The organism is Bradyrhizobium sp. ORS 111 (assembly GCF_045571485.1).
Lineage (GTDB): Bacteria > Pseudomonadota > Alphaproteobacteria > Rhizobiales > Xanthobacteraceae > Bradyrhizobium.
In genome coordinates, this window is the sequence record NZ_CP120701.1 from 3,590,912 (window position 1) to 3,812,994 (window position 222,083).

The 222,083-nt window shown below is 64.6% G+C and carries 227 protein-coding genes, 5 tRNA genes and 1 pseudogene (2 of these 233 running past the window's edge); 141 read left to right on the forward strand and 92 right to left on the reverse strand.

The window, feature by feature from the left end:
- On the reverse strand, positions 1-265 hold the 5' end (the start) of the coding sequence (locus tag P6U30_RS16620; protein ID WP_407170000.1) for a glycine/sarcosine/betaine reductase selenoprotein B family protein. Its footprint begins 671 nt before the window's first position; 265 of the gene's 936 nt are visible here — the first part of the coding sequence; its start codon is at positions 263-265; its stop codon lies off the left edge, out of view.
- Positions 266-358: 93 nt separating this feature from the next.
- Between P6U30_RS16620 and P6U30_RS16625 the strand changes: the two genes are divergently transcribed.
- On the forward strand, positions 359-1,321 hold the full coding sequence (locus P6U30_RS16625; RefSeq protein ID WP_407170001.1) for a transglycosylase SLT domain-containing protein: 963 nt from the start codon (positions 359-361) through the stop codon (positions 1,319-1,321).
- 116 nt (positions 1,322-1,437) lie between these two features.
- On the forward strand, positions 1,438-1,929 hold the full coding sequence (gene tsaA, locus P6U30_RS16630) for a tRNA (N6-threonylcarbamoyladenosine(37)-N6)-methyltransferase TrmO (protein WP_280984550.1): 492 nt from the start codon (positions 1,438-1,440) through the stop codon (positions 1,927-1,929).
- A 100-nt stretch (positions 1,930-2,029) separates the two neighbouring features.
- Here tsaA and P6U30_RS16635 read toward each other — a convergent pair whose 3' ends face one another.
- The 5 genes from P6U30_RS16635 to P6U30_RS16655 all read right to left on the reverse strand — a co-directional run bounded on the left by P6U30_RS16635 (position 2,030) and on the right by P6U30_RS16655 (position 5,371).
- Positions 2,030-2,455, reverse strand: coding sequence for an HIT family protein (locus tag P6U30_RS16635; RefSeq protein ID WP_407170002.1), 426 nt, complete (start codon positions 2,453-2,455; stop codon positions 2,030-2,032).
- Positions 2,456-2,506: 51 nt separating this feature from the next.
- Positions 2,507-3,754, reverse strand: coding sequence for a GNAT family N-acetyltransferase (locus P6U30_RS16640; RefSeq protein WP_407170003.1), 1,248 nt, complete (start codon positions 3,752-3,754; stop codon positions 2,507-2,509).
- Positions 3,755-3,909: 155 nt separating this feature from the next.
- The gene (locus P6U30_RS16645) at positions 3,910-4,662 is read right to left on the reverse strand and encodes a glycerophosphodiester phosphodiesterase (protein ID WP_407170004.1); all 753 of its coding nucleotides are present in this window, start codon (positions 4,660-4,662) and stop codon (positions 3,910-3,912) included.
- A 3-nt stretch (positions 4,663-4,665) separates the two neighbouring features.
- Positions 4,666-5,133 carry a RidA family protein gene (locus P6U30_RS16650; protein ID WP_407152085.1) on the reverse strand — a complete coding sequence of 156 codons (468 nt, stop codon included), beginning with the start codon at positions 5,131-5,133 and terminating at the stop codon, positions 4,666-4,668.
- The gene (locus P6U30_RS16655) at positions 5,117-5,371 is read right to left on the reverse strand and encodes a hypothetical protein (protein WP_407170005.1); all 255 of its coding nucleotides are present in this window, start codon (positions 5,369-5,371) and stop codon (positions 5,117-5,119) included. Before P6U30_RS16655 ends, P6U30_RS16650 begins: the two co-directional genes overlap by 17 nt.
- Before the next feature lie 20 nt (positions 5,372-5,391).
- Here P6U30_RS16655 and P6U30_RS16660 point away from each other — a divergent pair, with 20 nt between their 5' ends.
- Positions 5,392-6,258 carry a cell envelope integrity EipB family protein gene (locus P6U30_RS16660; protein ID WP_407170006.1) on the forward strand — a complete coding sequence of 289 codons (867 nt, stop codon included), beginning with the start codon at positions 5,392-5,394 and terminating at the stop codon, positions 6,256-6,258.
- Between the two features lie 147 nt (positions 6,259-6,405).
- Positions 6,406-6,807 carry a RidA family protein gene (locus P6U30_RS16665; protein WP_407170007.1) on the forward strand — a complete coding sequence of 134 codons (402 nt, stop codon included), beginning with the start codon at positions 6,406-6,408 and terminating at the stop codon, positions 6,805-6,807.
- Between the two features lie 97 nt (positions 6,808-6,904).
- Here P6U30_RS16665 and P6U30_RS16670 read toward each other — a convergent pair whose 3' ends face one another.
- Entirely contained in the window at positions 6,905-8,221 is a 1,317-nt protein-coding gene (locus P6U30_RS16670) for a DNA polymerase IV (protein WP_407170008.1), read from the reverse strand.
- Positions 8,200-8,499, reverse strand: a complete 300-nt coding sequence (locus tag P6U30_RS16675) for a DUF3572 domain-containing protein (protein WP_407152533.1) — start codon at positions 8,497-8,499, stop codon at positions 8,200-8,202. Before P6U30_RS16675 ends, P6U30_RS16670 begins: the two co-directional genes overlap by 22 nt.
- Positions 8,500-8,728: 229 nt before the next feature.
- Here P6U30_RS16675 and P6U30_RS16680 point away from each other — a divergent pair, with 229 nt between their 5' ends.
- Together P6U30_RS16680 and P6U30_RS16685 are read left to right on the forward strand one after the other, a co-directional pair.
- Positions 8,729-9,094 (forward strand): response regulator, encoded by a 366-nt coding sequence (locus P6U30_RS16680; protein WP_028336390.1) that lies wholly within the window; start codon positions 8,729-8,731, stop codon positions 9,092-9,094.
- 15 nt (positions 9,095-9,109) lie between these two features.
- Positions 9,110-10,483 (forward strand): PleD family two-component system response regulator, encoded by a 1,374-nt coding sequence (locus tag P6U30_RS16685; RefSeq protein WP_407170010.1) that lies wholly within the window; start codon positions 9,110-9,112, stop codon positions 10,481-10,483.
- 102 nt (positions 10,484-10,585) lie between these two features.
- On the opposite strand, the gene P6U30_RS16690 is transcribed toward P6U30_RS16685, so the two are convergent.
- Together P6U30_RS16690 and P6U30_RS16695 are read right to left on the reverse strand one after the other, a co-directional pair.
- A complete protein-coding gene (locus P6U30_RS16690) occupies positions 10,586-11,794 on the reverse strand; it encodes a serine hydrolase domain-containing protein (RefSeq protein WP_407170011.1) in 1,209 nt (402 codons plus the stop codon).
- A 130-nt stretch (positions 11,795-11,924) separates the two neighbouring features.
- Complete coding sequence (locus P6U30_RS16695) at positions 11,925-12,545, reverse strand: TetR/AcrR family transcriptional regulator (RefSeq protein WP_407170012.1); 621 nt, start codon at positions 12,543-12,545, stop codon at positions 11,925-11,927.
- Positions 12,546-12,678: 133 nt separating this feature from the next.
- Between P6U30_RS16695 and P6U30_RS16700 the strand changes: the two genes are divergently transcribed.
- From P6U30_RS16700 to P6U30_RS16710, 3 genes are all read left to right on the forward strand, one after another.
- Positions 12,679-13,911, forward strand: coding sequence for an MFS transporter (locus P6U30_RS16700; RefSeq protein WP_407170466.1), 1,233 nt, complete (start codon positions 12,679-12,681; stop codon positions 13,909-13,911).
- A gap of 508 nt (positions 13,912-14,419) precedes the next feature.
- Positions 14,420-15,808: an ammonium transporter gene (locus P6U30_RS16705; protein ID WP_407170014.1), complete on the forward strand. Its 1,389-nt coding sequence runs from the start codon at positions 14,420-14,422 to the stop codon at positions 15,806-15,808.
- A 72-nt stretch (positions 15,809-15,880) separates the two neighbouring features.
- Positions 15,881-16,009, forward strand: a complete 129-nt coding sequence (locus P6U30_RS16710; protein WP_407170016.1) for a hypothetical protein — start codon at positions 15,881-15,883, stop codon at positions 16,007-16,009.
- On the opposite strand, the gene P6U30_RS16715 is transcribed toward P6U30_RS16710, so the two are convergent.
- The 8 genes from P6U30_RS16715 to P6U30_RS16750 form a co-directional block, all read right to left on the reverse strand.
- A complete protein-coding gene (locus P6U30_RS16715; RefSeq protein ID WP_407170018.1) occupies positions 16,006-16,536 on the reverse strand; it encodes a hypothetical protein in 531 nt (176 codons plus the stop codon). The two genes, P6U30_RS16710 and P6U30_RS16715, sit on opposite strands and share 4 nt — an antisense overlap.
- Positions 16,537-16,644: 108 nt before the next feature.
- Entirely contained in the window at positions 16,645-16,812 is a 168-nt protein-coding gene (gene rpmG / locus P6U30_RS16720) for a 50S ribosomal protein L33 (protein WP_212499080.1), read from the reverse strand.
- Positions 16,813-16,939: 127 nt separating this feature from the next.
- Positions 16,940-18,265 carry an LLM class flavin-dependent oxidoreductase gene (locus P6U30_RS16725; RefSeq protein WP_407170019.1) on the reverse strand — a complete coding sequence of 442 codons (1,326 nt, stop codon included), beginning with the start codon at positions 18,263-18,265 and terminating at the stop codon, positions 16,940-16,942.
- Between the two features lie 204 nt (positions 18,266-18,469).
- Positions 18,470-19,210: an NUDIX hydrolase gene (locus P6U30_RS16730; protein ID WP_407170021.1), complete on the reverse strand. Its 741-nt coding sequence runs from the start codon at positions 19,208-19,210 to the stop codon at positions 18,470-18,472.
- Positions 19,211-19,246: 36 nt separating this feature from the next.
- On the reverse strand, positions 19,247-19,687 hold the full coding sequence (locus P6U30_RS16735; RefSeq protein WP_407170023.1) for a DUF983 domain-containing protein: 441 nt from the start codon (positions 19,685-19,687) through the stop codon (positions 19,247-19,249).
- On the reverse strand, positions 19,675-22,002 hold the full coding sequence (gene rnr / locus P6U30_RS16740) for a ribonuclease R (protein ID WP_407170024.1): 2,328 nt from the start codon (positions 22,000-22,002) through the stop codon (positions 19,675-19,677). Before rnr ends, P6U30_RS16735 begins: the two co-directional genes overlap by 13 nt.
- Entirely contained in the window at positions 22,003-24,768 is a 2,766-nt protein-coding gene (gene topA / locus P6U30_RS16745; RefSeq protein WP_407170025.1) for a type I DNA topoisomerase, read from the reverse strand.
- A 639-nt stretch (positions 24,769-25,407) separates the two neighbouring features.
- Positions 25,408-25,884 carry a winged helix-turn-helix transcriptional regulator gene (locus P6U30_RS16750; protein WP_407170027.1) on the reverse strand — a complete coding sequence of 159 codons (477 nt, stop codon included), beginning with the start codon at positions 25,882-25,884 and terminating at the stop codon, positions 25,408-25,410.
- A 111-nt stretch (positions 25,885-25,995) separates the two neighbouring features.
- Here P6U30_RS16750 and P6U30_RS16755 point away from each other — a divergent pair, with 111 nt between their 5' ends.
- Both P6U30_RS16755 and P6U30_RS16760 read left to right on the forward strand, forming a co-directional pair.
- Entirely contained in the window at positions 25,996-26,769 is a 774-nt protein-coding gene (locus tag P6U30_RS16755; protein ID WP_407170028.1) for an SDR family NAD(P)-dependent oxidoreductase, read from the forward strand.
- Between the two features lie 165 nt (positions 26,770-26,934).
- Entirely contained in the window at positions 26,935-27,099 is a 165-nt protein-coding gene (locus tag P6U30_RS16760) for a hypothetical protein (protein ID WP_407170029.1), read from the forward strand.
- Between the two features lie 211 nt (positions 27,100-27,310).
- On the opposite strand, the gene P6U30_RS16765 is transcribed toward P6U30_RS16760, so the two are convergent.
- A complete protein-coding gene (locus P6U30_RS16765; RefSeq protein WP_407170030.1) occupies positions 27,311-27,919 on the reverse strand; it encodes an FMN-dependent NADH-azoreductase in 609 nt (202 codons plus the stop codon).
- A gap of 99 nt (positions 27,920-28,018) precedes the next feature.
- Between P6U30_RS16765 and P6U30_RS16770 the strand changes: the two genes are divergently transcribed.
- Positions 28,019-28,417, forward strand: a complete 399-nt coding sequence (locus tag P6U30_RS16770; protein ID WP_407170031.1) for a winged helix-turn-helix transcriptional regulator — start codon at positions 28,019-28,021, stop codon at positions 28,415-28,417.
- A gap of 108 nt (positions 28,418-28,525) precedes the next feature.
- On the opposite strand, the gene P6U30_RS16775 is transcribed toward P6U30_RS16770, so the two are convergent.
- Both P6U30_RS16775 and dprA read right to left on the reverse strand, forming a co-directional pair.
- Positions 28,526-29,857, reverse strand: coding sequence for an IS1182 family transposase (locus P6U30_RS16775; protein WP_407168213.1), 1,332 nt, complete (start codon positions 29,855-29,857; stop codon positions 28,526-28,528).
- Between the two features lie 225 nt (positions 29,858-30,082).
- Positions 30,083-31,189 (reverse strand): DNA-processing protein DprA, encoded by a 1,107-nt coding sequence (dprA, locus tag P6U30_RS16780; RefSeq protein ID WP_407170032.1) that lies wholly within the window; start codon positions 31,187-31,189, stop codon positions 30,083-30,085.
- 102 nt (positions 31,190-31,291) lie between these two features.
- On the opposite strand from dprA, the gene P6U30_RS16785 reads away from it, so the two are divergent.
- Positions 31,292-32,530, forward strand: coding sequence for an amidase (locus P6U30_RS16785; protein WP_407170033.1), 1,239 nt, complete (start codon positions 31,292-31,294; stop codon positions 32,528-32,530).
- A gap of 108 nt (positions 32,531-32,638) precedes the next feature.
- Here the strand turns inward: P6U30_RS16785 and plsY are convergent, their stop codons facing one another.
- From plsY to P6U30_RS16800, 3 genes are read right to left on the reverse strand one after another with little or no spacing between them, the layout of a single operon-like run.
- Positions 32,639-33,235, reverse strand: a complete 597-nt coding sequence (plsY, locus tag P6U30_RS16790; protein ID WP_407170034.1) for a glycerol-3-phosphate 1-O-acyltransferase PlsY — start codon at positions 33,233-33,235, stop codon at positions 32,639-32,641.
- A gap of 38 nt (positions 33,236-33,273) precedes the next feature.
- Complete coding sequence (locus tag P6U30_RS16795) at positions 33,274-34,575, reverse strand: dihydroorotase (protein ID WP_407170035.1); 1,302 nt, start codon at positions 34,573-34,575, stop codon at positions 33,274-33,276.
- Positions 34,576-34,580: 5 nt separating this feature from the next.
- On the reverse strand, positions 34,581-35,534 hold the full coding sequence (locus P6U30_RS16800; RefSeq protein WP_280986079.1) for an aspartate carbamoyltransferase catalytic subunit: 954 nt from the start codon (positions 35,532-35,534) through the stop codon (positions 34,581-34,583).
- Between the two features lie 221 nt (positions 35,535-35,755).
- On the opposite strand from P6U30_RS16800, the gene P6U30_RS16805 reads away from it, so the two are divergent.
- The 5 genes from P6U30_RS16805 to P6U30_RS16825 all read left to right on the forward strand — a co-directional run bounded on the left by P6U30_RS16805 (position 35,756) and on the right by P6U30_RS16825 (position 41,899).
- Positions 35,756-36,526: a M15 family metallopeptidase gene (locus tag P6U30_RS16805; protein WP_407170036.1), complete on the forward strand. Its 771-nt coding sequence runs from the start codon at positions 35,756-35,758 to the stop codon at positions 36,524-36,526.
- A 25-nt stretch (positions 36,527-36,551) separates the two neighbouring features.
- Entirely contained in the window at positions 36,552-38,195 is a 1,644-nt protein-coding gene (locus tag P6U30_RS16810) for an acyl-CoA dehydrogenase family protein (protein WP_407170037.1), read from the forward strand.
- 10 nt (positions 38,196-38,205) lie between these two features.
- Positions 38,206-38,976, forward strand: coding sequence for a CPBP family intramembrane glutamic endopeptidase (locus tag P6U30_RS16815; protein ID WP_407170038.1), 771 nt, complete (start codon positions 38,206-38,208; stop codon positions 38,974-38,976).
- A 195-nt stretch (positions 38,977-39,171) separates the two neighbouring features.
- Entirely contained in the window at positions 39,172-40,071 is a 900-nt protein-coding gene (locus P6U30_RS16820) for a class I SAM-dependent methyltransferase (RefSeq protein WP_407170467.1), read from the forward strand.
- Positions 40,072-40,138: 67 nt separating this feature from the next.
- A complete protein-coding gene (locus P6U30_RS16825; RefSeq protein ID WP_407170039.1) occupies positions 40,139-41,899 on the forward strand; it encodes an adenylate/guanylate cyclase domain-containing protein in 1,761 nt (586 codons plus the stop codon).
- A gap of 46 nt (positions 41,900-41,945) precedes the next feature.
- Here the strand turns inward: P6U30_RS16825 and P6U30_RS16830 are convergent, their stop codons facing one another.
- The 4 genes from P6U30_RS16830 to P6U30_RS16845 form a co-directional block, all read right to left on the reverse strand.
- Positions 41,946-42,623, reverse strand: coding sequence for an NADPH-dependent F420 reductase (locus P6U30_RS16830; protein WP_407170040.1), 678 nt, complete (start codon positions 42,621-42,623; stop codon positions 41,946-41,948).
- Positions 42,624-43,378: 755 nt separating this feature from the next.
- Complete coding sequence (locus P6U30_RS16835) at positions 43,379-44,305, reverse strand: AEC family transporter (protein ID WP_407170041.1); 927 nt, start codon at positions 44,303-44,305, stop codon at positions 43,379-43,381.
- A 2-nt stretch (positions 44,306-44,307) separates the two neighbouring features.
- Positions 44,308-44,790: a Holliday junction resolvase RuvX gene (ruvX, locus tag P6U30_RS16840; protein WP_407170468.1), complete on the reverse strand. Its 483-nt coding sequence runs from the start codon at positions 44,788-44,790 to the stop codon at positions 44,308-44,310.
- An 84-nt stretch (positions 44,791-44,874) separates the two neighbouring features.
- Positions 44,875-45,765 (reverse strand): LysR substrate-binding domain-containing protein, encoded by an 891-nt coding sequence (locus P6U30_RS16845; RefSeq protein WP_407170042.1) that lies wholly within the window; start codon positions 45,763-45,765, stop codon positions 44,875-44,877.
- Between the two features lie 105 nt (positions 45,766-45,870).
- Here P6U30_RS16845 and P6U30_RS16850 point away from each other — a divergent pair, with 105 nt between their 5' ends.
- On the forward strand, positions 45,871-46,887 hold the full coding sequence (locus tag P6U30_RS16850) for an NAD(P)H-dependent flavin oxidoreductase (protein WP_407170043.1): 1,017 nt from the start codon (positions 45,871-45,873) through the stop codon (positions 46,885-46,887).
- Between the two features lie 106 nt (positions 46,888-46,993).
- Entirely contained in the window at positions 46,994-48,073 is a 1,080-nt protein-coding gene (locus tag P6U30_RS16855) for an NAD(P)H-dependent flavin oxidoreductase (protein WP_407170044.1), read from the forward strand.
- Here P6U30_RS16855 and P6U30_RS16860 read toward each other — a convergent pair.
- Positions 48,064-48,234: a hypothetical protein gene (locus P6U30_RS16860; protein WP_407152121.1), complete on the reverse strand. Its 171-nt coding sequence runs from the start codon at positions 48,232-48,234 to the stop codon at positions 48,064-48,066. The genes P6U30_RS16855 and P6U30_RS16860 overlap by 10 nt on opposite strands.
- A 387-nt stretch (positions 48,235-48,621) precedes the next feature.
- On the opposite strand from P6U30_RS16860, the gene gatC reads away from it, so the two are divergent.
- From gatC to P6U30_RS16900, 8 genes are all read left to right on the forward strand, one after another.
- Positions 48,622-48,909: an Asp-tRNA(Asn)/Glu-tRNA(Gln) amidotransferase subunit GatC gene (gene gatC, locus P6U30_RS16865; RefSeq protein WP_407170045.1), complete on the forward strand. Its 288-nt coding sequence runs from the start codon at positions 48,622-48,624 to the stop codon at positions 48,907-48,909.
- 26 nt (positions 48,910-48,935) lie between these two features.
- A complete protein-coding gene (locus tag P6U30_RS16870) occupies positions 48,936-49,178 on the forward strand; it encodes a hypothetical protein (protein ID WP_407152123.1) in 243 nt (80 codons plus the stop codon).
- Entirely contained in the window at positions 49,175-50,650 is a 1,476-nt protein-coding gene (gatA, locus tag P6U30_RS16875; protein WP_407170046.1) for an Asp-tRNA(Asn)/Glu-tRNA(Gln) amidotransferase subunit GatA, read from the forward strand. The genes P6U30_RS16870 and gatA overlap by 4 nt, the downstream gene beginning before the upstream one ends.
- A gap of 3 nt (positions 50,651-50,653) precedes the next feature.
- Entirely contained in the window at positions 50,654-50,932 is a 279-nt protein-coding gene (locus P6U30_RS16880) for a hypothetical protein (RefSeq protein ID WP_407170047.1), read from the forward strand.
- A 151-nt stretch (positions 50,933-51,083) separates the two neighbouring features.
- Positions 51,084-52,445, forward strand: coding sequence for a patatin-like phospholipase family protein (locus tag P6U30_RS16885; protein ID WP_407170048.1), 1,362 nt, complete (start codon positions 51,084-51,086; stop codon positions 52,443-52,445).
- A gap of 98 nt (positions 52,446-52,543) precedes the next feature.
- Positions 52,544-54,031 (forward strand): Asp-tRNA(Asn)/Glu-tRNA(Gln) amidotransferase subunit GatB, encoded by a 1,488-nt coding sequence (gatB, locus tag P6U30_RS16890; RefSeq protein WP_407170049.1) that lies wholly within the window; start codon positions 52,544-52,546, stop codon positions 54,029-54,031.
- Positions 54,032-54,843: 812 nt separating this feature from the next.
- Positions 54,844-55,098: a hypothetical protein gene (locus tag P6U30_RS16895; RefSeq protein WP_407170050.1), complete on the forward strand. Its 255-nt coding sequence runs from the start codon at positions 54,844-54,846 to the stop codon at positions 55,096-55,098.
- A 462-nt stretch (positions 55,099-55,560) separates the two neighbouring features.
- Positions 55,561-55,827, forward strand: coding sequence for a hypothetical protein (locus P6U30_RS16900; RefSeq protein WP_407152129.1), 267 nt, complete (start codon positions 55,561-55,563; stop codon positions 55,825-55,827).
- Between the two features lie 226 nt (positions 55,828-56,053).
- Here P6U30_RS16900 and P6U30_RS16905 read toward each other — a convergent pair whose 3' ends face one another.
- Both P6U30_RS16905 and P6U30_RS16910 read right to left on the reverse strand, forming a co-directional pair.
- On the reverse strand, positions 56,054-57,301 hold the full coding sequence (locus P6U30_RS16905; protein WP_407170051.1) for an MFS transporter: 1,248 nt from the start codon (positions 57,299-57,301) through the stop codon (positions 56,054-56,056).
- Complete coding sequence (locus P6U30_RS16910) at positions 57,294-57,818, reverse strand: PaaI family thioesterase (protein WP_407170052.1); 525 nt, start codon at positions 57,816-57,818, stop codon at positions 57,294-57,296. Before P6U30_RS16910 ends, P6U30_RS16905 begins: the two co-directional genes overlap by 8 nt.
- A gap of 202 nt (positions 57,819-58,020) precedes the next feature.
- Here P6U30_RS16910 and gcvA point away from each other — a divergent pair, with 202 nt between their 5' ends.
- The 4 genes from gcvA to P6U30_RS16930 all read left to right on the forward strand — a co-directional run bounded on the left by gcvA (position 58,021) and on the right by P6U30_RS16930 (position 59,853).
- Entirely contained in the window at positions 58,021-58,923 is a 903-nt protein-coding gene (gene gcvA, locus P6U30_RS16915) for a transcriptional regulator GcvA (protein ID WP_407170053.1), read from the forward strand.
- 16 nt (positions 58,924-58,939) lie between these two features.
- Entirely contained in the window at positions 58,940-59,209 is a 270-nt protein-coding gene (locus P6U30_RS16920) for an EamA family transporter (protein ID WP_407170054.1), read from the forward strand.
- Positions 59,206-59,487 (forward strand): hypothetical protein, encoded by a 282-nt coding sequence (locus P6U30_RS16925; RefSeq protein ID WP_407170055.1) that lies wholly within the window; start codon positions 59,206-59,208, stop codon positions 59,485-59,487. Before P6U30_RS16920 ends, P6U30_RS16925 begins: the two co-directional genes overlap by 4 nt.
- Before the next feature lie 132 nt (positions 59,488-59,619).
- Positions 59,620-59,853 (forward strand): hypothetical protein, encoded by a 234-nt coding sequence (locus P6U30_RS16930; protein WP_407170056.1) that lies wholly within the window; start codon positions 59,620-59,622, stop codon positions 59,851-59,853.
- Between the two features lie 293 nt (positions 59,854-60,146).
- On the opposite strand, the gene P6U30_RS16935 is transcribed toward P6U30_RS16930, so the two are convergent.
- Positions 60,147-60,240, reverse strand: a tRNA-Ser gene (locus tag P6U30_RS16935).
- Between the two features lie 275 nt (positions 60,241-60,515).
- Positions 60,516-62,981, reverse strand: a complete 2,466-nt coding sequence (locus tag P6U30_RS16940; protein WP_407170057.1) for a transglycosylase SLT domain-containing protein — start codon at positions 62,979-62,981, stop codon at positions 60,516-60,518.
- Positions 62,982-63,275: 294 nt separating this feature from the next.
- On the opposite strand from P6U30_RS16940, the gene dapA reads away from it, so the two are divergent.
- The 4 genes from dapA to P6U30_RS16960 all read left to right on the forward strand — a co-directional run bounded on the left by dapA (position 63,276) and on the right by P6U30_RS16960 (position 65,805).
- Positions 63,276-64,166: a 4-hydroxy-tetrahydrodipicolinate synthase gene (gene dapA / locus P6U30_RS16945; protein ID WP_407170058.1), complete on the forward strand. Its 891-nt coding sequence runs from the start codon at positions 63,276-63,278 to the stop codon at positions 64,164-64,166.
- Positions 64,167-64,225: 59 nt separating this feature from the next.
- Entirely contained in the window at positions 64,226-64,642 is a 417-nt protein-coding gene (mscL, locus tag P6U30_RS16950; protein WP_407170469.1) for a large conductance mechanosensitive channel protein MscL, read from the forward strand.
- A gap of 1 nt (position 64,643) precedes the next feature.
- On the forward strand, positions 64,644-65,120 hold the full coding sequence (smpB, locus tag P6U30_RS16955; protein ID WP_212398364.1) for an SsrA-binding protein SmpB: 477 nt from the start codon (positions 64,644-64,646) through the stop codon (positions 65,118-65,120).
- A 103-nt stretch (positions 65,121-65,223) separates the two neighbouring features.
- Entirely contained in the window at positions 65,224-65,805 is a 582-nt protein-coding gene (locus P6U30_RS16960; RefSeq protein WP_407170059.1) for a peroxiredoxin, read from the forward strand.
- Positions 65,806-65,997: 192 nt separating this feature from the next.
- Here the strand turns inward: P6U30_RS16960 and P6U30_RS16965 are convergent, their stop codons facing one another.
- Together P6U30_RS16965 and P6U30_RS16970 are read right to left on the reverse strand one after the other, a co-directional pair.
- Positions 65,998-66,657 (reverse strand): uracil-DNA glycosylase, encoded by a 660-nt coding sequence (locus tag P6U30_RS16965; RefSeq protein ID WP_407170060.1) that lies wholly within the window; start codon positions 66,655-66,657, stop codon positions 65,998-66,000.
- Positions 66,638-67,273, reverse strand: a complete 636-nt coding sequence (locus P6U30_RS16970) for an NYN domain-containing protein (RefSeq protein ID WP_407152139.1) — start codon at positions 67,271-67,273, stop codon at positions 66,638-66,640. The genes P6U30_RS16965 and P6U30_RS16970 overlap by 20 nt, the downstream gene beginning before the upstream one ends.
- A 358-nt stretch (positions 67,274-67,631) precedes the next feature.
- Between P6U30_RS16970 and rpoZ the strand changes: the two genes are divergently transcribed.
- The 11 genes from rpoZ (at position 67,632) to P6U30_RS17025 (ending at position 79,385) form a co-directional block, all read left to right on the forward strand.
- On the forward strand, positions 67,632-68,024 hold the full coding sequence (gene rpoZ, locus P6U30_RS16975; protein WP_024512695.1) for a DNA-directed RNA polymerase subunit omega: 393 nt from the start codon (positions 67,632-67,634) through the stop codon (positions 68,022-68,024).
- Positions 68,025-68,240: 216 nt separating this feature from the next.
- Positions 68,241-70,532: a RelA/SpoT family protein gene (locus P6U30_RS16980; protein WP_407170061.1), complete on the forward strand. Its 2,292-nt coding sequence runs from the start codon at positions 68,241-68,243 to the stop codon at positions 70,530-70,532.
- Positions 70,533-70,687: 155 nt separating this feature from the next.
- The gene (locus tag P6U30_RS16985) at positions 70,688-71,461 is read left to right on the forward strand and encodes a pyridoxine 5'-phosphate synthase (RefSeq protein ID WP_407170062.1); all 774 of its coding nucleotides are present in this window, start codon (positions 70,688-70,690) and stop codon (positions 71,459-71,461) included.
- Positions 71,458-71,874: a holo-ACP synthase gene (gene acpS, locus P6U30_RS16990; protein WP_407152142.1), complete on the forward strand. Its 417-nt coding sequence runs from the start codon at positions 71,458-71,460 to the stop codon at positions 71,872-71,874. The genes P6U30_RS16985 and acpS overlap by 4 nt, the downstream gene beginning before the upstream one ends.
- A gap of 286 nt (positions 71,875-72,160) precedes the next feature.
- Positions 72,161-72,919, forward strand: coding sequence for a signal peptidase I (gene lepB / locus P6U30_RS16995; protein ID WP_407170063.1), 759 nt, complete (start codon positions 72,161-72,163; stop codon positions 72,917-72,919).
- Positions 72,916-73,737 (forward strand): ribonuclease III, encoded by an 822-nt coding sequence (gene rnc, locus P6U30_RS17000; protein WP_407170064.1) that lies wholly within the window; start codon positions 72,916-72,918, stop codon positions 73,735-73,737. Before lepB ends, rnc begins: the two co-directional genes overlap by 4 nt.
- Positions 73,730-74,653, forward strand: coding sequence for a GTPase Era (era, locus tag P6U30_RS17005; RefSeq protein ID WP_407170065.1), 924 nt, complete (start codon positions 73,730-73,732; stop codon positions 74,651-74,653). The genes rnc and era overlap by 8 nt, the downstream gene beginning before the upstream one ends.
- A gap of 15 nt (positions 74,654-74,668) precedes the next feature.
- On the forward strand, positions 74,669-75,049 hold the full coding sequence (locus P6U30_RS17010; RefSeq protein ID WP_407170066.1) for a hypothetical protein: 381 nt from the start codon (positions 74,669-74,671) through the stop codon (positions 75,047-75,049).
- A 179-nt stretch (positions 75,050-75,228) separates the two neighbouring features.
- Positions 75,229-75,978 carry a DNA repair protein RecO gene (recO, locus tag P6U30_RS17015; RefSeq protein ID WP_407170067.1) on the forward strand — a complete coding sequence of 250 codons (750 nt, stop codon included), beginning with the start codon at positions 75,229-75,231 and terminating at the stop codon, positions 75,976-75,978.
- Positions 75,979-76,050: 72 nt separating this feature from the next.
- On the forward strand, positions 76,051-78,306 hold the full coding sequence (gene parC, locus P6U30_RS17020; RefSeq protein WP_407152148.1) for a DNA topoisomerase IV subunit A: 2,256 nt from the start codon (positions 76,051-76,053) through the stop codon (positions 78,304-78,306).
- A gap of 128 nt (positions 78,307-78,434) precedes the next feature.
- Positions 78,435-79,385 (forward strand): cation diffusion facilitator family transporter, encoded by a 951-nt coding sequence (locus P6U30_RS17025; protein ID WP_407170068.1) that lies wholly within the window; start codon positions 78,435-78,437, stop codon positions 79,383-79,385.
- Here the strand turns inward: P6U30_RS17025 and P6U30_RS17030 are convergent.
- Positions 79,342-80,202, reverse strand: a complete 861-nt coding sequence (locus tag P6U30_RS17030; RefSeq protein ID WP_407170069.1) for a helix-turn-helix domain-containing protein — start codon at positions 80,200-80,202, stop codon at positions 79,342-79,344. The two genes, P6U30_RS17025 and P6U30_RS17030, sit on opposite strands and share 44 nt — an antisense overlap.
- A 79-nt stretch (positions 80,203-80,281) precedes the next feature.
- Between P6U30_RS17030 and P6U30_RS17035 the strand changes: the two genes are divergently transcribed.
- A complete protein-coding gene (locus P6U30_RS17035; protein WP_407170070.1) occupies positions 80,282-81,151 on the forward strand; it encodes a DMT family transporter in 870 nt (289 codons plus the stop codon).
- A gap of 34 nt (positions 81,152-81,185) precedes the next feature.
- Here the strand turns inward: P6U30_RS17035 and P6U30_RS17040 are convergent, their stop codons facing one another.
- Positions 81,186-81,380 (reverse strand): hypothetical protein, encoded by a 195-nt coding sequence (locus P6U30_RS17040; RefSeq protein WP_407170071.1) that lies wholly within the window; start codon positions 81,378-81,380, stop codon positions 81,186-81,188.
- A gap of 201 nt (positions 81,381-81,581) precedes the next feature.
- Between P6U30_RS17040 and P6U30_RS17045 the strand changes: the two genes are divergently transcribed.
- A complete protein-coding gene (locus P6U30_RS17045) occupies positions 81,582-82,841 on the forward strand; it encodes an adenylate/guanylate cyclase domain-containing protein (RefSeq protein WP_407170072.1) in 1,260 nt (419 codons plus the stop codon).
- 114 nt (positions 82,842-82,955) lie between these two features.
- Here P6U30_RS17045 and P6U30_RS17050 read toward each other — a convergent pair whose 3' ends face one another.
- The gene (locus tag P6U30_RS17050; protein ID WP_407170073.1) at positions 82,956-84,197 is read right to left on the reverse strand and encodes an MFS transporter; all 1,242 of its coding nucleotides are present in this window, start codon (positions 84,195-84,197) and stop codon (positions 82,956-82,958) included.
- Between the two features lie 319 nt (positions 84,198-84,516).
- Between P6U30_RS17050 and P6U30_RS17055 the strand changes: the two genes are divergently transcribed.
- Positions 84,517-85,893, forward strand: coding sequence for an Nramp family divalent metal transporter (locus P6U30_RS17055; RefSeq protein WP_407170470.1), 1,377 nt, complete (start codon positions 84,517-84,519; stop codon positions 85,891-85,893).
- A gap of 6 nt (positions 85,894-85,899) precedes the next feature.
- Here P6U30_RS17055 and P6U30_RS17060 read toward each other — a convergent pair whose 3' ends face one another.
- The 3 genes from P6U30_RS17060 to hemB form a co-directional block, all read right to left on the reverse strand.
- Positions 85,900-86,676 carry an arginyltransferase gene (locus P6U30_RS17060; RefSeq protein ID WP_407170074.1) on the reverse strand — a complete coding sequence of 259 codons (777 nt, stop codon included), beginning with the start codon at positions 86,674-86,676 and terminating at the stop codon, positions 85,900-85,902.
- A gap of 84 nt (positions 86,677-86,760) precedes the next feature.
- The gene (locus tag P6U30_RS17065) at positions 86,761-87,300 is read right to left on the reverse strand and encodes an RDD family protein (protein WP_407170075.1); all 540 of its coding nucleotides are present in this window, start codon (positions 87,298-87,300) and stop codon (positions 86,761-86,763) included.
- Between the two features lie 137 nt (positions 87,301-87,437).
- Positions 87,438-88,502, reverse strand: a complete 1,065-nt coding sequence (gene hemB, locus P6U30_RS17070) for a porphobilinogen synthase (protein WP_407170076.1) — start codon at positions 88,500-88,502, stop codon at positions 87,438-87,440.
- 215 nt (positions 88,503-88,717) lie between these two features.
- On the opposite strand from hemB, the gene P6U30_RS17075 reads away from it, so the two are divergent.
- From P6U30_RS17075 to P6U30_RS17095, 5 genes are all read left to right on the forward strand, one after another.
- Positions 88,718-89,179 (forward strand): DUF6163 family protein, encoded by a 462-nt coding sequence (locus P6U30_RS17075; RefSeq protein ID WP_407152158.1) that lies wholly within the window; start codon positions 88,718-88,720, stop codon positions 89,177-89,179.
- A gap of 627 nt (positions 89,180-89,806) precedes the next feature.
- Complete coding sequence (gene ldtR / locus P6U30_RS17080; RefSeq protein ID WP_407152159.1) at positions 89,807-90,325, forward strand: transcriptional regulator LdtR; 519 nt, start codon at positions 89,807-89,809, stop codon at positions 90,323-90,325.
- A gap of 184 nt (positions 90,326-90,509) precedes the next feature.
- Positions 90,510-90,743 carry a hypothetical protein gene (locus tag P6U30_RS17085; RefSeq protein ID WP_407170077.1) on the forward strand — a complete coding sequence of 78 codons (234 nt, stop codon included), beginning with the start codon at positions 90,510-90,512 and terminating at the stop codon, positions 90,741-90,743.
- 20 nt (positions 90,744-90,763) lie between these two features.
- A complete protein-coding gene (locus P6U30_RS17090) occupies positions 90,764-90,985 on the forward strand; it encodes a hypothetical protein (protein WP_407152161.1) in 222 nt (73 codons plus the stop codon).
- A 408-nt stretch (positions 90,986-91,393) separates the two neighbouring features.
- The gene (locus tag P6U30_RS17095; RefSeq protein ID WP_407170078.1) at positions 91,394-92,473 is read left to right on the forward strand and encodes a HoxN/HupN/NixA family nickel/cobalt transporter; all 1,080 of its coding nucleotides are present in this window, start codon (positions 91,394-91,396) and stop codon (positions 92,471-92,473) included.
- A 54-nt stretch (positions 92,474-92,527) separates the two neighbouring features.
- Here the strand turns inward: P6U30_RS17095 and P6U30_RS17100 are convergent, their stop codons facing one another.
- The 4 genes from P6U30_RS17100 to P6U30_RS17115 all read right to left on the reverse strand — a co-directional run bounded on the left by P6U30_RS17100 (position 92,528) and on the right by P6U30_RS17115 (position 93,883).
- Positions 92,528-92,710 (reverse strand): hypothetical protein, encoded by a 183-nt coding sequence (locus tag P6U30_RS17100; protein WP_407170079.1) that lies wholly within the window; start codon positions 92,708-92,710, stop codon positions 92,528-92,530.
- A complete protein-coding gene (locus tag P6U30_RS17105; protein ID WP_407170080.1) occupies positions 92,707-93,015 on the reverse strand; it encodes a hypothetical protein in 309 nt (102 codons plus the stop codon). The genes P6U30_RS17100 and P6U30_RS17105 overlap by 4 nt, the downstream gene beginning before the upstream one ends.
- 10 nt (positions 93,016-93,025) lie before the next feature.
- Complete coding sequence (locus tag P6U30_RS17110) at positions 93,026-93,349, reverse strand: hypothetical protein (protein ID WP_407170081.1); 324 nt, start codon at positions 93,347-93,349, stop codon at positions 93,026-93,028.
- 78 nt (positions 93,350-93,427) lie between these two features.
- Positions 93,428-93,883, reverse strand: a complete 456-nt coding sequence (locus tag P6U30_RS17115) for an Hsp20 family protein (protein WP_407170082.1) — start codon at positions 93,881-93,883, stop codon at positions 93,428-93,430.
- Positions 93,884-94,401: 518 nt separating this feature from the next.
- On the opposite strand from P6U30_RS17115, the gene P6U30_RS17120 reads away from it, so the two are divergent.
- The 4 genes from P6U30_RS17120 to P6U30_RS17135 all read left to right on the forward strand — a co-directional run bounded on the left by P6U30_RS17120 (position 94,402) and on the right by P6U30_RS17135 (position 97,839).
- A complete protein-coding gene (locus P6U30_RS17120; RefSeq protein ID WP_407170471.1) occupies positions 94,402-95,355 on the forward strand; it encodes a Bug family tripartite tricarboxylate transporter substrate binding protein in 954 nt (317 codons plus the stop codon).
- Positions 95,352-95,843, forward strand: coding sequence for a tripartite tricarboxylate transporter TctB family protein (locus P6U30_RS17125; protein WP_407170083.1), 492 nt, complete (start codon positions 95,352-95,354; stop codon positions 95,841-95,843). The genes P6U30_RS17120 and P6U30_RS17125 overlap by 4 nt, the downstream gene beginning before the upstream one ends.
- 29 nt (positions 95,844-95,872) lie before the next feature.
- On the forward strand, positions 95,873-97,342 hold the full coding sequence (locus P6U30_RS17130) for a tripartite tricarboxylate transporter permease (protein WP_407170472.1): 1,470 nt from the start codon (positions 95,873-95,875) through the stop codon (positions 97,340-97,342).
- A 215-nt stretch (positions 97,343-97,557) separates the two neighbouring features.
- Positions 97,558-97,839 carry a hypothetical protein gene (locus P6U30_RS17135; protein WP_407170084.1) on the forward strand — a complete coding sequence of 94 codons (282 nt, stop codon included), beginning with the start codon at positions 97,558-97,560 and terminating at the stop codon, positions 97,837-97,839.
- A 79-nt stretch (positions 97,840-97,918) separates the two neighbouring features.
- Here the strand turns inward: P6U30_RS17135 and P6U30_RS17140 are convergent, their stop codons facing one another.
- The gene (locus P6U30_RS17140; protein ID WP_407170085.1) at positions 97,919-98,299 is read right to left on the reverse strand and encodes a DUF930 domain-containing protein; all 381 of its coding nucleotides are present in this window, start codon (positions 98,297-98,299) and stop codon (positions 97,919-97,921) included.
- 134 nt (positions 98,300-98,433) lie between these two features.
- Entirely contained in the window at positions 98,434-98,604 is a 171-nt protein-coding gene (locus P6U30_RS17145) for a hypothetical protein (RefSeq protein ID WP_407170086.1), read from the reverse strand.
- Positions 98,605-99,059: 455 nt separating this feature from the next.
- Between P6U30_RS17145 and glyA the strand changes: the two genes are divergently transcribed.
- From glyA to P6U30_RS17185, 8 genes are all read left to right on the forward strand, one after another.
- The gene (gene glyA / locus P6U30_RS17150; protein ID WP_407170087.1) at positions 99,060-100,361 is read left to right on the forward strand and encodes a serine hydroxymethyltransferase; all 1,302 of its coding nucleotides are present in this window, start codon (positions 99,060-99,062) and stop codon (positions 100,359-100,361) included.
- Positions 100,362-100,388: 27 nt separating this feature from the next.
- Positions 100,389-100,871, forward strand: coding sequence for a transcriptional regulator NrdR (gene nrdR / locus P6U30_RS17155; RefSeq protein WP_407152169.1), 483 nt, complete (start codon positions 100,389-100,391; stop codon positions 100,869-100,871).
- Positions 100,868-102,019 carry a bifunctional diaminohydroxyphosphoribosylaminopyrimidine deaminase/5-amino-6-(5-phosphoribosylamino)uracil reductase RibD gene (gene ribD, locus P6U30_RS17160; RefSeq protein ID WP_407170088.1) on the forward strand — a complete coding sequence of 384 codons (1,152 nt, stop codon included), beginning with the start codon at positions 100,868-100,870 and terminating at the stop codon, positions 102,017-102,019. The genes nrdR and ribD overlap by 4 nt, the downstream gene beginning before the upstream one ends.
- A complete protein-coding gene (locus P6U30_RS17165; RefSeq protein WP_407170089.1) occupies positions 102,019-102,627 on the forward strand; it encodes a riboflavin synthase in 609 nt (202 codons plus the stop codon). Before ribD ends, P6U30_RS17165 begins: the two co-directional genes overlap by 1 nt.
- A gap of 216 nt (positions 102,628-102,843) precedes the next feature.
- Entirely contained in the window at positions 102,844-103,335 is a 492-nt protein-coding gene (gene ribH, locus P6U30_RS17170) for a 6,7-dimethyl-8-ribityllumazine synthase (protein WP_407170090.1), read from the forward strand.
- A gap of 2 nt (positions 103,336-103,337) precedes the next feature.
- Positions 103,338-103,832 carry a transcription antitermination factor NusB gene (nusB, locus tag P6U30_RS17175; RefSeq protein WP_407170091.1) on the forward strand — a complete coding sequence of 165 codons (495 nt, stop codon included), beginning with the start codon at positions 103,338-103,340 and terminating at the stop codon, positions 103,830-103,832.
- Positions 103,833-103,986: 154 nt separating this feature from the next.
- Positions 103,987-104,988 carry a thiamine-phosphate kinase gene (thiL, locus tag P6U30_RS17180; protein WP_407170092.1) on the forward strand — a complete coding sequence of 334 codons (1,002 nt, stop codon included), beginning with the start codon at positions 103,987-103,989 and terminating at the stop codon, positions 104,986-104,988.
- A 207-nt stretch (positions 104,989-105,195) separates the two neighbouring features.
- Complete coding sequence (locus P6U30_RS17185; RefSeq protein ID WP_407170093.1) at positions 105,196-107,316, forward strand: sodium-translocating pyrophosphatase; 2,121 nt, start codon at positions 105,196-105,198, stop codon at positions 107,314-107,316.
- A gap of 211 nt (positions 107,317-107,527) precedes the next feature.
- Here P6U30_RS17185 and P6U30_RS17190 read toward each other — a convergent pair whose 3' ends face one another.
- From P6U30_RS17190 to P6U30_RS17200, 3 genes are all read right to left on the reverse strand, one after another.
- Positions 107,528-108,532, reverse strand: coding sequence for a Bug family tripartite tricarboxylate transporter substrate binding protein (locus P6U30_RS17190; RefSeq protein WP_407170473.1), 1,005 nt, complete (start codon positions 108,530-108,532; stop codon positions 107,528-107,530).
- Positions 108,533-108,689: 157 nt separating this feature from the next.
- A complete protein-coding gene (locus tag P6U30_RS17195) occupies positions 108,690-108,779 on the reverse strand; it encodes a hypothetical protein (protein ID WP_407170474.1) in 90 nt (29 codons plus the stop codon).
- Positions 108,780-108,801: 22 nt separating this feature from the next.
- Positions 108,802-109,287: an outer membrane protein assembly factor BamE gene (locus P6U30_RS17200; protein ID WP_407170094.1), complete on the reverse strand. Its 486-nt coding sequence runs from the start codon at positions 109,285-109,287 to the stop codon at positions 108,802-108,804.
- A 136-nt stretch (positions 109,288-109,423) separates the two neighbouring features.
- Here P6U30_RS17200 and P6U30_RS17205 point away from each other — a divergent pair, with 136 nt between their 5' ends.
- The 9 genes from P6U30_RS17205 to P6U30_RS17245 all read left to right on the forward strand — a co-directional run bounded on the left by P6U30_RS17205 (position 109,424) and on the right by P6U30_RS17245 (position 116,188).
- Complete coding sequence (locus P6U30_RS17205) at positions 109,424-109,975, forward strand: ubiquinol-cytochrome C chaperone family protein (protein WP_407170095.1); 552 nt, start codon at positions 109,424-109,426, stop codon at positions 109,973-109,975.
- Positions 109,972-110,559, forward strand: coding sequence for a YceD family protein (locus tag P6U30_RS17210; RefSeq protein WP_407170096.1), 588 nt, complete (start codon positions 109,972-109,974; stop codon positions 110,557-110,559). The genes P6U30_RS17205 and P6U30_RS17210 overlap by 4 nt, the downstream gene beginning before the upstream one ends.
- A 303-nt stretch (positions 110,560-110,862) precedes the next feature.
- On the forward strand, positions 110,863-111,924 hold the full coding sequence (gene plsX / locus P6U30_RS17215) for a phosphate acyltransferase PlsX (RefSeq protein ID WP_407170097.1): 1,062 nt from the start codon (positions 110,863-110,865) through the stop codon (positions 111,922-111,924).
- Positions 111,921-112,898, forward strand: a complete 978-nt coding sequence (locus P6U30_RS17220; protein ID WP_407170098.1) for a beta-ketoacyl-ACP synthase III — start codon at positions 111,921-111,923, stop codon at positions 112,896-112,898. Before plsX ends, P6U30_RS17220 begins: the two co-directional genes overlap by 4 nt.
- 132 nt (positions 112,899-113,030) lie before the next feature.
- Positions 113,031-113,366, forward strand: a complete 336-nt coding sequence (locus P6U30_RS17225; protein ID WP_407152182.1) for an integration host factor subunit alpha — start codon at positions 113,031-113,033, stop codon at positions 113,364-113,366.
- Between the two features lie 31 nt (positions 113,367-113,397).
- A complete protein-coding gene (locus P6U30_RS17230) occupies positions 113,398-114,015 on the forward strand; it encodes a MerR family transcriptional regulator (RefSeq protein WP_407170099.1) in 618 nt (205 codons plus the stop codon).
- 65 nt (positions 114,016-114,080) lie between these two features.
- Positions 114,081-114,158 (forward strand) — tRNA-Pro (locus tag P6U30_RS17235).
- Between the two features lie 111 nt (positions 114,159-114,269).
- Entirely contained in the window at positions 114,270-115,706 is a 1,437-nt protein-coding gene (locus P6U30_RS17240; RefSeq protein WP_407170100.1) for an HD domain-containing protein, read from the forward strand.
- Positions 115,706-116,188 (forward strand): hypothetical protein, encoded by a 483-nt coding sequence (locus tag P6U30_RS17245; protein ID WP_407170101.1) that lies wholly within the window; start codon positions 115,706-115,708, stop codon positions 116,186-116,188. The genes P6U30_RS17240 and P6U30_RS17245 overlap by 1 nt, the downstream gene beginning before the upstream one ends.
- Before the next feature lie 1,148 nt (positions 116,189-117,336).
- Here P6U30_RS17245 and P6U30_RS17250 read toward each other — a convergent pair.
- The gene (locus P6U30_RS17250; protein WP_407170102.1) at positions 117,337-117,849 is read right to left on the reverse strand and encodes a MarR family winged helix-turn-helix transcriptional regulator; all 513 of its coding nucleotides are present in this window, start codon (positions 117,847-117,849) and stop codon (positions 117,337-117,339) included.
- Between the two features lie 488 nt (positions 117,850-118,337).
- Between P6U30_RS17250 and P6U30_RS17255 the strand changes: the two genes are divergently transcribed.
- The gene (locus tag P6U30_RS17255) at positions 118,338-118,559 is read left to right on the forward strand and encodes a hypothetical protein (protein ID WP_407170683.1); all 222 of its coding nucleotides are present in this window, start codon (positions 118,338-118,340) and stop codon (positions 118,557-118,559) included.
- 171 nt (positions 118,560-118,730) lie between these two features.
- Positions 118,731-119,639 carry a dihydrodipicolinate synthase family protein gene (locus P6U30_RS17260; protein ID WP_407170103.1) on the forward strand — a complete coding sequence of 303 codons (909 nt, stop codon included), beginning with the start codon at positions 118,731-118,733 and terminating at the stop codon, positions 119,637-119,639.
- A 13-nt stretch (positions 119,640-119,652) separates the two neighbouring features.
- On the opposite strand, the gene P6U30_RS17265 is transcribed toward P6U30_RS17260, so the two are convergent.
- Positions 119,653-119,781: a hypothetical protein gene (locus P6U30_RS17265; protein ID WP_407152186.1), complete on the reverse strand. Its 129-nt coding sequence runs from the start codon at positions 119,779-119,781 to the stop codon at positions 119,653-119,655.
- Between the two features lie 220 nt (positions 119,782-120,001).
- On the opposite strand from P6U30_RS17265, the gene P6U30_RS17270 reads away from it, so the two are divergent.
- The gene (locus P6U30_RS17270) at positions 120,002-120,970 is read left to right on the forward strand and encodes an SDR family oxidoreductase (RefSeq protein WP_407170104.1); all 969 of its coding nucleotides are present in this window, start codon (positions 120,002-120,004) and stop codon (positions 120,968-120,970) included.
- A gap of 34 nt (positions 120,971-121,004) precedes the next feature.
- Here P6U30_RS17270 and P6U30_RS17275 read toward each other — a convergent pair whose 3' ends face one another.
- The 4 genes from P6U30_RS17275 to P6U30_RS17290 all read right to left on the reverse strand — a co-directional run bounded on the left by P6U30_RS17275 (position 121,005) and on the right by P6U30_RS17290 (position 124,875).
- Entirely contained in the window at positions 121,005-121,469 is a 465-nt protein-coding gene (locus P6U30_RS17275; protein ID WP_407170105.1) for a GcrA family cell cycle regulator, read from the reverse strand.
- A gap of 102 nt (positions 121,470-121,571) precedes the next feature.
- The gene (locus P6U30_RS17280; RefSeq protein WP_016844973.1) at positions 121,572-121,772 is read right to left on the reverse strand and encodes a hypothetical protein; all 201 of its coding nucleotides are present in this window, start codon (positions 121,770-121,772) and stop codon (positions 121,572-121,574) included.
- A 162-nt stretch (positions 121,773-121,934) separates the two neighbouring features.
- Positions 121,935-123,761 (reverse strand): AMP-binding protein, encoded by a 1,827-nt coding sequence (locus P6U30_RS17285; RefSeq protein ID WP_407170106.1) that lies wholly within the window; start codon positions 123,759-123,761, stop codon positions 121,935-121,937.
- A 172-nt stretch (positions 123,762-123,933) separates the two neighbouring features.
- Positions 123,934-124,875 carry an acetamidase/formamidase family protein gene (locus P6U30_RS17290; RefSeq protein WP_407170107.1) on the reverse strand — a complete coding sequence of 314 codons (942 nt, stop codon included), beginning with the start codon at positions 124,873-124,875 and terminating at the stop codon, positions 123,934-123,936.
- A 66-nt stretch (positions 124,876-124,941) separates the two neighbouring features.
- On the opposite strand from P6U30_RS17290, the gene P6U30_RS17295 reads away from it, so the two are divergent.
- The 3 genes from P6U30_RS17295 (at position 124,942) to P6U30_RS17305 (ending at position 127,857) form a co-directional block, all read left to right on the forward strand.
- Positions 124,942-125,736 carry a YdcF family protein gene (locus tag P6U30_RS17295; RefSeq protein ID WP_407170108.1) on the forward strand — a complete coding sequence of 265 codons (795 nt, stop codon included), beginning with the start codon at positions 124,942-124,944 and terminating at the stop codon, positions 125,734-125,736.
- 89 nt (positions 125,737-125,825) lie between these two features.
- Complete coding sequence (locus tag P6U30_RS17300; RefSeq protein ID WP_407170109.1) at positions 125,826-126,611, forward strand: DUF169 domain-containing protein; 786 nt, start codon at positions 125,826-125,828, stop codon at positions 126,609-126,611.
- A 67-nt stretch (positions 126,612-126,678) separates the two neighbouring features.
- Complete coding sequence (locus P6U30_RS17305; RefSeq protein WP_407170110.1) at positions 126,679-127,857, forward strand: saccharopine dehydrogenase family protein; 1,179 nt, start codon at positions 126,679-126,681, stop codon at positions 127,855-127,857.
- A gap of 110 nt (positions 127,858-127,967) precedes the next feature.
- Here P6U30_RS17305 and P6U30_RS17310 read toward each other — a convergent pair whose 3' ends face one another.
- On the reverse strand, positions 127,968-129,164 hold the full coding sequence (locus tag P6U30_RS17310; protein WP_407170111.1) for an FAD-dependent oxidoreductase: 1,197 nt from the start codon (positions 129,162-129,164) through the stop codon (positions 127,968-127,970).
- 147 nt (positions 129,165-129,311) lie between these two features.
- On the opposite strand from P6U30_RS17310, the gene P6U30_RS17315 reads away from it, so the two are divergent.
- A complete protein-coding gene (locus P6U30_RS17315; RefSeq protein WP_407170475.1) occupies positions 129,312-129,785 on the forward strand; it encodes a MarR family transcriptional regulator in 474 nt (157 codons plus the stop codon).
- Here the strand turns inward: P6U30_RS17315 and P6U30_RS17320 are convergent.
- From P6U30_RS17320 to P6U30_RS17335, 4 genes are all read right to left on the reverse strand, one after another.
- Positions 129,757-131,025 carry an O-antigen ligase family protein gene (locus P6U30_RS17320; protein ID WP_407170112.1) on the reverse strand — a complete coding sequence of 423 codons (1,269 nt, stop codon included), beginning with the start codon at positions 131,023-131,025 and terminating at the stop codon, positions 129,757-129,759. The two genes, P6U30_RS17315 and P6U30_RS17320, sit on opposite strands and share 29 nt — an antisense overlap.
- Positions 131,026-131,106: 81 nt before the next feature.
- Complete coding sequence (locus tag P6U30_RS17325; RefSeq protein WP_407170113.1) at positions 131,107-132,645, reverse strand: undecaprenyl-phosphate glucose phosphotransferase; 1,539 nt, start codon at positions 132,643-132,645, stop codon at positions 131,107-131,109.
- Positions 132,646-132,760: 115 nt separating this feature from the next.
- Positions 132,761-133,900: a glycosyltransferase family 4 protein gene (locus tag P6U30_RS17330; RefSeq protein ID WP_407170114.1), complete on the reverse strand. Its 1,140-nt coding sequence runs from the start codon at positions 133,898-133,900 to the stop codon at positions 132,761-132,763.
- 3 nt (positions 133,901-133,903) lie between these two features.
- Positions 133,904-134,038 carry a hypothetical protein gene (locus tag P6U30_RS17335; RefSeq protein ID WP_407170115.1) on the reverse strand — a complete coding sequence of 45 codons (135 nt, stop codon included), beginning with the start codon at positions 134,036-134,038 and terminating at the stop codon, positions 133,904-133,906.
- A 175-nt stretch (positions 134,039-134,213) separates the two neighbouring features.
- Here P6U30_RS17335 and P6U30_RS17340 point away from each other — a divergent pair, with 175 nt between their 5' ends.
- Positions 134,214-136,577, forward strand: a complete 2,364-nt coding sequence (locus P6U30_RS17340; protein WP_407170116.1) for a GumC family protein — start codon at positions 134,214-134,216, stop codon at positions 136,575-136,577.
- A gap of 10 nt (positions 136,578-136,587) precedes the next feature.
- On the opposite strand, the gene P6U30_RS17345 is transcribed toward P6U30_RS17340, so the two are convergent.
- Complete coding sequence (locus P6U30_RS17345; protein ID WP_407170117.1) at positions 136,588-137,565, reverse strand: Bug family tripartite tricarboxylate transporter substrate binding protein; 978 nt, start codon at positions 137,563-137,565, stop codon at positions 136,588-136,590.
- 139 nt (positions 137,566-137,704) lie between these two features.
- Between P6U30_RS17345 and P6U30_RS17350 the strand changes: the two genes are divergently transcribed.
- Positions 137,705-138,664 (forward strand): LysR family transcriptional regulator, encoded by a 960-nt coding sequence (locus tag P6U30_RS17350; RefSeq protein WP_407170118.1) that lies wholly within the window; start codon positions 137,705-137,707, stop codon positions 138,662-138,664.
- Positions 138,665-138,670: 6 nt separating this feature from the next.
- On the opposite strand, the gene P6U30_RS17355 is transcribed toward P6U30_RS17350, so the two are convergent.
- Positions 138,671-139,864, reverse strand: coding sequence for a GNAT family N-acetyltransferase (locus tag P6U30_RS17355; protein WP_407170119.1), 1,194 nt, complete (start codon positions 139,862-139,864; stop codon positions 138,671-138,673).
- A gap of 228 nt (positions 139,865-140,092) precedes the next feature.
- The gene (locus tag P6U30_RS17360) at positions 140,093-140,308 is read right to left on the reverse strand and encodes a DUF2842 domain-containing protein (protein ID WP_407152203.1); all 216 of its coding nucleotides are present in this window, start codon (positions 140,306-140,308) and stop codon (positions 140,093-140,095) included.
- A 93-nt stretch (positions 140,309-140,401) separates the two neighbouring features.
- Here P6U30_RS17360 and P6U30_RS17365 point away from each other — a divergent pair, with 93 nt between their 5' ends.
- Positions 140,402-141,496, forward strand: a complete 1,095-nt coding sequence (locus tag P6U30_RS17365) for a COX15/CtaA family protein (protein ID WP_407170120.1) — start codon at positions 140,402-140,404, stop codon at positions 141,494-141,496.
- 4 nt (positions 141,497-141,500) lie between these two features.
- Here P6U30_RS17365 and nadC read toward each other — a convergent pair whose 3' ends face one another.
- The 8 genes from nadC to P6U30_RS17405 all read right to left on the reverse strand — a co-directional run bounded on the left by nadC (position 141,501) and on the right by P6U30_RS17405 (position 149,397).
- Complete coding sequence (gene nadC / locus P6U30_RS17370) at positions 141,501-142,352, reverse strand: carboxylating nicotinate-nucleotide diphosphorylase (protein WP_407170121.1); 852 nt, start codon at positions 142,350-142,352, stop codon at positions 141,501-141,503.
- Complete coding sequence (locus P6U30_RS17375) at positions 142,349-143,899, reverse strand: L-aspartate oxidase (RefSeq protein WP_407170122.1); 1,551 nt, start codon at positions 143,897-143,899, stop codon at positions 142,349-142,351. The genes nadC and P6U30_RS17375 overlap by 4 nt, the downstream gene beginning before the upstream one ends.
- Positions 143,896-144,882: a quinolinate synthase NadA gene (nadA, locus tag P6U30_RS17380; RefSeq protein WP_407170123.1), complete on the reverse strand. Its 987-nt coding sequence runs from the start codon at positions 144,880-144,882 to the stop codon at positions 143,896-143,898. Before nadA ends, P6U30_RS17375 begins: the two co-directional genes overlap by 4 nt.
- Before the next feature lie 54 nt (positions 144,883-144,936).
- Positions 144,937-145,893, reverse strand: a complete 957-nt coding sequence (locus P6U30_RS17385; RefSeq protein ID WP_407170124.1) for an NUDIX hydrolase — start codon at positions 145,891-145,893, stop codon at positions 144,937-144,939.
- A gap of 14 nt (positions 145,894-145,907) precedes the next feature.
- Positions 145,908-146,312 carry a hypothetical protein gene (locus P6U30_RS17390; RefSeq protein ID WP_407170125.1) on the reverse strand — a complete coding sequence of 135 codons (405 nt, stop codon included), beginning with the start codon at positions 146,310-146,312 and terminating at the stop codon, positions 145,908-145,910.
- A gap of 130 nt (positions 146,313-146,442) precedes the next feature.
- Entirely contained in the window at positions 146,443-147,723 is a 1,281-nt protein-coding gene (locus tag P6U30_RS17395; RefSeq protein ID WP_407152210.1) for an O-acetylhomoserine aminocarboxypropyltransferase, read from the reverse strand.
- Positions 147,724-147,874: 151 nt separating this feature from the next.
- A complete protein-coding gene (locus tag P6U30_RS17400; RefSeq protein WP_407170126.1) occupies positions 147,875-148,459 on the reverse strand; it encodes a CoA-binding protein in 585 nt (194 codons plus the stop codon).
- A gap of 113 nt (positions 148,460-148,572) precedes the next feature.
- A complete protein-coding gene (locus P6U30_RS17405) occupies positions 148,573-149,397 on the reverse strand; it encodes an enoyl-CoA hydratase (RefSeq protein ID WP_407170127.1) in 825 nt (274 codons plus the stop codon).
- A gap of 70 nt (positions 149,398-149,467) precedes the next feature.
- On the opposite strand from P6U30_RS17405, the gene P6U30_RS17410 reads away from it, so the two are divergent.
- From P6U30_RS17410 to P6U30_RS17435, 6 genes and pseudogenes are all read left to right on the forward strand, one after another.
- A complete protein-coding gene (locus P6U30_RS17410) occupies positions 149,468-149,896 on the forward strand; it encodes a PaaI family thioesterase (RefSeq protein ID WP_407152213.1) in 429 nt (142 codons plus the stop codon).
- Positions 149,897-150,050: 154 nt separating this feature from the next.
- A complete protein-coding gene (gene rplM, locus P6U30_RS17415; RefSeq protein ID WP_280978667.1) occupies positions 150,051-150,515 on the forward strand; it encodes a 50S ribosomal protein L13 in 465 nt (154 codons plus the stop codon).
- Positions 150,516-150,992 carry a 30S ribosomal protein S9 gene (gene rpsI / locus P6U30_RS17420; RefSeq protein WP_280977721.1) on the forward strand — a complete coding sequence of 159 codons (477 nt, stop codon included), beginning with the start codon at positions 150,516-150,518 and terminating at the stop codon, positions 150,990-150,992.
- A 233-nt stretch (positions 150,993-151,225) separates the two neighbouring features.
- A complete protein-coding gene (locus P6U30_RS17425; RefSeq protein ID WP_407170128.1) occupies positions 151,226-152,443 on the forward strand; it encodes a diguanylate cyclase in 1,218 nt (405 codons plus the stop codon).
- A gap of 45 nt (positions 152,444-152,488) precedes the next feature.
- Positions 152,489-152,725, forward strand: a complete 237-nt coding sequence (locus P6U30_RS17430) for a hypothetical protein (protein WP_407170129.1) — start codon at positions 152,489-152,491, stop codon at positions 152,723-152,725.
- A gap of 162 nt (positions 152,726-152,887) precedes the next feature.
- Positions 152,888-153,183 (forward strand): annotated as a pseudogene (locus P6U30_RS17435) (antibiotic biosynthesis monooxygenase family protein).
- 65 nt (positions 153,184-153,248) lie between these two features.
- Here P6U30_RS17435 and P6U30_RS17440 read toward each other — a convergent pair.
- Positions 153,249-154,388, reverse strand: coding sequence for an AI-2E family transporter (locus tag P6U30_RS17440; RefSeq protein WP_407170130.1), 1,140 nt, complete (start codon positions 154,386-154,388; stop codon positions 153,249-153,251).
- Between the two features lie 302 nt (positions 154,389-154,690).
- Between P6U30_RS17440 and P6U30_RS17445 the strand changes: the two genes are divergently transcribed.
- The 5 genes from P6U30_RS17445 (at position 154,691) to P6U30_RS17465 (ending at position 159,933) form a co-directional block, all read left to right on the forward strand.
- Positions 154,691-155,458 (forward strand): gamma-glutamyl-gamma-aminobutyrate hydrolase family protein, encoded by a 768-nt coding sequence (locus tag P6U30_RS17445; protein ID WP_407170131.1) that lies wholly within the window; start codon positions 154,691-154,693, stop codon positions 155,456-155,458.
- 417 nt (positions 155,459-155,875) lie between these two features.
- Entirely contained in the window at positions 155,876-156,106 is a 231-nt protein-coding gene (locus P6U30_RS17450; protein ID WP_407170132.1) for a hypothetical protein, read from the forward strand.
- A 261-nt stretch (positions 156,107-156,367) separates the two neighbouring features.
- Positions 156,368-158,662: a PAS domain S-box protein gene (locus P6U30_RS17455; RefSeq protein WP_407170133.1), complete on the forward strand. Its 2,295-nt coding sequence runs from the start codon at positions 156,368-156,370 to the stop codon at positions 158,660-158,662.
- A gap of 65 nt (positions 158,663-158,727) precedes the next feature.
- Positions 158,728-159,786 carry a dipeptidase gene (locus P6U30_RS17460; protein ID WP_407170134.1) on the forward strand — a complete coding sequence of 353 codons (1,059 nt, stop codon included), beginning with the start codon at positions 158,728-158,730 and terminating at the stop codon, positions 159,784-159,786.
- A 24-nt stretch (positions 159,787-159,810) separates the two neighbouring features.
- Positions 159,811-159,933, forward strand: coding sequence for a hypothetical protein (locus tag P6U30_RS17465; protein ID WP_407170135.1), 123 nt, complete (start codon positions 159,811-159,813; stop codon positions 159,931-159,933).
- Between the two features lie 190 nt (positions 159,934-160,123).
- On the opposite strand, the gene glnA is transcribed toward P6U30_RS17465, so the two are convergent.
- A complete protein-coding gene (gene glnA / locus P6U30_RS17470) occupies positions 160,124-161,533 on the reverse strand; it encodes a type I glutamate--ammonia ligase (protein ID WP_407170136.1) in 1,410 nt (469 codons plus the stop codon).
- 150 nt (positions 161,534-161,683) lie between these two features.
- Complete coding sequence (locus tag P6U30_RS17475; RefSeq protein WP_011441447.1) at positions 161,684-162,022, reverse strand: P-II family nitrogen regulator; 339 nt, start codon at positions 162,020-162,022, stop codon at positions 161,684-161,686.
- Positions 162,023-162,376: 354 nt separating this feature from the next.
- Between P6U30_RS17475 and P6U30_RS17480 the strand changes: the two genes are divergently transcribed.
- The 3 genes from P6U30_RS17480 (at position 162,377) to P6U30_RS17490 (ending at position 164,964) form a co-directional block, all read left to right on the forward strand.
- Positions 162,377-163,882 (forward strand): NAD(P)H-hydrate dehydratase, encoded by a 1,506-nt coding sequence (locus P6U30_RS17480; protein WP_407170137.1) that lies wholly within the window; start codon positions 162,377-162,379, stop codon positions 163,880-163,882.
- Positions 163,883-163,901: 19 nt separating this feature from the next.
- A complete protein-coding gene (locus tag P6U30_RS17485; protein WP_407170476.1) occupies positions 163,902-164,339 on the forward strand; it encodes a GNAT family N-acetyltransferase in 438 nt (145 codons plus the stop codon).
- An 88-nt stretch (positions 164,340-164,427) separates the two neighbouring features.
- Entirely contained in the window at positions 164,428-164,964 is a 537-nt protein-coding gene (locus P6U30_RS17490; protein ID WP_407170138.1) for a flavin reductase family protein, read from the forward strand.
- Between the two features lie 29 nt (positions 164,965-164,993).
- Here the strand turns inward: P6U30_RS17490 and P6U30_RS17495 are convergent, their stop codons facing one another.
- Complete coding sequence (locus tag P6U30_RS17495; RefSeq protein WP_407152224.1) at positions 164,994-165,893, reverse strand: LysR family transcriptional regulator; 900 nt, start codon at positions 165,891-165,893, stop codon at positions 164,994-164,996.
- 139 nt (positions 165,894-166,032) lie between these two features.
- On the opposite strand from P6U30_RS17495, the gene P6U30_RS17500 reads away from it, so the two are divergent.
- Genes P6U30_RS17500 through P6U30_RS17515 form a run of 4 tightly spaced genes read left to right on the forward strand, consistent with a single transcriptional unit; the run spans position 166,033 to position 171,120 of the window.
- Entirely contained in the window at positions 166,033-167,034 is a 1,002-nt protein-coding gene (locus P6U30_RS17500) for an HpcH/HpaI aldolase/citrate lyase family protein (protein WP_407170139.1), read from the forward strand.
- Positions 167,024-168,223, forward strand: a complete 1,200-nt coding sequence (locus P6U30_RS17505) for a CaiB/BaiF CoA transferase family protein (protein ID WP_407170140.1) — start codon at positions 167,024-167,026, stop codon at positions 168,221-168,223. Before P6U30_RS17500 ends, P6U30_RS17505 begins: the two co-directional genes overlap by 11 nt.
- A 42-nt stretch (positions 168,224-168,265) precedes the next feature.
- Complete coding sequence (locus P6U30_RS17510) at positions 168,266-169,639, forward strand: LLM class flavin-dependent oxidoreductase (protein WP_407170141.1); 1,374 nt, start codon at positions 168,266-168,268, stop codon at positions 169,637-169,639.
- Positions 169,640-169,698: 59 nt separating this feature from the next.
- Positions 169,699-171,120 carry an MFS transporter gene (locus P6U30_RS17515; protein WP_407170142.1) on the forward strand — a complete coding sequence of 474 codons (1,422 nt, stop codon included), beginning with the start codon at positions 169,699-169,701 and terminating at the stop codon, positions 171,118-171,120.
- Positions 171,121-171,143: 23 nt separating this feature from the next.
- On the opposite strand, the gene P6U30_RS17520 is transcribed toward P6U30_RS17515, so the two are convergent.
- A complete protein-coding gene (locus P6U30_RS17520) occupies positions 171,144-172,229 on the reverse strand; it encodes an enolase C-terminal domain-like protein (RefSeq protein ID WP_407170143.1) in 1,086 nt (361 codons plus the stop codon).
- 16 nt (positions 172,230-172,245) lie between these two features.
- Positions 172,246-173,682, reverse strand: a complete 1,437-nt coding sequence (locus P6U30_RS17525; RefSeq protein WP_407170144.1) for a multicopper oxidase family protein — start codon at positions 173,680-173,682, stop codon at positions 172,246-172,248.
- A gap of 25 nt (positions 173,683-173,707) precedes the next feature.
- On the opposite strand from P6U30_RS17525, the gene P6U30_RS17530 reads away from it, so the two are divergent.
- From P6U30_RS17530 to lon, 5 genes are all read left to right on the forward strand, one after another.
- Positions 173,708-173,792, forward strand: a tRNA-Leu gene (locus P6U30_RS17530).
- Positions 173,793-173,956: 164 nt separating this feature from the next.
- Positions 173,957-175,318 carry a trigger factor gene (gene tig, locus P6U30_RS17535; protein ID WP_407170145.1) on the forward strand — a complete coding sequence of 454 codons (1,362 nt, stop codon included), beginning with the start codon at positions 173,957-173,959 and terminating at the stop codon, positions 175,316-175,318.
- A gap of 255 nt (positions 175,319-175,573) precedes the next feature.
- Positions 175,574-176,209 carry an ATP-dependent Clp protease proteolytic subunit gene (locus tag P6U30_RS17540; protein ID WP_407152231.1) on the forward strand — a complete coding sequence of 212 codons (636 nt, stop codon included), beginning with the start codon at positions 175,574-175,576 and terminating at the stop codon, positions 176,207-176,209.
- A gap of 444 nt (positions 176,210-176,653) precedes the next feature.
- A complete protein-coding gene (clpX, locus tag P6U30_RS17545) occupies positions 176,654-177,928 on the forward strand; it encodes an ATP-dependent Clp protease ATP-binding subunit ClpX (protein ID WP_024506813.1) in 1,275 nt (424 codons plus the stop codon).
- Positions 177,929-178,229: 301 nt separating this feature from the next.
- Positions 178,230-180,656, forward strand: coding sequence for an endopeptidase La (gene lon, locus P6U30_RS17550; protein ID WP_407170146.1), 2,427 nt, complete (start codon positions 178,230-178,232; stop codon positions 180,654-180,656).
- Positions 180,657-180,760: 104 nt separating this feature from the next.
- On the opposite strand, the gene P6U30_RS17555 is transcribed toward lon, so the two are convergent.
- A complete protein-coding gene (locus P6U30_RS17555) occupies positions 180,761-181,972 on the reverse strand; it encodes an MFS transporter (protein WP_407170147.1) in 1,212 nt (403 codons plus the stop codon).
- Position 181,973: 1 nt separating this feature from the next.
- Positions 181,974-182,642, reverse strand: coding sequence for a GntR family transcriptional regulator (locus P6U30_RS17560; protein WP_407170148.1), 669 nt, complete (start codon positions 182,640-182,642; stop codon positions 181,974-181,976).
- 184 nt (positions 182,643-182,826) lie between these two features.
- Here P6U30_RS17560 and P6U30_RS17565 point away from each other — a divergent pair, with 184 nt between their 5' ends.
- The 5 genes from P6U30_RS17565 to P6U30_RS17585 all read left to right on the forward strand — a co-directional run bounded on the left by P6U30_RS17565 (position 182,827) and on the right by P6U30_RS17585 (position 185,202).
- Positions 182,827-183,231 carry a GFA family protein gene (locus P6U30_RS17565; RefSeq protein ID WP_407170149.1) on the forward strand — a complete coding sequence of 135 codons (405 nt, stop codon included), beginning with the start codon at positions 182,827-182,829 and terminating at the stop codon, positions 183,229-183,231.
- Between the two features lie 54 nt (positions 183,232-183,285).
- A tRNA-Val gene (locus tag P6U30_RS17570) sits at positions 183,286-183,362 on the forward strand.
- Between the two features lie 345 nt (positions 183,363-183,707).
- The gene (locus P6U30_RS17575; RefSeq protein WP_407170150.1) at positions 183,708-184,013 is read left to right on the forward strand and encodes a hypothetical protein; all 306 of its coding nucleotides are present in this window, start codon (positions 183,708-183,710) and stop codon (positions 184,011-184,013) included.
- 23 nt (positions 184,014-184,036) lie between these two features.
- Positions 184,037-184,342 (forward strand): YciI family protein, encoded by a 306-nt coding sequence (locus tag P6U30_RS17580; protein ID WP_407170151.1) that lies wholly within the window; start codon positions 184,037-184,039, stop codon positions 184,340-184,342.
- Entirely contained in the window at positions 184,342-185,202 is an 861-nt protein-coding gene (locus P6U30_RS17585) for a class I SAM-dependent methyltransferase (protein ID WP_407170152.1), read from the forward strand. Before P6U30_RS17580 ends, P6U30_RS17585 begins: the two co-directional genes overlap by 1 nt.
- Positions 185,203-185,246: 44 nt before the next feature.
- Here the strand turns inward: P6U30_RS17585 and pepT are convergent, their stop codons facing one another.
- Both pepT and P6U30_RS17595 read right to left on the reverse strand, forming a co-directional pair.
- A complete protein-coding gene (pepT, locus tag P6U30_RS17590; protein WP_407170153.1) occupies positions 185,247-186,503 on the reverse strand; it encodes a peptidase T in 1,257 nt (418 codons plus the stop codon).
- A 182-nt stretch (positions 186,504-186,685) separates the two neighbouring features.
- Positions 186,686-186,985 (reverse strand): HU family DNA-binding protein, encoded by a 300-nt coding sequence (locus tag P6U30_RS17595; protein ID WP_212398826.1) that lies wholly within the window; start codon positions 186,983-186,985, stop codon positions 186,686-186,688.
- A gap of 307 nt (positions 186,986-187,292) precedes the next feature.
- On the opposite strand from P6U30_RS17595, the gene P6U30_RS17600 reads away from it, so the two are divergent.
- Positions 187,293-187,369 (forward strand) — tRNA-Asp (locus P6U30_RS17600).
- A 221-nt stretch (positions 187,370-187,590) separates the two neighbouring features.
- Here P6U30_RS17600 and P6U30_RS17605 read toward each other — a convergent pair.
- From P6U30_RS17605 to P6U30_RS17625, 5 genes are all read right to left on the reverse strand, one after another.
- Positions 187,591-188,475: a hypothetical protein gene (locus tag P6U30_RS17605; RefSeq protein ID WP_407170154.1), complete on the reverse strand. Its 885-nt coding sequence runs from the start codon at positions 188,473-188,475 to the stop codon at positions 187,591-187,593.
- 379 nt (positions 188,476-188,854) lie between these two features.
- Positions 188,855-190,162: a hypothetical protein gene (locus P6U30_RS17610; RefSeq protein WP_407170155.1), complete on the reverse strand. Its 1,308-nt coding sequence runs from the start codon at positions 190,160-190,162 to the stop codon at positions 188,855-188,857.
- Between the two features lie 303 nt (positions 190,163-190,465).
- On the reverse strand, positions 190,466-190,657 hold the full coding sequence (locus tag P6U30_RS17615) for a hypothetical protein (RefSeq protein WP_407170156.1): 192 nt from the start codon (positions 190,655-190,657) through the stop codon (positions 190,466-190,468).
- A gap of 15 nt (positions 190,658-190,672) precedes the next feature.
- A complete protein-coding gene (locus tag P6U30_RS17620) occupies positions 190,673-190,873 on the reverse strand; it encodes a hypothetical protein (RefSeq protein ID WP_407170157.1) in 201 nt (66 codons plus the stop codon).
- Between the two features lie 183 nt (positions 190,874-191,056).
- Positions 191,057-191,260 carry a hypothetical protein gene (locus tag P6U30_RS17625; RefSeq protein ID WP_407170158.1) on the reverse strand — a complete coding sequence of 68 codons (204 nt, stop codon included), beginning with the start codon at positions 191,258-191,260 and terminating at the stop codon, positions 191,057-191,059.
- Between the two features lie 190 nt (positions 191,261-191,450).
- On the opposite strand from P6U30_RS17625, the gene P6U30_RS17630 reads away from it, so the two are divergent.
- Entirely contained in the window at positions 191,451-192,473 is a 1,023-nt protein-coding gene (locus tag P6U30_RS17630) for a TRAP transporter substrate-binding protein (RefSeq protein WP_407170159.1), read from the forward strand.
- Positions 192,474-192,591: 118 nt separating this feature from the next.
- Here P6U30_RS17630 and P6U30_RS17635 read toward each other — a convergent pair whose 3' ends face one another.
- Complete coding sequence (locus P6U30_RS17635; RefSeq protein WP_407170160.1) at positions 192,592-192,813, reverse strand: YciI family protein; 222 nt, start codon at positions 192,811-192,813, stop codon at positions 192,592-192,594.
- A 163-nt stretch (positions 192,814-192,976) separates the two neighbouring features.
- Positions 192,977-194,806, reverse strand: a complete 1,830-nt coding sequence (locus P6U30_RS17640) for an FAD-dependent oxidoreductase (protein ID WP_407170161.1) — start codon at positions 194,804-194,806, stop codon at positions 192,977-192,979.
- A 187-nt stretch (positions 194,807-194,993) separates the two neighbouring features.
- Between P6U30_RS17640 and P6U30_RS17645 the strand changes: the two genes are divergently transcribed.
- Together P6U30_RS17645 and P6U30_RS17650 are read left to right on the forward strand one after the other, a co-directional pair.
- Complete coding sequence (locus tag P6U30_RS17645) at positions 194,994-195,950, forward strand: LytTR family DNA-binding domain-containing protein (protein ID WP_407170162.1); 957 nt, start codon at positions 194,994-194,996, stop codon at positions 195,948-195,950.
- A gap of 145 nt (positions 195,951-196,095) precedes the next feature.
- Positions 196,096-196,980, forward strand: coding sequence for an alpha/beta fold hydrolase (locus tag P6U30_RS17650; RefSeq protein ID WP_407170163.1), 885 nt, complete (start codon positions 196,096-196,098; stop codon positions 196,978-196,980).
- 5 nt (positions 196,981-196,985) lie between these two features.
- Here P6U30_RS17650 and P6U30_RS17655 read toward each other — a convergent pair whose 3' ends face one another.
- Entirely contained in the window at positions 196,986-198,278 is a 1,293-nt protein-coding gene (locus P6U30_RS17655) for a spinster family MFS transporter (RefSeq protein WP_407170164.1), read from the reverse strand.
- Positions 198,279-198,325: 47 nt separating this feature from the next.
- A complete protein-coding gene (locus P6U30_RS17660; RefSeq protein WP_407170165.1) occupies positions 198,326-199,516 on the reverse strand; it encodes a Rieske 2Fe-2S domain-containing protein in 1,191 nt (396 codons plus the stop codon).
- Between the two features lie 132 nt (positions 199,517-199,648).
- On the opposite strand from P6U30_RS17660, the gene P6U30_RS17665 reads away from it, so the two are divergent.
- The 22 genes from P6U30_RS17665 to mtnK all read left to right on the forward strand — a co-directional run bounded on the left by P6U30_RS17665 (position 199,649) and on the right by mtnK (position 220,772).
- Positions 199,649-200,164, forward strand: coding sequence for a MarR family winged helix-turn-helix transcriptional regulator (locus tag P6U30_RS17665; RefSeq protein WP_407170166.1), 516 nt, complete (start codon positions 199,649-199,651; stop codon positions 200,162-200,164).
- Between the two features lie 214 nt (positions 200,165-200,378).
- A complete protein-coding gene (locus tag P6U30_RS17670; RefSeq protein WP_018271860.1) occupies positions 200,379-200,744 on the forward strand; it encodes an NADH-quinone oxidoreductase subunit A in 366 nt (121 codons plus the stop codon).
- On the forward strand, positions 200,735-201,319 hold the full coding sequence (locus P6U30_RS17675; protein WP_407152269.1) for a NuoB/complex I 20 kDa subunit family protein: 585 nt from the start codon (positions 200,735-200,737) through the stop codon (positions 201,317-201,319). Before P6U30_RS17670 ends, P6U30_RS17675 begins: the two co-directional genes overlap by 10 nt.
- Before the next feature lie 11 nt (positions 201,320-201,330).
- Positions 201,331-201,948, forward strand: a complete 618-nt coding sequence (locus P6U30_RS17680; protein ID WP_407170167.1) for an NADH-quinone oxidoreductase subunit C — start codon at positions 201,331-201,333, stop codon at positions 201,946-201,948.
- A gap of 2 nt (positions 201,949-201,950) precedes the next feature.
- Entirely contained in the window at positions 201,951-203,147 is a 1,197-nt protein-coding gene (locus tag P6U30_RS17685) for an NADH-quinone oxidoreductase subunit D (protein WP_407170168.1), read from the forward strand.
- On the forward strand, positions 203,147-204,106 hold the full coding sequence (locus P6U30_RS17690; RefSeq protein ID WP_407170169.1) for an FkbM family methyltransferase: 960 nt from the start codon (positions 203,147-203,149) through the stop codon (positions 204,104-204,106). The genes P6U30_RS17685 and P6U30_RS17690 overlap by 1 nt, the downstream gene beginning before the upstream one ends.
- An 11-nt stretch (positions 204,107-204,117) precedes the next feature.
- Complete coding sequence (gene nuoE / locus P6U30_RS17695) at positions 204,118-204,729, forward strand: NADH-quinone oxidoreductase subunit NuoE (protein ID WP_407152274.1); 612 nt, start codon at positions 204,118-204,120, stop codon at positions 204,727-204,729.
- The gene (locus P6U30_RS17700) at positions 204,729-204,941 is read left to right on the forward strand and encodes a hypothetical protein (RefSeq protein WP_407170170.1); all 213 of its coding nucleotides are present in this window, start codon (positions 204,729-204,731) and stop codon (positions 204,939-204,941) included. The genes nuoE and P6U30_RS17700 overlap by 1 nt, the downstream gene beginning before the upstream one ends.
- Positions 204,942-204,960: 19 nt before the next feature.
- Positions 204,961-206,283: an NADH-quinone oxidoreductase subunit NuoF gene (gene nuoF / locus P6U30_RS17705; RefSeq protein ID WP_407152276.1), complete on the forward strand. Its 1,323-nt coding sequence runs from the start codon at positions 204,961-204,963 to the stop codon at positions 206,281-206,283.
- Between the two features lie 30 nt (positions 206,284-206,313).
- Positions 206,314-208,389, forward strand: a complete 2,076-nt coding sequence (gene nuoG, locus P6U30_RS17710) for an NADH-quinone oxidoreductase subunit NuoG (RefSeq protein ID WP_407170171.1) — start codon at positions 206,314-206,316, stop codon at positions 208,387-208,389.
- Between the two features lie 10 nt (positions 208,390-208,399).
- Entirely contained in the window at positions 208,400-209,470 is a 1,071-nt protein-coding gene (gene nuoH, locus P6U30_RS17715; RefSeq protein WP_407170172.1) for an NADH-quinone oxidoreductase subunit NuoH, read from the forward strand.
- A 7-nt stretch (positions 209,471-209,477) separates the two neighbouring features.
- Positions 209,478-209,972, forward strand: coding sequence for an NADH-quinone oxidoreductase subunit NuoI (gene nuoI / locus P6U30_RS17720; RefSeq protein WP_018271854.1), 495 nt, complete (start codon positions 209,478-209,480; stop codon positions 209,970-209,972).
- A 9-nt stretch (positions 209,973-209,981) separates the two neighbouring features.
- Positions 209,982-210,620 carry an NADH-quinone oxidoreductase subunit J gene (locus tag P6U30_RS17725; protein WP_407152280.1) on the forward strand — a complete coding sequence of 213 codons (639 nt, stop codon included), beginning with the start codon at positions 209,982-209,984 and terminating at the stop codon, positions 210,618-210,620.
- The gene (gene nuoK, locus P6U30_RS17730; protein ID WP_027537255.1) at positions 210,617-210,925 is read left to right on the forward strand and encodes an NADH-quinone oxidoreductase subunit NuoK; all 309 of its coding nucleotides are present in this window, start codon (positions 210,617-210,619) and stop codon (positions 210,923-210,925) included. The genes P6U30_RS17725 and nuoK overlap by 4 nt, the downstream gene beginning before the upstream one ends.
- An 8-nt stretch (positions 210,926-210,933) precedes the next feature.
- Positions 210,934-213,009, forward strand: a complete 2,076-nt coding sequence (gene nuoL, locus P6U30_RS17735; protein ID WP_407170173.1) for an NADH-quinone oxidoreductase subunit L — start codon at positions 210,934-210,936, stop codon at positions 213,007-213,009.
- Positions 213,010-214,524 carry an NADH-quinone oxidoreductase subunit M gene (locus P6U30_RS17740; RefSeq protein WP_407170174.1) on the forward strand — a complete coding sequence of 505 codons (1,515 nt, stop codon included), beginning with the start codon at positions 213,010-213,012 and terminating at the stop codon, positions 214,522-214,524.
- 10 nt (positions 214,525-214,534) lie between these two features.
- Positions 214,535-215,971: an NADH-quinone oxidoreductase subunit NuoN gene (gene nuoN / locus P6U30_RS17745; RefSeq protein ID WP_407170175.1), complete on the forward strand. Its 1,437-nt coding sequence runs from the start codon at positions 214,535-214,537 to the stop codon at positions 215,969-215,971.
- 61 nt (positions 215,972-216,032) lie between these two features.
- Positions 216,033-216,836: a biotin--[acetyl-CoA-carboxylase] ligase gene (locus tag P6U30_RS17750; protein ID WP_407170477.1), complete on the forward strand. Its 804-nt coding sequence runs from the start codon at positions 216,033-216,035 to the stop codon at positions 216,834-216,836.
- Positions 216,836-218,509, forward strand: coding sequence for a ribonuclease J (locus P6U30_RS17755; protein ID WP_407170176.1), 1,674 nt, complete (start codon positions 216,836-216,838; stop codon positions 218,507-218,509). The genes P6U30_RS17750 and P6U30_RS17755 overlap by 1 nt, the downstream gene beginning before the upstream one ends.
- Before the next feature lie 186 nt (positions 218,510-218,695).
- A complete protein-coding gene (gene mce, locus P6U30_RS17760; protein WP_407152285.1) occupies positions 218,696-219,100 on the forward strand; it encodes a methylmalonyl-CoA epimerase in 405 nt (134 codons plus the stop codon).
- A 6-nt stretch (positions 219,101-219,106) separates the two neighbouring features.
- Positions 219,107-219,391, forward strand: coding sequence for a DUF1467 family protein (locus tag P6U30_RS17765; RefSeq protein WP_407152286.1), 285 nt, complete (start codon positions 219,107-219,109; stop codon positions 219,389-219,391).
- 76 nt (positions 219,392-219,467) lie between these two features.
- Positions 219,468-220,772 carry an S-methyl-5-thioribose kinase gene (gene mtnK, locus P6U30_RS17770; RefSeq protein WP_407170177.1) on the forward strand — a complete coding sequence of 435 codons (1,305 nt, stop codon included), beginning with the start codon at positions 219,468-219,470 and terminating at the stop codon, positions 220,770-220,772.
- Between the two features lie 386 nt (positions 220,773-221,158).
- Here mtnK and P6U30_RS17775 read toward each other — a convergent pair whose 3' ends face one another.
- Positions 221,159-221,599 carry a hypothetical protein gene (locus P6U30_RS17775; protein WP_407170178.1) on the reverse strand — a complete coding sequence of 147 codons (441 nt, stop codon included), beginning with the start codon at positions 221,597-221,599 and terminating at the stop codon, positions 221,159-221,161.
- A gap of 9 nt (positions 221,600-221,608) precedes the next feature.
- Here P6U30_RS17775 and P6U30_RS17780 point away from each other — a divergent pair, with 9 nt between their 5' ends.
- Positions 221,609-222,083, forward strand: the beginning of a protein-coding gene (locus P6U30_RS17780) for an autotransporter domain-containing protein (RefSeq protein WP_407170179.1). 2,453 nt of this gene lie beyond the right edge of the window; only the first 475 of its 2,928 coding nucleotides appear in the window; the start codon lies at positions 221,609-221,611; its stop codon lies off the right edge, out of view.

Sequence of the window (222,083 nt, forward strand, 5' to 3'; positions counted from 1 at the left end):
AGAACTTGGCGCCACCATTGTATTTCGCGCCCGGGCCTTGGTCGCCTCTGGCGGGATCGAACGGCGCCGCCGTCGTGATGATTGTGATGCGGGACTGGCTGAGCGGCTTGTCCAGCGGCTGGAACGGTGCGGAGGTATAGTGCGCCCAGCGATAGGGAGTGGTGTAGCCGATCGCCGCGTAATAGTCGCGGGTTCGCTTCATGTAGCCGATCGGGGCGTCGTCGTCGGGCGCGAAACCGAGTTGATCGTCCGAAGCTGCGGCCATTTTGCGCTCCCTTTGCGCGCCATCATTGTCAGCCATAGCTAGACCAGGGGCTCGCGGTGTCAAGCCGCAGCAGGCTGCGGGAGCGGAGTTGCGATGCGAACGGCCCTGTGTGCGGGATTGGGCTTGCTTGCGATGCTGGTGTCACCGCTCGGCGCCGGTGCGGAGGATGCGCCGGCCGAAGCCCCGCGATACGTACATCCGAGCGTCGAGGAGCTGGCGATCCCGCCCGCGAAGCCGGCCGAGAGCGCGCGCGAGAGCGACACCCGTGAGGCGATGTGCCTGATGATCGAGTCGGCGGCGCGCGCCAACGACCTGCCGCTCGAATTCTTCGCTCGCGTGATTTGGCAGGAGAGCCGCTTCCAGGCCGACGCGGTCGGACCGATGACACGCAGCGGCGAGCGTGCGCAGGGCATCGCGCAGTTCATGCCGGGCACAGCAAACGAGCGCGGGCTGCTCGATCCCTTCAATCCCGTGCAGGCGCTGCCGAAGTCGGCGGAATTCCTCAGCGAGCTGCGCAATCAGTTCGGCAATCTCGGCCTCGCGGCGGCGGCCTATAATGCCGGGCCGCGCCGGATCCAGGACTGGCTCGCCGGCACCGGCTCCATGCCGCAGGAAACGCGCGCCTACGTGTTCGCGATCACCGGCTCCAGCGTCGACACCTGGGCCGCCGCCGGCCGCAACGGCAAGATGCCCGATCGCGCCCCGACCACGAGCTGCCGCGAATTGATGGCGCTGCTGAAGCGCGCGCCGAACCCGTTCGTCGCCGAGCTCGAGCAGCACATTACGCTGTCCGCCGCCAAGGTCTGGGGCGTGCAGCTCGCGGCCGGCTTCAGCCGCGACAAGGCACTGGCGATGTATGCCCGCGCCATGAAGCACTTGTCCGCAGTGATCGGCGACCAGGATCCGAGCCTGTTGAGCTCGCGTTTGCGCAGCCGCGGCAGCGCCACTTTCTATCAGGTGCGCATCGGCGCCGATACGCGGCCCGAGGCGGATGGCCTCTGCAACCGCATCCGCAAGGCGGGCGGGGCGTGCTTCGTGCTGAGGAACAGGGCGTGAGTTGGACCGCTCGGCGCGTCATTGCGGTCAGTGTCTGGTATGGTATCTCAGACTTTCCTTCGCTGCGTCCGCAGAGTTGAGGTGAGACTGCGCTGAACATATCGCTGGATTGACACATGGTACGTGAAATGGAATTGCGCGAGGGCGAGGTCGCCGTCGACATGCCGCCGGCGCGAGATGCCGGCCTCGTCTTCATCGGCCGCATCCGCACGCCCTGGACCTCGCGGCTGGCGACGCCGCGGCAGGGGCGGCATGACGGCCCGGTGTGCCGGCTGGAAATCTTCGAGCCCTGGGTCGCCGCGATCAAGGGCGTCGATTTCTACTCGAACCTTGAAGTGTTGTACTGGCTGCACCAGTCGCGGCGCGACATCGTGCTGCAAAGCCCGAAGAACAACGGCAACACCCGCGGCACCTTCTCGCTGCGCTCGCCGGTGCGGCCGAATCCGATCGGGACCTCGACCGTGAAGCTGGTCGGCGTCGAGGGCAACGTGATCCTGGTGCGCGGCCTCGATTGCCTCGACGAGACCCCGCTGATCGACGTCAAGCCCGACCGCTGCGAGTTCACCCCGCTCGCCCCGCCGCAAGCGGGAGACTTCGAGACCGAGTGACAGCGGTAGCCCGGATGGAGCGAAGCGAAATCCGGGGGCGGTGCGACAACGCGCGAAGAGTTCCGGATTCCGGGCTACGAACTTTGACGCGTGGCGCAGCCTACTTCAGCGCCGCGATCAGCTTGGCCGCGTGGGCCTCGAGCACCTTGGCCTCTTCCTTGCGGCTGGCCGGCGGCAGCAGCGCAACGCCGTTTTGGCGCGGCATCACATGCATGTGCAGATGGAATACGACCTGGCCGCCGGCGGACTCGTTGAACTGCTGCACGGTGATGCCGTCGGCCTCAAACGCATTCATCGCGGCGGCCGCGATCTTGTGGGTGCCGCGCGCGACATGGGCGTAGTCGTCGGGCTTGATGTCGAGGATGTTGCGGGCAGGGACCTTCGGGATCACCAGCGTGTGCCCGGGCGAGCGCGGCATGATGTCGAGAAATGCGAGGACCTGCTCATCCTCATAGACCTTGTAGCAGGGCAGCTCGCCGCGCAGGATCTTTGCGAAGATGTTGTTGTTGTCGTAAGCGGCGGGCATGGCGATGGCTCCTCGGGTTCTGGCTTTAGTGTCTCGCGCGAGGTCAAAACGTCAAGCGTCGTCGGCGGCCTTGCGGAACGGACCTGCCTCGGCGAGCTCGCGGCCGACCTCGGCGACATAGGCGCGTTCGCGCTTGAGGTAGTCGGCGATTGCGCGGCGCAGCGCCGGATCGGCGATGAAGTGCGCCGAATAGGTGGTCTGCGGCAGATATCCGCGCGCCAGCTTGTGCTCGCCCTGCGCCCCGGCCTCCACGATCTTGAGGCCGCGCTGGATCGCGAAATCGATCGCCTGATAATAGCAGACCTCGAAGTGCAGGAACGGGTGATGCTCGATCGCACCCCAATTGCGGCCGAACAGCGTATCCGAGCCGATAAAGTTGATCGCGCCGGCAATCCAGCGCCCGTTACGCTTGGCCATGACGAGCAGGACGTCCCGGCTCATGCTCTCGCCGATCAACGAGAAGAACTTTCGGGTGAGGTACGGCCGGCCCCATTTGCGCGAACCGGTCTCCATGTAGAACTCGAAGAACGCATCCCACGCGTCCTCGGTGATATCGGAACCGGTCAGCCAGTGGATGGTGATCCCGGCGGCGACAGCTTCGCGGCGCTCCCGCTTGATCGCCTTGCGGTGACGCGAGTTCAGCGTGGCGAGGAAATCGTCAAAGGTCGCAAAGCCGGCATTGTGCCAGTGAAACTGCTGGTCGGTCCGCTGCAGGAAGCCGTGCTCGCCGAGGAACTTTGCCTCGTCCTCGCGGGCAAACGTCACGTGCACGGACGAGGCTTCGGTGGCGTTGCAGAGCGCCCGCAAACCCCGCGCCAGCGCCGAGCCGATCACCGCGCGATCGACATCGTCGCGGATCAAAAGCCGCGGCCCGGTCGCAGGCGTGAAGGGAACGGAGACCTGGAGCTTCGGATAGTAGCTGCCGCCGGCGCGGTGATAGGCCTCGGCCCAGCCACGGTCGAATACGTATTCGCCCTGTGAGTGCGATTTGAGATAACAGGGCACCACGCCCACGATCTTGCCGTCGAGCTTCGCCACGAGATGCCGCGGCCCCCAGCCGGTGCGCGCGCAGGCCGAATTGGAAGCCTCCGCGGCGGCTAAAAAGGCATGGGACACGAACGGGTTATAGCCGGGCTTTGAAACGCCCTCGCAGTTGCCTGCGGGATTAATTGAGGCGAGCGTATCGAGGGTATCCAGGCTATCCGGATCACCCTTCGGATTGGCGCACGCGTCCCACTCAGCGGCGGGGATGTCGCTGATATCTGGAACAGCTTCGAGGGTGATTTCAGAAGACGCCATCGAGAATGAAGACCGGTGCCTCTCTTGAGCATGATCTTTCCGGAACAGCTCGGTCCATTTCCGGATCATGCCCTGCATTCCGCCATCGCAGATGACGACCAACTCCCCGCAAGATCGTGCATCGCAGCGACGACTTCAAGGCTGCAGGAGGCATGTCAGGTTCCCGGAACAAACCCCTCGAAAATCATCTGATCGGCGTAGCGCGCCGCGCGCTCGCGCTGGTCCGCCGTCCGCACCGTCCAGGCCAGCAGCGGGCAGCCGAAGACGTTGCGGGCGATCCAGGGCGCCGGCGCAGGCAACTGGCTGATCCAGAAGGCAACGAAATGCGGCCGCGTGCTGAAACCGTGCCGCAGATGGAGCATGCTGTCGCGCTGTGCCGGCCGCAGCTTGGTCCAGTAGCCATCGTCATAGGTACGTTGGGCGGTGATGCCGCGTGGCAGGTTCGGCATGGCCTCGCGCAGCGCCAGCACCTGATCGGGGTCGAAGGACATCCCGACCACCGGGCCGGAGTAGGACGACAACACCTCGGCCATCCGCCGCACCAGTTTGCGGTCGCCGTCGAAATGGCTCTTCACCTCGACCACCAGCGGCACGCGGCCGGCGACCAGGGTGCAGAGCTCACCGAGCGTCATCATCTGCTCGGAGGTATCCTTGAACTTCACCGCCTTCAGCTCCGCCGCGGTCTTGGCCAGCAGTGGGCCGGAGCCTTCGGTGAGGCGGCCGAGTGTGTCGTCATGATGCACCATCGCCTCGCCGTCGGCGGTGAGCTGGATGTCGCATTCGATCGCGAAATTGCCTGCGATCGCGGCATCGGCCGCGGCCGGCATGTTTTCGATGATACCGCGTGCGGCATCGTGCAGGCCGCGATGCGCAACCGGCCGTCTGGTCAGCCAATCAGGTGCACGCATGCGTCAGGCGACTTCGAAAATGCCCTCGACCTCGACCGCCGCATCGGCGGGCAGGGAGGCGACGCCGACCGTGGTGCGGGCATGACGGCCTTTGTCGCCGAAGGCTTCCACCATCAGGTCGGAGGCGCCGTTGAGCACCTTCGGTCCATCGAGAAAGTCGGGCGCGGAGTTGATGAAGCCGCCGAGCCGCACCACGCGCACGACCTTGTCGAGATCGCCGAGCGCGGCCTTGACCTGCGCGAGTAGATTGATTGCGCAACCGCGCGCCGCAGCGGCGCCTTGCTCGAGGGTGACGCCGGCTCCCACCTTACCCTTGGCGATCAGCTTGCCTTCCGCGTTGAAGCAGACCTGGCCCGACACAAACAGCAGATTTCCGCTGCGGACGAAGGGCACATAGTTCGCCACCGGGGAGGCGGGCTGCGGAAGTGTGATCCCTTGCGACGCCAGCTTCTGTTCAACCGTACCCGCCATTTGTTCGTCCCTGGTTGGAATGATCCGCTGCCTGAAACGCGCTCAGGCCGCGCCTTGTTTCGCCCATCGCGCGGACGCTTGCAAGCGAGTGGAACTTTGCCAACATTCCTTCTCGATCGGTGCGAAATCCTGCGGACAGCCACTGAAAAAACCGGCATTTCCGCAATCGTCCGTTACCTTTTTGTGAAGCTTGCCCCAGTTGCGGCGCAATAAGGCCGTCACTATTGTGACGAATCATTCCCCCCTCGAGGAAAATCCATGATCCTGCCGTCCCGGACTGCGTCACGTGCCCTGGTACTGACGATCGCCGTTGCCGCAGGAATCGGTTGGGCCCAAGGGCCGGCCGTCGCGGCCGCGAGCGGGCCGTTTCTTGCGCACCAGGCGCTCTACGATCTCAGCCTCGTCAAATCGCGCGGCAACAACTCGGTCAGCGATGCGCGTGGGCGCATCCTCTACAACTTCTCCGGCAGCTCCTGCGAAGGCTACACGTCGGAATTCCGCCAAGTGTCCGAGCTCGATAGCGGCGAGGGCAAGGTCACGCTCTCCGATCTGAAATCGACGTCCTGGGAGGACGCAGCCGGCAAGACCTACCGCTTCAAGATCGACACGCGCATGAATGACGGCGAATCCGCGCCGGTCGACGGCATCGCCGAGCGGGTCGGCGACCACATCACGGTGAAGCTGACGCAGCCGGTGAAGAAGACCTTCGATCTCGACGGCAAGGTCGTGTTCCCGACCGAGCAGATCAAGCGCATCATCGCGGCCGCGCGCGAGGGCAAGTCGGTGCTTGAACTGACCGTGTATGATGGCTCCGACAACGGCCAGAAGGTCTACAACACACTGGCGGTGATCGGCAAAGCGATCCCGGGCGATCACGCACCGACGCCGCCCGATCCGTCGACCGCGAGCGACGTGATGAAGTCGATGACGCGCTGGCCCGTGACGGTGAGCTATTACGACCGCGACGCCAAGGCGACCGACGGCGAGCAGACCCCGGTCTATGCGATGTCGTTCGAACTCTATGAGAACGGCGTCTCCCGCGCGCTGGTGCTCGATTACAACGACTTTGTGATCTCGGGCGCGATGGACAAGTTCGACGTCAAAGCTTCCAAGCCCTGCAAGTAACATTTGTCATTCCGGGATGCTCCGAAGGACCAGACCTTGGGATTCGGGGATCGATGCTTCGCATCGCCCCGGACTGACGTGCTCTCTGGTCGAAAGTCTCGGACCCGGATACGCTTTCCTCCACAACGCGTGTCAGGGAGGCACACCATGAGCAAGCTCGAACATCTTCGCCCCAGCGGCCTGCACCATAACCCGGCATATTCTCACGTTGTCGTCGCCTCGGGCGCGCGCACCGTCTACATCTCGGGGCAGGTGTCAGTCGACGAGGAGGGACGGGTGGTTGGTCCCGGCGACCTCGCCGCCCAGACGACGCAGGTGATGCAGAACCTCGGTCTGGCGCTGAAGTCCGTTGGTGCAAGCTACGCCAATATCGTGAAGATCACGACCTTCGTCGTCGACTACAAGCCCGAACTCCGCCCGATCATCGGCAAGGCGCGCAGCGTATTCTTTGAAGGCAAGGAGCCGCCGGCGAGCACGCTCGTTGGCGTCACCGCACTCGCGGCTCCCGAATGGCTGATCGAGATCGAGGCGGTGGCGGTGGTGGATTGATGGTGGTCACGCGCGGGCTTGACCCGCGCATCCATCGGCCTTGAGAGAAGTCCTTGGAGATGGATGGCCGGGTCAAGCCTGGCCATGACGAGCCGGACTACTCTTCCGCCGCCTTTGCCGGCCCCTCATAGGCAATGCCCCGGATGACGGCGGCATTGCCGAACTTCTTGCGCAGATTGTCCATGGCGCGCTCGGCATGAGCCGAGCGGCGGTCGAGCATGTCGGAATCGTTGGCCTGCGAGCCGGGCCGCAGCGCGCTGACGCCGGTGCCCATCAGGCGGAAGGCGGTGCCGTCGATTTCTCTCGCCAGCATTTCGCGCGACACCGCAAAGATCTTGGCGGCGAGCTGCGTCGGGGTCTGGATCGACTGCGAGCGGGTGCGCTGGCGGAAGTCCGCGGTCTTCAGCTTCAACGTGATGGTGCAGCCGGAGAGCTCGCTGGTCTTCAGCCGCGCCGAAACCTTCTCCGAGAGCTTCCAAAGCAACCTTTCCAGCGTTGCGAAGTCGCGGATGTCGGTCTCGAAGGTGGTCTCGCTCGAGATCGTCTTGGCGCCGCGATCGGGAACCACACGGCGGTCGTCGATGCCGCGCGCCAGCCGCCACAGTCTGCGGCCTTCGCTCGCGAATTGCTTCATCAACTCGTTCTCATCGGCGCGCTGCAGGTCGGCAATGATGCGGAAGCCGCGCTGGATCAGCTTTTCCTGCGTCGCCGGCCCGACGCCGTAGATGAAGCCGACCGGCCTGTCCGCGAGCATCTCGCGGGCCTCGTCCTGGTCGAGCGCGGCAAAGCCGCGCGGCTTGTCGAGATCGGAGGCGATCTTGGCCAGGAATTTGTTGCTGGACAGGCCGACCGACACCGTAATCCCGATGTCGCGTTCGACATCGCGCGCGAACTTGGCGAGTACCTTGGCCGGGATCATGCCGTGGACGCGCTGCGTGCCCGACAGATCGAGAAAGGCCTCGTCGATCGACAACGGCTCGACCAACGGCGTCAGCGCCTGCATGGCGCGGCGGACCTCGCGTCCGACCCGGACATATTTCGCCATATCCGGGGGGATCACTGTCGCATTCGGGCAAAGTTCCAGCGCCTTGAACATCGGCATCGCCGAGCGGACGCCATAGGTGCGGGCGATATAGCAGGCGGCCGACACGACGCCGCGCTTGCCGCCGCCGATGATGACCGGCCTGTCGGCGATCTCGGGGTTGTCGCGCTTTTCGACCGTCGCGTAGAACGCGTCGCAATCGATATGCGCGAGCGCCAGCTTGGGGAGGGCGCGGTGATGCACCAGTCGCGGCGAGCCGCAATGGCTGCACCGCTTCGCTTTGATGTCGAGGTCGCCGAGACAGTCTCGGCAGAAACTGAGGGGGCCGTCGAGATGGGCCGACGCCGCGGTCACGGCACGTCGCGCTCCCACTTCGGGTCCCCCAGCGCTTGCCGGGCCGCGGCGATGTTGGTCGGGTGCAGTTCCGACGCGTCGGCGAACGCCTTCACGGTCGCATCGTCGCGCATCACGAAATCGAGCACGCTCGCAAGAAATTGAGGGTCGGCTGCGGCATTCCGCAGCGTCTCCGGACCGATTCCCGTCTCAGCCAGGAACAGGCCCAGCCGCTCGGGATCGCCGGCGATGAAGCTCAGCGCCTTAATCGCAACGATTTCAGCGACTTCCCGCGGGTTGTGAACAGGCTTTTTCAACGCGCCGGTTTGCCTTTCCATTAACTTATGGTCTCTATTGAGGGGCCCATCATGCCCGAGTCTTCCGTGCGTATTCAAGCAAGCGGAAACCACGCTACGTGAGTTGACTTCGGGCTTAACGGGTTAGAGCGATTCTGGCGCTAGTTTGAATTCACATTTTCGACGCGTCCCGAGCGCGGTGCGTGAGGTGCCGCAGCCGGGCCCGCTTCCTAGGTTTGGGAGGGACGGGATGGCCAAGACCGTCCTGATCGTGGAGGACAACGAGCTCAATATGAAGCTCTTTCGCGATCTGTTGGAAGCGCACGGCTATCAGACCTCGGGCACCAGCAATGGGTTCGAAGCTCTCGATCTCGTTCGCAAGCTGCGCCCCGACCTCATCCTGATGGATATCCAATTGCCCCAGGTTTCCGGCCTCGAGGTTACGCGCTGGATCAAGGATGATCCCGATCTGCGTGCGATCCCGGTGGTCGCGGTCACGGCCTTCGCCATGAAGGGCGACGAAGAGCGCATCCGCGAGGGTGGCTGCGAGGCCTATTTGTCCAAGCCGATCTCAGTCGGCAAATTCATTGAGACTGTCCGACGCTTTATCGGATAGGGGAGTAGTGGTTCGATGTCCGCGCGTATCCTCGTCGTCGATGACGTTCCGGCGAACGTCAAGCTGTTGGAAGCCCGTCTGTCAGCCGAATATTTCGACGTGCTGACCGCTTCCAACGGGACCGAGGCGCTGGAGATCTGCGCGCGCGCCGAATGCGACATCATCCTGCTCGACGTCATGATGCCGGACATGGACGGTTTCGAGGTCTGCCGGCGGCTGAAATCCAATCCGGCGACCCATTTCATTCCGGTCGTCATCGTTACCGCACTGGACAGCCCCGCCGACCGCGTGCGTGGCCTGGAAGCCGGCGCCGATGATTTCCTGACCAAGCCGGTGTCCGACGTCGTGCTGATCGCGCGCGTCCGCTCGCTGACGCGGCTGAAGATGATGACCGACGAGCTGCGCATGCGGGCCGTCACCTCGCTCGAGATCGGCATGCAGGCGCCCGAGCGCAGCGCGATCGCCGACAAGGGAATAGGCGGTCGTATCCTGCTGGTCGACGACCGTCCGTCATCCTATGAGAAGCTGGCGCCGGTGCTTGCCGCCGAGCACACCGTCGATGTCGAAACCAATCCGTCGGACGCGCTGTTTCACGCGGCGGAGGGCAATTACGACCTCCTGATCGTGTCGCTCAGCCTCGACAATTTTGACGGCCTGCGCCTGTGCAGCCAGGCGCGCTCGCTGGAGCGCACTCGCCAGGTCCCGATCCTCGCGATTTCCGACGCCGACAACAACACGCGGCTGATGCGCGGCCTCGAGATCGGCGTCAACGACTACCTGCTGCGTCCCATCGACAAGAACGAGCTGCTGGCGCGGGCGCGCACCCAGATCCGCCGTCGCCGCTACACCGATCACCTGCGCGACAACGTGCAGAACTCGATCGAGATGGCGATCACCGACGCGCTGACCGGCCTGAACAACCGCCGCTACATGGAAAGCCACCTCGCCACGCTCGCGGAGCAGGCATCGCTGCGCGGCAAGCCGCTGGCGCTGATGATCCTCGACATCGACTACTTCAAGGCGATCAACGACACCTATGGCCACGATGCCGGTGACGACGTGCTGCGCGAATTCGCGGTCCGCATCCGCAAGTCGATCCGCGGCATCGATCTCGCCTGCCGCTATGGCGGTGAGGAGTTCGTGATCGTGATGCCGGAAACCGATCTCCATGTCGCCGGCATGGTCGCCGAGCGACTGCGTCGCTCGATCGCCGGCGAGCCTTTTGCTGTCGACGGGGGTGGCAAGCGGATCTCGGTCACGATCTCGATCGGCCTCACCACGTTGGAGCGCAAGGGCGAATCCGTCACCGACGTGCTCAAGCGCGCCGACACCGCGCTCTATCGCGCCAAGCACGACGGCCGCAACCGCGTGGTCTCGGCGGCGGCTTAGGGCGATCGCGTAGCCCGAATGCAGCGAAGCGCAATCCGGGAATTTGCCGTCTGCACGAGACTCCCGGATTGCGCTGCGCTCCATCCGGGCGACCAAATACTCCTACCTCCCGCGCCTCACGGCGTCGTAGGCCATCCGCTTGAACTCGAACGAGAACGGATGGACGAACGCCATCTGCCGCTGTGCCATCATCACGCCGGCAACATTGGCCTTCGGCGAAATCCACCACTGCGTGCCCGCAACGCCGCCCCAATAGAGTTCGCCCGCAGCATCGGGGTGGTCGAGCGGCGAGGCGGGATTGAGGATCAGGCCGCCGGCGAGGCCAAAAGCCTTGCCCGGCTGCTCGCCCATCATCGCGAAGCGGATCCATTGTCCCGGCGCAAGCTGGTTGGTCATCACTTGCGCGATGGTCTCCGGCTTGAGCAGCGTCGATCTGCCGGGCAGCAGGCTGCGGACCAACGCGACCATGTCGGGCAGGGTGGACACCAGACCGCCGCCGCCGTTGAAGCGCGGCACGGGCCGCAGGTAGGCGCCCGGATAGGGTGAGTCGTCGGTCCGTGTCAGCCCCGGCTTCATTGGGTCCATCAAATCGGCGCCGGCGTAATAGGCGACCAGCCGGTCGTGATCCTTCTCCGGAACGAAGAAGCCGGTATCGACCATGCCGAGCGGATCGAGGATCCGCGCCTTGATGAACCTGTCGAAGGGCTGGCCGCTGATGACCTCGACCAGACGCGCGACAACGTCGATCGCAACCGAATATTCCCAGGACGTTCCGGGGTGGAAGACGAGCGGCAGATCCGCCAACTGGTCGACCATGTCGGCCAGCGTCGTCATCGGATTGAGCATCTTGCGCTCGTTGTAGGCCTTGAAGATCGGTGTGCCCGGATCGAACAAGCCGTAGCTGAGACCGGCGCTGTGGCTGAGCAGATGACGGATGGTGATCGAAGTTCGCGCCGGTTCGGTGTCATCGAGTGAGGTTGCGCCGGATCGCAAGACCTTGCGGTCGCCGAGCTGAGGGATGAACGCCTCGATGGGATCGTCGAGCTGGAAGCGGCCTTCCTCGAACAGCAACAGCGCCGCACAGGAGGCGATCAGCTTGGTGTTGGAGAAGACCCGGAAGATGTGATCGGTGCGCAATGGAATCTGCGCTTCCTTGTCGGCCCAGCCCACGCAGCTCACGTCGACGAGTTCGCGGCCTACCATGACCGCCGACGAGATGCCGGACAGAAGATTGTTGTCGATATAGCGCTGCATGGCTGCGCGCGCCGGCGCAAAGTCGTAGCCGGTCGCGGTCACCTTCAGATCTTCCATGGTCGCTCCCCTCATGTGCCGCGCATTCGCGCGGTCGTCGACAATCTCGCCTGACGGAATATCCAGTTGGGGATCACGCCACGCGTCGTCAACGCTACCAACCAAACGGGTGCTCGGGACGCAACCAGATTCAGCCGCCGCGGTTCTTCGCCGCGACCTTCGGCTTGTCGGCAAGGCCGGAATCGCCGATGTCGACCCCGGCGTTTGCCAGCAACACCCGCGCAGCTTGCTTGGCAGCCCGCGCCATCGCGGGGTCGTCGCGCACCAGGTCCTGCGCGATCGAGCCATCGACCAGCAGCACGAGTTGGGTCGCAAGCCCCTCGGCATCGGCGACGCCGAGCTGCTTCAGCAGGTCGCGAAACCAGACGCGGCGGCTTTCCTTGAAGGCGATGGCGATGTTTTTGACGCTGTGGTCTTCGTCCCCCGGACCGAGTTCGGCGACCGCGTTCACAAACGGACAGCCGCGAAAATCCCGCGATGAAAACCGCCGCTCCAGTGAATCGAAGGTAGCGAGGATCTGCTCGACCGGCGGTTTGTCAGACGGGCGAGGCTGCACGAAGCGGCGTTCGAGATAGGCCGAGATCAGCGCGTCCTTCGACGGGAAGTGGTTGTAGAGCGTGCGCTTGGAGATGCCGATCTCGGCGGCGATGGTGTCGACGCCGATAGCACGAATGCCCTGCAGGTAGAACAGCCTGTCGGCGGTCTCCAGAATCCGTTCCTTCATGGTCTGTTTGGGAGGCGGGGATGCCATGCGCCGGCCGTGATCCTCTTCGCTTGACAGTAGGGCCCTTGTATAGCCTAAGTACACAGGTCTGTGTAACTAAAACATGCGGGAATCGCAGGCTGCGGCTTTCGTGCCGCGCCCGAACGGGAGAACAAAAATGATGCCCCTGTTGCAGGTCCTGCGTCCCACGTTTCCGATCCTGATCGGCGCGTCCATGATGCTCACGCTCAGCATGGGGCTGCGCCAGAGCCTTGGCATCTTCCTGCAGCCGCTGACGCACGACATCCACATCTCGGTGTCGGATTTCACGCTGGCGCTCGCAGTGCAGAACCTCGCCTGGGGTTTTCTGCAGCCGATGGCCGGCGCGATGACGGTGCGCTACGGCTTCCGTCCGATCATGGTGGCTGGCGCGCTGCTCTACATCGCAGGCCTTGCGCTGATGACGACGGCGCATGGGCTGGTCAGCATCATGATCGGCGCCGGCGTGCTGATCGGCACTTCGCTTGCCTGCACCGCCAATGCGATCGCGATGTCGGTTGCCGCGCGCGCGGTGCCGGAGACGGTGCGCTCCACGGTGCTCGGGATCGTGTCCGCGGCGGGCTCGCTCGGCGCGCTGGTCTCGGCGCCGATCGGGCAGATGCTCAATGAAGGATTCGGCTGGCGCATCGGGCTCGCGGGCTTTGTCATCCTGTCGGTCGTGATGATCCCGACCGCGTGGTATGCCGGCCGCGTCGACAAGATGCCGCTGCCGAAGCCCGTCGGCGACGACATCGGCAATGCGACCGCGCTCACCGCTGCGAAGACCGCGTTCAGCAACGCATCCTTCGTGGTGATGACCTGTGCCTACATGGTCTGCGGCATGCAGCTCGTCTTTCTGACCACGCATCTGCCGTCGTATCTGGCGATCTGCGGCCTCGATCCGATGCTGAGCGCGCAGACGCTCGGCATGATCGGCGGCTTCAACGTGCTGGGTTCGCTGTTCTTCGGCTGGGTCGGGCAACGCTGGAACAAGCTCGCGCTCCTCGGCATGATCTACATCCTGCGTTCGCTGGCGCTCGCCTGGTATTTCATGCTGCCGGCGACCCCCGCATCCACGCTGCTGTTCGGCGCCATCATGGGTTTCCTCTGGATGGGCGTCGGGCCGCTGACGGCGGGGGCGGTGGCCGAGATGTTCGGGTTGCGCTGGCAGGCGATGATCCAGGGACTCGCCTTCATGAGCCACCAGATCGGCAGCTTCCTCGGCGCCTATGGGGGAGGGTTGATCTACGACTCGCTCGGCTCCTACACCTTGGCCTGGCGTATCGGCGTCGCGCTCGGCCTCGCCGGCGGCATCATCCAGCTCGCGTTTGCGCTGATCCGGCCGTCGCAACCGCCCTTGCTCAAGGTTGCCTAGTTCAGCTTCCTCGGATGGACCTGACGGCTGCCGAACAAAGCGCCAGCCGTCAATGACTGCCTATTTTTCTATCTGCTGATTGCCGCAAGAACATGCAGGCGGCGACGGCCTCTTCTGTGCATCGATTGAAACCGAAGCATATTCAATGCGGTGCATTGTCCCCGCCGATGGCATGAATCTTGATTGAATCTGACTAGAAATGGAGCCGGAAACCGTTGCTGAGGTTTCCGGCGTGGGGACCCGTGGGAAGGGCTGGCCACGATGAGGCTGGTCGCCGTTTTATCTCCAGCCATCCGAGCACTGCGGCCTTGCCGCGCCGCCGTGCAGGGAGCGTTTGTACCTCCGGTTCCTCACCAAGCTGCTGCGACCATTTGGCCTGGCTCTGCGCGCGTCGCGGCGCTTCGAGACGCCCAAGAAACTGGACAGGCAATTCAACCCTCGGCGTTCGACCGCCGAGTGCTCTCTGCACGCTCTGAACACCGACATCTCTTGCGACGGGAGGACGATGATGGAGTTAGCGACATACGCGCGCCAAAGGCTCGTGCGGATCGTAGTTGCTATCTTGGGAGTGGCGTTGCTTTGCGTGCTGTTCAGCGACCTCGCGCTGGCTGACGACGCGCCGCAGGCCTGCGGCGGCAAGATCATCGAGAAGTGTACGCCGAATTCCGGTGACACTGCGTGGATGCTTACATCCGTCGCGCTCGTCTTGATGATGACGGTCCCGGGGCTGGGTCTATTCTACGGCGGCATGGTGCGTAAGAAGAATGTCGGTGACACGGTGATGACCAGTTTCGCCGTCACCTGCCTGGTCACCATTCTGTTCGCCGTTATCACCTACAGCCTGGCATTTCGCGCCGGCACTCCGTTCATCGGCGGCCTCGATCGTATGTTCCTCAAGGACATTCTGAGCGACATCGGCAAGGGCGGGATAGGCAATCCCAATCCACTGGCAGCGACCATTCCGGAGTCCGTTTACATCTGCTTTCAGATGACCTTCGCCATCATTACCCCCGCGCTGATTGCCGGTGCATTTGCCGAGCGGATGAAATTCTCGGCCATGCTCTGGTTCATCGGGCTTTGGACAATTTTCGTCTACGCGCCGATCGCCCATTGGGTTTGGGGACCTGACGGGATCTTTTCGGCGGGTAACGACGCCGCATGGGTGAAGGTGCTCGACTTCGCCGGCGGAACGGTGGTGCACATCAACGCCGGCGTCGCAGGCCTGATGTGCGCGATCATGCTCGGCAGGCGCAGCGAGACCGGACCGGCGCACAACATGGTGCTGACCTTCATCGGCGCCTCGCTGCTCTGGGTCGGCTGGTTCGGCTTCAACGCGGGCTCTGCCGTCACGGCGGGAATGCAAGCCGGCATGGCGATGCTGGTAACGCAGATCGCCACGGCGGTAGCGGGCTTCACCTGGATGCTGGTGGAATGGGCGCTCAAGGGCAAGCCGACCGTCGTCGGCATCTGCTCGGGCGCGGTGGCCGGTCTCGTGGCGATTACGCCGGCCTCCGGCTTTGTCGGGCCGGTCGGGGCCTTTGCCATCGGCATTGCCGCCGGCGTGTTCTGCTACTGGGGATGCACCGGGCTGAAGCGCATGTTCAGCTACGACGATGCGCTGGATTGCTTCGGTGTCCACGCAATCGGCGGCATCGTCGGTGCGCTGCTGACCGGGGTGTTCGCGGTCGAGCAATACGGCGGAACGGCGGGCGTTCTGGAAGGGAACGTCGGCCAGTTCTTCAATCAGTGCATCGGCGTCGCCACCGTGTTCATCTACGATGCCGTGGTGAGCCTGATCATCCTGTTCGTGGTCAATTTCTTCGTCGGCCTCCGCGTGACGCAGGACATCGAGCGCGAGGGTCTCGACATCGCCCTGCACGGCGAAGTGGTGCAGTAGGAATGGGGTGGCGTTCCGCGGGGCGGGCGATCGCTGCCGGCCCCGCGGGTCAAACCTGTTCGAGGTGCTCCCATGAACTGGTTCTATTGGAACATGGCGTGGTCGCTGTTCTTCAGCCTCATATGGTTCATGACCATCACGCACAATCCCGATGCGCGCGTCGCGGATGAGCATCTGCGCGATGAGGCATTCGGGGGCTAGCTCCGGTAGTAGCGCCACATTCTCAGGAACGTCCGGTGGATGTCATCGGGCGTCCGGTCGAACGGCTCCAGGTTGACGCGCACGATGCCACGGTGGTCCATGCGCCAGGGCAGGCGCATCAGCAGGCGATGCATCGGCCGCTTGCGCCAGTCGGCCACGAGCGCGCTGCCGAGCGGCACGTTGAGCGCAATCTGCAACTCATGGACGGTCATCGCCCGCTCGGCGATCTGAACGAGATCGATGCGTTCGATGGCGCGCCAGCGGATCAACCCGAAGGCTTGGATGAAGATGCCGTACTGGTTGGCACCGATGGTCGGCCGGCCGGCCTCGAGCAGGGGAATGTTGTAGTAGGTGAAGCCGGCCGCTGCCGCCGCGAGCGCCAGCCAGTAGAAGGCGCCGGTGATCCACGTGGCGGTCAGGAAGATCGCAGCCAGGGCAGCCGTGATGTACACGGGAAAGTAGGTGTCCTCGCGTCCGTAGGCGACGGAGTAGCCGCCGACACTTCCCTCTTGCAAGGTTGCGATCATGTGAACCCCATCCCCGGGCAGGAACGGGAAGCATAGGGGAGGACACAGGGCTGCAAAACAAAAACGGGGCCGCGAGGGCCCCGTTTTGACTATCAAGATCAGGCGATCTTACTTGATCTTGGCTTCCTTGAACTCGACGTGCTTGCGCGCGACCGGATCGTACTTCTTCTTGACCAGCTTGTCGGTCATGGTGCGCGAATTCTTCTTGGCGACGTAGTAGTAGCCGGTGTCGGCCGTCGACACGAGCTTGACCTTGATGGTGACCGCCTTGGCCATGTGCAAACCTCGAAAATGCAGGGGTATTCAGGAGCCGGCCAAATCGGCCCGCGTTTGGCCGGGAAACTAGCCACAAACCGCCTAAAGTCAAGGTTTTCGGGGTCAAATCCGGCTCGATTCTTGCCGATTAACCCTCGAAGAAGCGGTTTTTCGGCCGCGGCAGGCCCAAATTCTCGCGCAACGTCCGCCCCTCATACTCCTTGCGGAAGATCCCGCGCCTCTGCAATTCGGGGACTACCCGGTCGACGAAGTCGAACAACCCCTGCGGCAGATAGGGGAACATGATGTTGAAGCCGTCGCTGCCGCGCCCCGTCAGCCATTCCTCCATCTGATCGGCGATGGCTTGTGGCGTGCCGACGAAGGCGAGCCCGCCATAACCGCCGACGCGCTGGGCGAGCTGGCGCACCGTGAGCTTGTCGCGCGCGGCGACGTCGACGAGGCGCTGCCGGCCGCTCTTGCTGGCATTGGTTTCGGGAATCGGCGGCAGCGGGCCGTCGGGATCGAAGCCGGACGCATCGGTGCCGAGGATCACCGAGAGCGAGGCGATCGCGCTGTCGTAATGCACACGGCTGTCGAGCAGGGCGCGCTTCTCCTTCGCTTCCTCGACGCTGTCGCCGACCACGACGAAGGCACCGGGCAGGATCTTGAGGTGCTCGGGATCACGGCCGATCGTCTCCATGCGGCCCTTGATGTCGGCATAGAGCTTCTGTCCATCGGCGAGACTGCCGCCGCCGGTGAAGACCGCTTCCGCGGTCTCGGCCGCGAGCTGCCTGCCATCCTCCGACGCGCCGGCCTGCACGATCACCGGCCAGCCCTGCACGGGACGGGCGATATTCAGCGGGCCACGCACGGAGAGATATTTGCCCTTGTGGTTGAGCACATGCATCTTCTCGGGATCGACGAACAGGCCGGACTCGACATCGCGCACGAAGGCGTCGTCAGCGAAGGAGTCCCACAGGCCGGTGACGACATCATAGAACTCGCGGGCGCGCTTGTAGCGTTCGGCATGCTCCATGTGATCGTCGAGCCCGAAGTTCAGTGCCGCATCCGGATTGGAGGTCGTCACGATGTTCCAGCCGGCGCGGCCGCCGGAGATGTGGTCCAGCGAGGCGAAGCGTCGGGCGACGTGATAGGGCTCGTCGAACGTGGTCGAGCCGGTCGCGATCAGGCCGATGTTCTCGGTGACGGCAGAGAGCGCGGACAACAGCGTGAACGGCTCGAACGACGTCACGGTATGGCTGCGCTTGAGCGCATTGATCGGCATGTTCAGCACGGCCAGATGATCGGCCATGAAGAAGGCATCGAACTTGCCGGCCTCTAGCTTTTTGATGAGCTGCTTGATGTGGGCGAAGTTGAAATTGGCATCCGGCCAGGCCCCGGGGTAGCGCCAGGCGCCGGTGTGGATGCTGATCGGCCGCATGAAGGCGCCGAGCTTGAGTTGACGCTTCGCCATTGCCTCGTTCCGTTGTTGAGGTCGTTAGCGGAACAGATAGGGAGGCGTTTCGCGGCGCGCCATCGGGAAGATTATTTTGTTTTTGCGAGCTCTCTCGACATCGTCATTCCCGGGCATCGCGCAGCGATGAACCGGGAATCTCGCGTCACAACCTCTGAATTCCGGGCTCGCGACGTCGTCGCGTCCCGGAATGCTCGACAGACATCAAGCCCCCAACACATCCTTCTGCATCTTGCCGCCGTAGAAATGGAAGAACGGCACCGGCGCGTCGTGGCGGAGCGGACCGGTCGCGAGCCTGCGGTCGAGCTCGGCGAGCACGTTCTTGGTCATCGCATGCGCGTCGGCGAGCGGCTCGGAGCCGATTTCAACCCACACCAGCTCGACCAGCTCAGCATCGGCATGCACCACGCCCTCGACACGATGTGCAATCGTCGAGGCGTCGGCGGTGAAGAACCGCGTGTCGAAGCGGCGGACGCGGCCGGGCGGGGTGATTGCACGCGCGATCAGGAACAGACCGGACGGATCGGGCAGGAGTCCCGCATCGGTGAACGGCGCCCAGGGTCCGTCGAGCTTCACCGTCTTCTCGATCTTGCGGCCGAGACAGAGGCCGGTCTCCTCGCAGGCCTCGCGGATCGCCGCGTTGGCGAGCGCGCGGGCGCGGCCGGGCGTGATCTTCGGGCTGCCCTTGAGCAGATTGGCTTCCAATTCCGGCGTAATCGGCGCGGCAACCGGCACGCGGTTGTCGGCCTTGTCGACGCGGCCGCCGGGGAAGACGTATTTGCCCGGCATGAACACCACCTTGTCGTGGCGCTTGCCAACCAGCACCTTCGGCTTCGCGCCCGAGCGGTCGATCAGGATCAACGTTGCTGCATCCTTCGGCCGGAAGTACGGATGATGATCGGCTTCTTTTTCCCCTTGGTGGACGGCAGCGGCGGTCTCAGTCATCTCATCCCTTTCGGTTCTTCTTGTCGTCCGGTTTAGCTAGACCGGCGGGATGTCGCTAGGGGCATTTTCGTCAAAGCCGTGCATGCGCAATCCCCATTGCAATCCGATCACGGCGCCCTTGACCGGCTGCAGCAGCACCAGCGATGCGATGAGCGTGAATGGCAGATAGATCGCAAGCTGCAGCCACACCGGCGGCGAATAATTGGTCTCGATCCACAGCGCGGTCGGTACCACGATATGGCCGACGATCACGATGACGAGATAGGCGGGCAGATCGTCCGCACGATGCGGGGTGAAATCGAGGTCGCAGACGGGGCAGTGGCCATCGCACTTCAGGAACGCGCGAAACAGCTTGCCCTTGCCACAGCGCGGGCAACGGCCGGAGAATCCGCGTTTCATTGCGCTCCAGAGATCGCGCTTTTCGGCTTGTGCCGTTTCGCGGGTCCAGACCACCGTGGGCGGGGTCACCGTTTCCATGATTTGCCTCGCTTCGATTTGCCCGGCTTTTGCTGCGCCGGCTTGCGGTCCTTCTTGCTGCGTGCTTTCCGCTCGCGGTGCGCGTTGGCACGGCGCTCGGCTCTGGCGCCTTCGCGTTTTCTGCCACGCGGAATAGCCTTGCCATCGGATAATAACTCAAAGCGCAACGCGCCGGCCACCGGGGCTGCCTCGACCAGGCGCACGTCGACGACGTCGCCGAGCCGGTACATGGTTCCGCTGCGCGAGCCGATCAGCGCGTGGCGCGTCTCGTCATAGTTGAAATACTCGGTGCCGATCGTGCGAATGGGAACAAGACCATCCGCACCAGTGTCATCGAGCTTTACGAACAGGCCTGCACGCGTCACGCCGGAAATCCGCCCCTGGAAGCTGGCGCCGACGCGATCGGCGAGGAAATGCGCAATCAAGCGATCGGCGGTCTCGCGCTCCGCCTTCATGGCGCGCCGCTCGGTGACGGAAATCTGCGCCGCGATCTCGGCAAGCGTTTCGACAGTTTCGTCTGCCGGTAGCGCGCCTTCGCCGAGGCCCAACGCGCGGATCAGCGCACGATGCACGATGAGATCGGCGTAACGGCGGATCGGCGAGGTGAAGTGCGCATAGCGGCGCAGGTTCAAGCCGAAGTGGCCGTAATTCTCGGCGGAGTATTCGGCCTGCGCCTGCGAGCGCAGCACCACCTCGTTGACCAGCGGTTCGTAGTCTTCGCCGGAGACCTGCGCGAGCACCCGGTTGAACTGCGAGGGACGCAGCGCGCCCGACTTGGTGAAGGGCAGGTCGAGCGTCTTCAGGAATTCCTGGAGATTGTAGATCTTCTCCTGGGTCGGCTCGTCGTGCACCCGATAGATCAGCGGCAGACCCTTCTTTTCCAGCGTCTCGGCCGCGGCGACATTGGCCAGGATCATGAACTCCTCGATCAGCCGGTGCGCATCGAGCCGCTCCGGCACGATCACACGATCCACGGTGCCGTCGGGCTTCAGAAGGATCTTGCGTTCGGGCAGATCGAGGTCGAGCGGATCGCGTTCGTTGCGCGCGAGCCTGACCAGCTCGTAGGCGGACCACAGCGGTTTGAGGATCGGATCGAGCAGCGGACCGGTGGTGTCGTCGAGCCTACCGTCGATCGCAGCCTGCGCCTGCGCGTAATGGAGCTTTGCCGCCGAGCGCATCAGCACGCGATGGAAGGTGTGCGAGCGCTTGCGGCCGTCAGCGCCGATCACCATGCGCACCGCAAGCGCGCCGCGCGCTTCGCCCGGCACCAGCGAGCAGAGGTTGTTGGAGATGCGCTCGGGCAGCATCGGCACGACACGATCGGGGAAATACACCGAGTTGCCGCGCTGAAGCGCGTCGCGGTCGAGCGCGGAGCCCGGCCGCACATAGAAGCCGACATCAGCGATCGCGACATGGACGATGTAGCCGCCCTTGTTGTTCGGATCGGGATCAGCTTCGGCGTGGACGGCGTCGTCATGATCCTTGGCGTCGGGTGGATCGATGGTGACGAGCGGCACGTCGCGCCAGTCCTCGCGGCCCTGCAACGTCGCAGGCTTTGCCTCCTCGGCCTCACGCAGCGCCGAGGATGAGAAGACCTGCGGTATGTCGTGGGTGTGGATCGCGATCAGGCTGATCGCCTTCTCGCTCGCGATCGAGCCGAGACGTTCCTTGACGCGGCCCAAGCCGAGCCCATAGCCGCGGCCGCGGATCAGGTCGACGCTGATGAGATCGCCGTCCTTGGCGCCGGCGGTGTCGGCCTTGGTGATGTTGAGCTCGCGGCCGGCCTGTTTCTTGTCGACCGGGATCAGCCGTCCACCGCCGTCGGGGGTGCTGCGGAAGATGCCGAGGATGCGGCTCTTCGCGTGATCAATGATCTTGATGACGCGGCCGCGATAGGGCGTGCCGTCGCGTTCACCGGTGATGTCGACGCGCAGCAAGGCGCGGTCGCCGACGCCGGCTGCAGTGCCGGGCTTCGGCCGCCGCGGCGTCTCGATGCGGATCTTCGGCGCGGTGCCGTTCTCGTCCGAGTCCCATTCCGCGGGTGTGGCGATCAATTCGCCGTCGCTGTCGCGTCCGGTGATGTCGGCAAGCACGGTCGGCGGCAGCGCGGCCGGCTCATGCATCTTGCGGCCGCGCTTGGCAACCGTGCCGTCCTCGGCGAGCTCGCGGAGGATCCGCTTCAGCTCGGCGCGGTCGGCGTTCTTCAGGCCGAACTCTCGCGCGATCTCGCGGGTGCCGACCTTGCCTGGATTGGCGCGTATGAAGGCGACGATGGCGTCCCGGGCCGGAAAGCCATGGTCGGGTTTTTGTTTCACTTATCCTCTTGCCTTGCCGGCACTCTTCTTCGCGGGCGCTTTGGTTGATGTCGCGGGCTTCGCGGCCGAGGTCTTGGCGCCTGACGAGACCGGCGCGCGCGCCTTGCTGGCCGCGCCTGATTTCGGTTTCGCTGCGGCCTTCTTGGCCGCGGCTTTCTTGGCGGGCTTGGCCTCGGCATCGCCGTCAGCCTTTGCGGACTTTGCTTCGGATTTGGCGGGCTTGGCCGCCTTCGCCTTCTTGGCCTTCGCCTTGCCGCCGCCCTTGGCGGCGCGCTCGTCGATCAGCGCGATCGCTTCCGCGAGCGTGACCTCGTCAGGCGCGCGGTCGCTCGGGATCGTCGCGTTGACCCCGCCCGCGGTGACGTAGGCGCCGTAGCGGCCGTTCTTGAGCGCGACTGCGCCGAGCGTCGGGTGGTCGCCGAGCGGCTTGCCTGGATCGGCGCCGAAGCGGCGGCCGCTCGGACCCTTTGCGACCTTCTCGGCAATCAACGTGACCGCGCGGTTCAGCCCGATGTCGAACACCTCGTCGCCGGCCTCGAGGCTGGCATAGGTCTTCTCGTGCTTGACGAACGGCCCGAAGCGGCCAAGGCCGGCAGTGATCGGCTGGCCTGTCTCCGGATGCCTGCCGATCTCGCGCGGCAGCGACAACAGCTTCAGCGCAAGCTCGAGGTCGACATCGCCCGGCGAGGTGCCCTTCGGAATGCCGGCGCGTTTCGGCTTCTCGCCGTCCTCGTAATCCTTCGGCTCGCCGAGCTGGATATAGGGTCCGAAACGGCCGGCCTTCACCGCGACGTCGAGCCCGGTCTCGGGATCCTTGCCAAGGATACGGTCGGCGCTCTCGGCGCTGTCGGCTGCGAGCGGGCGGGTATAGCGGCACTCCGGATAATTCGAGCAACCGACGAAGGCGCCGAACTTGCCGGCCTTCAGATTGAGCCGTCCGGTGCCGCAGGTCGGGCACTGCCTGGGATCGCCGCCGTCGGCGCGCGGCGGGTAGATGTGCGGGCCCAGCATCTCGTCGAGCGCGTCGAGCACCTCGGCGACGCGAAGGTCCTTGATGTCATTCACAGCGCCGATGAAATCGCGCCAGAAATCCTTCAGCACCTGCTGCCAGGCGATCTCGTTGTTGGAAATGCGGTCGAGCTGCTCTTCGAGATCGGCGGTGAAGTCGTACTCGACATAGCGCGCGAAGAAGTTCTCGAGGAACGCGACCACGACACGGCCTTTGTCCTCGCCGTGCAGCCGCTTCTTCTCCAGCTTGACGTAGCCGCGATCCTTCAGCACCTGCAGGATCGAGGCGTAGGTCGAGGGGCGGCCGATGCCGAGCTCTTCCATCCGCTTCACCAGCGAAGCTTCGGAGAAGCGCGGCGGCGGCTCGGTGAAGTGCTGGGTGACGGCAAGGCTCTGACGCTTCACCGCTTCGCCCTCGCTCATCGCGGGCAGGCGGCGCGAATCCTCGTCCTCCTCGTCGTCGCGGCTTTCCTGGTAGAGCGCGAGGAAGCCGTCGAACTTGATGACCTGACCCGAAGCGCGCAGCTCCAGCACGCGCGCGCCGGCCTTCGCCTCGATATCGACGGTGGTGCGCTCGAGCTCGGCCGCTTCCATCTGGCTCGCGATCGTGCGCTTCCAGATCAGCTCATAGAGCCGCGCCTGATCGGCATCGAGCCGGCGGCCGATCGAGGCGGGACGGCGCGATAGATCGGTCGGACGGATCGCTTCGTGGGCTTCCTGCGCGTTCTTGGCCTTGGTCTGGTACTGGCGCGGAGCGCCTGGCACATAGGCGTTGCCGTAATCCTCACCGATCACCTTGCGCGCTTGCGTGATGGCCTCGTTGGCGATCTGCACGCCGTCGGTTCGCATATAGGTGATGAGACCGGTGGTTTCGCCGCCGATGTCGATGCCCTCATAGAGACGCTGGGCGATGCGCATGGTGTGCGCCGGCGCGAAGCCGAGCTTGCGGCTCGCCTCCTGCTGCAGCGTCGAGGTGGTGAAGGGGGCCTGCGGGTTGCGCCGCGCAGGCTTCGCCTCGACGGTTTTGACCTTGAAGGTCGCGGCCTCGATCGCCTTCCTGAAGTCTTCGGCCTCGGCGCCGGAGCCGATGTCGAGGCGGGCGATCTTCTTGCCGTCGGCACCGACCAGGCGCGCCTCGAAGGTTTCGCCGCGCGGGGTGAGCAGGGTGGCGATCAGCGACCAGTATTCCCTGGGAACGAACTTCTCGATCTCGAGCTCGCGGTCGCAGACCAGCCGCAGCGCGACCGACTGCACGCGGCCCGCCGAGCGGGCGCCGGGCAGCTTGCGCCACAGCACCGGGGAGAGCGTGAAGCCGACCAGGTAATCGAGCGCACGGCGCGCCATGTAGGCGTCGACCAGCGCGCCGTCGATCTGGCGCGGCGCCTTCATCGCCTCGGAGACGGCCTGCTTGGTGATGGCGTTGAACACCACGCGCTCGACCTTCTGGTCCTTCAGCGCGCGCTTCTCCTTCATCACCTCCAGCACGTGCCAGGAGATCGCCTCGCCCTCGCGATCAGGGTCGGTTGCGAGAATGAGACGATCGGCCCCCTTCAGCGCCTTGGCGATGTCGTTCAGCCGGCCTGCGGCCTTGGCATCCACCTCCCAGATCATCTGGAAATTGGCTTCGGGATCGACGGAACCGTTCTTCGCCGGGAGGTCCCGGACGTGGCCAAACGACGCCAGGACCTCGTAGGAGGCCCCCAGATATTTGTTGATCGTCTTGGCCTTGGCCGGCGACTCCACAATGACGATATTCATGTCATTCCAATAGCTTACGGGAAAACTTGAAGGCGGGTTCCGCTAGACTCGCGGCCCGCCGTTTCGGGGCGAACATGGGTGCTGAGGCGGCCCCTGTCAAATCGACAGATATTGAAAGGGCGGGTTTGGGTAGCAAAATACTACCTCGCTGGCTGAAACCTGCGTCCTCGGGTTGTGACGGGTTTCCCGGTTTATCGGGTCGGACGGAGGCGGCTTGTTGACCGGGGCGGGAGGACGGAAGCGGACAGCGGCCGATGGAGAGGCGACGGGCGGGAAGGGCAGCGGCTCCATATTGCCCCGCGGCGGTCGTGTGGCGGTGGCTCGTCATTGGGTCGCGCTGGCCTTCGCCGGACCCGCAGCCTTGGCGAGGGCGGACGCAATCGATAGCGCCGCGGTCATCCCCCGCGCATGCGGGGGATCCAGTACGCTGCGGCCTTTCGGATCAATCACTGCTGCCTCTGGAATACTGGATCGTTCCGCCTTCGCGGGCGTGGCGATACGGCCTTGCGTTCTCGCGACACAATCTGTCCGAGGTTTTCTTTCGTTTCGCCGCTCTATCGATCAGGGCGCAGAGCCCGGTGCCTCCGTCATTCCAGGTTCGACGCTACGCGTCGCCCCGAATGCGAAGGAAAGCGTCGATCAGGCCAATGCCCGCCGCGCGCGCTTGACGGCGGGCCGCGGCTTCAGCGTCGTGTCGGCGGCATCAAGCACGCGTCCGTCCTGCGAATACAGCGCGAGCTTCTTTACCGGCTTGCCCTTGTCGCGGTCGACCAGGATGGTCGCGATCTCCTCCGGGTGTTCGTCGAACTCTTCGCTCCATTGCCGCAGCGCGACCAGGATCGGGAAGATCCCGCGACCCTTCGGCGTCAGCACATATTCCTGATAGGCGCTGCCATCGGAAGCGGGGACCATCTTCAGGATGCCGCGCTCGACGAGCGCGCGCAGCCGCGCCGCGAGGATGTTCCTGGCCAGTCCGAGGCTCGCCTGGAATTCACCGAAGCGGCGCCGGCCGATGCTGGCGTCGCGGATGATCAGCAGCGACCACCAGTCGCCGAACACGTCGAGCGCCCGCGCGATCGGGCAGGCATCGCCCGCAAGGCTGGTTCGTTTCACCACGTCTGTCTCCGGCCATGGCCGCGCGATCACGGCCTTTTGTGGTTGCATTATTAAACCTGCTGCCTTACCTGGGCAATCAGGTTTAATAATGCAACCAGACTGGAGGCAAGCATGAGACTGGCGAACAAGACGGCGTTGATCACCGGCGGCAACAGCGGCATCGGCTTTGCGACCGCGAAACTGTTCGTGGCTGAAGGCGCCAAGGTCGTCATCACCGGGCGCAATCGTGAGACGCTCGCCTCCGCGGCGAAGCAGCTCGGCCCGAACGCACTGGCTGTCGCGGCCGATGCCACCGATGTTGTGGCGCTGGAAGCTGCCGTGAAACAGGGCGCAGAAAAATTCGGCAAGTACGACGTCCTGTTTGCGAATGCCGGCATTCCCGGCCAGACGCCGGTCGGCGGCACCACGCTTGCGGGCTTCGAAAGCGTGATCCGCACCAATCTCACCGGCGTGTTCTTCACCGTGCAGGCGGCCGCGCCCTACCTCAACGACGGCGCCTCGATCATCCTCAACGGCTCGGTGATCTCGGTGCTCGGCAATCCCGGCTATTCGGCCTATGCCGCGAGCAAGGCCGGCGTGCGGGCGATGGCGCGGGTAATGGCGTCAGAACTTTCGCCCCGCGGGATCCGCGTCAACGTGGTGGCGCCGGGCGCCGTGCGCACACCGATCTGGGGCGCGGCGGTCGCGACGCCCGAGGCGGAGAAAATGTTCGAGGCGCGGATCGCCAAGTCGACGCCGCTGGGGCGCATTGGCGAGCCGGATCACATTTCGAAGACGGTGCTGTTTCTGGCGTCGGACGATTCCGTGCATCTGCAGGGGCAGGAGCTGTTCGTCGACGGCGGCGCGACGGCATCGCCCGCAGGCGCGCCGATCTATCGTGGCTGAAACTCTGTCTCGTTGCAAAAAGGGCGGCCGGTGTGAAGCGGATCACACCGGCCGATTCCGTGCGGAACTATCATTCCGCGCACGAGGCACTGAACCTTTGACGTGCTCCCCGGACTCCTCAATTGGGCGGGGAATTTTTACTACCGATTCATTTGGAGCGCCGTCATGCCGAAAGCAGCCCGCATTTCGCGTTCGATTCCGGTTTCGTCCGTATCTGAAGATAAAGAGTCGGATTCGTCGCAATTGGTAACGGTCGCGCTGTTTTCCGGCGTTGGCTTGTTGATCTCGCTTGTCGCCGTCATCGTCGGCATTCAGGGCGTTTGGTTCTGAGTGCATTGATGCGTGACCCTGGTCCGCGCTGGAGGAGGCGCGCGGACCTTGCTCCTTGCAGCCGTCATACCCGCATATGCGAGTATCCAGTACGCTGCGGCCTCTCGGTTCAATAACCGCCGTCTCTGGAACACTGGGTCACCCGCCGGAGCTTGTCATCGGGCGGCGCTTCGCGCCGATCCGTTGGCGGGTGACGACAGTGGCTTCGAAACTACGCCGCGTTGAGGCTGCTTGCGGCTTGCAATGCGCCGGCAACGGCTCTTTCGCGATGGTCAGGGCCGACCTGGATGCCGTCGGCGGAGATGAACTCGAGATTCGTGACGCCGATGAAGCCGAACACCCCGCGCAGATAGCTCTCCAGATGCTCGAGCGCGGCCATCGGCGTGCCCGCGCCGTAGTAGCCGCCGCGCGAGATCGCGATGATGACGCGCTTGCTGCCGGCCAGTCCCTCGACGCCGCCGGCACCGTATTTGAACGTCTTGCCCGCCACCAGGATGCGGTCGATCCAAGCCTTGAGCTGGGAGGGGATCGTGAAATTGTACATGGGTGCACCGATCACGACGATGTCGGCCTCCAGAAACTCCGCCAGCACCGCCTGGCCGGCCGCGATGTCGTCGCGCAGCGCGGGTTCCGGGGCCGCCCCCTGGCCGGCCGCCAAGTGCGAGCCGGTGAGGTGGGCGAGCGGGGTCTGCGTCAGGTCGCGATAGGTGACGACGAGGTCGGGATTGGCTTGGCGCAGCCGCTCGACGGCCGCGGCGGAGACCTGACGGCTGACGGAGTGAGGCCCGAGGACCGAGGAATCGATGTGCAGAAGTTTCATGGCAGAGGTCACCTTTGGTATAGGTTTGTAACTGGCGCTATATGAGTGACCGCCCTAAATCTCCGCAAGAACGCACAATTTTGAAACCCGAGCACAGACATGAGACCCGAGAACATCCATGTGCCTGCCCCGCCGCCCATGCCCGGGCCCGACCATGGCAACTGCAAGGCGGTCGCTTCGGTGCTCGCCCGCGTCGGCGACAAATGGAGCGTGTTCGTGATCATGATGCTGATCGATGGACCGCGGCGCTTCAACGAGCTGAAGCGGATGATCAACGGCATCTCGCAGCGGATGCTGACGCTCACGCTGCGCGGGCTGGAGCGCGACGGCCTCGTGACGCGCACGATCTTCCCGACCATCCCGCCGCGGGTCGACTACGAGCTGACCGATCTCGGCCGCGGCCTCGCCGAGCCGGTGAAGTCGCTCGGCGAATGGGCGATCGCACATCTGCCGGAGATCGAAGGCGCGCGGAACAGGTTCGACACGCGGAATGAGTGATGCGCTCACTTGTTATCCGTCACCCTGAGAGGCTGTGAATCTAATTGAAGGTTGGCAGCTTTAGCGGAGAGGGACTGCGGCGGGCAGAGGCTAGCGGTGATTGTTTGATTAGGCGGCGGCCTGCAGCAGGCGGTGTCCGGCCAGGATGTTGTTGGTGAGGGCGAACCAGCGCAGCACCGTTTGGACCTTTTCGAGGCCGCGGACCATAAACCGCTGCAGGCCCCAGTTGCGGAAGCGGGCGTTGATGCACTCTGCCTGGACGCGACGCCTGTAGACTGACTTGCCGTGCGGGCTTCTCATGCGGACGCGCCAGGCGGCGACACCCGGTCCATCCCTGTCGCTCGGCTGATAGGGATCGCGCCGATGCTTGCTGCGTGAAGGTGGCCCGTAGATTTTGATCCCGCGGCCAGCCGCCCACTCGGTATCGTCATTCTTGTTGAAGCCGCCATCGACCAGATGGCGCTTCGGCCATCGGCCATAGCGGCGGTTGATCTTGTCCAGCATCGGCCGGGCCAGGCCGCGGTCGGAACCGACCGTTGTGACGTCGGTGACGAGCACGATCTGACCACCGGCGGCAGTGGAGAGCTGGCAATTGTAGGCGGGACGGAAGCCACCATCGGCCATCTTCATGACGCGAGCATCGGGATCAGTGGTGGAGGCGCGCGGTTCCTTCTGCTTCTCGACCTGCTTCTTGTTGGTCGTGCTGCGCCGTTCGCGCTCGGCCTCGATCTCGGCCAGCTTCTTCAGCGCCGAGGCCACACGCGCCTCGCGTTCACGTGCGGCCCGTTCCTCGGCCGCAACGATCCGCCGGTTGCTGGCTTGCGGATCGTCAGTGGCTTCTTCCTTCAACTGGCGGATCAGCCGTTGCGCCTTGCGCAGCTCTTTGTGAAGCTTCTTGCGGCGACGGAACGATTTGGTCCCAGCCGACGCACGCACCCGGACCCCGTCCTGTGCCACCTCATCCAGGTCGATGACCCCGGCCACCGACAGGCTGGCGACAGTGTCGCTCAACAGCCGATCCAGAAGCTCCGGATGCGCCGTGCGGAAGTCGGCCAAGCCGTGATAGTTGACGCTGACCCCGCCGCACAGCCACCGATAGACGTCGTGGCTCTCACATAACCGCGCCAGCGCCCGCGCGCTGCCAACGCCCTCGCTCGTCGCATAAAGCCATAGCGCCAGCAAAAGCCGCGGGCTCGCCGGCGCCTGTCCCGGCGTGTGGGTGCGGGCTCTGATCGCCTCTTCAAGCTCCTGCAGATCAAGTTTCTCAACGTAGGCCCAGATCACCCGCACCGGGTGGTCGGCAGCCACCAATGCCTCCAGATCGACCGCCCGAAGTTCGATCTGATCGCGCACCGGCTCTCGCATCCGCGGGTCGCCCGCATCGTTCGCACGTGCTCGTGTCTGCCGCGGAAGATCCGAAAAGAGTTCATCGCCGGACATCGTTGCACCTCTCCAGTGTCCACAATCAGGAATCACTGCAAGCGTGCAAACTCAATCAAAATCTGCACAAAGATTCACAGGCTCTGAGGAGCGCGCTCTTGCGCGCGTCTCGAAGGGTCGACGGCCCGGCTTTCTCGACGCTGAAGCTGCGGGGCCGTGCATCCTTCGAGACGACCGCTACGCGGCCTCCTCAGGATGACGGAGCACTTGCAAGGCGTGCGACGTCTAAATCATCGACACCAGGCCGCCGCCGTGGCGTTCGAGCTTGCCGGCGAGCTCGAGTTCGAGCAGCACTGCGCGGACGATCGCAGGCGGCATGTCGGCCATCCGGATCAGGTCGTCGAGGCTGATCGGGCTCGGCCCCAATAGACCCACGATGCGGGCGCGATCGGAGGCGTCGGTGGCGAAATCGAGCGGTTCGTCGTCCTCGCGCACGCCGAGCATCACCGGCCGCTCCATGATCGGGGTGACGGCATTGATGATGTCGGCGGCTTCGGTGACCAGCGTCGCGCCTTGCTTGATCAGATCATTGGTGCCGGCGGCGCGCGGATCGATCGGCGAGCCCGGCACGGCAAACACTTCGCGGCCTTGTTCGGCGGCCATCCGCGCGGTGATCAGCGAGCCCGAGCGATGTGCGGCCTCGACGATGACGACGCCGAGCGAGGCGCCCGAGATCAGCCGGTTGCGACGCGGGAAGTCGCGCGCCCGCGGCACATGGCCGAGCGGCATCTCGGAGATCGCGGCGCCCTGATCGAGCAGCGCGGCAAGCAGGTCGTTATGCTCCGGCGGATAGATCCGGTCATGGCCGCCGGCCAGCACGGCGACCGTTCCGCTCGCGATCGTGGCGCGATGGGCCGCCTGGTCGATGCCGCGGGCGAGGCCGGAAATCACGGCAAAGCCGGCGTCCCCGAGCTCGCGGGCCAGGGTGCCTGCGAACTTCAGTCCGGCGCCTGAGGCATTGCGCGAACCGACGATCCCGATCATTGGCCGCGTCAGCACGTCAAGCGCGCCGCGCACGCCGAGCAGCGGTGGGGCGTCGTCGATGGTGGCGAGCCGCGACGGATAGTGCGCTTCGCCGGGCGCGACCAGATCGATGCCGAACTTCTGGCAGGCGGCGAGCTCGGCGGCCGCGTCGGCCTCGCTGCAGATGCGCCCTGCACCCGATGCGCCGCCGCGGCGCGCAAGATCGGGCAGACGCTCCAGCGCGCTCGCCGCATCGCCGAAATGGCGAAGCAGGGATGCAAACGTGCGTGGACCGACGTTGTCGGAGCGGATCAGCCTGAGGCGATTGAGCCGTTCGGTATCGGAGAGCTTGTGTGGACGGTCGTGCATGGGGAATCCAGCTTCGCCCAAGAGGGGATTGTGATCAACGGCCTCATTGGCACACCTTGCGCAACGCGCTAGGTACAACGGCCGACAGCAGGGGAGCCCGCCATGATCTCACTCGCCGATCTCCAACAGCGGATCGAACAGGGCGCGCTGTCGCCGGAGGCTGCCGTCGGCCGATCGCTGGATGCGATCCGCGTGGACGACAAGACCATCGGCGCCTTCGTCCGGCACGACGAGAACGCCCCAGCGCAAACCGCCGGGCCGCTGCGCGGCGTCGCGGTCGGCATCAAGGACATCATCGATACCGCCGATTTCCCGACCGAGATGGGCTCGCAAATCTACCGCGGGCATCACTCGCGCGCGGACGCACCGGTCGTGATGGCACTCAAGCAGGCCGGCGCGACCATCATCGGCAAGACCACGACGACGGCGTTTGCGGCAACCGATCCGACCGCGACGCTCAACCCGCACAATCATGCGCACACGCCCGGCGGATCGTCGTCAGGTTCGGCGGCAGCGGTCGCCGCGGGGATGATTCCGCTGGCGCTGGGAACGCAGACCGGCGGCTCGGTGATCCGGCCGGCCTCGTTCTGCGGTGTCGCCGCGATCAAGCCGAGCTATCGGCTGCTGCCGACCGTCGGCGTGAAGTGCTTCTCCTGGACGCTCGATACCGTCGGGCTGTTTGCGTCCGGCGTCCGCGACGTCGCGCGCGGGCTGGCGGCGATGACCAACCGGCCGGACCTGGTGGTGCCGGACGCGGTAACGGCGCCGCGGATCGGCGTGGTGACACAGGCCTTTGCCGGCGCACCGGAGCCGTCGGGCGCGGCGGCATTGCAGACGGCATCGCGTGCCGCTGAGCGGGCCGGCGCCGCGGTGCGCGAGCTTGCAATGCCCGAGATTGTGGCGGAGGCCTGGCGCATCCATCCCGTGGTGCAGGATTTCGAGGCGCATCAGGCGCTCGCCTGGGAGTATCGGCTGAACTACGACGCGATGCCGCCAATCTTGCGCGGCCGGCTCGACGAGAGCAGGGGCATCACCGCCCGCGACTACGACGCGGCGATGGACGTTGCCTTGCGCGCACGCCAGGCGCTGGCTGCTGTTTTCGATGAAGTCGACGTGCTGCTGACACTGTCAGCGCCGGGCGCCGCGCCCAAGGGGTTATCGTCGACCGGCGATCCCCGTTACAACCGGTTGTGGACGTTGATGGGCATGCCCTGCGTCAACGTGCCGGCGCAGGTGGCCGAGGGCGGATTGCCGGTCGGCGTCACCGTCATCGCGCCGTTCGGTGCGGACGCGCGGGCGCTGGCGGCGGCGAGTTTTGTCGAGGACGCGCTGAAGAGGTAGTTCGCAAGTGATTCCGGGGCGCCTCGAAGAGGCGAACTATGGCGCGCAACTGCGCGCCTGAGGATCTCGAGATACCGGGTCCGGCGAAGACGCGCGAATCCGGAAGCGTCACCTCTTCTCGCCGATCTTGCCTTCGGTGCCGGCCTGCAGGCGCTTGATGTTCTCGCGGTGCATGTAGAACAGCAAGAGCGTCAGCACGGCGAACAGCGAGGCGAGGGCGTTGTGGCCGAACCACCACAGGAAGATCGGGGTCACAAAGGCCGCGACCAGCGCCGAGAGCGACGAGTAGCGGCTGGTGAAGGCAGTGGCGAGCCAGATCACGGCGAAAATCAGCGCGGCCGGCCAGAACAGGCCGAGCAGCACGCCGATATAGGTCGCGACGCCCTTGCCGCCCTTGAAGCCGAGCCAGACCGGGAACAAGTGGCCGAGGAATGCGCCGAGCGCGGCGAGCATCGCCGCATCCGCGCCGCCATAGTAGCCCGCGATGATGACTGCGACCGTGCCCTTGAGCATGTCGCCGATCAGGGTTGCCGCCGCGAGGCCCTTGCGGCCGGTGCGCAGCACGTTGGTGGCGCCGATATTGCCCGAGCCGATCGAGCGCAGGTCCTGCGTGCCGGCGAGCCTGGTCAGGATCATGCCGAACGGGATCGACCCGAACAGGTAGCCGATCAGCAACGCGACAATGAGGAATCCGTCACCCGACATGGCTGTGGCTCCGATCGTGCCGGACATTCTGACACGGCTCAGACATGTTCGTACACCGTGCGCCCGCCGACAATGGTCCGCATCACGCGGCCCGAGAACCGGGCGTCGTCGAACGGTGTGTTCTTGCACAGCGACTTGAGGTCGTCGCGATCGAGTACCCAGGGCGTGTCGGCGTCGATCACGATGACGTCGGCCGGCGCGCCGGCGCGCAGCGTGCCGCCGGGCAGGCCGAGCAGTTCCGCCGGCCGGGTCGACATCGCCCGGATCAGGGTCTTGAAGTCCATCTCGCCATTGTGGATCAGCCGCAAGGCGGCCGGCAGCATGGTCTGCAGCCCGACCGCGCCGCTCGCGGCTTCGGCGAACGGCAATCGCTTGACCTCGACGTCCTGCGGATTGTGGTCGCTCATCACGACATCGATCAGCCCGGAGGCGAGCGCGGCCACCAGCGCCTTGCGGTCGTCCTCGGTGCGCAGCGGCGGCGACAGCTTCAGGAAGGTGCGGTAGGGGCCGATATCGTTCTCGTTCAGGGTCACATGGTTGATCGAGACCGAGGCCGAGACATCGAGCCCGTTGTCGCGGGCACGCTTGAGGATCTCGAGCGACTCCATCGAGGTCAGCGAGGCCGCGTGATAGCGGCCGCCGGTCAGGCCTGCGAGCCGCATGTCGCGCTCGAGCATGATCGACTCCGCGGCGGTCGGAATGCCCATGAGCCCGAGCCGTGTTCCGAATTCGCCCTCGTTCATCACGCCTTCACCGACGAGGTCCGGATCCTCGGTGTGATGCACGATCAGCGCGTCGAAATCGCGCGCATAGGTCAGCGCGCGGCGCATCACCTGTGCGTTGGTGACGCTCTTGTCGCCGTCGGTGAAGGCGACGGCGCCGGCGGCCTTCAACAAGCCGATCTCGGTCATCTCCTGGCCCTGCAGGCCCTTGGTCAGCGCCGCCATCGGGTGAATGTTGACGATCGCGGTGTCGCGGGCGCGGCGCAGCACGAAATCGACGGTCGCCGAATTGTCGATCACCGGCGAGGTATCGGGCTGGCAGATGATGGTGGTGATCCCGCCGGCAGCGGCGGCCTGGCTTGCCGAAGCGAAGGTCTCGCGGTGGCTCGCGCCGGGCTCGCCGACGAAGGCGCGCATGTCGATCAGGCCGGGCGCCACGATCTTGCCGGCGCAGTTGACGATGTCGGTGCCTTCGGGGACGCCGGCAGCGCCGATGCCGCGCTTGGCGTCGCGGATCACGCCGTCGGCGATCAGCACGTCGCCGGGGCCGTCGAAATCCCGCGATGGATCGATGACGCGGGCGTTGGCGAGCAGGACAGGGCGGCGATCGGTCAGCATAGCTCTCACGCGTTCGGCAGGTTGCGGGCGAGTGCTTCCAGCACCGCCATGCGGACTGCCACTCCCATTTCGACTTGTTCGCGGATCAGCGACTGCGCGCCGTCGGCGACGAAGGTGTCGATCTCGACGCCGCGGTTCATCGGCCCGGGATGCATCACCAGCGCGTCGGGCTTGGCGTAGCCGAGCTTTTTCTGGTCGAGGCCGAAATAGTGGAAGTATTCGCCCGACGACGGCACGAAGGAGCCGTTCATGCGCTCGCGCTGCAGCCGCAGCATCATCACGATGTCGGCGCCATTGAGGCCCTCGCGCATGTCGCGCGCGACCTCGACGCCCATCCGCTCGATGCCCGGCGGCAAGAGCGTGGAGGGGCCGACCACCCGGACGCGGGCGCCCATGGTGTTGAGCAGCAGGATGTTGGAGCGCGCCACGCGCGAGTGCAGCACGTCGCCACAGATCGCAATCACCAGCCCCTCGATCCGGCCCTTGTTGCGGCGGATGGTCAGCGCGTCGAGCAGCGCCTGGGTCGGATGCTCATGGCTGCCGTCGCCGGCATTGATCACGGAGCCGTCAACCTTGCGCGCCAGCAGTTCGACCGCGCCGGAGGCATGGTGGCGCACCACCAGGATGTCAGGGTGCATCGCGTTGAGCGTCACCGCCGTGTCCATCAGGGTCTCGCCCTTGCGGGTCGACATCGACGAGACCGACATGTTCATGACGTCGGCGCCAAGCCGCTTTCCGGCGATCTCGAACGAGGACTGGGTCCGCGTCGAGGCCTCGAAGAACAGGTTCACCTGGGTGCGGCCGCGCAAGCTGGCGCGCTTCTTGTCGACCTGGCGGTTGAGCTCGACATACTCCTCGGAGAGGTCGAGCAGGCCCGTGATGTCGTCAGCGGAAAGGCCCTCGATGCCCAGCAGATGCCGGTGACCGAGGACGAAAGTCGATTTCAATGATGGGGTCATTAAAGCCAGAGCTATAGGCGCGGATGGCCCGAGGGGCAAGCGCGAAGAGGGGTGACGGAAGTTATCCCCATCTGCAGGATGAGGAGATCGATCGGCGCCTGGCTCGGCCTGCCATGGCGGGCGCTGCTCCAGCCAAACCCGTCTTGCTTTTGCTTGTTTTTCGGGAACAGAGAGGTGAATGGCCGGGACGAAGGGCGAGCTGAGGCAAAGCCGTCCTGGTCATGAGGGTGGAGCGAGAAGTCGTGAAAATTGTCGTGATTGCCGCTGCCGTCGTGACCTGGGTTTCGCCCGCCATCGCACAGGGACTGCCCGGCGGCTTCGTGTTCCTTCGCGACATCGATCCGTCGATCATCCAGGACATCCGCTACGCCACCTCGAACAACTTCATGGGTCGGCCGATCGTGGGCTATGGCGCTGGTGAATGCGTGGTGAAGCGGGAGGTTGGGCTTCGCCTCAAGGCGGTGCAGCAGGAACTCGCGCGGCAAAAACTCTCGCTCAAGATGTTCGACTGCTACCGGCCGGCCCGCGCGGTCGCCGACATGGTGGCGTGGTCGAGGAGCGGCAGGGAAACCGCGGCCGAGCGGCGCTACTATCCGGCCGTCTCCAAGGCCGACCTGTTCCGCCTCGGCTATATCGCGACCCATTCGGGGCACTCCACCGGAGCTGCCCTCGATCTCACTTTGGTCGATCTCGCCGCCGACAATTCCGGCAAATTCGATCCCGCGCGCAACTACGCCGACTGCACCGCTCCGGTGGCGGCGCGGGCGCCGGAAGGAAGCGCCGACATGGGCACCGGCTATGACTGCTCCGATGCAAAGGGTCACACCGCGGCAAGCTCGATCACGCCGGAGCAGCGGCGCTGGCGGAACATGCTGCTGGCGGCGATGACGAGGCAGGGATTTGTGAACTATTCGAAGGAATGGTGGCACTTTTCGCTGCCGCGGGCGGGCGGACAAGCCTATGATTTCCCGATACCTTCGCGCCGCAATTGAGTCCTGACAGGTTCGAGACACGCCCATGACGCAGGCTTCATTTGCCACCCACGAAGTGTTGAACCAGTCGCCGCCGTTCGAGGATATCGACTTGTTCACGGTCGATGCGCCGCTGGCCGCGGCGGTCGCGGCCAATGGCGGGGCGGTGGCTACCGCGGAGCTATCGGACTTCGGCAAGCATTGGGGTTCCGCCGCGATGGCGGAGCGCGGGCGCCTCGCCAACGAGAACACGCCAAAACTCCGCCTGTTCGATTCCAGGGGCAATCGCCGCGACACGGTCGAGTTTCATCCGGCCTATCACGAGCTGATGGCGCACTCGGCGCATGCCGGCGTGCACAATTCGACCTGGACCGCCCAGGGCAAGCCGGCCGGCGGGGCGGCCGAGGTGGTGCGCGCGGCGAAGTTCTACATCGCCTCTCAGGTTGAGACCGGCCATCTCTGCCCGATCACGATGACGCGCGCCTCGGTCGCGGCGCTCGCCGCGCAGCCGGAGATTCTGGCGAAGACCATGCCGGTGATCGGCACGCACTCCTACGATCCGAGCTTTGCGCCGTGGTGGACCAAGCGCGGCATGACGCTCGGCATGGGCATGACCGAGAAGCAGGGCGGCACCGACGTGCGCGCCAACACGACGCGGGCGGAACGCGACGGCAATACCTACCGCATCACCGGTCACAAATGGTTCATGTCGGCGCCGATGTGCGACGCGTTCCTGGTGCTGGCGCAGGCCAAGGACGGCTTGAGCTGCTTCTTCATGCCGCGCTTCGCGCCCGACGGCTCGGTCAACGTGATCCACTTCCAGCGGTTGAAGGACAAGCTCGGCAACCGCTCCAATGCGTCGTCGGAAGTGGAATTCCACGGCGCCCATGCCGAGCTGATCGGCGAGGAGGGCAAGGGCATCCGCACCATCATCCAGATGGTGCAATTGACGAGGCAGGACTGCGCGATTGCGTCCGCGGGCCTGATGCGCTCGGGGCTTGCGCATGCGCTGCATCATGCCCGGCACCGCAGCGTGTTCCAGAAGCATCTCGCCGATCAGCCGTTGATGCAGGCGGTACTGTCGGACATGGCGCTGCATGTCGAGGCCTCGGTCGCGCTGGTGATGCGGCTCTGCCGCGCCTTCGATCGCGCACCCGGCGATGCGGGCGAGGCCGCCTATATGCGGCTGCTGACGCCCGCGATCAAATACTGGATATGCAAGAGCGCGCCTGCGTTCCTCTACGAGGCGATGGAGTGCCTCGGCGGCAATGGCTATGTCGAGGAAGGGATCCTCGCGCGTCACTACCGGGAGGCGCCGGTCAACGCGATCTGGGAAGGGTCCGGCAATGTGATGTGCCTCGACGTGCTGCGCGCCCTTGGCCGCGAGGCCGATGCCGCGCTGGCGGTGCTGCGCGCGCTGGCCGACGACACCAAGGGCCTGCCCGGCGCTGCTGAAACGGTCGCGTTGGTCGGCAAGACGTTCCGCCGGGCCGACAGCGAGCGCGTGGCGCGGCTTGCGGTCGAGAAGCTCGCGCTGCTTGCGGCGACCGCGGCGCTGAACCAGATCGCGCCTGACCATGCCGACCTGTTCGCGGCCACGCGGCTCGCTGGAAACCATCCCGGCATGTACGGTGCGGTCGATCTGTCCGACCAGGACCAGCGCGCGCTGCTCGCGCGCGCACTGCCATGAAAGCCCGCTGATGGACGCAATCAATCCCGAACTGCCGCCTGCTGCGATCGAGCCGCCGGCACGCCCGCCACGGGTCTGGAAATTCTGGGGCACGGCGCTCTGGGGGCTGGTGATCTTCGCCGCGATGTTCCTCGGCCAACTCGCCGTGATCATCTATTATGTGATCAAGCAGGGTGGTCCGCTGTCCGCGACGGGCATCACCCATGTCGTTGCCGACGGCGTAACGATTGCGCTCTCGGTGATGGCAGGCCTGCCGATGGTGCTGCTGGCGCTATGGGTCGCGATCCGTCCCACGCGGATCTCGTTCGCCGACTATCTCGGATTGCGCTGGACGTCGTGGCGCAATGTCGTCGTCAGCGTCATCGCGCTCGTCGTGGTGATCGGCGGCTGGGACATGGTATCTCGCGCGGCCGGCCGCAACGTGTTGCCCGGTTTCATGGGGGATGTGCTGAAGTCGGCACAGGCCGAAGGCGCGCTCTGGCTGCTGGTCCTCGCCTTCGCGGTCGCCGCGCCGATCTGGGAGGAGCTGTTCGCGCGCGGCTGGCTGTATCGCGGTTGGTCGGAATCCCGTCTCGGCCCCTATGGCGCGATCCTGCTGTCAGCGCTGGTCTGGACCATGATGCATCTCCAATATGACTGGTACTTCCTCTGCGAGGTGCTGTCGATCGGGCTGCTGTTCGGCTATCTGCGCTTTCGCACCGGTTCGGTTTGGCTGACCATCGTGCTGCACGGGCTGAACAACCTGGCAGCGACGATCCAGACCTGGTGGTTGACCGGCTGAGCCGGGTGGCAAGCCGCGCCTGCCGTCGTCGGCCCATCGGTTCATTGCGTCAGGAGGGACGCCGCTCGGGACCTTGTGCATCGCTTCCGTCCGGCGACGCGGCATGCAGGAGCCCCGCATCTGACGAATGGACGCCCATGCATGTTGGGCTCCGGCGTGCTACAAACTGGTTTCCGGCATTATTGGCTGATCGTCATGCGCGATGGACAACCAAGTCAGACGGCACGGCGCGCGGCTGCTTATCGCGCCATTCACCAAACGTTAGAAGGCGGATCGATCTTCAGGGATCAGTTTGCGCTGAGGATATTGGACGAAGAGACGGCCGCCGCCTTGAATGAAATCGCGACAGACGATTCGGTGCGGCCTATGCGCTTATTCATCGCCGCACGAAGCCGGTTCTCGGAGGACACGATAGCAAGTTGCGTCGCCAATGGCGTGCGCCAGGTCGTGGTGCTGGGGGCGGGCCTGGATACGTTCTCGTTGCGAAATCCGTTTGCTGCTCTGGGACTTCGCGTCTTTGAAGTCGACTACCCGGCAACTCAAATGTGGAAGCGCGATCGGATAAGGGCCGCGGGCCTCTCGGAGCCGCCATCGCTTGTCTTCGCGCCGATCGATTTTGAACGAGAAAGTCTCGCCAAAGGTCTGGCAAGGGCCGGCTTCAATTTAGACGCACCGGCTTTTTTCCAATGGCTCGGCGTGGTGCCATATCTCACGAAGGATGCAGTCTCATCCACCATCAAGTTCATGTCCGACTTGCCGGAAGCTGCCGCAGTTTTCGACTATGCAGAGCCATTTCAGAACTACCCCGCCGAGCGCCGCGCCAGCATTATGGCAACGGCCGAAAGAGCGGCGGCGCGGGGTGAGCCTTGGCTCGGTCTCTTCGAGCCTGCCGAACTGCACGGGTTGCTGCGCGGCGTGGGCTTTGGGGCAATAGAAGATCTTGGCGCCTCCGAGATCGCCAAGCGCTTCTACGGCGCCTTGGGGCGAGACATCACGCTCGGACCCGGTCCCCATATCGTGCGGGCGGCGACGGGGGGACGCTTGATGACCCGGTTCGCATTTGACCCAGTGGTGGTTGAACCCGAACGGGGCTAACATCCGGGAGTACTGCACGGCAATCCTATTTGGGTCCGTTTGCGCCGGCTCGTGGCGAGGAGGGTCCTTGGCTCGCGAACACCTCTTGCGACGGCTCGTTGCGGTTTTTGCGGCCGACGTAGCCGGTTACAGCCGCCTGACTGGCGCGGACGAAGAAGGCACGCATGTCAGACTCAGGGAGCATCTGCAGGGCGTGTTTGTCCCGAACATTGCTGCGCATCGTGGGACTATAGTCAAGAATACGGGTGACGGGGTGCTGGCCGAGTTTGACAGCGTTGTCGATGCTGTCCGTTGCGCCCTCGATGTCCAGCGCGGGATGGCGGTGCGCAATGCGGCCGTGCCGCCAAATCAACGGATTGAATTCAGGATCGGGATCAATGTCGGCGACATCATCAAGGATGCCGGCGACATCTTCGGGGACGTTGTCAACGTGGCGGTGCGTCTCGAAGCCGTCGCGGAGCCCGGCGGTATCTGTCTTTCCGACGATGCTCACCGACACGTTCGAGATAAACTCGATATCGCCTGTGATGATGGCGGCGAACATAGATTAAAGAACATTGCACGCCCCGTCCGAGTTTTCAGAGTTAGGGATGGCGGCATCGCAGTGCGCCAAAGGCCGGCCTTGGCGTTGCCAGACAAGCCGTCCATCGCCGTCCTGCCTTTCCAAAATCTCAGTACAGACCCGGAGCAAGAATACTTCGCTGACGGCATCGTGGAAGACATCACGATGGCGCTATCGCGGTTTCGCTGGCTGTTTGTGATCGCAAGGAACTCGAGCTTCACTTACAGGGGGCGCGCCGTGGATGTGAAGCAGGTCGGCCGCGAGTTAGGGGTTCGCTACGTCATGGAAGGAAGCGTTCGCAAGGCCAACGCTCGCGTTCGCATCTCGAGTCAGCTTGTTGACGCGGATACCGGGGCGCATCTCTGGGCAAATCACTTCGATGGAACGCTGGAGGATATGTTTGATCTTCAGGACCGAGTGACGGTCAGTGTTGTTGGCGCGATTGCGCCGAAGCTGCAGCATGCCGAGATCAAGCGGGCTCTCCGGAAGCCGATCGAAAATCTGGACGCATACGATCGCTATCTGCGCGGGCTCGCGTGCATTCATCGGTGGACGAGGGATGGAGATGACGAGGGGCTCGAGCATTTTAGAACGGCGATCGAGCTCGAACCGGGCCTTGCCGCAGCTTACGGTCTGGCGGCATGGTGCTATGTGCGCCGCAAGGCTCACGGTTGGATGATCGATGCAACACGGGAAAGCGACGAGGCGACGCGACTGGCGCGCACGGCGGTGCTTATTGGTAGAGATGACCCGGTGGCGATGTGCTTGGGTGGATACGCACTTGCCTTTATCGATCACAAGTTCGACGATGCTGCAGCCTTCATGGATCAGGGACTCGCGGTCAATCCCAACTATGCATCAGCCTGGATGCTGAGTGCCTGGCTCAGAGTGTGGAGAGGAGAACCGGATCTCGCGATTGACCATGCCGCACGCGCGCGGCGCTTGAGCCCGCTCGATCCATCGATGTTTGGCGTTTACGCGGCAGCCGCTTGTGCGCATCTCCTGGCGCGCCGCTATGACGAGGCGTCATCGCTGGCCGACCAGGCCACGCGCGACCTTCCGAGCTTCTTGCTGGGTATCTGTATCTCCGCCGCCAGCAAAGCGCTCGGGGGACGACTTGACGAAGCACGAAGAGCCATTTCGCCGGCATTCGAGTCCGATCCCGACTTGCGGCTCTCCAGTCTCAAACGTCTGGTGCCGTTCCGGCGGCCGGAAGACTTTGCCATGTTTGCGAATGGCCTTAGCCGGGCAGGGCTGCCGGATTGAGGTCTCCTTGTATGGAGACCGGAAGCCGCAACGCGAGAGCGTCGGCTCACGTCCGGTCCACGGCAGCGAATGCCCAGGTCCGGCCTTTCCCCCGCAGCAGCGCCTGGTTGATCCAGACCATTCCGAACGGCTCGAGCAGACGCGACCTCCTAATGTCGCCGGCGTCGAGCGGCTCGAAACCCAGATCTCGCAACACGGTCGCGACTGCAGCCTTCGCTTGTGCGTCGTCGCCGGCCATGAACATCACCGGCCTGTGCGGCATGCGGGCATTGTCGGCCATGATCTCCGCGCCGACCTGATTGAGCGTCTTCACCACGCGCGCACCCGGCAACCAGCCGGCCACGATTTCGCCGCCGCTGGTGGTATGGCCCAGCGCGAGGTCGAGAACGCCACCGATCATCGCCAGCGGATTCATGCAATCGATGACGATCTTGCCGGAAAGGTCGCCGAGAGCCTTGACGGCTGCTTCGGCAACGTCCCATGGCAGCGCCAGAATGACGAGCTCGGCGGACTTGGCAGCTTCTGCCGGTGACGCCAGCTCTGCACCGACATCGGCGGCAAGGTCTTGCGTGGCCCTATCGGTGATGTCGCGCGCCCCAAGAATGACAGTGTGCGAGTGCGAGGATTTTTGAAGTCCGCGGGCGAGGGCGCTCCCGACAGTACCGGTCCCGATGATCGCTATTTTCATGGCACGATGTTCCCTTTTCCTGATGCCAATTGACAAACGAGATCGGGGAAATAATTCCGCTGGAAATGGTCGTGCCCGCGAACGCCCGGTGCTCGAGCCGATGCGACAATTCCGCGATTATGCGCGCCAAAGCCGACCGCAGCAATCGTGATCGCACTGATTGCGACCAGGGTCGCTTGCAGCGCGATGATCTGGGCGCGCGGGTGCGCCTCGCCGCCTAGGCCGATGGGCAGGTCGGCACGGCCGAATTCAGGTTTCGAGAAGTTGAATCCGTGATACGCTACACTTTAGGATGGTATTCTCCATCTCAGCTTTCGGGAGGACACAGCTATGAAGGCCTCGTCACTCTTCGTCACGCATTTCGCTGTTGCTGCCTTATCGATTGTACCACTGTGCGGTTCAAGCGGCGCAGCATGGTCACAAACCGCAACATCGCAGGCCCGGTCCACGCGTCCGCTTCCTGGTATCCAGGTCGACGCCCCAGGAGCTCAACGCGTCAAGCATCAAAGGCTGATGCAACATGCGGTGGCAAGCAACGCTGCATCGCCTCGAACATGGCCAAGCGGGTCAAGCATGAGGTCGGGTGACCGCCCGTGGATTGGATGCTCGTCGTCTGCCGGTGCCTATGCGTACACCGGTTGCAGAAACATTGGGCCCGGCGGCGTGCCCTTCAAGACCTATAATGAGTGCACCGAAAATGCATTGAAGTATGGTTGGAGAACCACTGAAGGCTACTGGTACTGCTCGACGCTGGCGTTGAAGGAGTAGACACCAGGCCTCGGCAAACTCCGTTAAAGCCCGACCGCCGCGATCGCGATCGGCATCGTGATCGCGGCCAGGATGGTCTGCAGCGTGATGATCTGAGCGAGCAGCGGCGCATCGCCGCCCAACTGGCGGGCCATCACATAGGCGGAGGGCGAAGTCGGCACTGCGGCACAGGCGGTGACGATTGCAAGGCTCGAGCCGCCGAGGCCGAACCACAACCCGAGTGCGACCGCAAGCGCTGGCATCAGCACCAGTTTTAGCACCAGCGCGACACTTGCGGCGAGGCTGGGGCGGAACATGCCTTCCAGATGCAATCCCGCACCGGTCACGAGCAGGCCGATCGCGAGCGACGAGCCGCCGAGCGCGTTGGCGACCTCGTGCCAGATCTTCGGCAACGGGATGTGCGCCACGTTGATGGCAAGACCGATCACGCAGGCCCAGATCAGCGGGTTCTTCACGACCGTCATTATGATCGCGCCCATCGACTGCTTCTGCGGCGAGGCGTAGTGCGCCAGCACCGCGACGCTGAAGACGTTGACCAGCGGAATGATCGCGACCATCGCCACCGATGCCAGCGCGAGACCAACGCTGCCGAAGAGATTGCCTGACACCGACAGCGCGACATAGGTCTGCCAACGGATCGCGCCCTGGAAGATCGAGGTGAAGGCCGGGCCGTCGACGCCGGCGCGGGCAAGGGGCCTGCGCAGCGCAAGACACAACAGTGACATTGCGAGCGCGGACAACAGCAGCGCGCCGCCGACGCCCGCGATCGGCACCCGTGTCAAATCCGCCTTCACCAGCGTCTGCACCAGCAGTACCGGAAACAGCACGTAATAGGTCAGCCGCTCCAGGCCGTGCCACTGCGTATCAATTGGCATCAGCGTGCGCTTCAGCACGAAGCCGAGCACGATCAGCAGAAACACCGGCAACAGCGCTGCGATCACCACGGCCATGGTCAGCGATCCCGGCGCAGCTTCGACAGCCGGTCCAGCGCGCCCTGCAGGATGAAGATCGCGGCGTGCTCGTCGATCACCTCGGCGCGTCGGCTGCGGCTGACATCCATCCCGATCAGTTCGCGCTCGACCGCTGCGGTCGAGAGCCGCTCGTCCCACAGCGCAATGGCAAGCGGGGTGAGGCCTGCGAGGTTACGGGCAAAGGCCCGGGTCGATTGCGCGCGCGGGCCTTCGCTGCCGTCCATGTTGATCGGCAGGCCCAGCACGAAGCCGACCGCGTTGCGCTCGGCCGCGATCGCCAGCAGCCGCGCCGCGTCGGCCTTGAAGGCCTTGCGCTGAATGGTCTCGACGCCGGTCGCGAGCCGCCGATCCGGATCGGAGACGGCAACGCCGATGGTCTTGGTGCCGAGGTCGAGGCCAACCAGCGCGCCGCGCTCGGGCCAGTGCGGTGCTGCATCGATCAGGGGAAGGATGGGGGCGGGCATGGCCCAGCGCATAGCATGCGCCCGCGCGATGAGGCAAAGCCCCATCAGGGTGGTGTCCATGCGAAAACGCCGCGCTCGACGTGGTTATGCGGCGATCACGCGGTCGTCGCCGGCAAGGCAGGCAGCCAGTCCCTGCAGCGCGCTGGACTGGTGCGCGGTGCGGCGCTGGATGAACAGCGTCTCGACATGGGCGTGCTGCGGGCTGAGGGTGTGGATTTTGATGTCATCTCTCACGTGGTCGCGCTCGACGACGGCGCGCGGCAGCATGGTCACACCCATGTCGGCGGCGACGCAGCCGATCATGCCATCGAGCGTGCCGAGCTCGAAGCGCGCGGCCGACGGCCAGCCGAATTCGGTGAAGACCTGTTCGAGCCGTTGCCGGTAGGTGCAACCGGTGCGGAACACCAGCGCAGTCGGCCCGGATTCCGGCGTCCCCGCGCGCAGTTCGGCCAGGCTCTTCCAGCGCCGCGCGGTGACGAGCACGAGCTCCTCGCGGAAGGCCGCCGTCGCGGTGAGCTCGGCGTGCTCGATCGGGCCGGCGACAAAGGCGCCGTCGAGCGAACCGTCGAGCACGGCCGCCACGAGATCGGCAGTCGGTGACGTGCGCAACATCAGGCGTACCGCCGGGAAGCGGCGATGAAATTCGGCCAGCAGCGCAGGCAGCCGCACGGCGGCTGTCGTCTCCATCGAGCCGATCGACAATGGACCCTTCGGCTCGCCGTCGTCGCGCGCGGCCAGCATCGCTTCACGTGTCAGCGCCGCCATGCGTTGGGCGTAAGGCAACAATCTGCGGCCGGCGCCGGTCAGCGTCATGCCGCGGCTGTGCCGTTCGAACAGCGCAGTGCCGATCTCGGCCTCCAGTGCCTTGATGCGCTGGGTGACGTTGGACTGGACCGTGTTGAGCTCCTCAGCGGCGCGCGTGATGCCGCCAAGCCGCGCGACGGCGGAGAAAGTGAGCAGATCAGTCAGTTCCACTGGCGACGCTCCGTTTCATTCTGGAGATGGTAGCGTTCTCTCGTATTCATTTTTCAAGAATGTTAGGCCGGCATACGCTCGCTGTCCAGAACAGGGAGCGAGCGCATGCCGATCAGCACCGAACTGACCGCGCGATTGGGCATCCAGCATCCGGTGTTGCTGGCGCCGATGGACACGATCGCCGGGAGCCGGCTGGTCCGGGCGGTGAGCGAAGCCGGCGGCTTCGGCATTCTCGGCGGCGGCTACGGAGACCGCGACCGGCTTGCGGCGGAGACCGCGAAGCTGAAGGGTTTCGCGCGTCCGTTCGGTATCGGCTTCATCACCTGGAGTTTGGCGAAGCGTCCCGAGCTGCTCGATCTTGCACTCGAGGCGCGGCCGCATGCAGTGATGCTGTCGTTCGGCGATCCCGCGCCGTTCGCGCCCAGCATCAAGGCGGCGGGCGCGCTTTTGATCTGCCAGGTGCAGAGCGAGGACATGGCGCGGCAGGCGCTCGACTGCGGCGCCGACATCCTGATCGCGCAGGGCACGGAAGCCGGTGGACACGGCGCGTCGCGCACGACGATCGATATCGTGCCCGCGGTCGTCGATCTCGCGGCGGGGCGGGTGCCGGTGGTCGCCGCCGGCGGGATTGCGGACGGGCGTGGGCTGGCGGCGATGCTGATGCTCGGCGCTTCGGGCGTGCTGATGGGAACGCGCTTCTATGCGAGCGTCGAGGCTGACGGCGCCGACGAGGCGAAGCGGCGGATTTGCGCCGCAAGGAGCGGCGAGACCGTGCGCGGCGTCGTGTTCGACTGGTCGCGCAAGCTGATGTGGCCGTCGCCATTCACCGCGCGCTCGCTTTCCAACGACCATCTGCGGCGCTGGACCGGCCGCGAGATCGAGCTGATGCAGCGCGCCGACCAGATTGCCGCCGAATATGCCGAGGCGAAGGCGGCCGGCAACTTTGATGTGGCCGCCGTGTTTGCCGGCGAGTCCGCCGGCCTGATCCATGATATTCCACCCGCGGCCGAGATCGTCGGCCGCATCATCGCCGAGGCCGCGCAGTCGCTGCAGGGCCGGCGCAACTCTCTTCCTTCTCCCCTTGTGGGAGAAGGTGGCGCGGACAAAGTACGCGCCGGATGAGGGGTCTGTTTCCGCGGAGGCAGATCCCTCACCCGGCGCCTTCGGCGTCACCTTCTCCCACGAGGGGAGAGGGTACTTACCCATCAGCCGAGCAATGAGACACCCCATGTGGCCAGATCGCCGTATCATCGACCTCTTCAAGACCGAATTCCCGATCGTGCTGGCGCCGATGGCGGGCGTGATGGACGCCGAGCTGGTGATTGCGGTGGCGGAGGGCGGCGGGCTCGGCTCGCTGCCGTCAGCGATGCTGTCGGCGGACAAGGCGCGCGAGCAGGTCAACATCATCCGCCAACGCGTCAACGCGCCGGTCAACATGAACTTCTTCTGCCACAGGGCAGTCGATGCCGATCCCGCCCGCGAAGCCAGATGGCGGCAGCGGCTCGCGACTTACTATGGCGAATACGGCCTCGATCCGAATGCGCCGGTCAACGCAGCGAACCGCGCTCCCTTCGACGACGCTTTCTGTGGGGTGGTCGAGGAGCTGAAGCCGGAGGTCGTGAGCTTTCATTTCGGCCTGCCGGAGCCGAAGCTGCTGCAGCGTGTGAAGACGACCGGCGCGGTCGTGATGTCGTCGGCCACGACGGTGAAGGAGGCGATCTGGCTGGAAGAGAACGGCGCCGATGTCGTGATCGCGCAGGGCGCCGAGGCGGGCGGTCACCGCGGCATGTTCCTCACGGACAATATCGCCGAGCAGCCGGGCACGTTTGCACTGGTGCCGCAGGTGGTCGACGCGGTGAAGGTGCCGGTGATTGCGGCCGGCGGCATCGCCGACGGCCGCGGGATCGCGGCGGCGTTCGCACTCGGCGCGTCCGGCGTGCAGATCGGCACCGCCTATCTGCGCTGCCCGGAGTCCAAGGTCATTCCGGCCGCCCGGGTGGCGCTGGCGCAGGCGAGCGACGAATCGACCGTCATCACCAACGTGATGACCGGCCGTCCGGCGCGCGGCGTCGCCAACCGGGTGATGCGCGAGGTCGGCCCGATCTCACCCGACGCGCCCGTGTTCCCGCATGCGGCCACCGCGCTCGGACCGCTGAAGGTGGCTTCCGAAAAGCAGGGGAAGGTGGAGTTCACCAATCTGTGGGCCGGTCAGGCGGTACGGATGGGCCGGGATATGCCGGCCGCCGAACTGACGCGCGCGCTGGCTGGCGCTGCGATGACGCGAATGAGTGCGCTGTCTCAGCTCTGATGCGCGGACTCGTCGCGTTTGATCTCGAGATGCTCGGCGGCGAGCGTGCGATAATGCGCGGCCATTTCCTTGTAGTGTCGTCGGGAAATCGGGTCGGTCGCGCTTTCGGCGCGGCGCTCGAACATCTCGGCCTTTTCCTGCAGAACCTTTGCCTGGGACATCGCAGTTCTCGATGGCAGTTCTTGCCTCACTCAGACCAGGCAGGCGACGTAGACAATCGCGATGCCGAGCACCGTCCCGATCGACCAAAGCGCTGGGTCCCAGCCTTCGGGCCGGGGCGTATTTCCTGGTTTGGACATAACGCGCTCCACATTCTTCAGTTTCCGAGAAGTAGGCGCCGCGAATGTTTCGGGACGACTTCGTCGGGCCGCAAAGTGGTTTCGTCGCGGGGCTTACGGCTGGATATGCCCGATTTGGCAGGACGTTCCGCCTGATCGTGGGCTAGGAGGCGGATTCCGGGGGCTGCCGCGGTTGCGGTGCAAAACCGGGCTCTGCTATACGGCGGGCTGACCTTTCAGCCTGACCTTTACGCCCTGGGGCTATATATAATGTCCGTCGACGCCACGACCGTCCGCCGCATCGCGCATCTGGCGCGGATCGCGGTCAGCGATGCCGAAGTTCCCCATCTCCAGGGCGAGCTGAACGCGATCCTGGCCTTTGTTGAGCAACTGTCGGAAGTGAACGTCGAGGGCGTCGAGCCGATGACCTCGGTGACGCCAATGGAGATGAAGAAACGCGCCGACGTGGTCAATGACGGCGACATTGCCGATGCGGTCGTCGGAAACGCGCCGGACACGGTGAACCACTTCTTCCTGGTGCCGAAGGTGGTCGAGTAGCTCTTTAATTCGGGAACGACAGTCCGATGTGTCTGCTCTGCGACGACGAGAAGGCCTACAAGGCCTATATGGATTTCCTCGATGCGATGGAGCGGAAGGGGAAGGTCGCCGATCCAAACGAGGCGATGGACGCCGTGCTCGACCATCTCGAGGCGCTTGACGCGGCCCGCGCCAAGGAAAATGCCAAGAGAAATACAAATCCCTGGCAAGACGATCCCGCCAACGACAAGACCTTGTCTCCGTTCTTCTGCAGCCCGATCAATAAATGACCGATTTGACATCGCTGACTATCGCCGAGGCCCGCCAGGGCCTCGCGAACAAGTCTTTCACCGCGCGCGAACTCACCGACGCCCATCTGGCGGCGATGGAAGCTGCGCGCGTGCTCAACGCCTATGTGCTGGAAACGCCGGATCGCGCGCGCGAGATGGCGAAAGCGGCTGACGACAAGATCGCGAAGGGCGAGGGTGGGCCGCTCGCGGGCATTCCGCTTGGCATCAAGGACCTGTTCGCGACCCGCGACATCGGAACCACCGCGTGCTCGAAGATCCTCGGCAACTTCCTGCCGCCCTACGAGTCGACCGTGACCTCGCAGCTCTGGCGCGACGGCGCGGTGCTGCTCGGCAAGCTCAACAACGACGAGTTCGCGATGGGCTCGTCGAACGAGACCTCATGCTTCGGCCCGGTCACCAATCCGTGGCGGCGCGAGGGCTCCAACACCACGCTGGTGCCGGGCGGCTCGTCCGGAGGCTCGGCCTCGGCGGTGGCGGCCTTGCTGTGCATGGGCGCGACCGCGACCGACACCGGCGGCTCGATCCGCCAGCCGGCGGCGTTCACCGCGACCGTCGGCATCAAGCCGACCTATGGCCGCTGCTCGCGCTGGGGCATCGTGGCGTTCGCATCCTCGCTGGACCAGGCCGGCCCGATCGCGCGCAGCGTCCGTGACGCCGCGATCCTGATGCGCTCGATGGCGGGCCACGATCCCAAGGACACCACCTCGGTCGACGTCGCCGTGCCGGATTACGAGGCCGCGATCGGCAAGTCGGTGAAGGGCATGAAGATCGGCATCCCGAAGGAGTATCGCCTCGACGGCATGCCGGCCGAGATCGAGAAGCTCTGGAGGGAGGGCGCCAAGTGGTTGAAGGCGGCCGGTGCCGAGCTCGTCGAGGTGTCGCTGCCGCACACCAAATACGCGCTGCCGGCCTATTACATCGTCGCGCCCGCCGAAGCCTCGTCGAACCTCGCGCGTTACGACGGCGTGCGCTACGGCCTGCGCGTGCCGGGTCGCGGCGTCACCGAGATGTATGAGGGCACCCGCGCCGAAGGCTTCGGCGCCGAGGTGCGCCGCCGCGTGCTGATCGGCACCTATGTGCTGTCGGCCGGCTATTACGATGCCTATTATCTGCGCGCGCAAAAGGTGCGTACGCTGATCAAGAAGGATTTCGAGGATTGCTTCGCCAAGGGCGTGAACGCGATCCTCACGCCGGCAACGCCGTCGGCGGCATTCGGGATCGGCGAGAAGGCCGGTGCCGATCCGGTCGAGATGTATCTCAACGACATCTTCACGGTGACCGTGAACATGGCGGGGCTGCCCGGCATCGCCGTCCCCGCCGGCAAGGATACGCAAGGGTTGCCGCTCGGCCTGCAATTGATCGGCCGTCCCTTCGACGAGGAGACGCTGTTCTCGCTCGGTGAGGTGATCGAGCAGGCCGCAGGCCGCTTCACGCCGGCGAAGTGGTGGTGAGCGATGGCGGATTTCCGGGCCAGTCTTGCTGACGCTGCGCCGGACAAGTCGCTGTCACCGCCGCTCGCCGCACTGTGGTGGGCCGCCAAGGGCGATTGGGATCAGGCGCACCGGATCGTCCAGGACGAGAGCGACGCCAATTCGGCCTGGGTGCACGCCTATCTGCATCGCGTCGAGGGCGATCTCGGCAATGCCGGTTACTGGTATCGGCGGGCCGGTCGGCCCGTGGCGAAGGATGCGCTCGAAGCCGAGTGGGAGCGGATCGTCTCCGCGCTGTTGTGAGAGTGCCGGTGCCGAAGCACCGCGATCGTTAACCGTGTCTCGGCCGCCATGCCGCCGCCTAGATTGACCGTGATACGCTGCTGGAACCAAGGCGGGGGCCAGTTAGAGAGTAATCGTGCGTGGGTCGGGTAGAGGGGGATGGCTGTCAGCGATGCTGGTGGCCGTGGTAGCGGTGAGCCTTGCGGGCTGCGCGACCGTCTACAATCTGCCCGGCAACGCGCCGCTCGGCATGGCGCTCGCCGACAATGCGATCGCCCGCGACATTCCCGACTACCAGGACGACGTGCTGCTGGCGCTGTCGTTCTCCGGCGGCGGCACGCGCGCCGCCGCGTTTTCCTTCGGCGTGCTGCAGGAGCTCGACCGCGTGCGCTCCAGCGTGGCCGGCACCAAGACGCTGCTCGACCGCGTCGACTTCGTTTCCGGCGTATCGGGCGGATCGGTCACCGCCGCCTATTTCGGCCTGAAACGTCGGGCCGCGCTCGACGATTTCCGCGAACGCTTCCTGCTGCGCAACGCCGAAGAGGGACTGAAGACCCGGGTCTCGCTCGGCAATATCGGGCGCGCGTTGGGTGGTGGCGTCAACGACAGCCAGTTCACCGATTGGCTCGATCGCAACCTGTTCGATGGCGCGCGCTTCGACGCATTGCCCGACGATCGCCGGCCGCGGGTCTGGATCAATGCGTCCGACATCTACAACCGCACGCCCTTCGTGTTCGGCAAGACCTCCTTCGACGCGCTGTGCAGCGACATTCGTTCCTATCGCGTCGCCGAAGCGATCGCGGCATCCGCCGCGGTGCCGCTGGCGTTCGCGCCGATCGTGCTGGAGACCTATCCCGGCGGCTGTTCTGCACCCCTGCCGCCCTGGCTCGAGCGGGTGCGCAATGATCCGAATGCGCAGCCGCTGCTGCACTCATTTGCCGAAGCGCTGGCACGCTACCGCGATGGCTCGATGCGTTACGTCAAGCTGCTCGACGGCGGCCTGGTCGACAATTTCGGCTTGTCGGGGTTGAGCATCGGGCTGCTCGCCGCACAGCGGCCGTATGAACCGCTCAGCGAACGGCAGGCGGCAAAGCTGCGGCGCATCCTGTTCCTGGTCGTCGATGCCGGTCGCGGCGTGTCCGGCGACTTCGTGCAGACGGTTGAAGGGCCGAACGGCGTCGAACTGGTGGCCGCGGCTGCCGACACCGCGATCGATGCCAGCGTGCGCTCGAGCTACGCCGCATTCACCGCGCTCGCCAACGACTGGTCGGGCAAGCTCAAGCGCTGGCGCTGCGGCCTGTCGGCAGCAGATCGCAGCCGGCTCGGCGTCGGCGCGAACTGGAAGTGCGGCGACGTCGGCATCTATATCGAACGTCTGGGCTTCGACCGGCTGGGACCGGAGCGCGCCGGCATCCTCAATGCCATCCCGACGCGGTTTTCGCTGCCGCCTGAGCAGGTCGATCAGTTGATCGCGGGCGGGGCAGATGCCCTGCGTTCGAGCACGGCGTATCAATCGTTCCGGCGCGGCCTCTGACCGGCGGCAAATCAGCCCCCGGGGCGGCTTGACTGCCGCGGTCGGTTGCGCGAAGCCCAGTTCATCCCAGATATCACTTTATCCGGAAAACGAGATCCATGACCGCATCTGCCGCACCCCACAAACTGATCAAAGGCGCGACCGGCGACTGGGAGGTCGTGATCGGCATGGAGGTCCATGCCCAGGTCACCTCGAGCTCAAAGCTGTTCTCGGGCGCATCGACCGCGTTCGGCGGCGATCCCAATTCCCATGTCTCGCTGGTCGACGCCGCGATGCCGGGCATGCTGCCCGTCATCAACGAGGAGTGCGTCCGCCAGGCGGTGCGTACCGGTCTCGGACTGAATGCGAAGATCAATCTGCGCTCGGTGTTCGATCGCAAGAACTATTTCTACCCGGACTCGCCGCAGGGCTACCAGATCAGCCAGTACAAGTCGCCGATCGTCGGCGAGGGCGAGGTGCTGCTAGAGCTCGACGGCGGCCGAAGCGTGACGGTTGGGATTGAGCGGCTGCATCTGGAGCAGGATGCCGGCAAGTTGCTGCACGATCAGTCACCCACGATGTCCTATGTCGACCTCAATCGCTGCGGCGTGGCATTGATGGAGATTGTCTCCAAGCCCGACATTCGCGATGCCGAGCAGGCCAAGGCGTACGTGAGCAAGCTGCGCTCGATCCTGCGCTACCTCGGCACCTGCGATGGCGACATGGAGAAGGGCAGCCTGCGCGCCGACGTCAACGTGTCGGTGCGCCGCTACGGCGAGACCGCGTTCGGCACCCGCTGCGAGATCAAGAACATGAACTCGGTTAACTTCATCGGCCAGGCGATCGAGTATGAGGCGCGGCGCCAGATCGATATCATCGAGGATGGCGGCAGCATCGAGCAGGAGACCCGTCTGTTCGATCCCAACAAGGGCGAGACGCGTTCGATGCGCACCAAGGAGGAGGCGCACGACTACCGTTACTTCCCGGATCCGGATCTGCTGCCGCTCCAGTTCAGCCAGGCCTTCGTCGACGATCTCAAGGCGCATCTGCCGGAGCTGCCAGATCAAAAGAAGACCCGGTTTATTACGGGCTTCGGTCTGTCGCTCTACGATGCGAGCGTGCTGGTCGCCGAGCGCGAAAGCGCTGACTTCTACGAGACGGTGCTGTCCGGCCTCGCTGACAAGGCGCGCGACGGCAAGCTCGCCGCCAACTGGGTGATCAACGAGCTGTTCGGCCGCCTGAACAAGGAGAGCCGCGACATTGCGTCGTCGCCGGTGTCGGCCGCGCAGCTCGGCGCGATCGTCGATCTGATCGGCGAGGGGACGATTTCCGGCAAGATCGCCAAGGACTTGTTCGAGATCGTCTGGCAGGAAGGCGGCGATCCGCGCGAGCTTGTCGAGACGCGCGGCATGAAGCAGGTCACCGATCTCGGCGCGATCGAAAAGGTGGTCGACGAGATCATCGCGGCCAATCCGGACAAGGTCGCGCAGGCCAAGGCGAAGCCGCAGATGGTTGGATGGTTCGTCGGCCAGGTGATGAAGTCGTCCGGCGGCAAGGCGAACCCGCAGGCGGTGAACGACCTGCTCAAGTCCAAGCTCGGGATTTGAACGGACGAGACGACATCGTCGTCTCCTGAGCATGATCCTTCCCGAGAGCGGTCTCGCGCTTCCGGATCATGCTCTCGCAACGTCTGTTTCGGCGTCGTCGCGCGCGCGTGATCGCACTGTGATCGCGCCTCACACCCTCCGTTCGTCGTCGCGATGACGACCGTCCCGCCGAATCGCCCAAGCCGCGATTCGTCCTCGAAGCGGGTCTCGATGACCTCAAACGAGGCGAAGGGCGTCTTTCCCACGAAATTTTTTTCGTTGCCAAAGATTGCGACTCGGAGGCGTCAGCGTTCTGCATTCCGACATCGTCAACGACTCAACGTGACAACGATCGTGCGTCGATCGACTAAATGCGAATTCAAGAAGTGCCTGCAAAACGGGCGTTTCCTGCGATATTGACAAATGCCGATGTCGACGGCTGCTGCACTTCTTGCATCGTCGCGCTTGCGCATCATCGATTTGTTCGATGGCGTGCGCTGCGCCTACACCCATCGCTGCGTCAACACTTCCTTAAGCGGGACACTGTTTTTTTTGGCCTGTTGGTGTATTCGGAAAGAAGTGCATTTCGATTCCCGAGTGCACGCAGCGAAGTAAGAGCCATCTCACATACTGGAGGGCAACATGGCTAAGAAGGCTAAGAAGGCGAAGAAGGCGAAGAGCGCAGTGAAGAAGACTGCGAAGAAGACCCGCAAGGTCGCCAAGAAGAAGAAGTAAGCCTCTCGCCTCGAGAGGATTGCCGGCAGCTTGATGCCGGCACGTCGCGAGAGCCACCGGGCAGGGTGCTGAGAGGCAAATGCCGCGCGAGGCTCTGGTTGACGAAAGAGGGTGTCGGCGAGACATCAGGTCAAACGGCTGGATCGTATTTCGGGAAGCTTCTCTTTCCAAAACCGGTCCGGCAGAAGAAACGAGAGATTTCTTCGTTCGGTGCGGAACTCTCTTGGTTCCGCAATTTCACCGGCGGGAATGCCCAAGTGAAATCTGATCCTGACGTGTTCGCCGACCCCCTCGTTCCGGCGGCCCGCGCAGTCCGCGCTCCGGCGCCCTATTTCCCCAAAGTCCAGTTCTGATCGTCTTTCAGCCAAGCGGCCCCGCGTTCCCTGAGCGTTCGCGGCAGACGTGCCGTGACGCCGAGCCACCGGCCGGTCGTGAACCGCCGCTGGCCTGAAACTCCAAACCGACCGCGCGCGGTGGCTGTGACGTCGGCACGGCGTGGCACGTTGCCATTGTCGGCAATGGTTATCGTTGTCCGAAAAGCAAGGGTAAACCGGCGTTCACGAATGCAAGGAAGTGCTTGTGGCACAGGCACTTCTGCGATTCCTGAAATTACGGCGCTCGCCCCCAATTTACATCCCGTTCATCGCGATACTTAAACCGCTCTTCAAACTTGAGCGGCATGATCTCCCCAACAAGCCGACAAACGGCGGGCGCATGATCCGGCGGATCAGCGCGGAGGCAGACAGGCGTTTTGGACAGTGGACGGGGGCCGCGCTCGGGGGAGTGCGGTCAACAAGAAAAGGGGAGTTGCAACGGTGTTTCAGGGGGTGATCGATCAGGAGACGGCCGTTCCGGTCGCAGCGACTGCGATCCAGGACGTGCTGTTCGAGCGCGGATTGTATTGGGCGAGCGGTCGCTCCGGCGTCGTCAATCTCGTCGCGGCGCACAAATGGTTCAACCTGGCAGCCCTCAAGGGGCGCACCGAGGCGATCGCGCTGCGCCGCGAAGTCGCCGAGCAGATGTCCGACGTCGAGATCGCGATCGCCCAACGCGAGGCCCGCGACTGGATGACGACGAACTAACGGATCGACCTTGATAAGGGGCCCCGCCGGCTCCCTTCGCGATCTTAGAACCAGCATCACGCCGCATAGATCACCGCCATCATAACGCCAGCTACTCGCGTTCGCGGGGCAGGATCTCGTCCGCGATCTCCAGGATATGTTCGAGCTATGTCAGCGGCGTCCTGCCAACGCTGCGCGATACGTGTCGGACTGTCCCACACCACGCCACGGAGCGTTCTGCACAGCCTCACGGCACGGCCACCGAGGCAATCGGCGAGTCGGTTCGCAGCGTCGCCATCGCGATGAAGGCGGCCGCGACGTTGGCCGCCGCGCTGATCGCCACCGGGATGAAATAGCTGTGGCTGACGTCGAACGCGAAGCCCGCGGCGCTCGGGCCCAGCAGCGTCCCGATTGCGACGCTGGTGTAGAGGATGCCGATGATGCCGCCGACATTGCGGCCGCCGAAATGGTCGGTGACGACGGCGGGCAGGATCGCGACCCAACCGCCATAGAACACCCCGAACAGCAGCGCGAAGATCGTGAGTGACCAGAACCCACCGGCGATCGCCCAGATCGCCAGCGAAACCGCCATCCCGACATACATCGCGATAAGGAACGTATCGCGGCCGATGCGGTCGGCGATGCTCCCCAGGACGAAGCGGCCGGCCGTGCTGCCGACGCCGATCATCCCGAGCAGCAGCACCGCGAGCGCTGATGTCACGTGGTGGTCGACAGCAAAAGGCACCAGATGCACGAAGGGGACGAACACTCCGAATGCGCTGATCAGACACGCCGCATAGAGACCGGCGAAGCGCGGCGTTCGCACCGCCTCGCCGATCGAGACGCCTTGGCGGACCGGCGCGCTCGACATCGAGCCGAGCGGGTCACCGTCCGGTCCGGTGCCGTGGCGGCGCGGATCGTCCGCGATAAACAGCGACGACCCGACGCCGGTGATGACGGCGAGGATGCCCAGCACGAGATAGGCGTCGCGCCACCCGAGGCTTGCGATCAGCCACGTCGCGAGCGGCGGCATCACCAGCGTGCCCACGCCGATCCCGCTGACCGCCAGTCCCGATGCAAAGCCGCGCCGCTTGACGAACCAGCGCTGTACCGCCCCGAGTGTCGGGACATAGGCGCAGCCGACGCCGGCCCCGATGCCGATACCGTAGGCGGCATAGACCTGGACGATCGTCTGCGCCTGGCTCGCGAGCATGAGCCCGAGTCCGACCAGCGCCATGCCGAGTGCAGCGAGCTTGCGCGCGCCCCAGCGATCGGCGAGTGGTCCGGAGATCACGCCGAGACCGAAATAGAGGAAGCCCGCGAGGGAGAAGACCAGCGACACCGAGCCGCGCGAGGCGCCGAAATCGCGTTGCAGGGATTCCACGAAAGACGAGAAGGTGTAGGCGCTGCCGAAGCCGACGAACGTCACGACGAAGGCGGCGGCCACGACGAGCCAGCCGTAGAACAGCTTTGTTGTTGGTTGTGCGCTATGCATGATGGCGCTCCTCATGATTGCTGGGTGGTGCCGCGCGGCCGACAGCATCGGCGGGCGGATAGAGCAGCATCTGGGTGCAGCGAAACAGCGCGATAGTCCGTTCAGTCACCTCGCTCCGGATCTCGGCATCCCAGACCTGGGTCATGCGTCCGGCATGCACGAGGCGCGCTTCGCAACTCACGACGCCTTCGCGCGCGGCGCCGATGAAGTTCGTCTTCAGCTCACCGGTGGCAAAGCCGGTGGCGCCCTCCGGCAATGACGCGAGACAGCCGAATCCGCATGCGGAGTCAGCCAGCGCGACGATGGTTGCGCCGTGCAGAAGGCCATGTGGCGAGAAGTGCTTCTTCGCGACGTCGAAGCGGCCGCGGACGCGGCCTTTCCCGGCTTCGGTCCATTGAAACTCCAGCAGGCCGGGTAAACTTCCCGCCTGCAATGCATTGATGTGATCGACCAGCGTGGTTGCATCAGCACCGCCGGTGGGACCGTGGATGGCGAGTCTATCGGGGGCATCAGTCATGTCCGGCGCTCCATCCAGCACGCAACGCGTCCGGCACCCGGACCGCATTGGGGCGTTGTATGTAACGTAGAAAATCTAATCTTTATCACGCGGCTTCTCCGCGTTGACGCAGCTACGTCCGACGAGTTAGGCTGATATGAGTTGAGAGGTTGAGGATCGCAAACCAGAATTGCTGTTCGCAATCGATTAGAAAATCTAAATCATGAGTCAGAAAGTTCCGCCACTGAATGCGCTGAAGGCGTTTGAGGCTGCCGCGCGTCATCTCTCGGTGAAGCTCGCGGCCGAGGAGCTGTGCGTGACGCCGGGCGCGGTCAGCCAGATGCTCAAGACGCTGGAAGCTCACCTCGGCGTGCAACTGTTCGAGCGCGTGCCGCGCGGCATCTATCTCACCGACGCCGGGCGCGACTATCTGCCATCGATCCGCAATGCCTTTCGCCAGATCGCCGAAGCGTCGCGTCGCGTCGCCGCGTCAAACGACGTCGGCACGCTCACGGTCAGCGTCACGCCGTTTTTTGCGTCGGCGTGGCTGGTGCCGCGCATGGCGTCGTTTCAGCGCGCGCATCCCGAGATCGATCTGCAGATCGTCACCAGCAGCGCGCTGGTGGACTTTTCGCGCAGCGGCGTCGACGTCGCGGTGCGTCACGGGCTCGGCCGCTATCCGGGACTGCGTAGTGACCGCGTTGTGACGGTCGAGATGGTGGTGGTCGCGGCTCCGTCGCTGGTGGCGCGCCTCGGGCGGCCCGCATCACCCGCCGATCTCGCGCGCTGGCCGCAGGTCCACGACGCCGATCGCAAGGGCTGGAGCCTGTGGTTTCAGACCAACGGCGTCGCGGAGGTTCGCGTGCCGCGCGGACCGTCCTTCGACGACACGGGCCTGCTCTTGAAAGCCGTGATGTCGGGGCAGGGCGCGGGCCTGCTGCCGGCCGCGATGGTCGAGAACGAAATCCGCAGCGGCGAGCTGATCCAGCTCGTGCAAACCACGCAGATGGAAGAGTTCGCCTATTACCTGGTGTGCCCGGACAACAAGCAGGGGCTCCCGAAGATCGCAGCGTTCCGGGAGTGGATATTGGGACCTGCAGCGCAATCGGCCGCCGTCGAGCCGTAGCTATCGATAGAACGCATTGGGCGGCACACCGAAGTGCTTGCGCAACCGGCTCGCGATCTGGCCGCACATCGGACAGCTCGCCGTCCTCGGCTTCCTCGCGATGTGCCTGTTCCAGCGTCTGTCGTATCTGGCGGCCGAAACGACGACCGCGACCAACATGGCAGTGTTCACCGCGCTCACGCCACCGCTGACGGTCGGGCCCAGCTCCGCATTGCTGGGCGAGGCGCCGACGCTCGGGATGGTGTGCGGCGCGCCGCTGTCGTTCGTGGTCTCGTTTATCTCGTGAGCGGCGGTGAGGTGTCGTCGCTGTTGCGCGACGGCGTGCACGCGGGCGATGTCCTGATGCTGCTCGCGGCGATCATCTACGCGCTGTACGGCGTGCTGCTGAAGCGATGGAGCCTGCCGATCACCGGATGGCAATCCACCTATATGCTGGCGCTTTGCGCGCTGGCGATCATGTTTCGCGCCTTCCTCGCAACGCCTGTGCCGCTGCGGCGGCCTGGCGCTGCTTGGCGTTGCCGCCGCGCAAGCCCTCCAGCGGCCGTTGAGAAGGGCTCTACGTGATTGAGCAATCATTGCGGCGCTGGCCGGCCATCTGCGCGGGACCTCCTGGGAACTCAACTCGCATGCGCGCCGTTATCGACATTCGAACGGCACGAGGCTGCGACTTCACATTCACCAGGCCGGGAGGGGCCGATGAAAGCTCTGTTGATGGTTGTCTCGATGCTCATGCTCGGCATCGGCCCGGCGGCGGCGATGACCTGGTGCGGGCCTGGCTGCCATCCGACGGTCCACGGTGCGTGTGTCGTGGACGGCTGGGGCACGGGGGCGCGCGTCTGGAATGAATGCCCCGCGGGATCTCATCCTCGCCCGCCGTGTCCGGCGGATTATGTCTGGCACCGGCAGATGCGGGCCTGTTTCCCGAGGTAACGCGTCCCGTCAGGTGACCGCGTCGCAAGGTCGCAACTCCGATGGGGACGGCGTGCAACCATCGGTTAACCATAGCGGTTGGAGAGTGGCGACATCGCATGGAGGCGGTTATGACCGGGAAGATGCTGATTCTAGCGATGCTAGTGAGCGCGATCGGGCTGGACTTCGCACTCGGATACATCTTGGGTCTGCTGGATTTCGACCTCTGAGGCGCGCAAACGGAGGCAAGGTTGTTCGGACGCACCACGTGATCGCGGCGTCCAGTCTCCCGATCGAAGGAATTGTAATGCGGCTGGCGGAGACGGAGGGATTCGAACCCTCGATAGGCCTTTACAAGCCTATAACGGTTTAGCAAACCGCCGCCTTCAGCCACTCGGCCACGTCTCCAGTGGCGCCGATATGCCCGAGAGGGCGCTGGGCCGCAAGCGGCAGATTCAGATTACGGCAAGATGATTTGATGGCAGCTCGGACTTGGGTGTCGGGCCGTAGGGCCGGATCGGGCACAAACGGTCCGCCAGCTTGCCTCTCCGCCGGCGTGGGCCCGGTTGTCCAGTGACTGTTCAAGTTCGCAAAAATTCTATTTTCAACAATGGTTTACGTGGCGACTTTGCGCCGTGTTCGGACATCTGCCGGACAGGTTGTTGAAAACCCTCTTCGTCAGCTCATTCGAGGCTGGCGCCGCGGCGCAGGTCGGCTTCGATCTGCAGCTTGGTTCCACCGCCGAACCGGGCGCGATAGACCTGCAGGTTCTCCATGATCCGCTGGACGTAATTCCGCGTCTCCGAGAATGGAATCAGCTCGACCCAGTCGACCGCGTCGACCTTCGGATCGCGTGGATCGCCGTAGCGCTCGATCCACTTCCGCACGCTGCCACGCCCGGCGTTGTAGGCGGCAAAGGTCAGGATGTAGGAGCCGCGGTAGTCCTCGAGCAGGCCGCCGAGCTCGGCCGCGCCAAGCATCGCGTTGTAGACCGGATCGGTCTTCATCCGGCTGAGGTCGAACCCGATGCCGGCGCGCTTGCAGACATAGCGGCCGGCCTCCGGCGTCACCTGCATGAGTCCATAGGCCTGCGCCGGCGATACCACGGCGGGATTGAAAGCGCTTTCCTGGCGCGCGATAGCATAGACGATGCTCGGCTCGACCTCCGGACCGACCTGTCTGAAGGAGGGGATTCCGTTGATCGGATAGGCGTAGTGGTCGAACGGCAGGCCGCGATTGAGCGCGGCCTTGCCCAAGAGCAGCATGCCGCGCGCATCGCCGTGGCGTGCGGTCAATTCGCCGAGGCCGGCGAGGGCTTCCGGATCGCCATTGTCGCCCTGATCGCTGTAAATCGGGATCGCCAGCTCGCGCTCGCCGATGTCGTAGAGCAGCGCTGCGGCGCGCACGATCTCCAGCCGCTCGGCGCCGCGGCCACGCGGCACGCCGTTGAGTTCGATCTGGGGCAGGCCCAGCTTGGCGCGCGCGAGCTGGCCGTAATAGCTGGTCGACTGCTCGGCCGCGCGCGCATAGGCGGCGCGCGCTTCCTGGCCACGGCCGGCGGCTTCCGCGGCGCGGCCCTGCCAGTAGCCGGCGCGCGCGAGCGCGGTCGGGTTGACGCTGCCGACGCCGATCCGCGCGAAGTGCTGCGCTGCGACCGCCGGATCGTTGAGGAAGCGGAGCGCAATCCAGCCCGAGGTGAATTCCTGCTCGGTCTTGTAGATGTCGCGGGTCGGCAGCGCCGCGTCGCGCGCGATCAGATAGGCAGTGCGGTACTGGCCGACGTCGAGCATCTTGCGCGCCAGCAGTCGGCGCTCGATCCACCATTCATCGACATTGTAGAGGCGCGCGGGTTCCCTCGGCGCGCTCATCATCAATTGCGCGGCTTCGGCGAATTTCTCCTCACGTCGGAGCAGCTGGATCTTTGCGAAGAGGTAGCCGGTATCGCCGGTCAATTCGCGCGGCACCGCCTCGAGCAGCGCGCGCAGGTTCGACGCCTTGCGGTTGGCCGCGATGCGCGCCTTCGCCAGCGCCACATAGCCGGAGCCGAGACGTTTTGCCGCGCGCAGGCCGGCGGCCTCGTTGTCGGTGCCGTAGAGCATGCCGTCCATGCGCGCCTTGTGGTCGCCGGCGGTCAGGAACGACCCAAACAGATCGAGCGCGAGGCTCTCGGTGTCCTCGCTCATCGGGTCGTTGCGCCAAGCCTCCCGCACCAGGCGCTCGGCATTGGCACGGTCACCGCGCGCGATCATCGCCTTGGCCAGCGCAAGACGGCCTTTCGCCGAGATCGGCGATTCATTCTGGAACCAGGTCCAGACGGCGGAGTCATCCCGGCGATCGTCCCACAGCGAGGCCTCGATGCGGCGGCGAAGGAAGGTCTGCGAGGGCCAGCTTGGATTGGCATCGAGGAAGCTGCGGTAGCGTTCGACGGAAGCGCCATTGTCCTCGCTGCGCAGGATGAGCCATTCCGCAAGCTTGCGTGCGACCGGATCGGAGATCGAGGACTCGGCGTCGGTCGCGTCGCCGGGCCTGCGTTTGCGCAAGAGCTCGACGATGGTCTTGAGTGCCTCCTTGTCCCCCTGCGACGTCGATGACGTCGCAGCGACGGCCGCCGGCAGCACAGGCTTGCCGCGCACCGCAGGTGCGACGTGCTGGCGGGTGGCCGGAACCAGTGCGGGGGCGCCGGCACGGGCGGCGTGCGCCGGCTTGTTCGGCGGACTAACCGGCGCAGCGGCCCTGGGCGCGATGGTTTTGGGCGTGGTGGTCTTTGACGCAGTGGTCTTGGACGCCGTGTTCTTGGAATCGGTCGTCTTGGAAGGAACGGTCTTGTGACCGTCCGTCTTGACCGTGCTGGATCTGGAAGAGGTCGGCGTGGTTCCGTCGGTCTTGGCTGCTTCCGTCTTGGCTGCATTGGTCGTCGCAGCGCCGTGCTTGGTTGCGGTTGACTTTGAAGCGGCCGGCTTGGGAGCAGCAGTCTTGGGTACCGCAATCTTGGGCGCGGTGGTCTTGGAGGCGGCGTTGTCGGTCGCCGGCGGCGGAACATCCGCGGCGGCCCATGCATCGGCCGTGATAGCGGCAAGGCCGACAGCAAGCACCAGGCTCGTCGCCAGTGCGGTTGATCGCAAGGTGTTTGCGCGGGCGGAACGGATCACGGAGGCCCCCTGCGGCGTCGAATCACCTGATCGTTCGCGCCATGAATTCTTATTTGATTGAATATGTGGACAAAATGCTAAAAGCGTCGCTGGTGCGGCTGTTTGCGCCAGCACCACGGCAAAATCGCGGCCGGGATAGGTACGATGCGGCCCTTTCGTCCCTGCGCCAGACCCGATATGAGTTGGCATTCACGGCGTTTTCGCGCGTCCCGGCTGGCGGCACGCGAACAGGACGCGCGCCAGAACCACGACACGTCAGCCCAGCCGCCAGCCTGAAGCGTTTGGAGGAATACCATGGCAGCCAAGACAAAATTCCGGGGTTCATTCACTGCCTTGGTGACGCCCTTCAAAAACGGCGGCGTGGACGAGGCGGCATTCCGCAGCCTCGTGAACTGGCAGATCGCCGAGGGGACGCACGGTCTGGTGCCGGTCGGCACCACAGGCGAAAGCCCGACGCTGAGCCACGACGAGCACAAGCGGGTGGTCGAGTGGTGCATCGAGGAGGCCAAGGGCCGCGTGCCCGTGATCGCAGGCGCCGGCTCGAACTCGACCAAGGAGGCCATCGAACTGGCCGAACATGCCGAGAAGGCAGGCGCGACCGCCGTGCTGGTCGTGACGCCCTATTACAACAAGCCGACCCAGGAGGGCCTGTACCAGCACTTCAAGGCGATCAACGACGCGATCGGCATTCCGATCATCATCTACAACATCCCGCCGCGCTCGGTGATCGATATGTCGGTCGACACCATGAAGCGGTTGTTCGAGCTGAAGAACATCGCCGGCGTCAAGGACGCCACCGCCAGCATGGTGCGGGTGTCGCAGCAGCGCGCGGCGATGGGCGATGACTTCAACCAATTGTCCGGCGAGGATGCGACCATTCTCGGCTACATGGCGCATGGCGGCCATGGCTGCATCTCGGTGACGTCGAACGTCGCGCCGCGGCTCTGCTCGGAGTTCCAGACCGCCTGGCAGAAGGGTGATGCGGCCACCGCACTGAAGATCCACGACAAGCTGATGCCGTTGCACACCAATCTCTTCATTGAGAGCAATCCTGCACCGGTCAAATACGCGATGTCGCTGCTCGGCAAGATGGACGAGAAGCTGCGCCTGCCGATGGTCCCGGTCTCCGAGTCGACTCGCGCGGCCGTCCGCAGCGCCATGGTGCATGCCGGGCTGATCAACTGAGGCAAGCGGGGCTCGTCGTGAACAACGCGGTACGTAACGTCGAACAGAAGGGGATGGGCATGCTGAAGGAATTCCGCGAGTTCGCCATGAAGGGCAACGTCGTCGACCTTGCCGTCGCCGTCATCATCGGCGCGGCCTTCGGCGCGATCGTCACCTCACTGGTCGGCGACGTCATCATGCCGGTCATCGGTGCGATCACCGGCGGCCTCGACTTCTCCAACCATTTCATCCCGCTCGCGAAGAATGTGACCGCAAGCAACCTCGCCGACGCCAAGAAGCAGGGCGCGGTGCTCGCCTATGGTAACTTCCTGACGCTGACCATCAACTTCCTGATCATCGCCTTCGTGCTGTTCATCGTGATCCGCGTGATGAGCCAGTTCAAGCGCAAGGAAGAAGCGAAACCCGCGGAGCCGCCGAAGCCGACTCCCGAGGTCGAGCTGCTGACGGAAATCCGCGATCTCCTCAAGAAGAGCTAAAGTGGCCGCTGACAAGAACGAGCGCCCGATCAAGGTCGTTGCCGAGAACCGCAAGGCCCGCTTCAACTACGCGATCGAGGACACCGTCGAGGCCGGCATCTCGCTGACCGGCACCGAGGTGAAGTCGATCCGCAGCGGCAAGAGCACGATCGCGGAATCCTATGCGGACTCCAAGAACGGCGAGTTGTGGCTGATCAACGCCAACATTCCCGAATATCTCCAGGCCAACCGCTTCAACCACGAGCCGAAGCGGCCGCGCAAGCTGCTGCTGCATCGCAAGCAGATCAACAAGCTGCTGGGCGCGGTCGATCGCGAGGGCATGACGCTCATCCCGCTGAAGCTCTATTTCAACGAGCGCGGCCGTGCCAAACTCCTGCTCGCGGTTGCCAAGGGCAAGAAGCTCCATGACAAGCGCGAGACCGTCAAGAAGCGCGACTGGGGCCGCGAGAAGGGCCGCCTGATGCGGGCGCGGGGATGATTGGGGCGAGCAGTGAATGGCGAGTGGCGAATAGGGCAAGGGGACATACCTTCTTTCCATCCGCGCCGGGCCCTTCACCATTCGCAGCCTCCTGGAGCGTGACATGACGCAGCCAAGTCTGACCGACGTCGACTGGAGCAAGATTCCGGCACCGTCAGACGATGGCGGCGCGGCGCACCTGACCGGCATGACGATCCCCTCGATCACGCTGCGCGCGACCAACGATACGTCAGTAATGTTGTCGACGCTCGAGGGGCGCACCGTGGTGTTCGCCTATCCGCGGACCGGCGAGCCCGGCAAGATCGGACTGGTTGACGATTGGGACATGATCCCCGGCGCGCGGGGCTGCACGCCGCAGGCCTGCTCGTTCCGCGACCTGTTCGCCGAATTGAAGTCGGCCGGCGCCGCCCATGTGTTCGGCCTGTCGACACAGAGCAATGAGTACCAGACCGAGATGGCCTCGCGGCTGCATCTGCCGTTTCCGGTCCTGTCGGACGAGGAGCTGGAGCTGACACATGCGCTGAAGTTGCCGACGATGTTGGTTGCCGGGCTGACGCTGATCAAGCGGCTCGCGCTGGTCATCGACGACGCGCGCATTACGCACGTGTTCTATCCGGTGTTTCCACCCGACCGCAGTGCCGGTGACGTGCTGGCATGGCTGAAGGCCAATCCGCGGGGGGACTAGAGCAATATGAAGGTTAGGTTATGGGGTCGTCGCAGCCGCGCTGCCAAAATATCGAGAACAACCCCATGCAAAGTAGCCGGCGGCGGCCGGCATTCGACCAAGCGATTTGACACGTCGGGCAATTCAGGGGTATATTTCTAGTATTCCGAAATTGTGCAGGTGGCGTCCGCTCAGGGCAGCCGCGTATGCCGGCTAGCCGAGATCCTTCTGCACGGTCGCGAAGACCTTGCGGAACATGTCGGCCGTCAGCACGCCGGTGTTCGTATTGTAGCGCGAGCAATGGTAGCTGTCGTACAGCTTGAACTGCCCGGCGACATGCACCGCGCCGTGCGCAAACGGCGCTGCGGCCAGGCGAAGCCCCAGCGCCTTCACCGTCGATTCATGCGCGATGCGTCCGAGCAGCACGATCGCGCGCAGCTTCGGCATCGCGGCGATGGTCGCGCTCAGAAATTGCCGGCAGCAATTGATCTCCACAGGCAGCGGCTTGTTCTGTGGCGGCACGCAACGCACCGCGTTGCTGATCCGACAATCGACGAGCTTGAGGCCGTCGTCCGGCCGCGCCTGATAGACACCACGGGCAAAGCCATACTCAAGCAGCGTGCTGTAGAGCAGGTCACCGGCGTAATCGCCGGTGAAGGGGCGGCCGGTGCGGTTGGCGCCTTGAAGACCCGGCGCAAGCCCGACGATCAGCAGCCGCGCACCGGCATCGCCGAACGAATCCACCGGCGAGTTGAACCAGCCCGGCTCACGCGCACGGGCCTGCGCGCGAAAGTCGGCCAGCCGCGGGCAGAGCGGGCAATTGCTGTCGGGTCGGGTGGATGGAGTGACGAGACTACTCGTCGAAATCGTCATCGGCTCCCCGTGGGGCCACGGTGGTGGTCGCGCGCTGCAGGAATTGCGGCGAGTGATGGCGCGGCTCGCGCGGGGCCGGACGTTCGGACGGATCGCGGCCGAGCTTGGATTGCAGCTCGACCAGGTCGGTGAAGACGTCGGCCTGGCGGCGCAATTCGTCGGCGATCATCGGCGGCTGACTGGCGATGGTCGAGATCACGGTGACGCGAACACCGCGGCGCTGCACCGCCTCGACCAGCGAACGGAAGTCGCCGTCGCCGGAGAACAAAATCATCTGGTCGATGTGCTCGGCAAGTTCCATGGCGTCGACGGCGAGCTCGATGTCCATGTTGCCCTTGACCTTGCGACGCCCGCTGGCGTCGATGAATTCCTTGGTGGCCTTGGTGACGACGGTGTAGCCGTTGTAATCGAGCCAGTCGATCAACGGGCGGATCGACGAATACTCCTGATCCTCGATGATCGCGGTATAGTAGAATGCTCGTAGCAGCGTGCCGCGGCCCTGGAACTCCTTCAGCAGGCGCTTGTAGTCGATGTCGAACCCCAGCGTCTTAGCGGTAGCGTAAAGATTCGCTCCGTCAATGAAGAGCGCGATCTTGTTGGAAACAGGTGACGACATCAAAGTGTTCTCGCGTGGTTGTTAGTGTTCATAGCGCCGCGGCGAGCGACCGCGCGCAATGTCTGGCGTTGCTGCCTAAAGTTCGGTGAATCTTTCCCCACGACAGTCACCACCCCAATTATGGTGAGGCGAGGGCAAAATGCCTAGACCTTTAAGATTGCAATGAAGAGATTTACCTGCCCTGGACAGCAACCAGGCCTTGTCGTCGGGCGTTCGGACCATTCTGGCCCGAGTAACGGCGTATCAGAGCCTGTTCGGAAGGCAAATCACAAATTTTGCCTTGCGAAACGGTGGCCGGGCCTATAACTAACCCTCATAATCCGCATATTCGGTCCCTTTTACCACGGAGCGCCTCGAGATGGCTCGCGTCACCGTTGAAGACTGCATTGATAAGGTCGACAACCGCTTCGATCTCGTCCTGTTGGCGGCGCATCGCGCCAGGATGATTTCGTCAGGTTCACAACTTACGGTTGATCGCGACAACGACAAGAATCCTGTCGTCTCGCTGCGGGAGATTGCCGATTCCACGATCTCTCCGGAAGACCTCCGTGAGGAACTCGTCCATTCCCTGCAGAAGTTCGTCGAGGTCGACGAGCCCGAGCCCGACACTGTTCCGCTGATCGGTTCCGCCGGCGCCAGCGTCGATGCCGACGACACCGAGGTTGCGGTCGAACGGATGACCGAAGAGGAGCTGCTGAAGGGCCTGGAAGGTCTGGCGCCTCCGGAAGAGCAGCCCGAGGAAGACGAGTAAGGCCGGGCTCCCAGCCTGCAAGCTCAGCACAGATTGCCAAAGGCCCGGACATCGCTCCGGGCCTTTGCTTTTGTTGACAATTTTGCTGTTACGATGCGTCCTATGCGGGCGCGGGAAATTGAACGTTTCTGGCCTCATGCGGGGTGCAGCTTCATTCGAAGGCGCACTAGATTGGATAGAGAGGGCCACCCGGCCCGCGCGAAAGGCAGTGCGTCCATGGTTTATCGGCGCCGGAGCTCCAGCCAGATGCAGGCTGCGACCGAAACGGTCGCGGTGGCGCCGGCGTCGTCCACGGCTGAGAAGTCGGGCAGGCCGAGGGCGCGGATGATGCGGCAATATGACCTCGTCGAGCGCGTCCGCTCCTACAATCCCGATACCAACGAAGATCTGCTGAACCGTGCCTACGTCTACGCCATGAAGGCGCACGGCACCCAGACGCGCGCCTCCGGCGATCCCTATTTCTCGCATCCGCTCGAGGTCGCCGCGATTCTGACCAACCTTAAGCTCGATGACGCCACGATCGTTGCGGCGCTGCTGCATGACACGATCGAGGATACCGAGGCGACGCGGGCCGAAATCGATCATGTGTTCGGCCATGAGATCGGCGCGCTGGTCGAGGGCCTGACCAAGCTGAAGCGGCTGGAACTGGTGTCGCGCGAGGCCAAGCAGGCCGAGAACCTGCGCAAGCTTTTGCTTGCGATCGCCGACGACGTTCGCGTGCTGCTGGTCAAGCTCGCCGACCGCCTGCACAACATGCGCACGCTGGAGTTCGTGCCGCCTGCGTCGCGTCGCCGCATCGCCGAGGAGACCCTCGATATCTATGCGCCGCTCGCGGGCCGCATGGGCATGCAGGAAATGCGCGGCGAGCTGGAGGACCTCTCGTTTTTCGTGCTCGATCCCGAGGCCTATGCGGTGGTCAAGCAGCGGCTCGATGCGCTGGCCGATCGCAACCGCAACCTGATCGGCGAGATCGAAAGCCAGCTTTCAAAGAACCTGCAGAAGAACGGCATCACCGCGCGGGTCTTCGGCCGCCGCAAGCAGCCGTTTTCGATCTGGACCAAGATGGAGCGCAAGTCGATCGGCTTCGAGCAACTGTCCGACATCTACGGCTTCCGCGTCATCCTCGACGACGTCGGCGCCTGCTATCGTGCGCTCGGCATCGTCCACACGACCTGGCCGGTCGTGCCGGGCCGCTTCAAGGATTACATCTCGACGCCGAAGCAGAACGACTATCGTTCGATCCACACCACGGTGATCGGGCCGGGCAAGCAGCGCGTCGAGCTGCAGATCCGGACCGAGGAGATGAACCAGATCGCCGAGTTCGGCATTGCGGCGCACGCGTTCTACAAGGAAGGGGCGGGCTCGCCGAACGAGCGGCTAAAGCACGAGTCCAACGCCTTCGCCTGGCTGCGCCACACCATCGGTATCCTCTCGGAAAGCGCCAACCCGGAAGAGTTCCTGGAGCACACCAAGCTCGAGCTGTTCCATGATCAGGTGTTCTGCTTCACGCCGAAGGGCAAGCTGATCGCGCTGCCGCGCCAGGCCACGGTGGTCGACTTCGCCTATGCGGTGCATACCGACGTCGGCAACAGCGCGGTCGGGTGCAAGATCAACGGCAAGTTCGCGCCGTTATCTTCCGAACTGCAGAACGGCGACGAGGTCGAGGTCATGACCTCGAAGGCGCAGTCGGCTCCGCCCTCGGCCTGGGAGGCGCTGGCCGTCACCGGCAAGGCCCGCGCCGCGATCCGGCGCGCCACCCGCAACGCGGTGCGCGACCAGTATGCCGGCCTCGGCCGCCGCATCGTCGACCGTCTGTTCGCCCGTGCCAAGATCGAATACGCCGACGACAAGCTGAAGGGCGCGCTGCCGCGGCTGGCGCGCACCTCGATCGAGGACGTCATGGCGTCGGTCGGGCGTGGCGAGATCAAGGCCTCCGACGTCGCGCGCGCGATGTATCCCGATTACAAGGAAGAGCGGCTGGTGCGCTATGGCACCTCGAAGGGGCTCGCCGCCAAGCTGAAGACCCAGACGCCGCCGCATCCGGCGCGCGCCGCCTCGGTGATCCCTGTGCGCGGCATCAATTCCGACCTGCCGGTGAAGTTCGCGCCGAACGGCGGCGCGGTGCCGGGCGATCGCATCGTCGGCATCGTCACGCCGGGCGAGGGCATCACGATCTATCCGATCCAGTCGCCGGCACTGAAGGATTTCGAGGATGAGCCGGAGCGCTGGCTCGACGTGCGCTGGGATGTCGATGAGACCATGCCGCAACGCTTCCCGGCGCGGATCCTGGTCCACAACGTCAACGAGCCCGGCAGCCTGGCCCAGATCGCGACCGTGATCGCCGAGCACGACGGCAATATCGACAACATCCACATGTCGCGCCGTTCCCCCGATTTCACGGAGCTGACCATCGATCTCGAGGTCTATGACCTCAAGCATCTCAGCGCTATCATCGCCCAGTTGCGCGCCAAGGCCGTCGTCGCTCGGGTCGAGCGTGTCAATGGCTAGACTTCCGCCTCTCGTCGATCCTCATGGTGAGGTGGCGCGTCAGCGCCGTCTCGAACCATGCGGCCCGAGACGGGGCCACATCCTTCGAGACGCGGCGAAGGCGCCGCTCCTCAGGATGAGGGGATGGTTTAACTGATTTGTCAGAGAGTGGTTTGATGTCCAAAGCTCCTCCGCTGCGCCTCGGCGTCAATGTTGATCACGTCGCCACCTTGCGCAACGCGCGGGGCGGCGCGCGGCCCGATCCGGTCCGCCTGGCGCTTGCGGCGATCGCGGCCGGGGCCGACGGCATCACCGCGCATCTGCGCGAGGATCGCCGCCATATCCGCGACGAGGACATGGCCCGGCTGAAGGCCGAAATATCCAAGCCGTTGAACTTCGAGATGGCGGCGACCGACGACATGCTGCGGATTTCGCTCGCCACCAAGCCGCACGCCGTCTGCCTGGTGCCGGAGCGGCGTCAGGAACTCACCACCGAGGGCGGCCTCGACGTGGTCGGCCAGCACAATGCGCTCGCGCCCTTCATCGCGCGGCTCAGCGATGCCGGCATCCGGGTCTCGCTGTTCATTGCCGCCGATCCCCGGCAGATCGAGATGGCCGCGAAGTTGAAGGCGCCGGTGATCGAGATCCACACCGGCGGCTGGTGCGATGCCGTGGTCGACGGCCATCAGGACAAGGCCGAGGCCGAATGGAAGCGGATCGTCGAGGGTGTCAGGCTCGCCAATGCCGCCGGGCTCGAGGTCCATGCCGGCCACGGCCTCGACTATGAGACATCAGAGACGATCTCGGCGCTGCCTGAGATCCGCGAGCTCAACATCGGCTACTTCATGATGGGCGAGGCGCTGTTCGTCGGCATCGCCGAGACCGTCCGCGCCATGCGCGCGGCGATGGATCGCGGTCGCGCCAAGGCAGAGGGCGCTGTCGGCGCATGATCATTGGCATCGGCTCCGACCTGATCGACATCACCCGGGTCGCCAAGGTGATCGAGCGCCATGGCGAGCGCTTCCTCGAGCGCATCTTCACCGACACGGAAAGAGCCAAGGCGATGCGCCGCGCCAACAGCGAGAAGATGGTGGTTGCGACCTATGCCAAGCGCTTCGCGGCCAAGGAGGCCTGCTCCAAGGCGCTCGGCACCGGAATCCGGCGCGGCGTGTGGTGGAAGGACATGGGGGTGGTGAATCTGCCCGGCGGGCGGCCGACCATGCGGCTGACGGGCGGAGCGCTGGCGCGGCTGCAGGAGTTGACGCCCGAGGGCCTGGAGGCGCGGATCGACCTTTCGATCACCGACGATTGGCCGCTCGCGCAGGCCTTCGTCATAATTTCGGCTGTTGCCCCCGCCAAATGAGTCCGGCAGCTCGCGAGGTCGCCAGAAATCTTCAGAAAACTTAAAAGTCCTTGATATTTCAATGGATTGTGAAGTTTTTGGGCGGCGATTGATTGCGTGCGCGCGAACAACGGTCTAAAACGCCGCAGGGTTAGCATCGAGCGAGACGCGGATTCGGGTTTGCGCCGGAATTTGCCCTCAAGATCAGAATCAAGGCCATTTTCCTCACGCGAGGACCGAACGCTTCGCGGGAAGAGAACGTTCTGCCACCGCGCGGGCACCAAGGCTCGCGGGAATTGGGAAAGCAATGAGCGCGACCACCGGGACCAAATCTGAAAGCGGCTTGGGCGAAACCATCCGCGTCGTCATCCACGCTCTGCTGATTGCGCTCGTCATCCGGACCTTCCTGTTCCAGCCGTTCAACATCCCCTCGGGCTCGATGAAGGCGACACTGCTGGTCGGCGACTACCTCTTCGTCTCGAAATACTCCTACGGCTACAGCCACTATTCGATCCCGCTGTCGCCGCCGCTGTTTTCCGGGCGCATTTTCGGCTCCAACCCGAATCGCGGCGACATCGTCGTGTTCCGGCTGCCCAAGGACGACACCACCGACTACATCAAGCGCGTGATCGGCCTTCCCGGCGACCGCATCCAGATGAAGGAGGGACTGCTTTACATCAATGACGTCCCGGTCAAGCGCGAACGCATGAGCGATTTCGTTGGTGAGGATCCCTGCGGTTCGGACGCCACCGCCCGCGTTAAGCGGTGGAAGGAGACGCTCCCGAACGGCGTCAGCTATGAGACGCTCGATTGCGTCGACAACGGCTTCTACGACAACACCAACGTCTACACCGTGCCCGAAGGTCATTTCTTCATGATGGGCGACAACCGCGACAATTCGACTGACAGCCGGGTGCTGTCGGCGGTCGGCTATGTGCCGCTGGAGAACGTCGTCGGGCGGGCCCAGATGATCTTCTTCTCGATCGCCGAGGGCGAGCACGCCTGGATGTTCTGGCGCTGGCCCACCGCCGTGCGGTGGAATCGCATATTCTCCATCGTGCGATGAACGACGAGACATCAGCCATCAAGGATCAACCGCCACCTGGTGAGCCGAGCCGTACGCCTGCCGCCGGCGGCGAGGCCGCGCCGAAGAAGCGGCGCAGCAAGGCCGCCAAGGCCGCGGAGGAAAAGGCGGCGATCGCCGGCACCGAGGCGCGCATCGGCTACACTTTCACCGATCCTGCATTGCTGACCACCGCGTTCACCCACGTCTCCGCGCTCAAGGCCGCCACGCGCAACCGCGCCGACAGCTACCAGCGGCTCGAATTTCTCGGCGATCACGTGCTCGGGCTGATCGTCTCCGACATGCTGTTCCGCGCCTTTCCGAAGGCCGATGAGGGCGAGTTGTCGAAGCGGCTCGCCGACCTCGTGCGCAAGGAAAGCTGCGCCGACGTCGCCAAATCGCTTGGTCTGCTCGACGACATCAAGCTCGGCATGGTGAAGGCGGTCGAGGGAGCGCGCCTGCGCAAGTCGGTGCTCGGCGACATCTGCGAGGCCGTGATCGGCGCGATCTATCTCGACGGCGGCTACGAGGCTGCGCGGCAATTCGTTGAGCGCAACTGGACCGAGCGGATGCACAAGCCCCGCCGTCCGCTGCGCGACCCCAAGACCGTGTTGCAGGAATGGGCCCAGGGCAAGGGACTGCCGACGCCCGTCTACCGCGAGATCGAGCGCACCGGCCCGCACCATGATCCGCAATTCCGCGTCGCCGTCGACCTGCCGGGATTGGCCTCCGCCGAGGGTGTCGGCGGCAACAAGCGCGCGGCCGAGAAGGCGGCGGCCTCGGCGATGATCGAGCGCGAGGGCGTCGGCACCAATGACTGATGAGGCCAAAGGACAGGGGGCCGCGACGCGCTGCGGTTTCGTCGCGCTGATCGGCGCTCCCAATGTCGGCAAGTCGACGCTGGTCAATGCGCTGGTCGGCTCCAAGGTGACCATCGTCTCCCGCAAGGTGCAGACCACGCGCGCGCTGATCCGCGGCATCGTGATCGAGGGCAACGCGCAGATCATCCTGGTCGACACGCCCGGCATCTTCGCGCCGCGGCGCCGGCTCGACCGCGCCATGGTGTCGACCGCCTGGAGCGGCGCACATGACGCCGATCTGGTCTGCGTGCTGCTCGACGCCAAGGCGGGCCTCGACGAGGAGGCGCGCGCAATCCTCGCCAAGCTCGAAACCGTCGGGCACCCCAAGATACTCGTGCTGAACAAGATCGATCTCGTCCCGCGCGAAAAGCTGCTGGCGCTGGCGCAGGCAGCCAACGAGCGGATGCGCTTCGAGCGCACCTTCATGATCTCCGCGCTGTCCGGCGACGGCGTCGCCGACCTGCGCCAGACGCTGGCGACCATGGTGCCGGAGGGACCGTTCCTGTATCCCGAGGACCAGATGTCGGATGCACCGATGCGGCACCTGGCGGCGGAGATCACGCGCGAGAAGATCTACGGGCACCTGCACCAGGAGTTACCGTACCAGTCGACTGTCGAGACCGACAGTTGGACCGACCGCAAGGACGGCTCGATCCGGATCGAGCAGACGATCTTCGTCGAGCGCGAGAGCCAGCGAAAGATCGTGCTCGGCAAGGGCGGCGCCACCATCAAGGCGATCGGCGCGGATTCGCGCAAGGAGATCGCCGAGATCATGGGCGTGCCCGTGCATCTGTTCCTGTTCGTCAAGGTGCGCGAGAACTGGGGCGACGACCCGGACCGTTACCGGGAAATGGGACTGGACTTCCCCAAGGAATAAGAGCCGGCGTGTGCGATGAACGTGCCTAGAAACGTGCTGTGGTTTGAAGTGCTGCTCTATCTCTCGCTGACGCTGGATGCGTTGTCGGTGGCGTTCCAGGACCGCACGCCGAGCAATGAGATGACCGATCAGATGATCATGGTGGCGACGCTGATGGCCGGTGGCATGATCGTGCTGTTGATGTATTTCGTCTGGCTCGCCGCGCAGCGTCGCAAGAACTGGCCGCGCTGGGCGCTCGCCGCGGCGCTGGTGCTGTCGGTGATCTCGCTGGTGCAGGTGATCGGCGACCGCGGCATGGAGCTCGACAGCGGCATCGAAGTGGTGTCCTGCATCCTGACCTCGGCCGGGCTCTATTTCTCCTTCACCGGCGATGCGCAGGGCTGGTTCAACGCGTAGGGCCTTCTGTCATTCCGGGATGGTCCGAAGGACCAGACCGCAGATGCACAATTGTGCATCGGAGGATATCGAGAGTCTCAGGCGCGCAACTGCGCGCCGTGGTTCGGTGCTTCGCATCGCCCCCGGAATGATGCTGGTGGGGACGCGCGCATTCCGTCGGAATCCTGTAAAGTGTCTTCATGGAATGGACCGACGAAGGCATCGTGCTGGGCGTGCGGCGGCATGGCGAATCCTCCGCCATTGTCGAGCTGCTGACGCGCGAGCACGGCCGCCATCTCGGCCTGGTGCGCGGCGGCGCCAGCTCGCGAATGCGGCCGCTGCTGCAGCCCGGCAACAATGTCACGGCGGTGTGGCGGGCGCGGCTCGACGAGCATCTCGGCATGTATGCGATCGAGGGCACACGGCTGCGCGCGGCGACGCTGCTCGGCTCGTCGCATGGCGTCTACGGCGTGACGCATCTGGCGGCGTTGGCGCGGCTGCTGCCGGAGCGGGACCCTCATGAAGAGATCTACGAGATGCTGCAATGGACGCTCGACGATTTCGAGCAGCCCGGCATCGCGGCGGTGCATCTGATCCGGTTCGAATTGGCGATGCTGGCCGAGCTCGGCTTCGGGCTCGATCTGCAGAGCTGCGCGGCCACCGGCGCAACCAGTGAGCTGATCTACGTCTCGCCGAAATCCGGCGGCGCGGTGTCGCGCGCAGCCGGCGAGGCGTGGCGCGATCGCCTGCTGCCATTGCCGGCGTTCCTGCGCGAGGGCGATGGTGGCGCGAATGCCTGGTCCGAGCAGGACCTGCTCGACGGGTTCCAGGTCACCGGACTGTTCCTGCTTCGCCACGTGCTGGAGCCGCGCGGGCAGGGCCATTCCGATGCCCGCCACGGATTTATCAACGCGGTGACGAAGCGGCGGCCCAGGGCGGCGGTTCCGTAGGCCCGGTTCGCGGCCTAAATTGCCGCTGATTCGCGTCTTGCCCGATTCATCGTCACGGTTTAACGCCTCCCCATGGGAAAACGACAGATACCGCCGGAAGAGCCGGCCGAAATTCACGAGGTGCCGCTGCGTGATGCGCTCGAGGAGCGCTATCTCGCCTATGCGCTCTCGACCATCATGCACCGCGCGCTGCCGGACGCCCGCGACGGCCTGAAGCCGGTGCACCGGCGCATCCTCTACGGCATGCGGCTGTTGCGGCTCGATCCCGGCGTAACGCCGAAGAAGTCCGCCAAGATCGTCGGCGAAGTGATGGGCTCATACCATCCGCATGGCGACCAGGCGATCTATGATGCCATGGTGCGGTTGGCCCAGGATTTCAACTCTCGCTATCCGCTGGTCGACGGTCAGGGCAACTTCGGCAACATCGACGGCGATAACCCGGCGGCCATGCGCTACACCGAGGCGCGGCTGACCGATGTCGCACGGCTGCTGCTTGATGGCATCGACGAAGACGCTGTCGAACTGAAGCCGACCTATGACAACAGCGGCAAGGAGCCGGTGGTTCTGCCCGGCGGCTTCCCGAACCTGCTCGCCAACGGTTCGCAGGGCATCGCGGTCGGCATGGCGACCGCGATCCCGCCGCACAACGCCGCCGAGCTCTGCGACGCCGCGCTGCATCTGATCGACAAGCCCGACGCCAAGTCGAAGGCGCTGCTCAGATGGGTCAAGGGCCCGGACTTCCCGACCGGCGGCATCATCGTCGATTCCAAGGAAGCGATCGTCGAGGCCTACACGACGGGCCGCGGCTCGTTCCGCACCCGCGCGCGCTGGTCGGTGGAGGAGGGCGCCCGCGGCACCTGGGTGGTCGTCGTCACCGAGATCCCGTGGCTGGTGCAGAAGTCGCGCCTGCACGAGAAGATCATCGAGCTGCTGGAGCAGAAGAAGCTGCCGCTGGTCGGCGACGTCCGCGACGAATCGACCGAAGACATCCGCTTCGTCATCGAGCCGAAGTCGCGCACCGTCGATCCTGCGCTGATGATGGAGTCGCTGTTCCGGCTGAGCGAGCTGGAAAGCAGGATCTCGCTGAACCTCAACGTGCTGATCAAGGGCCGCATCCCGAAGGTGGTCGGCCTCGCCGAGTGCTTGCGCGAATGGCTCGACCATCTGCGCGACGTGCTGATCCGCCGCTCCAACTTCCGCAAGGGTGAGATCGAGCATCGCCTGGAAATTCTCGGCGGGCAACTGATCGCCTATCTGAACCTCGACAAGGTGATCAAGATCATCCGCACCGAGGATGAGCCGAAGCCGGTCTTGATGAAGACCTTCAAGCTGTCGGACATCCAGGCCGATGCCATCCTCAACATGCGCCTGCGCAACTTGCGCCGGCTGGAGGAGATGGAGATCCGCAACGAGGATAAGGAGTTGCGGAAGGAGCTGAAGGGCATCGAGGGCCTGCTCGGCTCCGAACCGCAGCAATGGGCCAAGGTCGGCGAGCAGGTCACCAAGGTCCGCGACATGTTCGGACCCAAGACCCCGCTCGGCAAGCGCCGCACCACCTTTGCCGACGCGCCCGAGCACGATCTGGCCGCAATCGAGGAAGCGTTCGTCGAGCGCGAGCCGTGCACGGTCGTGATCTCCGAGAAGGGCTGGGTGCGGACGCTGAAGGGCCATGTCGAAGACCTCTCGGGTCTCGCCTTCAAGACCGACGACAAGCTCGAGCACTCGTTCTTTGCCGAGACAACCTCCAAGCTGTTGCTGTTTGCCACCAACGGCAAGTTCTACTCGCTTGACGTGGCGAAGCTGCCCGGCGGGCGCGGCCATGGCGAGCCGATCCGCATGTTCATCGATCTCGAGCAGGATGCAGCGATCATCGCGCTGTTCGTCAACAAGGGCGAGCGCAAGTTCCTGATCGCGAGCAGCGAGGGCCAGGGCTTCGTCGTCAAGGAGGAGGACTGCGTCAGCAACACCCGCAAGGGCAAGCAGGTGCTCAATGTGGAGATGCCGAACGAGGCCCGCGCGATCACCACTGTGACCGGCGACACCGTTGCCGTGATCGGCACCAATCACAAGATGGTGCTGTTCGGTCTCGACCAGGTGCCGGAGATGGCGCGCGGCCGCGGCGTGCGCTTGCAGAAATACACCAGCGCGGCGCTGTCCGATGTCGCGGTGTTCGATTCCAAGGTTGGCCTGACCTGGAAGGATTCCGCCGGCCGCGATCACAGCATGACCATGAAGGAACTGGCCGACTGGCGCGGCAGCCGCGCCGACGCCGGCCGGCTCGCCCACGGCCTGCCGAAGTCGAACAAGTTCAATCGCGGCGTGGAGTAAGCCACGCTGTAGATGGGGGACCGGGGCCCGTTACCCCATCTACATTTTCGCCGAGCGCGGTGTGATAGTATCCATATTTCACCGCGCTATAACCGTCACCAAAGACATCAGGCGACGGTTGCCGGCCAATGGCGCATCAGCATCACGATCATGATCACGACGGTGATGCCCATGGGCATTCTCACGGGCACGCCGGGCACAGCCATGTGCCCGACAGTTTCGGTGCCGCGTTTGCGATCGGCGCGTCGCTGAACACCGTATTCGTCGTCGCTGAACTGATCTTCGGCTATTCCGCCAACTCGCTGGCGCTGGTCTCGGACGCCGTTCACAATTTCTCCGACGTGATCGCCCTGCTGCTGGCCTGGGCTGGGGCATGGCTTGCTGGCAAGCGTCCGACCGATACCCACACCTATGGCTATCGTCGTGCCTCGATCCTGGCCGCGCTTGCCAATGCCGGGCTGCTGCTGATCGCCGTCGGCGGCATCGCGGTCGAGGCGATCAACCGCTTGCGCGAACCGGCCGAGGTGGCGAGCTGGACCGTGGTCTGGGTTGCGGCGCTCGGCATCCTCATCAACGGAGGTACCGCGCTGTTGTTCATGCGCGGCCGCGACACCGACCTCAATGTCCGCGGCGCCTATCTGCACATGGCGGCGGATGCCGCCGTCTCGCTCGGTGTCGTCGTCGCCGCACTTCTGATCATGGCGACCGGCTGGCAGTGGCTCGACCCGGCGATCAGTCTCGTCATCGCGCTGGTCGTGCTGGTGAGCGGCTGGGAGCTGGCGCGCGATAGCGTCAATCTGGCGCTCGATGCGGTGCCGAGGGGCATCGATCTCAAGCTGGTGAGGGACTATCTGCTGACACTCGAGGGCGTCACCGAGGTTCACGACCTGCACATCTGGGCGATGAGCACGAGCGAGACCGCGCTTACCGCGCACCTGGTTCGCCCCGGCGGCCATGACGATGCGTTCCTGCATCACGTCTGCGCGGAGCTTTCGCACAGGTTCGACATCCATCACGCGACGCTGCAGGTCGAGATCAGTAGCGAGACCTGCCGGCTGGCGCCGGCGGAGACGGTGTAGCGGCTCCGGCGTGTGTTGAGGTGCTCGCGGCCCAGCGCCGGAACACCTGAGCGGTTTCCTCGTCCATCGGGAAGAAGCTCTCGATCCGCAGCTCCTGTAGCGTGATGTCCTGAGGGATCCCCAGCGTCGCAATGGTGGTGAACAATTGCAGTTGGACGTTGCCCTTGCGGAAACGCATGGGGAGAACTGGATCGGGCGGCGACGTCGCCGGTTGCGCGCCAAGCGCCGCCGCCACACCATTATAAGCGCGCAGGCGTCGGAGTAAGTCCGCAGTGCCGGCGGTGCCGTCGGCGGCAGCATCAGCCTCGACGCTGCGGACGAAATAGGCGGCAACCTCAGTCCAGTTCGTGAGATGCGGCCGCAACACGTCGGGGGCGACCAGCGCATCGGCAAGATTCACCGGCGCACCGGAAGCCAGCGGCCCGACCAGGAATTCCACTAGTCGTCCAGCACCTGAATTGGCCAACAGCAAATTCCAGTGCCGGTCGACCACGACGGCGGGGAAGGGCTCCTGCTGGGCCAGCATGAAATCCAGCGCGTGACGGACTTGGGAAAGCTCGGGAGCGCCAAGGTCGGTTTGCCGCCAAACCGGCGCGAAGCCGGCTGCGACCAGTAGCGCATTTTGCTGGCGCAGTGGCACATCGAGCGCGGTTGCAAGGCGGATCACCATGTCGCGGCTCGGTGCAGCGCGTCCGAGCTCCAGAAAGCTCAGATGGCGCTGCGAGATGTCCGCGCGTCCGGCGAGCTCGAGCTGCGAATAGCCCTTGCGCTGCCGCCACCCACGCAAGCTCGCGGCGAAATCGTGCTGCTGCGACATGAATACCTGCCAAGTAGTTGCCGAGATGATCTTGCCGGGCAAGATGGCATAAGCCAAATCGAAACGCATCGGGCCTGGCATGAGTGAATGGATCGGCGTTGCGATCGCGTTGATTTCGAGCTGTCTCGGCGGCACGGCGGCGGCGATCACACGTTATCTTGCCGGTAATGCAGATCCGATCACACTCGCGATCCTGCGCTGGGTCATCGGTTTTCTCTGTGTTCTTCCCGCGGCGCTGCTGCTGCATGCAAAGTGGCCGGGACGTGATGACTCGCTGGCAGTCGCTGCGCTTGGCTTCGCCTTCTTCGGCGTGTTCTTCGTGCTCTACAACACCGCGATATCCTACACGACGGCGGCGCGTGCGAGCCTTGCGCTGGCGACGCTGCCGCTCTCCACCATGGTGGTCGGTGCCGCGCTTCGGGTCGAGCCGTTGACACCACGCAAATCGATCGGTGTCGTGATCGCGGTCTTCGGAGTAGGCGCAGCACTGGCATCCGGGCTATCGGCGGCGCCAGCGGGCGCGTGGCGCGGCGAATTGATCATGGCGGCAGCCGTCCTGTGCATGGCGTTCTATAACGTCTTGTCGCGGCCGTTGATCCGCCGCTCGAGCGCGCTCGGCTTCCTCACCGTCGGCATGGGCACCGGTGCCGTTGCGTTGGTGGTCGTGGGACTGTTCACCGGCAGCGTGGCAACGCTGCGTGATTTTGCGGCGCCGCAATGGATCGCCGGACTTTATCTCGGAGTAGCCGGTGGGGCGCTGGCCTTCATCCTGTGGGTGCTGGCGTTAGAGCGGGCGTCACCGACCCGCGTCGCCAACACCATGACGATCAATCCGGTCGCTGCGGGGTTGCTTGCGACGCAGTTGGTCGGCGAACCGATCACGCCCAATCTCGTGGTCGGTCTAATCGCAGTGTTCGCCGGAATCTGGATCGCAACCTCGGACGCCTGACGGGTATGGCGGTGCCGTCTTGCGACCCTCCTAGCTATCCTCGCGGCGCGGCCGGTGTGGCGACCGGCGACAAGGCAGGCGCCTGTTTCGGCTTCAACGTGCCGGCGTAGAACGACAGGGTGAAGACCAAAATTAGACACACCAGATAGACCGCATAGGATTGCGGCGGCTTGATCGCCCATTGCACAAAGCGTTGGACCGCGGAGTTCGGGCCGGTGTCGTTATCCATGCCGATTTTGTGCGCCAAAGACCGCGCAAAGGGAAGCGCAAAGCGGGCTCCTTCGAAAGGTTGCATTCCAGGGAAAACGCCGTGCCGCAGGCTTGCATTGCGGCATCCGGATTCGCATTTGTTGGAGACCCGCGCCCGGTCACGGCCTGGCACGCGGCCACGAGCCTATCTCCCGCACCAGTTGACCGGCATAATCCACCCATGGAACTGACGTCTCGATTGCGCCTGACGAACTGGCTGGTCAGCCAGGGTCTCAAGGGCTTGCCCGAAAACGATCTGCTGCGCGGCTTTTGTGAGCGCTGCCGCGCCGCGGGCATGCCGCTGTCCCGGGCGATCGTCTTTATCGATACGCTGCATCCAATCTTCGAGGGCCGTGGGTTCCGCTGGAACGACGGCGAAAGCAACGAGGCCGATATCTTCGAATACGGCTCGACCAGCACCGGCGAGGCGAGCCAGACCTGGCGGCGGTCGGCCTTCTATCACATGCTCGAGCACGGCCACGATGAGATGATGATCGATCTCACCGACAGCGCCGCCCTCGATTTCTCGATGGTCGGTGAGCTTGCGGAGAAGGGCCACAAGCATTTCGCTGCCTTCGTGCATCGCTTCGGCGAGGCGGGCACGATCGGGGAGATGGATTGCTTCTATTCTTACTACACGACGCGGCATTCGGGTGGGTTCGACGTAAACCACATGGCTGCGCTGCGCGACCTGGTGCCGGTGCTCGGGCTCGCCATCAAGTCGGCTGCCCAGGTCGAGATCGCCCGTACGCTCGGGCGGGTCTATCTTGGACGCGAGACGGCAGAGCAGGTCTTGCGTGGGCGCATGCAGCGCGGTGTCACCGAGAAGATCAAGGCCGTGTTGTGGTACTCCGACGTCCGCGGCTCGACCGCGATCAGCGAGCGCATCGGCCCGGACGAGATCATCCCTTTCCTCAACGATTACGCGCAGGCTTCGATCGACGCGATCCATGACGCCGGCGGCGAGGTCCTCAAGCTGATCGGCGACGGCGTGCTGGCGATGTTCACCAGCGAGAACATGGCAAACGCGAAACGGGCGGCGCTTCGGGCCGAGCACAAATTCCGCGGCAATATGGATACGCTGAACGCGCGTCGCGCCTCGGAAGACAGGCCGACCACTACGGCCTATGTCGGCCTTCATGTCGGCGAGGTCTTCTACGGCAATATCGGCAGCGAGGACCGGCTCGATTTCACCGTGGTCGGACCCGCGGTCAACGAGGTCAGCAGGATTGCCTCGATGTGTGCCTCGGTCGACCGGGAATTGTTGACGTCGACGGCCTTCCGTACCGGTCTCGACGCCGCGGGCCGGAACTATCTGGTCTCGACCGGTCGCTTCGTGCTGCGCGGGATCGGCCATGCGCAGGATCTCTATACGCTCGATCCGGCCGTCGCCGCCGACGAGGTTGTCGGCGGCAAGTACGAGCGCTACCTGGCGAGCTAGGCCTTCTCAGCGTCATTGCGAGCGAAGGAAGCGAAGCAATCCACGTCTCCCCTTATGGAGAAATGGATTGCTTCGTCGCTTCGCTCCTCGCAATGACGCTGGGGCCGGGGCTATTCAGCAGCGAGCCGGCTCGCCGACCATGTCGGGCTGCCGCGTCAGCGATACGGCCGGTGACATCAGGATCACCAGCGCCTGCGCGGCGAAGATCGCGGCCGCGAGGTACAGGCAGGCTTCGGCGCCGTAGAGACCGCCGACGATCGCGCCGAGCGCGGAGCCGAGCGGGCGGGCGCCGTAGCTCATGATGTTGATCGCCGACACCCGGCCGAGCAGGGAGGGTGGCGTCACCGACTGGCGCAGGGTGGTGGTCGAGATCACCCACAGGATCGGGCCGACGCCGAGCAGGAAGAAGCTGAGGCCCGCGAGCAGCGGCGTCGGAGCCCAGGTGGTCAGCGCCATCACGGTGGCTGCGACGAAGCCGGTCACCGGGCCGAGCCCGATCACGGTGCCGAACGCCAGCCGCTTCATCACGCGGGTTGCGAACAGGGCACCGACCACCATGCCGACGCCATACATTGCGAGCGTCGTGCCGACACCGGTCGCACTGAGTCCGAGATGGCGCACCGCATAGGGCACGAACACGGCGAGCAGCAGGAAGGAGGCCGTGTTGAAGATGAACTGGGTGATGAACACCGGCCGCAGCAGGGCGTGGTGCAACACGAAGGCGGCACCTTCTTTGATGTCCTGCAGCGGATGGCGCCGCGGCGCCGCCGGGCGTGCGGGCTCATAAAGTCCGGCCAGCAGCACGACCGCGATCGCCGACAGCGCCGCGGCGAAGCCAAACGCAGGGGCCGCGCCGACCCAGCCGACCAGCACGCCGCCGAGCGCGGGACCGCTGGCAAAGGCCACGGTGCGGGCCAATTCGATGCGGGCGTTCGCGGCCGGCAATTGCTGCGACGTCACGAGCGACGGCACCAGCGCGGGGGCGGCGACGCTGTAGGCGACGGTGCCGCAGACCGCGATGAAGCCGAGCAGAGCGAGCAAGGGCAGGGTCAGGAAGCCGAGCCAGATCGACAGCAGGATGATCGCGAGCGCGGCCGCGCGCAGCGCCTCGGAGCCCGCCATCACCCAGCGCCGCGACACCCGGTCGGCGAGCAGGCCCGCGGGAATGGCGAACAGGATGAAGGGCAGCGTCAGCGCGGTCTGCAGCAGGCCGGTCTGACCCTCGCCGACGCCGAGCAGCAGCACCGCGACGATGGGAGCGGCGGCCAGAGCAATCTGCTCGGCCGACTGCGCGGCGAGGTTGGACCAAGCCAGGCGATTGAACGTGGCTGGCAGGTGTTGCGTATCGGCGGACATGGCAGATTCCCTGAGAATTCGATCTGGCCATAGTGTGTGGTTGAAAGACGTCCGATCCCACCCGTTTCCCGACAACACCAGAGCAAAGCCCCGCCGTGCGGCGGCAGTTGCGAAACTGACATTGGAGACGGCTCATGCATCGGGGTTCAGCTTGGGACCCGCGATTTGTTTCCCAGCAAGCGCGCCGACCAACGGATCCGCTGAGGAAGCGCCCGTGTCGCGGCGGCTCTGCGAGGCCCCAAATGGTCGCGGCTTCGTGAGCCTAGATGCAGTTGCAAATGAGTTGCATTAAGGAGGTGGTTCGGCCATCTTTATGGGCATGGATGCCCGATCACCTGAAGTGACCATTGTTTCTGGTTCCGGTTCCCAGTCAGCCACTGTCGGCTGGCGCCGGGATGCCGGCCATGCCCGAAGTCTGCCCGAGGTGAATGCCACGGTTGCGGTTCCCAGGGGTGGGTTGTGGTGGCGGCGACTGCTGGCGTTCGCCGGACCGGGCTACCTGGTATCGGTCGGCTACATGGACCCCGGCAACTGGGCCACCGACCTCGCGGGCGGATCCAAGTTCGGCTACACGCTGCTGTCGGTCATCCTGCTTTCGAACCTGATGGCAATCCTGCTGCAGGCGCTGGCGGCTCGGCTCGGCATCGCAACCGACCGCGATCTGGCGCAGGCCTGCCGCGCGACCTATTCGCGGCCGGTGAATTTCCTGCTCTGGCTTGCCTGCGAGGCCGCGATCATCGCCTGTGACCTCGCCGAGGTGATCGGCACCGCGATCGCGCTCAAGCTGTTGTTCGGCATTCCCCTGGTCGGCGGCGCGCTGCTTGCCGCGCTCGACGCCTTCCTGCTGCTGCTGCTGATGAACCGCGGCTTCCGCTTCCTGGAGGCCTTCGTGGTCGCGCTGCTGATCGTCATCGCGGTCTGCTTCGTGGTCCAGATCGCCGCCGCCGCGCCGCCGGTCGCCGCCGTGATCGGCGGCTTCATGCCGTCGCGCCAGATCGTCAGCAATCCGGAGATGCTCTACATCGCGATCGGTATCATCGGCGCCACCGTGATGCCGCATAATCTCTATCTGCATTCCTCGATCGTGCAGACCCGCGCCTATCCGCGCACCGACGAAGGCCGCCGCGACGCCATCAAATGGGCGACGCTCGATTCCACCATCGCGCTGATGCTGGCGCTGTTCGTCAACGCCGCGATCCTGGTGCTGGCGGCCGCGACCTTCCACAGGAGCGGCCATTCCGATGTCGCGGAGATCGATCAGGCCTTCGAGCTATTGTCGCCGCTGCTCGGCCTCGGAATCGCCTCGACGCTGTTTGCGGTGGCGCTGCTCGCATCCGGCCTCAACTCCACCGTGACGGCGACGCTGGCCGGCCAGATCGTGATGCAGGGCTTTCTCGACCTGCGGCTGCCGGATTGGGCGCAACGGCTGGTGACGCGCGGCATTGCCATCATTCCGGTCATCGCCGTTGCCGCACTCTATGGCGAGAGCGGCACGGCGCAGCTTCTGGTGCTGAGCCAGGTCGTGCTGTCGATGCAACTGCCGTTCGCGGTGATCCCGCTGGTTCGTTTCGTGTCCGACAAGCGCAAGATGGGCGGGTTCGCGATCTCTGTGCCGGTTGCGGCCGCGGCATGGATCGTTGCCGGCCTGATCGTGATCCTGAACGTCAAGCTCTTGATCGATACGTTCTTCGGGTAACGAGGATCAGTCCTGCGGCTCCGCCAGCGCTTCGCCGGCGGCGTCGACGCGCAGCCAGCCGCTTGGCGCGAGCCGCTCTTGCGGCAGGAAGCGGCTCTTGTAGTCCATCTTCGTGGACCCCTCGATCCAATAACCGAGATAGACGTAGGGCAGGCCCTGCCGGCGAGCGCGGGCAATATGGTCGAGGATCATGAAGGTGCCGAGCGAGCGGCTTTCCTGCGACGGCTCGAAGAACGAATAGACCATCGACAGCCCATCACTGAGCACGTCGGTGAGTGCCACCGCCACCAGCTCATCGCCACGGCCGGTGATGCCGCTATCGGCGCTGCGCTTGCGATATTCGATGATCCGCGTCTCAACGTGGCTGTCCTCGACCATCATCGCGTAGTCGAGCACCGTCATGTCCGCCATGCCGCCGTTGCGGTGGCGGCGGTCGAGATAGGCGCGGAAGACCGAATATTGCTCGGAGGTCGGCACAGCGCTGCGCTGTTCGCCGACGATGTCGGCGTTCCGGGCGAGCACTTTGCGGAAGTTGCGAGAGGGGCGGAATTCATTGGCGACGACCCGGACCGAGACGCAGGCCCGGCATTGGTCGCAGGCCGGCCGGTAGGCGATCGACTGGCTGCGGCGGAAGCCGCCATGCGTGAGCAAGTCGTTGAGGTCGCCGGCCTTGTCGCCGACCAGATGCGTGAACACCTTGCGCTCGTGCCGGCCCGGCAGATAGGGGCAGGGCGAGGGCGCGGTCAGATAGAACTGCGGGGTATCACGCGAGTGCTGGGTCACGTCGGATCGTCAGGCTCCACACAAAACAGGCAGCCGAATGAACATCGCCCTCCAGAGGCTAGCGGTCAATTGGTTTAAGCGGGCCTAATAGGCCCGCGCGGCCGGCGCCACCGGGGCCCGGACCGAGCTGTTGATAATGACGGTTCCCAAGATGATGTCGTGCAGCAGCCGGCGGCGGCCGTTGAACAGGCCGACCAGCAGCACCAAGGGCGACAGGAACGAGACCGTCGCCCAGAACAGCACGGCATGGACTGCGCCGAGCACGAAGTAGCCGGGGGCGCCGTACCAGGTGCGCAGCTCCAGATCCATCATGCGCATGCCGATGGTGGCCGAATGGGGGCCGCCGATCGAGGCGCCGTAATAGACAATCGCCCAGATGATCGAGGCCGGCGACACCAGCCAGAACAGCGCCCAGCCGAGGCCGAGCGTGACGATGCCGAAAATCGCGATGAACAGCACCGCGAGGATCACCGGCACCGACAGCACCAGAAGATCGATCAGGAACGCGAACACACGTCGGGTCAGCACGCCGCGGAACAGTTCCGGCTGCGTCCAGGGATCGAACGCATGCGGCGGAACGCCGCCGTCGTTGCGCCAGGTGCCACCGTCATTGCCGTAGGACATGACCAACCTCCAATGAGAGTCCCGTCGAGGAGATGGGAAGCGGCGCCCGACCTGCCAAGGGGGCAGGGGTGAATAGCGAATGGTGAATAGCGAATAGGGAGCGCGTTTCCACTCGCTACTCCCCCACTTGCTACACCTCAGCGCTCCGCCTTGATCTTCTCCGCCGCCTGCGGCGCGAAATAGGTCAGGATGCCGTCGGCACCGGCGCGCTTGAAACCGATCAGGCTCTCCATCATCGCGCGCTCGCCGTCGATCCAGCCATTGGCGGCGGCGCCGGCGATCATCGCGTACTCGCCGGACACTTGATACACGAAGGTCGGCATCGCGAACGTGTCCTTCACGCGGCGCACGATGTCGAGATAGGGCATGCCCGGCTTCACCATCACCATGTCGGCACCTTCGGCGATGTCGAGCTCGACCTCGCGCAGCGCCTCGTTGGAATTGCCGCAGTCCATCTGATAGGTGCGCTTGTCGCCGGTCAGCGTCTTGGCCGAGCCGATCGCGTCGCGGAACGGGCCGTAGAAGGCCGAGGCGTATTTCGCCGCGTAGGACATGATCTGCACGTCGCCGAAGCCATTGTCGTCGAGCGCCTCGCGGATCGCGCCGACGCGGCCGTCCATCATGTCGGAGGGCGCGATCACGTCGCAGCCAGCCTCGGCCTGTGTCAGCGCCTGCCTCACCAGCACCGCGACCGTCTCGTCGTTGAGGATCTTGCCGCCTTCGATCAGCCCGTCATGGCCGTGGCTGGTGAACGGATCGAGCGCGACGTCGCAGAGCACGCCGATATCGGGAAACTCCGTCTTGATCGCGCGCACCGCCTGGCAGACGAGATTGTCGGGGTTGAGCGCCTCCGAGCCCTGCTCGTCGCGCAGAGACGGCTCGGTAAAGGGGAACAGCGCGATGCAGGGGATGTTGAGCTTGGCGGCGCGCTCGGCGTCGCGGACGATCTGGTCGACGGTGAGCCGTTCGACGCCGGGCATTGAGGCAACGGGAGTGCGCGCGTTGCGGCCGTCGACCACGAACATCGGCCAGATCAGGTCGTCGGTCGTCAGCACGTTCTCGCGCACCAGGCGCCGCGCCCATTCCGACTTGCGGTTGCGGCGCATGCGGATCGCGAGGTCGAGCGACGGCGAGGCAAGGGTGTCGGCCTGACGCCGCGGCGCGTCGCGCAGTTCGATCGGACGCCCGAATTTGATCGCCATGTGTTACGTCTCCTCAACGGCGGGTTAGGCCGGATCTGATATAAGTCCATTTCTAGCATCTTTCAGGGGGCGCCGTCATTGCGCCCTTGGCATTGCTTCCTTGGCATTGCGTCCTGACGCCCTCGATTTGCCGCAACGGCAATTGATTTTGCGGTGACGGCGGGCCAAGACTGCCGCCATGAACCCCAATTTGCAGCCCTTGCGCGGCGATTCGCATGTCTGACACTTCTGCGCGCGACCAGTCGCGGGACAACGCCATGACGGTCGGCGGAATCTCCTCTGACCGTATCGAGCCGGATGAGAATGCGTGGACGCGCCGCCTCGTCATCTTCCTGCGCATCATGGCGGTCGTGTCGATCGCCAAGGGTCTTTATCACTGGGCTCAGGTGACCGGCTTCGTCGGCGGCGAGGAGGAGGCCTTCGAGAACCAGTCCTGGGCCTGGCAGACCGCGACGGTCTATTTCGCCGTGATCGAGCTGGTCGCCGCGGTTGGATTGTGGCTTGCGACCCCGTGGGGGGCCGTGGTGTGGCTGACCACCGTGGTATCGATGGCGGTGATCGAGCTGATGTTTCCGGCGATCTATGGCGGCAGCCTGATGGTGGTCGGGTTCGAGGCGGTGATGCTCGCCGCCTATCTTGCGCTCGCCTGGATGGCGGCGCGCGAACGGCCGCCGTAGCGCCTCGCGCACGAAGCGGCACACTTCATGGCGCTCGTGCGCGCGATGAGAAGACAGGATCGCTGTATCTGCTAGGTGGGTGTCACAGACCGCGCACCCTATCGAAACACCCCATCGGGAGCGCGCCTGCGGGATCGCCGTCGGGATCGATTACCGGATCTCGGCATATTTGCCAGTCGGCTTTGCGCTGGCCGACGGCGGGCCCCGGTTGTTGCGAGCGGGGCGCCGGGAACGGGAGCGCGGCGCACACGCCGCCACTGCGCGCATCGCGTGCAGAATCCATCATTCGATCCCGTAAGATTTTTCGAGATTTTTCCGGTAACCGTTCGGTGACCGTAGAGGGTTCCCTCACACCTGTTACGTCACCGTTTCGAATTCAGACGAAGCTGTTTCCGAATGCGACAGGGCAGGCAGACGAAGCGTGAACAAAGGGCACGCCACCGTCAATGAAAAGTTGCCGAAAGTCCTTGATCTACGAGCTTAATCCGCGATTCACTGTCTTAAATTCATGATCTCTTTATTGTCTTATTTAAGCTGATCTTCAAACGGCCCCCTTACGTTGCACCTATCAGGCGGGACACAAGTTTCGTCGAATAAGTCGATAAAAACGACAACAGGGGAAGTGTCATGATCAAAGCCGTTGCGACAACGGCGGTGGAAGCCGCTGATCGCGCTACCGGTCAATCGCCGGTGCAGCCGCTCTATCTCGAAGCACTGACTTTGGTGGAGCGGCTGCATCGCCGGCTCCTCGACGTCATCAAGGACGAGTTCGATCGCCGCGGCCGTGCCGACATCAACTCGGTGCAGGCGCTGCTCCTCTACAACATCGGCGACAAGGAGCTGACCGCCGGCGAGCTGCGCACCCGTGGCTACTATCTCGGCTCCAACGTCTCCTACAATCTGAAGAAGCTCGTCGAGCTCGGCTTCCTCGATCATCAGCGCTCGCGCGTCGATCGTCGCTCGGTTCGTATTCGTTTGACGGCGCAGGGCCAGGAGGTCCGCCGCATCGTCGACGCGCTCTATCAGAAGCACGTCAAAACGGTGGAGCAGGTCGGCGGCATCTCGAACGAAGAGTTCGCAAGCCTCAACAAGTCGCTGCACCGTCTCGAGCGGTTCTGGACCGACCAGATCCTCTATCGCCTCTAAGCCCCATCTTTCCCGCCTGACGGCCAAGCCGGCCAATCCAGAAGACCGGCAGCCATCCTCCAGACACGCATCGGCCATGCCCGGCCGGTGCGTTTTGTCATGCTGCATCTGCGAAAAAAAGCGCCGCGACGAGGAACCAAGTCCGTCCTTACGGCTTATTGTCAGCCCAATGGAGACTGGGAATATGGTGGTCGAGCGCGAGATGCAGATCGTGTTGAACGTCGAGGTCGTCGGTGACGCCTACGCGATCGCATCGAACTATCTGCGCAAATCCGGCGCGATTCCCGACACATTCGTCACCAACGAGCGCCTGCTCGGCATCATCGTGAAGCTGTTCCAGCACGGTGAGCTGAACAGGATTCGCCTCGCCAACAAGGCGATCGCGCAATTTGAGGCCGAGACGCTGGTCGTCGCTTGAGCGTTAACCCGGAGACATCAATGGAAGCCGCCATCGATCGCATCATGCTGACCTACGATCTGCTGCTCAATCGCACGGCCGCAGCGAGCGACGAAGCGCGCGCGAAGGTGACCGAGTACGTGCGGACGCTGTTCGAGGCCGGCGAGACCGACCCGCACCGGTTGACCGTCTGCGGTTTGACCTATCTGCGGCAGCTCGATGGCAGCGCGGACCATGTGAAGGCCGGGTATACCGGGCTGTAGCGAGCGGCGGGCTCCCGCCCGTCATTGGGCGATGTGTCGCCGCGCTCGCGCAATGACGCGACGCAAATTCCGATTCAACCGGCAAACAGCGGGCGTCGTCACCCGCGACGGCGGGTGACCCAGTATTCCAGAGACGTCGGTGCATGAGCCGAGCGGTCGCAGCTCGCTTCACCCCTTCGCCGGGACGACGGCGAAGGGGTGGCGCCGCTTGTGACTCGTAAATCCGCGTTCTCGCGACATGAATTGTCCGAGCTTTGCATCTTCGCTTCGCCCTCATCACGTAGAGGCGCAACACCCGCAGACGGCGACTTGGATGCGGTATGATATTCGTATTGTATCGTCATACAGGTGCGGCTAGCGTCCAGGCGCCGGGCAAATCGAACTGCAGAGATCCAGCGGGGATCGCTGGTGACCGGCGATGGCGGGCGTGCATTGATCTTAGGACTGTTCGACGACGAAGCGGCGGATGCCAAGGCGAAGGCGTATTGTCTCGGTGCGCTGCTGATTCTGGTGAACGTCGCGGTCTGGCTTTGGGCCTATCTCAGCTTTCGCGATTATCCGCTGCTGCTTGGAACGGCATCGCTTGCCTACACGCTCGGGCTTCGTCACGCCGTCGACCCCGACCATATCGCGGCGATCGACAACGTCACGCGCAAGCTCATGCAGGACGGCAAGCGGCCGCTGGCCGTCGGCCTGTTCTTCGCGATGGGCCATTCGACGGTGGTGATCGCGGCCTCCTTGCTGGTTGCGGTCTCGGTTGGCGCCCTCGAAGCCAGGTTCGAGGGCTTCAAGGCGTTCGGCGGCGTGATCGGGACCGGGGTGTCTGCCGTCTTCCTGCTGGTGATCGCCCTGATCAATACGATGATCCTGATCTCGGTCTACCGCGCCTTTCAGGCGTCCCGCCGCGGCGATCACGCCACCGAGCAGGAGCTTCGCGAGCTGCTGCAACAGCGCGGCTTCTTTGCCCGCATGCTGCGCTCGCTGTTCGCGTTGATCACCAGGAGCTGGCAGATGTACCCGCTCGGCTTTCTGTTCGGCCTGGGATTCGACACCGCGAGCGAGATCGGCCTGATCGGAATTTCCGCCGCGCAGGGCTCCGCCGGCTTGCCGGTATGGTCGATCCTGGTATTTCCGGCGCTGTTCACCGCCGGCATGTCGCTGATCGACACCGCCGACGGCATCATCATGGTTCAGGCCTATGGCTGGGCGTTCCGGCAGCCGGTGCGCAAGCTCTACTACAATCTGACCATGACGCTGATCTCGATCATCGTTGCGCTCTTGATCGGCGGCATCGAGGCGCTTGGCCTCATCGCGAGCAAGCTCGACCTTCAAGGACCGTTCTGGGAACTCGTCGGCAAGATCAGCGACGATTTCAGCCTGCTCGGATATCTCATCGTGGCCGTGTTCATCGCTGCGTGGTTGATCTCGGTGCTGGTGTATCGGCTCGGCCGGTTCGACGAGATCAAGGGCGAGAGCCCGGTAGGTTGAGTGCCGGCCGCGGGGAATGCCGCGACCGACATCGGTTCTGCGCCGCCGACCACCTCAGGCAGCGCGTGCCGTCTGATGGGGATGATCGAGCAGCCGGTTCAATATCCGGCGTTCCTCCTCGATCCTCCGTCTGAAACGTTCGCGCTCGCCTTCCGACGCGGCGGTGTCGAGCAGGAATTGATAGTGGCCGATGATCTTTTCGCTGCCTCGTACAAGCAGTTGTCGCAGCTCATTCATGGTTGGAGCTCCTCGCAAGGAACGCCATCGAGCGAGGGAGCCGGCAGCGGCGGAATGGCGGCCGAGAGACCTCGCATCGCTGCGACCTCTTCATGGAGCCGTCTTTCGATGAACTGGCGTTCGAGATCGGAGAGTTGGGTCTGCAGCAATCGCCGATACCGGCGAATGTTGTTGCGATGAGCGCGCAGTTGCTCAAGCTGGTGGTCGAACAGTTCCGAGCCCCGCTGTCTTGCCTGTTCGAATCTCGACCACCAGCGTCCCTCGAGCCTATCGACGACGTGCTTCGGCAATTTGGTATTTGCCATCTCGCCCTCCCTATGCCGCCAAGCAACGGTCGACGGAGTGCAGTCGGGCGGGGCGTCCGCCTGGCGGATCGGGAGGATCGTTGTCGAGGATACGCAGCGCCTCCAGGATTTCACTGACGGGAACGGGCGATCTGAGCCCTCGGGGAGCGCGCAGAGCAGGATTGGACGCGACGGCGCTGGCGTCCGAGGCCCAGGACGCCAATATGGCGCGCTTCTCCGCCATGGTCAGGCGCGAGTCCCGCACCACATCGTGCGGGGCTTCATAGTGGTGCTCGTTGTGAATTGGCAGGCTGAAACCAACAACGTTATGAGCAGGCGCGGTCGTCGGCCGCATCGGATGCCTCCATTCTGAAGACGAGTTGCTGAGGAGCGAAGCCGCGCCGGTCGGTCAGGCGCGGCTTCGTCGATTGGATCAGGCGGCGACGCTTTCGAGCTGTCGCGGCGCTTTGCTCGATGTCTCGTTGATCGCGATGCGTCGCGGCTTCATCGCCTCCGGCACTTCGCGCGCCAACTCGATCTTGAGAAGACCGTTGTCGAACGCGGCGCTCTTGACCTCGACGTGGTCGGCCAGGCTGAATTGTCGCTTGAATCTGCGGGTCGAGATGCCCTGATAGATGTACTCGCGGTCGGCTTTTTCGACCTTGGCACCCTCAATCGTCAGAATGTTCTGCTCTGCCGTAACCGAGATCTCATCGGGCGCGAAGCCGGCGACCGCAAGCGCGATCTGGTAACGGTCTTCCGCTAGCCGTTCGATATTGTAGGGAGGGTAGTTGTCCTCGCCCGCCCGGTGGGCTGCTTCGGCGAGATCAAAAAGCCGGTCAAATCCGATGGCTGACCGGAACAGGGGAGAGAAGTCGTAGCTGCGCATAACCAAATCCTCCAGAGAGCAAGATGGATATGAACGGCACCGGACACGACCGGTGCCCGTCTCGCCTGGACCCGAGCGGCGACCAGGCACCAGCCCCACAGGGGAAAACCGGCGACAAAAAAGATAAAAAAAGCGATCGCGCTGTCAAGAATTCGGCTGAAAAATTTTTTGGCTCCCGCCCGACCGCGCTCGTGGTGCGGCTGGATGGCTTGTGGCGGGAACGGCGCCAAGAACGCCGGCAAACCCGCGGCCGGTTAGAGGGGCGCTGGCGGACCGTCCGAATCAAAGCAAGCGAAAAAACCACCTACGGGATGCGGCGATTTGCTGCACGGAGTAATCGAGCCGCCCGGCTTGCCGAAGACTGTGGCGAATGGTCGCTAGGGACACGCAGACCCGACGTCGGCGAGCGATTCCTTCTGATGGGACCGCTTTCCGACCGCCGATGCGACCACGTGACCGGATGCAGCCAGCGATCGGCAGGCCGCAAATTCAGGAGGAGCCCCATGATCCCGTCTCGCATGCGCCTGCTCGGCGCGATTGTCGCGCTGATGCTGGGCGCAAGCCATACAGCGACCGCGCAGCAGCTCGAGCTCAAGCTGATGGCGCCGGCGGCGCCCGGCGGCGGATGGGATCAGACCGCGCGATCGATGCAGCAGGCGCTCGTGGCCTCCGGTGTCGCGCGCAGCGTCCAGGTGACGAACGTCCCCGGCGCCGGCGGCAGCGTCGGCATCGCGCAATTCGTCAACGGCGCCAAGGGCGACGGCAACCAGATGATGGTGAACGGCTTCGTGATGGTCGGGGCGCTCGCCATGAACAAGTCGCCGGTCACGCTCGATCAGGTGACGCCGATCGCGCGCCTCACAGAAGAAATCCAGGTCATCGTCGTGCCGGCGAATTCGCCGATCAAGACGGCGCAGGATCTTGCGGCCGCCGTCAAGGCCGATATCGCCAAGGTCACCTTTGCCGGCGGCTCGGCCGGGGGCGTCGACCACGTGATGGCCGCGCTTTTCGCCGGCGCGGTCGGCGCCGACGCCAAGAAGATCAACTACATTCCGTTTTCCGGCGGCGGAGAATCGCTCGCCGCCATTCTCGGCGGCAAGGTCACGGCAGGCATCTCGGGGCTGAGCGAGTACGAGGGCCAGATCAAGGCCGGCAAGCTGCGGGCGCTCGGCGTGACCTCGGAGAAGCGTCTGTCAGGCGTCGACATCCCGTCCTTCAAGGAGCAGGGCATCGATCTGGTGCTGGCCAATTGGCGCTCGGTGGTTGCGCCGCCCGGCATCATGCCGGAGCAGCGCAAGACGTTGAGCGACGCCGTGGAGAAGATGGTGAAGTCCGACGCCTGGAAGGAGATCCTGAAGCAGAAGGGCTGGGATGACGCCTATCTCGGCGGCGACGCGTTTGCGGAGTTCCTGAAGAAGGAGACCGCGCGCGTGACCGACGTGCTGAAGTCCGTCGGCCTCGTGAAGTCATGACGCCGGACGGTGCTTCCGGCGGCGGGCAGACGCGGCGTGTCGATCGTGTGGGACTTGTCATCGCGGCGGCGCTTGCCGCGGTTGCTGCGGTGCTGGTCTGGGATGCGAGCAAGCTGCCGTCCACAACGATGTACGGAATGGGGCCCGAGGCGATGCCGGTCGTCATCGCCGTCGGCCTCGTCATGCTCGCCATCGGCAATCTGATCGATGCGTTGCGCGGCAACCTGCCGCCGCGCGAGAGCGCCGATCCCAGGCCGGTGTGGCTGATCATCGCCGGGCTTGCACTCTTGATCGCGATCATCGGCTTCGGCGGCGGCTTCATCCTCGCCACCTCGGCGCTGTTCGTCACCACCTCGGCCGCATTCGGCCGGCGCGCCATCCTGGCTGACAGCGCAATCGCACTCGTCATGACCACCCTGATTTATCTCGCGTTCGACAAGCTGTTGACGTTGAGCCTTCCTGCCGGCCCGTTGGAGCGACTGCTGTGATCGATACTTTCGCCGCGCTGGCGCATGGCATGGCGGTCGCCATCCAGCCGATGAATCTGCTCTATGCGCTGATCGGCGTATTCCTCGGCACCGCGGTCGGCGTGTTGCCGGGCATCGGTCCGGCGCTGACGGTCGCGTTGCTGTTGCCGGTGACGTACAAGCTCGATCCCGGCGGCTCCCTGATCATGTTCGCCGGCATCTATTACGGCGGCATGTACGGCGGCTCGACCACCGCGATCCTGATCAACACGCCAGGCGAGAGCGCGTCGATGGCGACCGCGCTCGAGGGCAACAAGATGGCGAAGGCCGGCCGCGGCGGTCCGGCACTCGCGACCTCGGCGATCGGCTCGTTCGTAGCGGGCACCATCGCCACCATCGGTCTGGCTTTCCTCGCGCCCTGGCTGGTCGATGTCGCGGTCCGCTTCGGGCCAGAGGATTACTTCGCGCTGATGTGCGTCGCCTTCGTCACCGTCTCGGCGACCTTCGGCGACTCACCGGTTCGCGGATTGACCAGCCTGTTCATCGGCCTGACGCTCGGGCTTGTCGGCATCGACAAGCTCACCGGTCAGGCGCGGCTTGCCTTCGGCATCCCTGAACTGCTCGACGGCGTCGAGGTGACGACGCTCGCGGTCGGCCTGTTCGCGGTGGGGGAGGCGCTTTACGTCGCCTCGCGCTGCCATCATACCGAGGAGAAGCTCGAGCCGGTGCGCGGCTCGCTGTGGATGACGCGCGAGGACTGGCGGCGGTCGTGGAAGCCATGGCTGCGCGGCACGCTGTTCGGTTTCCCGATCGGTGCGCTGCCGGCTGGGGGCGCGGAGATCCCGACCTTCCTGTCCTATTCCACCGAACGGCGGCTCACGAAACATCCGGAGGAATTCGGCAAAGGTGCGATCGAAGGCGTCGCCGGCCCGGAAGCCGCCAACAACGCCTCCGCTGCCGGCACGCTGGTGCCGCTGTTGACGCTGGGGCTGCCGACCTCGGCGACCGCGGCGATGATGCTCGCAGGCTTCCAGCAATACGGCCTGAACCCTGGACCGCTGTTGTTCGCCGAGCGGCCCGACCTGGTGTGGGGACTGATCGCAAGCCTGTTCATCGCCAACGGCATGCTGCTGGTGCTCAACTTGCCGCTGGTCGGCCTGTGGGTGCGGCTGCTCGCGATCCCGCAGCCCTGGCTCTATGCCGGCATTCTGGTGTTCGCGACCATGGGGACGATCGCCGCAAAGCCGTCGGTGGTCGAACTGTCGATGCTGGCGGCGTTCGGTGTGATGGGCTTTGCGATGCGCCGGTTCGATTTTCCGATCGCGCCCGTCGTCATCGGCCTCATCCTTGGGCCGATCGCCGAGAGCCAGTTGCGCCGCGCACTGGCGATCAGCCTCGGCGATCCCCTGGTGCTGCTGCAAAGCCCGATGTCGGCGACGCTGCTCGCGATCGCGCTGATCGCGCTGCTGGCGCCGTTCGTGCTGAAGGGATTGGGGCGGTTCAGGGCCAACGAGGATTGAGCTGTGACCCCATCAATCGACCGGGCGGACGATTTGCCGAAGTCCGCCAGGCGCCGAGGTCGTGGAGCCTCGATCATTTTGCGCATGCTGCGCGCGATGCATCGATCAAGCCAAACATTTGCGTGATTCGGAAATATCCAGACTCCAATCCCGGTCTTCCATTCATTAGCGCACATGCCTCCGCCCGCGCGAGGCTCAATCAAGGCGGCTGAACAATGAAGATCGCATACCTTCTGGCAGCATTACTGCTGGTGCCATTTCTCGCGACGCAAGCCACGGCTCATGTGCAAGCTGACAAAAACCGCATTATCACGCGCCTCGCCAAGCGACCGATCATTGGCGGTCGACTGCAAGGGGGTGGGATCGTAGGTCGTCAGATCGCAGCTCCGCCATGGAGTGCTGCCTGCATGAACGACCAAGGTCCGCAACAATGCGACGAGCCCATGTGGGTCTATGGGAGCCCCGACTATGTCGCGCAATTCAAGAATGCATTTTGACGTTGATCCGCACGTTCAGGAAGCCGCCCCTTCGACGCTACCTCTCGCGCCGGTTCGCGAGCCGGCTTGCGCGTCGCTGCTATCGCCAGAGGCCGAGCGAGGCCCACTTCGATTCCGGAATCGTGCCGCCGATCTTGTAGTGCAAGCTCGTTACGTGCAGGTGATCGGGCGTGCCCTGGCAGACATAGGATAATCCGTACCATCGGCCGTTGCTGCGGAACGCGCCGCCCGTCGCCGTGATCGTGTTGCCGGCGTGCGAGGGGCGGGAGGTGACGTCCGACTTCGCCCGGTCGGCTTCCTTTCCGGTGTCGCGGTCGATGCGGGACATCACGGCGTAGTCGCAGACCTGCTCGAGCCTCGTTTGCGGTTCGAGCCTGCGCAGGCTGTCGAGGAAGCGTTGGTCTTGGGCAAAAGCGGGCGCGGACAGCGCGAGCAGCGCCGTCAGGTAGATCAGTCTCAATTGTGCCTCGCTGTGGAGAGGAGGGAATCGACGGTCCGCGTGATATACAAAAACACGCGCGCCCATCAATCATCGGCGCACGTCGCCTGCGGTATCGCCGTGTGCAAATCGCGCACGATTGCGCGAGCCGAAGCTCACGCCGGCGAGGTCTTCTTTTTCTTGTTCTGCTTGATGACCTTGGCCTGCGCACGAAACGCCGTCGCGAGCGCCTTCAGCTCGCTGGTCACGATCTCATCGGCGGTCGCCTTTGCCGCGACTTCGGCCTTCCGGGCTTGTCGCTTGAGTTCCTTGGTCGTCTTGTTCATCGTCCAGATCGCGAATGAAGCCGCGCTCCCTGCCGCAAATGCTGCACGCCGTATGCGTGCTCTGCACGTCGCCGACGCGGCCAGCGTTTCGCGCCGCTCGACTAATAATGACGTGATGGACCCCGCAAAGGATCCATCGGCGCCTGCCGATCGGCTCTATCATACGGTGTTGCCGGTCATGTAACGTCGGCTGCGGCCTTTCGGAAATCTCAGGACCGGGCGTCTGTTCCGCCGATTTCGTCGCCTTTCGCGCGGGGCGGCGAGGGGAACCCGGTCCCGGGTCGATCTGGCGGATCCCTGCCGTCCCCACCATATCTGGCATAATCGGTGGTGGGGGACCGCAACCGCTTGGCCATTTTGGGCCGATGTGGTAACGCTCTGCGACCAGCTTCGACCGCCACTCGTGACCGTCCGCATCCTGCGTAAAGGCTTGCGGCGGTGGAGATATTTCGCCGATGACCTCTTCGTCCAAGACTGCTTCCGCGCCCGATTCCTTCTTCACGGCCGGTCTTGCCGAGGCCGATCCCGAGATCGCGGCCGCGATCAAGGGCGAGCTCGGCCGCCAGCGCCATGAGATCGAGCTGATCGCCTCCGAAAACATCGTCAGCCGGGCGGTCCTGGAAGCACAGGGCTCGGTGATGACCAACAAATATGCCGAGGGCTATCCGGGCGCGCGCTACTATGGCGGTTGCGAGTGGGTCGACGTCGCCGAGAACCTGGCGATCGATCGCGCCAAGAAGCTGTTCGGCGCCCAGTTTGCCAACGTGCAACCCAATTCCGGCAGCCAGATGAACCAGGCGGCGTTCCTGGCGCTGCTGCAGCCCGGCGACACCTTCATGGGTCTCGATCTCGCCGCCGGCGGCCATCTCACCCACGGCTCACCGGTCAACATGTCCGGCAAGTGGTTCAAGGCCGCGCACTACACCGTGCGGCGCGAGGACGAGATCATCGACATGGATGCGGTGCAAAAGCAGGCCGAAGAGGTCAAGCCGAAGCTGATCATCGCCGGCGGCTCGGCCTATTCGCGGGCCTGGGACTTCAAGCGTTTCCGCGAGATCGCCGACAGCGTCGGCGCCTATCTCCTGGTCGACATGGCGCATTTCGCGGGCCTCGTCGCCGGCGGCGTGCATGCCTCGCCGGTGCCGCATGCCCACGTCACCACGACCACGACGCACAAGTCGCTGCGCGGTCCGCGCGGCGGCCTGATCCTCACCAATGACGAGACGCTGGCCAAGAAGCTGAATTCGGCGATCTTCCCGGGCCTGCAGGGCGGCCCGCTGATGCACGTCATCGCCGCCAAGGCGGTGGCGTTCGGCGAGGCGCTGCGGCCGGACTTCAAGGTCTACGCCCGGAACGTGGTCGAGAACGCCAAGGCGCTGGCGGAGACGCTGCGCGGCCACGGCCTCGACATCGTGTCCGGCGGCACCGACAACCATCTGATGCTGGTCGACCTGCGCCCGAAGGGGCTGAAGGGCAACGTCTCGGAGAAGGCGCTGGTGCGCGCCGCCATCACCTGCAACAAGAACGGCATCCCGTTCGATCCCGAGAAACCGTTCGTCACCTCGGGCCTGCGGCTCGGCACGCCGGCGGCGACCACGCGCGGCTTCGGTGTCGCGGAATTCAAGCAGGTCGGTGGCATGATCGCCGAGGTGCTGAACGCGCTCGCGCAGTCGCCCGACGGCAAAGCGCCGCTGGTCGAGGCCGCGATCAAGGAGCGCGTCAAGGCGCTGACCGACCGTTTCCCGATCTACCAGTAAGGTATCGCTCTCCAAGGGGCCCGTCGGATGCGCTGTCCGAGCTGCAACAGTCTTGATACGCAGGTCAAGGACTCGCGTCCGACCGAGGACTCCGCCGTGATCCGCAGGCGGCGCGTGTGCATGGCCTGCAACTTCCGCTTCACGACCTTCGAGCGGGTGCAGCTCCGCGAACTCACCGTGATCAAGCGCAACGGCCGCCGCGTGCCGTTCGACCGCGACAAGCTGGTGCGCTCGCTGCAGATCTCCTTGCGCAAACGCCCGGTGGATTCCGAGCGGCTGGAGAAGACGGTGTCAGCGATCGTGCGCGAGCTCGAGAGCGGCGGCGAAGCCGAAGTGTCCTCGGAGGCGATCGGCGAGATCGTGATGGAGCATCTGCGCCAGCTCGACGATGTCGCCTATGTGCGGTTCGCCTCGGTCTATCGCAATTTCCGCGAGGCCAAGGACTTCGAGATCGTGCTCGGCGAGCTGCACGGTGAGGACGACCCGCAGGTCGCGACGCTGCGGAAATGATCTTCCGCATTCTGGAAGATCAGCTCGCGCAAAAATCCCGGGACGCGAAGGCAGCGGATTTTCGGTTCATGCAGCTCGCGCTCGCGCTCGGCCGGCGGGGGCTGGGGCGGACCTGGCCCAACCCGGCGGTCGGCGCTGTGATCGTCAAGGACGGCGTGATCGTCGGCCGCGGCTGGACGCATCCAGGCGGGCGTCCGCATGCGGAGGTGGAGGCGCTCGGGCGCGCCGGTCCGGCCGCCCGTGGCGCTACGCTCTATGTGACGCTCGAACCCTGTTCGCATTTCGGCCGCTCGCCGCCCTGCGCCGACGCCGTCGTCGCCGCGGGGCTTGCCCGCGTGGTTTCGGCGATCGAGGATCCCAATCCGGAAGTCGCCGGGCAGGGCCACGCCCGGCTGCGCACGGCTGGCATCGCCGTCGATGTCGGGCTGTGCGCGGCGGAGGCCGCGCGCGATCATGCCGGGCATTTCCGCCGCGTCCGTGACGGGCGCCCACACGTGATCCTCAAGCTAGCGCTATCGGCCGACGACAAGATCGGCGCCGCCGGCAACCGGCCGGTCGCGATATCAGGCGAAGCGGCGCGGACCCGGGTGCATCTGCTGCGCGCGCAGAGCGATGCGATCCTGGTCGGGATCGGCACGGTGCTGGCCGACGATCCGTTGCTCACCTGCCGGCTGCCGGGGATGGCGTCGCGCTCGCCGGTCCGCGTCGTGCTGGATCGCGCCTTGCGGACGCCGGGTGACAGCCGCCTGGTGCATTCCGCGCGCGAGACGCCGCTCTGGGTGATGACATCTGACACGGCCGAAGCGCCTGCCGCGGTGAAGCTCGGTGCCGCCGGCGCGCAGGTGATCCGCGTCGCCTCGGCCGCGGCGTTGCCCGGGCTCGATCTGCCAGCCGTGTTGCATACGCTGGCGGAGAAAGGGATCACGCGGCTGATGGTCGAGGGCGGGGCGCGGGTTGCGTCGTCTTTCGTCGCTGCCGGCCTCGCCGACGAGATCTGGCTGTTGCGCGGGCCTGAGAGCGTCGGCGCCGATGGCGTTCCCGCGCTGGACGCATTGCCGCTCGCCGCAATCACGCAGTCGCCGTCGTTCAGGCTTCGTGCTAGCGAGACGCTCGGCAAAGACAGTCTTGATATCTACGAGCGTGCGTAATGTTTACCGGAATTGTCACCGATGTCGGTGAAATCACCTACCTGAAGCCGGTGGCGCAGGGGCAGTTGCATCGGATGCGGATCGCCTGCGACTACGACCAGACCACGATCGCCGACGGCGCCTCGATCGCCTGCAACGGCGTCTGTCTCACGGTGGTCGCCTCCGGTACGGCCGGCGGCAAGACCTGGTTCGACGTCGATGCCGCAGCCGAGACGCTCGGCATGACCACGGCGAAGCGCTGGGTCGAGGGAACCCGGCTCAACCTCGAGCGCGCGCTCAAGATCGGCGACGAGCTCGGCGGCCACATCGTGGCCGGCCACGCCGACGGCATCGCGACCATCGTCAGGCGCGACGATCTGCCCGACATGGCCCGTTTCGAGCTGAAAACCACCCGTGAGCTCGCGCGGTTCATCGCGGCCAAGGGCTCGGTGACACTGGACGGCGTGTCGCTGACGGTGAATACGGTCGATGACGTGACCTTTTCGGTGCTGATCATCCCGCATACGCTGGAGGTCACCACCCTGAGCGGCTGGAAGGCCGGCAGCGAGGTCAATATCGAGGTCGACCTGATGGCCCGCTACGCGGCGCGGCTGTCGGAGATGAAGTGACGGCGCAGCGGTCATTCCGGGGCGATGCGTCAGCATCGAACCCCAATGCGCAATTGCGCATTGTGGAATCTCGAGATTCCCCGATGCACAATTGTGCATCTTCGGTCTGGTCCTTCGGACCATCCCGGAATGACGACGTCTCTAGCATTGATGCTTGGCTTGGCTACCACTGGCGACTACATACCGCGCCGGTACCAGAATGAAACGGATTGAAGAATGGCTGACGCGCGGCGCGCACCCCTGAAGGACCAGACCGACATATCAGGCGCACGCGCGCTGATCGTCGAGGCGCGGTTTTATGACGACCTCCAGGATGCGCTGTTGGAGGGCGCGGTGGCCGAGCTGAAGGCGGCCGGCGTGACCTATGACGTGATCACGGTGCCGGGCGCGCTGGAAATCCCGGCCGCGATCGCGATTGCGATCGACGCGGCGGAAGCCGGCGGCAAGCCGTATGATGCGGCCATCGCGCTCGGCTGCGTGGTGCGCGGCGACACCATCCATTTCGAGATCGTGTCGAACGAGTCCTCGCGCGGACTGATGGATCTGGCGGTCAGCCGGAAATTCCCGCTCGGCAACGGCATCCTGACCGTCAACACCGAGGCGCAGGCCTGGGCACGGGCGCGCGCCAGCGAACTGAACAAGGGCGGCGATGCGGCGCGCGCGGCGCTCGCGATGCTGCGCATCAAACGCCGTCTGGCAAAGGCCTGACCATGGCAGAGAGCAAGAAGCCGGCGAAAGGTCCCGACAGGAAAGCCAACCGGCGCGGTGCCGCGCGGCTCGCGGCGGTGCAGGCGCTGTACCAGATGGATATCGCCGGCGCCGGCCTCAACGACATCTTCGCGGAGTTCGAGAGCCACTGGCTCGGCAACGAGGTCGAAGGTGAGAAATACCTGCCGGCCGAGGCTGCATTCTTCCGCGATGTCGTCTCCGGTGTGGTGCGCGACCAGGCGAGGCTTGACCCGTTGATCGATGACGCGCTGTCGAAGGGCTGGCCGCTGAAGCGGATCGATGCGATCCTGCGTGCCGTGCTGCGCGCCGGCTCCTACGAGCTCGAGCATCGCAAGGACGTGCCGGGCCGCGTCGTCGTCTCCGAATATGTCGACGTCGCCCATGCCTTTGTCGAAAAGGACGAGACCGGCATGGTGAACGCCGTGCTCGACCAGATCGCGCGCCAGTTCCGCGGCGATGAATTTGTGCGGGGGTAGATAGCCGGATGCTGCTCGCCGTAGCCGTCATCCTGAGGTGCCGTCGCGAAGCGGAGGCCTCGAAGGGTGGCGGCGTGGTTGGTCGGTCGCAGCTCGACCGTGCATCCTTCGGGGCTCGCAAGCGCTCGCACCTCAGGATGACGGGTCTGCTATCGTGACACAGAGCGACAAACAGGTATCCGGCGAAGACAGCCTCATCGCGCGCTATTTCAAGCCGCTCGCGACCGACCCTGGAGCGTTCAATCTCGACGACGACGCCGGCGCGCTGAAGGCGGCCGGCGAGGAGATCGTGGTCACGACGGATGCGATCGTCGAGGGTGTGCATTTTCTCGCCGGTGATCCGCCCGATACGCTGGCGCGCAAGGCGTTGCGGGTGAACCTGTCCGACATTGCGGCCAAGGGCGCAGTGCCCGCGGGCTTCGTGCTGACGGTGGCGCTGCGCGCGGTCGAGGAGGCCTGGCTGAAGCCGTTCGCGGCTGCGCTCGGCGAAGACGCCGCGCACTACGGTTGCCCGCTGCTCGGCGGCGACACCGTGTCGACGCCGGGACCGTTGATGATCTCGATCACGGCGTTCGGGCGGGTGCCTGATGGCTGCATGGTGCACCGTTCCGGTGCAAAGGCCGGCGATCGTGTGTTCGTCACCGGAACGATCGGCGATGCCGCGCTCGGTCTCGACGTATTGCGGGGCGGTCCGGTCGCTGCGGCGCTTGCTGAGGATGCCGCCGCCCGGGATTGGCTCGCCTCCCGGTATCGTATCCCGCAGCCGCGCAACGCGCTGGCGCTGGCGGTGCGCGAGCATGCCAGCGCCGCGATGGATGTGTCGGACGGGCTGGCGGGGGACCTCGCCAAGCTGTGCGCAGCGTCGGGCGTGTCGGCCGAGATCGAACTGCCGCGCATCCCGCACTCCCGGGCGGCCGCCTCGCTGCTTGCGCAGGGCGTGGTGGGTGTCGAGGCGCTGATCGCAGGCGGCGACGACTACGAAATCCTCTGCGCTGTGCCCCAGGACCGCGCCGACGCCTTTGCGCTGGCGGCGCAGGGCGCAGGCGTTGCTGTCGCCGCCATCGGTCGGATCGTCAGCGGCCGCGTCGGTCCGCGTTTCCTCGACGGACAGGGCAGGGAACAGACGCTGGAGCGGCTGTCCTACAGCCATTTCTAGTACACCCGGCCGCAAGCCGCGACTTTCCTCCTAAAGAGCTGCCAATATCGGCGTTTTCGGCCCTGGGTGCCGTTGCGCGGGGTTAACGATTTTGGCAAGGTCTCGCCCGATTTGAGGACATGCCTCTCTTGGGGAGGGATGATCCTCGAAAAATAAGCGCCAGCAAAAAGGCGCGGGGGTTACATCAAGGATCTGAGGCAACATTCAATGACAGCATTATGGTTGATTGTGCTCTGCGGGGCGCTTTCCGTCGTCTACGCAATCTGGGCGACGTCGTCGGTCTTGAACGCGGATGCAGGCAGTCCGCGCATGCAGGAGATCGCAGGCGCCGTGCGCGAGGGGGCCCAGGCCTATCTGCGCCGCCAGTACACCACGATCGGCATGGTCGGTATCGTGATCTTTCTGTTGCTGGCCTACTTCCTCGGCGTGCTGGTTGCGATCGGCTTTGCGATCGGCGCCATCCTGTCGGGCGCGGCCGGCTTCATCGGCATGAACGTCTCGGTACGCGCCAACGTCCGCACCGCGCAGGCGGCGACCACCTCGCTCGCCGGCGGCCTCGAGCTCGCCTTCAAGGCCGGCGCGATCACCGGCCTCCTGGTCGCCGGTCTCGCGCTGCTCGGCGTCACCATCTACTTCATCGTGCTGGTTCATTTCCTCGGGCTGGAGGCGAGCAGCCGGACCGTGGTCGACGCCATGGTGGCGCTCGGCTTCGGCGCCTCGCTGATCTCGATCTTCGCCCGTCTCGGCGGCGGCATCTTCACCAAGGGGGCTGACGTCGGCGGCGATCTCGTCGGCAAGGTCGAGGCCGGCATCCCCGAGGACGATCCGCGCAACCCGGCCACCATCGCCGACAATGTCGGGGACAATGTCGGCGACTGCGCCGGCATGGCGGCCGACCTGTTCGAGACCTATGCGGTGACCGCGGTCGCCACCATGGTGCTCGCCGCGATCTTCTTCGCCAAGACGCCGATTCTGGTGAATATGATGACGCTGCCGCTCGCGATCGGCGGCATCTGCATCATCACCTCGATCATCGGCACCTTCTTCGTCAAGCTCGGCGCGAGCCAGTCGATCATGGGTGCGCTGTACAAGGGCCTGATTGCCACCGGCATCCTGTCGCTGATCGGCGTCGCCGCCGTCATCAACTGGCTGATCGGCTTCGGCAAGCTCGACGGCGTCGAGTACACCGGCATGGCGCTGTTCTGGTGCGGCGTGGTGGGTCTCGTGGTCACCGGCCTGATCATCTGGATCACGGAGTACTACACCGGCACCGACTATCGCCCCGTGAAGTCGATTGCTTCCGCCTCGGTCACCGGTCACGGCACCAACGTGATCCAGGGTCTGGCGGTCTCGATGGAAGCAACCGCGCTGCCCGCGATCGTCATCATCGCCGGCATCCTCGTCACCTACAGCCTGGCCGGCCTGTTCGGCATTGCGATCGCGACTGCCACCATGCTGGCGCTGGCCGGCATGATCGTCGCGCTCGACGCCTTCGGTCCGGTCACCGACAACGCCGGCGGCATCGCCGAGATGGCGGGGCTGCCCAAGGAGGTGCGCAAGTCGACCGACGCGCTCGACGCGGTCGGCAACACCACCAAGGCGGTGACCAAGGGCTACGCGATCGGCTCCGCCGGTCTCGGCGCGCTGGTGCTGTTTGCGGCCTACAACCAGGACCTCAAGTTCTTCATCAGCGACGGTAACGCCCACGCCTACTTCAAGGGCGTCAATCCGGACTTCTCGCTCAACAACCCCTATGTGGTGGTGGGCCTGCTGTTCGGCGGCCTGTTGCCGTATCTGTTCGGCGCGATGGGCATGACGGCGGTCGGGCGCGCCGCCGGCGCGATCGTCGAGGAGGTGCGCCGTCAGTTCCGCGAGAAGCCCGGCATCATGCAGGGCACCGACAAGCCCGACTACGGCAAGGCCGTCGACCTGCTGACCAGGGCAGCGATCAAGGAGATGATCATCCCGTCGCTGCTGCCGGTGCTGTCGCCGATCGTCGTCTACTTCGTGATCTACGCGATCGCGGGCGGCGGCGCGGCCGGCAAATCGGCGGCGTTCTCGGCGGTCGGCGCCATGCTGCTCGGCGTGATCGTCACCGGCCTGTTCGTCGCGATCTCGATGACCTCGGGCGGCGGCGCCTGGGACAATGCCAAGAAGTACATCGAGGACGGTCACTATGGCGGCAAGGGCTCAGACGCCCACAAGTCAGCGGTGACGGGCGATACCGTCGGCGATCCCTACAAGGACACCGCGGGTCCCGCGGTGAACCCGATGATCAAGATCACCAACATCGTGGCGCTGCTGCTGCTGGCGATCCTCGCGCACTGAGTGGCGCGGGGCGACTGAAACGCAAAACCCCGCGGCGCAAGCCGCGGGGTTTTTGGTTGGGGTCGACGAGCTCACCGCGTCATTCCCGGGCCGCCTCGAAGAGGCGAACTATGGCGCGCACTTGCGCGCCTGAGAATCTCGAGATTCCACAATGCGCAATTGCGTATTGGAGTTCGAAGCTTCGCACCGCCCCGGAATGACGGCTACGCCGTCACTTCACCTCCATCTGCAAGCCCTCCTTCTCGATGATGGCGGCGAACTTCGTCGTCTCCGCCCCGACGAAATCCGAAAACTGCTGCGGCGTGCCGTAGTCGGCGCGGGCGCCCATGCCGGCGATGTTCTTCTTGACGTCGTCGCGCTCCAGCATCGCCTTGACCTGCCGGTTCAGCTCATCGACCACAGGGGCTCGCGCCGCCTTGGGCAGAAACACGCCAAACCAGGACGAGACGTCGAACCTGGCAAGCTCGGGCGCGGCCTCGCGCATCGGCGGCAGCTTCGGCGCGGCCTCGCTGCGCTCGGGCGTGGTGACGCAGAGCCCGTTGAGCTTGCCGTCGAGCACCTGCGGCAGCGACGGATAGAGGTTGTCGAACAGGATCTGGATGTCGCCGGCGAGCGCGGCCTGGAGCGCAGGCCCGGCGCCGCGGAACGGCACATGCGTCATCTTCAGTCCGGTGAGCTGGAGGAACCAGGCTCCGGTGAGGTGAGGGCTCTGTCCGGTGCCGGACGAGCCATAAGTGAGCTTGTCGGGATTGGCCTTCAGGTAGGCGATCAGCTCCGGAATCGATTTGATGCCGGTGGTCGGATGCGCCGTGACGATGTTCGGAATCCGGATCATGTTGGAGACCGGCTGGAGCTGGTCGGCCTTGTAGGGCAGGTTCCTGAAGATGCTGTAGGCGATCGCGTTCGGCCCGGGATTGCCGATCAGGATGGTGTGGCCGTCGCCCTTGTTGCGGGCGACCTCCGCGGTGCCAATGGTGCCTCCGGCGCCAGAGCGGTTTTCGACGACCACCGACTGGCCCCAGATCGGCTGCAGGTGCGCGGCGAGGAGCCGTCCCATCACGTCGGTCGAGCCGCCCGCGGCCGCTGGCACGATGATCCGTACGGTCTCGGTCGGCCGCCAATCTCCGGCGCCCAGGCTCGCACGCGGCAGAATCGCCGCGGCCGACAGCGCGGCTGCGCCCGACAATACCGTACGACGGGAAAATCTCTTGCTGATCACGCGTTTGCCCCCTGGTCTTGCAACGTTTGCGAGCGACCCTAGGGGACCGCTTGTCTTTCGGGCAAGCGGCAACTTGGCGCAGGTGTCCGGCTCGCCATCGACATGGCGCTGATGTCGCGCAGCAAGCTCCCGACCGTGCTTCGAGCAGCCGAACTCAGGCGCCACGAAGCGCGTGTACCGAGCCTTCCTTCACGAATTCCGACTTCAGCTTCGTCGCGCCGAAGCCGTCGATCTTGCAGGCGATGTTGTGTCCGTCGCCGCTCGGCCTAGTTGAAGCTCAACAGCTTGAACAGTGGCGTCAGGTAGGACATCTCCTGGCCCGAGGTCGGTGTGGTACGGCTGACGAAGTCGAAGATCTTGCCGTCCTTCAGGCCGTAATTGGCCAGCCGCCGCACCTGCCGGTTTTTGTCGAAATAGACCGCGATGACGCGCTGGTCGATCACGTGCTGGTTCATGAAGGCGACCGGGCGGGAGGTCCGCTGCGAGATGTAGTAGAACACCTCACCATCGAGCGTGGCGACCGTGGAAGGCGTGCCAAGTACGATCAGCACCTGGTCCTGGCTCGCGCCGATCGGAATCTGCTCCAGCGCGCCGTCCGGCAGGATGTAGCCCTTCTGGAATTGCTCGCCGGTGCAGGCTCCGAGGCTCGCACAGGCGGCACAGAGGAAGCCGACGGCGGAGATCGCGCGGATGCGCGAAAGCAGGCCGCGCGCGGAGGCTCCGCGTGACTGTATTGGCATTGTGTGGTTCATCGGCGGAACTGATTCGTCCCCTTGCATCGCGCGAGGCGTTGACGTACCGGGCAGCTCAATGGATTGCAATATAGCCGAGTCTCCAACAGGCTAACCCTCAACAGGCGACCTTTGGGGCCCGCAGCCGGAACCCATCATGCTTTGGCCGTTTAATCACTTCAGGAAGCCCCGGGTGCCGCCGCGCAGCACCATTGAGACCATCTATGGCATGATCGTGACGCAGGCGCGAGAACCGTTATTTTACCGTGACTTGGGCGTCCCGGACACGGTCAATGGCCGTTTCGACCTGCTTTTGCTGCATCTTTGGCTGGTATTGCGGCAGCTCAAATCCGCTGGTGCCGGCGCGGATCTGTCGCAGGCCCTGTTCGACCACTTCTGCGTCGATATGGACGACAATCTGCGCGAGATGGGCGTCGGCGACCTGACCGTGCCCAAGCGCATGCAGGCGTTTGGCGAAGCGTTTTACGGCCGGACCGCGGCCTATGATCTGGCGCTGACCGACAGTGACGAGGCGCTGGCCCAGTCGCTCTGCAAGAACATCCTCAACGGCAGGGACATCGACAAGGCGCGGGAACTCGCAACCTATGCAAGGCGCGCGATGGCGGAGCTGTCGCGGGTCGATCTGGCCGCCCTGGTTCAGGGCGGATGGCGCTTTCCGGCCCTCCAGCCCGCGGGTGAGGCGGCATGAGCGGCGGCACGACAGCACGGCCCGCTCCAACGCGCGATCCCTGGCGGGTCCTCGTGAATGCGGCGCAGGTTCCGGAATCCGGGCTGCATCGCGAGATCGAGGCCGACGAGGCGGCCCGCCGGGCGATGGCCGAGATCGCCGGGCTGCGCGAGTTGATTTCCGCGCACGCGGCCTTCGACATCATGCCGAAACGCGACGGCAGCTACCACGTCACCGGCAACGTGCAGGGACGGGTCGGGCAGACTTGCGTGGTGACGCTCGACCCGATTGAGAACGAGATCGACGAACCGATCGACGTGATGTTCGCGCCGCCCGAGCAGATTCCGCAGATGGCCGATCTGGTCGACGATGCCGAGGAAAGCGACGACGAGACGCCGGATCCGCCCGAGCCGATCGTGAATGGCTTCATCGACATCGGCCGGCTCGCCACCGACGCGCTGTTTCTCGGTATCGATCCGTATCCGCGCAAGCCGGATGCGGTCTTTGAACAGCCGGTTGAAGCGCCTGATCCGGAAGATCATCCGTTTGCCGCGCTGAAGGCCTTGAAAGGCAAGACCGACGGCAAGAAGCCGAAGGGCGGCTAGGACCCACTTTTGTAAGGGGATGACCTGTGTGCGGAAACGCACGAGAGGCATCCCTTGCCAGATCAGATAATCGTCACAATATATTGAAACGTCATGTATTTTCGTTTTGGCGTGATGTATTGTGTGACGGTCCGGCCACACCGTGGAACGCCGTCAAGAGGTTGTGTCGGACCGCGGACACGCTATTGTCGCGGCCCGGCCGGGACGCGAGTTGGCGTTTCGCCGCGCGCCGTTGACAGCGGTGACTTCAAGCTCGCGGCCTTGATCTGAAAGGTTGTGGGAGAGCAGGTTTCCGGGACGTTCATGCCTCAAAAGGTTCGAATCGCGCTTGACGCCATGGGGGGCGATGTCGGCGCATCCGTCGTCATTCCCGGCGCTGCGATTTCGTTGAGTCGTCATCCTAACAGCGAATTCCTGTTGTTCGGCGACCAAGCCAAGATCGAGCCCGAGCTCGCCAGGCATCCGGCGCTGAAAGCGGTGTCGAAGGTGATCCATACCGATGTCGCGGTGAAGAATGACGAGAAGCCGAGCCAGGCGCTGCGGCGGACCCGCCGCGCGTCCTCGATGTGGCTTGCGATCGATGCCGTGAAACATGGCGCGGCCGATGTCGCCGTCTCTGCCGGCAACAGCGGCGCGCTGATGGCAATGGGCGGGCTCAACCTGCGGACCTTGCCCGGCGTCGACCGTCCGGCGCTCGCGGCGGTGTGGCCGACGCTGCGCGGCGATTCTGTCGTGCTGGACCTCGGCGCCACGATCGGTGGCGATGCCCGGCATCTGGCGACGCTCGCGGTGATGGGCAGCGCGATGGCGAGCGTCCTGTTCAACCTCGAGCGCCCGACCGTCGGCCTGCTCAATATCGGGTCCGAGGAGATCAAGGGCCATGAAGAGATCCGCGAGGCGGCCGGAATGCTGCGGGCGATGAACTCGTCCCAGTTCAACTATGTCGGCTTCGTCGAGGGCGACGGCATCGGCAAGGGCGCCGCCGACGTCATCGTGTCGGAGGGTTTCAGCGGCAACATTGCGCTCAAGACCGCCGAGGGAACGGCGCGCCAGATGTTCACCTTGCTGCGCGAGGCCATGTCATCGAGCTGGCTGGCGCGCATCGGCTACCTGTTCGCCCGCGGCGCGTTCCAGCAGCTCCGCGACAAGCTCGATCCCAACAAGTCGAACGGCGGGGTGCTGCTCGGCCTGAAGGGCGTGGTGGTCAAGAGCCATGGCGGCATCAACGCGGAAGGCTTTGCCTATGCGGTGGATGTTGGCTATGAGATGGCGCACTACGATCTCCTCACCAAGATCAATCAGATGCTCAATCGCGACGGCAGCGCGCTGGTGCAGGCGCAGACCGCGCAGGAGGCTGTCTCGTGACTGCGATACGTTCGGTTGTGCTCGGCTGCGGCTCATACTTGCCGGAGCGGGTTTTGACCAATGCCGAACTTGCGACCCGAATTGATACATCGGATGAGTGGATCGTGCAGCGCACGGGCATCCGCGAGCGCCACATCGCAGCCGACGACGAGTTCACCTCGCATCTGGCGATCAACGCGGCGCGCGCCGCGCTCGCGCATGCAGGGCTCGACGCCCAGGCGATCGACCTGATCGTGCTGGCGACCTCGACGCCCGACAACACCTTTCCCGCCACCGCGGTCGCGGTCCAGCACGGGCTCGGCATCAACCACGGCGCGGCGTTCGACCTGCAGGCGGTATGCTCGGGCTTCGTGTTCGCGCTCGCCACCGCCGACAATTTCCTGCGCACCGGCGCCTACAAGCGCGCGCTGGTGATCGGCGCGGAAACCTTCTCGCGGATCCTCGACTGGAACGACCGCGGCACCTGCGTGCTGTTCGGCGACGGCGCCGGCGCGATCGTGCTCGAGGCGCAGCAGCACGCCGGCAAGACCAGCGATCCGGGGGTGCTCACCACGCATCTGCGTTCCGACGGACGTCACAAGGCGAAGCTGTTCGTCGACGGCGGTCCCGGCTCGACCAAGACGGTCGGGCATCTGAGGATGGAGGGCCGGGAGGTGTTCAAGCATGCCGTCGGCATGATCACCGACGTGATCGTCGATGCGTTCAACGCGACCGGCATCACTGCCGAGGATATCGACTGGTTCATCCCGCATCAGGCCAACAAGCGAATCATCGACGCATCGGCGCACAAGCTCCATATTGCGCCGCAGAAGGTGGTGCTGACGGTCGACAAGCACGGCAACACCTCGGCCGCCTCGATTCCCCTGGCACTGTCGGCCGCGGTGAAGGACGGACGCGTCAAGAAGGGCGATCTGGTACTGTTCGAGGCGATGGGCGGCGGCTTCACCTGGGGTTCGGCGCTCGTGCGCTGGTGAGCCGATTGCTAAAAAGTGCGAGCATTTTGCCGGCTTCTTTACGGCATCCGCGTGCTGGTCGCTGTTGACCATTGCGTGCTAAGCTTTTAATTTCAGTCAACAAAATTGTTCGCCGAGAGTGCGGGGCAGGCGATGACCACCGGAACCGGAAAAACAGTTACACGCGTCGATCTCTGCGAAGCGGTCTATCAGAAGGTAGGTCTGTCGCGCACGGAATCGTCGGCGTTCGTCGAGCTTGTGCTGAAGGAGATCACCGATTGCCTGGAGAAGGGCGAGACGGTGAAACTGTCGTCGTTCGGCTCCTTCATGGTGCGCAAGAAGGGCCAGCGCATCGGGCGCAATCCGAAGACCGGAACCGAGGTGCCGATTTCGCCGCGTCGCGTGATGGTATTCAAGCCGTCGGCAATCCTGAAACAGCGGATCAACGGCCACATGGCCGTCAATGGCGACGGCAGCAAGGCCGAGTGACCATTGAAAATGAGGTGAGAGGAGCGGGCATTTGGACAAGGCGCCGGATGCGTTCCGTACCATCAGCGAAGTCGCTGACGAACTCGACATTCCCCAGCATGTCCTGAGATTCTGGGAAACGCGCTTCGCGCAGATCAAGCCGATGAAGCGCAGCGGCGGTCGCCGCTATTACCGCCCCGACGACGTCGATCTGCTCAAGGGCATCCGCCGGCTGCTCTACGGCGAGGGTTACACGATCCGCGGCGTGCAGCGGATTCTGAAAGAGCACGGCATCAAGTCGGTGCAGGGCATCGCCGACCAGACCGCGGCCGTCTCGTTCGGCGCGGTCGAGGAAGCAGTCGGCCACAGCATGGCCGAGCCCGACGACGCCGAGCTCAACGGCGGATTCGATCTCGACGGCGAAGAGGGCGACGGCGACGAGAAGGGCATCGACTATCGATTCGTCGACCCCGACGAGGACGCCATCCTCTCCACCTACAAGGCGCGCGCCCAGCCGAAGGCACCGGCCGCGGCGCCTCCGGCGCGAGCCGGAATTTCGGCGGCCGATCGCGAACGGCTTGAGCGCGCGCTGCAAGACCTGGTCGCCTGCCGGCAGATGATCGACACCGCGATGAAGGACGGCGGCGACCGTGGTGGAACCGGCGTCTGATCGACGGCCTCAAGGCCCGCTTCCCGCCTTGCGCGAACGCGGGATCACAGCTAATGGAACGGCATCGGAGCGTGGCGCAGCCCGGTTAGCGCACTAGTCTGGGAGACTAGGGGTCGGAGGTTCAAATCCTCTCGCTCCGACCAACACTTAGCCGGATTTCGGGCACCCGGGTTTCAGTCAGCGCAGTGGGCGACTGTGTCATTTGTTTCCGATACGTCGCTCGACATGTGAACAAAACAGGAACATAATGGGGCATGCTTCTTGTGGATGAACAGGGCGGCCACCTCTTGCACTCGGACGGCGATTCGTCGCACGAAGCGCCGTCTACCAGTGGTGGTGCCGTGCCCAAACTCCAACGAATCCGTGATCCCCTCCATGACCTGATCATCTTCACCGAAAGTGACTTTGACGGTCTGATGTGGGAGGCGCTGAATTCACGGGAGTTTCAGCGATTGCGGCGGATCAAACAACTCGGCTTTTCGGAACTGGTTTACCCGGGGGCGACGCACACGCGACTTGCTCACAGCGCGGGCGTTTTCCATGTGGCTCGACACCTTGCGTCTTTGATCGCGACACGAATCGGGAAGAACGATCCGGAGAGAGCTAACATCGCCCTGGCCGCGGCGCTCGTTCACGACGTTGGACACGGACCTTTTAGTCACGCTTTCGAGGATGCGATGAAGCAACTCGGAAAAGGCAAGGAACAGAAACCTAAGCGGCACGAATTGTGGACAGCCGACATTGTCACCGGCGATACGGAGTTGGGGGCTATCCTATCGAAGGTCGGTGATGGGTTTAGGGACAATGTTGCCGCGCTTCTCAAGAACGAAAGCCCGACCGACATTTACTCAGCTATCGTGTCGAGCCAGTTTGATGCGGATCGCCTTGACTACGTGCGGCGGGATCGACTGATGACCGGAGCGCAACACGGTGGATTTGACTATCCGTGGCTGCTTGCAAACCTTGAGGTCGATAAGATACCGCTGGCCATCGACGGTGAACACTACGCCGAGGCCGAAACCCTGATCCTTGGCGGAAAGGCGTTCCAGGCCGCTGAATCATACGTGCTTGGCTTGTTCCATATGTACTTCGCCGTGTATTTCCACAAAGCTACACGGTCCGCCGAGAAGTTGCTGACCGCTTTGATTTGTCGAGTTGGCGAGCTTTTGGAAAAAGGAGAGGTGGATAAATCAGGGCTGCCCACGAATCATCCACTCGTGCGCTTTTTAAAGAATCAAGCGCTCAGGGAATATCTTGCACTCGATGACTTCGTCATTTGGTCCAGCCTCCATTTCATGACGGAAGCAACGGACGATGTTTGCAAGGATCTCTCGTTCAGGCTGCTGAATAGGCGGCTCTATAAGGCGATCGAGATCGGAGACCTTTTCGCCGGGCGTGACGATGCGGTGGCGCGCTTCAAAATGCGTCTGCGGGACGCCAAGACGAATCAGGTATTCAAGCCGAACGACGTATTTGAAGATCAAACGAACCGCACGCCGTACAAGTTGCGGGGCTACGATACTTCGGAAGCGATGGCGAAGATACATATTCGAAAGCCGGACGGATCTTACGAAGACCTGGCCAGACGTTCAGAGGTTGTAAAGGCTCTTCAGTCTAAATCAATCTACCGCGTCTATGTCCGCGACGATGCGATTGGCGAACAGGTCCGAAAGCTGGCGGAGGGACTGTGATGGATTACGATACGGTGGCGGAGCTAATCGCCTTGAATGGGGGCAAGCTCGTCGGAAGGACGCGTCTTCAGAAATCCGTTTATCTGCTGCAAGCTTGCGGAATCAATCTGGGGTTCGATTTCGACTATCACCACTATGGCCCGTTTAGCGAGGAACTCGCTACCGCTGCTCTTGACGCAGAGGCTTTGGGGATGGTCGACGTTGAGTGGAAGATGAGTTACGGAAACGAGTACGCGATTTTCAAATCGAATGCTCCTATCAGCGACTTTCCAGACTTCGATAAGGCTGGCGAAGTGTTGAAGGTGCTTGGAAAGTACGAGGCCACAGTTCTTGAACTGGCGGCGACTGCTGACTTCCTTCGCAAGAACGGATACGGAAGTGACGCGTGGGAAGAGACGAGACGGCGCAAAGCTTCCAAGATCACGCCTCAAAGATTAGAGCAGTCCAAAGCGCTGCTTCATGAGTTGCAGGCGCTGCACTAATTAATCAGCGATTCCTCGATCACCGTCTGCGAGCCCTGCGTCGCCATCCATAGCGTGATGGCGACCCCCACACACGCGGCTTGTCTGGTCAGCCTCCGAAATCCTGCGCCGATTGCCGCTTAATCGATAGAAACCAGCGAAAACTGTCGACAGTTCATCGTTTACGGGCTGGCGAATAGTCGAATCACGACGTATTTTTCGATCTGCGGGTCTTGTCGCCCGAGGGTGGTACCCTTGGTCCCGGCGAGGCACCCCGCGTAAACGTCGGACTCGATTCCATCAGACACGAAAAATGAGCGAGCGCGATCAAAAGTGCAGCTCCGGAGGTCGTAAACCCGAAAGGTGGATAGGGATCACCGCCGACGCTGTTTCGGGCGATGCTAGCTCGCCAGGGGCAGGCCGATGGACCCGTCAACGACGGCTTATTCGTTAGATGGGAGCTATTCCGCAACCTCTTGGGTTGTGGCGCGCTACGACCCGGAGTTATCGATATGCGAAAGCATGTGATGATCCGGTGTTCGATCAAAATAGATGTGGCCGCTTGCCTTCGGGCTCTCGCGCTTCTCATCTACTTTTTGACTTGAACAGGACGGGGGCCGGTTGGCTCCCGTTTCCTGTTTTGGAGCTTTCAGCCTTCAAAGCTGAAGTAGGCAAGATCGAGATTGCAGTCGCGCGCAAGAGCGTCTGTGTCAGCTCGGACCATGGCGCCAGCGCCGCCGCCGCTTCTGTGCGCTTGGTCCAAGGCAGGTCCGGTAGTTCGCGATCACTAGCCCGCAGGGTACAGCGGCGGCGTTGGATCTCCGGAGTTCGCTGGCGCCTGCAACTCGCTGTGAAGCAGGTTTTGGGCGTCGCGGCGTTCCACTGGTTTTCCGTCGGGAATGGTTCTTATGTCTTTCGGCCCAAGAATATGTCTGGCGATGGTCCTCTCAGAAGCTCGCGCGATTTGGCGATCGCCGCGCGCAGTTGATCGGGGACTGGAGCTAGGGGGTGCGGGTGAGGCTTGTCATGCTCTGGCATGACGGTGCTCCCAACTATGCAGGCGGGAGCGCAAGCAGTCTCTCAGCCAGTCGAACCCAAGGGACCTGACACTGTGCCGACGCGCACATGCCGCGACACAAGGCACTACTGCAGCCGTCAACGAGAGGGTCTCACGCCGTGTAGTCCAGCGCGACTTTCACGCACGCCTTTTCGAGGCGGCTGTTGAGGCTGGCGAGCTTGCCGGTGAACTCGGCCAATTCCTTCTCGCTGAACTGCTCGAAGACGGATTTCCGAAACGCGTCGTATTGCCCGGCGAGGCTTGCCAGGTGCTTCTTGGTCTTGTCGGTCAGCGACAGCCGGACCACCCGCGCATCAAACGGCGAGGGCGCGCGCCGCAGCAGCCCTTTCTGCTCCAGCAGCTTGGACTGGGTGGTGACGAACGATGGATCGACGTGGAGCAGCTTCGACACCATGTTGATCTGCACGCCGTCGTCCTTGTCAAGATCCGAGATCGCGATCAGGATCATCCATTGTGGAGCGCTGACGCCGAGCGACTTGCCCCAGAACTGGCGGACTTCCTCGAGATGAGAATTGATCGCGGAAATCTCGAGGGTGAATCGTTTGATGATGTCGAGATTCTCCAGGGCGCGCTGACGCGCCGCATCCTTCCTTGTGACTGACACAGCTCGGTTTCCTCTTCCTCGCGCCCGGGACAGCTTTTTCGCTGCCTTGATTCTTGTGATCCTTGCGGGCAGGCGCGACTGTTCACGCAAAGCAAGGCCGGTGCAAGTAGCTTAAATTAATCGTGATACCGATGTGACGAGTAAGATTGTTTCTGCGCGACCAATGATCATTGGAAGGCAATACGCGAGGGTCGCAGGGCCGCGGACGTCACGGTCCGTGCGAACGACGACGATGAACCCCGAGATTCGTTCGACGATCCATTTGCAGCACACTCATTTACTTACCTGACTTACTAAACTATATAAGCTGCGGCCAACATGCGAATGATGGCTCTTAGCTTGATGCTAAGCCTCCCAAACCTCCGGCAATGCCCTGCCGGAGGTTTTTGATTCCGCGGGCCCGCTCGCGATCACCCGCGCGCGGGTCGCGCGGCTCCGGCCCGAGAAAGTGGCTCCGCGATTGCAGGAACGGCGGAGGGCACCCAGCCTTGCTGCCGATTCGTCACCGTCAAGATTTGACGGAATCGATCCGCGATGCATTCTCGCCGGTCATGGGGCGCTTCAAGAACAGCCGACTGGCTCGTATGAGCAGCGGCCACTATTGCTTGATACGGGATCTCGGGCTGGTGAAGGGCGGCAAGGGACTGCGGCACCATGAGGTGATCCTCGATTTCTCGTGGCGCGGCCTGCTCAAGCTGTTCTTTCCGTAGCGCGGACATTTTGCGACGCTCGGACACTCGGTCATGCTCGTATCAAGGGCCAGTCCCACGCCCGCAACAACTGGACGGCGCAACGACAATCGGTAGGCTTGGCCTGCCGATCGATAACACCGCCGCAAGAGCGGGATCGGACATACGGGATGGAAACGGCGAGGGCCAGCCATGACAATACGTCCGACCGGCGTAATACCTCCGATGACGACGCCGTTCCGAAAGGACGGCGAGATCGATCTCAAGTTGGTCGCGCCACAGGTCGACTGGCTGCTCGGTGCCGGCGCCCATGGCCTGGCGGCCGGCGGCTCGACCGGCGAGGGCCACGCGCTCGATCATGAGGAATATCGCGACCTGATCGCGGCAACGGTGGAGGCCACCCGAGGCCGGGCACCGGTCATCGCCGGCATTATCGTCGACTCCACCCGCGACGCCATCCGCCGCGGCAGGCTGGTGCGCGACATGGGGGTCGCGGCTCTCCAGGTGACCCCGGTGCACTACCTGTTCAAGCCGGACGACGAGGCGATGGTCGGTCACTTCCGCCGCATCGCTGACGAGACCGGCATGCCTGTCATCATCTACAACGTGGTGCCGTGGTCCTATCTGTCGCCGGCGCTGCTGACGCGGATCATGACCGAGGTGCCGCTGGTGATCGGCGTCAAGCAGAGCGCGGGCGACCTGAAGCTGTTCGCCGACCTCATGATGATGGCGCCGGACAAGCTGATCTATAGCGCGGTCGATGCCCTGATGTATCCGTCCTACACGCTCGGCGCGCACGGCTCGATCGCGGCGATCCTCACCGCCGTGCCGCATGCCTCGGTGGCGCTGTGGGACGCGGTGAAGTCGGGCAACCACGGCAGGGCGCTTGAGCTGCACAAGAAGCTGCTGACCATGTGGAACGCGCTCATTGCCGACAATCTGCCGGCCTGCACGCGCTATGCCCAGACATTGCAGGGCCTGCCGCAAACCTATCCGCGGGCGCCGATGCCGGAGGCGTCGCCCGCACAGCAGGCGGCGATCGCGAAGGCATTGGAGGGGCTTGGCGCATTGACCGGCAAGCGCGGCGAGGCGGCCGAGTAGGCCGCTGTGCAGATCATATCCCGAGCAGCCAGACGCCGACGACAGCCGCGAGCACCACAAGAGCGCTGATCACCCAACCGACCGCGTAGGCCGGGTCGCGATCGTCAGGTCGATCGACCATCGTGTCATGCCAGTGGGTCATGGCAACCTCCTGGAGTGAGCTCTCCTCATCAATACGTCGCAATCGATGCGAAGTGGTTCAAGGGGCACGCGGAGGAGGAAATTCCGCGCTGCGGTTTGGCCCCGCAACGGGGTCGCGTTGAACTGCGTGGCGATCGATCGTAGGTTTTCCCGGCTCGTTGCCATGGGGCCGGAGCGTGTTTCACGCTCGCGCAAGAACACTAGAATGTCAGGAAACTCTCATGAAGGATTTCGCGGGAAAGATTGCCGTGATCACGGGCGGCGGCACGGGAATGGGACGCGAGCTCGCGCGCCAACTGGTCGCCGAAGGCTGCAATGTCGCGATGTGCGACGTGTCGGCCGAGGCCATGGCGGAGACCAAGCGGCTCTGCGAGGTCGAGAAGCTGCCGCAGGGCCTGCGCATCACCACCCATGTCGCCGACGTCTCGATCGAGGATCACTACAAGCGGTTCCGGGACGAGCTGATCGAGCAGCAGGCGACGGACAGGATCCATCTGCTGTTCAACAACGCCGGCATCGGCGGCGGCGGCAGTCTGTTCACCAACACGCGCGAGCAGTGGGAGCGCACCTTCAACATCTGCTGGGGCGGCGTCTATCTCGGCGTCCGCACCTTCCTACCGCTGCTGGTGAAGGCCGACGAGGCCCACATCGTCAACACCTCGAGCGTCAACGGGTTCTGGGCCTCGGTCGGGCTGGGCGTGTCGCACACCGCCTATAGTGCGGCGAAATTCGCTGTGAAGGGCTTTACCGAGGCGCTGATCAACGATCTCCGTCTCAACGCGCCGCATGTGAAATGCTCGGTGGTGATGCCCGGCCACATCGGCACCTCGATCGTCTCCAACTCGCGCAAGGTGCAGCTCGGCACCGATTCCGACCAGCTCTCCGCCGACGAGCTGATGCAGGCGCGCCAGCGGCTGAAGGGACAGGGCATCGACGTCGCCAAGATGTCGGATGCCGACATCCAGCAACTCGCCCACGACCGCGCCCGCATCTTCCACGATGAGGCGCCGACCTCGGCGGCCGCTGCCGCCAAGATCATCCTCGATGGTGTCAAGGCTGACCGTTGGCGCATCCTGGTCGGTGACGACGCGCATTTGCTCGACGAGCGGGTGCGCAAGACCCCGGAGCAGGCCTACACGCCCGAGTTCTATCAGGACATCGTTGCGGCGACCGGCTGGAAGGTCGGCTGATCCGTTCTGACAGGATCAGGACTGAAGCCCCAATTTAGCCGCGCGCCGCGCGCTGGCGCGGCCCCAATTGGTAGGCGAGGCGGTAATGCCCTAGGCAATAGGGCATGCCGCCGAGCGGGGTGTTGCCGCAGAAGCAGAAGTCATCGGCCCCCGGCGTGCTGATCGGCCAGCGGCAGCGCTGCTCGCTGAGCTCGAACAGCGAGCAACTGTTGGTGCTGACCACGGGAGCATCGTCGGCCTGCTGGTCGTAGACCGCCTGCAACATCTGGAGCTGCTGCTTTGCGGTCGCTCTGGACGCGGCTCCGGCGGATCTCTTCCGGCGTGCGCGGCGCTCGCCGGGCGTCGTGCGCGTCAGGTTCAGTCGTGAGAGCTTGCCGATCACCGCGTTGCGGCTGACGCCGATATTGATCGCGATGTCCCGGCAGGAGAGGCCGGCCTCAAAGCCGCTTTTGAGTTGCTCGACGCGCTCGGGCGTCCAGGTCGGTTCGATGGCGATCATCTGACGGTTCCACATTCTGTTGAACCGCCGCGCCGGCGTGGGCGCCCTTATGCTTGAGCGTGATCCTGCGGAAATTCGCTTCCCGCTTTCCGGACCATGCTCTCAGGGCGTGCGACCGTTGTCGCGGATCGCAAGCAGCCCGTCCTTGATGGCGAGCCGAATGCCTTCCTCGATCAGTGTCCGTGCAACGCCCGGGACGCTCGTGCCGTGAGTGCCCTGTCTCACCAGCTTCTCGAGATATCCGATGGTCGAGAGCGCCAACGTGACGGGTACGCGGTCGGTTTCGGCCTTTTCCGTAGCCATGGGGAACGCTAACTCTGAACGCGCGTACTGAAAAGTATCTATTTAGAGTCTATTTAGGAATGAAGCAGTTCGTCAAGGCTCGGCTGCGCGCAAACGGCCGCGCGCCCAGAAGCCGGTTCCCGGCATCTCGCGCGCTCCAGATTGTCCAGCGGAACGAAGGGCTTAAGTTCGCAACTCAACTTTGATTGGGAACTTCTTGAGCAGCCGTTCAGCGATTTCGGCCTTGTCCGGCGTTGTCGCGACGCTCAGGACCAGCCCCCGCGACGGGTCGGTGATCGCCTCCACGCGGACCTCGTTCGACAGCCCCTCCAATGCGAGCAGCTCACGGGCGGCTTCGCCAGCGGCGATTTCGCGGAGCTTCGGCTTGAAGATCTTGCCGACCGGCGTGACCGGCATCTCGGCGATGACCGACACGGCGCGCGGCCGCGCCGGTGGTTCGGGGATGTTGTCCTGCACGAAGGCGGCGAGCGCCTGGGCGTCGACATGCACGCCAGGCTGCGCCGAGACGAACAGCATCGGCACCTCGCCGGCATAGGCGTCGGGACGCCCGACCGCGGCGGCAAGCGCCACGCCGGGAAACTGCAATGCCGCGTCCTCGATCGCGCGCGGATCGATGTTGTGACCGCCGCGGATGATGACGTCCTTGGCCCGGCCCATGATGTAGACGAAGCCGTCGGCGTCGATCCGGCAGATGTCGCCGGTGCGCAGCCAGCCTTCATGGAAGGCGTCTTCGGTCTGCTGCTTGTCGACATAGCCGGCAAACACTTGCGGTCCCCTGGTCAGCAGTTCGCCAACCGGCGACGGCCAGGGTCCCGTGTGCAGCTTGCCGCCTTCGAGGATCGCAAGCTCGACCAGCGGATTGGGCGTGCCGACGCTTTCCGGGCGCGGCTTCACGCCGTGCACGTCGTGCGCGATGGCGCCGGCAAGCTCGGTCATGCCGTAGAGCTGCTGGATGCAGGGGCCGCCCCAGGTCGCCAGATAACGCCGCTCGATCTCCGGCGGGCAGACCGAGGCGCCGGTGGCGGTGACGCGCAGGCTTGAAATGTCGCTGTCGCCGACCGGGACATCGGCGATCGCGCCGAGCACGGTCGGCACATTGCCGGCGATGTTGATGCGATATTGCTGCACGATCTTCCAGAAATTGGTGATCAGCGCCGGGTCGCGCGCGCCGGCCGGGCCGGGCATGAGCATGGTGACGCCGGACGTCAGGCAACTGGCGACGGTGCAGAACAGGCCGCCAACATGGAACAGCGGCAGCGTGATCATGCCGCGCTCGCCGCGGCGGAAGTCGAGCGCCATTTTGGAGGAGACGGTCGAGGCGACCATCGCGCGGTTGGTGAGCCGCGCCACCTTGGGATGGCCGGTGGTGCCGCCGGTCGGCAGCATCACGGCGACACGGTCGGCCTCGCTCATGTCCGTTGATTTGCCGTAGTCGTCGCGCCAGGCGGGATCGGGCCGCAGCGCCTCGTCATCGAACGCGATGCCGCCGTCGAGCGGCACGATCACGATGCGGTTGAGCGTCGGCACCTCCCGCTGCAAGCCCTCGATCTTCTCGTAGAGGCCGCCCGGCATGCCCGGCGGTGGCGCCAGCAACAGCTTTGCCTTGATCGCGTTGAGCTGGGCAATGATCGCGTCGCGCGTGAACAGCAGATTGAGCGGTTCGGCGATGCCGCAGGCGGCCACACCGAAGATCGCAACCACGGTCGCGGGGCAGGCCGGCAGCAGGATCGCAACCGCGTCGTCCTTGCCGACGCCTTGGGCACGAAAGAAGGTTTCGGCGGCCTTGACGCAGCCCATCAGGTGATCGTTGGAGATCACCACAGGGTTGGGATCGAGTGGCGAGCGCAGATAGATGGCGGCCTCGGCATCCGGCGCACCCTGCGCGCCGCGGGCAATCAGATCGAGAATGCGTGGGCAGGCGGCGAGCGCCTCCTGCATCTCCTCATCGCGCGCGGCTTCATCGGCCGGCGAAAGCCTGTCCTTCAGCATGTCCGTCCCCGTCGCTTTTGTTCGTTGGCGAGGATTGTATCGAGGCGCAGGCGTGAAAAACAATCCCGTTATTCCGGGACGATGCGTCGCATCGAACCTCAGGGCGCAATTGCGCACCGAGCAATCTCGAGATTCCGGGTCCGTATCTTCGATACGCCCCGGAATGACAATTTCATCCGTGGACGACAGACTTGGCGATCATGCAGTGGATGCCCTTGGAGCCGTTGACGGTCTGCGTCACGCGCAGGTCGGCGGCCAGGCTGCACAGCGTGTAGGCGTCCTCGCGCGAGAGGTTGCGCTTCTCGCCGAGCAGGGCGATCATGTCACGCAAGGCCCGCACCACGCACTGGTCGAGGTCAGGATCCATCGCCATGGTCATGTAATGGTCCGCCGTCTCCGCGCGCGGATAGGCGAGCTTGATGTCCTTGCGCGAGGTCAGACGGAAGCGGCCGGTGAGCGCGGTCTCGATCGCGGTGACGCAGACCTCACCATCGCCCTGCACGCCATGGCCGTCGCCGCAGGAAAACAGCGCACCCGGCACGAACACCGGCAGATAGAGCTTCGCCCCGGCGCCGAGCTCCTTGTTGTCGAGATTGCCGCCCATCGCGCGCGGGACAAGCGAGGAGATGCGGCCCCAGGCCGGCGGCGGCGACACGCCCATCACGCCGAAGAACGGCTTCAGCGGCAGGTCGAGCCCCCAGGGCATGCGTCCGACCATGCGATCGCGATCGAGCGGGATGTTGAGGATGCGCGGCTCGTGGAAATCGTCCGGCAGGGTGCCGGACAGCGGCTTGATCAGATTGTAGCCCCAGTCCTGCCGAAGCTGCACATCGAGGATATCGACCTCCAGCACGTCGCCCGGCTCGGCGCCGCTGACCGCGATCGGGCCGGTGAGGATGTGCCCCGGCACCATCCGCTCGCTCCGCGCATGGATGTCGGCCAGTTCGGGCGGAACGTGAAATCTGTTGCGGTCGGGCACCACCTCGGGCCCGCCGCTGACGGTCTCGATCGTGACCTCGTCGCCGCTCGCAATCGTCAGGACCGGCTTCAGCTTGGCTTCAAAAAAGCCCCAATGGCAGGTTTCGGGACTGGACTTCAGATGATGATGGGTCATGTGACGTCTTTTGATTGCAGCGTTGGCAGCGTATGACGCTGTAGCAGAACTTCGCAGAGGCTTCCCTTGTTTTTTGTTCTCTCCAAGACGCTCGGCATCATGCTGCTGCCGATCAACCTCCTGCTCGGCATCGGCCTGATCGGTGTCATCCTGCTGCTGACACGATTTGCTGCACTCGGCCGCAGGCTGATGGCGGTATCGCTGGTGCTGCTCGCGATCTGCGCCTTCTCGCCGCTCGGCAACATTCTGCTGTACGGGCTGGAGCAGCGCTTTCCGCCGTGGGATGCCTCGCGCGGCGCGCCCGACGGCATCATCGTCCTCGGTGGCTCGATCGACCCCGACGTGTCGGCCGCGTACGGCACGCCGGTCGTGCGCAGCGCTCCCGACCGCATCATCGCCGCCGCAGCACTCGCCCGCAAATATCCGAATGCGCGCCTCGTATTCACCGGCGGCAGCGCCAACCTGATTTCGAACGACGCGCGTGAGGGCGATTATGCGGGCGAGATCTTCGAAAGCCTGGGCGTTGCCAAATCGCGCGTGATCATCGAGCGTCAATCGCGCAACACCGTGGAGAACGCGCAGTTCTCGAAGGCGTTGCTCGATCCGAAGCCAAGCGAGCGATGGCTGCTCGTGACATCGGCCTATCACATGCCGCGCTCGATCGGGCTGTTCCGCAGGGCGGGATTCAACGTCGAGGCCTATCCAGTCGATTGGCGCATCGGCAATGTGTTCGGCCTCGCCACGCTCTCGGTCGAAGGCATGTCGCGGACCGATCTCGGCATGCGGGAGTGGATCGGCCTCGTGGCCTATCGCTTGACGGGTAAGATCGACGATTTGCTGCCGGGCCCGGTCGCGCGCTAAGTCGCGACGAGCTGTCGCCTCCGCCGGTCAATCCGGCTAACATCAAACCAACAGGCGGCGCGAAGCCGCCGATCACGGGAGTTCACGCCATGCAACAGCCGACATCGCCGGAACAGTTCGACCTCGCGGCCATCGTCGCCGATCTGAACAGCCTGTTGCGGCTGAAGACCACGGTCATCGGCATCAAGATGTTCGCCCGCGTCGAGGACATGGAGGCGATCCCGAAGATCCGCCGTCCATCGGCGATCCATACCACCGACCAGATTGTCAGCATGGCGTCGCGGCTCGGCTGGACCGTCGGCATCACAGGCGACGATCTGGTCGGCGCGCAGTGCCGCGCGGTGATCGGGCTCGCGCCGCAGGACGAAAAATGGCTCGCGGGCGAAAACTATGTCGGCGTTTGGCACGGCACAGCGGAAGATGCGCGCAAACGCCAGGAGGCGCTCGACGTCGTACCCTACGGCCGCTACCAGGCGATGGCGGTGAGCCCGCTGACCAGCGGGCGTCTCAATCCGCCCGACATCTGCCTGGTCTACGCGACGCCCGGGCAGATGATCATCCTGATCAATGGCCTGCAATACACCGGCTACAAGAAGTTCGAGTGGGGCGTGGTTGGCGAAACTGCGTGCGCGGATTCGTGGGGGCGGGCGCTGAAGACCGGCGAGCCGAGCCTGTCGTTGCCATGCTTCGCCGAGCGCCGTTATGGCGGCGTGCCCGACGAGGAAATGCTGATGGCGCTGCCGCCGGCCGATCTCGTGAAAGCCATCGTCGGGATGAAGCAGCTCGCCAAGAACGGTCTGCGCTATCCGATCGCGCCCTATGGCATCCAGGCCGACGTGCGCGCCGGCATGGGCGTGTCCTACGGCAAGAAATAGACGGGATTGCTTCGCTGCACCGGCAGTGACAAAAGGGCGCCAATTCGCTGCGCAGGGAACCCAGTTCATGTCTTCGTCGAAATTCGACATCGTCGTCTACGGCGCCACCGGCTTCACCGGCCAGCTCGTCGCCGAATATCTCGCCACCCATTACAAGGATGATCGCGAGCTGAAATGGGCGATGGCCGGACGCAGCAAGGACAAGCTCGCATCGGTCCGCGACGCGATCGGCGCGGCCGTCGATACGCCGCTGATCGTGGCCGATGCGAGCGACGTCGCTTCGCTGAAGGCGATGCTGGCGCAGACCAAATCGGTGATCTCGACCGTCGGCCCGTACCAGCTCTACGGCAACGAGCTGCTCGCGGCCTGCGTCGAGGCCGGCGTCGATTATCTGGACCTCTGCGGCGAGCCGGTCTGGATGCGGCAGATGATCGACAAGCACGAGGCCGCCGCCAAGGCCAGCGGCGCGCGCATCCTGTTCTCCTGCGGTTTCGACTCGGTGCCGTTTGAGCTCGGCACCTTCTTCGTTCAGGCGGAAGCCAGGCGCGTGTTCGGTGCACCGGCGTCGCGCGTCAAGGGCCGCGTGCGCGACATGCGCGGCACGCTGTCGGGCGGCACTGCGGCGAGCGCCAAGGCAACCTTCGATGCGATCTCCAAGGATCTCAGCCTGGTCGCCATCCTAAACAACCCGTTTGCGCTGACTCCGGGTTTCGAAGGCGCCAAGCAGCCGCGCGGCAACAGGCCGATCTATGAGGAGGATCTGCAGTCCTGGGCGGCGCCGTTCATGATGGCGCTGATCAACACCCGCAACGTCCATCGCTCCAACATGCTGATGGGTTATCGGTATGGAAAGGACTTCGTCTACGACGAGATGGTTCTGACCGGGCCGGGCGAAAAAGGTGAAGCCAACGCCAAGCGCGTGATGGCGGCCAATGCCGAGAAGACCGGACCGAACGCGCCCAAGCCGGGCGAGGGGCCGTCCAAGGAGGAGCGCGAGAATGGGCTCTACGACCTGCTCTATGTCGCCGTCGCGCCCGACGGCCGCCAGGTTCGCGCCGCGGTCAAGGGCGATCGCGATCCCGGTTATGGCTCAACCTCGAAGATGATCTCCGAATGCGCGATCTGCCTGTTGCGCGACGCGCCCGAGGTGCCGGCGGGCTTCTGGACGCCGGGAGCCGCGATGCAGGCCAGGCTCATCAAGCGTCTGGTGGATCACGCCGGTCTGACGTTTGCGGTGGAGAAATAATCAGGATCTGTAGGGTGGGCAAAGCGAAGCGTGCCCACCGTCGTACGCACGGAGCAAAAATGGTGGGCACGGCGCTGATGCGCCTTTGCCCACCCTACGCATTTCTCCCGCTATGCCGCGCGCGGGTCGTAGGCGTACATGAAGTCCATCCCTTTCGACGACAACGGCAGCAGCAGCTTGATCATGTGATCGCGGATCCAGGCGCCGGTCGGGCTGAACTCACGCTTGCTGTTGCCGTTGCGGCGCGCGATCGCGACGATCTTCTCGGCGCGCGGCCGCCGCTCGTGCTCGAAATTCTGGAAAGTCATGCCGAGCTCCTGGCGATCCGCCATCAGCCGGCCGAGCACCATCGCGTCTTCCAGCGCCAGCGAAGCGCCCTGGCCGGCGTGCGGGCTGGTGGCGTGCGCGGCATCGCCGATCAGCAGCGTCCGCTTGCGCGACCAGGTCGGCAGCGTTGCGACGTCGAGCGTGTCGGTGACCACGATGTTCTCGGCGGCCTCGATGATCGCGGGGATCGGCGCGTGCCAGCCGGCATGGAAATCGCGCAAATGCTGCTTGATCGCATCCTGGCTCATGGCGCGGTAGGCCGCAGCCGTGAAGCCGTGCGATGGCTGCGTGCTCCACCACATCGCCCCGTCGCTCGGATCCGGGCTGCACAGGCCATAGCCGAAGAAGCCGCTTTGTCCGAACGTGGTCTCCACCCGCTGTCCGATCGGGAGGTTTTCGATCAGCGCGCGCGGCACGAAGCCGCCGAAGCCGATCAGGCCGGTGTCAAACGGCGTCGGCCCGTCCGGGATCACATGCCGCCGCACCGCCGAGTGCACACCATCGGCGCCGATCACGAAATCACCTTCGGCAGTGGTGCCGTCGGCGAAATAGGCGATGACCGGCTGGTCGCCGCGGTCCTCGATCTTCACCAGCCGTTTCTCGAAGAACACCGAGACACTCGCCGACCAGGCTGCGTCGACCAGCGCTTCGTTCAGGGTGGCGCGGCACATGTTCAGGGCCGGCTGACCGAAGCGCCTCGCCATGTCACGGTTGATCGAGCCGAGCTTCTTGCCGGCCTGCGAGTAGAGGTCGAAGGACTCGGCGACCGAACCGCGCTTGATCAGATCGTCGGCCAGACCCAGCTCGGCCAGCACGCGCATGCCGTTCGGCGCGATCTGCAGGCCGCCGCCGATCCCGGTGGAGTAGGACCAGGCCTCGTACAGTTCGACATCGATGCCGGCTCGCTTCAGGAAGAGCGCGGTGACCGGGCCGGCGATACCGCCGCCGATCACGAGGGCCTTGCGGGGACGGTAAGTCATCATGCATTGCTCCATCTGGTCGGGTCGGCTAGGAAAGGTTAGTGACTAATTCTCTTAGTTACTAAGATATCAATCGACTAAGATGTGAGGTGGCGTTTGTCAAGCACGAAATCGCGCGCTGCTCTGTTGCAGGAGCTCGAGGAGGCGATGCGCCGGTCATCGGCGCAGGGCGTGATGTACGGCCAAGCGGTTGCGAACGTTGCCGGAATTTCCAACTCGGACATGGAATGCATGGACATCCTCCACCTCGAGGGGCGGGTGACGGCGGGGCGTCTCGCAGAAGTGACCGGACTGACCACGGGAGCCATCACCGGCGTGGTGGATCGTCTGGAGAAGGCCGGTTACGTGCGGCGTGAGCGGGACGAAAGCGACCGGCGCAAAGTCTTCATATCGGTGGTGGACGAGAAGGCGGTCGAGATCGGCAAGTTCTATGTGCCGATGCAGGAGGCGATGAATCGACTCTTGAGCAGCTATACCGACAGCGAGTTGCGGCTGCTGTTGCGCTTCGCCAACGACGGCTACAAGGGGGTGCTGGAAGCAACCGAGGCGCTGAAGAAGGTGATCGACACGCCGCCGGAAAAGCGCGCCAGCCTCAAGATGCCGCCGAAGTCCCGGCGCTGATCGACACTGATGTCGCGCGGTAGCTCTCGGCCGCCGCATACATCCCCCACATCGTTCCCAGCATCATCCAGAAGTGCCGCCAGTGGTCGGTGTCGATGATGAAGCTTTCGCCGACGATGCCGAGGAATGCCGAGAAGATCGCCAGGTAAGCCCGCTGCCAGGGCACGCGCACGAAGATGTAGCGGAAGCCGGTGATCACGCTGACGAACACCAGCGCCGGATAGCAGACGCCGGAGATCCAGCCGCCCGACATGAAGGCGTTGAGGAAGGAATTGTGGGTGTCTTCGGGGAAATAGGTGTGGAATTGCAGCGGCCCGATTCCGAAGGGGACCTGGAGCGCCATCTGGGCGCCGAGGATGTGACGGCCGAACCGGCCGAACCTGCCCTCGTCGTAGCTCTGGTCGAAGCTCGCGCGCTGCTTGAACATGTCGGCGACCGAGCTGAGCGAGAGCAGCACCGCGACCAGCGCGACGGCGAGGACCACGGCGATCAGTGCCATGATGATGATGCGCGAGCGCTGCGCCTGCGAGCGGCTGGTGAATACCATCAGCGCCAGCATGAAGGCCGCGGTGATGATCAGGCCGCCCCAGGCGGCGCGGGAGAACGACAGCAGGATCGCGAGCGAGATGATGCCGAAGGCGATGGCGTTGCGGAACGCCTTGCCGAAGCGATCGGAGACGACGCTCTGCAGCGTGAACAGCGCCGGCAGGATCAGGAACGCGCCGAGCACGTTGGGATCCTTGAAGGTGCCGCGGGCACGGTCATACAGCGTCAACAGGTCGTAGCCGCCGGGCACCAGATGGAAGTAGCCTGCAACGCCCGAGATCGACGCGATCATCGCCCCGACGATCAGGCCGCGGCGCAACATGTCGAGGCGCGCTTCGGTGTCTTCCGAAATCACCATCGCGAACAGCATGACGGTGATCGCCATGTACCAGGAGGTTAGGATCCAGTTCATCACCTCCGGCTTGTCGAGAAACGGAATCGCGCCGATGCTGTAGCCGACATTGAGCACGATCAGCGCAAACAATAGCGGCATGAACACCAGCCGCATCCGCAGGCCCGTGGCGAAAAAGAGGACGGACGCGATCAGCGTGACGAATTCGTACGGGCTCGGTTCGAAGAACACGATGGCGACGGACGCGCCGGCGAGCCACACCAGCGCGCGTTGCAGCGCAAGCACGCCTGGCGGCGCCGTGATCGGCAGATGGGACGTCCCGGCTGTTGCCGCATAGACCATAACGCACTCACGCAACTCGACATAACGCTCGGTCAGTCACTTCGTCGTTGCGCTCGCAATGACGGCAGTCAGTCTTGCTCCTCAATACGCGTTCTCGTTCTTGGTCAGCAGCGAGAACGGCGTCTTGAGGAGAATGTAGAGGTCGAACAACACCGACCAGTTCTCGATGTAGTAGAGATCGAACTCGACACGTTTCTGGATCTTCTCGTCGGTGTCGACCTCGCCGCGCCAGCCGTTGACCTGTGCCCAGCCGGTGATGCCGGGCTTGACGCGGTGACGGGCGAAGTAGCCGTCGACCGCCTCGTCGAACAGGCGGTTCTGCAGCTTGCCCTGCACGGCGTGTGGACGCGGGCCGACCAGCGAGAGGTTGCCTTTGAGCACGACATTGAACAGTTGCGGAAGCTCGTCGAGGGACGACTTGCGGATGAAGCGGCCGACACGGGTGACGCGCGGATCGTCCTTGGTCACGACCTTGGAGGCGGTCGGATCGGCCTGGTGATGATAGAGCGAGCGGAACTTGAAAACGTCGATCCGCTCATTGTTGAAACCGAATCGCTTCTGACGGAACAGCACCGGGCCCGGACTGTCGAGCTTCACCGCGAGCGCCACCAGACCCATCACCGGCAGGGCGGCGAGCAGGATGAGGCCGCCGACGACGCGGTCGAACAGCCATTTCATCACCAGATCCCAATCGGTGATCGGCGCCTCGAACACATCAAGCGTCGGCACGTTGCCGAGATAGGAGTAGGAGCGGGGGCGGAAGCGCAGCTTGTTGGTGTGCGCCGACAGGCGGATGTCGACCGGCAGCACCCACAGCTTCTTGAGCATTTCCAGGATGCGCGTTTCCGCCGAGATCGGCAGCGCGAACAGCACGAGATCGACGCGGGTGCGGCGGGCGAATTCAACGATGTCGTCGACCTTGCCGAGCTTCGGAGACCCGGCGCAGGTGTCCATGGCGCGGTCGTCGTTGCGGTCGTCGAACACGCCGAGCACGCGAATGTCGGAGTCGTCCTCGGCCTTCAGCGCCTCGACGAGCTGCTCGCCGTTTGTGTCGGCGCCGACGATGACGGTGCGGCGGTCGAGCCGGCCGTCACGCGCCCAGGCGCGCACGATCGCGCGGAGCAGCAGGCGCTCGATGATCAGGACCGCGAGGCCGACCACGAAGAACGACGACAGCCAGACGCGAGACACTTCGCCGCCGAGCTTGGCCAGGAATGACACACCGATGAACAGCAGGAAGACGAATGTCCACGACGAGATCATTCGCGTCATCTGGCGGAGCTGGCCGCGGAAAGTCTGGACCTGATAGATGTCGGCGGCCTGGAAGCAGATCACGGCTGCCGCCGTCATGCCCAGGATTGCCGTGATGTATTCCCAATGGAAGCCGGACAGCGGCTTCACATAGCCGAGGTATAGGCCGATGCCGACAAGGCTGAGCAGCACGAAATCGACGATGCGCACCGCGCCGGTGATCACGACCGGCGAATATGCGCCGCGAACTTTCTGGTTGGTGACGGCGAGCGCTGCCGGCGACAACCGCCGGCGTCGCTCGACCTGCGGGTGACCGGCCGTTGCCGACGCGGCGGCGTCCAGCATCGAGCGTGCGTTGATCGGTTCCACGTGTCCACGTCCATTCCCGCGCGTGCAGATAGGCATGCGGGCGCAGGGTGAAATTCCCCCGAGGCGCGACTTAACGGGACAAATCGGAAGAAACGGTTACGGGCGCATGCAATGGTTAATGTTTGGCAAACGCGTCGCGATAGCCGGCCAGCACGCCCTCGACCATGGCGCCCTGCGAGAAGTGATTGGAGATCCGCTCGCGGAGCTTCTCCGCCCGCGCCGCGGTGCCTGCGGGATTGTCGAGCGCGACTTTGATGGCGTCGGCCATCGCGGCGGCATTGCTCGGCGCGAACAGGGCATCGGTGTGGGTGTCGAAGATCTCCGGAATGCCGCCGACATTGGCGGCGATCATCGGAATGCCGGCCGCCGCGGCCTCGATCACCACGTAAGGCATCGAATCGCCGCGCGACGGGACGACCAAGAGGCGGCCCTTGGAAAAGCCGTACCGTGCCTTGACGTGTCCGATGAAACGGACGGCGTCGCCGAGCGCCAGCCGCTTGACCTGAGCCTTGAGCACGTCGAACTCCTCGCCGTCGCCGCCGAGCGTGAGCGTCAATGGTCTACCTTCCGCGCGCAGCTTAGCCACCGCGTCGATCAGGAGGTCGGCGCCCTTGATGTGCCTGAACTCGCCGACATAGACGAGATCGCTGGCGTCGTCGGCCGTTGGCACGGGCTCGAATTCTTCAGCGGTGACGCCGTTGAACACGCAGCGCACCAGGCCGCCCGGCTCGCCGACGGTGCGCTGATAGGTGTTGCGGGCAAACGCGCTCTCGAACAGGAACAGGTCGGTGCTGTTCATCAGCGCGCGCTCGAGCTGGCTGTAGAATTTGCCCTTCCAGGTGTCGAGCGGGTAGTGCAGCGAACCGCCGTGCGGCGTGTAGACCCGAATGACCTTGTCCGAGCGCCGTCGCGAGCGGACATAAGCGCCGGCCTTGGCGCCGTGGCCATGCACCACATCGGGCTTCAGCGTCCGGATCAGGCCGGCGATGCGCGCCCAGACCGCGACATCGCCGAGGTGCGGCTCGCGGCGGATCGCCACCCGTCGGACGCCGAGCTTCAGGCGAGGAGTAATCTCGGTGAGCGCCGCCTCGGCGCGCGTGCCGCCGGTGAGGCTGTCAGTGATGATGCCGACGTGATGGCCGCGTTCGATCTGGCCGTTGGCGACGTCGAGGATGTGACGGAAGATGCCGCCGACTGGCGCGCGGACGACGTGCAGGATCCGGAGCGGCTGTTCGTGTGTCCGATCGTCCGCCATGGATCAAAACCAGTGCTCGTTGACGAGCACGATGCCACCCGAGCCGATCGACGCACCGAACGCCATGACAAGGGCCATGCAGCCCGGCAACGCGAGCGGAGCAATCAGACAAACAATGGGGGCGCGCGGACCGCGCATCGGAGGAATCCCGGAGAGTAAGAGCCACGATTAACCGCGCTCGTGGTTAACAAAGCATGACGGTCCTGAAGGCCGCTCGACCGGGCTCGGCTGGCCCGATTAACCCAGCGGCAACCTTAATGGAGTGTAATCGCCTCGGTTGAGGTGGAGTCGCGGCGTCCGCGGGAGTGGTGTGATGCAGTTTGCGTTCTGGCGTAGAGGCAAGGAAAAGGCCGTCGTGCAACGGGCGTTGCCGAAGTCCGCGCCCGTTGCCGGCGAGGCCGTCGCTGCGAAGCCGGCTTCCGGTGGTTCTGCTTCCGCTGGGCCGGCCGATGCGTCCGCGGCCAGCGATCTCGATCTGCATGCGCTCGGGCGGGCGCTGGCGAGCAGGCGCGGCTGGATCATCGTGCCGACGGTGCTGGTGTTCGCGCTGTCGCTCGCGGCGGTCAACGTCGTCACCCCGCGCTATAAGTCGGAGGCGCGCATCCTGATCGACGGCCGCGAGAATGTCTTCATGCGGCCGAACGGCGAGCGCGAGCAGGAGCGTACCGCGCTCGATCCGGAGGCGGTGACGAGCCAGGTGCAGCTATTGCTGTCGCGCGATCTCGCGCGCGACATCATCAAGAAGAACAAGCTCGCGGAGCGTCCGGAATTCGATCCGGTGCTGCGCGGCTTCTCGCCGCTGAAGTCGCTGCTGGCGCTGTTCGGTATCGGCCGCGACCCGTTCTCCCTGACGCCGGAAGAGCGGGTGCTCGATGCCTACTATGAGCGCTTCCAGGCTTATGCGGTCGATAAGTCGCGCGTCATGGTGATCGAATTCCAGTCGCAGGATCCGGAGCTTGCCGCTCGCGTCGCCAACTCGATTGCGGAAGGTTATCTCGTGCTGCAGCAGGCGGCACGGCAGGACCAGGCCAAGTCCGCCAGCACATGGCTCTCCGGCGAGATCGACAATTTGCGCAAGAAGGTGTCCGATGCCGATGCGCGGGTCGAGGATTTCCGCTCGAAGTCGGGCTTGTTCGTCGGCACCAACAATACCACGCTGTCCAACCAGCAGATGGGCGAGTTGAACACGCAGCTCAACAATGCCCGTGCATTGAAGGCCGATGCCGAGACCAAGGCGCGCCTGATCCGCGAGATGCTCCAGAGCGGCAAGCCGATCGAGGCGTCGGAGGTGCTCAATTCCGAGACGATCCGCCGGCTGACGGAACAACGTGCTGCGATCCGCGCGCAGCTCGCCGAGCAGTCGTCCACGCTGCTCGACAATCATCCGCGCATCAAGGAATTGAAGGCGCAGCTCACCGACTATGATCGGCAGTTGCGCGACGAGGCGGCCAAGGTGTCGCGTTCGCTGGAGAATGACGCCCGTCTCGCTCGCGGCCGCGTCGACGAGCTGCAGGCGAGCCTCGACCAGGTGAAGAAGCAGGCATCATCGAGCAACACCCAGGACGTCCAGCTCCGCGCGCTCGAGCGCGAGGCCAAGGCGCAGCGCGACTTGCTGGAGACCTATCTCGCCAAATACCGCGAGGCGACGGCCCGCGAGAACATCGACGGCGCGCCGACCGACGGCCGCATCATCTCGCGCGCCTCGGTCTCCAACACGCCGGCCTATCCGAAGAAGCTGCCGATCGTCCTGATCGCGACGCTGGCGACCCTGTTGCTGTCGTCGGGCGTCATCGTCACCGGCGAACTGCTGCGGATCTCCGGGCCGAGCTCGGTCGGCCGTGCGTTCGCACCCGTCGTGGCATCGGTCAGGCGCCGCGAGCCGGTCATGGAGCCTGTGGTCGAGAATAGGGTTGAGCCGGAACTGACGCGCGAGCCGCAAGGGCCGCTGCAGCCCGAGCCGAAGCTCGAATTGCCACGGCAGCCTGACTTGCAGCCGGAGCTTGGGCTGTCACCCGAGCCCGTGGCCGCGCCGGACCATGCGGTCAGCGAGCCGCCGCCTGCGCATGCTCAGCCGGTCAGCGAACTCGACGAACTTGCCGCGCGTCTGGTCGCAGACGGTGCCGCCGCCCGCAAAGTCACGGTCCTCGGCACCGCCGGTGGCGAGAGCGTCACGCAGACTGCACTAACGCTGGCCCGCCTGATGGCGCGCCAGGCCAAGGTGGTGGTGGTCGATCTCGTTGCATCCTCGCCGACGATGACGGCGGCTTCAGTCGATCCAGGCGCTCCTGGTCTTGCCGAACTGATGCAGGGCGAGGCGACGTTTGCCCAGATCATCACCAAGGATCGCCAATCGCGCGTGCAACTCGTCAGCGCCGGACGTCCCGGGTTCGACCGCGCGATACTGCAATCGCCGCGGCTGTCGCTCGCGATCGACGCCTTGGTCAGGGTCTACGACCACGTGCTGCTCGATGCCGGATCGGCCGTCGATCTGCCGGCCGAGTTGCTGACTGCGCACGCGCAGGCCGTCGTGGTGCCTGATGCGGGAATGGCGCAGGATGCGCGCAGGCTGATGGTCGATCAGCTCACGGCGGTCGGCTTCTCGGACGTGACGATGCTGAGCAAGCCCGCCGCGCCGTCTGACATCGCTCGGCCCAGTCCGCGGGTGGTGGCGGCCTGAACCGCCATCGTCAGCCCGTCGGCGTAAAGCCGGTCGCCTGGACGATCCCTTTCCAGCGTACGGATTCCGACGCAAGCAGCCGCGCGAAGTCGTTCATGGCGATCGCGTCGACGTCGACCGATAACTTGGCCATGCCAGATCTGACTTCATCGGTGCGGAGTGACGCCTGTATCGCGCTGTTGAGCTGCTCGACGATTGCCGGCGGCGTCTTCGCCGGCAGGAAGATGCCGAACCAGGTCAGGTCCTGAAGCGCAGGATAACCGGCTTGTGCCACCGTCGGGACGTCCGGGAGCGTGCCAAGGCGGTTCGGACCGGTCGTTGCCAAGGCGCGAAGCTGGCCGGCCTGGACCTGGCCCAGCAGGCTGTCGACCGGCATCACCGCCGAGGCGATTTCCCCCTTCAGGAGGTCCTGGACCGCACCTCTGCCCTGGTAGGGCACGTGGACATAGTCGAAGCCCGCAGTGCGTCCGAGCATCGCGCCAATGAAATGCAGCGTGGTGCCGACGCCCGGCGTACCGTAAGTCGCCTGCGTCGGGTTGGCACGGCACCAGGCGACGAAGTCGGCGATGCTGCCGACGTCCTTCGGTACCTTCGGACCGATGGCCAGCAACGTCGCGAACGAGCCGACGGTCGATACCGGCGTGAAGTCCTCTGGCACGTATGCGAGCGTCTTGTAGATGTGAGGAAACAGCGCGATGAACCCGAGCGGCGCGAGCAGCATGACCGATCCGTCGGCCTCGGCGCTTTTCACCGCTTCGATCGCGATCCGGCCGCTGGCGCCCGGCCGCGTCTCGATGACGATGGATTCGGCATAATCCTTCATCCGACCCGCAACCAGCCTGGCGACGGCGTCCGGCAGTCCGGGCGTGTAGCCGGTCAGGATATGGGCGGTCTTGAGGCGATGCTGCGCGGCGACCGGAGGCACCAAGCCTGCGACGGATAACGCTACACCGGTTGCTGAAGTCAGGACACCGCGACGGGTCAACATGAGCGCCTCCATGCTCTCCGGGCCGCGCCATGTCGGGCGCGACGATCTGCATCACCGCAGGCGGAGGATGCGTGAGGCGGTCATAAACGTCCAATGCTAGTCTTTGGGGCATCCATAACCATTTTGGTAGGGATCTCAGATGCGGGATATCGAGCGTGCCCGGCGCCGGATCAAGCTGCGCGATCTGCATATCCTGATGGCCGTCGCCCAGCGCGGCAGCATGGCGAAAGCCGCAGCCGAACTGGCCATGTCGCAGCCGGCCGTGTCGCGGGCAATCTCCGACATGGAGCACGTGCTTGGGCTTCGACTGCTCGACCGCGGCCGCAACGGTATCGTGCCCACGGCCTACGGCCAGGCGCTGGTCAGGCGCGGCGTGACCATCTTCGACGAATTGACACAAGGGCTCCAGGAACTCGAATTTCTCGCTGATCCGACGACCGGACATCTGCGCATCGGCAGCTCGGAGAGCATCGCAGCGGGCCTGCTGCCGGTGGTGATCGACCAGTTCGCGCGGCGGCATCCCGGCATCCGCTTGAATGTCGCCCAGACCGTGCTTGGCACCACGCATTACCGTGAGCTGCGCGAGCGAAATATCGACCTGTTGCTCGGGTGGATTCCGACGCCTTTCGCGGAGGACGATCTGACGGTCGAGCCGCTGTTGAGCGATCCGCGAGTCGTGGTCGTCGGGTGCAACAGCAAATGGGCGCGGGCGTCGCAAGTTGAGCTCGACGATCTCGTCGATGAGCCGTGGGTGCTGCCGCCGCCCGAGACATTTCCCGGCTCCGCGGTCGCAGACCTGTTTTGTGAAAGCGGATTGCGCATGCCGCGTGCGCCGGTCTCGACGCTATCGCTTCACTTGTGCTGTAGACTGGCGGCGACCGGTCATTTCGTCGCGCTGCTACCGAGCTCGGTTGTCTGGTTCGGCGGTCGCGATCTGGCGCTGAAGATGCTGCCCGTCAAGCTGCCCCGAATATCGACCGTCTCGGCGGCGATCGTGACGTTGAAGGATCGCACGCTAAGCCCGGCCGCCGAGATATTCATCGATTGCGTTCGCGATGTAGCTAGATCGGTGGCAGGCGGGCCGTGCGGCCAGACGTGATGCCGCTCAGCGGAACATGCTGCGCAGGTTCTGCGCGATCTCGAACAATGCCGCGTTGTGCTTCACCGTACGCTTGGCGCGATTGAGGCCTGACAGGGCGGTCGCCGCCAGCCGTCCGCGCAGGCTGAGCGGAATGAAGCTGTCGAAGATCGCTTCGTCGTCCTTGCAGAACAGCCGCTTGTACTCGTCCGACCCGATGCCGAGATCAAGGGCGCGGTAATTCTCCGCAGCATGGCGATCGATGATGTCGCGCATCAGGATCAGGCCGGGACTGTACTTGGCATTGCCCGACATCGTGTAGGTGTTGAACATCATCGAGAAGCGATGGCCGTCGGCAACGCCGGCAAAGATCGCGATGATCTCCTCGTCGCATTCCAGCGCATGGATGTCGATGGCGTGGCGCGTGCCGTCGGCGAGCGGCGTCAGGCAGGCCGTGCGGATGAACTGCTCGACCCCGGGCTCGGCGAACACGTTCGGCAGCTTTTGTTCGGCCATGCGCTGCGGCTTGAGGCGGAAGAACCAGTCGAGCAGCCGCCTGATGTCGGCGCTTTCGGTGGCCACATAATAGCGGAAACCGGGCAGCAGCTTCAGCTTGCGCTCCTTGCCCTTCAGCCGGCGGCGGAACGAATTCGAAATCAGGTCTACGGGTGCAGCACCCGGCTCGATCACGAGCAGCGGACAGTCGTTGGCCGCGGGTTGGCGCGGCAGCAGGGCGAGCGGGTTCGGCAGGTCCTGCCAGCGCAGCGGCTGCTGATGCAGCACCAGTGCGTCGACGCGGGACCGATCCTTGATGGAGCCGATCAGCGCGGCAAGGTCGGCTTCGGTCGCGTTGGCGGCGAAATCCCGCTCGCACAGCGCCATGTTGAAGGTCGAATGCTTGCCGCCCATGAAGCTCGCGCAGCGCGCGCCCCATCGGGATTCGATCGCGAGCGGCAGCAGCAGCAACGGCCGGCGTTCGGCGTCGTGGGCGACGACGATGAAGGGGCGCAGGCCCTCGCGCTCGCCGACCTGCCGCTGCCAGGCGGCGAGGAAGTCGAAACGCTGATAGGGGGTGAAGGATTGCTGCGGTGTCTCGAAGCCGCGCCAGATCGCTTCGGCGGCGGCGAGATCGTGGAAAATGTCAACGCCGGCGATGCGGCTTGCGTTCGACCACGTCCGCGTGTCAGCCGTCCGGCGCTGGATTGCCGCCGCCATGGTCATCTCGGAACCTGCTCGTTCTAAGGTATTTCTTTACAGTTCTCGGCGGGGCCGACCTTCGCAGGCAAATGTCAACAAAGAGTAAGAGCATGTGCCGGCGAGAGGTCGGCGCCGAATGCGCGGGACTGATCTGGCAGGGTACGCAGCAGTCCGGTTGCGTGGCGACTTGAGGAGCCTGAGCGGCGCCAGTCAGGTCAGCCGTGTCCTGCCAGGGAAGGAGGAGTGCTGCAATCAGCTCTGCGCGCGGTCGGGCCGCGACATCCAGGCCACGATCGGCATCGCCGGCAACACCCAGCCGAGCCCCGCGACCACGTAGAAGATCGCTTGCAGCAGCCCCGAATTGGCAAGCCAAGGCGTCTGGGCGACCGTCATGCCGAGCAGCGACCAGACCACGACCAGGATCAGCAGGGCGATGGTTCCGAGTAGTTTGCGGGTACGTATGGCCATGGCGGATATGTGCAACTCGTGATCTCGGCGGCGCTTGCACCGCGGGCGCGGCGGACTATAAGGGGCGCGAAAATCCAATCAAGTCAGGACGAAATGGCCGGTATTTCCGCAAACGAGGCGCAGCTTCGGGCCGTCAGAGTGTGGCTGGTGTCGGTCGCGGCGCTGATCGCGCTGATGGTGCTGGTCGGCGGCGCCACGCGGCTGACCGAGTCCGGCCTGTCGATTGTGGAATGGAAGCCGGTCACCGGCGCGCTGCCGCCGCTGACCGAGGCGCAGTGGACCCAGGCCTTCGACGGCTACAAGACCATTCCGCAATATCGCGAGCTCAACGCCGGGATGACGCTCGATGAGTTCAAGACGATCTTCTGGTGGGAGTGGAGCCACCGGCTGCTCGGCCGCGTGATCGGCGCCGCGTATCTGCTGCCGTTCCTGTATTTCCTATGGCGCGGCACGGTGAGTGGCGAACTTGGGCGGCGGCTGTGGCTGATCTTCGGCCTCGGCGGCCTGCAGGGCGCGGTCGGCTGGTGGATGGTCGCCTCCGGCCTGTCGCAGCGCGTGGAGGTGTCGCAGTATCGGCTGGCGACGCACCTGGTGCTGGCGCTCCTCATCTTTGCTGCGATCGTCTGGACGTTGCGGCGATTGACGGATCGTCCCCCCGTGACCGCAACCGTCAGGTTGAAGATCACGAGTGCGGTGCTGCTCGTGCTGACGTTCGTGCAGCTCTATTTCGGCGCGCTGGTCGCCGGCTTGCGCGCGGGCAGGGTCTATAACACCTGGCCCGATATCGATGGCGGCTTCATCCCGTCGGCTGACCGGCTGTGGTTCGAGACGCCGTGGTGGCGCAATTTGTTCGACAACACGCTGACGGTGCAATTCGAGCATCGCATGACCGCCTATCTGTTGTTCGCGCTGGCGATTGCCCACGCGATCGATGCCGTGCGTTCGCGTGCCGGACGTCCGGTGATCGTGGGCGCCTGGTGGCTCGTCGCAGCCATCACGGTGCAGGCCACGCTCGGCATCCTGACGCTGCTGCATCAGGTGCCGATCGATCTGGCGCTGACGCACCAGGCGGTGGCGATCGTGGTGCTGACGCTCGCCGTCTTGCAGGCCGAGCGGCTTGCCGCGCGCCGGACCGAGCGGGATCAACCGAAGCTCGTTCCCGCCAGCCACGTCGGCCAGGCCGGCTGATCCCTCAGGACAGATAGTCCAGCCCGATATCGAGCGCGGGCGAGCTGTGGGTCACCCAGCCAACCGAAATCAGGTCGACGCCGGTTGCGGCGATATCAGGCGCGGTCGCCGCCGTGATGCGGCCGGAGGCTTCGGTGATCGCTTTGCCGCGCGCCATCTCCACCGCCTGGCGGAACTGATCGACTGTCATGTTGTCGAGCACCACGGCATCGACGCCGAGCGCTAGCGCCTCGTCAAGCTGCGACAACGTATCGACCTCGACCTCGATTTTGACGAGGTGGCCGACATTCGCCTTCGCCCGCTCGATCGCGGGACGGATGCCGCCGGCGAGCGCGATGTGATTATCCTTGATCAGCACCGCATCATCGAGCCCGAAGCGATGGTTGCCGCCGCCGCCGGCGCGGACCGCGTATTTCTCCAGCGCGCGGAGCCCCGGCGTGGTTTTTCGGGTGCAGACGATCTGCGCATGCGTGCCCTTGACGGCTTTGACGAGGGTCGCGGTTGCGCTGGCAACGCCGCTCAGATGGCAGAGAAAATTGAGCGCGGTCCGCTCAGCGGTCAGCAGGCTGCGCGCCGGGCCGTCGATGATCGCGATGACCTGGTCCGGCTCGACCGCGCTGCCGTCCGGGCGCTCGGCGCGAAGCTCCGTCGCGGGCGACACCGTCTGAAAGGCACAGCGGGCGACGTCGAGCCCGGCGACCACGCCGGCCTGCCGTGCGCGCATCACGAGCCGGGCTTGCTGGCTGAGCGGCACGATCGCATTGGCGGTGATGTCGCCAGCACGCCCAAGATCTTCGAGCAGGGCGGTCCGTACGATCGGCTCGTACATCAGCGGCAAGAGAGGATCGAGCGTCATGATTGGGCACTCCTGATGGTTGGGATGGATTCGACGATCTCGCGTGCGGCGCCGAGCGCTTCGCTGCTGGTAAGGGATGACGGTACGGCAGAGGCCGCGCTGTCGGGAAAATCGCTGCGGAAATGGCCGCCGCGACTTTCCTCGCGTTTGGCGGCGGCGACGGCGATCATCAGTCCGACCAGGGCCGTGTCTGATGCCGCACTTTGGCTGCGTGCCAGCGGATAGAGGCTGTGGATCGCACGTTCGATCCCGCCGCGGTCGCGCAACACGCCGAGCCCTTGCGTCAGGATCGGACGCACGGCTGAGGGATCGGCGGGCGGCGGCGCGGCATCGGCGTTCAAGGTAGCCTGCGGTCCCGCGCATACGCCGCCAATGCTCTCGGCGACCCATCGCGCACAGACGATCGCCTCCATCAGCGAGTTGCTCGCGAGCCGGTTTGCGCCGTGCAATCCGGTGCGGGCGGCCTCGCCGCAGGCCCAAAGGCCTCGCACCGTGCTGCGTCCTTCGCGGTCAACAGCGATGCCGCCCATGTGATAGTGAACCGCCGGACGGATCGGAATCGGATCCTTGGCCGGATCGATGCCGGCCATCTTGCAGAACGCGCTGATCACCGGATAGCGCCGCGCGAAATCAGCACCCGGATTCGTGCGCGCGTCGAGGAACGTGCGATGTCCGCCCGCGCGGTGGCGCCACACCGCGCGCGCGACGATATCGCGGGGGGCGAGCTCGGCGCCGGGTTGATCGGCCATGAAGCGCTGTCCGGTCTCGTCGATCAGCACCGCGCCGTCGCCGCGGATCGCTTCGGTCAAGAGCGGCATCGGACGCGACGGCCCGTCGAAGGCGGTCGGATGAAACTGGACGAATTCGAGATCGGCGAGCGTCGCGCCGGCGTGGGCCGCGAGGGCAAGCCCCTGGCCGAAACATCCACTCGGATTGGTGCTGTCGGCGAACAGCCCGCCGATGCCGCCGGTCGCGACCACGACGCGATTGGTGGAGAGGATGAACCAGCCGCCGTCTTTCGACGCGAGCACGCCCCTGACCGTGTTGTCCTCGACCAGCAGACGCCGCGCCTCCACGCCTTCCAGCAGCGTGATCGACGGCGTGCGCCGGACCGTCGCGATCAGGGCGCGCATGATCTCGCGCCCGGTGCCGTCGCCGGTGGCATGCACGATGCGGTTGCGGGCATGCGCCGCTTCCAGTCCGAGCCGCCAGCCTCCGCCCGGCCGACGATCAAACGCGACGCCGAGCCCCGCGAGCCGCTCCACGGCTGCCGGTGCGGCATCGACGATCCGCGCCGCCGCGGCTTCGTCGCACAACCCGGCGCCGGCCGCGATCGTGTCCGCGAGATGCAGGGCTGGGGTGTCATCCGTGCCGACAGCCGCGGCAAATCCGCCCTGCGCCCACATGCTGGAGGCTTCCGCGCCAAGCGGCGATTTCGACAGCAGCACGACCGGCTCGGGCGCGAGCTCAAGTGCGGTCATCAGCCCCGCCGCGCCGCCACCGATGATGACGGGGCGGCCGGTCAGATCGGAGATAGCAGTACTCATAGCGCCAACATCCTTTCGACGCTCAGCCGCGCGCGGTCGGCGATTTCGGGGTCGATCGTCACCTCGTGCTGATTGGTTTCCAGTGCGTGGCGGATGTTCTTCAGCGTGATCCGCTTCATGTGCGGGCAGAGATTGCAGGGGCGGACGAATTCGACATCCGGATGCTGGGCTGCGATGTTGTCGCTCATCGAGCATTCCGTGAGCAACACGACGCGTGGCGGGCGTTTGGTTTCGACGTACGATGACATTGCCGCCGTCGAACCGGAATAGTCCGCTGCGGCGACCACTTCGGGCGGGCATTCCGGATGTGCGAGGATGGTGACGTCGGGATGATTGTCGCGCAGTTGCTGCACATCGTCGGCGGTGAAGAGCTCGTGTACCTCGCAATGGCCCTTCCAGGCGATGATCTTCTTGCTGGTCTGTTTGGCGATGTTCTGCGCCAGATACTCATCGGGCAGCATGATGACGCGCTCGGCGCCAAGCGAATCCACGACCTTCAGCGCATTGCCTGAGGTACAGCAGATATCGGCTTCCGCCTTCACCGCGGTCGATGTGTTGACATAAGCGACGACCGGCGCGTCCGGATAACGCGCGCGCATCAGCCGCACGTCCTGCGCCGTGATGGAATCAGCGAGCGAGCAGCCGGCGGCGAGATCGGGGATCAGCACGGTCTTTTCCGGATTCAGGAGCTTTGCCGTCTCGGCCATGAAGTGCACGCCGGCGAGCACGATGATGTCGGCATCGACCTTGGTGGCTTCGCGCGCCAGCAGGAGGCTGTCGCCGACGATATCGGCGACGCCGTGGAAGATCTCGGGCGTCTGGTAGTTGTGCGCCAGCACCACCGCATTGCGGTGTCGCTTCAGCTCGAGGATCGCGTCGACATCCTCGGCGAAGGTGGCCCATTCGAAGGGCGGGATCACGCGCTTGACGCGCTCATAAAGCGGGGCGGTGCGGTCGAGGAGTTCGGTGTCGAGTGTCGCCATTTATACTCTCCATGAGCATAAGATGGCTTATACTTATCCTGAGCATAAGTGGTGTCAAGTGCGCGAGAGCGGAAGCTTGGTGCCGGCGATGGCTCGCTCGGCCAGAACGGCGTGGCGGAAGCGGAACAGCTTGGCCGGCCGCCCGACCGCCTCGGTGGCGATTGCGCCAGTCTCTTCAACGAGTTCCTGCTGCTCGATGAGCCGGCGGAAATTCTGTTTGTGCACCAGGCGGCCTGCGAGCGCCTCAACACTGCGTTGCAGTTGCAGCAGGGTGAACTCGGCCGGCATCAGCTCGAATACCACGGGACGGTATTTGATCTTGGCACGCAGCCGCGCGATGCCGGTAGCGAGGATGCGGCGATGATCCGCGGTCATCGCCTTGCCCGGCACCGCCGACGCTTCGTGGCCACTCGCGCGCCCAGCTTCCGGAATCAACGATGCTTCGTAGAGCAGCTCGTAGCGCTGCAGCACCAACTCCTCGTTCCAGTCGCGATCGTCGAGCCCGAAGGTGATGGCGCAGCGCTGCCAGCGCTCGCGCTGCAACGTCGAAGATGGTGCGGACTTCGCCCACGCCTTCAGCTTCGGCGCCACCATCCTGGCGAGGAAGGCCGGCGTGCCGGCGCGGTGATCCTCCCAGGGGAAATAGTCGTACCAGCCCGACCAGTGCGCCTCGAAGCCTTCGCCGACCCTGTCCTCGCGGGTCAGGCCGAGATAGCTGATCGAGACGCTGTGCGGTCCCTTGACGTCGCCGGAGCGGCCGGGATCGGCAAAGGTATAGAGCTGCTCGACATAGCCGAGCGGGTGGCCGGTCTGCGCCTCGACCCATGCCCGCAACGCGGTCTGCAGCGAGCGGTGGCTGAACTCGAACGGGCCGCTCGGCAGCGCCGAGCCGCCCGCGATGGTCATGATCCTGGGCGTGCCCTCGGTAACGGCCACCAGCACCGCGACGAGGTCCGCGGTGATCGCGTTCCCCGAAGCCGCTGCGGTTGATTTCTGCGTCGATCTCGCCACGCGCTCGTCCCGCGCTAGCAATAGCCGTAGATGCCGCAGGCGTAGGGCAGGCGGTCCCAGTAGCTCACATAGGCGCCGCCGTAATAGGGACCGAGGTAGCTGTAGGAATGGGCGTTGCCGTAATAGCCGGGCAGCGAGGACGATCCGGGCAGCAGCGGCTCACCCGGCACGAACGGGATGTACGGCACTTCGTTCTGCGGAATCACCACAGGCTCGACCACCACGAGTTGCCGTCCGCGCCGCACATAGGTCGGCGGCGTGATGGTCGTGCGGTAGGCGTAGTGCCGGCGGGGCAGGCCCGGCGGAAGCTGGCGCGTGGCGCGTATGGTGGCGTGCCTGGTGACGACGAGGCTGTCGGCGGCGTCAGCGGGCGAAATCGCTGACAACGCGACCGCGAGTGGCAAAATCCAGCGCAGCATCAATGGTCTCCCGAATCATCCGGAGCCTATCACTGCCATTTTATGCCGGAATGAGCGTTAACGAGACCCTCGTCGTTTGAGGTAAATGACCGGAGCGATGCGGCGCACCGCCCCGGACATGATGGCCTGGTCAGGCGCTCAGAGCCTGGTCGAGGTCGGCGATCAGATCTTCCTTGTCCTCGATGCCGATCGAGAGGCGCACCACCTCGGGCGCTGCACCCGACCTCGCCTTGGCGGCGTCGTCGAGCTGGCTGTGGGTGGTCGATGCCGGGTGGATCACCAGCGAGCGGGTGTCGCCGACATTGGCGAGATGCGAGAACAGCTTCAGGTTCGACACCAGATTGACGCCGGCGTCGTAGCCGCCCTTGAGGCTGAAGGTGAACACCGCACCCGCGCCCTTCGGGGCATACTTGCGCTGCAGTTGGTTGTACCTGTCGCCGGGCAGGCCGGCGTAGTTCACTGCAGAGACCGCCGGATGACCGGACAGGAATTCGGCCACCGCCTTGGCATTGTCGCAGTGCTTTTGCATGCGCAGCGGCAGCGTCTCGATGCCGGTCAGGATCATGAAGGCGTTGAACGGCGACAGCGCCGGCCCGAGGTCGCGCAGGCCGAGCACGCGGCAGGCGATCGCGAAGGCGAAATTGCCGAACGTCTCCTGGATCCGGATGCCGTGATATTCCGGGCGCGGCTCGCTCAGCATCGGATATTTGTTGTCCTTCGACCAGTCGAAGGTGCCGGCGTCGACGATGATGCCGCCGAGCGAATTGCCGTGGCCGCCCAGAAATTTCGTCGCCGAGTGCACCACGATGTCGGCGCCGTGATCGATCGGCTTGATCAAATAGGGCGAGGCCAGCGTGTTGTCGACGATCAGCGGCACGCCGGCATTGCGGGCAATCGTCGCGATTGCCTCGATGTCAGTGATGCTGCCAGCCGGGTTGGCGATCGACTCGATGAAGATCGCCTTGGTATGCGGCGTCACCGCGCGCTCGAAGCTTGCGACATCGTCGGGATCGGCCCAGGCCACGTTCCAGCCGAACGCCTTGAAGGCGTGATTGAACTGGTTGATCGAGCCGCCATAGAGCTTGCGCGCCGCGATCACCTCGTCACCGGGCTTCATGAGCTGCTGCAGCACCACGACCTGCGCGGCGTGGCCGGACGCCACCGCGAGCGCCGCGGTGCCGCCCTCGAGCGCGGCGACGCGCTCTTCCAGCACCGCGTTGGTCGGATTGCCGATACGGGTATAGATGTTGCCGAACGCCTGCAGGCCGAACAACGAGGCGGCGTGGTCGGCGTCGTTGAAGACGAATGACGTGGTCTGATAGATCGGCGTCGCCCGTGCGCCGGTGGTGGGATCGGGCTGTGCACCGGCATGCACGGCGAGGGTGGAAAATCCCGGAAGGCGATCGGTCATTCGTTCAATCCTGTTGTGGCCTGGTCGAAAATGCGCGGCATGCTGATGGCGACGGCGTCCGCCGTCAAGCCGCGTTGGCGCGCGCACCGCGTGTTTGAAGCGGGCATGCTTTGTGGTGCCGCGCGATCGAAACGATTATTCCGCGTCGACGTCAGGTCGTCTCGGTTTTGTTTTTTGCGGCGCGGTCGGATGCCGCAGTCTGGCCGCCGCCGAAGCTGGTGCGATTGAGCGACAGCCGCATGCCTTGCGTTGGAATCGGTGCGCGCTTGGAACTCAACGTGCGTGAGTTGACGCCCATCCAGGAGATCTCAGACGACAGCCGGCCATACTCGATCTTCGGGCAGCGGTTCATTACCACCTTGAGGCCGGCGGCCTCCGCCTTCTCGGCGGCCGCATCGTCGCGCGCGCCGAGCTGCATCCAGATCACCTTCGGCGGCGGCGACAACTTCAGCGCTTCCTCCACCACCGGCATGATGTGGCTCGAATTGCGGAAGATGTCGATCATGTCGATCGGCCGGCCGATATCCGCGAGCGAGGCCACGAACGGCTTGCCCATCAGCATCTTGCCGACATGGCCGGGATTGACCGGGATCATGTCGTAGCCGCGCTGCGCCAGGTATTTGAACGCGAAGTAGCTCGGCCGCACATTGACCGGCGAGGCGCCGACCATCGCGATCGATTTCACGCCGTTGAGGATGCTGCGGATGTAGTTGTCGTCGTAGGCGTCGTGGTTCATCTGCTTAAAGTTGTCCAATTACGTCATTGCGAGGAGCGAAGCGACGAAGCAATCCATCCTATTGTCGGTGGAGAAGAAATGGATTGCTTCGCTGCGCTCGCAATGACGGCGGGTTATCTGTCCTGCCATTTCGGCTCGCGCTTCTCGATGAAGGCGCCGATGCCTTCCTCGGCGTCGCGGGCCATCATGTTCTCGGTCATTACTTCGGCAGCGAAGCGATAGGCGTCGGCGAGGTTCATCTCGGCCTGCCGATAGAACGCCTCCTTGCCGAGCTTGACCGTGTGGGCCGATTTCAGCGCGACCTTCTGCGCCAGCGCGATCGCTGCGTCCCGCTCCGTGCCTGCGGGCACGACGCGGTTGATCAGACCGATCTCTTTCGCGGTCGCCGCGGAGACCGGCTCGCCGGTGAGCAGCATCTCCATCGCCTGCTTGCGCGGCACGTTGCGCGACAGCGCCACCATCGGCGTCGAGCAGAACAGGCCGATATCGACGCCCGGCGTCGCGAAGGTCGCGGCCTCGGACGCCACCGCAAGGTCGCAGCTTGCGACGAGCTGGCAACCGGCCGCGGTGGCGATGCCCTGGACCGCCGCAACCACAGGCTTGGGCAGGCGCACCACCGCCTGCATCATCGCGCTGCATGCGTTCATGAGCTCTGCGAAATAGGCCCGGCCGCGGTCGGCATCGCTGCGGCGCGCGGTGAGTTCCTTCAGGTCATGGCCGGCGGAGAAGGCCGGCCCGTTGGCGGCGATCACGACAGCGCGGACCGCCTTGTCGCCACCGATGTCATTCAGCGCAGCGTGCAATTCGGCGATCAGGCCCTCGGACAGGCTGTTGCGCGCCGCCGGGCGGTTGAGCGTCAGTACCGCGATACTGCCGATGGTCTCGCGCAGCAGGATCGGGGCTTGCGGTGCTTCGGCGCGGGCGGCTTGGGCGGACATTGTGAGATTCCATTATGGCGTCGATGACAATTTAATGTAACAGGCGGGCTGACGCGAGGGCGGGGGCGGCATGGCAATTGCGAAAATGGGCGTGGCTGAGGTGGAGGAGTTCCTTCGCAAGGAATTCCCGCAGGCGTTCGCCTTCGACGACGTCAGGATCGAGAGCGCTGACGGTGAAACGGCCCTGCTGCGGCAGCGCTTTAGCGAACGCATGCTGCGGCCGGGCGGCACGGTCTCCGGGCCGACCCTGATGGGGCTCGCCGATTTCGCGATGTATGTGGTGCTGCTGTCGGCGATCGGGCCGGTGGGGCTTGCCGTGACCACCAATCTCAACATCAACTTCCTGCGCAAGGGCCAGCCGGGCCAGGACGTGCTCGCGGTGGCCAAGCTGCTCAAGCTCGGCAAGCGCCTTGCGGTCGGCGAGGTCAACCTGCTGTCCGGCAGCTCGCCGGACCCGATTGCCCACGTGACGGCGACCTATTCCATTCCAAACAAATGAGCTTTTCTCTGGTGTCATAATACCATATTTATAAACCGTTGATACGATTGATGTAATTCGCTTGCATGGACGTTGACGTGCGCGCGCAGCTTCTCTAGAAAGCCGTCCAGTTCGGCGTAGATGGCGCCGATTTCTTTTTTCACGGATTCCACACATGAGCACGTTCTCGGCCAAGCCCGCCGAAGTGACGAAGAAGTGGGTGCTGATCGACGCCAAGGGTCTGGTCGTCGGCCGTCTCGCTACCCTCGTCGCCATGCGTCTGCGCGGCAAACACCTGCCCACCTACACCCCGCATGTCGATTGCGGCGACAACGTCATCATCATCAATGCCGCGCACGTAGTGCTGACCGGCCGCAAGCGCGACCAGAAGACCTACTACAAGCACACCGGCTATATCGGCGGCATCAAGGAGCGCACCGCGAAGCAGATCCTCGAGGGTCGCTTCCCCGAGCGCGTCGTCGAGAAGGCGATCGAGCGCATGATTCCGCGCGGTCCGCTCGGCCGCATGCAGATGGGCAATCTGCGCGTCTATGCCGGTGCCGATCATCCGCATGAGGCCCAGAATCCCGAGAAGGTCGATATCGCTTCCCTGAATCGCAAGAACACGAGGGCCGCATAAATGTCCGACACGTTGCAGTCCCTCGACCAGCTCGCGCAGGTCAAGCCGGCGGCTCCCGAGGCGCCGAAGTATGTCAAGAAGGTCGACAAGTACGGCCGCGCCTATGCCACCGGCAAGCGCAAGGACGCAGTCGCCCGCGTCTGGGTCAAGCCCGGCTCGGGCAAGATCTCGGTCAACACCCGCGAGTTCGAGGTCTACTTCGCTCGCCCGGTGCTGCGCATGATGATCCAGCAGCCGCTGGTTGCCGCCGCGCGCAACGGCCAGTACGACGTGATCTGCACCGTCACCGGCGGCGGTCTCTCCGGCCAGGCCGGTGCCGTCAGACACGGCATCTCGAAGGCGCTGACCAACTTCGAACCCGAATTGCGCGGCGTGCTCAAGAAGGGCGGCTTCCTGACCCGTGACTCCCGCTCGGTCGAGCGCAAGAAGTACGGCAAGGCCAAGGCCCGCAAGTCGTTCCAGTTCTCGAAGCGCTAATTCGAGTCCTAAAATTTGCGGCAATCGCCGCGAGCATCGAGTTGAAGAGGGCGCCGGAAGGCGCCCTTTTTGCTGCCTGCTTAGAGGTGAATTAACGCAGATTTTCGCGAAAACTTGCGTAGGCGTGCAAACGAATTTCGAACGCGGGCGCTCTAGCCTGTGAGCTCGCAGTGGCGCGGCATCACCATTTTTGCGCCTGCGAACGTTGCATCACACCGGGCTGGGGTGAGTTTATGTCGTTCGATCCGTCGACACTTTATTTGTTCGCCACCATGGTCGCGGGCATGCTCGGCGCCATGCTGATGTTCTTCGGCAGGCAGGAAAACATCCCTGCATTGAAGTGGTGGGGGACGGCCTATCTCCTCGGCGCCGTGTCGGTCGCGCTGTGGACCATCGGCGGCTCGTTCCTCGGCGAGCCTGTTCTGCTAGCGCTGAACGCGGCCGGCTTCATCGCCTGCGGCATGGTCTGGAACGCCTCGCGCGTTTTCCACGGACGCAAGCCCAATCTGCCGGGCCTCGTGCTCGGCGCGATCGCCTGGATCGGCGCCGTGACGACGGTGGACGATTCCGCGATGCGGGTGACGATCGGCGCGACGATCGTCGCGATCTACGCCGCGTTGACTGCCTCCGAACTGTGGAGCGAGCGGCGCCGCGCGATGCAGAAGCGTTGGCTCGCGATCGTCGTGCCGGTCCTGCACGGCTGCGTCCTGATGCTGCCGATTTTGATCGGGGACCTGTTGGGGCCGCACGGCCAGATCTTCGCCAACAGTTTCTGGGTCACTCTGTTCGCAATCGAGCTCGTGCTGTACGCGATCGGAACGGTGTTCGTGATCTTCATGATGGTGTCGGATCGCGCGGTGGCCGTGCACAAGACCGCCGCATCGATCGATCCCTTGAGCGGCATGCTCAATCGCCGCGGCTTCACCGAGGCCTGCGCGCGCGTGATCGAGCGCGAGGCCAATGCCGGCCGTCCGGTCACGGTGATGATCTTCGACATCGATCATTTCAAGTCGATCAACGACCGCTTCGGGCATCCTGCCGGCGACGAGATCCTGAAGCTGTTCGCCGCCGTCGTTGTCAACAGTCTCAGGATCAGCGATCTCTCGGGGCGGATCGGCGGCGAGGAATTCGCGGCGCTGTTGCCGTGTTCGCTGGAGGAAGGTGTGCTCGTCGCCGAGCGGGTGCGCGAGGCTTTCGAGTCGAGCGGCATCGTCTGCGAGGACGGGCCGGTCGACACCACGGTCAGCATCGGCGTGGCCGGTGGGCCCGCCGGCACCGAGCTTGAGGTGCTGCTGGCGTCGGCCGATACCGCGCTCTATCAGGCCAAGCGCGGCGGCCGCAATCGTGTCGAGGCGGCGGAGGAGTTGCCGCTCTCGCTGGAGAATTGGCGCCGCAAGACCGCGGGCCTGCCTGCGTCGGCGCGCCACAAGCCGGTGCCCGTTCAAGGCTGAATCGCGGTAACCATTGGTTAACCATTCGATCCCATGTTTCCGGGCATGGAATCGTTTCACGCCCGGAATCCGCAGGCTGCCCTGATGTCGCTCGAAGCTGCGGCGGCGTCGGCGCGTGGTGGCTTCGCCTGCATGTTCTCGAACTCGAATGAATATGAGAGCGCGCTGATCGCCGAACGGCGCGCGCAGGGCCGCTATGGCCAGCCGAAGAGTCGCTGGCCGGCCGCGATGCTGCTCGGTACCATGCTGATGGTCGTGGGCACGGTGCTGCTGTTCAAGTGAACACTGGCTGGAGCCGGCAAAGCTAGGCGCCTGACGAGGCGCCTTTTTCTTTTCCGGCGGCTGGGCTAGAGACGGAGCTTCGGATTTTTGTTTTGACGCGCTTTCTTTACGCGAACCGGCATCCACGTCGGTCGAAAGCGCCACGGCAGAGGCCAAAGCCCAATGATCACGGAAATCGCACTCATCGACGTCAAGCCCGGCAGCGAGAAGGATTTTGAAGCTGCGGTCGCCAAGGCGCGTCCGCTGTTCCTGCGCGCCAAGGGCGGCAAGGGCTTGAACTGCACAAATCGATCGAGAAGCCGTCCCGCTACCGGCTGATGGCAAAGTGGGAGACGCTGGAGAACCACACCGTCGATTTCCGCGGCTCGGAGGATTTCACCGCCTGGCGCGCGCTGGTCGGCCCGTACTTCGCGGCGCCTCCCGAGGTCGAGCACACCGAGACGGTGCTGACCACCTGAGGCGATCGATCCTGGTCTTGGCGCGTTTTGTTCGCGCGCACCGGCGTCCGCTTCGCGTGAAAGCCCTAGGCGGCGTGCGCAGGCGCTTTGTTCTCCGCCTTGAAGTGGTCGATCATCACCTTGGCGATCGCCATCAGCGGCAGTGCCAGCGCCAGCCCCCAGACGCCGAACACGACACCGAGCAGGATCTGGAACGCGAACAGTGTCGCCGGCGGGATATCGAGCGCCTGGCGCTGAATGATCGGCGTCAGCACGTAGCTTTCCAGCGCGTGCACGCCGAGGAACAGGATGAAGGCGGACAGCGCCGCGATCCACCCGGTGGCGAGACTGGCCAGCACCACGATCAATCCGCCGAGGATCGCGCCGACGGTCGGGATGAAGGCGAGCAGGCCGGCCTGAATGCCGAGGATGAACGAACTCGGGATGCCGATGATCGCCAGTCCGATCCAGGTGACGAGGAACACCGCGGTCATCGTGATGATCTGCGCGATCAGCCAGCGCTCGAGCGTATCGCCGATGTGGTCGACGATGATGGTCGCCTGCGTGCGGTACTTGGCCGGCGCGATGAACAGCAGCCCGGCGCGGTAGATGCTCGGCTGGGCGGCGAAGGCCAGGCCCAGGAACAGCACGATGAAGAAGTTGCCGACGACGCTGACGGTGCCGAGCAGGACCTTCAGCGTCTGGCTGATGATGGCTCCGCCGCTCGAGGCCAGCGCACCGGCGCCCGGCAGACCGTGCGGCGAGGGTGTCGCGGGCGCCGTGGTTGTGGTCGTCGCGGGCGCGCCCTCCGGTTTCGCTTCGGCCGCCGCGGTGAAATCGAGATAGCTGGTATCGACGCCGTGCTGCTCGAGGAACTGCTTCACGCTGCCGAGCTGTGACTTGATGGTGTTGCTCAACACCGTCGCCTGCTGCGCGATCGTGGTACCGCCGAGGAACACGATGCCGGACAGCAGGCCCGCCAACGCAAGACAGACGAGCATGAGCCGCACCGCGTGGGGGAGCCTGGTCAGGCGGCCGAGCAGGGTGGTCATCGCGTTCAGCCCGACGCCGAGCAGCATGCCCGCGAACAGCAGGAACAGGGTCGCGGCGAAATGCCAGGCGAACGTCAGCAGGGCCGCGAACAGCACTGCGCCGATGCCGCCGACGGCAATCGCCCACGCCATGTCGTTGCGGGCCTGCTGGCGATTGTCAGCCGAATCTGTCACGGGTGATTCCCCCTCGCTCCGGTATTCCGACGCAGTCTTTGGCGAAATCGCCTCCGGGATCAAGCCAGCCGGGCTGGGCCGGTTTGACGCTGACCGGCCGCGACCGGCTCCGGGGCGGGCGGGCTCGCCCCCCGGAGCGCCTGGGCCGATCGCAGGTCCCGGGCGCTGGCTCGGGATCCGGCTTTGTGCAGGGCTGCAACCGTCATGTGCAGTTATAGACGGTTGATCCGGCCAGAACTCGAAGGCATGATCATCTCGGAATCGTAGCAAACTTAGAATAATCATTGCGCGAGACGTAGATAATGAGACGGCCCGTGGTTGGCGTGATCGGAAACGCCCATCGCATTGAAAATCGTTTCACAGTCCAGATGGTTGGAGAGCGCAATCTTCGCGCGGTTGCCGAAGTGTCCGGTGCGGTGCCCCTGATGTTCGCGGGAACCCCAGAAATCACCGATGTTGCCGCATTGCTCGACGTGGTCGACGGCGTGGTTCTGACCGGAGCACGTGCCAACGTCCATCCGACCCGCTTCAATACCGAGCCTTGCGCGGCCCACGAACCTTACGACATCCATCGTGACGACGTTGCGCTGGCGCTGTCCGAGGCCTGCGTCGCGCGCGGCGTGCCGATCTTCGGCATCTGCCGCGGCCTGCAGGAGATGAACGTCGCCTTCGGCGGCTCACTGCATCCGGAGATACGCGAGATACCCGGCCGCATGAACCATCGCATGCCGCGGCTGGAGAACGGCGAGATCCATCCCGATCCCACGGTCGTGTTCGCCGATCGTCACGACGTCACGCTGACCCCGGGCGGCGCGTTCGCACGGATCCTCGGCTGCGAGACCATCCGCGTCAATTCGCTGCACGGGCAGGGCATCCTCGAACCCGGAAAGCGCGTCGTGATCGAGGGCATTGCCGAGGACGGCACCATCGAGGCGATCCGCATCGCCGATGCGCCCGGATTCGCGCTCGGCGTGCAGTGGCACGCCGAATACGATCCGCAGCGCAATCCGATCAACCGCGCGCTGTTTGAGGCTTTCGGCGACGCTCTGCGCGAGCGGCGGGCGGCGTAGCGATACATCTGGCTGCTTCCGGAACGACACTGAATTTGCGGCGTGCGGCGGGTCGGATCGCTAAGGGTCATCACCCGGGCCGGGCATGCGGGTGATCCAGTATTCCAGAGACGCTGGTATTTAAGCCGAGAGGCTGCGGTGTACTGGATGCCCGCCTGCGCGGGCATGACCATCGAGTGGATGAGAGTCCGCGTTCTCGCGACATGAGGTGTCCGAGTTTTGCATTTCGTTTCGCCCTCGCATCGCGCCGTCGGGCAACTCAGTGGCATGGGCGCGGCAAGATGAAGCCCCCGGACCTGCGTGCATCGGGAGACGTCGGGAATGAAACGCGGCGCGGACCGATCATGGTGAGACGCAAAGCCACCAACGGCCGAGAGGACAAGCCTCGGCTTGTTGCATCCCGTCAGGAGAGGCCCGATGACCACCATCAAATGCTTGCTGGCCGGATCGGTTGCGATCGGCTTGCTCGCGATGCCAGCCGCTGCTCACGAGAACGGCAGCACCAAGCGATATGCCGTGAGAGGCAAGTCCTCTCTGCCCGGCAGTGATTGGACTTACGACCATGCCCGCCTCCGGGCCCCGCATGTCATTTTCTCCGCGCCGCCCCGCGATGTCTGCGATCACGGCGACAATGCGATGATTTGCTAGGTTGGCGTGGAAAACAACCTGTGATTGCTGCATTGAACAACGGTCTGTCCCGGCTTAGACTTCGTGCCGCTGCGACGTGCCGATCGATCTTTGGACTGCGTCTTCCGTAATTTTACGGATGTAGAAGAGGCGGAGGTCCGGCCGAACCGGCTAGGCAGCACGACGGAAGTCACCGGATACTGCCCGGCGCTGACGGTCCCTTGCCGATATACTGCCTTGCTTTCCTGCTCCGGTGCTGCGGATCACGATGAGTTGGTTGGGATGAATTTATCGGGCCGCCTGGCGCTCGGGACGATGCTCCCCGTCGTCGTGACCCTGCTCGCCGTGGCGTTCATCCATGGCGTCGCGTCGCCTGGCCTGTTGCTGGCGGCAGGTGCGGTCGGCGCAGTGCTGGCGCTTGTGATGGCCGCAATGATCGGGCGGTCGCTGTCGGCGCCGCTGGCCGAGGTGGCGTGGGCGGTCGAGCGACTGTCTCGCGGCGAGACGATGCCTTCGAGCGGCAACCAGGAAACGGGCAAGGGCGCGCTCGCCGAGCTGTCCGCGAGATTGGGTACCCGACAGAGCTTGCTGGAGAAGACCGTCGAGAGCATTCGCGACCCGGTCGTGGTTGTCGACCATTGCGGGGCGATCGTGATCATCAACGCTGCTGCGCGGCGATTGCTCGGCGTCGAGCCAGGTTTCAACATCCTGGCGGGAGCACGGGCCTTCCGGTGCCAATACGCCGGCGGTGAGACCGCGATGCCGATTTCGGAGTTGCCTCTAGCGCGTGCGCTGCGCGGCGAACAGGTTGACGATCTCGAGCTGATCGTGAAGCTCCGGCCGGACGAGCAAGGTGTTCGCCTGCTGGCCAATGCCCGGCCATTGCGCGATGACGCCGGCAAGCTTCGTGGCGCCGTCACGGTGCTACACGACATTACCGCGCGACGACGGGCGCACGAGGCGCTGGTCGCGAGCGAGCAAATGGCGCAGGCCATCGTCAAAACCGCGCTCGATGCATTCGTGCAGACCGACCAGGACGGAATCATCCTCGACTGGAGCTCGCAGGCGGAAGCGCTGACCGGATGGACGCGATCGGATGCGGTCGGTCGCAAGGTGGTCGAGCTGGTGTTTCCGGAACAGCTACGGGACGCGCATCGGCAGCGGATCGCCCGCTTTCTGCAGGAGATCGCAGCCGGCGGCATGGGCATGCGCTATGAGTCCGAGGCGCTGCACCGCGACGGCCATCGGTTCTTCGTCGAAGTGTCGCTGAGCGCGCTGCGCCGCGGCGATGGCTACGTCATCAACGCCTTCGTGCGTGACGTGACGCAGCGGCGCGCGGCGCAGGAACAGTTGATTCAGGCACAGAAGATGGAGGCGGTCGGGCAGTTGACCGGAGGCATCGCCCACGACTTCAACAACATGCTGACGGTGATCACCGGCACGATCGAGATCCTCTCCGATGGCGTCAAGGACACGCCGCACCTGGCCTCGATCGCCAAGCTGATCAGCGACGCCGCCGATCGCGGCGCGCAGTTGACGGCGAGCCTGCTGGCGTTCGCCCGCAAGCAGCCGCTGCAACCTGCCGAAACCGACGTCAACGCTCTCATTGGTGATGTGGTGCGGCTGCTGTCGCAGACGCTGGGCTCGCGGATCGAGATCAGGGCGGAGCTTGCCCGCGACGCCTGGCTCGCCTTCGTCGACCGCAGCCAGCTCAGTGCCGCGCTGGTCAATCTCGCGATCAACGCGCGCGATGCCATGCCGGACGGCGGAACGCTGATCTTCGCCACCCGCAACATCCAGCTCGGCATTCCCGATGCAGTGGCGCGTGGCGTCGAGCGGGCCGGCGATCACCTTGTGATCGAGGTGACGGATACCGGCATGGGGATTTCGCCGACGCATCTGGAGAAGATCTTCGACCCGTTCTTTTCAACCAAGCAGGTGGGGCAGGGCAGCGGGCTCGGGCTCAGCATGGTGTTCGGCTTCGTCAAGCAGACGGGCGGCGGCATCGAGGCGCTGAGCGCGGAGGGACAGGGCGCGACCTTCAGGATCTACCTGCCCAAGGCCGAGGGCACCGCGCTCGTTCCGGTGGAAGAGACCGACCAGCCGCTCCGCGGCGGCGACGAAACCGTTCTGTGCGTCGAGGACGACGACAAGATCCGGGAATACGTCACCGGCCAGCTCGAGGGTCTGGGCTACAAGGTCCTCGTCGCGGCCAATGCCGACGCTGCGCTTGAGATCGCCAATCGCGGCGCGGCGTTCGATCTCCTGTTCACCGACATTGTGATGCCCGGCCGCATGAACGGGCGGCAATTGGCTGACACGTTGATGGCCGGGCGCCCGGCGCTGCGGGTGCTGTTCACCTCGGGCTACAGCGATGGCGCGCTGCCGGCGCCGGGGCGCCCGGGACATGGCCTTCCGCTGCTGACCAAGCCCTACCGGCGCGCTGAGCTGGCGCGGATGCTGCGGCGCTGCCTTGATCTTCAGGTCGACTTTCAGGGGGACCCGGTTCCGCAGCCTTACTCCGTGCAGCCCGATCTGGAGCGCTTCCTGCGCGAGAACCCGCCGGGCAAGACCTAAAGGATGGACTCGTTAACGCGCAGCCGTAGCGTGATTGAAGCAAATTCGGACCGGAGAGCAGCACAGTGCAAGCAAGCGGCAAGGTTGCGATCTTCGATGGCCACAATGACGCGGTTCAGCATCTCGCTGAGTACCGGGACGGTGGGCGGGATTTTCTGGCGCGCTCTGATAAGGGCCACCTCGATCTGCCGCGTGCGCAAGAGGGCGGCATGGTCGGCGGACTGTTCGCGCTGTTCGCTAGGGCTGAACGTCCGAGGGAAGGCGATTTCACGCGAACCGCCGACGGATACGAGGTGCGTCTTGCGGATCCGCTCGATCCAGCCTACGCGCGCCGCACCATAGACGCGCAGTTGAGCGCGCTGGAGACCATGGTGGCCCGCGCTGCCGGACAAATCCGCTGGGCCACAACTGTCGACGAGATCGGGGCGGCGCGGCGAGACGCGGCGTTCGCGATCGTGCTGCACCTGGAAGGCGCGGAAGCGATCGACGCTGACTTGGACGGGCTGGCAACGCTTTATGCGCGCGGCTTGCGTTCGCTCGGCCCGGTCTGGAGCCGTCCCAACATCTTCGGCCACGGGGTGCCGTTCGCCTATCCGCGTTCCCCGGACACCGGTCCCGGCTTGACCGACGCGGGGAAAGCGTTGGTGAAGGCCTGCAATCAGCTCGGCATCATGCTCGACGTCGCTCACCTCAATGAGCGCGGCTTCTGGGACGTCGCGGCGCTCAGCACCGCGCCGATCGTGGCAACGCATGCCTGCGCGCATGCGATATGCCGCGCGACCCGCAACCTGACCGACCGGCAGCTTGATGCCATCAGGGCATCAGGCGGCGTCGTGGGATTCAATTTCAGCGTGTCCGAAGTGCGCCCGGACGGGCACAGTGACCCGAACGTCCCGATCGAGACGGTGGTCGACCATTTTAGTTACCTGGTCGAGCGGATGGGTGACGAGCACGTGGCGCTGGGGTCCGACTTCGATGGCGCGGTCATGCCTCTTCCACTCAGGGATGCAAGTCATCTCCCGAACTTGATCCAGGGGCTGCGCGCGCACGGCTTCGATGACGCCACGCTGCACAAGGTCGCTCTTGGCAATTGGATGCGGATGTTCCGTCAAAGCTGGCGATGAATTTCGCCTTCAGCGCGCGTAGGGGTGACGGAGAAGGCGGGGCATGTGCCGCTCGAAAAGCTGAAGCTGTTGAAGGCTGATCCGGCTGAGGTGCAGGCGCAGAGCGAGCAGATCAAGGCGCGCTACACGAAGCTGTTCCGGGTGTAATTCAACCCGTAGGATGGGTAGAGCGCAGCGAAACCCATCGTTCTCGCAAGGTGTGAAATGATGGGTATCGCTTCGCTCCACCCATCCTACGAATCTGCGCTCCTCGCAATAACGGAAGCGGAAACATCCCGCACAAAACAAAAGGCGCTTCCGACGGAAGCGCCTTTTGCATCTTTGAAGCCGCGATGGCTTACAATGAGTAGTACATCTCGAACTCGACCGGGTGCGGGGTCATCTCGAAGCGGGCGACCTCGGTCATCTTCAGCTCGATAAAGGCGTCGATGAAATCGTCGTCGAACACGCCGCCGTGCTTGAGGAACGCGCGGTCCTTGTCGAGGTTCTCCAGCGCCTCGCGCAAGCTGCCGCAGACGGTCGGGATCTGCTTCAGCTCCTCCTTCGGCAGGTCGTAGAGGTCCTTGTCCATCGCCGGACCGGGATCGATCTTGTTCTTGATGCCGTCGAGGCCGGCCATCAGCATCGCGGCGAAGCCGAGATAGGGGTTGGCCATCGGATCGGGGAAGCGCACCTCGACGCGCTTGGCCTTCGGGTTTGCCGTGTAGGGGATGCGGCAGGACGCCGAACGGTTGCGCGCGGAATAGGCAAGCAGCACCGGCGCTTCATAGCCCGGGACCAGGCGCTTGTAGGAGTTGGTCGACGGGTTGGTGAAGGCGTTGATCGCCTTGGCGTGCTTGATGATGCCGCCGATGTAGTGCAGGCAGGTCTCAGACAGGTCGGCATACTTGTTGCCGGCAAAGGTCGGCTTGCCGTCCTTCCAGATCGACTGGTGGACGTGCATGCCCGAGCCGTTGTCGCCATAGACCGGCTTCGGCATGAAGGTGGCGGTCTTGCCGTAGATGTGCGCGACCTGATGGATGCAGTACTTGTAGATCTGCATCTGGTCGGCCATCAGCGTCAGCGTGTCGAACTTCATGCCGAGCTCGTGCTGGGCCGATGCCACCTCGTGGTGATGCTTCTCGACCTTGACGCCCATCTTGGCCATGGCCCCTAACATCTCCGAGCGCATGTCCTGCACCGAGTCCTGCGGCGGCACCGGGAAGTAGCCGGCCTTGGTGCGGATGCGGTGGCCGAGGTTGCCGCCCTCATATTCGGTGGCCGAGTTGATCGGCAGCTCGGAGGAGTCCAGCTTGAAGCCGGTGTTGTAGGGGTCGGCCGCATAGCGCACGTCGTCGAACACGAAGAACTCGGCCTCGGGGCCGACGAACACGGTGTCGCCCACGCCCATCGACTTCACCATCGCCTCCGCCTTCTTGGCGATGCCGCGGGGGTCGCGGTTGTAGGGCTCGCCGGTGGTCGGCTCGAGCACGTCGCAGACGATGACCATGGTGGTCTCGGCGAAGAACGGGTCGATCGTCGCGGTGACCGGGTCCGGCATCAGGCACATGTCGGATTCGTTGATCGCCTTCCAGCCGGCGATCGAGGAGCCGTCGAACATCTGACCTTCGGCAAAGGTGTCCTCTTCGATCATGCTGACGTCGAAGGTCACGTGCTGCCATTTGCCACGCGGATCGGTGAAGCGCAGGTCGACGTATTTCACGTCGTTGTCCTTGATCATCTTCAGGACGTCTTTGGCGGTCTTCATGAATACCCCTTATGGATGTGCGGGTCGGTTCCAGCGATCGGCGACATTATTCCCGCTTGTGGCGAGATGGTGTGACCACTCAAACGAAATCAGGCTGCCGAAGCAGCCTTTTTTCTCTTTTGGGGTCGCAAAATCCGGATAGCATCGGGCTCAAATAGCGTCCAGCCCGGATTCGCCGGTCCGGATGCGGATGGCTTCCTCGATGTTGGAGACGAAGATCTTGCCGTCGCCGATGCGCCCGGTCTGGGCTGCGCGGCGGATCGCGTCGATCGCCTTCTCGACCAGGTCGTCGCCGATCACGATCTCGATCTTCACCTTGGGCAGGAAGTCGACGATGTATTCCGCGCCGCGATAGAGCTCGGCGTGACCCTTCTGCCGCCCGAAACCCTTGGCCTCGGTGACGGTGATGCCTTGCAGTCCGACCTCCTGGAGCGCTTCCTTCACCTCGTCGAGCTTGAAAGGCTTGATGATGGCTTCAATCTTTTTCACTGAGCGCCTCCCGGGCATTGCAGATTGCAGGGTCGTCGTCGATGCGCATGGGGCGCAGTCCGGTGAATATTAAGGCTTCCGGCGCCGGGCCGGAAACACGCACAATGGCCGCACAACGTGCCATTGCGAGCGGCTTCCTCAAAAGCAGGGTCTATGCCAATTTGTCAGGGCCCCCGATTTCGGAACGTTATCAGCCTTTTAACAGGCAATCGGATGATATCGAACCACAATGGGCATGATATCCAAGCCTATCGAATAGGCAAAGTGACCAATATGTGTGCAATCGACCGGTCAAAACCCTGCGAACGTCATGGGAATTGCCTCTCGAAAAGGCGAAGAGATTGAGGATTCGGCATGGACGTTCTGACCACTTCCGAGATGGAGCGTGCCGACCGGCTGACCATCGCGGCCGGCACGCCCGGCTTCGCCTTGATGATGAGCGCGGGCCAGGCGGTCGCCGAGGCGGCGATGGACCTGGTCGAGGAGGGGCCGATCATCGTGGTCGCCGGCCGCGGCAACAACGGCGGTGACGGATTTGTCGCCGCCGCCGAGCTCGCGGCGCGCGGCCGCGAGGTCTCGGTCATCTTGCTGTGCGAGCGCGACAGCCTGCAGGGCGATGCCGCGCTGGCGGCGAAGGGCTGGAAGTATCCGGTGCTGCCGTTCAACCCGCAGGCTCTGGGCATCGGCAAGCCGGCACTGATCATCGATGCGCTGTTCGGCGCCGGGCTCAACCGGCCGGTCAAGGGCGATCCGCTGGAGATGATCGCGGCGATCAACGCCAACGGCGCGCCGGTGCTGGCCGTCGACCTGCCGAGCGGCATCAACGGCACGTCAGGCGCGGTGATGGGCGCCGCAGTGCAGGCCGTCGAGACCGTGACCTTCTTCCGCAAGAAGCCGGCTCATCTGCTGCTGCCGGGTCGGATGCATTGCGGCCGGGTGCGCGTCGCCGATATCGGCATCGATCCGCAAGTGCTGGACGAGATCAAGCCGCTGACCGCCGAGAACCTGCCGCAGGCCTGGCGCTGGTCGTTCCCGGTGCCGCGGATGGACGGCCACAAATACGCCCGCGGGCATGCGGTGGTGGTGTCGGGCGACATCGCCTCGACGGGCGCCGCCCGGCTCGCCGCGCGCGGAGCGTTGCGCGCCGGCGCGGGCCTCGTGACACTGGCTTCGCCGCGCGACGCGCTGGCGGTCAATGCCGCGGCGTTGACCGCGGTGATGGTGCGCGCGGTCGACAACCCGATCCAGTTCGCCGAACTGCTCGGCGACAAAAGGCTCAATGCCTGCGTGATCGGGCCCGGTGTCGGCATCAATGCGCGCACGCGCGATTTCGTCCACACCGCGCTGTCGGCGCAGCGGCATCTGGTGCTCGACGCCGACGCGCTGACGAGTTTTGCGAGCGCGCCGGACCGGCTGTTCGAGGCGATCAAGGCTTCCGACGGCCAGCAGGTGGTGCTGACCCCGCATGAGGGCGAATTCCCACGGCTGTTCAGCGAAATCTCCAACAAGTATCCCGGACGCTCCAAGCTCGAGCGCGTCCGCGCCGCGGCCGAGCGGTCCGGCGCCGTGGTGCTGCTGAAGGGGGCCGACACCGTGGTTGCATCGCCCGACGGCCGCGCCACCATCGCCGCCAATGCGCCGCCCTGGCTTGCGACTGCCGGCGCCGGCGACGTGCTATCCGGGATCATCGCGGGCTTCCTGGCGCAGGGCGTGCCGGCCTTCGAGGCCGCCGGCATCGGCGTGTGGATGCACGGCGAGGGCGCCGGCGAGGCCGGGCCCGGTCTGATCGCGGAGGATCTGACCGAGGTGCTGCCCGCGGTGTTCCGCCGGATCTACGACGAGTTCGGCATTGAATATTAGACGGCTCGCGCTCGCCGACATGGACGCGGCCGCCCGCGTGCACCGGGCGGCATTCGATCAGGCGATGCCATGGCTGACCGGCCTGCACACGCCGGACGAGGACCGCTTGTTCTATCGCGAACGTATGTTTGCCAGCTTCACGCTGTGGGGCACGTTTGATGGCGAGGCGATGAGTGGCGTGATCGCGTTCCATGACGACTGGATCGAGCAGCTCTATGTCCTGCCTGCCGCACAGGGCCGCGGGATTGGCAGCGCGCTGCTCGAGATCGCCAAGCAGGAGGCGCACCGGTTGCAGTTGTGGACGTTTCAACGCAATGCGCGAGCGCGCCGCTTCTACGAAGCGCGTGGCTTCGTGGTGGTCGAAGAGACCGACGGCAGCCGCAACGAAGAGAGGGAGCCCGATATCCGCTATCTGTGGACGCGGCAGCCGGCCGAATTGTCCGCATTGATCGGATGATCTGAACAAGCCGTTAGATATTTGCGTTTCAGCGATCGATGCGCGTCGCCTATACGTTCCGCGACGTTGTCTTGCGCGGAACAGTCCGATGATCACATCAACCAGCTCGCTTTCCACAGCCTCCCAGGCGACCGTTCCGGGCATCGATGCCGTGTCGTATCGTGCGGCCATGCGCTATCACGCCGGCGCCGTGGTGATCCTGTCGGCAGGCACGCCCGGCGACAGGACCGGGCTCACGGCGACGTCGGTCTGCTCGCTGTCGGATACGCCGCCGCGGCTGATCGCCTGCGTCAACCGCTCGGCGAGCGCGCATGAATTGATCCGGCGCACCGCGGCGTTCGGCGTCAACATGCTGCGCGCCGGGCAGGAGGAGCTTGCGAATGTGTTCGCCGGCCGCCGTGGCATCGAGCGCGACGATCGCTTCGGTGCTGAGAGCTGGCTGTCGCTCGCCACGGGGGCGCCGATCCTGAAGAGCGCGCTGGTCGGCCTCGACTGCGAGCTCGTTGGCGAGCACGCGTACGATACCCATTCGATCTTCGTCGGCGAGGTCCGCGCCGTGCATCAGCGCGACGGTGATGCCCCGCTGGTCTATTTCGGCGGTCGGTTCTGCGCGCTGGCGCCGTAGGCCGGCTGAGGTCGGCCGGCCGCGCCGGCTCAGGCGCGGGCCCTGAACAGCTTCTGGACAGTCGCGGTCAGCGCGCTTGCGGCCGGCGAGAACGATTGTCCCTTCAGCGAGACGATGCAGACGGTGCGCTCCAGCGTCGGATTGACGATGGGCAGCGCCTGCATGGTCTTTTTCAGGGGCCGCGGCAGCGCGATCCTCGGCAGGATGCCGACACCGAGCCCGGCTCCGGCCAGCGCGCTCAGCGTGTGGCTGTGCTCGACCTCGAACTTGATCTTCATCTGGAGATCGCGCACCGCGAGCGCGCGCTCCAGCATCGATCGCAGCGCCGCCGATTTCGAGTTGAGCAGAATCGGATAGGCCGAGAGCTCGGCGAGATCGACCGCGCTGCGCTTGCGGAACGGGAATGCGCGCGTCGCCAGCGCATAGATCGGGTCCCTGAACAACGGCGCGAACTGAAACTCGGTCGAGCCGTCCATCTCGGGCCCGATGCCGAAATCGGCTTCCCGGCGGCGCAGGCAGTCGAGCATGTCCTCGGCCGCAAGCTCCCGCAGGTTGATGTTGATGCCGGGATAGCTGGCCTGAAACGCGTACAGCGCCTGCGGCAGCGCGGTTGCCGCGATGGTCGGAACGCAGGCCAGTGACAGCGTGCCGCGCTGGATGTCGATCACCTCGCGGATCTCGCGCAGCCCGTTCTCCCATTCGCCCAGCGCGCGCCGTGCATGGGTGAGGAGTTGCAGCCCTTCCGCGGTCAATTCGACGCGCCGCGTGGTGCGGTGAAACAGCGCGGCGCCGACCTGATCCTCCAACAGCTTGATCTGCATGCTGACCGCAGACTGCGAGCGGTTGAGCTGCTCGGACGCCTGGCGGAAGCTCTTGTTCTCCGCGACCGCGATGAACATGTGCAGCAGCTTGAAATTGATCGGCGACATCGATTGGCTCGGGCTGATTGTTCCGACGAACTGAACTGTTCTTAAGATAATCTCGTTAGAAAGATCAGTGCCGGACATCTAGCATGATTGCATTGGCTGCGGGAGCCGATCCCGCGGCGCCTGCCGAAAAGATGTCCCGATGTCCTTCACCATCCCCAAGCCGCGCATCCGCCGTGTCGAGCGTTCCGAGCTCGCGGTGCCCGCGACCTCGACGCACTTCTTCGAGCGCGCCGCGCGTAGCGCAGCCGATTTCATCTTTCTCGATCTTGAGGATGCCGTGGCGCCGGCGCGCAAGCCGGAGGCGCGCGAGATCGCGATCGAGGCACTGAACCGCATCGACTGGGGCAACAAGACGCTCGCGGTGCGGATCAACGGCCTCGACACCGAATGGGCCCATCGCGACATCATCGAGATTGCCGGCCGCTGTCCGCGCCTTGATCTGGTCATGGTGCCGAAGGTCGGGACCGCATTCGACGTCCGGTTTGTCGATGCGCTGCTGACGGGGCTGGAGCGGGAGTTTCCACGTGCCAAGCCGCTTGGCATCGAAATCCTGATCGAGACTACACTCGGCCTTTCCAATGTCGAGGACATCGTACAGGCGTCGGAGCGCCTCGAGGCTGTGATCTTCGGCATCGGCGACTATTCGATCGATCTGCGGACCTGCGGCGAGGTCATCGGCGCGTCCGACCCGCGCTATGCCGTTCTGACCGATCCGGACGAACGCGGCGGGCGGCACGCGCATTGGAACGACCAATGGCATTTCGCGCTGGCGCGGATCGCCAATGCCTGCCGGGCCCACGGCCTGCGCGCGATCGACGGTCCTTACGCAAACTTCGGCGATCCGGTCGGGTTTCGCGCCAGCGCGGAGCGAGCTGCCGCGCTCGGCTTCGAGGGCAAATGGGCGATCCATCCGTCGCAGCTCGATATTGCCAACGAGGTGTTCTCACCGACCGCGCGCGAGGTGTCGTGGGCGCGCGAGATCATCGCCAAGATCCAGTCCGCGAGTGCGGGCGGCGACGGCGCCTTCGGGCAGGACGGCGTGCTGATCGATCTGGCGGTGCTGAAGCGCGCGCAGGCGATCATCGACCGCGATCAGGCGATTGCCGCCGCGGGCAGGGAGGGAGCGCGCGATGTCACATGATCCACCGCTTGCGGGAGTACGCGTGCTCGATATCGCGACGTTCGTCGCGGCACCGTTCTGCGGGACGGTGCTGTCCGATTTCGGCGCCGAGGTCATCAAGATCGAGCAGCCGGGCACGGGCGATCCGCTCCGCCGCTTCGGCACGCCGAGTGAGTGCGGTGACACCTATGTCTGGCTCAGCGAAGCGCGCAACAAGAAGTCGGTCACGCTCGACCTGCGCAGCGAACGCGGCGCATCATTGTTCCGCGAACTGGTTCGGCAGTCGGACGTGGTGCTGGAGAATTTCAGGCCGGGCACGCTGGAGAAATGGGGGCTCGGCTTCGAGGCGTTGCGCGGGATCAATCCGAAGCTCGTGATGCTGCGGGTCAGCGCCTACGGCCAGGACGGTCCGATGCGCGACAAGCCGGGCTTCGCGCGGATCGCGCACGGGTTCAGCGGTCTCGCCTATCTCGCCGGCGAGGCGGGACGCCAGCCGGTGATGCCGGGCTCGACCTCGCTGGCCGACTACATTTCGGGCCTATGGGGTGCGCTGGGCGTGCTGCTGGCGTTGCGCCATGCGGAAGCGACGGGAGAGGGGCAGGTGGTCGACATCGGGCTTTATGAATCGGTGTTTCGCCTGCTCGACGAGATGGCGACCGTGTTCGCCAAAACCGGCTTCGTGCGCGAGCGGCTCGGCGCCGACACGGTCAATGTCGTGCCGCACAGTCATTACGAGACCCGCGACGGCAAATGGGTCGCGCTGGCCTGTTCGAGCGACAAGATGTTCGAGCGGCTGGTGGAAGCGATGCAGCGCCCCGATCTCGCGACCGACCCACGCTTTGCCACCATGGCAGCCCGGCTGGTGCGCCGCGAGGAGGTCAACCGCATCGTCGCCGATTGGATTGCCGGCATGCCGCTCGCGCAAACCCTTGCTGAATGCGAGCGCTACGACGTGCCGTGCGGTCCGATCTACAGCATCCGCGACATCTTCGACGATCCGCAATATCGCGCCCGCGGGAACATCGCCGAGGTGCCCTCGCGCGCCGGGCCGATCGCGGTGCCGAGCGCGATCCCGCGGATGTCGCGCACTCCGCCGCGGTTCAAGCACGCCGGCGTTGCGCTCGGCGCCCACACCGACGAGGTCCTGACCTCGCTTGCGGGAGCATCGGCAGCGATGCTCGCTACGCTGCGCAATGACGGGGTCATCTGAGGTGACCCATTCCTCTTCCTCCTGCCACGAAAGAACGATGCCATGACCAGGCAGATGAAATTGATCGGCTTCCTGCAGGCCCAGAACTGCTCGAACTATCCGGCCTCCTGGCGTCATCCGGAATCCAAGGCGAACTGGTTCGCGCGCGAATACTACGAAAGCATCGGCCGCACGCTGGAGCACGGCAAATTCCACCTCGCCTTCTTCGACGACCGCCTCGCGATTCCGGATCGCTTCGGCGACGACTTCCGCGAGACGATCCGCCACGGCGTGCGCGCAGCGAAGCTCGATCCCGTTACGGTCGCGCTGACGATGGGGCTGGCGACGCAGCGTCTCGGCATTGGGGTGACTTACTCGACCACCTACTACGAGCCGTTCCATGTCGCGCGCGTGTTCGCGACGATGGACCTGCTGCTCAACGGCCGCGCGGCGTGGAACGTGGTGACGTCGTTGAACGACTCCGAGGCGGCGAATTTCGGCGCCTCGCAGCATCTCAGCCACGATCTGCGCTACGACCGCGCCGACGAATTCATGGAGGTCGTGCTCGGGCACTGGAACAGTTGGGAAGACGGCGCGCTGCGCTTCGACCGCGAGGCCGGCTTGTTCGCCGATCCGGCGAAGGTGCATCGGCTCGACCATCGGGGACAGTTCTTCCGCTCGCGCGGTCCGTTCACGGTACCACGCTCGCCGCAGGGCCACCCGGTGATCATCCAGGCCGGCCAGAGCGGGCGAGGCAAGACCTTTGCCGCGCGCTGGGGCGAACTGATCTTCGTGATCTATCCCAACCTCGACATCGCCAAGAAGCAATATGCGGACCTGAAGGGGACGCTGGCGAAGGCGGGCAGGGACGTCAGCATCGCGCCGGCGGTCTATCCGGTCGTCGCCGAAACCCAGGCCGAGGCCGAGGACAAGTTCGCCGCGATCAACCGGCTCGCCAAACCGATCGATGCGTTGACGCTGCTGTCGGAGGTGCTCAACTACGATTTCGCGGCAAAGCCGATGGACGAGCCGTTCACGTCAGAGGAGTTGCAGTCAATCAGCGGCCTGCAAGCGATCCGCGACCGCGTGGTCAATCTCTGCGGCACACCCAATCCCACCCCGCGTGACTTCGTCCAGTTCAGCGGTCGCGGCACGCTAGCCGAGTTGCCGACCTTCGTCGGGTCGCCGGCCATGGTCGCCGATCAGATGGAGCGCTGGTTCTCCGAAGGCGGTTGCGACGGCTTTGTCGTGGCCGCGACCCATGTGCCGGGCACCTACGAGGATTTCGTGCGGCTGGTCGTTCCGGAATTGCAGCGCCGCGGCCTGTTCCGACGCGAGTACGAGGGCGACACCCTGCGCGACAATCTGGGCCTGCCGCGGCCGCAGGGCGGCCGATCGCACGAAGCGACACCGGAGGCACACGCCGCCACCGGATAGCGTCAGCCGAGATATCGGCGGCGCCAACAACGATCAAAACAAAACAAGGGAGGCTTAAAGTGACCACGACGGGCGTCAACGCGGGGGGCCGGCTCGACCGGTTGCCGATCGCTGGATTCCACTACCGGATCTTCGCGCTGATCGGAGCCGGACTGTTTGTCGACGGCTTCGAGATCTTCCTGGCCGGCAGCATTTTGGGAGCATTGGTTCAGTCCGGCTGGTCGGACCTCGAGCACAATGCGCGCTTCATCTCCGCGACCTTCGTTGGAATGCTGATCGGCGCGTGGCTGGCGGGTGTCGCCGGCGACCGCTTCGGCCGCAAGTTCGCCTACCAAGCCAATCTCCTGATCTTCGGCCTGAGTGCGCTGGCGGCGACGCTTGCACCGTCGATGAACTGGCTGATCGCGGCCCGCTTCGTGATGGGCCTCGGTCTCGGCGCCGAGATCGTGGTCGGCTACGTCGTGCTCAGCGAATTCATCCCGCCGCAGCAGCGTGGCCGCTGGGGCGCGGCGCTCGCGACCTGCACCAACGGCGCGCTGTTCGTCGCAACCCTGGTGGGCTGGGCCGTCATTCCCCATCTCGGCTGGCGCTGGATGTTTGCGCTGTGCGGCATCGGTGCGATGATCGTCTGGTTCCTGCGGCGCTCGCTGCCGGAATCGCCGCGCTGGCTGGAGACCCAGGGCCGCAGCACGGACGCCGAAGCGGTGCTGGCGTCGATCGAGCAAGAGGTCGGCAAGGGCAAGCCGTTGCCGACGCCGGCCTACCAGCCGGCCCCGGTGCAGCCGGACGTCCGGTTCACGCGGCTGTTCTCGCGCGCGCTGCTCGCGCGAACCATCGTGGGCTGCCTGATCCTGATCGGGCTCAACACCGCGGTCTACGGCTTCATTGCCTGGATACCGACCTTCTTCGTCAAGCAGGGCATCAACCTGTCGTCGTCGCTTGGCTATACGATGCTGATGACGCTCGGCAGTCCGTTCGGGACGCTGGCCGGCATGTGGATCGGCGAGAAGATCGATCGCAAGCCGTCGTTGATCGTGCTGTCGCTCATCGCGGCGGGGCTCGGGCTGATCTATCCGGTCTTCATCAATCCGACCGCTTTCGTCGTGATCGGCTTCCTGCTGGTGTTCACGGTCGCGGTGATGCTGGCGCTGGCCTGGGGGCTCTACATCCCCGAGCTGTTTCCGACCGAACTCAGAATGCGCGGCTCTGGCATCTGCAACACGGCCGGGCGCCTGATGTCGATCGTGACGCCCTTCATCGTGGTCGAGTTGTTCACCCGGTTCGGCGTCACCGGCGTCGTGTCGGTGGTGGCCGGGCTTCTCGTGCTGCAGGCCATCGCAGTCGCCGTCCTCGGCATCGAGACGCGCAAGCGCCCGCTGGAAGAGCTGCGGCCCGAAGCGATGGACAGCGGGGCGTCACGCGCGCAGCCGCGCGGTAACCTGCAACCGAGTGCTGGGGGTATCTCGGCCGGCGGGGAGTAGACGCGGCGTGAGGGGTCGGGACGCTAGCTCGCCAGATACTTCACCACCGCCGGCTCGTTCCATTCGATGCCGAGGCCCGGACCGCGGCCCGTGACAGTGCCATCGACGATCTCGGCGGGCCTCGCCAGGATCGTGCCGGCGAAGTCAAGGAATTCCAGCCAATGCGCGGTCGGCGTCACCGCGAGCAGATGCGCGCTGACCTCCGCGAACAGGTGGCTCGACATCGGGATCGAGGCGGCGTCAGCCTGGCCCGCGACCTGCAGCCAGCCGGTGACGCCCCCGACCTTCATCACGTCGGGCATGATGAAGTCGGACGCGCCGGCCGCGATCGCCTCGGCAAAGCCGCGCGGAAACCACCAGTTCTCGCCGGCCTGGATCGGTGTCGGCGAGGTCTCGCGAACCTTGGCATGGCCGGACAGGTTTTCCTGCGGCACCGGCTCCTCGATCCAGTGCAGATCGTAGGGGGCAAGGCGCGCGATGCGGCGCGTCGCTTCCGCTGGATCGAGCGACTGGTTGAAGTCGATCATCAGCGCGATGTCGGGGCCGAGCAGGGCGCGCACGCCCTTGACCACGCGTTCGTCGTTGGCGGCATCTCCGTCGCCGCCCTTGATCTTGATGCCCTTGAAGCCCTGGTCGAGCGAGCGGCGCAGCGCGCGCTCGTCGGCCACCGGATCGACCGCGCCGTAGCTGTCATAGGCCTTGATCGGCTTCGCGCGACCGCCGAGCAACTCGGCAAGCGGCCGGCCGGCCAACTGGCCGAGCACGTCCCAATAGGCCATGTCGAGGCCCGACACCGCCATGCCGACCAGGCCCTGCCAGCCGAGCAGGCGAAACTTGGCGTCCATCGCCTTCATCAGCTCAAAGGGGGCGACCGGTCTGCCGATGAGATCGCGGCCGATCTCCTCGATCAGGTAGCACAGAGGCTTAAGCGTGAGCTTGGTATAGGCGAAGATGTAACTGCGGCCGGTAACACCCTGGTCGGTTTCGACATCGATCAGGACCAATGGGCCGGAATCAATCACGCCGAAGGCGTTCTTCACTGGGCGCTTGAGCGGCGCTACGACGCTTCGCGCCCGGACTCCGCGAATCGCGGCAACTGTCTGACTCATGGTCGTTTCCCCATTTTTATTGGACACTGTACCATCGGAGCAGCCGTGGCGCGGCCCAATCGGCCGCAGTGGCCTCGATCAGATACCGTCCCGGGTATTCGGCAAGGAAGGCGATGCGCTGGGTCTGGCCGGGCTCGATCGCGAGCGTATCGAGCCAGAACGGCTTCCAGCCGTCGTCGAGCCGATCCAGCAGCCGGACATGATGGCCGTGCAAATGGAGGACGGTGGTGATCGTGGCGTGGTTGGTCAGCGCCAGCACGACCGGCCGGCCGGTCTTCGCCTGAAAGGCCGGCGCGGCGGATGGCTTGAAATCGACCGGCCGGACCCAATCGGCCGGAGTACCGAGTTCGAGGCTGACCCGCTGGGCGTTCTTGAGATCGATCTGGGCGGGCAGGTCGTTGCCTGGAAGCGGTGGGGCAGGCGGAAACGGCGCGGAGCGGATCGGCGGCTCCGCCGAGATGACCAGCTTGCCGACCGGCCGGGCCTGCTGGCCGTCGTGGAGCAGGATGGGGAAGCTCGTTCCTGCGGGCCCCGCGACGTCGATAAAGACGTCAGTCCGATTCCCCGGCGCCAGCATCAGGGCGCTGTTGCGGGCTGGGAACGGCTCGGCCGGCTGGCCGTCGATCCCCATCACCCGAACCTCGAGGTTCTCCAGCTTGACGGCCAGCACGCTGCGTGGGCTTCCGTTGATGAACCGAAGTCTGAGGCGAGCGTTCGAAGGAGCCGAGATATTGAGTGAGGTTTGCCCGTTAATTGTATGAATTATCGTCGTATCTTGCGGGTCCGTTCCGGGCGCGATCGCCGTCCCATCCTGACGCAGCCGCCACTCCTCGATCAGCAGGACGTGGTCGCGATCCACCGCAACCGGTGAGCTGCTGTCGACGATCAGCGCGCGCGGCCGCGTCGGCGCGGCGGCGCCGTCGCCGAGCAGGCTCGCGCCGCAGAGGAAGGTTCCGGCGTGCCGCAGCGGAAGCTGGAAGGTATCCTTGGCAGCCGGCGGGACCGGCGCCCGGGAGGTCAGCGGCTCGGCAGCCGGCACGCCGTCGAGCCCGCGGCAGTCGAGCACGGCTGCCACCGGCAGCTCGTTGCTGAAGGCGACATCGAGCACCTCGCCGCGCTTGAAGCGAAGGTCCCCGTTGCCGAACGACCAGACCGGCGTTTGCGGTGCTCCGGGACGAAGCGAGATGCGGTCGGGCCTGGCCTGTAGCGCGACGGCCGTGCGGCCTTGCGCCGCGCCGACGGCCGGCAGGGCTGGCCCAAGCGCCGCGGCGCCGAAGACGGTCATGAGGCGACGGCGGGTGAGGGGGAGATCGGGGCTTGCCATTCGGCCGATGCGGACCATTTTCAACTCAGTCTGTCCACCCGCGAAGGGTCGCAGGCGGCTATGCAAAAGCGCCGATTTTTTTGCTGCGAACCGGCGGGCACATGCTATAAGCCCGGCCGCCCGCGGCATCGCGGTCGGATGGGATGCTTTTCACGCGGGCGTGGCGGAACTGGTAGACGCGCTGGATTTAGGTTCCAGTGACGAAAGTTGTGGGGGTTCGAGTCCCTCCGCCCGCACCAAGCGCTTACAGCGTTTGCATGACGATTCCTTGGAGAACCTTGAGCCTTATCGAGGCCGCGGGTTCACCGAACCACCGGCGTCAGGCTGCGAGGCCGCGTCGACTTGATTGAACACTGCCACGGCCCGCGAGGTTCGTGGCCGAAAGCGGAAGAAGATTGATACCATGCAGGTCACCGAGACCCTCAACGAGGGACTGAAGCACGAATTCAAGATCAACGTTCCCGCATCCGATCTCGATGCCAAGGCGGACGCCAAGCTGGTCGACCTCAAGGACAAGGTCCGTCTCAACGGCTTCCGTCCCGGCAAGGTGCCGGTCGCCCATCTGAAGAAGATCTATGGCCGCTCGGTGATGGCCGAGACCATCGACCAGACCATCAGCGACACCAACCGGAAGATCTTTGAAGATCGCGGCTTCCGCCTTGCGGGCGAACCGAAGATCACGATGCCGACCGAGAAGGCCGCGGTCGACGATCTGCTCGCGGGCAAGACCGACCTGACCTACACCGTGGCGATTGAGGTCGTGCCGCCGATTCAGCTCGCCGACTTCAAGACCTTCTCGGTCGAGAAGCCGGTGGTCGATGTCGCCGACGCCGACGTCGACGACGCCATCAATCGGATCGCCGAAGGCAGCCGCCCCTACAGCGCTAAGGCCGAGGGTGCGAAGGCCGAGAAGGGCGATCGCGTCACCATCAACTTCAAGGGCACCATCAACGGCGAGGCCTTCGAGGGCGGCACTGGTGAAGGCATCCAGGTCGTGATCGGCGCCAGCCAGTTCATCCCGGGCTTCGAGGACCAGTTGATCGGCATCGGCGCCAACGAGACCCGGACGCTGAAGGTCTCGTTCCCGAGGAATTATCTGAACGACAAGCTCGCCGGCCAGCCGGCCGAGTTCGAGACCACCGCGACCCTGATCGAGGCGCCCGGCGAGACCAAGATCGACGACGACTTCGCCAAGACGCTCGGCCTGGAGTCGCTGGACAAGCTGAAGGAGCTGATGCGCGAGCGCCTGAAGGGCGAGTTCGCCGGCGCCACCCGCCAGCGCGTCAAGCGCGCGCTGCTCGACCGCCTCGACGAGAGCCACAAGTTCGAGGCGCCGCCGTCGCTGGTCGAGGAAGAGTTCAACCTGATGTGGAACTCGATCAAGGCCGAGATGGACTCGTCCGGCAAGACCTTCGCCGACGAGAACACCACCGAGGAGGCGGCTAAGGAGGAGTACCACAAAATTGCCGACCGCCGCGTCCGCCTTGGCCTCGTGCTGTCGGAGATCGGCGAGAAGAACAAGATCACCGTCACCGACGACGAGGTCTCGCGTGCCGTGATCGAGCGCGCACGCCAGGTGCCGGGCCGCGAGAAGGAGGTCTGGGACTACTACCGCAGCAACGCCCAGGCGCTGGCCCAGCTCCGTGCCCCGATCTACGAGGACAAGGTCGTCGACTTCATTCTGGAGCTCGCCAACGTGACCGAGAAGAAGGTCACCAAGGAAGAGCTGTTCAAGGATGACGACGCCGAGAAGACCGCCGCTTAGACTCTGTTTCGAATTCGAGCATGATCTTTTCGGATCACGCTCGAATTCCGGCACCTCGCGTTAATGATGAATGGCGAAAGCGCGTTGGCGACGGGTGTCCGTCGCTAGGCGCGGCCGGTCGAATCGGCTTGAACTTGACCTGCCCGAGTGGCTAGTGCCGGTCTTGTCGGCCGGAAATTGGCCTATATCTGGGTTAAGCTTGACCCAACAGGTTTAAGCTACGTTTCTGCATCACCCCTAACCCCTGGGTTTTCCATGCGCGATCCCGTTGAAACCTACATGAACCTTGTGCCGATGGTCGTCGAGCAGACCAATCGCGGTGAGCGCGCCTACGACATTTTCTCGCGGCTCTTGAAGGAGCGCATCATCTTCGTCACCGGTCCGGTCGAAGACGGTATGTCGACGTTGATCGTGGCGCAGCTCCTGTTCCTCGAGGCCGAGAACCCGAAGAAGGAAATCTCGATGTACATCAACTCGCCGGGCGGGGTGGTGACGTCGGGCCTTGCGATCTACGACACGATGCAGTTCATCCGCCCGCCGGTGTCGACGTTGTGCACGGGACAGGCGGCCTCGATGGGCTCGCTGCTGCTGGCGGCCGGCGAGAAAGACATGCGCTTCACGCTGCCGAATTCGCGCATCATGGTCCACCAGCCCTCGGGCGGCTTCCAGGGCCAGGCTACCGACATCATGCTGCACGCGCAGGAGATCCTGAATCTCAAGAAGCGCCTCAACGAAATTTATGTGAAGCATACCGGCCAGACCTACAAGGCGATCGAGGAGGCGCTCGAGCGCGACAAGTTCCTCACGGCCGAGGATGCGAAGGCATTTGGCCTCGTCGACAAGGTGATCGACAAGCGGCCGGACGACCCGGCCACCGCGAAGGCCGCCTAAGTCAGGGCAGGCATCCCTTGGCGTCGGTGTGATTTCCACATTGACGCCTCACATAAGCGGCAAATAGCACTGCGGACCATGCCTGCAAGCGCGGGTGCACGGGCAAAGGTTCCGCTTTCGTGCTCATGTGCTGAAGTGGTAATCCCGCAACGTTCCGTGGATTTCGGTGGCTATTCCACGTGCGAAGCCTGGAAATCACGGTATTGTCACGGTCTTGAGCTGGCCGCCCGATTAGCGAATTCTTGATAGTCGGGTGCCAGCATGGTTGGCTGTGACGTATCGGCTATGATCGCGGGAGATTCGAAAGCACCGTGATTCGCACGGTCAAGACTGCGTAGGGTCTTTTTTGGTACGGAATTTGCTCTATCTACCCTTCAAGCTCCGGTTTTGTGCCGGATTGGGTCGATCTGGCAAACGAGATCGAACGGCGGACGGAGATAATGAATGAGTAAGGTCGGCACGAGCGACTCCAAGAACACGCTATATTGCTCGTTCTGCGGCAAGAGCCAGCACGAAGTCCGCAAGCTGATCGCGGGACCGACCGTCTTCATCTGCGACGAATGCGTTGAACTCTGCATGGACATCATCCGCGAGGAGAACAAGTCCTCGCTGGTGAAGTCGCGTGACGGCATCCCGACGCCGAAGGAAATCTGCAAGGTGCTGGACGACTACGTGATCGGCCAGAGCCACGCCAAGAAGGTGCTGTCGGTCGCCGTCCACAACCACTACAAGCGGCTGAATCACCAGACCAAGCACAACGACGTCGAGCTGGCGAAGTCGAACATCCTGCTGATCGGTCCGACCGGTTCGGGCAAGACGCTGCTCGCCCAGACCCTGGCGCGCATCCTCGACGTTCCCTTTACCATGGCCGATGCCACGACGCTGACCGAGGCCGGTTACGTCGGCGAGGATGTCGAGAACATCATCCTGAAGCTGCTGCAGGCGGCCGACTACAATGTCGAGCGCGCACAGCGCGGCATCGTCTATATCGACGAGATCGACAAGATCAGCCGCAAGTCGGACAATCCTTCGATCACCCGCGATGTGTCGGGCGAGGGCGTCCAGCAGGCGCTGCTGAAGATCATGGAAGGCACGGTGGCGTCGGTTCCGCCGCAGGGCGGCCGCAAGCATCCGCAGCAGGAGTTCCTGCAGGTGGATACCACCAATATCCTGTTCATCTGCGGCGGCGCGTTCTCGGGACTGGAGAAGATCATCTCGGCGCGCGGCCGCTCGACCTCGATCGGTTTCGCGGCGCAGGTGCTGGCGCCGGAGGATCGCCGTACTGGCGAGATATTCCGCCACGTCGAGCCCGAGGATCTGCTGAAGTACGGCCTGATCCCGGAATTCGTCGGGCGTCTGCCGGTCGTCGCAACGCTCGAAGACCTCGACGAGACCTCGCTGAAGAAGATCCTGACCGATCCGAAGAACGCGCTGGTGAAACAGTACCAGCGGCTGTTCGAAATGGAGAACATCGAGCTGACCTTCGCCGACGAGGCGCTTGGCGCGGTCGCCCGCAAGGCGATCGAGCGCAAGACCGGCGCGCGCGGTCTGCGGTCGATCCTGGAGAGCATCCTGCTCGAGACCATGTTCGACCTCCCGGGCCTGGAAGGTGTCGAGGAAGTCGTGATCTCGCGCGAAGTGGTCGAGGGAACGGCCCGTCCGCTCTACATCTACGCGGATCGCTCCGACCGCGCGGTCGAGAGCAGCGCGAGCGCCTAAACCGCGCAACGCCGATCTGACCAAAAATTGCGCGGCTGCCGGTCGATCCGGCAGCCGTTTTGGTATAGCCGCAAATGTCTGTTTAGCCTGAATTTTCCGGCGTTTCTCGTACTTGACACCCCTGTGCCCGATAGCCACCTAATGCTATCGGTGACGACGCTCGATACGTCGAGATTCGTCGCTTCACGAGACGGAGGAGGCGGCTGCTGAAGGTCATCTGTTCCGAATCACCAAGGCACCTTGTGGCGGTTGCGCGAGCAGGCGGGCTGCGTGCAAGGGGGCAAAACAAAAGGATTAGGCCATGACGACTTCCAAACCCCGGCCAACGATCGTTCACGGCGAAAGCCACTCCTATCCGGTGCTGCCGCTCCGCGACATCGTCGTCTTCCCGCACATGATTGTGCCGCTCTTCGTCGGCCGCGAGAAATCGATCCGCGCGCTCGAAGAGGTGATGAAGAACGACGCGCTGATCATGCTCGCGACGCAGAAGAACGCGTCCGATGACGATCCGGCACCCGATGCAATTTACGAGACCGGTACGCTCGCCAGCGTCCTGCAACTCTTGAAGCTGCCCGATGGCACCGTGAAGGTGCTGGTCGAGGGGCTCGAGCGCGCGCGCGTCGAGAAATATACCGATCGGAGCGAGTATTACGAAGCGGCCGCGGTCGCGCTGGCCGACACCGACGCCAACTCGGTCGAGGCCGAAGCGCTGGCGCGTTCGGTGGTGTCCGACTTCGAAAGCTATGTGAAGCTGAACAAGAAGATCTCCGCCGAGGTGGTCGGCGTGGTTCAGGCGATCACCGATTTCGCCAAGCTCGGCGATACCGTTGCCTCGCATCTCGCGGTGAAGATCGCCGATCGGCAGGCGATCCTGGAGACCTTGTCCGTCACGCAGCGCCTGGAGAAGGTGCTGGGCCTGATGGAGAGCGAGATCTCGGTGCTGCAGGTCGAGAAGCGCATCCGCTCGCGCGTCAAGCGCCAGATGGAGAAGACCCAGCGCGAGTATTACCTGAACGAGCAGATGAAGGCGATCCAGAAGGAGCTCGGCGACGACGAAGGTCGCGACGAACTGGCCGATCTGGAGGAGAAGATCTCCAAGACCAAGCTCTCCAAGGAAGCACGCGAGAAGGCACAGCACGAGCTGAAGAAGCTGCGCCAGATGTCGCCGATGTCCGCGGAAGCGACCGTCGTGCGCAACTATCTGGATTGGCTGCTGTCGATCCCGTGGGGCAAGAAGTCCAAGGTCAAGAAGGATCTCGAGGCCGCGCAGGCGGTGCTGGACTCCGATCACTACGGGCTCGAGAAGGTCAAGGACCGCATCGTCGAGTATCTCGCGGTGCAGTCGCGCGCCAACAAGCTGACCGGACCGATCCTGTGCCTGGTCGGTCCTCCCGGCGTCGGCAAGACCTCGCTCGGCAAGTCGATCGCAAAGGCGACGGGGCGCGAGTTCGTGCGCGTCTCGCTCGGCGGCGTGCGTGACGAGGCCGAGATCCGCGGTCACCGCCGCACCTATATCGGCTCGATGCCCGGCAAGATCATCCAGTCGATGCGGAAGGCGAAGAGCTCGAACCCGTTGTTCCTGTTGGACGAGATCGACAAGATGGGCGCCGATTTCCGCGGCGATCCGTCGTCGGCGCTGCTCGAGGTCCTCGACCCCGAGCAGAACTCGACCTTCAACGACCACTACCTGGAGGTCGACTACGACCTGTCCAACGTGATGTTCATCACGACCGCGAATACGCTGAATATTCCGGGCCCGCTGATGGACCGCATGGAGATCATCCGGATCGCCGGCTACACCGAGAACGAGAAGGTCGAGATCGCGCGCAAGCACCTGATCCCGAGCGCGCTCTCCAAGCACGGTCTGGACTCCAAGGAGTGGTCGATCGACGACGCGGCCTTGCTCTTGATGATCCGCCGCTACACCCGCGAAGCGGGCGTGCGCAACCTGGAGCGTGAGCTCTCCACACTGGCCCGCAAGGCGGTGAAGGAGCTGATGATCTCCAAGAAGAAGTCGGTCAAGGTCACCGAGGCGAACATCGAAGAGTTCCTCGGCGTTCCGAAGTACCGCTTCGGCGAGATCGAGAACGAGGATCAAGTCGGTATCGTCACGGGCCTTGCCTGGACCGATGTCGGCGGCGAGCTGTTGACCATTGAAGGCGTCATGATGCCCGGCAAGGGCAAGATGACAGTCACGGGCAACCTGCGCGATGTGATGAAGGAATCGATCTCGGCGGCGGCGTCCTACGTCCGCTCGCGTGCGATCACCTACGGCATCGAGCCGCCGATGTTCGACCGGCGCGACATCCACGTTCACGTGCCGGAGGGCGCGACGCCGAAGGACGGTCCGTCCGCTGGCGTCGCGATGGCCACCGCGATCATCTCGGTCATGACCGGCATTCCGGTCCGCCACGATGTCGCGATGACCGGCGAGATCACGCTGCGCGGCCGCGTGCTGCCGATCGGCGGTCTGAAGGAGAAGCTGCTGGCCGCCGCGCGTGGCGGCATCAAGACGGTGCTGATCCCGGAGGACAACGCCAAGGATCTCACGGAGATCTCCGATGCGATCAAGGGCGGCATGGACATCATCCCGGTCTCGCGGCTGGATGAAGTCGTCGCCAAGGCGCTGGTCCGCGTGCCAGCGCCGATCGTGTGGGAAGAGGAGACCAAGGTCGACGTCAAGCCCGACGCTTCCGATGAGGCGGCCGGCGGCCTGACGGCGCACTGAGCGAGCTCCGACAGAAGCAATCAAACGGCGCCGTCGGGCGCCGTTTTTGTTTTGACGGTGCCTTCGTCCAGCGTCTCCCTCCGTCGATCGCGACGGGCGCCGGACTACTTTCGCTTCTCGACGATGAAGTTGCCGATCGCCCCACACGCCATCAGCACGCTCGTTCCCAGGAACACCGCGCGCATGCCGATATGTCCGCCGATGAAGCCGCCGGCGAGGGGACCGATCACCTGGCCCGCATATTGCGCGGACACCGAATAGCCGAGCATGCTGCCGGTGACGGCTTCAGGCACGTTGTGCCGGATGACGCTCGCGATGCACGGCGACAGGCCGCCGAGCGCCAGTCCCATCAGCAAGCGCAGCAGGATCAGTTGCCAGCCGCTGATCACGAAGGCTTGCGGGACCAGCAGCACTGCCGACACCGCGAGGCAGACGATGATGATGCGCCAGTGGCCGACGCGATCGGCGAGCTTGCCGAGGTGAGACGAAGACAAAAGGCTGCCGAACGCGGCGGCCGACATCACGAGGCCCGCGACGAACGTCACCTGCGGCGCTTCGACGAGTTGGGCGACATAGACCGTGATGATCGGCTCGATCGACATGTTGGCGACCATCAACAGCAGGCCCGTCACCCACATCGCAACGACCGGGCGCTTGTCCGGAACGAGCGCCCAGCCGCCGCGCGATTTGCTGCCGCGCGCCGCCGGCGGTCGAACACCTTCGCGGATCAGGAAGGTGGTGCCGAGGAAGGTGAAGAAGATGACGCCGCCTGCAATGAAGAAGGTCGCGCGGATGCCGATCAAAGGCGGCAGGATGCCGCCGACCAGCGGGCCGACCAGGCTGCCGGCCATGATGCCGGCGGACAATACGCCGATCGCCCAGCCGGAGCGTGACTTCGGCGTTTGCGCCGCGACCAGCACGGTCGAGCCCGAGGCGTAGCCGCCGAGCAGGCCGGTCAGAAGCCGCAGCCCGACCAGTTCATAGACGTTGTGGGCCATGCCGATCAGCGACATGGCAATCGCCATGCCGAGGCTGGCGCGGATCAGCATCAGCTTGCGGCCGTAGCGGTCGGCGAGCCGTCCCCACAGCGGCGCGGTCAACGCGGCGCTGAAGAAGGTTGCACCATAGGCGACGCCGGACCACTGCACGATCGCGGCGTGATCGGTCACGCCAAGCTGCTCGACATAGAGCGGCAGGAACGGCAGCAGCAGCGTCATCGCCACGATCGTGGTGAAGGAGCCGAACACGCAAACGATCAGGTTGCGCTTCCAGGGACCAGCGTCGAGGATTGCCTCGCGATCGATTTCCGCGTCCATCTCAGCGCAGCCCGATCACGGCAAAGCCGCGCGCCCGCAGGCCGCGGCGATCCTCGTTCAGCGAGCGAAGCAGCCGGTCGCGGGTGTCGCTGATGTGGTCGGCCGCCTCGCGCGCGGCGGCATCCGGCTCGTTGTTCTTGATGAAGCCGAGAATGCGGCGATGTTCGCGCCAGGCCTGCTCACGCGAGGGCTCGGTCCAGACTTCCAGCCAGCGTGCCCGCGACAGTCGGGTCATGGCGCCCGCGATCGCCTTGACGATGAAGGGATTGCCCGACAGGCGCGCGATCTCGACGTGGAAATCAGTGCCGACGCGGTGCCACTCCTCGCGGGGCGCACCCGACTGGCAAGCATCGAGCATGCCCTCGATCCCTGCGATATCGGCCTCGCTGGCCCGCGCGCAGGCGAGGCGGACCGCGGTCGTCTCCAGCGGCGTACGGAATTCGGCGAGGGCTTCCAGTTCGCCGAGATCGATCGGCGCGACAATCCAGTTGCGGCCGTCGCGCCGCACCAGGTCTTCGCCCTCGAGCCGCACCAGCGCCGCCCGGATCGGCGTGCGCGACCCCTCGAAACGGCTCTCGAGCCACCGTTCGGTCAGGCGCTCGCCAGGGCCGAGGTCGAGCGAAAGGATCATCTCGCGGAGTTGATCGTGGATCTGAAGCATCTGCGACATGACGGTGGTCCAGGGAAGAAGGAGTGGATGGCCGATTTCGAGCAGGCTGAATATCCCGATCTGGTATCCCAAACAAGCCATGATTGGGATACCAATTTGCATGCCAAGGCGCGCCCGGGACTGTCGTGATGGAGAGGTAACGATGGGCGCCCTATCTTCGTTACGGTGGCAGAAGGAGGCAGACATGCAGATCGACGGACGATGCCACTGCGGCGCGGTGACCTATCAGGCCGAGATCGATCCGGCCCGGGTGTCAATCTGCCACTGTACGGATTGTCAGACCCTCACCGGATCGCCTTACCGCGTCACTGTGATCTGCGCCGCCGAGCAGGTGCGGCTGACCGGGCGGACGCCGAAGGTGTACGGCAAGCGGGGCGACAATGGCCAAATCCGCTTCCAGCACTTTTGCGAGGATTGCGGTTCCCCCTTGTTCACCAGCGGCGAGGCCGGCGGGCCCGACGATTGGGGCATCCGCTGGGGCAGCATCCGCCAACGCGACCAACTGACGCCGAAACGCCAGATCTGGTGCCGCTCAGCGGCGCCATGGATCAACGATCTTGGGGGACTGCCGGGACGCCCGACGGATTAGAGCCATCGACCTTGCACCGCGGGGCCCGGCGAGGCTAAAGAAGCGCCCAGGTAAGGGCGGCTAGCTCAGCTGGTTAGAGCATCTCGTTTACACCGAGAGGGTCGGGAGTTCGAATCTCTCGCCGCCTACCAGCCTTCGCCCTGCGGGCTGCGGCTGGGCAAGCCAGCCTTCGCGCCAGAAGTTGCCAGGCGCCCGGCGCCGCAGGGCGAAGGCTGTCGCGCCGAAGCTCGAAGAGCGTAGGCGGACCGGACCTTGTCTGACCGGTATTTGCCTCACGGGCTACGGCTGGGCAAGCCAGCCTTCGCGGTGGCGTCATCAGCAGAAACTCCGCAGGGCGAAGGCTGTTACGCCGAAGCTCGAAGAGCGCAGGCGGACTGGCTCATCCTCCGACCATCGTCCAATTTCGCCGAGCAAATTGCCGCCGACATTTCCGCGATGATATGTTTCGGTTCGCTGCACAACCGGGAACTCGATCCATGCGCATTTTCGCCGCCGCCATTCTCGTGACCGCCTTCATCGCCGGACCTGCATTGGCGCAGGACCACGTTCAGCGATATCGGGAAGAGATCGAGAAGTCGCCGGCGGACCTCGCCAACGAGCAGCGGGCGCAGCGCGCCTATCAGCGCGCCATCAACAGTGTGCCGGACCAGAAGCCGACTGATCCTTGGGGTATCGCCCGAAGCGACAATGCGCCACCGGCTGCGGCCAAGACACATGCCAAGCCGGCTGCGAAAGCGGCCGCGCCGAAGCAGGCCAAACCGGCGAGCGCGGCCGCCAACTGATCCGCAAGAACGGGGCCAGGTCGATGAAGCACTACGTTTGCAAATTGACCGGTCCGCGCCCGACCTTTCCGCAGGACATGACGCCACGGGAGGCCGAGATCATGCAGGCGCACGTCGCCTATTGCGGCGAGTTGTTGCGCGCCGGCAAGGCGCTGATCTTCGGGCCGGTGGCTGATCCCGCCGGCGTCTGGGGATTGGGCGTGCTGCAACTGCCTGACGATGCCGATCCGCATGAAATCATCGCCAACGATCCAGCCACCAAGGCCAATGCCGGCTTCACCTATCAGGTGATGCCGATGCTGCGAGCCGCAACAAGAGAGACCTGCTGATGGACGCCGCGCAAGGTCACGAGCGAAACGCTAATCAGATCGCCTATTGGAACGGGCCGGGCGGCCAGCGCTGGGCCGCGCGGCAGGCCGCACAGGACATCGTGCTCAAGCCAGTGCTCGATGTGCTGATCGATCGTGCAAAGCCGACTGCCGGCGAGCGCGTGCTCGATGTCGGCTGCGGCAGCGGCGCATCCACGAATGCGCTCGCGACGAAGGTCGGGCCGTCAGGCCATGTGTTCGGCGTCGATGTCTCGGGGCCGATGCTGGAGCGGGCGCGGCAGAGCACGCCGAAGGAGATGCCGGTCGACTACGCACTCGCCGATGCCACGGTCTATCCGTTCGATCCCGCAAGCTTCGACCTGCTCGCGTCGCGTTTCGGCGTGATGTTCTTTGCCGAGCCCGCGGTGTCGTTTGCCAATCTGCGCAAGGCGCTGAAGCCAACGGGCCGGCTCGCCTTTGCATGCTGGAAGGAGCCACGGGAGAATCCGTTCTTCATGGTGTCGTTGCAGGCTGTCTACAAGCACGTGCCGAAGCTGCCGCAGCTTGGGCCGGAGGATCCGGGTCCGTTTTCGTTCGCGTCCGAGGCGCGGGTGAACCGGATCCTCGGTGAAGCCGGGTTTTCCGGAATCGCCATGGAGCCGTGCCGGCTCGAATTCGACGTCGCGATCGGGCGGGGCCTCGACGCGGCGGTGCAGGCGGCGCTGGAGATCGGCCCCGCCAGCCGCGCGCTGGAGGGACATCCGGATGACGTACGGGCTGCCGCCGTCGGCTCGATCCGCGAGGCGCTGACGCCGTTCGCGAACGGGGATTCGGTGCTGCTGCCCGGTGCGATCTGGATCGTGACGGCGCGCGCGTCGTAGAGGCAAGGTGCGCTAGCAATGGCGGGGAGAGAGTTTGCCGCGACCTATGCCCGCTCTTCCCAGATCATCGCCAGATGCACGATGGTCTGCACGGCCTTTTCCATGTCCTGCCGGCTCACCCATTCCAGCCGCGAGTGGAAGGCGTGCTCGCCCGCGAAGATGTTGGGGCAGGGTAGCCCCATGAACGACAGCCGCGAGCCGTCGGTGCCGCCGCGGATTGAGGTCTTCACCGGCGTCAGGCCGGCGCGCTTGATCGCCTCGATCGCATAGGCGACGACCTCGGGGTGACGGTCGATCACCTGCTTCATGTTGCGATACTGCTCCCGGACCTCCATGCGGTAGGTCGAGCGCGGATAGGACTTCATGACGTCCTTCACGATGCCTTCCAGCAGCGCCTCCTTCTGCTTCAACCCGTCAGAGCTGAAATCGCGCACGATGAAGTCGATCCGCGCCTTCTCCAGCGCGCCCGAGATCGCGACCGGATGCAGGAAGCCTTCCTTGCCCTCGGTGGTTTCGGGCGAGCAGGTGTCCTTCGGCAGGCGCTCGACGATCGCAGCGGCGATCTTGATCGCGTGCTCCATCCGGCCCTTGGCGAAGCCTGGGTGGGTGGCGACGCCCTCGATGATGATGCTGACGCCGTCCGCGGAGAAGGTCTCGTCCTCGATATGGCCGGCGCTTTCGCCGTCCATGGTGTAGCCGAAATCGGCGCCGAGCTTCTGGATATCCACCTTGTCGACGCCGCGGCCGATCTCCTCGTCGGGCGTGAACAGGATCTTGATCGTGCCGTGCTTGACCTTCGGATTGCTGACGAAGAAGTGCGCGGCATCCATGATCTCGGCGACGCCGGCCTTGTTGTCGGCGCCGAGCAGGGTGGTGCCGTCAGTCGTGATGATGTCGTTGCCGATCTGGCCCGCCAGCGCCTCATGCTCGGAGGCGCGGATCATCTGAGAGGAATCGGCCGGTAGCACGATGTCGCCGCCGCGGTAGTTCTGCACGATCTGCGGCTTGACGTCCTTGCCTGTGCAGTCGGGCGAGGTGTCCATGTGCGAGCAGAAGCAGATCACCGGCACCTTTTTCTCGGTGTTGGCCGGGATCGTCGCGTAGACATAGCCGTGCGCGTCGAGATGGGCGTCCGATATTCCCATCGCCTGCAATTCGGAGACCAGGAGCCGGCCGAGATTCTTTTGCTTTTCGGTGGACGGGCAGGTCGGCGAGTCGGGATCGGACTGGGTGTCGATCACCACATAGCGCAGGAAGCGCTCGGTGACGGTGTGCTTGAAGTCGAGAACCGGTGCCAGCATGAAGACCGTACAAAGTAAGGGAACGGGAGGGCGCGTTGTCGAGCGGAACGGATGCGGTTCGCGCGAAGCAAACGCCTCGAAGGTGAATTCTCTATCTAGCTATGCTCTATAACAGAAAAGCGCCATTCCAAGGCCGCGTCGCGATCCGGAATGGCGCCTCAGGGCAGGCTTTGATGTTTCGCCTAGACGGCTTCCTTGAGCTCCTTGGCGGCGCGGAAGGCGACCTTCTTGCTGGCCTTGATATGGATCTGCTCGCCGGTGGCGGGATTGCGGCCCATACGGGCGGCGCGCTTGCGAACCTGGAGGATGCCGAGCCCGACGATGCGGATCCGCTCGCCCTTCTTGAGGTGCTTGGTGATCCGGGTGACCATGTCGGTCAGGATCGCCTCGGCCTGCTTCTTGGACAGTTCCTGATCCTCGGCGATGGCCGCCGCCAAGTGCTTCAGCGTGATCGTCGCCGGGGTCGCTGCTTTCTTCGCCATGTGTGGCCCTCCTCGTTGCTGGATGATGCTTTCGCGCCAATGGCGCGCAGTCCGCGTCAGGAAAAGTCCTGAAACCGTCGGTTCTCATGTGGCGGAGCCTGATCGGCATCAGGAAACCAAGATGTATCAGGCCTTATTTGATTCGGGCCGTCGCTGACTACACCGGTTCGCCTGAAAACAGGCTGCAATCCGCGCCGGCGACGCGGAAAACGCCTCCGTTGTGCATGCAGTTGCAACGTCCTTGACTAACGGGATGCGGGCCTTTATGCCCTCGGTCCTGCGCGGATCAGTCCTGTGATCGGCATCCGCGGGAGTAGCTCAGTTGGTTAGAGCGCCGCCCTGTCACGGCGGAGGCCGCGGGTTCGAGTCCCGTCTCTCGCGCCATCAATTTTGGCGTAAAATCAATCATTTGCGCAACCCGCGCCGTTCTCGCTGAAGTTCCAAGAGTCATAGGGTTGCCGTCGTGGCGCTTTCGGCCGCCTTTCAAGCTTGCCGGTGCCGATAGCGAGCGTGCCCTTTCTTTGCCCGGACCGCTAAAGCGAGAGCATTGCAGCCCTATCAGCATAGGGCTGACGCGGCGTCGGAGAAGCGCAAAGTGTCGTTGCTTATTTGTCGCCGTCCTCACGGTCCAGGAACCTGGCTCCCGCTTTCAGAACTTCCACAACATTCCTGCCCCCAACGATCGCACCTACCGTCAAAGCGGTCGGAACCGTCAGCACTCCCGCCACTCCGCAAAATGCAAGCCCGGCACCGAACAACGTCATGTCGACGGCCTCCTTGCAGATGCTGACGTGTTTTTCGGTCCAGAAACGACGAAGTCCATCAGCGATCGAAAGCGTGGCATCTGCAATTGGGGCTTCGTTTTGCTTTGCGTTCGCAGCAAGGAATTCTTCGACGCGGCACTTGAGGTCATGGAATGCGTCAATTTCTGAATTCGATCCACTCGCACGCAGTTCTTCGATCTTCAGCTCGATTGCGCTCAGTAGCGATACCGCAGTGATCTGCGCCTGGACTGGGTTACTCAGGACTGAGCGAACGATGATCGTCCGCTGGGATAGTCCCACGTAGCCATCGATGCGCGCGGTGTCCGCTCCCTCCCTTAAGAGGGGCGTGCCGTCTTCCCTCAAAAGCGGCGAGCCGTCTTCGCGGAGGATAGCTCCGGCGCTGATTGCCAGCCGCGCGGTCGCCTCTAGGTTAGCGTTCGTGGGTGCGGCCGGAGGAAGGTCGGTCGGTCCAATTCGGCCAAATGGCACGTGGGACGCCTCGGACGGGCCCGTTGATCCATTCGGGCCGGGCGGCATTTGAGGACCCGAGTCAGCAGGTCCTGTCGGCCCGAGTGGGCTATCCGCTTCGAAAGGTACTGGTCCGTGCGGTAACACGCCGTTGATGGTGCCCTGGTTCTCAGGCCGTCCAATCAATGAGAAGGAATGTTTACCGTCCACCGCACGACCCGGTTGTTTCGATCCGCGATCGTCCTCACGATCTGCCATCGCCGCCTCCGCCCTTGCAAGTCTATTCGGTTTCGTTACCGGAATTGGTCTTAGACATCCACGCCAAGTTAGACATCCACGCCAAGCAAGTCTCAAAATGACGGGCAACGAACGGACTTAGAGGGAGTCAACGGCTGCATTTGCTTTTCCGTCGACGCTTGATTGCGGATCAATACCGCGGCGTCCGAGTTCAGAGGTCCACGTTGCTGCGCGAGTCCCGTCTCTCGCGCCAGTTTTTTCAATGGCTTAGCAGATCGATCCTCTCGGCAGTGCTTTTTTGCGCGAGGCTGATTGTGGGTCTCCCGCCTCGGTTCCTTCACCAGCTTGATCTCCATCGGAACGGCCTGATTGAGCGGCTGAGGCCTTGAGCCGGCGAGCCTCAGGAGGCCGTGGCAATGGCGACGTCGACCGGCTGAACGGCCGGCGCGGGGGCGCAGGCAAGCGACGGCTGCCATTCCGGCGTCAGCCACCAGAGCAGGAACAGCAGGGCGATTCCGTTCGACAGCATGCCGGTTGTCATCGGCACGTTCATGATCGCCTGAACGGCGATGCCAGATGAAACGGCGATGAAGCGCGGCGACAGGTGCCGCGAGACCGCTGATCCGATCGAGAGGATCAGGCCACAGACGAAGGCCGAGACCGGAGCCAGCACCAGACCGACCGACGCGATACCTTCAGTGGCGAGGAAGGAAGCGTTGAAGTTGCCGTCCCGATAGACGGCTGCGAGCTCCGGTCCGAGTTCACCATAGGGGCAGCCTGTCAGGTGCCGCAGGATGGATATCTGACAGAAATGGGTCAGCTCGCGATGGGCGAAGAAGCCGGCATAGTGATCGAGCGCCAACGAGGGAATTGCGACGAAGCGCAGGTTGACGACGCTGAATACAAGGTGGTTCTTGTCCGCAGCAAGGAACAGGAAGGCGGCAAGACCGACAATCATCGGGATGACAAGCGCAAGCACGGTGGCCAGCCGTGGGCTGACCTGGCCGAACAGCCAGAACAGAAACGGCAGCCAGATCGGCAACAGAACAACGGTCTTGTTGTTCACGACCGGATAGAAGCAAAGCGCAAACGCCAGCGCGCCGACCGCCGCTATCCATCGTCCGCGCGTCGCGTAATGCGCGAACAGATACGGCAGAACGGCTCCGATGATGATCCCGACGAGATAGTTCAGCAGCGCCGGTCGCGTGATCGCGCTGCGGGCCGGCCCATACGGATCGCCGAGACTGACGCCATAGGAGACGTCGGTGACCAGCACGGCAAAAGACGCCGCAACCAGAAGCACGACAATGCGGTTGATCGCCGCTTCCGGCAATTTGGGCCGCCAGAGCTGAACATCCACGAACATCAGGGGCAGCATCGCTGCGGCGAGCGCGGCGATCATGGCCCAACGCGCAACGGCGTGGGAATAGTCGAATTCGGTGAAGAAGCTCAGCCAGATAAAGCCGAACACTGCGGAGAGCAGGAAAAAGGCTACGACATAGCCGAAGCAGAACCGCGCGGCGACGAACGCCGGGACAAAGACAAGCATCACGGCGGTGCCGAGCACGGCCTGCGCCGTGATGGTGTCGGACCGCCAGACATGCATCGCCGGAAAAGCGTGCCCGCAGGCCATCATCGAAACGATGCTGACGAGGAAAAATCCGGAGATCGTGACCCCGACAAGGAGGTCATCGCGCGTCAGCTTCATCGACTCGTCCAGCCCCACAGAACAAGCGAGAGTTAGCCAGCAACCACACCCGGAGCAAGTTAAGCTAGATCGAGCTTTTGTTTCTGTGTTTCTGAGCATTGAGCCAGCAAGATCACAGCTTTCATTCGCTGCGATAGCATTTGCTCGCTGGCGTCCCCGTGATTGTCCGGGGTGCCGGGCTCAAATCCAATGGCGCGCCTCGGTCTGTGGGACGTTCCCGTTGCTTTGGCGATCCGACGATTCGGCTGTCCGAACGAGACCATCAAATGCCGAGCGTGGGGAGATTGGCGAGGGCGCATGGGCTCACGCGAAGAACGCAGCAACCGCCTTGAGGTCGGATGGGCCAGCCGCGCCGCCGCGCAAATTGGCGTCGATGACGCGGCGGCACGCGTCGACGGTATAGGTGTCACCCAACTCGTTGGCGGCCTCGAGGATGGACCAGATCGCGTCGATCGGGACGTCGTTGAGCGAGGCCGCGTTCGCATCCGGCTGCATCGGCTCGTCCCGGAGCTAGAACTCGAAGAGGTCGCGGCCGCGCCGCGCCAGCACATGCAGGTCGGCCACAGTGCCGCGGACTGCGCTGCATTGACGGCATTCGATCAGCGTGTCGTCCGACGCGTGCACTGGGTCGGTCGGCTTGATCGACAGGCTTCCGCAATCGGTACAGATGATCTTGAAACCGGTTGTCGCGATCTGCTGCTGCAAATTCATTGGTGGCCTACGCCTCTATTGAGGTCGACCTTAACCGACAACTTTTAAGACCGGGATCGCAGAGTGGATTGCAATCGAGTGTCCGCGTTAGATCGCTGTTAATGGTGCGCGGCGGGTGAAGGACAACGCAACAAAAAGGCCGCCCGGAGGCGGCCGTTTTTGTCTGCGGAAAGCTCGAAGATGTCAGCGCACCGTCGAGGTCCCCGACGACGTGATCGCGACCGGCTTGCCTGCCTTGATCACCTGTGTGGTCTGCGCGGTCTGGCTGAAGTCTGCGTTGTTGCGGGCCGAGATGCCGAAAGCCGCGACCGCGATGCCGGCCACGAGGGCGACAACCACGATCTTGAGGTGGGTCGAACGGTCCGCTGAATGGATCGAGTGGTTCATGGTCGCCTCCGGGCGTCTATGCGCCGTCTGTTGGCGATAGTCGTAAGCGCCATCTGTTTCCGGATCGTTTCGTGGCGCTCCCGAAATGGTTTCGTCGCGCCGGTGGATTGGTTTCGCCGCGGCTTGCGCGGCGCTTCCGGAGGGTCGAAACTGCAGGAGGCGCTGAGAGGCGCTTGGGAGAAAAACAATAATGAAAACAACGAATGTGACCCGCAGGGGTCTGTTGGGAGCCGGCTCCGCGGCAATCGCCGCCGCAACGCTCGGTAAACCCGCTCTTGCCGCCACCGAGTTCGACCTCAAGCTCGGCGTCAACACTCCGGAAACCCATCCGCTCACGATCCGCCTGACCGAAGCCGCGAAGGCGGTCGGCGTGCAGTCGTCCGGCCGGGTCAACATCACGGTGTTCGCCAACAGCCAGCTCGGCGGCGACCCCGAAATGCTGTCGCAGGTCCGGGCCGGCGGTATCGAGCTATTGGCCGCGCCGAGCATGACCCTGTCGACACTGGTGCCGATGTCCGGCCTGCCGAGCATAGGCTTCGCGTTCCAGTCCTATGACCAGGTCTGGGCGGCGATGGATGGCGGTGTCGGCGACGTCGTGCGCGACGCAATCTCCAAGACCGGGGTGGTGCCGATGAAGAAGGTCTGGGACAACGGCTTCCGCCAGATCACTTCGTCGTCGAGCCGGCAGCTTGGCAGCGTCGACGATCTCAAGGGCTTCAAGATCCGCGTGCCCGTGACCGCGCTATTGACCTCGCTGTTCTCGGGCCTCGGCGCGCTGCCGTCGAGCATCAGCTACAGTGAGCTCTATTCGGCGCTGCAAACCCACATCGTCGAAGGGCAGGAGAACCCGCTGGCCCAGGTGTCGACCGGCAAGCTCTACGAGGTGCAGAAATACTGTGCGCTGTCGAACCATTGCTGGAGTGGCTACTGGGTGCTTGGCAACCGTCGCGCGATGGCGAGCCTGCCGCCCGATCTGCTCGAGATCATCAATGCCGCCTTCGACGCGGCGGCGGTGAAGGAGCGGGTCGACCTCGTCGAGATGGATCGCTCGTTGCAGGCCGAGCTGACCGACAAGGGCATGACGTTCAACAAGCTCGATCACGTGCAGTTCAGGGCCGCGCTGGTGAAGGCCGGCTTCTACACGCAGTGGCAGAAGACCTACGGCGCCGAGGCCTGGGCCATGCTGGAGAAATACACCGGCAAGCTGACCTGACGGCGTCAGGAGATTGAGGCCGAACGGACGCAAGGCGATGGTTTCAGAGGCTGCTAGCGACCTTGCCGGCATTTCGGTCGCGTGGTGCTGGCAGGTGTCGCGTGGAGACAGAGACGGGCTACGTGCCAAGCAGTAGCTGTGGCATCGCGGAAACCTCGTAGCGGAAGCCCACGCCGGCCTGGATCACTGGATCGTCGGCTGCGAGCGCCCATGCGGCGGCCTCGTCGGCGACGCGAACGATGGCGACGCCCCAGGTCCCCTTCGGGTCGTTGACCGGCCCATAGACGACGGCGGTCTTCGCTTTCAGCAGTTCGGCCCAGTAGCCAAAGTGCTTTTGCATCAACTCGGCTTCCTCGGCGGACATGTCGCCCGGAAAAGTGGCCCTTGGCGGATTCAGCCGGAGTAGGAAGGCCGCCTGGGATGGCGTGGCGCCGGAGCCTGTGCTCGCTTGCGTGGTTGAAGGCGCGGAAGGTCGGATCGGTTTCTCTGCCATTTCGCTATCCTCATTGATGCGCCGCCAGCCGCGCAAACCCGTCGTCGCTCCAGCCGTCGCTGCCGATGCCGTGCCGCACGAAGAACAGGCCGGCTGGATCGTATGTCTGCTTGATCTCGAGAAGTCGCTGGTAGTTCGGGCCCCAATAGGCCTGCTGCCAGTTCGGTTGGAAGAAGCTGCTTTCCGCGAGATAGGCGCCGGCATCCGGCGCCAGCTTTCCGAGTTCGCCGACCGCCCTTGCAATCGCTGTGGCGTTCTTGCGCGCGTCGGCCAAATCCGGCTCGTGGCCACTGAGGCCGGGATAGGCCGGCGGGCCCTCGCTTGCGATGATTGCGAGCGCGAACGCGTCGATGACAGCGGGGTTTGTGGCGGTCTCCTTCGCGGAGGCGATCGCGGCCTCCGATCCGCCGGCCAGTCCTTTCTGGAAGTGCAGCTCGACCGTCGAATGCTGCGCGGCCGCGAGGAGGGCTTCCACAAGCCGCGGGCGCTCCACGTCACTCAGCAGCGAGGCTGGAAGCCAGAGCGATTCAAACCCGTGGATGAAATGCCCCGCTTCGCTCAGATTGGCGGCCCAGAACACGTTCTCTGCCGGCGCACCGGGACGCTCGTCGGACAGGATCGCCTGCGGAGCGCGCTGCTTGATATAGGCGGCATCCCAGCGGTGCGCTGCCGGACCGGTGCGGAGCGATGGCGGGCGCGTGAAGGTGAACTCGCTCTCGGCCTCGGTGACGAAGCGTATGAAGGGCTGCCACAGCTCCTCGGCCTGCTGCTTGTCGAGGCCCAGGAACGAGAGCTGGATGTCGAGCACGTTGCCCGGCTTGACGTTGACGATCTCGCCCCAATGGCGGTTATGCAGGCGGTCCGCGTAGAGACCCACGAATGCGCTGACGAGCTTGCGGAATGATGCGCTTGACGTGGCGTGAATCGTCATGTTGGCGAAGCCGAAGATTTCGGGCAGTTCATGGGTCCGCAACGTCAGTCGGGTGACGACGCCAAAGGTGCCGCCGCCACCGCCACGGACGGCCCAGAACAGATCCGCATTGCTGCGGGCATTTGCAATTCGGACGGCGCCGTCGGCGGTGACGATCTCGGCTTCCAGCAGGCTCGCGGCGGCAGTACCGTAGTTCTTCGAGTAGCTGCCGAAGCCGCCACCCTGGACCAGCCCCGCGACACCGACGGTTCCGCAGCCACCGCCCTGGACATAGCGGCCACCTCGGCTCGTCACCGCATTGTACACGTGCATCCAGATCGCGCCCGCGCCGACGGTGACGGCCCGTTGTGGTGGATCCTCGCACCCTTGCGGGACGAAGCTGTCATGCAGCGTGATGTCGTTCATTGCGCGCGTCCAGATCATCAGCGAGTCCGGCGCACTCGACGTGCCGAGATAACTGTGGCCGCCGCCCCTGACCACCAGCCGCAGATTGTTGTCGCGGGCGAAATTGACCGCTGCAACGACGTCGGCGGTGTTTCGCGCGGCGACGGCGTAGACGCTCGGCTCCGACGTCCAGGCGTCGAGATAGCCCGTTGTCTGGGTCAGCGCCGCGTGGTCGCCGATGTAGTAGGGGTTCTTCAGCCCCTTGAACACATCGCGGCAGGCTGCTTCGGACCGACTGTCCTGGCATGCCGCCAGCGGCGACTTCACCGTGATGAGACGGCCCTCCGTTTGCTCGTTCAGCCGGTTCCAACTGGCGGCCGACGGCCACTCGGGATCCGAGGGGCGCGCCCGCCGAAGCAGTTGCGAGGAGTTGCTCGCGCCTTGCGCTGCGGCAAGCGGCCTCGGTTTGATCCAGCGCGCCACCGGGGTCAACGCAGCGCCGATCAGGAGATCGCGACGTCTCATCAGCGGGTCACCTGTCCGTGAGCAGGCCGATTTTGGTGCCGCGCGGACGGCCTGCCGTCGTATCCCGCGCGACGTTGCTCACCGGCCTGTGATAAAGGTTTGCTTGCGTGACGGACCACGATTGGGCTCCCGACCTGTCCACCGGGGCAGGTGACCTGACGAGTTGCGGCATCTACTCCATCCCGACATGTCGACGACGCAGCCAGAGAATTCCATTGAACGCGGCATCGATCGACGCGTCGAGCGGGGTTGGGACGAGCGGCCGGATTCCAGGGACGAAAATCGGCCCGATGTAACGGCGATCCGATCGGGCACGGCGGAGCGCGCCTCGATGTTCGCCTATGGCTGGGTGGCGCTGCTGATCGTGGCGAGTGGCGTCGTCAACGTCTTCTCCTCGGTGCACGAGTTCAAACTGTCCGCGGGGTTCGCACCACTGCGCGTGCCCGTGCTGCTCGAGGTGACGAGCGCCGTTGCATGGATCCTGTTTCTGCCGCTGCTGCGAATCGGCATCGCACAACTGTGTGTTGGCCGCAGCCGCGTGATCTCCGTCACGCTGGCGGTGGCGGCGACGCTGCTTTACGCGCTGGCGCATCTCGTCACCATGGTCGGGTTGCGCAAGCTGCTGCTTGCCGAGGGCTATGCCTTTCACTGGGCGACCGCGTTTCCGCACGAGTTCCAGAAGGATGTCGTCTCGTCGGTGATGGTGGCCGTGGTCATCTGGCTGATGGACCGCAAGGTGCTGCTGATGCAAGCGGCACCGGCGCTGCCCGCCGAACCGTCGGCGCCGCTGACGGCCCAAGCTCCGGTCAATGCCGCTAATCCCAGCCTCTGGCTGCGGGACGGCGCCAAGAGCGTTCGGGTCGATCCTCGCGACATCGTGGCCGTGACATCAGCAGGCAATTATGTCGAGTTCAGCCTTCCGAGCGGATGTCGCCTGATCCGCGGCACGCTGGCGCGCGAGGAGGATCGCCTCAAGCCGTTCGGCTTTGTGCGCGTGCATCGGGCGCGACTGGTGAACCTGGCGCGCGTCGTTTCGGTCGAGCAGCGTCCGGCAGGGGACTTCGTGCTGCGCATGGACAATGGCGAGACGCTCGCCGGCAGCAAGCGCTACCGGGACGTGGTGGCGCCGTTCACCGAAAGGTAGCTCGATCAATTCCTCGCGGAACAGGGTCGATCTCCTGGTTCGAGGCGCTTACCTTCCGCGTAATCGCCTGCGCGATGTCCCTTTGCAAAGATCGGTGCGTTGGCAGCGAGTGTGCTGCCGCGCGATCTGCAAAGGGAGATGCGAGATGAACCGTCGAACTGTCCTGGAAGCAACGTTGCCCGGCTCGGTGCTTGCTGAGGCCGCACAAACCGCCGAGTCGCGCCCGTCGCACGTGACGGCAAAGGACGGCACGTCATTGTTCGTGCAGGACTGGGGCTCGGGCCGGCCGGTGCTTCTCCTTGCCGCCTGGACGTTCAATTCCAGTATCTGGGGCCACCATATCGTGGCGCTCAATGCCAGGGGCTATCGCTGCGTCGCGCCCGACCGGCGCGGGCATGGCCGCTCCGACATGCCGGCGACGGGGTACGATCTCGACACGCTGACCGACGACGTGGCGGCTGTGATCGAACAGCGCGACTTGGATGACGTCACGCTGGTTGCCTATTCGATGGGATCGATCGAGGCGGTCAACTATCTTGCCAGGCATGGCTCAGACCGGATCGCGCGGTTGGTGCTGGTGGCCCCCACGACGCCGTTTCTCATGCAGACCGCAGACAACCCCGACGCCGTACCGAGGGCCGCAATCGACGCGCAGCTCGCTGAGATCGCGCAGGATTATCCGGGCTGGCTTGCCGCCAACGAGGCGCCGTTCTTCATGCCGGATACGCCTGAGGTTACGCGGGCCTGGATCAGGGAGATGATGCTGAACGTGCCGTTGCCGGTCGCGCTGGGCTGCCGGAACACGATCGCCTTCGCCGATCTCCGCGCGGCCGCGGCCGGGATCGATCGCCCGACATTGATCGTGCAGGGCGACAAGGATGCCAGCGCACCGCTTGAACTGACTGGCGCCAAGACGGCCAAGCTGATCAAGCGCAGCAGGCTCAACGTCTACGAAGGCGCCCGGCATGCGCTCCCGCTGACGCATGGCGCGCGCCTCGTGTCCGACCTGCTCGCCTTCATGGCAGATTGAGGCCGTCAGGCCGCCCGCTTGATATCGGATCGGATCCAGCGCGCGGCCCACACGAAGAGCAGGGCGCCGAGCGTGGTCGTGACGGCCGCCGACAGCAGCGAGTAGCGCACCGCGTCGACGCCGTAGGTGCCCTTCAGCGCGTCGTTGATCATGCCGACGGCGAGCGGGCCTATGCCCTGGCCGAAACATGTGGCGGTGAGGAGCACAATCGCCGAGGCCAGCGCGCGCATGCTGGGCTTCGCGACCGTCTGGGCGATCGCGAAGATCGGGCCGAGATGGAAGCCGACCAGGAACGAGGTCAGCGCCAGGGTTGCGACCATTAGCGGGAAGCTCGGCGTCAGCATGCAGACGGCGAAGACCGGGCCGGCGAGGCCGGACATGATCGCGGGTGCCCACAATTTCCAGCGGTCGTCGCGGCGGCTGATCCGCGCGACCACGATGCCGCCGATCAGCGTACCGGCCATCCCGGCAAGACCCTTGAAGGTGCCGGCATAGGTGCCGATCTCGGCGCTCGAGAGGTGATGGATCCGCGCCAGGAACGGCGGGATCCACACCGCGGTGGCGTAGTTGGTATAGGTCGTCAGGCAGAAGCCGATCAGCACGATCACGAAGCTCGACTGTGCCCCAAGGAAGCGCAGCGTCGACCCGATCGGCTCGGCCTTGAACGTCTCGGCCATTGCGCCGCGCTTCGGCTCCGAGACGGTGAGCCACAGCACCGCTGATAGCGCGATGCCGGGGAGGCCAGCGGAAAAGAACGCCGTGCGCCAGCCGTAGTGCTGATTGACATAACCGCCGATGAAATAGCCGAGGAAGACACCGAGATAGGTGCCGATCGCGTAGATGCCGAGTGCACGCGGGCGTTCGTTCTTGTCAAAGAGATCGGCGATCATCGACTGTGACGCCGGCGTTCCCGCCGACTCGCCGACGCCGACGCCGATCCGCGCCAACGCCAGCGTGGTGACGCTGGAGGCCATGCCGCAGAGATAGGTCATCGCGCTCCAGAACGCGAAGGCGACCGCAACGATGTTGCGGCGATTCAACCGGTCCGCCATCCGCGCGATCGGAATGCCGAGCAGCGAATAGAACAGCACGAAGCCAAAGCCGGCGAGCAGGCCCATCGTGGTGTCGCTGAGTGTGAACTCCTTCTTGATCGGCTCGATCAGCACATTGAAGATCGTGCGATCGAGGAAATTGAGGGCGTAGATGATCGTGAGCAGCCCGAGCACGTAATAGCGCTGCCCGGCAGGCTTGGCGCTGTCGTCCGGCCGCATGGCTGCGCGCGGCGCGAGGTCGACCATGGCTTCCCCCGATCTGTCTTGTTGCTTTGTCGGCTCGCGCGCGGGCTTCACGCCCCGCGGATGTAGTTCCCCGCTTCGAATTCGACCGGCCGGGCGTCGGCGTCGAACGACACGCCGATCGGGTCGCGGCCGGCGGCAATCGCTTCGAGCTGGTCAGAGAGCATGCGGCGGATCATCAGGATGCCGCGGTCGCTCTGGCCGAAATGCTCCTCGGAATGGATGGTCACCGGGCCTTGGCCGACCTGCGCCTCGTAGTCGCCGGGGAATTGCTGGTGTTCGGTTTCCGTCATGTCCCACCAGAACTTGTCGTTAAACTTCGAGCGCATGCGGCCGATGTCGCCGGCGTTCTTGACCCGGCCGGCGACATAGATGCGGAACGAGGTATCGTCGATCGGCAGGGTCCAGCCGATCGATTCCACGCGGGCGAACTGGGCGACACGCGGATTGGGCACGACGCGGAGCGTGGGGAGGGCGGCCTCGGTGACCCGATAGAACACCTTGCCGTCGTCCTGCCTGCGGATCGAGCGAACCGCGACGCCGCGCGGCGACATCTCGAATTTCACCTCCGGCATCGAGGCCATCATGGTGGTGAACTGCGGCCCGCTGAACGAGCCGTGCAGCACCGGCACGTGGTAGGGATCGACCACGTTCTCGAAATGCTGCAGCCAGTTGCAGGGGATTACCGCGGGTCCGCCCCCGCCGATCGAGGAATCGTCAGCCTCGACGAACTCACCGTCGTCCATGGTCTCGAGACATTCGTAGCGCGGCAGCACCGGCATTTTCTCTGACGGACCCATGTAGGCGAAGATCAGGCCGTAGCGCTCCCGAACCGGATACCAGGGCTGGCGCACCTTGTCCTTGAACCGGCCGCCGTCAGGCTCGCATGGCTGCTCGAGGCAATGGCCTTCGGTGTCGAATTTCCAGCCGTGATAGCAGCAGCGGATGCCGTCCTCCTCGACCTTGCCGTAGTAGAGCGTAGTGCCACGATGGCAGCAGCGGGCATGCAGCAGGCCGACCCGGCCATGCCCGTCGCGAAACAGGATCAGGTCCTCGCCGAGCGCGCGCACTTTTCTGGGGATATCGGTGGCGTCGTTCGCCAGGCCGATCGGGTGCCAGTAGCGGCGCAACAGCTCGCCCATCGGCGTGCCGCGCCCGACCGAGGTGAGCTCGGTCCGGGTGGTGGGCGGCTTCACGGCATAGGCCGTGCCGAGGTCGCGGTCCCGCTGGGTGATGGTCATGGTGTTTCCTCCTGCCGAGGGCTTGGCGCCCTTGGTCGTCTTGCGTTGACAAAGTCAACGATAGATCGATGACAATGTCAACGATCTCCGATAGCTTGGCAGCGCGTGCCTTTGTTGGCAGAGGGTGGGCCGATGACCGAGAAGCTCAAGAACGGACGGGTGGTAGCGCCGGAGATCGCGGTGGACGCCGAGCTGGCGCCGATCACCGCCATGATGTCGTCGCGGCTGATGGTGCTGGCGAACCTGCTCAAGCGCGGTGCCATGCTGCGCTACAAGCGGCTCGCCGGGCTGTCCTCGGTCGAGTTCGGCCTGGTCGCTTCGCTCGGCCGGCGGCCGCCGATGAGCGTCGTCCGGCTCGCCGAGGCTGTCGGCATGGACAAGGGTCAGATCAGCCGGGCGCTCGCCGAGCTGGTCGCGCGCAAGCTGGTGGCCAAGGCGGTCAACCCGCGGGACAACCGCGAGACGCTGGTGTCGCTGACCAAGGCCGGGCTGGCCGCGCATGACGCCATCGTCGCCGGCGCGCAGGAGCGTAACCGCCGCCTGCTGGAACAGCTCAGCCCGGAGGATCTGGAGCGTCTGCTCGGTCATATCGACCGGCTGACCGCGACCGCCGCGGAGATGCTCGCTGCCGAGAAAGAGCTGGGCTGATATGGGAACAATGCAGGGCACGAGAGCGTCGCGGCGGCGTTGCCCAGCGAGGCAAGCGTATGCCGAACAAGGCCGGGCGCCCGCGCGGGAAGGGCGGTAAAAGCGTCAAAATTGCTTGTCTTGCGCCCCCTGTTGCGCTGCGCTAAAGCCTCCAGAACAATTCCAATCAACGAATCTGCGGCTTATCGGAAACCGCAGCAAGAAGGCCTCGCCGATGACCGGCATCCTGCAGAATTATCTCCCACTTGTGGTCTTTATTGGGGTAGCAAGCCTGATCGGTTTGGCGCTCCTGATCGCGCCGTTCCTGGTCGCGTTCCAATCGCCGGATCCGGAGAAGCTGTCCGCCTATGAATGCGGATTCAATGCTTTTGACGACGCCCGCATGAAGTTCGACGTCCGCTTCTACTTGGTGGCGATCCTCTTCATCATCTTCGACCTCGAAGTGGCGTTTCTGTTCCCGTGGGCCGTGGCGTTCGGAAAGCTGGGCGCGACCGGGTTCTGGTCGATGATGGTGTTCCTGGCCGTGCTGACGGTCGGGTTTGCATATGAATGGAAGAAAGGTGCGCTCGAATGGGATTGAGCCCCACCGCGCTACAGCCGGCGATCGCGCCGGCTCCGAAGGGCATTCTTGATCCGTCGACCGGCAAGCCGGTCGGCGCTAACGATCCGTTTTTCCTCGACGTCAATCACGAGCTGTCCGACAAGGGCTTCTTCGTTGCCGCGGCCGACGACCTGATCACCTGGGCGCGGACCGGTTCGCTGATGTGGATGACCTTCGGTCTCGCCTGCTGCGCCGTCGAGATGATGCAAGTGTCGATGCCGCGCTACGACGTCGAGCGCTTCGGCTTTGCGCCGCGCGCTTCGCCCCGGCAGTCCGATGTGATGATCGTCGCGGGCACCCTGACCAACAAGATGGCGCCGGCGCTGCGCAAGGTCTACGACCAGATGCCGGAGCCGCGCTACGTCATCTCGATGGGCTCGTGCGCCAATGGCGGCGGCTACTACCATTATTCCTATTCGGTGGTCCGTGGCTGCGATCGCGTCGTGCCGATCGACATCTACGTGCCGGGCTGTCCGCCTACCGCGGAAGCGCTGCTTTACGGCGTGCTGCTGCTGCAGAAGAAGATCCGCCGCATCGGCACTATCGAACGCTAAGGTTTAACGTCATGGACGACGGCAAGCTCGACGCCCTTGGGCAGACGATCGTGAGCGCGCTTCCGGGCGCCGCCACGGCGCACTCGGTTGCGTTCAACCAACTCACTGTCGACGTCGAGGTGGGCAAGATTGTGGAGGTCGTGACCTTTTTGCGCGACGATCCCAACTGCCGCTTCGTCAACTTCACCGACGTGACCGCGGTCGATTATCCCGGCCGCGAGAAGCGCTTCGACGTCGTTTATCATCTGCTGTCGCCGACGCTGAACACCCGTATCCGGCTGCGCGGCCAGGCCGACGAGACCACACAAGTGCCGTCGATCATTGGCGTCTTTCCCGGCGCCGACTGGTTCGAGCGCGAGGCCTACGATCTCTACGGCGTGATCTTCACCGGCCATCCGGACATGCGCCGGCTGCTGACCGACTACGGCTTCGACGGCCATCCGCTGCGCAAGGATTTCCCGCTCACCGGCTTCGTCGAGGTCCGCTACGACGACCAGGAGAAGCGGGTGCTGTACGAGCCGGTTCGGCTCAACCAGGAATTCCGCAAGTTCGATTTCCTCTCGCCGTGGGAAGGCGCGGACTATCCGCTGCCGGGTGACGAAAAGGCGAAGGCGGAGCCGAAGACCTGATCATGAACCAGCAACCGCAAAATCTTCGTAACTTCACGATCAACTTTGGCCCGCAGCATCCGGCCGCGCATGGCGTGTTGCGCCTGGTGCTGGAGCTCGACGGCGAAGTCGTCGAGCGCGTCGATCCGCATATCGGGCTGCTGCACCGCGGCACCGAGAAGCTGATCGAGCACAAGACCTATCTGCAGGCGATTCCCTATTTCGACCGGCTCGACTACGTCGCGCCGATGAACCAGGAGCATGCGTTCTGCCTTGCGGCGGAGAAGCTGCTCGGCATTACGGTGCCGCGCCGCGGCCAGCTCATCCGCGTGCTCTATTGCGAGATCGGGCGCATCCTGTCCCATCTGCTCAACGTCACCACGCAGGCGATGGACGTCGGCGCGCTGACCCCGCCGCTGTGGGGTTTCGAAGAGCGCGAGAAGCTGATGGTGTTCTACGAGCGCGCCTCCGGCTCGCGGATGCACGCGGCGTTCTTCCGCGTCGGCGGCGTGCACCAGGACTTGCCGCCGAAGCTGATCGATGACATCGAGGCGTGGTGCGATCCGTTCCTCAAGGTGGTCGATGACCTTGATACGCTCCTCACCGGCAACCGCATCTTCAAGCAGCGCAACGTCGACATCGGCGTGGTGCCGCTGAAGCAAGCCTGGGAGTGGGGCTTCTCCGGCGTCATGGTGCGCGGCTCGGGTGCCGCCTGGGATCTGCGCAAGGCGCAGCCCTATGAGTGCTATGCCGAAATGGAATTCGACATCCCGATCGGCAAGAACGGTGACTGCTACGACCGCTACCTGATCCGCATGGAAGAGATGCGGCAGTCGGTGCGCATCATGAAGCAGTGCATCCAGAAGCTCAGAGCACCCGACGGGCAGGGAGCGGTCGTGGTCGAGGACAACAAGATCGCGCCGCCGCGCCGCGGCGAGATGAAGCGTTCGATGGAAGCGCTGATCCATCACTTCAAGCTCTACACCGAGGGCGTGCACGTGCCGCCCGGCGAAGTCTATGCCGCGGTCGAGGCGCCGAAGGGCGAGTTCGGCGTCTACCTGGTCGCCGACGGCACCAACAAGCCCTACAAGTGCAAGATCCGCGCGCCGGGCTTCGCCCATCTGCAGGCGATGGATCACGTCTGCAAGGGCCATCTGCTCGCCGACGTCTCGGCGATCCTCGGCTCGCTCGATATCGTGTTCGGAGAGGTCGATCGGTGATGGCGCAGCCGCCCATCCAGTTTGACCGTGCCTCGGGCGCCCTGGAAGGGGCCAACGCCTGGGAGCGCACGGCTGCGCTGGCGCTGGCGACGGGCGCGAAGATCTCCTCGCATTTCTCGCACATGGGCTACATCGCGTGCGCCAACCTGCTGCGCAAGACGTTGCCGGAGCGCAACATCGCGGTGAAGCTCAACGAGGACGCGGTGTTCGAGTTTCCGTATGGCGATGGCTACTGGAGCAAACTGCTCAATCGCGACTACACCTATGAGGACGAGCTCGAACTGCTGTTCGAGGACTCCGCCGACGTGGACTATATGCTGGTCGATTGCGGCGCCAATTACGGCTACTGGTCAGTGCTGGCGTCGAGCAGGCCGTTCGGCGCCCATCGGGCGATCGCGATTGAGCCGTCAGAGCAGAACTATTCGAAGCTCACCAACAATGCGCGCGTCAACGGCAATCGCTTCGAGACCATGAAGTGCGCGATCGGCGCCAGTCGCGGCACCGCGCGGCTGTCGGGCACCAAGCACGAGGCGTTCAGCATCGCCGGCGATAGCGCCGATGGCGAGGAAGTGCCGGTCATCGCGCTCGACGATCTGATCGAGGACCAGAAGATCCCGCCCAAGGGCAAGTATCTGGTGAAGCTCGATGTCGAGGGCGTCGAGATCGATGCGATCAAGGGCGGCCAGCGCCTGATGGAAACGGACAGCGTGCTGCTCTGCGAGGAGCACGGCAGCGACCGCAAGCACACCGTGTCCCGCTATATCCTCGAACAGACGCCCCTGAAGCTGACCGTCTTCGACCGCAGCACCCGTCGCCTTGAGACCGTGAACGAGCTTTCGATCCTCGATCGCATCAAGGTTTCCACCCATATCGGCTACAACGTGTTCGGCACCGCGAGCGCCTTCTGGCAAGACCGGATCGATGCGCTGAGCGCCAAAGCCGCACGCCGCGTGCAATGAGAGACTGAACGATGTCCGTCCGCCGCCTTGCCCCGAAGGAATTGCAGCCCGCGAGCTTCACGTTCACGGACGAGAATCTGGCCTGGGCCAAGAAGGAGATTGCGAAATATCCGCCCGGGCGTCAGGCCTCGGCCGCGATCGCCATCCTCTGGCGCGCGCAGGAGCAGCATGACGGCTGGATCTCGGAGGCCGCGATTCGCGCCGTCGCCGACCTGCTCGAGATGCCGCACATTCGCATGCTGGAGATTGCGACCTTCTACACGATGTTCCAGCTCTCGCCGGTCGGCAAGAAGGCGCATGTGCAGGTCTGCGGCACCACGCCGTGCCGGCTGCGCGGCGCCGGCGACCTGATTGAGGTGTGCAAGCATCGCATCAATCACGAGCCGTTCCATCTGTCGAAGGACGGCAACTTCTCGTGGGAGGAGGTTGAGTGCCTCGGCGCCTGCGTGAACGCGCCGATGGTGCTGATCTGGAAGGATACCTACGAGGATCTGACCAAGGAAAGCTTCGGCAGGGTGCTCGACGGCTTTGCCGCGGGCAATCCGCCGAAGCCCGGTCCGCAGGTCGACCGTCAGTTCTCGGCGCCGGCGGGCGGTCCGACCACGCTGAAGGAAACCACCTGATGCGTGGCGTCCAGGTGCAAGCGATCGGGACGGGGAGGGGCGGTGCGATGAAGGACTGGCGCTACATCGCTCTGCACACGGCTGTGGCTGCGTGCTTCATCTTCCTGCTGCAGCGCTACGGGCTCAACGCCTCGCTGGAGAGCAGTCTGTTGTGGGCCTTCGTGTTCGGCGGTTGCGCCGCGGGGCTCGCCTATACCCAAGCCAATCGGTGATGTTCGGAAAGTTTTGAGCATGCTCGACGACAAGGACCGCATCTTCAAGAACCTCTACGGCCTCCACGATTGGGGCCTCGAAGGCGCGCGCCGTCGCGGTGCCTGGGACGGCACCAAGGCGATCATCGACAAGGGCCGCGACTGGATCATCAACGAGATGAAGGCCTCCGGTCTGCGCGGCCGTGGCGGCGCGGGCTTCCCGACCGGCATGAAGTGGTCGTTCATGCCGAAGGAATCCAAGGACGGCCGTCCGAGCTATCTCGTCGTCAACGCCGACGAGTCCGAGCCGGGCACCTGCAAGGACCGCGAGATCATGCGGCACGATCCGCATCTGCTGGTCGAAGGCTGCCTGCTCGCGAGCTACGCGATGGGCGCGCATGCCTGCTACATCTATATCCGTGGCGAGTTCATCCGCGAGCGCGAGCGGCTACAGGCCGCGATTGACCAGGCCTACGACGCCAAGCTGATCGGCAAGGACAACGTCAACGGCTGGCCGTTCGACCTCTACGTTGCGCACGGCGCCGGCGCCTATATCTGCGGCGAAGAGACCGCGCTGCTCGAGAGCCTCGAGGGCAAGAAGGGACAGCCGCGGCTGAAGCCGCCGTTCCCGGCCAATGTCGGCCTCTACGGCTGCCCGACCACGGTGAACAACGTCGAATCGATCGCCGTCGCGCCCGACATCCTGCGCCGCGGCGCGGCCTGGTTCGCCAGCATCGGCCGTCCCAACAATGTCGGCACCAAGCTGTTCTGCATCTCCGGCCATGTCGAGCGGCCCTGCAACGTCGAAGAGGCGATGGGCATCCCGTTCCGCGAGTTGATCGAGAAGCATTGCGGCGGCATTCGCGGCGGCTGGGGCAACCTGAAGGCGGTCATCCCCGGCGGTTCGTCGGTGCGCATGGTGCCGGCCGAGCAGATCATCGACACGCCAATGGATTTCGACTCCCTGAGCAAGCTGCGCTCGGGTCTCGGCACCGCGGCCGTGATCGTGATGGACAAGTCGACCGACCTGATCCGGGCGATCGCCCGCATCTCCTATTTCTACAAGCACGAGAGCTGCGGCCAGTGCACGCCGTGCCGCGAGGGCACCGGCTGGATGTGGCGCGTGCTGACGCGCATGGCCGAGGGCCGTGCCCACAAGCGCGAGATCGACATGCTGCTCGAGGTGACCAAGCAGGTCGAGGGCCACACGATCTGCGCGCTCGGCGATGCCGCGGCCTGGCCGATCCAGGGTCTGATCGCGCATTTCCGTCACGAGATCGAGGAGCGCATCGACCAGTATTCGCACAGGGCCGATCTCGACGATGCCGGCGTCCGCGATCCCGTGCAGGTGGCGGCGGAGTGATAGCGGCGAAGCTGGGAAAGACTTGAAGACATGACCAAGATCATCATCGATGGCAAAGAGATCGATGTCGCCCCGGACTTCACGCTGTTGCAGGCGTGTGAGGCGGCCGGCGCCGAGATTCCGCGCTTCTGCTATCACGAGCGGCTGTCGATCGCCGGCAATTGCCGCATGTGCCTCGTCGAGGTGAAGGGCGGTCCGAAGCCGGTCGCGAGCTGCGCCTGGGCCGTGCGCGACTGCCGTCCGGGCCCGAAGGGCGAGCCGCCGGAAATCTCGACCCGTTCGCCGATGGTGAAGAAGGCGCGCGAAGGCGTGATGGAATTCCTGCTGATCAACCATCCGCTGGACTGCCCGATCTGCGACCAGGGCGGCGAGTGCGACCTGCAGGACCAGGCGATGGGCTATGGCGTCGACACCAGCCGTTTCGCCGAGAACAAGCGCGCGGTCGAGGACAAGTATCTCGGCGCGCTGGTCAAGACCTCGATGAACCGCTGCATCCAGTGCACTCGCTGCGTCCGCTTCTCCGCCGAGATCTGCGGCGCCCCCGAGATGGGTGCGACCGGACGCGGCGAGGACATGGAGATCACCACTTATCTGGAGTCCGCGCTGAGCTCCGAGCTGCAGGGCAATCTCGTCGACATCTGCCCGGTGGGTGCGCTGACCTCGAAGCCCTATGCATTCGCGGCACGGCCCTGGGAGCTTGGCAAGACGCAGTCGATCGACGTCACGGACGGCCTCGGCTCGGCGATCCGGGTCGATACCCGCGGCCGCGAGGTGATGCGCATCCTGCCGCGCATCAACGAGGCGGTGAACGAGGAGTGGATCTCCGACAAGACCCGCCACATCGTCGACGGTTTGCGCACGCAGCGCCTCGATCGCCCCTATGTGCGCGAAAACGGTCAGCTCAGGCCGACGACTTGGCAGGACGCCTTCGCGGCGATCGCGGCCAGGACTGGGCGCAGCGACGGCAAGCGGATCGGCGCCATCGCGGGCGATCTCGCCGCGGTCGAGGAGATGTACGCGCTGAAGGAGCTGCTGGCGAAGTTCGGCTCGGTCAATCTAGCGGTGCAGGGCGGCGACGCATTCGACGCCAAGGCCGGCCGCGCCTCCTATATCTTCAATCCGACGATATCGGGAATCGAGCAGGCCGATGCGCTGCTGATCATCGGCTCGCACCCGCGCAAGGAAGCCGCCGTGCTGAACGCGCGAATCCGCAAGCGCTGGCGGACCGGCGGGCTCAAGGTCGGCATGATCGGCGCCAAGGCCGACTTCACCTATGACCTCGACTATCTCGGTGCGGGCACCGAGACGCTCGCCGAGCTCGTGGCCGGCAAGCACTCTTTTGCCGACGTGCTGAAGAACGCCAAGAACCCGATCATCCTGGTCGGCGCCGGCGCCTATACCCGGCACGACGGCGCGGCGGTGCTGGCGCAGGCCGCCAAGCTCGCGGTTGATGTCGGCGCGCTCAAGGACGGCTGGAACGGCTTTGCGGTGTTGCAAGACACGGCGTCGCGGGCCGGTGCGCTCGATATCGGCTTCTCGCCGGCGGCCGGCGGCTTGACCGCGGCGCAGATGACGACCTTCGGTACCCTCGACGTGCTGTTCCTGCTCGGTGCCGACGAGATCAGCGCGCCGGACGGCACCTTTGTGGTCTATATCGGCACCCACGGCGACCGCGGCGCGCATCGCGCCGACGTCATCCTGCCGGCGGCGGCCTACACCGAGAAGTCCGGCATCTACGTCAATACCGAGGGGCGGGTGCAGATGGCCAACCGCGCCGCGTTCCCGCCGGGCGAGGCCCGCGAGGACTGGGCGATCATCCGGGCGCTGTCCGATGTGCTCGGCAAGAAGCTGCCGTTCGATTCCATGCAGGCGCTGCGCCAGGCGATGTTCAAGGCCTATCCGCACCTGATGCGGCTCGACCAGATCGAGGCCGGCAGGGCTGAAGACATCAAGGCGCTGGCGGGCAAGGGCGGCAGCGTCGACAAGGCGGCGTTCAGGCCGGCTGTCGAGGATTTCTACCTGACCAACCCGATCGCCCGGGCCTCTGCCGTGATGGCGGAATGCTCACGGCTGGCATCGGGCCGAATGCTGGCGGCAGCGGAGTGAGCGTGACCTGATGGCTGAATTCTTCGCAAGCTCGTTCTGGACCGGCTTCCTCTGGCCGCTGATCATCATGGTCGCGGAGAGCCTGTTGCTGCTCGTCGTGCTCCTGATCGCGATCGCCTACATCCTGCTCGCCGACCGCAAGATCTGGGCGGCGGTGCAGATCCGCCGCGGCCCCAATGTGGTCGGTCCGTTCGGGCTGCTGCAATCCTTCGCCGACCTGCTCAAGTTCGTGCTGAAGGAGCCGACGATCCCGGCCAGCGCCAACAAGGGCGTGTTCCTGCTCGCGCCGCTGGTCTCCTGCGTCCTGGCGCTCGCCGCGTGGGCGGTGATCCCGATGGATCTCGGCTGGGTGATCTCCGACATCAATGTCGGCATTCTCTACATCTTCGCGATCTCGTCGCTGTCGATCTACGGCATCATCATGGCCGGCTGGTCGTCGAACTCGAAATATCCCTTCCTGGCCGCGCTGCGCTCGGCGGCGCAGATGGTGTCCTACGAGGTCTCGATCGGCTTCGTGATCATCACCGTGCTGCTCTGCGTCGGCTCGCTGAACCTGTCGGCGGTGGTGGAGGCGCAGAACACCCGCGGGTTCGCCAGCCTGATCGGGCTGCCGCAGCTCACCATCCTGAACTGGTATGTGTGGCCGCTGTTCCCGATGTTCGTGGTGTTCTACGTCTCGGCGCTCGCGGAGACCAACCGTCCGCCGTTCGACCTGGTCGAGGCGGAGTCCGAGCTCGTCGCCGGCTTCATGGTCGAATACGGCTCGACGCCGTATTTGCTGTTCATGCTCGGCGAGTACGTCGCGATCACCACGATGTGCGCGATGGCGACGATCCTGTTCCTGGGCGGCTGGCTGCCGCCGGTGGCGCTGCCGCCGTTCACCTGGATCCCGGGGATCGTGTGGTTCGCGCTGAAGCTGTTCTTCATGTTCTTCCTGTTCGCGATGGCGAAGGCGATCGTGCCGCGCTACCGCTACGATCAACTGATGCGGCTCGGCTGGAAGGTGTTCCTGCCGCTGTCGCTGGCGATGGTGGTGATCGTGGCCGCTGTGCTGCAGTTCGCCGGCATCGCGCCGAAGTGAGGCCGTCATGAGTGTTAACGTCAACGCAACAGCCCGCTCGCTCCTGCTGTCGGAATTCGTCTCGGCGTTCTTCCTCGCCATGCGCTATTTCTTCCAGCCGAAGCCGACGCTGAACTATCCCTTCGAGAAGGGCCCGATCTCGCCGCGCTTCCGTGGCGAGCACGCGCTGCGCCGCTATCCGAACGGCGAAGAACGCTGCATCGCCTGCAAGCTGTGCGAGGCGATCTGCCCGGCGCAGGCGATCACGATCGAGGCCGGCCCGCGCCGCAACGATGGCACCCGCCGCACCGTCCGTTACGACATCGACATGGTGAAGTGCATCTATTGCGGCCTGTGCCAGGAGGCATGCCCGGTGGACGCCATCGTTGAGGGGCCGAACTTCGAGTTCGCGACCGAGACCCGCGAGGAACTTTATTATGACAAGGCCAAGCTGCTCGCCAATGGCGACCGCTGGGAGCGCGAGATTGCGAAGTCGATCGCGCTCGACGCGCCGTACCGGTGAGGTGAGGGCATGATCCTTCCGGCGTTGTTCTTCTATCTGTTTTCCGCCGTCTGCGTGGCATCGGCGGTGATGGTGATTGTCTCGCGCAATCCCGTGCACTCCGTGCTGTTCCTGATCCTCGCGTTCGTCAACGCGGCCGGCCTGTTCATCCTGATGGGGGCCGAGTTTCTCGGGATGATCCTGATCGTCGTCTATGTCGGCGCGGTCGCGGTGCTGTTCCTGTTCGTGATCATGATGCTCGACGTCGATTTCGTGGAGCTGCGTGAGGGCTTCATCCAGTACTTGCCGATCGGCATCGTGATCGGCGGCATCTTCATGTTCGAGCTGCTTTTGGTGGTTGGCGCCTGGGTGATCAATCCGGCGGTCACCAAGACGATCACGGCGGCGATCCCGACCAATGTGAGCAACACCGAGGCGCTGGGCCTCGTGCTCTACACGAAGTACATCCATTACTTCCAGCTCGCCGGCATGGTGCTGCTGGTCGCGATGATCGGGGCCATCGTGCTGACGCTGCGCCACAAGGCCAACGTCAAGCGCCAGAACATCAGCGTGCAGAACGCGCGCACGCCTGACATGGCGATGGCGTTGCGCAAGGTAGCGTCGGGGCAGGGACTGCAGGACGCCGACGCGGCGGAGTGGGTGAAATGACGATCGGGCTCGGGCACTATCTCGCGGTCGGCGCGATCCTGTTCACCCTCGGGATCCTCGGCATCTTCCTCAACCGCAAGAACATCATCGTCATCCTGATGTCGATCGAGCTGATCCTGCTCTCGGTCAACATCAACCTGGTGGCGTTCTCGACCTTCCTCGGCGACATCGTCGGCCAGGTGTTCGCGCTGCTGGTGCTGACGGTGGCGGCGGCCGAGGCCGCGATCGGCCTTGCCGTGCTGGTGGTCTATTTCCGCAACCGCGGTTCGATCGCGGTTGAAGACGTCAATCTGATGAAGGGCTAGGCGCAGTCATGGTTCAGGCAATCGTATTCCTGCCTTTGCTGGGCGCCATCCTCGCAGGGATCATTTCGCTGGTCGGCGCGCATGCCCGCAATCCGAGCGGCGATACCGTCGAGCATCATGACGACGCACATGGCGACGCTCATGCCGCGGCGGCTCATGACGAACACAGCCATGACGATCATGGCGGTCACGACGACCACCACGTCTCCGAGCCGGCGGCTGCCGGATCGCGGCTGGCCGAGCTGATCACCACCGGCCTCTTGTTCGTCTCGGCGGCGCTGTCCTGGTTCGCGCTGGTCGATGTCGGCTTCATGCACCATGACGCACGCGTCGTGCTGCTGCCCTGGATCACCTCGGGCGACCTGCAGGTGGCCTGGACGCTGCGGGCCGACACGCTGACGGCGGTGATGCTGGTCGTGGTCAACACGGTGTCGGCGCTCGTTCATCTCTATTCCATCGGCTACATGGACGAGGACCCGAACCGGCCGCGTTTCTTCGGCTATCTCAGCCTGTTTACCTTCGCGATGCTGATGCTGGTGACCTCGGACAACCTCGTGCAGCTATTCTTCGGCTGGGAGGGCGTCGGCCTGGCGAGCTATCTGTTGATCGGGTTCTGGTATCAGAAGCCGTCGGCGAACGCCGCGGCGATCAAGGCGTTCGTGGTCAACCGCGTCGGCGATTTCGGCTTCGCGCTCGGCATCTTCGCGATCTTCGCGCTGGTGGGCTCGACCGATTTCGAGACCATCTTCCATACGGCGCCGGGGCTGACCGGCAAGACCATCGACTTCTTCGGCTGGCAGGCCGATGCCCTGACGCTGACCTGCCTCTTGCTGTTCATGGGCGCGATGGGCAAGTCGGCGCAGTTCCTGCTGCACACCTGGTTGCCGGACGCGATGGAGGGCCCGACCCCGGTGTCGGCGCTGATCCATGCCGCGACCATGGTCACCGCCGGCGTCTTCATGGTGGCGCGCCTGTCGCCGCTGTTCGAGCTGTCGCCGACCGCGCAGGCGGTGGTGATGTTCTTCGGCGCGACCACGGCGTTCTTCGCTGCGACCGTCGGCCTGGTGCAGAACGACATCAAGCGCATCGTCGCTTACTCGACCTGTTCGCAGCTCGGCTACATGTTCGTGGCGATGGGGGCGGGGGCCTATTCGGTCGGCATGTTCCACCTGTTCACGCACGCCTTCTTCAAGGCGCTGCTGTTCTTAGGGTCGGGCTCGGTGATCTACGCGATGCATCACGAGCAGGACATCCGCAACATGGGCGGCCTGTGGCGCAAGATTCCGTACACCTTCGCGGTGATGTGCATCGGCACGCTGGCGCTGACCGGCTTCCCGCTGTTCGCCGGTTACTTCTCCAAGGACGCGATCATCGAGTCGGCTTATGCGGCGCATAACCCGATGGCGAGCTATGCCTATCTGCTGACGATCGCGGCCGCCGGCCTGACCTCGTTCTATTCCTGGCGCCTGATCTTCAAGACCTTCTTCGGCGAGCCGCACGACCAGAAGCACTACGAGGCGGCACACGAGAGCCCGATGTGGATGCTGGTGCCGATCGGCGTGCTGGCGGCCGGCTCGATCCTGGCGGGCCTGCCGTTCAAGGAGCTGTTCGCCAGTCCGCACGGTGTCGAGGAGTTCTTCCGCGAATCCGTGAAGATGAACCCGCATATCCTCGAGGATATGGAGCATATCCCGGGCTGGCTCGCGCCGCTGCCCACCGTCATGATGGTGATCGGCCTGTTCATCTCCTACATGTTCTACATCCGCAGGCCGTACCTGCCGGAAGAGCTCGCGACCCAGCAGCCGATGCTGTACCAGTTCCTGCTCAACAAATGGTACTTCGACGAGCTGTACGACCTGATCTTCGTGCGCCCGGCGAAGTGGATCGGCTACACGCTCTGGAAGAAGGGCGACGGCTTCATCATCGACGGCTTGGGCCCCGACGGCGTCTCGGCCCGCGTGCTCGACGTCACCCGCAACGTCGTCAAACTGCAGACCGGTTACCTCTATCACTACGCCTTCGCGATGCTGATCGGGGCTGCCGGATTGATCACCTGGTTCATGTTCGGCTTGGGAGGCCAGTAAATGACAACCTGGCCAATCCTTTCCGTTACGACATTCCTGCCGACCGTCGGCGCGATCCTGGTCTATCTGCTGGCGCGGGGCGGGGACGAGGCCGCCAACCGCACCGCGCGCTGGATCGCGCTGTGGACGACGGTGATCACCTTCGTGATCTCGCTAATCCTAGTGGCGCGCTTCGATCCTGCCTCGACCGACTTCCAGTTCGTCGAGAAGGCGTCGTGGCTTGCCACTGGCATCACCTATCACATGGGTGTCGACGGCATTTCGCTCCCGCTGCTGATCCTCACCACGGCAATCATGCCGCTGTGCATCATCGCGAGCTGGCGGGCGATCACGAGCCGGGTCGGCGAATACATGATGGCGTTCCTGATCCTGGAAACGCTGATGGTCGGCACCTTCTCGGCGCTAGATCTCGTGCTGTTCTACCTGTTCTTCGAAGGCGGCCTGATCCCGATGTTCCTGATCATCGGCGTCTGGGGCGGTCCGCGCCGGGTCTACGCGTCGTTCAAGTTCTTCCTCTACACGCTGCTCGGCTCGGTGCTGATGCTGCTTGCTATCATGGCGCTGTATTGGAACGCCGGCACGACTGACATCCCGACCCTGATGCAGACCGCGGTGCCACGCGGCATGCAGACTTGGGCGTGGCTCGCCTTCTTCGCCTCATTCGCGGTGAAGATGCCGATGTGGCCGGTGCACACCTGGTTGCCGGACGCACACGTCGAGGCGCCGACGGCGGGCTCGGTGGTGCTGGCTGCGATCCTTCTGAAAATGGGCGGCTACGGCTTCCTGCGCTTCTCGCTGCCGATGTTCCCGCTGGCCTCGCACGACTTCGCGCCGTTCGTGTTCACGCTGTCCGTCATCGCCATCATCTACACCTCGCTGGTGGCGTTGATGCAGGAGGACATGAAGAAGCTGATCGCGTACTCATCGGTCGCGCATATGGGCTTCGTCACCATGGGCATCTTCGCGGTCACGACGCAGGGCGTCGCTGGCGGCATGTTCCAGATGGTGTCGCACGGCATCGTCTCCGGCGCGCTCTTCCTCTGCGTCGGCGTGGTCTACGACCGCATGCATTCCCGCGAGATCGCGACCTATGGCGGCCTGGTGAACCGGATGCCGCTCTACGCGATGACGTTCATGGTCTTCACCATGGCCAATGTCGGTCTGCCCGGCACGTCCGGTTTCGTCGGCGAGTTCATGACGCTGCTCGGCACCTTCAAGGTCTCGCTGCCGACCGCGTTCTTCGCCACCACGGGCGTGATCCTGTCGGCGGCCTATGCGCTCTGGCTCTACCGCAAGGTGGTGTTCGGGGCGCTGGTCAAGCCGGCCCTGATGTCGATCAAGGATCTCACCTTCCGTGAATGCGTGACGCTGTTCCCGCTGATCGCGCTGACCATCCTGTTCGGCGTCTATCCGAAGCCGGTGCTCGACATGTCGGCCGCCTCGGTCCAGCAACTCGTCAACAATTACAATACCGCCGTGACTGCCGTGAAGGCAGCCTCGCTGGTCGTGAAGTAAGGCCGCCGCCATGAGCTTTTCCAGTGCAGGTTATCAGTTGCAGCCGGTGCTGCCGGAGCTGGTGCTCGCGGTCGGCGCCATGGTGCTGTTGATGATCGGAGCCTATCGCGGGCAGGGGACGACGCGGCTGGTCACGGCGCTTGCCGTGTGCCTGCTGGTCCTGACCGGCCTGTTGGAAGTGTGGCTGCCGGCCGGCAAGCTTGTCACCTTCGGCGGCAGCTTCATCGTCGACGATTTCGCCCGCTTCCTGAAGGTCCTGGCGCTGATCGGCTCGGCCGCGACCCTGCTCCTGGCGACCGAATTCCTGTCGCAGCCGACCGGCCGCACCTTCGAGTTCTCCATCCTGGTGCTGCTGTCGACGCTCGGCATGATGGTGCTGATCTCCGCCGGCGACCTGATCTCGCTTTATCTCGGCCTCGAGCTGATGAGTCTCGCGCTCTATGTCGTCGCCGCGAGCCAGCGCGACAATGCCAAGTCGAGCGAGGCCGGCCTCAAGTACTTCGTGCTCGGCGCGCTGTCGTCGGGCATGCTGCTCTACGGCGCCTCGCTGATCTACGGCTTCACCGGCACGGTCAGCTTCGCCGGCATCGCCGCCGCGGCGACCACGGGCAGCATCGGCATCGTGTTCGGCCTGGTCTTCCTGCTCGTCGGCCTCTGCTTCAAGGTGTCGGCGGTGCCGTTCCACATGTGGACGCCGGACGTCTATGAGGGCGCCCCGACGCCGGTGACGGCGTTCTTTGCGTCCGCGCCGAAGGTCGCCGCGCTCGCCGTGTTCACGCGCGCGACGCTCACCGCGTTCCCCGGCATCGTCACCGAGTGGCAGCAGATCCTGGTGTTCGTGTCGATCGCCTCGATGGCGCTGGGCTCGTTCGCGGCGATCGGCCAGACCAACATCAAGCGGCTGATGGCCTATTCGTCGATCGGCCACATGGGCTTTGCCCTGGTCGGGCTCGCTTCGGGCACGGTCGAGGGCGCGCAGGGCGTGCTGGTCTATATCGCGATCTATGTGGCGATGACGCTCGGGTCCTTCGCGATCATCCTGGCGATGAAGCGCAACGGCCAGGCGGTCGAGCAGATCAGCGACTTCGCCGGCCTGTCGCGCACCAATCCGCTGCTCGCCTTCTTCTTCGCGATGCTGCTGTTCTCGCTCGCGGGCATCCCGCCGCTCGCCGGCTTCTTCGCCAAGTGGTACGTCTTCGTCGCCGCGATCAAGGCCAACCTGTTCACGCTCGCGGTGATCGGCGTGCTGACCAGCGTGGTGGGCGCGTTCTACTACCTGTCGATCGTCAAGGTGATGTACTTCGATCAGCCGATCAGCAAGCTCGATCCGATCCGCGTCGAGGTGCGCACGGTGCTGGCGGTGGCGGGCATCTTCAATATCTTCTTCTTCGCCTATCCGGGGCCGCTGGTCAGCATGGCCTCGGCGGCGGCGAAGTCGCTGTTTTAACGCGCATGATCCCGAAACGTGGAGGCTGGTTTTGGGAGATGATCATGTGCAAGACTTCAAGATGACCTTCACGCTCGGACCCCGGGCCATTGCGGCGGGCTACAAGCTCGCCGCCTTCGATCGGATCGGCTCGACCAACGCCGAGGCGCTTGCTCGAGCCCGCGACGGCGAGCGCGGGCCGATGTGGTTCGTGACGCCCGAGCAGACCGCGGGACGCGGCCGGCGCCAGCGTGCCTGGGTCGCGCCGCGCGGCAATCTCGCCAGCAGTGTCCTCGAGGTGATGGACGTCCAGCCCGCGATCGCGGCGACACTGGGCTTCGCCGCCGGACTGTCGCTGGAGGCGGCGCTGCAAAAGGTCAGCATCGAGGCGACGCTGCGGCTCGGGCGGAGCCCGGCATACACCCTGAAATGGCCGAACGACGTGCTGGCGGACGGCAAGAAACTGTCGGGCATCCTGCTGGAGGCCGAAGGCCTCGGCGATCGCCTCGCCGTCGTCGTCGGAATCGGCACCAACGTGGTGGCCGCGCCCGAGGGCACCCCGACACCGGCTGTATCGCTGGCGGCGCTCGGCGTCCAGATCGGTGCCGAGGAGCTGTTCGCAGCGCTGTCGGACGCCTGGGTCGAGTTTTGCGGCATCTGGGACAACGGCAGGGGCTTTGCCGAGATCCGCCGGCTGTGGCTGGAGCGCGCCGCCGGCCTCGGCGGCAAGGTCGCGGTCCAGACCGGGACCGCGGCGCTCGAGGGCATTTTCGACACCATCGACGATACCGGCTGCCTGATCGTCCGCACTGCCGACGGTCAGCGCAGGCCCGTGACTGCCGGCGAGGTCTATTTCGGCACCGCGGCCTCGGTGAGGGCGAACTGATGGCGCGCCCGGACGAACTGACCTTTGCGCCGCTTGGCGGCGTCGGCGAGATCGGCATGAACCTGTCGATCTACGGCCTCGGCAACCGGCATCAGCGATCCTTCCTCGCGGTCGATCTCGGCGTCTCCTTCGGCGACGAGGAGCATCTGCCCGGCATCGACCTGATCATGCCGGACATCCGCTTCCTGGAGAAGGAGCGCAACAATCTGATGGGCCTGGTGCTCACGCACGCCCATGAGGACCATTTCGGCGCCATCATCGATCTCTGGCCGAGGCTCGGCTGCAGGATCTACGCGACGCAGTTCAGCGCGGCGCTGTTCGAGGCCAAATGTGCCGCCGAGCGCAATCCGCCGAGGATTCCCATCACGGTGATCCCGTCAGGCGGCCGGGTCGACATCGGTCCGTTCAATGTCGAGTTCATCCCGGTCGCGCATTCGATTCCGGAATCGCATGCGCTCGCGATCAAGACCGAGGTCGGTACCGTCTTGCACACCGGCGACTGGAAGATCGACCCGACCCCGATCATCGGGCTGCCGACCGACGAGCGGCGGCTGCGCGAACTGGGCGATGAGGGCGTGCTGGCGCTGGTCGGCGATTCCACCAATGCCGTGCGCGACGGGCGGTCGCCATCTGAGACCGAGGTTGCCGCCACCATCAAGAAACTGGTTGGAGCGGCCAAGGGGCGGGTGGCCGTCACCACCTTCGCCTCCAACGTCGCGCGCATGAAAGCGGTCGCCGATGCCGCCAAGGCTGCCGAGCGCGAAGTCGTCGTGGTCGGCCGCGCCATGGAGCGGGCGGTGCAGGTGGCGCGCGAATGCGGCTATCTCGACGGCGTGCAGAATTTCCGCAGCACCGAGGTCTATGGCCATTTTCCGCCGGACAAGGTGCTGGCGTTGTGCACTGGCAGCCAGGGCGAGCCACGCGCGGCGCTGGCGCGGATCGCCAATGACGATCATCCGCAGATCACCCTGAACAAGGGCGACACCGTGATCTTCTCCTCCCGCACCATCCCCGGCAACGAGAAGGCGGTCGGCAGCATCATCAACGGGCTGGTCGAGCAGGGCGTGGAGATCATTACCGACCGCGACCACCTGGTGCACGTCTCCGGCCATCCGCGCCGCGACGAACTGCGCGACATGATCTCCTGGGTGCGGCCGCAACTGTTGATCCCCGTGCACGGCGAGGCCCTGCATCTGGCCGAGCATGCCAAGCTGGCGCGCGCCGCGGGCGTCCCGAAGGTCCTGACCTGCCGCAACGGCGATATGGTCAAGCTCGGCCCCGGCGATCCCGGCATCATTGGCGAAGTCCCAGCCGGACGGCTCTACAAGGACGGGAGCATCCTGGAGGACTCGAAGTCGCGCGCGGTGGTGGAGCGGCGGCGAATGGGATTTGCCGGCTGCGCCTTCGTTGCCATCGCGATGACCGAGCAGGGCGAGCTTGCCGACGACCCCGAGGTTGATCTCGTCGGCATGCCGGAGAAGAATGCCGCGGGCGAAATGCTCGACGACATCGTGTTCGATGTCGTGGTATCGACGATCGAGGGCTTGCCGCGGCCGCGGCGACGCGATCCGGATGCGCTTGCGGAATCGGTGCGCCGTGCGGTGCGGGCGTTGCTGAACGAGCAATGGGGCAAGAAGCCGATCTGCCTTGTGCACGTTCTGACGGTCGGTTGAGTTGGAGCGGCAACGGGGGGATACCTCTTCCTTGGGAGAGGTCGGCGCGTAGCGCCGGATGAGGGATAACGGTCTCTCGTGTGGCTGCGGCCCTCATCCGATTTGCTGCGCAAATCGACTTCTCCCCGTCGGGGAGAGGCGAAGCGAATTCGCTGCCGTAGCGCGCGAGTACAAAGGGAGAGAAGCATGCTGGGCCGGCTCAATCACGTTGCGATTGCGGTCAAGGACGCCAAGAAGGCGGCGAAGATCTATGGCACGGCGTTCAATGCCGAGATTTCCGACGCCGTGCCGCTGCCGGAGCACGGCGTGATCACCGTGTTCGTGACGCTGCCGAACACCAAGATCGAGTTCATCGAGCCGCTGGGCGAGGCCTCGCCGATCGCGAAGTTCGTCGAGCGCAATGCCGACGGCGGCATCCACCACGTCTGCTACGACGTGCCCGACATCATCGCCGCCCGCGACCGCCTGGTCGCCGAAGGCGCGCGCGTGCTCGGCGACGGCCAGCCGAAGATCGGCGCCCACGGCAAGCCGGTGTTGTTCTTCCACCCCAAGGACTTCTCCGGCGCCTTGGTCGAGATCGAACAGGCCTGAGACCGCATGGCGTACCAGATCTCCACGGGGCTTGCGATCTACTTCGTCCTTTGGTGGGTCGTGCTGTTCCTGACGCTGCCGTTCGGCGTGCGCAGTCAGCATGAGGACGGCATTGCTGCGCCCGGCACCGATCCCGGCGCGCCGGTGCTGGCGCGGATGGGGCGCAAGCTGCTCTGGACCACGCTGCTCTCGGCCGTGATCTTCACGATCGGGATGTGGGCCTATTACGCCGGCTATCTCTCGATCGAGCGGCTGTCGAGCCTGATGGGGATGCCCGCGTTCCACAACTGACAGGAAAAGGCCGGATCGGCCGAAGCGGGAGCGAGGATCAACTTCGCCCTGCGACATTCCGGAGGAGGCGACCACGATGAACCTGCAGGCACAACCAGGCTCCGGGCAGAGCCAATATCGAATCCTGCGCGAGGCCGATCTGCGCGGTTATCTCGCAGGCCTGCCCGCGATCGTCGCGCACCTCGGCGGAGCGCCGGCCGATTGGTCGATCAGCGAGGTCGGCGACGGCAATCTGAACCTCGTCTTCATCGTCAAGGGGACGAGCGGCGGCATCGCTGTCAAGCAGGCCCTGCCGTATGTGCGCCTGGTCGGTGAGAGCTGGCCGCTGCCGCTCTCCCGCGCCCATTACGAACATCTGGCGCTGGTGCATCAGGCGCGGCTAGCGCCGAAGCTGGTACCGTCGGTGCTGCATCACGACGGCCCGCTGGCGCTCACCGCAATGGAGTTGCTCGAGCCGCATATCATCATGCGCAAGGGCTTGGTTGGCGCCACGCGCTACCCACGCTTTGTCGAGGACATCTCGACCTTCCTCGCCCAGACTCTGTTCTTTTCGTCCGACCTTGCGCTGTCGGCCGCCGAGAAGAAGGAGGGGATCGCGGCGTTTGCCGGCAACCACGCGCTCTGCAAGATCACCGAGGATCTGATCTTCACCGATCCCTACCGTATCGCCGAGCAGAACCGCTGGACCGCGCCCTACCTCGATGCGACCGCGGCTGCCTTCCGCAACGATCTCGACCTGCATGTCGCGATCTCGCGGCTCAAGCTGAAGTTCATGGCGAGCCCCGAGGCGCTGATCCATGGCGACCTGCACACCGGCTCGATCATGGTCACCGAGCAGGAAACGCGGGTGATCGATCCCGAATTCGCTTTCTACGGCCCGATGGGTTTCGATCTCGGCGCCGTCATCGGCAATCTCCTGATGGCCTACCTGGCCTCGGCCGGGCACGAACGTTCGGCCGGCGAGCGCGCCTCGTTCGAGGCCTGGCTATTGCAGACGATCGAGGGCGTCTGGACCGAGTTTGCCCGGAAATTCCTTGTGCTGTGGCGCAACGACGCCAAGGGTGACGGTTATCCGGCATCGCTGTTCGCAGGCGAGGCGGGCGCCGCGCGGCTGGAGGCGGAGCGGCAGGCTTACATTGCGCGGCTATTCCAGGACACAGTTGGCTTCGCGGCAGCCAAGACCATCCGCCGCATCCTTGGCCTCGCGCACAATATCGATTTCGAGTGGATCGCAGACGAGAAGCAGCGCGCGATCTGTGAGGCGCGCGCCCTCAGGCTCGCACGCAACATGATGCTGGAGACGCCGTCGTTCACGACGATTGGCGCAGTCACCGCGGCGGCCCGGGAGGTACGCAACTGGCAGCCGGAGTTTGCGGGATAGCTGGCCCTCCGAAACATCCGGAGGGCCGCTTCCGAAGAATCCGAAACTGTTCTCGCGGCATCCCGGGACAATGGGAAGCGCGAGGCGGTTCAACGCAACCATATTGCGCGCCGGCCCGCACGAGTGGTGTTTGCAGGACACACTCGCTGAACGACAGTCGCCGAACGGCGCTTACTTTCTTGCCTGGTCTGACCCCGAACGCGTAGTGATGCAGCGTGAATGGGGCCGCATCGTCAAGGCGCGATGCTGCAACGGCGGGCTCGATCCTTCCAGCGTGCTGCGCGCATGTGCTGGAGCAGGAGGTACCGCCGGCGGAATGAGCGGGTGGGCAAATGGGACAGTCCTTCGGGCGCGGCCTCACGTCGATGTCGGCGGGTGCAGCATCGTTAGTCCTGGTCACCCAGTTCTGTTGCTTGCCGGTCGGGCCGGCGCTCGCTGATGGCGGTCGGGGCGGCGACGCCCATCACGGTTCTCCTGTCGGCGTCGGCATAGGCGGCGCGGGCGGGACGGATGGCGTGGCGGGAGACGCTGGCTCGGATGCGGCCGCCAGCACCGCCAGCGGAGGTGGAGGTGGTGGTGGCGGCGGTGCCGGAGGGGCGCCCGGTGGACTGGGCGGACATGGAGATATTTTTGGCTCGCTTGGCGCAGTGGGCGGCGACGGCGGCGCGGGGGGCGCCGGGGGTGCCAATACACAATCGATCTCTCAAATCGACAACGCTGCGCCGATCGTCGGAGGCGTAGGCCAGTCTGGCGGCGCCGGCGGTAACTCGAACGGCGGTCCTGGCGCCGACGGCGGTGGTGGCGGTGGCGGCGGATCCGGTGGGCATGCCCTGGTTGTGACCGGAACCGCCGCGAGTTCGAACGGCTCGGCGCTCACGGGCGGCGTTGGCGGAGCGGGCGGCTCTGGCGGCACAGGCGCTGCTACAGGTGGCAACGGCGGCAATGGCGGCGATGGCGGGGCCGGCCTCAAGCTCGGCGGTTCGGGGATCGTCTTCACCAACACCGGCACCATCCAAGGAGGTCTGGGCGGTGTCGGCGGGCTCGGAGCCAATGGCAGCGGCAGAGGCGGCATTGGTGGCAACGGCGGAGCCGGCGGTGTGGGCGTCCTCGACGTCGCTTCGCATGCCGTGTTGATCAACGCCGGTGTGATCCGCGGTGGCCATGGCAGTATTGGCGGTCTGGGCGGCAGCGGTATTGAAAACGGCGCGTCCGGTGCGGCGGGTGCAGGCGGGATCGGTATTTCGGGAGCCGATCTTACCGTGATCAACAGCGGCACGATCTCCGGCGGACGTGGCAATCTCGGCGCCGGCG

Bases quoted from the DNA above. Each gene is read 5' to 3' on its own strand.
- P6U30_RS16625 (WP_407170001.1), top strand. From the start codon at position 359: ATGCGAACGGCCCTGTGTGCGGGATTGGGCTTGCTTGCGATGCTGGTG.
- tsaA (WP_280984550.1), top strand. From the start codon at position 1,438: ATGGTACGTGAAATGGAATTGCGCGAGGGCGAGGTCGCCGTCGACATG.
- P6U30_RS16635 (WP_407170002.1), bottom strand. From the start codon at position 2,455: ATGCCCGCCGCTTACGACAACAACAACATCTTCGCAAAGATCCTGCGC.
- P6U30_RS16640 (WP_407170003.1), bottom strand. From the start codon at position 3,754: ATGGCGTCTTCTGAAATCACCCTCGAAGCTGTTCCAGATATCAGCGAC.
- P6U30_RS16645 (WP_407170004.1), bottom strand. From the start codon at position 4,662: ATGCGTGCACCTGATTGGCTGACCAGACGGCCGGTTGCGCATCGCGGC.
- P6U30_RS16650 (WP_407152085.1), bottom strand. From the start codon at position 5,133: ATGGCGGGTACGGTTGAACAGAAGCTGGCGTCGCAAGGGATCACACTT.
- P6U30_RS16655 (WP_407170005.1), bottom strand. From the start codon at position 5,371: ATGATTCGTCACAATAGTGACGGCCTTATTGCGCCGCAACTGGGGCAA.
- P6U30_RS16660 (WP_407170006.1), top strand. From the start codon at position 5,392: ATGATCCTGCCGTCCCGGACTGCGTCACGTGCCCTGGTACTGACGATC.
- P6U30_RS16665 (WP_407170007.1), top strand. From the start codon at position 6,406: ATGAGCAAGCTCGAACATCTTCGCCCCAGCGGCCTGCACCATAACCCG.
- P6U30_RS16680 (WP_028336390.1), top strand. From the start codon at position 8,729: ATGGCCAAGACCGTCCTGATCGTGGAGGACAACGAGCTCAATATGAAG.
- P6U30_RS16685 (WP_407170010.1), top strand. From the start codon at position 9,110: ATGTCCGCGCGTATCCTCGTCGTCGATGACGTTCCGGCGAACGTCAAG.
- P6U30_RS16690 (WP_407170011.1), bottom strand. From the start codon at position 11,794: ATGGAAGATCTGAAGGTGACCGCGACCGGCTACGACTTTGCGCCGGCG.
- P6U30_RS16695 (WP_407170012.1), bottom strand. From the start codon at position 12,545: ATGGCATCCCCGCCTCCCAAACAGACCATGAAGGAACGGATTCTGGAG.
- P6U30_RS16700 (WP_407170466.1), top strand. From the start codon at position 12,679: ATGCCCCTGTTGCAGGTCCTGCGTCCCACGTTTCCGATCCTGATCGGC.
- P6U30_RS16705 (WP_407170014.1), top strand. From the start codon at position 14,420: ATGGAGTTAGCGACATACGCGCGCCAAAGGCTCGTGCGGATCGTAGTT.
- P6U30_RS16710 (WP_407170016.1), top strand. From the start codon at position 15,881: ATGAACTGGTTCTATTGGAACATGGCGTGGTCGCTGTTCTTCAGCCTC.
- P6U30_RS16715 (WP_407170018.1), bottom strand. From the start codon at position 16,536: ATGATCGCAACCTTGCAAGAGGGAAGTGTCGGCGGCTACTCCGTCGCC.
- rpmG (WP_212499080.1), bottom strand. From the start codon at position 16,812: ATGGCCAAGGCGGTCACCATCAAGGTCAAGCTCGTGTCGACGGCCGAC.
- P6U30_RS16725 (WP_407170019.1), bottom strand. From the start codon at position 18,265: ATGGCGAAGCGTCAACTCAAGCTCGGCGCCTTCATGCGGCCGATCAGC.
- P6U30_RS16730 (WP_407170021.1), bottom strand. From the start codon at position 19,210: ATGACTGAGACCGCCGCTGCCGTCCACCAAGGGGAAAAAGAAGCCGAT.
- P6U30_RS16735 (WP_407170023.1), bottom strand. From the start codon at position 19,687: ATGGAAACGGTGACCCCGCCCACGGTGGTCTGGACCCGCGAAACGGCA.
- topA (WP_407170025.1), bottom strand. From the start codon at position 24,768: ATGAATATCGTCATTGTGGAGTCGCCGGCCAAGGCCAAGACGATCAAC.
- P6U30_RS16755 (WP_407170028.1), top strand. From the start codon at position 25,996: ATGAGACTGGCGAACAAGACGGCGTTGATCACCGGCGGCAACAGCGGC.
- P6U30_RS16760 (WP_407170029.1), top strand. From the start codon at position 26,935: ATGCCGAAAGCAGCCCGCATTTCGCGTTCGATTCCGGTTTCGTCCGTA.
- P6U30_RS16765 (WP_407170030.1), bottom strand. From the start codon at position 27,919: ATGAAACTTCTGCACATCGATTCCTCGGTCCTCGGGCCTCACTCCGTC.
- P6U30_RS16770 (WP_407170031.1), top strand. From the start codon at position 28,019: ATGAGACCCGAGAACATCCATGTGCCTGCCCCGCCGCCCATGCCCGGG.
- P6U30_RS16775 (WP_407168213.1), bottom strand. From the start codon at position 29,857: ATGTCCGGCGATGAACTCTTTTCGGATCTTCCGCGGCAGACACGAGCA.
- dprA (WP_407170032.1), bottom strand. From the start codon at position 31,189: ATGCACGACCGTCCACACAAGCTCTCCGATACCGAACGGCTCAATCGC.
- P6U30_RS16785 (WP_407170033.1), top strand. From the start codon at position 31,292: ATGATCTCACTCGCCGATCTCCAACAGCGGATCGAACAGGGCGCGCTG.
- plsY (WP_407170034.1), bottom strand. From the start codon at position 33,235: ATGTCGGGTGACGGATTCCTCATTGTCGCGTTGCTGATCGGCTACCTG.
- P6U30_RS16795 (WP_407170035.1), bottom strand. From the start codon at position 34,575: ATGCTGACCGATCGCCGCCCTGTCCTGCTCGCCAACGCCCGCGTCATC.
- P6U30_RS16800 (WP_280986079.1), bottom strand. From the start codon at position 35,534: ATGACCCCATCATTGAAATCGACTTTCGTCCTCGGTCACCGGCATCTG.
- P6U30_RS16805 (WP_407170036.1), top strand. From the start codon at position 35,756: ATGAGGGTGGAGCGAGAAGTCGTGAAAATTGTCGTGATTGCCGCTGCC.
- P6U30_RS16810 (WP_407170037.1), top strand. From the start codon at position 36,552: ATGACGCAGGCTTCATTTGCCACCCACGAAGTGTTGAACCAGTCGCCG.
- P6U30_RS16815 (WP_407170038.1), top strand. From the start codon at position 38,206: ATGGACGCAATCAATCCCGAACTGCCGCCTGCTGCGATCGAGCCGCCG.
- P6U30_RS16820 (WP_407170467.1), top strand. From the start codon at position 39,172: ATGCGCGATGGACAACCAAGTCAGACGGCACGGCGCGCGGCTGCTTAT.
- P6U30_RS16835 (WP_407170041.1), bottom strand. From the start codon at position 44,305: ATGGCCGTGGTGATCGCAGCGCTGTTGCCGGTGTTTCTGCTGATCGTG.
- ruvX (WP_407170468.1), bottom strand. From the start codon at position 44,790: ATGCCCGCCCCCATCCTTCCCCTGATCGATGCAGCACCGCACTGGCCC.
- P6U30_RS16850 (WP_407170043.1), top strand. From the start codon at position 45,871: ATGCCGATCAGCACCGAACTGACCGCGCGATTGGGCATCCAGCATCCG.
- P6U30_RS16855 (WP_407170044.1), top strand. From the start codon at position 46,994: ATGTGGCCAGATCGCCGTATCATCGACCTCTTCAAGACCGAATTCCCG.
- P6U30_RS16860 (WP_407152121.1), bottom strand. From the start codon at position 48,234: ATGTCCCAGGCAAAGGTTCTGCAGGAAAAGGCCGAGATGTTCGAGCGC.
- gatC (WP_407170045.1), top strand. From the start codon at position 48,622: ATGTCCGTCGACGCCACGACCGTCCGCCGCATCGCGCATCTGGCGCGG.
- P6U30_RS16870 (WP_407152123.1), top strand. From the start codon at position 48,936: ATGTGTCTGCTCTGCGACGACGAGAAGGCCTACAAGGCCTATATGGAT.
- gatA (WP_407170046.1), top strand. From the start codon at position 49,175: ATGACCGATTTGACATCGCTGACTATCGCCGAGGCCCGCCAGGGCCTC.
- P6U30_RS16880 (WP_407170047.1), top strand. From the start codon at position 50,654: ATGGCGGATTTCCGGGCCAGTCTTGCTGACGCTGCGCCGGACAAGTCG.
- P6U30_RS16885 (WP_407170048.1), top strand. From the start codon at position 51,084: ATGCTGGTGGCCGTGGTAGCGGTGAGCCTTGCGGGCTGCGCGACCGTC.
- gatB (WP_407170049.1), top strand. From the start codon at position 52,544: ATGACCGCATCTGCCGCACCCCACAAACTGATCAAAGGCGCGACCGGC.
- P6U30_RS16905 (WP_407170051.1), bottom strand. From the start codon at position 57,301: ATGCATAGCGCACAACCAACAACAAAGCTGTTCTACGGCTGGCTCGTC.
- P6U30_RS16910 (WP_407170052.1), bottom strand. From the start codon at position 57,818: ATGACTGATGCCCCCGATAGACTCGCCATCCACGGTCCCACCGGCGGT.
- gcvA (WP_407170053.1), top strand. From the start codon at position 58,021: ATGAGTCAGAAAGTTCCGCCACTGAATGCGCTGAAGGCGTTTGAGGCT.
- P6U30_RS16930 (WP_407170056.1), top strand. From the start codon at position 59,620: ATGAAAGCTCTGTTGATGGTTGTCTCGATGCTCATGCTCGGCATCGGC.
- dapA (WP_407170058.1), top strand. From the start codon at position 63,276: ATGGCAGCCAAGACAAAATTCCGGGGTTCATTCACTGCCTTGGTGACG.
- mscL (WP_407170469.1), top strand. From the start codon at position 64,226: ATGCTGAAGGAATTCCGCGAGTTCGCCATGAAGGGCAACGTCGTCGAC.
- P6U30_RS16960 (WP_407170059.1), top strand. From the start codon at position 65,224: ATGACGCAGCCAAGTCTGACCGACGTCGACTGGAGCAAGATTCCGGCA.
- P6U30_RS16965 (WP_407170060.1), bottom strand. From the start codon at position 66,657: ATGACGATTTCGACGAGTAGTCTCGTCACTCCATCCACCCGACCCGAC.
- P6U30_RS16970 (WP_407152139.1), bottom strand. From the start codon at position 67,273: ATGTCGTCACCTGTTTCCAACAAGATCGCGCTCTTCATTGACGGAGCG.
- rpoZ (WP_024512695.1), top strand. From the start codon at position 67,632: ATGGCTCGCGTCACCGTTGAAGACTGCATTGATAAGGTCGACAACCGC.
- P6U30_RS16980 (WP_407170061.1), top strand. From the start codon at position 68,241: ATGGTTTATCGGCGCCGGAGCTCCAGCCAGATGCAGGCTGCGACCGAA.
- P6U30_RS16985 (WP_407170062.1), top strand. From the start codon at position 70,688: ATGTCCAAAGCTCCTCCGCTGCGCCTCGGCGTCAATGTTGATCACGTC.
- acpS (WP_407152142.1), top strand. From the start codon at position 71,458: ATGATCATTGGCATCGGCTCCGACCTGATCGACATCACCCGGGTCGCC.
- lepB (WP_407170063.1), top strand. From the start codon at position 72,161: ATGAGCGCGACCACCGGGACCAAATCTGAAAGCGGCTTGGGCGAAACC.
- rnc (WP_407170064.1), top strand. From the start codon at position 72,916: ATGAACGACGAGACATCAGCCATCAAGGATCAACCGCCACCTGGTGAG.
- era (WP_407170065.1), top strand. From the start codon at position 73,730: ATGACTGATGAGGCCAAAGGACAGGGGGCCGCGACGCGCTGCGGTTTC.
- P6U30_RS17010 (WP_407170066.1), top strand. From the start codon at position 74,669: ATGAACGTGCCTAGAAACGTGCTGTGGTTTGAAGTGCTGCTCTATCTC.
- recO (WP_407170067.1), top strand. From the start codon at position 75,229: ATGGAATGGACCGACGAAGGCATCGTGCTGGGCGTGCGGCGGCATGGC.
- parC (WP_407152148.1), top strand. From the start codon at position 76,051: ATGGGAAAACGACAGATACCGCCGGAAGAGCCGGCCGAAATTCACGAG.
- P6U30_RS17025 (WP_407170068.1), top strand. From the start codon at position 78,435: ATGGCGCATCAGCATCACGATCATGATCACGACGGTGATGCCCATGGG.
- P6U30_RS17030 (WP_407170069.1), bottom strand. From the start codon at position 80,202: ATGTCGCAGCAGCACGATTTCGCCGCGAGCTTGCGTGGGTGGCGGCAG.
- P6U30_RS17035 (WP_407170070.1), top strand. From the start codon at position 80,282: ATGAGTGAATGGATCGGCGTTGCGATCGCGTTGATTTCGAGCTGTCTC.
- P6U30_RS17040 (WP_407170071.1), bottom strand. From the start codon at position 81,380: ATGGATAACGACACCGGCCCGAACTCCGCGGTCCAACGCTTTGTGCAA.
- P6U30_RS17045 (WP_407170072.1), top strand. From the start codon at position 81,582: ATGGAACTGACGTCTCGATTGCGCCTGACGAACTGGCTGGTCAGCCAG.
- P6U30_RS17050 (WP_407170073.1), bottom strand. From the start codon at position 84,197: ATGTCCGCCGATACGCAACACCTGCCAGCCACGTTCAATCGCCTGGCT.
- P6U30_RS17055 (WP_407170470.1), top strand. From the start codon at position 84,517: ATGGATGCCCGATCACCTGAAGTGACCATTGTTTCTGGTTCCGGTTCC.
- P6U30_RS17065 (WP_407170075.1), bottom strand. From the start codon at position 87,300: ATGTCCTACGGCAATGACGGTGGCACCTGGCGCAACGACGGCGGCGTT.
- hemB (WP_407170076.1), bottom strand. From the start codon at position 88,502: ATGGCGATCAAATTCGGGCGTCCGATCGAACTGCGCGACGCGCCGCGG.
- P6U30_RS17075 (WP_407152158.1), top strand. From the start codon at position 88,718: ATGTCTGACACTTCTGCGCGCGACCAGTCGCGGGACAACGCCATGACG.
- ldtR (WP_407152159.1), top strand. From the start codon at position 89,807: ATGATCAAAGCCGTTGCGACAACGGCGGTGGAAGCCGCTGATCGCGCT.
- P6U30_RS17085 (WP_407170077.1), top strand. From the start codon at position 90,510: ATGGTGGTCGAGCGCGAGATGCAGATCGTGTTGAACGTCGAGGTCGTC.
- P6U30_RS17090 (WP_407152161.1), top strand. From the start codon at position 90,764: ATGGAAGCCGCCATCGATCGCATCATGCTGACCTACGATCTGCTGCTC.
- P6U30_RS17100 (WP_407170079.1), bottom strand. From the start codon at position 92,710: ATGAATGAGCTGCGACAACTGCTTGTACGAGGCAGCGAAAAGATCATC.
- P6U30_RS17105 (WP_407170080.1), bottom strand. From the start codon at position 93,015: ATGGCAAATACCAAATTGCCGAAGCACGTCGTCGATAGGCTCGAGGGA.
- P6U30_RS17110 (WP_407170081.1), bottom strand. From the start codon at position 93,349: ATGCGGCCGACGACCGCGCCTGCTCATAACGTTGTTGGTTTCAGCCTG.
- P6U30_RS17115 (WP_407170082.1), bottom strand. From the start codon at position 93,883: ATGCGCAGCTACGACTTCTCTCCCCTGTTCCGGTCAGCCATCGGATTT.
- P6U30_RS17120 (WP_407170471.1), top strand. From the start codon at position 94,402: ATGCGCCTGCTCGGCGCGATTGTCGCGCTGATGCTGGGCGCAAGCCAT.
- P6U30_RS17125 (WP_407170083.1), top strand. From the start codon at position 95,352: ATGACGCCGGACGGTGCTTCCGGCGGCGGGCAGACGCGGCGTGTCGAT.
- P6U30_RS17130 (WP_407170472.1), top strand. From the start codon at position 95,873: ATGGCGGTCGCCATCCAGCCGATGAATCTGCTCTATGCGCTGATCGGC.
- P6U30_RS17135 (WP_407170084.1), top strand. From the start codon at position 97,558: ATGAAGATCGCATACCTTCTGGCAGCATTACTGCTGGTGCCATTTCTC.
- P6U30_RS17145 (WP_407170086.1), bottom strand. From the start codon at position 98,604: ATGAACAAGACGACCAAGGAACTCAAGCGACAAGCCCGGAAGGCCGAA.
- glyA (WP_407170087.1), top strand. From the start codon at position 99,060: ATGACCTCTTCGTCCAAGACTGCTTCCGCGCCCGATTCCTTCTTCACG.
- nrdR (WP_407152169.1), top strand. From the start codon at position 100,389: ATGCGCTGTCCGAGCTGCAACAGTCTTGATACGCAGGTCAAGGACTCG.
- ribD (WP_407170088.1), top strand. From the start codon at position 100,868: ATGATCTTCCGCATTCTGGAAGATCAGCTCGCGCAAAAATCCCGGGAC.
- P6U30_RS17165 (WP_407170089.1), top strand. From the start codon at position 102,019: ATGTTTACCGGAATTGTCACCGATGTCGGTGAAATCACCTACCTGAAG.
- ribH (WP_407170090.1), top strand. From the start codon at position 102,844: ATGGCTGACGCGCGGCGCGCACCCCTGAAGGACCAGACCGACATATCA.
- nusB (WP_407170091.1), top strand. From the start codon at position 103,338: ATGGCAGAGAGCAAGAAGCCGGCGAAAGGTCCCGACAGGAAAGCCAAC.
- P6U30_RS17185 (WP_407170093.1), top strand. From the start codon at position 105,196: ATGACAGCATTATGGTTGATTGTGCTCTGCGGGGCGCTTTCCGTCGTC.
- P6U30_RS17200 (WP_407170094.1), bottom strand. From the start codon at position 109,287: ATGAACCACACAATGCCAATACAGTCACGCGGAGCCTCCGCGCGCGGC.
- P6U30_RS17205 (WP_407170095.1), top strand. From the start codon at position 109,424: ATGCTTTGGCCGTTTAATCACTTCAGGAAGCCCCGGGTGCCGCCGCGC.
- P6U30_RS17210 (WP_407170096.1), top strand. From the start codon at position 109,972: ATGAGCGGCGGCACGACAGCACGGCCCGCTCCAACGCGCGATCCCTGG.
- plsX (WP_407170097.1), top strand. From the start codon at position 110,863: ATGCCTCAAAAGGTTCGAATCGCGCTTGACGCCATGGGGGGCGATGTC.
- P6U30_RS17225 (WP_407152182.1), top strand. From the start codon at position 113,031: ATGACCACCGGAACCGGAAAAACAGTTACACGCGTCGATCTCTGCGAA.
- P6U30_RS17240 (WP_407170100.1), top strand. From the start codon at position 114,270: ATGCTTCTTGTGGATGAACAGGGCGGCCACCTCTTGCACTCGGACGGC.
- P6U30_RS17245 (WP_407170101.1), top strand. From the start codon at position 115,706: ATGGATTACGATACGGTGGCGGAGCTAATCGCCTTGAATGGGGGCAAG.
- P6U30_RS17260 (WP_407170103.1), top strand. From the start codon at position 118,731: ATGACAATACGTCCGACCGGCGTAATACCTCCGATGACGACGCCGTTC.
- P6U30_RS17265 (WP_407152186.1), bottom strand. From the start codon at position 119,781: ATGACCCACTGGCATGACACGATGGTCGATCGACCTGACGATCGCGAC.
- P6U30_RS17270 (WP_407170104.1), top strand. From the start codon at position 120,002: ATGAAGGATTTCGCGGGAAAGATTGCCGTGATCACGGGCGGCGGCACG.
- P6U30_RS17275 (WP_407170105.1), bottom strand. From the start codon at position 121,469: ATGATCGCCATCGAACCGACCTGGACGCCCGAGCGCGTCGAGCAACTC.
- P6U30_RS17280 (WP_016844973.1), bottom strand. From the start codon at position 121,772: ATGGCTACGGAAAAGGCCGAAACCGACCGCGTACCCGTCACGTTGGCG.
- P6U30_RS17285 (WP_407170106.1), bottom strand. From the start codon at position 123,761: ATGCTGAAGGACAGGCTTTCGCCGGCCGATGAAGCCGCGCGCGATGAG.
- P6U30_RS17290 (WP_407170107.1), bottom strand. From the start codon at position 124,875: ATGACCCATCATCATCTGAAGTCCAGTCCCGAAACCTGCCATTGGGGC.
- P6U30_RS17300 (WP_407170109.1), top strand. From the start codon at position 125,826: ATGCAACAGCCGACATCGCCGGAACAGTTCGACCTCGCGGCCATCGTC.
- P6U30_RS17305 (WP_407170110.1), top strand. From the start codon at position 126,679: ATGTCTTCGTCGAAATTCGACATCGTCGTCTACGGCGCCACCGGCTTC.
- P6U30_RS17310 (WP_407170111.1), bottom strand. From the start codon at position 129,164: ATGACTTACCGTCCCCGCAAGGCCCTCGTGATCGGCGGCGGTATCGCC.
- P6U30_RS17315 (WP_407170475.1), top strand. From the start codon at position 129,312: ATGCGCCGGTCATCGGCGCAGGGCGTGATGTACGGCCAAGCGGTTGCG.
- P6U30_RS17320 (WP_407170112.1), bottom strand. From the start codon at position 131,025: ATGGTCTATGCGGCAACAGCCGGGACGTCCCATCTGCCGATCACGGCG.
- P6U30_RS17330 (WP_407170114.1), bottom strand. From the start codon at position 133,900: ATGGCGGACGATCGGACACACGAACAGCCGCTCCGGATCCTGCACGTC.
- P6U30_RS17335 (WP_407170115.1), bottom strand. From the start codon at position 134,038: ATGCGCGGTCCGCGCGCCCCCATTGTTTGTCTGATTGCTCCGCTCGCG.
- P6U30_RS17340 (WP_407170116.1), top strand. From the start codon at position 134,214: ATGCAGTTTGCGTTCTGGCGTAGAGGCAAGGAAAAGGCCGTCGTGCAA.
- P6U30_RS17345 (WP_407170117.1), bottom strand. From the start codon at position 137,565: ATGTTGACCCGTCGCGGTGTCCTGACTTCAGCAACCGGTGTAGCGTTA.
- P6U30_RS17350 (WP_407170118.1), top strand. From the start codon at position 137,705: ATGCGGGATATCGAGCGTGCCCGGCGCCGGATCAAGCTGCGCGATCTG.
- P6U30_RS17355 (WP_407170119.1), bottom strand. From the start codon at position 139,864: ATGACCATGGCGGCGGCAATCCAGCGCCGGACGGCTGACACGCGGACG.
- P6U30_RS17360 (WP_407152203.1), bottom strand. From the start codon at position 140,308: ATGGCCATACGTACCCGCAAACTACTCGGAACCATCGCCCTGCTGATC.
- P6U30_RS17365 (WP_407170120.1), top strand. From the start codon at position 140,402: ATGGCCGGTATTTCCGCAAACGAGGCGCAGCTTCGGGCCGTCAGAGTG.
- nadC (WP_407170121.1), bottom strand. From the start codon at position 142,352: ATGACGCTCGATCCTCTCTTGCCGCTGATGTACGAGCCGATCGTACGG.
- P6U30_RS17375 (WP_407170122.1), bottom strand. From the start codon at position 143,899: ATGAGTACTGCTATCTCCGATCTGACCGGCCGCCCCGTCATCATCGGT.
- nadA (WP_407170123.1), bottom strand. From the start codon at position 144,882: ATGGCGACACTCGACACCGAACTCCTCGACCGCACCGCCCCGCTTTAT.
- P6U30_RS17390 (WP_407170125.1), bottom strand. From the start codon at position 146,312: ATGCTGCGCTGGATTTTGCCACTCGCGGTCGCGTTGTCAGCGATTTCG.
- P6U30_RS17395 (WP_407152210.1), bottom strand. From the start codon at position 147,723: ATGACCGATCGCCTTCCGGGATTTTCCACCCTCGCCGTGCATGCCGGT.
- P6U30_RS17400 (WP_407170126.1), bottom strand. From the start codon at position 148,459: ATGAACCACGACGCCTACGACGACAACTACATCCGCAGCATCCTCAAC.
- P6U30_RS17405 (WP_407170127.1), bottom strand. From the start codon at position 149,397: ATGTCCGCCCAAGCCGCCCGCGCCGAAGCACCGCAAGCCCCGATCCTG.
- P6U30_RS17410 (WP_407152213.1), top strand. From the start codon at position 149,468: ATGGCAATTGCGAAAATGGGCGTGGCTGAGGTGGAGGAGTTCCTTCGC.
- rplM (WP_280978667.1), top strand. From the start codon at position 150,051: ATGAGCACGTTCTCGGCCAAGCCCGCCGAAGTGACGAAGAAGTGGGTG.
- rpsI (WP_280977721.1), top strand. From the start codon at position 150,516: ATGTCCGACACGTTGCAGTCCCTCGACCAGCTCGCGCAGGTCAAGCCG.
- P6U30_RS17425 (WP_407170128.1), top strand. From the start codon at position 151,226: ATGTCGTTCGATCCGTCGACACTTTATTTGTTCGCCACCATGGTCGCG.
- P6U30_RS17430 (WP_407170129.1), top strand. From the start codon at position 152,489: ATGGAATCGTTTCACGCCCGGAATCCGCAGGCTGCCCTGATGTCGCTC.
- P6U30_RS17445 (WP_407170131.1), top strand. From the start codon at position 154,691: ATGAGACGGCCCGTGGTTGGCGTGATCGGAAACGCCCATCGCATTGAA.
- P6U30_RS17450 (WP_407170132.1), top strand. From the start codon at position 155,876: ATGACCACCATCAAATGCTTGCTGGCCGGATCGGTTGCGATCGGCTTG.
- P6U30_RS17455 (WP_407170133.1), top strand. From the start codon at position 156,368: ATGAATTTATCGGGCCGCCTGGCGCTCGGGACGATGCTCCCCGTCGTC.
- glnA (WP_407170136.1), bottom strand. From the start codon at position 161,533: ATGAAGACCGCCAAAGACGTCCTGAAGATGATCAAGGACAACGACGTG.
- P6U30_RS17480 (WP_407170137.1), top strand. From the start codon at position 162,377: ATGGACGTTCTGACCACTTCCGAGATGGAGCGTGCCGACCGGCTGACC.
- P6U30_RS17485 (WP_407170476.1), top strand. From the start codon at position 163,902: ATGGACGCGGCCGCCCGCGTGCACCGGGCGGCATTCGATCAGGCGATG.
- P6U30_RS17490 (WP_407170138.1), top strand. From the start codon at position 164,428: ATGATCACATCAACCAGCTCGCTTTCCACAGCCTCCCAGGCGACCGTT.
- P6U30_RS17495 (WP_407152224.1), bottom strand. From the start codon at position 165,893: ATGTCGCCGATCAATTTCAAGCTGCTGCACATGTTCATCGCGGTCGCG.
- P6U30_RS17500 (WP_407170139.1), top strand. From the start codon at position 166,033: ATGTCCTTCACCATCCCCAAGCCGCGCATCCGCCGTGTCGAGCGTTCC.
- P6U30_RS17505 (WP_407170140.1), top strand. From the start codon at position 167,024: ATGTCACATGATCCACCGCTTGCGGGAGTACGCGTGCTCGATATCGCG.
- P6U30_RS17510 (WP_407170141.1), top strand. From the start codon at position 168,266: ATGACCAGGCAGATGAAATTGATCGGCTTCCTGCAGGCCCAGAACTGC.
- P6U30_RS17520 (WP_407170143.1), bottom strand. From the start codon at position 172,229: ATGAGTCAGACAGTTGCCGCGATTCGCGGAGTCCGGGCGCGAAGCGTC.
- P6U30_RS17525 (WP_407170144.1), bottom strand. From the start codon at position 173,682: ATGCCGCGGGCGGCCGGGCTTATAGCATGTGCCCGCCGGTTCGCAGCA.
- tig (WP_407170145.1), top strand. From the start codon at position 173,957: ATGCAGGTCACCGAGACCCTCAACGAGGGACTGAAGCACGAATTCAAG.
- P6U30_RS17540 (WP_407152231.1), top strand. From the start codon at position 175,574: ATGCGCGATCCCGTTGAAACCTACATGAACCTTGTGCCGATGGTCGTC.
- clpX (WP_024506813.1), top strand. From the start codon at position 176,654: ATGAGTAAGGTCGGCACGAGCGACTCCAAGAACACGCTATATTGCTCG.
- lon (WP_407170146.1), top strand. From the start codon at position 178,230: ATGACGACTTCCAAACCCCGGCCAACGATCGTTCACGGCGAAAGCCAC.
- P6U30_RS17555 (WP_407170147.1), bottom strand. From the start codon at position 181,972: ATGGACGCGGAAATCGATCGCGAGGCAATCCTCGACGCTGGTCCCTGG.
- P6U30_RS17560 (WP_407170148.1), bottom strand. From the start codon at position 182,642: ATGTCGCAGATGCTTCAGATCCACGATCAACTCCGCGAGATGATCCTT.
- P6U30_RS17565 (WP_407170149.1), top strand. From the start codon at position 182,827: ATGCAGATCGACGGACGATGCCACTGCGGCGCGGTGACCTATCAGGCC.
- P6U30_RS17575 (WP_407170150.1), top strand. From the start codon at position 183,708: ATGCGCATTTTCGCCGCCGCCATTCTCGTGACCGCCTTCATCGCCGGA.
- P6U30_RS17580 (WP_407170151.1), top strand. From the start codon at position 184,037: ATGAAGCACTACGTTTGCAAATTGACCGGTCCGCGCCCGACCTTTCCG.
- P6U30_RS17585 (WP_407170152.1), top strand. From the start codon at position 184,342: ATGGACGCCGCGCAAGGTCACGAGCGAAACGCTAATCAGATCGCCTAT.
- pepT (WP_407170153.1), bottom strand. From the start codon at position 186,503: ATGCTGGCACCGGTTCTCGACTTCAAGCACACCGTCACCGAGCGCTTC.
- P6U30_RS17595 (WP_212398826.1), bottom strand. From the start codon at position 186,985: ATGGCGAAGAAAGCAGCGACCCCGGCGACGATCACGCTGAAGCACTTG.
- P6U30_RS17605 (WP_407170154.1), bottom strand. From the start codon at position 188,475: ATGGCAGATCGTGAGGACGATCGCGGATCGAAACAACCGGGTCGTGCG.
- P6U30_RS17610 (WP_407170155.1), bottom strand. From the start codon at position 190,162: ATGAAGCTGACGCGCGATGACCTCCTTGTCGGGGTCACGATCTCCGGA.
- P6U30_RS17615 (WP_407170156.1), bottom strand. From the start codon at position 190,657: ATGCAGCCGGATGCGAACGCGGCCTCGCTCAACGACGTCCCGATCGAC.
- P6U30_RS17620 (WP_407170157.1), bottom strand. From the start codon at position 190,873: ATGAATTTGCAGCAGCAGATCGCGACAACCGGTTTCAAGATCATCTGT.
- P6U30_RS17625 (WP_407170158.1), bottom strand. From the start codon at position 191,260: ATGAACCACTCGATCCATTCAGCGGACCGTTCGACCCACCTCAAGATC.
- P6U30_RS17630 (WP_407170159.1), top strand. From the start codon at position 191,451: ATGAAAACAACGAATGTGACCCGCAGGGGTCTGTTGGGAGCCGGCTCC.
- P6U30_RS17635 (WP_407170160.1), bottom strand. From the start codon at position 192,813: ATGCAAAAGCACTTTGGCTACTGGGCCGAACTGCTGAAAGCGAAGACC.
- P6U30_RS17640 (WP_407170161.1), bottom strand. From the start codon at position 194,806: ATGAGACGTCGCGATCTCCTGATCGGCGCTGCGTTGACCCCGGTGGCG.
- P6U30_RS17645 (WP_407170162.1), top strand. From the start codon at position 194,994: ATGTCGACGACGCAGCCAGAGAATTCCATTGAACGCGGCATCGATCGA.
- P6U30_RS17650 (WP_407170163.1), top strand. From the start codon at position 196,096: ATGAACCGTCGAACTGTCCTGGAAGCAACGTTGCCCGGCTCGGTGCTT.
- P6U30_RS17655 (WP_407170164.1), bottom strand. From the start codon at position 198,278: ATGGTCGACCTCGCGCCGCGCGCAGCCATGCGGCCGGACGACAGCGCC.
- P6U30_RS17660 (WP_407170165.1), bottom strand. From the start codon at position 199,516: ATGACCATCACCCAGCGGGACCGCGACCTCGGCACGGCCTATGCCGTG.
- P6U30_RS17665 (WP_407170166.1), top strand. From the start codon at position 199,649: ATGACCGAGAAGCTCAAGAACGGACGGGTGGTAGCGCCGGAGATCGCG.
- P6U30_RS17670 (WP_018271860.1), top strand. From the start codon at position 200,379: ATGACCGGCATCCTGCAGAATTATCTCCCACTTGTGGTCTTTATTGGG.
- P6U30_RS17675 (WP_407152269.1), top strand. From the start codon at position 200,735: ATGGGATTGAGCCCCACCGCGCTACAGCCGGCGATCGCGCCGGCTCCG.
- P6U30_RS17680 (WP_407170167.1), top strand. From the start codon at position 201,331: ATGGACGACGGCAAGCTCGACGCCCTTGGGCAGACGATCGTGAGCGCG.
- P6U30_RS17685 (WP_407170168.1), top strand. From the start codon at position 201,951: ATGAACCAGCAACCGCAAAATCTTCGTAACTTCACGATCAACTTTGGC.
- P6U30_RS17690 (WP_407170169.1), top strand. From the start codon at position 203,147: ATGGCGCAGCCGCCCATCCAGTTTGACCGTGCCTCGGGCGCCCTGGAA.
- nuoE (WP_407152274.1), top strand. From the start codon at position 204,118: ATGTCCGTCCGCCGCCTTGCCCCGAAGGAATTGCAGCCCGCGAGCTTC.
- P6U30_RS17700 (WP_407170170.1), top strand. From the start codon at position 204,729: ATGCGTGGCGTCCAGGTGCAAGCGATCGGGACGGGGAGGGGCGGTGCG.
- nuoF (WP_407152276.1), top strand. From the start codon at position 204,961: ATGCTCGACGACAAGGACCGCATCTTCAAGAACCTCTACGGCCTCCAC.
- nuoG (WP_407170171.1), top strand. From the start codon at position 206,314: ATGACCAAGATCATCATCGATGGCAAAGAGATCGATGTCGCCCCGGAC.
- nuoH (WP_407170172.1), top strand. From the start codon at position 208,400: ATGGCTGAATTCTTCGCAAGCTCGTTCTGGACCGGCTTCCTCTGGCCG.
- nuoI (WP_018271854.1), top strand. From the start codon at position 209,478: ATGAGTGTTAACGTCAACGCAACAGCCCGCTCGCTCCTGCTGTCGGAA.
- P6U30_RS17725 (WP_407152280.1), top strand. From the start codon at position 209,982: ATGATCCTTCCGGCGTTGTTCTTCTATCTGTTTTCCGCCGTCTGCGTG.
- nuoK (WP_027537255.1), top strand. From the start codon at position 210,617: ATGACGATCGGGCTCGGGCACTATCTCGCGGTCGGCGCGATCCTGTTC.
- nuoL (WP_407170173.1), top strand. From the start codon at position 210,934: ATGGTTCAGGCAATCGTATTCCTGCCTTTGCTGGGCGCCATCCTCGCA.
- P6U30_RS17740 (WP_407170174.1), top strand. From the start codon at position 213,010: ATGACAACCTGGCCAATCCTTTCCGTTACGACATTCCTGCCGACCGTC.
- nuoN (WP_407170175.1), top strand. From the start codon at position 214,535: ATGAGCTTTTCCAGTGCAGGTTATCAGTTGCAGCCGGTGCTGCCGGAG.
- P6U30_RS17750 (WP_407170477.1), top strand. From the start codon at position 216,033: ATGACCTTCACGCTCGGACCCCGGGCCATTGCGGCGGGCTACAAGCTC.
- P6U30_RS17755 (WP_407170176.1), top strand. From the start codon at position 216,836: ATGGCGCGCCCGGACGAACTGACCTTTGCGCCGCTTGGCGGCGTCGGC.
- mce (WP_407152285.1), top strand. From the start codon at position 218,696: ATGCTGGGCCGGCTCAATCACGTTGCGATTGCGGTCAAGGACGCCAAG.
- P6U30_RS17765 (WP_407152286.1), top strand. From the start codon at position 219,107: ATGGCGTACCAGATCTCCACGGGGCTTGCGATCTACTTCGTCCTTTGG.
- mtnK (WP_407170177.1), top strand. From the start codon at position 219,468: ATGAACCTGCAGGCACAACCAGGCTCCGGGCAGAGCCAATATCGAATC.
- P6U30_RS17775 (WP_407170178.1), bottom strand. From the start codon at position 221,599: ATGCCCACCGGATCCGCCGCCACCGCCACCACCGCCGTCGGCGCCAGG.